A 226906-nucleotide genomic window follows, 5' to 3' on the forward strand; every position below is an offset into this window, starting at 1 on the left:
GGCGGCGATGGCGCGGCCCCAGCGGTTGGCGGGCCTTGTCCTGATCGCACCGGCGCCGGACTTCACGGAAAAGCTGATCGCGCCCGCCTTGCCGGACGAGGCGCGCGCCGCCCTGCTGACCGACGGCGTGTGGCTGCGACCTTCGGCCTACGGCTCGCCCGACCCGATCACCCGCCTGCTCCTGGAGGACGGTGCGCGTTGGTCGATCCTGGACGGGCCCGTGCCCATCGAAGTCCCGGTGCGCGTCCTGCAAGGCGGGGCGGATGAGGATGTCCCCTGGCGTCATGCGCTAGGGCTTGCGCAGGCCGTCAAGGCCGAGGACGTGGTCTTCAGCCTGATCAAGGACGGCGACCACCGGCTTTCGCGTCCGGCCGACATTGAACGGCTCATCGCCGCGGTCAGCGAACTCTAGCCGCCGGCCGCCAGGATCGCCGCCAGGCCTTCGCGGTAGGTGGGATAGGCCGGCCGCCAGCCGAGTTCAGCCTTGGCCAGCGCATTCGAGACGCGGCGGTTCTCGGCCCAGAAGCGCTGGGCGGCGGGCGAGAGGCCAGCGGCGTGGAAGGGCGTTTCGGGGGGCGCGCTCAGGCCGAGCAGCCGCGCGGCGTAGGCGGTGACGTCGCTGGAGGGCGCAGGTTCGTCGTCGCAGAGGTTGTAGACCGCGCCGGGCCTTGGCCTGCCGAGCGACGCCGCAAGGCCCAGGGCCAGGTCGTCGAGGTGCAGACGGCTGAACACATGGCCAGGCCTGGCAATCCGGCGGGCCGTCCCATCCCGCAGCCGATCGAAGGCCGACCGACCACGGGCGTAGAGACCGGGTAAGCGGAAGATCGCCAGGGGCAGGCCGGTCGCGGTCCAGGCGGCTTCGGCGGCGGCGCGGCGCGCGGCCTCGGTCGATTGCGGATGGATCGCGCTGCGCTCGAACGCCCATCGGCCGGCGAGGTCGCCATAGACTCCCGTCGTGGAAAGGTAGCCGACCCAGCGCGCCCGCGCACCGATGTGGGGCGCGAGCGCCCGAAAGCCCGGACAGCCCTCGTCGTCAGGCGGAGCGGTGACCAGCACGGCGTCGGCGTCACCCACAGCCTCGGGCGAGGCGGGCTCGACGCCGAGGTTTTCGAGCCGCGCGACGTCTTCGGGGCGGCGGACCGTGCCAAGAATCCGCCAGCCCGTCAGCCGCGACGCCAAGGCCTCAGCGCTGTCGCCGAAGCCGAAGACGAAGAGGGTTCGGTTCAGAGGAGAGCCTTGATCGCCTCGCGGGCGGCGTCGGCGAAATCGGGTCGGGCGAGCGCATAGGCGACGTTGGCGCGCAGCAGGCCGATCTTGTCGCCGCAGTCGTAGGTCGTCCCCTCATACTCAAGCGCCTGGAAGTTCTGGCTCTTCATCAAGCCGAACATGCCGTCGGTAAGCTGGATCTCGCCGCCGGCGCCGCGCTCCTGGGTCTCCAGGATTTTGAAGATCTCCGGGTTCAGGATGTAGCGACCCGAGATGAACAGGTTGGAGGGCTCAGTCCCCGGCTTGGGCTTTTCGACCATGCCGGTCATGCGGTTTAGCCGGCCGTCCTGGCCGTCCAGGGCGACGATGCCGTACTTGTGGGCCTCGCCTTCCGGCGCCGGCTCGACGACGACGATGTTGTCGCCGGTCTGCTCATAGGCTTCGACGGCCTGCTTGAGTGCGGCCTTCTCGGCCATCATCAGCATGTCGGGCAGCATGACGGCGAAGGGCTCGTCGCCGATCAGGTCGCGGGCGCACCATACCGCGTGGCCCAGGCCCAGCGGCGCCATCTGGCGGACAAAGCTCATCTGGCCGGGTTGCGGCAGGTCGCGGCGGACCTCTTCGAGGATATCCAGCTTGCCCTTGGCTTCGAGCGCCTGCTCGACCTCCGGATAGTTGTCGAAATAGTCCTGGATCGAGCCCTGGCCGCGGCTGACGATGAAGACGAAGTGCTCAATGCCGGCGGCCCGGCCTTCTTCGATGACGTAGGACAGGATCGGGCGGTCGAAGACGTTCAGCATATTCTTTGGCGTGGTCTTCGCCCCCGGCAACACCCGGGTGCCCAGGCCCGCCACGGGCAGCACCGCTTTACGAACACGCTTCGCCATGACCAGTCCGCTCTCCCAGATACGCCCCTTTGGCGCGGCGCGAAGATAGCTCGACGCCGGCCCCGGGCGGCAAGGAAAAAGCGCGCCGCGCGGGCGCAAAGACGCCGCATGCCGTAGGGGCTCAGCCGCCGCGCGGTCGACCCATCAGGCCCTTTTCGTCGCGGAAGACCTGCACCTTTATCGGCTGGTACGGCGTGAGCCGACCGGCGGCCACGGCGTCTTCGATATGGTCCAGGGTGGCGTGGATGTCATCGAAGGGCAGCGGCTGGCTCAGCAGGTCGTAATCCCACCAGCGCACGCGCTGAATCCGCTCCACCGTGGCGACATCGAAGCGGTCGCGGATCTTGCGGGCGGGCACCCCGGCCACGATCGTAAAGGGGGCGACGTCACGCGTGACGATGGCGCCAGCTCCGATGATCGCGCCGTCGCCGATGGTGAGGCCGGTCTTGATCCGGGCTTCCGCGCCGATCCACACGTCCGAGCCGATGGTCGTGGGCCGGTAGCCCGAGGACCGTGGGCCAGGGAACTTGTCGTAGGGCGCAGCGAAAACCGACTGATAGAGCACCGGCGAGGTGGTGGTCTTATTGATCGGGTGCTCCGACAGGAGCTGGACCCCGTCGCCGATGGAGCAGTAGCGGCCAACTGTGACCATGCGCAGCGTCGAATTCGGGCCGATGTAGCTGAAGGCGCCGCCGCTCAAGGCGTCGACGGTGACCCGGCGATAGATTCGAAAGGGCGGCTCCAGCAGCACGGCGCCGAAAACCGCCAGGTCGCCGCTTAGCGTGAACTGGCCGCCCAGGCCTTCCATGCCCTATTCCACCGTCACGGACTTGGCGAGGTTGCGCGGCTGATCGACGTCCGCGCCCTTTTGCACGGCCACGTAGTAGGCGAGCAACTGGATCGGCGGGGCGTAGACCAACGGCGCGAGAAGCGGGTCGCAGGTCGGCCCGATGATCACCTTGGCGCCCGCCGGCGCGAGCGCCGCGCCGGCGGCGTCGGTGATGAGGATGATCGGGCCGCCGCGGGCGGCGACCTCGCTCATGTTGGACATGGTCTTCTCGAACAGGGGGCCGGAAGGGGCGATGACGATCACGGGGGTGGCGGCGTCGATCAGGGCGATCGGGCCGTGCTTCAGCTCGCCCGCAGCGTAGCCCTCGGCGTGGATGTAGCTGATCTCCTTAAGCTTCAGCGCCCCTTCCAAGGCCAGGGGGAACATCTCGCCGCGGCCGAGGTAGAGGACGTCGCGGGCCTTGGCCAGTTCGGGGGCGAGCGCGCGCATCTCGGCCTCGACCCGGGTCGATTGGGCGATCAGGCGAGGCACTTCCCGCAGCAGGCCCGACAGCCGCGCGGCCTCCGCCGCGTCGATACGGCCGCGGGCGGCGGCGGCGGCCACAGCGAGCGCGGTCAACGCCGCGAGCTGACTGGTGAAGGCCTTGGTGGAGGCGACGCCGATCTCCGGCCCGGCGTGGGTCGGCAGAAGGACGTCGGCCTCTCGAGCCATGGTCGATTCATGGACGTTGACGAGGGCGGCGGTGGTTAGGTCGGCGGCCTTGCACCAGCGAAGCGCCGCCAGGGTGTCGGCGGTCTCGCCTGACTGGGAGACGGCGATGGCCAGTGTTTTCGACGACAGGGCCGGTTCGCGGTAGCGGAACTCCGACGCGGTCTCGACGTCGCAGGGCAGGCCGGCCAGGCGCTCGAACTGGTAGCGGGCGATAGCGCCGGCGTAGCTGGCCGTGCCGCAGGCGACGATCTGAATGCGGTCGAAGGCCGCGAGGTCCAGGCCGTTCGGCGCCGTGGCCAGGCCGGAAACCGGATCGATATAGGCCGACAGGGTGTGCTGGCAGGCGTCCGGCTGCTCATGAATTTCCTTCTCCATGAAGTGCCGGTATTCGCCTTTCTCCACCAGGGCGGCGGCGGCCGAGACGAGGCGGACGGGGCGGTTGGCGAGCCGCTGGCCTGCGTCGAAGATCTGGGCTTCCCCCGCGCGGATCGCGACGTAGTCGCCCTCCTCCAGGTAGCAGATGCGATTGGTGAAGGGCCCGACGGCCAAGGCGTCGGACCCCAGGAACATCTCGCCGTCGCCGTAGCCCACCACCAGCGGGCTGCCGCGACGCGCGCCGAGGATCAGGCCGTCTTCCCCTTCGATCAGGGCGGCCAAGGCGTAGGCCCCGGTCAGCCGGTCGAGGGTCGCCTTGAAGGCCGCCAGGGGCGCGAGACCCGTCGCCAGCTCCGAATCGAAAAGGTGGGCGATCACCTCGGTGTCGGTGTCGCTCTCGAACACGCGCCCTTCGGCGGCGAGCGCGGCCTTCAGCTCGGCGAAGTTCTCGATAATCCCGTTGTGGACCAGGGTGACGCGGCCGGCGCGATGGGGGTGAGCGTTGCGTTCGGAGGGCGCACCGTGCGTCGCCCAACGGGTATGGCCGACGCCGACCGTGGCCTCCAGCGGCGACGCCGCCAGCACATCTTCCAGGGCGCGGATCTTGCCAGCGGCGCGGCGGCGCTCAATGCGACCGCCAACCAGGCCGGCGACGCCGGCGCTGTCGTAGCCGCGGTACTCCAGCCGCTTCAGGCTGTCGATCAATCGCGCCTGCACCGGCGCCCGCCCGACGATCCCGATGATGCCGCACATGGGTTTTGGCGTCCTTTATGGTAGACCGGCGAACCATCGGCCTCAGCGCCGCTTTAGCATTGGCGAAAGCCCAGTCGACTAAATCTGAGTTTCCGAAGGTTTCGAGTCCCTAAAGAGCCCCCATGAGCAAACGCGCCTATTTCGGCACCGACGGCATTCGCGGCGAGGCCAACCGCTATCCCATGACCGCCGAGGTCGCGTTGCGCGCCGGCATGGCGGCGGGCAAGTTTTTCATGTCCAAGGATGAACGTCGCCATCTCGTGGTGATCGGCAAGGACACGCGGCTCTCCGGCTACATGATTGAGCCGGCCCTGGTGGCGGGCTTCACCAGCGTCGGCATGGACGTCCGCACGCTCGGGCCGATGCCGACGCCAGGGGTCGCCATGATGACCCGCTCGCTGCGCGCCGATCTCGGCGTGATGATTTCAGCCTCGCATAACCGTTACTCCGACAACGGCATCAAGCTGTTCGGTCCCGACGGCTACAAGCTTTCCGACGAGCAGGAGTTGGAGATCGAGGCCCTGATGGACGAAGGCCTGGACGAGGGCCTGACGGGCCCGACCAAGCTTGGCCGCGTCGTCCGCATCGACGACAGCCAGGCGCGCTATGTCGAGATCGCCAAGGCGACCTTTCCGCGGGGTCTGAGCCTCGCCGGCCTGCGCGTGGTGATCGATTGCGCCCATGGCGCGGCCTACAAGGTCGCGCCGACCGCCCTTTACGAGCTGGGTGCGGAGGTGATCCCCGTCGGGGTGTCGCCCAATGGTTTCAACATCAATGAGGAGGTGGGGTCGACCCATCCCTGGGCCATGGCCCGTCAGGTCAAGGAATACCGCGCCGACATCGGCATCGCGCTGGATGGCGACGCCGACCGCCTGGTGATCTGTGACGAGAAGGGCCAGATCGTCGACGGCGACCAGATCATGGCGCTGATCGCCGGCCACTGGGCCGCGCGCGAGCGGCTGACCGGCGGTGGCGTGGTGGCCACGGTGATGTCGAACCTGGGACTGGAGCGATTCCTGAATGGTCGGGGGCTCAGCCTAGAGCGTACACAGGTCGGCGACCGCTATGTTCAGCTGCGCATGCGCGAAGGCGGCTTCAACGTCGGAGGCGAACAGTCGGGCCACGTGATCCTGTCGGATTTCTCGACGACGGGAGACGGCCTGATCGCGGCCTTGCAGGTGCTGGCGGTCCTGCGCGAGACCGGCCGGCCGATGAGCGAGCTGGCGCGCCAGTTCGAGCCGGTTCCGCAGAAGCTGGAGAACGTCCGTTTCGCCGCCGGCAAGCCGCTGGAGAACGCCGCGGTCCTGAGCGCCATCGCCATGGGTGAACAGAAGCTCAACGGCTCCGGCCGGCTGCTGGTCCGCGCTTCGGGCACCGAGCCGCTGATCCGCGTCATGGCCGAAGGCGACGATGAAGGCCTCGTCGACCAAGTGGTCGCCGAGATCGCCGGCGCCGTAAAGTCCGCCGCAGCCTGACCATGGCGCATTGGTATCCGGACGACGCCGCCATCGAGCGCGTCGCCCGGGGCATGATGGACCACACTCTGGCGAAGGACGCCTGGACGCACGCCGCCCATTTCGCCGCCTGTCTGTGGTTGCTCGACCAGCCGGCGGAGATCCCGCTGGAGGCGCGCATGCCCGACTTGATCCACGCCTATAATGTGGCGGTCGGCGGCGTGAACAGCGACACTGCGGGCTATCACGAGACGATCACCCTGGCCTCGATCCGCGCCGCGCGCCGCCATCGTGCGCAGGCGCCAGGGCCGTTGCACGAAAGTCTCGACGCTCTGATGGACGGCGCCCTGGGCCGATCCGACTGGCTGCTCGCTTACTGGCGGCGCGAGACCCTGTTTTCCGTGGCGGCGCGCCGAACGTGGGTGGACCCGGATTTGAGCCCGTTGGCCTAGGCGTGGTCGGATTCGGCCAGGGCCAGACGTCCGTGATGACGTGATCGGCCGCAGGCCGTCTCGCACGGCCGCAGCGTTGACAGCCTATTCCTGCAATGGAAGGAACCGCGGCCTCTGCGTGGCCATGGTTGGCGGCGCGACGGCGTAGAAGGCTGATCCGTGTCTGGAGCAGAGGCTCAAAATCCGCAGCCGCCCGAAGCTATCCAAGACCCAGCGTCCCCTCAACAGCTGGTCGGCGAACTGCCCCGGTCGACCCTGATCCTGTTGTCCTGCGTCTCTCTGACCAGCGGCATCGGCCATTCCGGGATGGGGTCGGTGCTGCCGGCCATCGGCCGTGAAATCGGCTTTCCCGACCCGCTGGTCTCGGCGGTGTTCAGCCTCTCGGCCTTCTGCGGCCTGATCTTTTCGCAGGTCTGGGCGCGCCAGGCCGACATCCGCGGCCGCAAGCCGATCATCCAGGTGGGCATCCTGGGCTTCGTGCTGTCCATGGGCGCGTGCGGCGTCGTGGTGGGCGTCGGCCTGCTGCACGTCCTGCCGACGATGACGATTTTCGGCATGTTCCTCTTCGCCCGGACATTCAATGGGACCATGGCCTCGGCTTCGCCGCCCGCGACCCAGGCCTATGTGGCCGAACGCACGGCGCCCGAGCGACGCACCCAGGCGATCGCGTCCCTGGCGGGCGCGGCCGGCCTGGGGACCATCTTTGGGCCTTTGCTGTCGCCGATTCTCGTCGGCACGCCGCTCAGCCTGGCGGGCCCGATGATCTATATGTCGCTGGCGGCTCTGTGCATGCTGTTCGCCGTTCGACGCTTCTTGCCGGAGGACGACCGGGCCAAGCGCTTTCGCGAGAACCGCAGGGCCGGCGCCGACGCCAAGGTTGCGGCCAACACCCGCATCGGGGTCGGCAAGGTGCTGGCCGATCGCGCCGTGCGGCCATTTCTCCTCTGCGGCGCCGTCGTGTCGGTCTGCGCGGCGGCCATGGGACAGACCATCGGCTTTGTGATGATGGACAGGATCGGCCTCTCGCCCGTGGCCTCCTTGCCCTACATCACCGCGGCGATGTTCGCTGGCTCGGCCTGCGCCGTCTTTGGTCAGTGGGTGTTGATCCCGTCGCTGAAATTCCCGCCGCGCAAACTCTTGATGCTGGGGAGCTTCATCGGCCTTTGCGGAGGGCTGGTGATGGCCATTGGCGGCGGGCATCGCGCCGCCATCGCCGGCTTCGCCTTGGCGAGCCTGGGTCAGAGCCTCGCGATTCCTGCGATCGCGACAGGCGCTTCGCTGGCGGTCAGCCGCGACGCCCAGGCCTCGACAGCGGGCCTCATCGCCTCCATGGGCGGCGGCGCTTACCTGACCGCGCCGCTGGTCGTCTACCTCTATGGGCAGATGGAGCGTGCGCCTTTCATCCTGACCAGCGTGGGCATGGCGATGGTCTGCGGCTACACGGTCTGGACGGCCCTGAAGCGGCGCTAGGCGCTGTTTTGTGAGCAGACGCGTAAGAGTTGAGCGACCACGACCTCGGCGGCGGCGCCATTCCGGTGACGAAGAACGCGTCGCGTTGACAGCTTCGCCTGGCGATGGAACGAGCCGCCCACTGCGCGGCCGTGGGCGGCGTTGCGTTCCCCTGCGTAAAGGTTGAGCCGTGTCCGAAGCCGAGGCTCAGAGTTCGCCGCCAGAGCTCCCGCGACCGACCTTGATCCTGCTGTCCGGCGTGTCGCTGATGGGCGGCGTCGGCTACGCGGGCATGGGATCGGTGATGCCGGCCATCGGCCGCGAGCTCGGCTTTCCCGATTTCATGGTGTCGGCGGTCTTCAGCCTGTCGGCGCTGTGCGGCCTGATCTTCTCCCACGTCTGGGCGCGACAGGCCGACATTCGCGGTCGCAAGCCGGTGATCGAGATCGGGGTCCTGGGCTTCATTCTGTCGATGGGCGCCTGCGGCGTGGTGGTTGGAATCGGCCTGCTGCACGTGCTGCCGGTCATGATGATCTTCTGCATGTTTCTGTTCGCGAGGACCTTCAACGGCACCATGGCCTCGGCCTCGCCCCCGGCCACGCAGGCCTATCTGATCGAGCGCACGACGCCCGAGCGGCGGACCCAGGCTATTGCGACTCTCTCGGGAGCGGGGGGGCTGGGCACGATCATCGGGCCGCTGGTCACGCCGCTGATGGTGGGCACGCCGCTGGGCCTGGCCGGGCCGATGATCTTCCTTGCGCTGGCGGCCATGGGCGTGTTGTTCGCCATTCGTCGCTATCTGCCGGAGGACGAATACGCCCGACGTTTCCGGACGCGCCGGCAGGCCGGCGACCTCAGCGCGCCGACTGGACACAGCACGCGCGTCGGATTGAAGGCCGTCCTGGCGGATCGCGCGGCGCGGCCGTTCCTGCTGTGCGGCCTGATGGTCATGCTCTGCGCCGCAGCCCTCAATCAGATCATAGGCTTCGTCGTGATCGATCGTGTCGGGCTCTCGCCCATCGCCTCGCTGCCCTACATCACGACCACCATGCTCGCCGGCTCAGTCTGCGCCGTCTTCGGCCAATGGGTGCTGATCCCGTTCCTCAAGTACCCCCCGCTGCGGCTGCTGATGCTGGGCGGCGGTCTCGGCATCGCCGGCGCGCTGGTCATTGTCGTCGCCGGCGGTTTCCCCGCCGTGGTCGTGGGCTACGCCTTGATGAGTCTGGGGCAGAGCTTTGCGTTCCCGGCGGTCTCCACGGGCGCCTCGCTCGCCGTCAGCCGCGAGGCCCAGGCCTCCACCGCGGGCGTCATCGCCTCGATGGCGGGGGGCTCCTACCTGACAACGCCTGCGGTGTTGTTCCTCTACGGCCATGTCCATAGCGCGCCGTTCCTGCTTATCGCCGTCGGCATGGGCGCTGTGGTGGGCTTTACGGTCTGGGCGGCGCTCAGGCGGCGCCAAGGTCTCTAGTTCTGGGCGAACCGGGCCCGGCGTCCGCGATAGCCGCCGAAGTTCCCGCGGGTGTCGCTGACGCTGACGGCCACAGCGGCGTTCTGGCCGATCGGCTGGCAGACTGAGGCGCCGACGCTGCGATAGCCGCCGGTGCCGACGCCGACTTCGACGACTCCATGCGGCTTGGTCTCGAGCGTGCCGTCGTCCCTGACGACCTGCGGGCCGCACAGGCCCATGGCCATGCGCTGCGGCTCGGGCATCGGCTGGTCCAGCGACGTTATCGGACCGATCGCAGCCTCTTCGGAGGGCGGTGCGGCGGGCCCGGAGGTCGGCGCGGTCATGATCGCCTCCTGGGCCAGCGCGGCGGCCGGCGCGAGAAGGAAGAGGGCGGCGGCCGTCAGGATCGTTACGCGCATGGCTATCTCCAGGAACAGCGCCATCTGCGCAGCGGCCGATGTCGAGAAGATGTTCCAACCACGGCCCCGTTTAGTCCGCGCCGACCGCGTGCTCGCTGGGTTGCGGGCGTTTGACCATCCAGACGAGCGGGACGAGGGCCAGGACCAGCCACGCCGAGACCCGGAAGAAATCGATCGTGGCCAACAGATAGGCCTGGTTCACCGCCAACTGGGCGACGCTGGCCGTGGCCTGTTGGGCGCTGATGCCCATGGCCTGGAGTTGCGCGACCGCGGCGCCGAACGCCGCCCCGGTCGCGGGGATGATTTCGGCGAGGCGCGTCTGATGGACGGCGGCGTCCTGGTCCCAGATCGTCGTCACCATCGAGGCGGCGAAACTGCCGGCCGTGAGACGGCAGAAGTTCGACAGGCCCGAGGCCTGCGGCACCTGGTCCGGCGGAACGCCGTTCAGCGCCAGGGTGATCATCGAGACGAAGAAGGTGGCCATGGCCGCCCCCTGAACCAGCATAGGCAGAGCCAGCGCGTAATAGTCGGCGTCGGTGGTGTAGAGCGAGCGCATGTAAAAGGAGAGCGCGAAGGCCGCCAGCGAGAAGCTGGCCGTCAGGCGCATGTCTATCTTGCCCATCACCCGGGCGACGAAGGGGGTCAGGAACACCGCGACGACGCCGGCCGGCGCCGCCACAAGCCCGGCCCAGGTGGCCACGAAGCCCATGCGGGTCTGCAGCCACAGCGGCAGGAGCAGGTTGGAGCCGAAGAAGATAGCGTAGCCCAGGCAGAAGGCGATCGTCGGCAGGAGGAAGTTCTTCGACTTGAACAGCGACAGATCGACGATCGGGTTCTTCTCGTTCAGCTCCCAGATCAGCCAGGCGACGAAGCCGATCGCGGCGATCACGCATTCGACGACGATGGCCGGCGAGGAGAACCAGTCGGCCTCCTTGCCGGTGTCCAGCATCACCTGGAGCGCGCCGACCCAGACCAGCAGCAGCATGAAGCCTGCGCCATCGACGGGAATCTTGCGGGTCGGCGTCTCGCGGCTGGCCGTGTTGCGCCAGCAGATGACGGCGCAGAGGATGCCGACCGGCACATTGATCAGAAAGATCCATTCCCAGGCGACGTTGTCGGAGATGTAGCCGCCGAGGATCGGGCCGCAGATCGGCGCGACCAGGGTCGTCATCGACCAGATGGCGAGCGCCGTGCCGCGCTTCTGCGGCGGGAAGATCATGATCAGCAGCGACTGCGACCCTGGGATCATGGGCCCGGAGACGGCGCCCTGGATGATCCGGAAGATCACGAGCGAGGGCAGGTCCCAGGCGATGCCGCAGAGGAACGAGGCGATGGTGAACAGCACCACGCTGGCGACGAAGGTCTTCACCACGCCGTAGCGGCCCATCAGCCAGCCGGTCAGCGGCACGGACACACCGTTGGCCACGGCGAAGGAGGTGATCACCCAGGTGCCCTGGCTGGAACTGACGCCCAGGTTGCCGGCGATGGTCGGGATTGAGACGTTGGCGATCGAGCCGTCCAGCACCTGCATGAAGGTGCCGAGGGCCAGCGCGATCGACGTGATCGCCAGGGTCACCCCCGTCATCGGGGGCGGTGAGGTTCCGGATGAGTCAGCCATTTTGGGCCAGCCTCAACGCGCGTCGCTGATGTCGATCTTGGCCTTCATGGAAAGGCCGACGCGCAAGGGATGTCGGACCAGTTCACGGGGATCGAGGTCGATGCGCACGGGCAGGCGTTGGACCACCTTGATCCAGTTGCCCGAGGCGTTCTGCGCCGGGATCAGCGAGAAGGCCGAGCCCGTGCCGCCGGCGAAGCCGAAAACGCGGCCGTGAAACTTCACGTCGTCGCCATAGAGATCGGATACGAGCGTCACCGACTGCCCGGGGCGCACCTTGGTCAGCTGCACTTCCTTGAAGTTCGCGTCGACATAGGCCGCCTGGAGCGGCGCGACCGACATCAGAGGCGCGCCGACGGCGACCTGCTGACCGACCTGCACCTGCTTGCGGGAGATGACGCCGGTGGTTGGTGCGCGGATCACGGTGCGCGAGAGCGCCAGTTCGGCCGCCTCAAGCCGCGCGCGCGCGCCGACGATGTCGGGGTTGTCGATGGTCGCGCCCTTGATCATGACGGCGTTGGCCTGGCGCTGGCCCTGGGCCGACTTGAGGTTGGCTTCGGCCTGAGCGAGCGCGGCTTCGGCGGTGGCGGCGCTGTTGCGCGCATTGGTCAGTTCTTCGCCGGAGACCGCGCCGGAGCCAGACAGTCGGTTGCGGCGGGCGAGGTCGAGGCGGGCCAGTTGCAGGTCCGCGCGGGCCCGGGCGACGTCGGCCTGGCGCGCGCCGACCTGGCCGCCGAGCGCATCGTCATTGGCCTGGAAGCCGGCGACCCGCCGCTCGGCCTGCCCCAGGGCGGCGCGCGCTTCGGCGACGGCGATGCGGGCGTCGGAATCGTCGAGGATCAGCAGGGTGTCGCCCTGTTTCACGGTCTGGGTCTCGCGCACCAGGATCCGGGCGACAGGTCCGGCCACCAGGGGCGTCACCTGGGCCACTTCAGCGCCGACATAGGCGTTGTCGGTCTCGACCGTGCGGCCGCCGAACAAGAGCTCGTAGCCGCCCCAAAGGGCGACGCCGGCGACGACGACCCCGCCCAGGATCATCAACTGGCGGCGACGCGGGTTGGCGGCCGGTGTTTCTGAAGACGCGTTGCCCATGGAAGGAGCCTCGGGAGAAGAAACGGAGGGGGGTGATTCAGCCGGCCTGGAAGCCGCCGCCGAGCGCGCGGACCAGGGCGACGTCGAGACTGAAGGCGCGGGCCTCCAGGTCGGCGAGACGCCGGCGGCGCGTCAGGAGCTGTTGTTCGGCCTGCAGCAGGGTCGAGTAGGTGGAAAGCTCGCCTTCGTAGCGAAGGCGAGCAATGCGGTAGGCGTCTTCGCTTGCGGCCAGGGCCGCCCGGCTATCGGACAGCTGGGCGGCGAGCGCAGTCTCGGAGGCGACAACGTCGGCCACCTGGCGGAACGCCTCGGCTACGGCGCCGTCATAGGCGGCCACGGCGCCATCGCGATCGGCGCGGGCGCCGCTTAGCCCCGCGCGCAGGGCCCCGCCCTCGAAGATCGGCAGGCTGATCGCAGGGCCGACGCCGCCGATGTCCGAACCGGCGTTGAACAGGCGGTCGACGTGCAAGGCCTGGGCGCCGATGAAACCGGCGAGATTGACGTTGGGATAGAAGGCCGCGCGCGCCTCACGCATGCGCGCGGCGCTGGCCTCGGCGCGCCAGCGGGCGGCGGTGACGTCTGGACGACGGCCGACCAGCTCGGCCGCGATGGCGGGGGGCAGGCCGAAGGGCTTGAGGGCGGCGGGGGGCGGAATCGTGATCGCCAGGCCCCGATCGGGGCCAGCGCCCAGCAGGGCGGCGATGCGGTTGCGGGTCAGTGCGATCTGTTCGTCCAGGGCGGCCAGGTCGGCGCGGGCTTGCAGCGGCTCGGCCTCGGCCTGGCGCTGCTCGCCGCGGGTGTCGAGACCGTTGGCCACGCGCTGGGCGACCAGAGCGGCGGTCTGGCCCTGGAGGTCGACGGCGCGCGCGGCGATCTCGCGTTCCGCGTTCAGGCCGGCGAAGTCGGCGTAGGCGGCTGCGACCCCGGTGGCCAGCATCAACCGCGCCTCGGCGGCCTCGGCCTGGGCGGCGCGGGCGTCGGAGACGGCGGCCGCCACGGCGGCGCGGTTGCGCCCCCAGAAGTCCAGCTCCCAGGCGAAATCCAGCGTCAGCCGGCCATAGCTATTGTAGCCGCGCGGGACGAAGTCCGCCGGGATGCCGTTGTTATAACTCTGCTTGGCCTCCTGAACCGAGCCGTTCACGCGGACGGTTGGGAGCTGGCGCGCGCGGGTCTGGCCGGCGGCGGCTTCCGCTCGGCGCATGCGGGCCTCGGCCTGGGCGAGGGTAGGCGAACCGGCAGCGCCTCGTCGATCAGGCCGTTCAGCTGGGCGTCGCCATAGGCGGTCCACCAGCGGTCGGCGGGCCAGTCAGCGTGTGGAGCGGGGAGGCTACGGGCGGTTTCGTAGGCGTCAGGCGCCTTGGCTACGCGGGCCGGCGCGTTTGCCGGCAGGCTCGCGCAGGCGGAAAGGGCCGCCGCCGAAAGGCCCAACAACAGGGCGACCTTTGGGAATGTACGCAACATGGCGAGCCTTGGTCCAACCGTACGGTACGGTCATATTGCGCTCTTACGCCCCATGAGTTAGCTTGGTCAAGCTGACCGTACCGTACGGTTTGGAGATTCTCAGATGACGGCTCCGGCCAAGCCCGCCCGCCTCGACCGTGACGCCCGCCGGGAAGTGATCCTCGACGTCGCCCAGGGCGTGTTCCTAGAGGATGGCTTCGCTGCGGCCTCGATGTCGACGATCGCCGCGCGGCTGGGCGGGTCCAAGGGCACGCTCTACAATTACTTCAAGAGCAAGGATGAGCTGTTCGAGGACGTGGTCCGCCGCCATTGCTTCTGGCGCCAGGAGGCGTTGTTCGGGGACCTTGATCCGGGGCTCGGCGCCGAGACCACCCTGCTGCGCCTGGCGGCGACCTACATCCGCATCACCTTGAACGAAGAGACCATGCGCAGCCTGCGGCTGGTCATCGCCGAGGTGGAGCGTTCGCCGCAGATTGGCCGCAGCTTCTATGAGGAGGGCCCGAAGTTCGGCGCGGATCGTCTGGCGACCATGATGGCCGACTGGATGGGGAGCGGCGACCTGGAGGCGGATGACCCGCTGGAGGCCGCCGAGTTCTTCCTCGGCCTCTGCAAGGGCCGCTTCTACATGCCCCGGCTGCTGAATTATTCGCCGGAGCTGACGCCGGCGCAGGCCATGGCCGCCGCCGAGAAGTCGGTCCGCGCCTTTCTGAAGATCTACGCCAAGGCCGGCTGAACGGCGACGTCCACCATGATCTCGCCCGAGATGGCTTCCAGAGCGACCTGAACCTCGTCGCTGGCGAGGCCGGCCGGCAGGCTCAAGCGCGCTTCCATGTGGAACAAAGGCGCCCCGGTCTGCGCCTCCAGGCTGAGCCGCGTGTCGAGGGCCTCGATATTGGCGCCGAGATCACTCAGGAGCGCGGTGACTTGATGGACAATGCCGGGGCGGTCATGCCCGACCAGGCTGAACTGGATCGCGGGCCCCGCAGGCGCGGCGACGGCGATGGCCGGCGCGATCCGCACCTCAAGGCCCTGAGAATCGACGGCCTTGACCGCGGCGCGCAACCGCTCGACTCCCTCGGCCTCAACCTCGACGAGCACCGAGCCCACATACAGCCCGCCCAGTTGGCTGAGATGGCTCTCCAGCCAGTTGCCGCCCGCGCCCAGCACCGCCGCCGCCAGCGCCTGCGTCAGCCCCGGCCGGTCGCTGCCGGTGACGTTGAGGATCAGGGTTTCCATTGGCGTTTCGTTACACCCAATCGCGGCGTCAGCGAATGGGCGCGGGCGCCCAGAGCGCGTCGGCGCTTTCCACGATCATCGCCGCGCCGGCCGCCTCCAGTTCGTCGCGGCCGCCGAAGCCCCAGAGAACGCCGATGGTCGGGATGGCGTGATGGGCCGCGGCGATGACGTCGTGCTTGCGGTCGCCGACCATGCAGACATCGCTGGGCTCCAGGCCTTCGGCGTCCAGGATGTGGGCGATCAGTTCGGCCTTGTTCTCGTTTCGCCCGTCGAGCTCGGCGCCATAGACTCCGGAGAGGTAGGGCCGCAGGCCGAAGTGGTCGACGATGCGGGCGGCGAAACCATGGAACTTCGCCGTGCAGACAAAGAGCTGCGCACCGCGGTCCTGATGGTGGCCGAGGGCCTCGGCGATCCGCGGATAGACTACCGCATCGTACAGGCCTCGTTCGGAATAGCGTTGTCGATAGAGGCGTAGCGCCTCCAGCGGATCGGCGCGGCCGCCCAGCAGTTGGGCGAAGGACTCGCGAATCGGCGGACCGATCATCCAGCGCAGGTCGGCGTCTTCCGCGACATCAACGCTCAGGCTTGCGGCGGCGTGGCGGAAGCTGGCCAGCATGCCGGCCGCCGGATCGACGAGCGTGCCGTCGAGATCGAGAAGCAGGGCGCGGCGTGAGCGGATAGGCATAAGCTGGGCCTAGCGAACTTGCAGGGCCCTGTCAGCCGCTCGCGAAGTTGGGCGGTTGTGTTAGCGTCCAGCCAAGACGTCCGCCAACAGGACGCGACGGGAGGACAACGCGCCATGAAGATCGAACTCGAGCAGAGCTTTGATTTCCACCAGTTCGTCGACACGAAGAACGGCACGGTCGGCCGGGCCATCTTCGCCGACCAGGCGATCTACGAGATGGAGCTGGAACGGATCTTCGCCCGCGCCTGGAACTTCATGTGCCACGAAAGCCAGATCCCCAAGCCGGGCGATTTCTTCCTGAGCTTCATCGGCGAAGAGTCGGTCATCGCCACCCGCGACAAGAAGGGCGAGCTGCAGGTCCTGCTGAACTCCTGCCGTCACCGCGGCAACGCGGTGTGCCGTGCGGAGTCAGGCAACGCGCGCTCGTTCCTCTGCACCTATCACGGTTGGACCTACGGCCTGGACGGATCGCTGATCGGCGTCCCCGGCTACAAGGATTTCTACCACGAGCAACTCGACAAGTCGCAGTGGGGTCTGGTGCGCGCCGGCAAGGTCGCCAGCTACAAGGGCTTCGTCTTCGCCACCATGGATCCGGAGGCGCCGGACCTCGAGGAGTATCTCGGGCCGGTCGGCCGGTTGGGCATGGATTTCATGGCCGCCCGGGGCGAGGTGGTGATGTCCGAGGGGGTCCAGAAGAATATCGTCGGCTGCAACTGGAAGCTGGCCGCGGACAACATCTTCGACTGGTACCATGTGGACATCAGCCACGCCTCCAGCATCCAGGCGATGTTCCTGGAGATGGGCCAGGCGCGCGAAGGCGTGTTGAGCGTCGAGCCGCAGAACATGCGCCGCCACCGGGTCTCGATCGGCGAATATGGCCACGCCATCGGCGGCCCTCGGATGTCTGAGGCGGACATGGAGCTGCTACGCACCCGCCATGTCGAGATGCCGAGCTTCGACGCCTATGAGGACCGAGGCTGGATCGGGACGCCTGAGGTCCAGGCTCTGCTGGGCGCCGAGGAAAGCCGGCACTACGGCCACCCGCACATCTTCCCCAACATGTGGATTTCGACCGGCGGCACCCAGATCGCGCTGCGCCTGCCCAAGGGGCCGGGCAAGACTGAGGTCTGGTGGTTCTCAATGCGCGAGAAAGACGCCAGCCCCGAGCTCGAGGCCGCCCGGCGCGGGCAGCATATCCATGTCTTCGGTCCGGCCGGCATGTTGGAACAGGACGATGGCGAGAACTGGGACCAGTCGACCCGGACCATGGGCGGGGTGATCGCCCAGCGCTATCCGATCAATTTCCAGATGCGTCTCGGCATGGACGAGGTGAAGCGCACTGAAAAGGGCGTGACCTATATGGACGCCACGGTGAGCGAACACGGCCAGCTCTGGACCTGGACCTGCTGGGCCGATTGGATGAGCGCTGAAAACTGGGCCGCGCTTAAGGCCAAGCACACCGTCGTGCCCGACAGGTTCTGAGGGGGCGACGCAGAGGAGATCAAGTGAAAGCGGCTGCGGTCTCCGACTATCGCGAGCTGGCGCGCCGCCGGCTGCCGCATTTCCTCTTCGAATACATCGACGGGGGTTCCTACGCCGAGGCGACCCTGCGCCGGAACGTCGCCGACCTGGAGGCGATCACGCTTCGCCAGCGGGTGCTGAAGGACGTCTCGTCGATCGACCTGTCGACTCAGCTGTTCGGCCAATCCCTGGCGATGCCGGTCGCCCTAGGTCCGATCGGCCTGGCGGGTTTGTACGGGCGGCGCGGCGAGGTGCAGGCCGCACGCGCGGCGCAGGCCGCCGGCGCGCCCTTCACCCTGTCGACCATGGCGGTCTGCGCCATCGACGAGGTCGCCGCGGCCGGCGTCGGGCCCTTCTGGTTTCAGCTCTATATGATCCGCGACCGCGGGTTCATGCGCGACCTGCTGGCCAAGGCGAAGGCGGCGGGCTGCTCGGCTTTGGTGTTCACCGTCGACCTGCCGGTCCCGGGCGCCCGCTACCGCGACGTCCGCTCTGGCCTGGCGGGCGCGCCGGGGCTGGCGGGCGGCCTTCGCCGATTCGGTCAGACGCTCGCCCGGCCGGGCTGGGCCTGGGACGTCGGGCTGAACGGGCGCCCGCACAGCCTGGGCAATGTCGCGCCCGTCCTGGCCGGCCAGACCGGGCTGGAGGACTTCTTCGCCTGGATCCGCGACAACTTCGACGCCGCGACCACCTGGCGCGATCTCGCCTTCCTGCGGGGAGCCTGGGACGGACCGATCATCATCAAGGGCGTCCTCGACGTCGAAGACGCGCGCGAGGCGGCGCGGTCCGGCGCCGACGGCCTGGTGGTGTCTAACCACGGCGGCCGCCAGCTCGACGGCGCCCTGTCTTCAGCCGCGGCGCTCCCGGCTATCGCTCAGGCGGTGGGCGACCAGATCACCGTGCTCGCCGATGGCGGCGTGCGTTCCGGCCTGGATGTGGTGCGGATGCTGGCGCTGGGCTCCAAGGGCGTGCTGCTGGGGCGCGCCTGGGCCTATGCGCTGGCCGGTGGCGGCGGGGCGGGGGTCGCCCATGTGCTGCAGCTTATCGAGGCGGAGATCCAGGTGGCCATGGCGCTGACCGGCGTGGCGCGAGTCGGGGACATCGGGCCGGATATCCTGGCCGGCTGATCGGCGATTTAGAACGCGCTCTCGTACTTGTCGTTGATGTTCACGTTGAGCACGCCGACGCCGGTCGCCGAGACGTAGAGGTCGAAGGTGAAGAAGACCGGGGCGCCTACCGTGTAGAGCACCCAGGTCTGGCGCTTTACGCCAGGGGCGAAGACCTTCTCGTTGGCGAAGGACCAGTGGGTGATCGAGCCGTAGAAGTTAATGTAGGTCGCGGCCGAATTCGTCAGCTTATCGGTGGCCGCCGGGTTCTTCTGCATCAACGGCGTCTGGATGAAGAGCTTGGCGGTGGCGTCAGCTGGGTAGCCGCTTTTGAGCGTCTGGAAATAGCCCTCGATAAGCTGGGCCTCGGGCCCAGGCCGTGTAGCCGCGACCGCCGGCTTCGCGGCCTGGGCGAAGGCGGACTGGGCGTACAGGCAGGACAGCGCCGCCGCCGCCGCCGCTATCGATTTCATGGACGCCAACCGCACCCCCGCCGTCATCCCGGGCAGGCGCGCTGCAGCCGGGATGACGAAACTATTGCGTCGGTCGAGCCAGGTCTACGCCTCTCCCTCAGGCCCGTCCGATGGAGGAGTATTCGAATCCCTTGGATCGGACGTCTGCGGGCAGGTAGATGTTTCTGAGGTCGACCAGGACGGGCTTGTTCATGAGGCCCTTGAGGCGGGCGAGATCGAGGGCCCGGAACTGGTCCCACTCGGTGATGATCACCAGGACGTCGGCGCCGTCGGCGACCTGGTAGGCGTCATCCTTGAAGTCGACGTCAGCGAGCATGCGCCGGGCCTCATGGCCCTCGGGATCGAAGGCCTGGACCTTGGCGCCGGCGGCCTGCAGGGCCGGGATGATGTCCAGCGACGGCGCATCGCGCATGTCGTCGGTGTTGGGCTTGAACGTGACGCCCAGCACGCCGACCGTCTTGCCGGCGACGTCGCCGCCGAGGGCTTGGACCACCTTCTCGGCCATGGCCTTCTTGCGGTGGTCGTTGATCTCGACGGTGGCCTCGATCAGGCGGGTGGGCGCGCCGGCGTCGCGGGCGGTCCGCACGAGGGCCAGCGTATCCTTGGGGAAGCACGAGCCGCCGTAGCCGGGGCCGGCGTTCAGGAACTTGCCGCCGATGCGGCCATCCAGGCCGATGCCGCGGGCGACCTGCTGGACGTCGGCGTCGACGGCTTCGCAGAGGTCGGCCATCTCGTTGATAAAGGTGATCTTCATGGCGAGATAGGCGTTGGCCGCATACTTGATCAGCTCGGATGTGCGCCGCGCGGTGAAGACGATCGGCGTCTCGTTCAGATAGAGCGGGCGATAGAGCTCGCGCATCACGCCTTGCGCGCGCTCATCGGTGGTGCCGACGACCACGCGGTCGGGACGCTTGAAGTCCTCGATGGCGGCGCCTTCGCGCAGGAACTCGGGGTTGGAGATCACCGCCACGTCGGCGTCGGGCCGCACGCGCTTGAAGATCGCCTCGATCTCGTCGCCGGTGCCCACGGGCACGGTGGACTTGGTGACCACCACGGTGAAGCCGTCGACGTAGCCCGCCACTTCCTCGGCGGCGGCGTAGACGTAGGACAGGTCCGCATGGCCGTCGCCGCGACGCGAGGGCGTGCCGACGGCGATGAACACCGCATCGGCCTCACGCACGGCTTGCTCAGCCTCGGTGGTGAAGAACAGCCGGCCTTCCTTGACGTTGGTCGCCACCAAAAGGTCCAGGCCCGGCTCATAGATCGGGATGCCGCCCTCCTTCAGGCGCGCGATCTTGCTCTCGTCCTTGTCGATGCAGGTCACCACGTGACCAAAATCAGCGAAGCAAGCCCCGCTCACCAGACCAACGTAGCCCGTGCCAATCATCGCAACGCGCATAGATATTCCCCCGACTTAGCGTCAAACACACAAAAGGGCGCGAAAGGCGCCGATGAGCAGCCGGCAGGCTGCATGAAAGGAGGCCGAGGCGTGTGTGCGCCCCGGCCCTGTTTATTAGACGTCGTCGCGACGGCGAGCTTCGACAGTAACCGATTTCACCAGCAGTTCGTCGTCGGTGAAGCCGTCGAGCGACCGGCGCAGGCCATGGGTCAGCCGTTCGGCGATGGCCTTCTTCTCGCGGACGGGCGTCCACGTCTTGATGTCGAAGTAGCGGTCGATGATCTTTCGCAGCTGCGAAAGCTTCACGCGGTTGAAGTCAGTCGCGAACTTATGGTCGGCCGGCGGATCGAACAGGGTGTGGCCCCAGTCCATGTTCTGCACGTGCTCGGCGTTCTGCGGATCGAAGTCGGCCGGCCCCTTGGGCTTGCCTTGGTGGCCGGACCAGCTGTGGAAATTGTGGTGGACGAAGGTGAGCTCGCCGCCGGACCGCAGGGCGCGATGCAGCTGGGAGAACAGCTTTTCCGGATCCGGGTGGCTGGCTGTCATGGAGCCTTGCACCAGGATCAGGTCGAAGCTGTCGCGCGAGGTGGTTTCTTCAGCCCGCATGTAGGTGACGCCTGGCACCAGGCGCACGACATCGGCCATCGAGAACGGCGTTGAGACGCTGGTCTTCAGGCGGCGGTTACGCAGGCGCTTGCGCATCGGTTCGATGTTGCGGTCGATGCCCGTGTAACTGTTGGCGCCAAGCGCGCGAAACACGGGGCCGTGCAGCGACGAGCCACAGCCGAGATCAAGGATATCGCGTCCGTAGGCGGTCTTTCGCAGTTCCATCGGCCAGGCGAGGTAGCCGAGGTCGACCGCCGTATCGAATACGCGCGCGACGGAAACATGGTTGCGCGGCTGGACGGGGCCGTTGTTGAACACATGTGTGAAGAACAGGTCTGAGCCTGTCGCTGGCTGGCGCAGCTTCAGCGCCATCTCGGCGGATGCGGCCAGTGCGTCCGCATCCGGCAGCGGCAGCGCCGCGCCCGCAGTCTTGTCGCCCTCTAGAACATCGCCGCCGTCTTGCGATCCCGAGTCCATCGTCTTCTGCCGCCCCGCCATTACGCAATCATCCTCGAAATAATAGACTTGTAAGAAAGAAGCATCTCATTGTAGCCCGTCAGCTTCCAGAACGCCTTGTGAGCATTCGCTGACATCTCTTTGAGAAGATCTGGCTTCTTCACGAGATCTGTGAAGTATGATTTCCACGAATTCATGTCGTTGTAGTCGTAGAGGAAGCCTGACTCGCCGGGCCGCACTTGCTCCACAACGCCCGCTACGGGTGTCGACAGCACCGGCAGGCCGAAATACAGGCCTTCCACAACACTTCGAGGGTAGGCTTCCGAGTTCGAATTCATCAAGAACAGATCGGAGGCGATGTAGTAGGGCGCGACCTCGTCGGTTGCGTTCACCACCATCACCCGGTCACGGATCGCCGCGGGCAGGGCGTCATAGCCCTCCATGAAGCCCGCCAGATGCGAGTTCTGCACGGCGCCCAGGAAGATGATCCGCGCCTTGTTGCGCACTGCTGGCGGCAGGGAGGCGAAGGCCTCCAGGATTTCGCCCTGGCCTTTGCGGAGGTTGATCGTGCCGACGCAGATCGCCACCACGTCATCAGCGGGGATGCCGAACCGCTCGCGCGCCTCGGCCTTCGTCAGGGTGGAGGACTCCACGAACCGTTGCGGCGAAATACCGTTGGGGATCACCGAAACCTTGCCCTTGAAGGGCTGGTCATCCCACGTCTTGCGGCTGGCGTGCGCGACGAAGACGATCTCGGGCGCTTCCGTCAGGCCGGTCACAGCGGCCAGGCGCGCATCGCCGCGGAAATAGGAGAACCGCTCCTCATAGACATAGGATTCGCGGGCGATGCAGGCGGCGGGAATTCCGAGGTTCGTCGCGAACTTCACCAGCGGGGCCGACTTCACCGTATTGGCGACGACCGCTTCGATCTTGTTGGTCTTCAGGAAGTCCGTGAAGCTTTTCTCGATCGCCACGTACTTAGTGTTCAGCACCTTCACCACGTGATTGGCGTTTGTATCGAACACCTCCACGGCGATGCCGGCGGCTTGATACTGTTCGAGCAGCGGACCGCCGCAGGCCGAGTAGACAAAAGGTTCGATGTCGTGCTCGCGCAGCCCCGAGAGGAGTTCGAACAGGCTCCAGGGCGCGCCTTCGCCCAGGGTCATGTTGTGGCTGACAAAGGCGATGCGGCGCTTCCCTCCGGCGAAGGCCGCCTTGCTGAAGGTCTGGTCCTTGAAGGTCGTCGCATAGACGTCGGCGATCGCCTCCTCGCCGAACTGGCTGGCGAGATAGGCCTGCACGGCTTCGACGTATTGCTCGCGACCGCCAGGCGCCTGCAGGACAGCCATGGCCTGGTCCACCGAAGCGTCATCGCTGACGAGGGCGAACTGCTGGCCGGTCGCGTCGATGATCTCCCGCGTCGCTGGCGAGCCGACCACCAGGGTCGGGAGGCCGTGCATCATGGCCGCCACATAGCGGTTGGGGCTCTTGGCCTGTTCTTCCTGGTCATAGGCCACCACGCACAGGCTGGCGGCTTCGAAGCCCGCCTTCATGGCCTCCATCGACCAGTCCTGGCAGAACGGGTGGAAGTCGGGGAACTTCTTGAAGAAGCTCCGTCGCGAGACGATCAGCGGCGTATAGCCATGCTGGTCGCGCAGCCGCTCGATAATGGGCTGGGCGTTTTCCCAGTTGCCGCGGTCGGGGTTGCCATACCACAGCACGACTTTCGGTTCGGCGGGGCGCAGCGGCAGTGGCGTCGTCGCGCCATAGTCGGCTGGCTCCGGCACGTATTTCACCGGCTTGTTTTGCACACGGCTGGCGATCTCGGCCTTCATTTCGCGGCTGGGCACGATGATCAGGTCGGCGCGCTCGCACAACTGCTCGAAGCGCTGCTGCGAGTGAATGTTGGGCTCCAGGTGCTTAAAGACGCGCGGGTTCTCGTAGTACTTGTCGCACACATCGTAGATCAGGAACTGCTTCGGATTGGCGTTCAGCTTCTCCAGCAGGTCGTCGGGGCACATCTGGACCACGACCACGATGTCGGCGTCCTCCGCGTAGCCGCTGACGACGTCGAACTCTTTGTTGTCCTTGAGGAATTGCGCCGGGTAGTGGGCGCGCAGGCGCGAGGAGCCGAATTTCTCCGCCGGCTCCCAGAACGGCACGAAGGAAACCTTCTTCTTCTTGGGCGCGGGCTTCGGCTTGGCCTTGACCACGTCGTCGATGACCTTGCCGTAGGCTGCGGCGACGACATCCAGGCTGTGGTGCTGCTCGGCGAACTGACGGCCCATGTTGCCGATCCGCCGGCGCATGCGCTCGTCACGCTGCAGCATGGCGATGGCTTCGGCGAACTCCAGTTCGTCGCGCTCGCGGATCAGGACATTGCGACCGTCGGTCAGCAGTTCGCCATGATAGCCGGAGTGGACTGTCGTGATCACCGGCACGCCGGAGGCCAGCGCCTCCATCAGGACGTTCGACGTGCCTTCACGGCCCGGGCCCACCGGGTGAATCAGGGCGTCGATCTTGTGATAAAAGTCCTGCTGCATCCGGTCGTGCGGGATCTGCTTACCGGCGCCCTTGGAGGTCATGAGCAGGCGCGCGCCTACGCGGGCCGCAGCAGCCTCGGCGATGGCGAAGCCTTTGACCTCGGCCTCGGCGCTGGACTTCATGCTGGCGGCGAAGCCGACGGTGAAAATGCCGTCCTTCGGCTCGCTCGACGGCTTCCACGCCTCCAGATCGACGGCGTTGGGGATCAGGTGAACGTTGGGGTGGGCTCGGGCCGCCCGCAGGTAAAGCTCTCCGTTCAGCGCGATGATGGCGTCGAACTTGGCGAACGCTTCGCGCATCTTTTCGATGTCATCGCCGAACATGGTGTCGAGCGGCCTCGGGCCGCCAATCCGCAGCACCGACTTCTTGGCGTCGACCTTGTAGCGATCGGCCACCTTCGCGTCGAAGTAGACGGCCACGTCGCTGGCCCCGGTGTCGGCGATCTTGTGGTCGTAGCCCGCAAGCCGGCTGGAGAGCCGTTTGGCGTTGTTGCCATAGGCCCATTGGATGTTGTCGGCGGGACCGATCACCCAGTTGATAAGCTTCTTGAGCGCCTTCGCCTTGGCCGGGGCGGCGACCGGCGCAGCGAGGGCTGCGCTGGGCGCGGCGAGGGCCTCGGGGGAGGCGTAGACAACCTGGGGGCGAGCCGCGTTGGTCTTCGAGACCTCAAGGAACTGTTCCAGGATGTCGGCGAGCCGCGACATCATCCGGTTCTGCTGGTTCAGTTCGATAGACACGCGATCGACGGCGCTGAGCACGTCGGCGAGCCCCGCCTGGCGCATGATCAGCTCCGCCGCAGGTGTATTGGCGGGGGCGTCGTTTGGCGTTGACAGAGGGGTGTCGGTCTCGTCCGCGGTCGCAGGCCGGGTAATGAGATCAAAGGGGCGATTTCGCTTCAGCATTTCGCTCACCATTGCCGTGGTTCAAGGCAGCTAAAGCACGCGTTCAAGCCCACTACAAGCGCACGCCCCACGCATCGCGGGTTCATTTCGCACTTGCACAAAAGTGAAGTTTTAGAGGCCACTAGCTTTCCTCATGGCGCAGCTAGCGCCAGACCGAACTTTCACCCGCATATGAAGCGGATCGCGGCTCTCTTAGGAGGAAAACTTTGCGCTTACGTGAACAACCGGCAGGCTGACCGGTATTTGCACAGACCGGAGGTCGCGGCGCCGAGGGTGAAAAGTTTATTGTGCGGCGCAACGTCGCGCCGCCCCGCCTCAACGTCGAAAGAGACCGAAGAGGGCCTCGAATGGCCAGCGGATCAAGGCCCAGATCAGCAGCAGGATCGAGAGCACCAGGCGACGCAACTCGTCGTTGCCCAGAACCATCGAAATCAGGACGATCGCGGTGCCCAGAATGGCGGGCACGATGAACATCAGCATCTGCATGGCGGCTACCGTTCCGCTTTCTGAATAATCCGCGGCATCAGTTCTGCGCCGCGCCTGTGGGGTCAAGCCCGCGTCTTGACGATCGGTTCGATCAACCGGCGCATCGCCGACATCCACCCGGCCTTGTCAGCGGGATCATCTGCGACTGGTGCGCGCTCAGCCGGCCAGCGGCGTTCTATCCAAGCTGCGCATTCTTCCGCGAAGGCCTGGGGATCGATGTCGAAGTTTCCGGAAAAGTTGCGCCCGTTCATCAGTTCCGACTTCTCGTCGGTGTCGGTGACGAGGCTCTGCGGGAAATAGTCCGAACCGATGGCGGCTTCGCGGACGTTGGGCAGATCGTAGAGCAGGAAGTCGTTCTTCGTGCTGGCGTGGTTGCTGGTGAACACGAGCCCCCTCGCGTTGACGATCCATTTGAACTTCGCCAGGCCCGCGCCCCAATGGGTGATGAAGCCGTCAGTCCAGCGGCAGGCCGCGATGCTGGCCGACACCGGCCGCCCAAGGGTGTCGAAACAGGCGATCTGATCGGCCAGCGGCCAGATCGCCTCGCGGAACTGGTCGACGATGCCGCGTTCCACTTGCAGGGAATGAGCTTCCGCCGACTCTGTGCCGGTCTTCAGGCCTTCTGTTGCGCTAAGGATCGGCCGCGCGGTGCCGCCCACGTTGTGGCCATCGAACACGAAGACCGCCTTGCGCCCGGCCTTCGCCAGCAGCTGCGCCAGCGCGACGTAGCCTTCGCCCTGTCGCAGCCAGCAGCGGTTTTCCACCCGCAGGCCGATCATCAGCCTTAGCGGTTCGCCCGGCGCGCCGCCGGTCAGGCTCTTGGCCAGATCGTCGAGCGCCTGCACCATCGGCGCTTCGCTTGTCATCGACATGCCGACGATGCGATCGGCCAGGCTGGCTGGAATGAACTTCCCGGCCGGTCGAAACGAGGCTTCCTGATCTCGAAAGGCGCTGAGCAACCAGTCGGCCGCCGTCGCCCCGCGAACGACGCGTCCCTGCCAGTCGGGATACAGGACTTCCAGGTCCCCGTAGTGTTCGGCCTGGGTGCCGGCGACGTAGATGTGCGCGATCAGCGCTGGATCGCAGGCCTTGCGGACATTCTCGATCGAGGACAACTCGTTCCAAAGGTAATGGCCGATGTGGTACTCATAGGACTGCAGCGCCAGCGCCTTGATCGGCTGGCTCAGGTAGCGCGCCAGGTCGTCACGGAAAACCAGCACCCCCAAGAGCTCTCGCGCGCAGAGCGCCGCCAGCTTGGATTCGCGACCGCCCCACTCATTGGCGTCGCCGACAGCCACGCCGTCACGGGGGAAGTAGGCCGCGGACATTCGCCGATAGCGACCCTTGGCCAGGCGCAGGAACGGTTCGCCGTCCAACACCGAAGGAATAAGGGTGGAGAACATCTGGAAGCTGAAGATGTGCATCCCCGGCTCTTCCAGGGACTTGCGCCCAGACGCCTCGAACTGAGCGCGCACATATTCGGCGCTCATATAGCGCGGACCCAGCAGCGACTTGTGCAGAACGCCAGCCAGTTCCGCCGAACGTGGCTCGGTGTCAGGCGGCATGGGTTGGCCGTAGGGCGCGACCACGATGCGAAGCGCCTCGGCGATGATCGGCAGGCAGGTGCGATCCTCGATCATGGCGTCGAACATCAGGCAGCGAATCTCGAACGCTTCCTGGCTGAAAGGGCCCGCGTTCGCGCCGTCGTCGTCCAGCAAGTTGGAAAGGCTGGCCACCCAGGCCTTGCCGTCTTCCGGGCTCCAGGCGGGGGTCTTGGAGCGCACGCCCTCGGTCGTGAGGTGCCACAGCAGGGTGCGCTTGCGCGCCTTATCGTGAAGGACGATGGCGTAACCCAACTCGTGACGGAGGGCCGCGTAGACCGCCCAGGCCGCGCCCAGGACCGGCCCCACATAGGTCTGGGTGGCGACGACCGAACCGTCGCGCAGAGAGCGCATCTCCAGGACGTCGTCCGAAAGCGAGGCCGCGAACACTTCGAAAGTCACGCTTCAGTCTCCCTTGCCGCCCGCGGGCGTCTTCCTAGTATCCCATCGCCGTTGAGCGGATCGTCCCGAAATCGCTGATGTCACGTTCCAGCAGGCCCAGGACCCGTTCCGACGCGGTGAAGATCGTATCGATCTTGCCGGACATCACCGAGATGATCCGGCCTTCCTTCGACACCGAGCAGGACCGGTCGTCAGAGGCGCCCTGAGGTTTGGTCTTGATGGACCGCTGTATGTCGGCGAACTCGAAGATATCCTCGAAGTCGGGAATATATTCGGCGATCTGGGCTTCCATCTGCGCCTGCTTGCCGAAGACGAGGTTCTTGTCGACGCCGTTGCGGACGGCCACCGCTTCCGCGGCGGTGTTGAACTTGCCCAACGGGGTATAGGGCACGCTCGACAGGGTGAAGATCTCACGATCTTCCGTCGGGTACACAGAGCAGAGCGGGCCATCCACCAGGGTGAAGGCGGGGAAGGCCTGGCCCGGCGTCTTGAGGCGATAATAGAGCAGCAGCGTCGGTTCATAGATGCACGGCTGGCTGGGCTTGATCAGATGGCCCCAGGTGCAGTCGATGGCGTAGTCGAATTGTTCGCCATCTAGATAGACGCCCGTGGCGTCTTGCCGGACATCGCCGATCTCCACCCCAAAGCGGATGCGCTCGCCCAGGCGGGCGCGGAAATAGGCGCGCGCGCGTTCATTCACCAGCACCCGTTCATCGGTCAAAACCATACCGTCGACGTTGGTCACCGGGATGCTGGCGCTGTGGGTCTCCATCAGGTCGACACCGGTCGACGTCATGATGATCCGGTATGTGGCGTAGTCGATCAGCGACTTGCCCGAGGCCACCGCATAGAGGTTTTCCTCCACCGGCCGGCTGAAGTCCGGATAACGGTCGGTGAACCGCAGGAAGCCGTCGCGTGACTGAATGCGCGTGCGATGGTGGCGGGCGTAGTGGAAGCCCAGGTGAAGGCGGAACTGATTGTTGCCGGAGGCTTCGCTCAGCACGTCGTCGTTGCGCTCGAAGATCGAGACGTCGAAGCCAAGCGCCACCAGGGTGGCGCCCAGATGGCAACCATACCAGCCCGCCCCGATCACTGCGATCTTGTGAGTCATGCTGGCGCCCCCACCCTGAAAAAAAGATAAGCCCGTGTAACGACTTCATAGGCTGAACGACAGCCTCGCAACCGCGGCAATTTCACAGAAGCACGACATTTTTTCAGGTCGCCCCTTCAAAAGGCGCGTGCGGCCCATCTGACGCAGGCGCGCTGAAAGCCCGATCAAAGCCGGGTCGCCACGGCGTTGCGGCGTTGCCCGGCGCCGCCTTCTGTGCTTCCTCCGCGCCAGGTGTTGGAGGGGATTTGGACTATGGACGCGCTCATCGGCCATACCGGTTTCGTCGGCTCGAACCTGGCGGCCCAGCGAACCTTCGAAGCCAATTTCAACTCCAAGACGATCGACCAGATTCAGGGACGCGAGTTCGACACCGTCGTCTGCGCCGGGGTCCAGGCCCAGAAATGGTGGGCGAACCAGAACCCCGAGGCGGACTGGGACGGCATCCAGGCCCTGATCGACCGGCTTTCGACCGTGACGGCCAAGCGCTTCGTCCTGATCTCGACGGTCGATGTCTTCCTGCCGCCCGTCGGCTTCACCGAACGCCAGACGGACATCGATGATCCAGGCCTGCACGCCTACGGCAAGAACCGCCTGCGACTCGAGGAATGGGTGGCCGACCACTTCGAGATGGCCAACATCGTGCGCCTGCCGGCGCTGTTCGGCCCCGGCCTGAAGAAGAACATCATCTTTGACCTGATGACCGACAACCAGGTCGAGAAGATCGTCCCGAACTCCAGCTTCCAGTGGTACGCGTTGAGTCGGCTCGGCGCCGACCTCGCCACCGTCGAGGCTCAGGGGATCGACCTGGTTCAACTGGTCCCCGAACCCCTGCCGACGCAGGAAATCCTCACGACCTTCTTCCCGGACGCCAAGGTCGCGGCCCCCGTCGAGCCGCCGCCGTCCTATGACCTGAAGACCGAGCACGCCGCGGCGTTCGGTGGCGCGAACGGCTACATCGCGTCGCGCGACAGCGTACTGGCTGAACTCGGCGACTATCTGAAGGGCGCCCGCTGATGAAACTGGGTGTCTCCAACCTCGCCTGGACCGCCGCCGAGGAAGACGCAGCGCTCGCCACCCTGGCGCGTTTCAACGTGAGCGGCCTGGAGGTCGCGCCGACCCGGATCGCGCCCTGGGCCGAGCTGAACGACGAAACCCTGGGCGCCTTCCGTGCACGGATGGCCGACCACGGCCTGACCATCAGTTCCATGCAGGCCATCACCTTCGGCTTGAATGACCTGGCCCTGTTCGGCGACGAGGCTTCCGTCGATCGTCTTGTTGAGCACATGGGCGTGGTCGCTGGCATCGGCGCCGCCCTGGGCGCCAAGGTCGCGGTCTTCGGCGCGCCGAAGATCCGCGACCGCGGCGACCTCGATGACGCGACGGCCGATGATTTGGCTGTGGAGCGGTTCCACCGGATCGCCGACGCCATGGCCGGCTCCGGTGTGGCGCTGGGCCTTGAGCCGGTGCCTCCCGCCTATGGCAACAATTTCAAGACCGATCCCGCCGCGGTCCACGCCTTCGTCAAGCGGGTGAACCGACCCGAGATCGTGCTGCACCTCGATACCGGCTGCGCCAAGCTCGGCGACGCCGACATCGGCGCGGCGGTGCGCGAGGGCGCCGGCGACATTCGCCACTTCCACATCGCAGAGCCGCATCTGGCGGGTTTCGAAGATCCGAAGTCCGACCACGCCGCCGCGGCCGCCGCCCTGCAGGATGTCGGGTACGAGCGCTGGACTGTCATCGAGATGCTGCCGGGCGAGGCGCCGCTGCAGCGCCTGGAAACGGCGCTCACAAAGGTGCGCGAAATCTATCCGTCGACGTGAAAGCTCCGCGCTTGCGGAGTGGATTAAACGAGGATAGGAGAACGCCTCCCTGAACGGGGCCTCCAATTGGGCCGCGCTTTCAGCCGGATGGGTGCATAGCTCAGTTGGTAGAGCAGCTGACTCTTAATCAGCGGGTCGTAGGTTCGAATCCTACTGCACCCACCATTATTTCAAAGACTTAGTGGTGGACGAGACGCCAGCCTAATTCGCCGGCGGGTCAGACTTTCAGCTGTCCGCAGCGCTCGCCCTGTCTCCGTCCGGGTTGTCGTGGAACAGATTCACGCCCATTCCCAAGGCGGCCAGCGACGGCGGGTCGTAGGTCTCCCAGCGGCTCAGCCGCCTTTGCGGATCCGATCCCACGCCACGAACTCATGGGCGATGCAGCGTTCGATCAGCTTGCGCCACACGGGCTCGGCGATGTCTTCGGAGAGACCCGCGGCGCGGGCGGCGGTCTTCACGCGGTCGACGACCTGCTCGATACGGGCGGCGTCATAGACGGCGTCGCGGTCCTGCTTGATGCGCGCGGCGGCCTCCATGTAGCCCTGGCGCTCGACCAGCAGGGTCACAAGGGCCCGGTCAATGGCGTCCACGCCTTGGCGGACGTCGATCATGGTCTGGCAATCGGCCGGCGCGGGACGCTCGTCGATGGTCACGGTGGTCACGTGGAAACTCTCAGGTCTGGTGGCAGGAGCTTAGATGCCGGCGCCGTTGTCGATGGCGGCGAGCGCGGCTTCGTGCGCTGCGGCCTCGGCCTCGATCCAGCCGATGAAGGCCTTCACCTGAGGCAGTCGCGCCTTGGCGCGAGAATGGACGAGGTAGTAGGCGAAGTCCACCGCGGTGGCGATCTGCAGCGGGGCCACGAGCCGTCCCGCGTCCAGGTCCGCCTGAGCCAGCGTTCGCTTGGCGAGCGCCACGCCGCGGCCGTTCACAGCGGCTTCGATCACAAGGCTGGACTGGTTGAAGCGCGGCCCACGCATGCCGTCGATCTCACGCATCCCCCGCGCAGCCAGCCACATCGCCCAGTCGGGGCAGGAATCGTCGGTTTCCGGCGATCCGTCGTGCAGCAGCACATGGTTGGCCAGATCCTGCGGTGTCTCCAGCGGTTGGCCGGCGAGCAACTGCGGACTGATCACGGGGATCACCATCTCGCCCAGCAGGCGTTGGACTTCGAGGCCCGGATAACGACCTGCGCCATAGCGGATGGCCAGGTCCACCTCGCCGGAGTCCAGGTCCAGGAGCTCGATCCCGGCTGACAGCCAGACTTCAACGTGGGGATTGGCCTGTTCGAAGGCGCCAAGACGAGGCACCAGCCACTTGGCGGCGAAAGACGGGGCGGCGGTTAGCGTAAGGCGCCTGCCGTCGACCGCGGCGGTCAGCAGGGCCGCGGCCTCGGCCAGCCGGTCGAAAGCCTCGCGCAAGGCGGGCAGGGCGGTTTGCGCGGCGTCGGTCAGCAGCAGGCCCTTGGGCGTGCGCTTGAAGAGGGCGGCGCCGACGTAGTCCTCGAGGTTGAGGATCTGCTGGCTCACCGCGCCAGGCGTGACCGACAACTCGTCGGCGGCGCGGCTGAAATTCAAGTGTCGGGCGGCTGTTTCGAACGCGCGCAGCGCGTTCAGCGGCGGAAGCCTTCGTCGTTGGCTTCCAGAAGCGGTCGGACGGTCCATCTTGTAGAAGAAATCCTGAAAGCCCGGGCAGAAGTCCTTGGCTTGCGAATTGGCGTCTAAAGCACCTATTTGCAAGCCTTCTCAGTGTCGCCGCCGGTTTGCGACTCCCGCGGCCAACTGCAGCGTCATTATAGAGAAGCTTGAATTTGATGTCCCCACGTTCCCACCCCTCGAAGCGCGCCGACCAGCTGGTCGTGCTGGGTCAGGCGACCCCGCGCGCGCCGGGTGAGGTGTGGCTGGTTGGAGCGGGTCCGGGTGATCCCGACCTCCTGACTGTGAAGGCTGTGAAGGCCCTCGCCCTGGCTGACGTCGTCGTCCACGACGGCCTGGTGTCCGAAGACATCCTCGCCCTGGCGCCGGCCGGCGCGCGCAAGCTCTCGGTCGCCAAGCGCAAGTCGCGCCACGCCTACGCTCAGGACGAGATCAACCGCATGCTGGTCGCTTTCGCGCGCGACGGCTTGACGGTCGTGCGGCTGAAGGGTGGAGACCCCTTCATCTTCGGCCGTGGCGGCGAAGAACTCGAGGCTTGCCGCGCCGCGGCGATTGTCTGCCACGTCGTTCCGGGCGTCACCGCGGCCCTGGCTGCGGCGGCCTCGGCCGGGGCGCCCTTGACGCATCGTGGGTCGGCCCAGGCTGTCACCTTCGTCACAGGTCACGCCGCCGCAGGCCTCGGGCCCGACGGCCAGGCGCGCTGGGGCGAACCGGCGCTCGACTGGGAGAGCCTCGCCAAGACCAACCAGACGCTGGTTGTCTACATGGGCCTGAGCGCCGCGCCGGCTGTGGCCGCGCGCCTGATCGCGGCGGGCCGAGAAGCTGCGACCCCGGCTCTGGTCGTCGAAAACGCCTCGCGGCGCGACGAGCGGCGCATCGCCACCACGCTCGGCCGCTTGGCCGCCGACATCGCTGGCCTGTCCGGCCCGGCCCTGCTGATGATCGGCGAAGCCATGGCGCTCGCCGATGTCGGTGCGACCGTCGACGCCCAACCTGTTTTTGCTCTGGAGGCCCGCGCATGAAGGCGCTGACCGCAAATCGCCTGATCGACGGCGAAGTCGTGTTCTGGAAATCAGGCGCCTGGGTCGAGCAGTTCGGCGACGCCCAGCTGTTCGACGACGACGCCGAGGCTGAGACCGCCGAGGCTCATGGTAAGGCCCAGCCCACCATGGTGGTCGACGCATACCTGATCGACTTGACCGATTCAGAGGGCCTCTGGGCGCCGGTCAGCTACCGTGAACGCATCCGCGCGCTGGGCCCGACCAATCATACTGACCATGGCAAGCAGACCCTTGGCGGCGCGGCCGTCGAGGCTCTGCAGCACGCCCACGGCGCCGCCCGCTCTTCGGGCCGCGTCAACCTGATCAAGCGGAAGTAAGCGGCTGATGTACCAGTATGACGCTATCGATAAGGCCATCCTCGCCGACCGATCCGCGGAGTTCCGCGAGCAGGTGGCCCGCCGCCTCGCCGGCGAGATCAGCGAAGACCAGTTCAAGTCGCTGCGGCTGATGAACGGCCTCTACCTGCAACTGCATGCCTATATGCTGCGGGTGGCCATCCCCTATGGGTCGCTGAACTCGGCTCAACTGCGCAAGCTCGCCTGGATCGGCCAGACCTACGACAAGGGCTACGGCCACTTCACCACGCGCACGAACCTGCAGTTCCACTGGATCAAGCTGGCCGATGCGCCGGACATCCTGGACCACCTGGCCAGCGTCGACATGCACGCCATCCAGACCAGCGGCAATTGCATCCGCAACACCACCGCTGACCCCTTCGCCGGCGCGACGGCCGAGGAAGTCGACGACCCGCGCGTCTGGGCCGAGGCGATCCGCCAGTGGTCGACCCTGCATCCGGAATATTCGTTCCTCCCGCGCAAGTTCAAGATCGCCATCACCGGCGCCGACAAGGACCGTGCGGCGGTGAAAGTTCACGACATCGGCCTGCTGCTGAAGCGGGCGGACGATGGCGGTCTCGGCTTTGAGGTCCTGGTTGGCGGCGGCCTTGGCCGCACGCCCTTCGTCGGCGTCTCGATCAACAGGTTTCTGCCGGCCAGCCGGCTGTTCTCGTATCTCGACGCGATCCTGCGCGTCTACAATCGCCACGGCCGGCGCGATAACATCTACAAGGCCCGCATCAAGATCCTGGTGTCAGCCCTGGGCGCCGAGGAGTTCTCGCGCCAGGTCGACGAAGAGTGGGCCAAGGTGGGCGAGACCGCCGACCTGCCGGACACCGAACTCGCCCGCATCCGCGGCGCCTTCGCCGGCGCGCCCTTCGAGACCCTGCCAGCTCGTTCCGAAGTCTTCGAAGCCGCCAAGGCGTCGGATCCGGCCTTCGCCCGCTTCGTCCGCAACAACGTCAAGGCGCACAAGAAGCCTGGCTATGCGATCGTCGAAGTTTCGCTGAAAGGCATCGGTGAAACGCCGGGCGATGCGACGTCGGCGCAGATGGAGATCATCGCCGATCTGGCTGAGAGCTACGGGCGCGACGATATCCGCGTGACCCACGAGCAGAACCTTGTCCTGCCGCATGTGAAGCTTGACGACCTGCCGGCGGTGCACGCCGGCCTGGCGGCCGCCGGCGTCGCCACGCCTAACATCGGCCTGGTCACCGACATCATCGCCTGCCCGGGGCTGGACTACTGCGCCCTGGCCAATGCGCGGGCGATCCCGATCGCCCAGCACATCGCCGAGAAGTTTTCCGACCAGGACCGCGCGGAAAACGTCGGCGAGTTGAAGATCAAGATCAGCGGCTGCATCAACGCCTGCGGCCACCACCACGTCGGCCACATCGGCATCCTGGGCGTCGATAAGAAGGGCGAGGAGTTCTACCAGCTCACCCTGGGCGGCTCGGGCGCCGAGGACGCGGCGGTGGGCCAGATCCTCGGCCCGGCCATCCCTTATGAGCGGGTCGCCGACGCGGTCGACACCCTGGTCGAGGTCTATCTGCGCGAACGGCGGGGCGAAGAGCGATTCCTCGACACCTTCCGGCGCGCCGGCGTCGCACCGTTCAAGGAGGCTGTCTATGCCGACGCGAATTAAGCTCACGGACGGCGTCTTCACCCTTGAGGACGACCCGTTCACGGCCGTGCTTGACGATGAGCCTGTGCCCCAGGGCGATGTGATCATTTCGCTCGCGCGCTTCCAGGCTGAGGGCGAGCGCTTGCTGGCGGAGGGCCGTTCCATCGGCGTTCGCATTGAGAGCAACGAGGCTGTTGAGACCCTTGCCTACGACCTGCCGCGCATCGCGGTGGTGGCGTTGGTCTTCCCGAAGTATCGCGACGGCCGCAACTACACTTCGGCGCACCTGCTGCGTGAACGGCTGGGCTTCAAGGGCGAGATCCGCGCGGTGGGCGAAGTGTTGCGCGAACAGGCGGGCTTCATGGCCCGCTGCGGCGTCGACGCTTTCGTGGTCGCCGACGGTTCGACAGCGGAAGAGTGGGCGAGGGCGGTCGCGCGCCACCGCCACGTCTATCAGCGCGCCGCTGACAGCCGCGCGCCGGCTTTTGCAGAACGGGGGTCGTGAGCATGGCCTACGACAACGCCCATCAGGCGACGGCAGATTCTGAGGCGAACGTCGCGGCCTCCTCTGAACTCGATCCCATGGCCGTTCTGGCCGCCCGGCTGAACGCCGAGCTCCGGCACGCTGAGCCGGGCGTGATCATCGCTGCGGCGATCCGGACCTTCGGCCGCAAGTTGGCGCTCGTTTCGTCTTTTGGCGCAGAGTCGGCGGTGTTGCTGCACTTGGCGGCCCAGGTCGACGCGAATATCCCCGTGTTGTTCCTGGATACTGGCATGCACTTCGGCCAGACGCTGGACTATCGCAAGAACCTGGCCTCGGCGCTTGGCCTCACGAACGTGCGCGACCTGCGTCCGGCCTTCGAGGACCTGGCCATCAGGGATCCGAAGGCGACGCTATGGCAGACCGACGTCGATGGCTGCTGCCATATTCGTAAGGTCCTGCCGCTGGACCGCGCCGTGGCAGGCTTCGACGCCTGGATCACCGGCCGCAAGCGCTTCCAAGCCTCCACGCGTATGAGTCTGCCGGTGGTCGAGTACGCCGAGGGCAAGTTGAAATTCAATCCCCTGGCCAACTGGGGCCCGGAACAGCTGGCGGCCTATGTCGAGGCTAACGCCTTGCCGGCGCACCCGCTGGTCGCTCAAGGCTACCCGTCGATTGGCTGCTGGCCGTGCACCAAACCGGTGGAAGCGGGCGCCGACGCCCGATCAGGGCGCTGGCAGGGCCTGGAAAAAACCGAATGCGGCATCCATCTTGCCCACACGCCCGGTGAAGCCGCCAATGTCGGCGGCGATATCTGACATCCTGACTTGAGAACCGGTCGCAGGTGGTTTCCTGCAACCGTTTTTGCCTCTAAAGCGAGCCCATGACCGAAGCTTCCATCGCGCCCGCCCCCTTGAAGGCCAGCGGGGCCTTCTACGTCGAGACCGTGACCTGGGTTCAGCATTGGACCGACAGCCTGTTCTCGTTCCGCACGACCCGCGACCCGGGCCTGCGCTTCTCGTCCGGCCAGTTCGTCATGGTCGGCCTGATGAAAGAGGACGGAAAGCCGCTGGTCCGCGCCTATTCGATCGCCAGCCCGGCTTGGCACGAGGAATTGGAGTTCTATTCGATCAAGGTGCCGGACGGCCCCCTAACCTCGCGCCTGCAGAAGATTCAGGTCGGTGACCAGGTGCTGATCGGTCGCAAGCCCACCGGCACCCTCGTGCTCGACGGCCTGAAGCCCGGTAAGCGGCTCTACATGCTGGGCACGGGCACGGGCCTGGCGCCCTGGCTGTCGCTGGCCCGCGACCCGGAAGTCTATGAGCGCTTCGACGAGGTCATAGTCACCCACACGGTGCGCGAGATCGCCGACCTCAACTATCGCGAGCTGCTTGGCCACGAGCTCAACAACGACGAGATCCTGGGCGAATTGATCGACGGCAAGCTGCGCTACTATCCCAGCGTCACCCGCGAGGAATTCGTCAACAAGGGGCGGATCACCGACCTGATCACTTCAGGAAAGCTGTTCGCCGACCTGGGCGTGCCGGAGCCGGACCCCGCGGTCGATCGTTTCATGATGTGCGGCGGCCCCTCGGTGCTCGCCGATCTGAAGCAGATCCTGCTGGATCGCGGCTACGAAGAAGGCTCGCTCGCCAGCCCTGGCGACTTCGTCCTCGAGAAGGCTTTCGTCGAGACCTGACGCGGCGGGCGGCGCGTGAGGCTACACGGGGTGGCGCAATCCTGGCTCTCTGTCGGCTGGGGCCGCCGACCTAGGCCGGCGGGCATCCCTTGAAGTCGCCGACCTTCACCGCGCTTAGCTTGGCCATGTTGATCGCGGTCATCGGCTGCATGGAGCGCGCGCCGGAGCCGGTGAACAGGTCGATCCGCTCGCCCTTGATCGCGCCGCCGATGTCGGAGGCGTACCAGTAGCCGTCGTGCTTGCCGCCATCGGGCATAGGCAGGCCGACCGTTTCCTTGATGAACAGAATGGAGCGGCGCGGGATCAGGTTGCGGTCCACGGCTACGGTCCGCATCGCCACGACTTTGCAGCCTAGCGAGTCCAGGGCGCCCACGCCCTTGGCGCCCGCATGATAGAGGGTGGCTCGCAGATTCCACCCAGGCACGCCTGGGATGGCGCCCGTGACGACCGACATGATCAGATCGCCTAACGGGTCTTCATTTGCAGCTTGCGCGGAGCTTGCCCCGAGGGCGAACACCGCAAAAGCGGCCAGGGCGGCGAGGCGGCGTCGCATTGACGGCGTCCTCCTTCGTCGTTGAACTGGTGATGGGGTTTGTATCCGGAGTCTGCGCGCGCGGCAACACGCAGCGCCCGTGGGGCGGGAACACCGGGGGGCAGGATGAAGGTTTATGGCGATTCAATCTCGGGCAACTGCCTGAAGGTGAAATGGACGGCGGAGCTTCTCGGCCGACCGTTCGAATGGATCGAAACCGATATCACTAAGGGGGAAAGCCGCACGTCGGCGTTCCTGGCGATCAATCCAGCGGGGCAGGTGCCCACGGTCGTCTTTGACGATGGCCGTACGCTGGCCCAGTCCAACGCCATCATGTTGCACCTGGCGGAGGGATCGGCCTTGATCCCCGCTGACGCCTACGACCGTGCCCGCATGCTTGAGTGGATGTTCTGGGAGCAGTACAGCCACGAGCCGTACGTCGCCGTCGCGCGCTTCAAGGTCGTCTATGAGGGCCTGCCTGTCGCCGATCTTGAGCCGCGCCTGATCGAGCGCAGCCATGCGGCTTTCGTACGCCTGGAAACCGGCCTCGCCGACCGCCCCTACCTGGTCGGCGACCATCTCAGTCTCGCCGATGTCGCACTCGTGGCCTACACTCGGGTCGCCCACGAAGCCGGCTTCGATCTGGCCCAGTATCCACGCGTGAAGACCTGGGTGACGCGCGTCGAGGAGGCCCTTGGCCTATGAGATCAAAGGTTCTGACGGCCGCGGCCGCCGCGCTGGCGCTTTCCACGGCGCCGGCCCAGGCCCTGGCGTGGGGTGCTGAAGGCCACCGGATGATCGGCGTCCTGGCCACCCAGGCGCTCCCGGCCGAGCTGCCGGCCTTTCTGCGTCGCGCCAGCGTCGATGTCGGTGAGCTGTCGCGTGAGCCAGACCGTTCGCGCGGCGCGGGCAAGCTGCACGATACCGACCGCGACGCCGCGCACTTCGTCGACATTGACGACAACGGGACGGCTTTGGGCGGACCAACGCTCGCGACCATGCCGCCTTTGCGCTCGGATTATGAGAAGGCCCTGCAGGCCGCAGGCGAAAACAGCTGGAGCGCCGGCTACCTCCCCTACGCCATTCTTGACCGCTACCAGCAACTGACCCAGGAGTTCGCTTACTGGCGGGTCCTTCGGGCCGCGGAAGGCCATCGCGCGTGGCGGGCCAATCGCGCCTGGTTCCGCGCCGATCGCATCCGCCGCGAAGCCTTGATCTTGCGCACGATGGGTGAGCTGTCGCACTTCGTCGGCGACGGCTCCCAGCCGTTGCATGTCACCTCGCACTACAATGGCTGGGGTGATGGCCCCAACCCTGAGGGCTTCACCAAGGCGCGGATCCACTCGAATTTCGAAGGCGAGTTCGTCGCGGCGAATGTCCGGGCCGCCGCCGTTCGTTCGGCAATGCCGCCGCCGACCGCGCCAACGGACCAAGCGATCGAGGGCCGGGTCGCGATCTACCTGCAGACGACCAACAGTTTCGTGGCGCCGCTCTATGCATTGGAGAAGGCTGGCGGTTTCGCGGCGGGAGACGCGCGCGGCGCCGAGTTTGTCACCGGCCGCATGGCCGTTGGCGCAGCCGCGCTGCGCGATCTCGTGACCCTGGCCTGGGCGCAAAGCCTGAACAACAAGGTTGGCTGGAAGCCGCCGGTTGCGGTCGGCGATGTGGTCTCTGGGAAGATCAATCCTTATCCGGTGCTCTACGGTACGGATTAATGGTGGGTCCCCAGTTTGGCGCGCCCGTTGATGGCCTGATCTACGCCGACCGACCGGCGGCCTTCGGTCTTGCGGTCAAGAACGGCCTGATCGCGCTCGTCGAGGTCAAGAAGCCGCGGCAGGCGGCCTGGGTCGATCTGCCGGGCGGCGCGATCGATGGCGATGAGACCGCGCAAACCGCTGTCGAGCGCGAATTTGGGGAGGAGACGGGCCTCCTGGTGGCGGCTGATGAGCCTTTCGCCTTCGCTGACCAGCGCTTCCGGAACACTGATGGAGCAGCCTTTAATAACCGCGGCGTATTCTTTCAGGTCGAGGTTCACGGCGAGGATGCGGGTCTTAAGATCGAGGTCGACCACACCCTGATCTGGTTGAGGCCGGAAGCGGCCTTGCGTCGCCTGCGCCACGAGGCTCACGCCTGGGCAGTGACCGCCTGGATGCGTCTCTAGGCGTCGGCCCTCAGCTTGCGCCACACGGTCATCCGCGACACGCCCAGGCGGCGCGCGATTTCCACCGGGCCGACGCCGGCGCGTTGAAGTTCGCGAATTTCGCTGGCCGGCGCACGGCGGCGCGCACTGAACGCCGGTTCCGCCGACGCCAGCACCTGCAGCACCGCCAGCATGGCGCGGCCCTCTGCGTCAGCGTTGCTCACGCCTTCTTTCAGCGCCTCGACCGTGGCGCCGCGGCTATCCAGTCGCCGCAGCACGTCAAGCATGGCGTGTGCGGAGCGGCCCAGGCTGGCCAGGCGCGCCACCACCAGCTGGTCGCCTTCGCCGATGAAATCCAGGATGGAATCCAGCGCCGCGGTCTCGTCCTGGCAGCCGTCCGGCTCCTCGGCGCGAACCACGTGACAGCCCGCCGCCTTCAGCGTCGCGGTGTCCTCAGCGGAGGCTGCATCGCGCAGCCTGACGTAACCAATACGCAGCATCCCCGTCGCCTTCGAGAAACTCGGCATCGGCACACCCGACTGCGAACGTTTGTCAAACGCAGGGCTCTGCGCCAAGGGGGCGACAGGTTAAATCTCCGCAATAATTTTCCAAAACCGCATGATCTGACGGTCTTGTGAAGCTCGGATCACGCGGCGCCGCGCGCGATGTTAGAAAAACTCTCCGCACGTCGCCTAAGGATGAATTCGCGATCGATGCTCGTTCCGACCTGGAATCCATACTCGCCAACCTTTTCAAATCCGGCGCGTGCGTAGAAGCGCTGCGCCCCGAAGTTTTCGGACCAGACACCGATCCAGACATCGCGCGAGCCGCCCCTCTGCAACCAGTCGATTGCTGTGTTGAACAATCGTCCGCCAACGCCGGCGCCTTGTGCGGCGGGGTGGAGATAGATCCTCTTGAGCTCTCCGCATTGGGCGGTGACCTCGTCATGGGGCAGGGCGCATGGTCCCGCCAGGGCGTAGCCTACGGCCGCGCCGCCCTGTTCAGCCAGCCATACCGCTTGCGCGGGATCTGCAAGGTCGGCGAGGGCGCGGGCCACGCCGTGGCTGCGCGCCAGAAACGCGGTCAAGTCTCGCGGTGCGTAGAGGTGGCCGAACGTCAGTTGAAAGGTTTCGGCGCCAATTTCCGCGACGACCTGGGCGTCTTCGGCGCTGGCGCGGCGCAGCGTGATGTCGCTCATCGCGGTTCCGATCTAGGGTAGGGCATGGACGTCGCCCTCTACACCCATCGCGACATGCTGGACCATCGCCCCGGCTACGGCCACCCAGAGCGCCCCGAGCGGCTGTCTGCGGTGCTGGGCGCCCTGGCCGATGCGTCCGACCTGTCGCTCCTTGAATGCAGTGCGCCCCTTGTTGAGCGCGCTCAACTCGCCGCCCTGCACCCGGCGGATTATCTTGATCAGATCGAGCAGGTGGCGCCGGGTCGCGACGCCGTGCAAATCGACCCCGACACCTGGATGTCCAGCGGCAGCCTGGCGGCGGCGCGTCGCGCGGCGGGCGCTGTGTTGGAGGCTGTGCGATCGGTCGCAGCGGGCGAGGCTGATCGCGCGTTCTGCGCCGTGCGTCCGCCGGGGCATCACGCCGAGCCTGAAGGCTCCATGGGCTTTTGCATTTACTCAAACGTCGCCCTGGGCGCCCAAGCCGCGCGAGCAGCGGGGTTTAAGCGTGTCGCGGTGGTCGATTTCGATGTCCATCACGGCAACGGCACGCAGGCTGCCCTGTCCGGCCAGGACGGGCTGTTCTTCGCCTCGATCCAGCAGTGGCCGATGTGGCCGGGCACGGGGCACCCGTCTCAGCCAACGCCCGCCAATGTGGCCAACGCCGTGGTCGCGGCCGGCGCGCCGGCGTCTGCTTGGCGCAAGGCCTTCGATGGCCTGATGGGCCGCATCGACGCCTTCCAGCCGGACCTGATCCTCGTGTCCGCTGGCTTCGACGCCCACCAGCATGATCCCCTGGGCGGCGGCGGCGGCCAGGATCTTGAGGAGGAGGACTTCGCTTGGGCCACGCGGGCGATCATGGAGATCGCGCGGCGGCACGCCGCCGGCCGGGTGGTTTCATCCCTTGAGGGCGGCTACGACCTGCGGGCGCTGGGTCAATCGGCGCTTGCGCACGTCAGGGCGCTGTCGGAAACCTGAGCCTCAACGGAATCGCCGTAACCTCGGCGCCCGAGAACACATCATCGATGGCCCGCACTTGACTGAAAGCCTTGCTTCCCGACCGGGCGCCATCATCCTGGCGCGGCACGGCGAGCCGGCGATTTCGCGCAAGGTGATCCTCACTGCCTCCGAATACGCGCGTTTCTGGGCGGACTACGAGACTCGTGGGCTTCTGTCGGGCCAGAGCCCGCCGCCGCTTCTGACGTCCAGCGCCGCCGGCGCCGGCGTCATGATCTCTTCGATCCGCCCGCGCGCGATCGAAAGCGCCCTGGCGGTGGACGCCACCCGCGATTTTGCGCGCGAACCAATTCTGATCGAAGCGCCGCTTCCCCCGCCGCCTTTCCCCCCTTGGGTCCGTCTCTCGCCGAAGATCTGGGGCTTCCTATCCAGGTTCTGGTGGTGGTTCTTCAACCACCACGCCGGCCAGGAGAGCCGCGTTCAGGCTGAGGCCCGCGCCGACCAGGCGGCGCAGATGCTGATCGCCCGCGCCGAGGCAGGACAGGACGTGGTGGTCCTGGCCCATGGCTTCTTCAACTTCATGATCGGCCGCGCGCTCAAGGGCCGGGGCTGGCGCATGACGGCCAGCGAAGGCTTCCGATACTGGTCGACTCGCCGCTTCGAACTCGACTAGTTCTTCGCGAAATTGAGCGCCGCGATCCGGCAGGCCGACGCTAGTGGGCGCTCTCCACGATTGCGATCCAGGCCGGCGACAAGAGCCGAAAGACTTTGTCCGCGACGACCAGCCTCGGCCTCCAGCACCGCCCAGAATTCCGGCTCGAGCGCGATGGAGGTCGCGTGACCGGCGAGCGAGAGAGATCGCTTCTTCAGGCCGCCGGCGCTCATTCGCGCTTCTTGCCTTCGAGGTCGCGCGCGGCGCGCTCCGTCTCGGCCTGCGCCCTTGACCGGTCTGCCTTGCCCAGCCCGAACCTGGCGCGGTTCTCGACCGCCCTAGACTTGGCCTGCGCCTTATCGCGCGCCTTGCGGGCACGGTTCAGATTGATCGGCTCGGCCAAAGGTCGCCTCCAGTTTCGTAGCTCGGCTGTTGAAACCCTAGCGCAGGTCGCGGGTTTTCCCGGTCCAACCGAAATGGAGACGGAAAGATGATCCAATCCTCGGAAATTCGCGAGCACATGGAAGTTGTGGGTTCTGACGGCGGCCACGTCGGCCGGGTCGACCACCTGAAGGGCTCCGAGATCGAACTGGCCAAGTTCGACTTCGGCGGCGGCCTGAAGCACCACATGATTCCGGTCAGTTGGATTGATTACGTGGAGGACGACAAGCTCGTGCTTGATCGTTCGGAAGATGCGGCCAAGTCCCAGTGGAGCGAAAAGCACTAAGGGACCTGATCGAGGCTCCGCTTGGTCATTGACCAAGCTGGAGCGGGCAGGAGGCGCGGCCGCCGCAAGGTGACCGCGCCTTCGCGCGTTTAGTCCTCCGTCCTCAGGCGACGGAGGCGCAGAAGCGCTGAATGCGCTGGCAGGCGTCTTCCAGTGTGCTGTTGGCGGTCGCGTAGCTGATGCGGAAATGCGGGGCCAGGCCGAAGGCCGTGCCCGCCACAACCGCCACGCCCTCGGCCTCCAGCAACTCGTTGCAGAAGTCCATGTCAGAGGTGATCACCTTGCCGCTCGGGGCCGTCTTGCCGATCAGCCCTTCGCAGGACGGATAGACATAGAAGGCGCCTTCCGGCGTCGGGCATTGGATGCCGTGAGCCTGGTTCAGCATCGAAACAACGAGGTCGCGGCGCTCTTGGAACAGCTTCGCGTTCGGCTTGATGAAGTCCTGCGGGCCGTTCAGCGCCTCGACAGCCGCCCATTGCGAGATCGAGCAGGCGTTGGACGTCGTCTGGCTCATGACCTTGGCCATCAGCTTGATCAGTTCTTCCGGGCCCGCCGCATAGCCGATCCGCCAGCCGGTCATGGCGTAGGCCTTGGAGACCCCGTTCATGGTCAAGGTGCGGTCGTAGAGGCCAGGTTCGATCTGGGCGGGCGTGGTGAACTCGAAGTCGTCGAACACCAGATGCTCATACATGTCGTCCGTCAGGATCCAGACCTGCGGGTGACGCATCAGCACATCGGTGATCGCCTTCAGCTCGGCGCGGGTGTAGGCGGCGCCTGAAGGGTTCGACGGCGAGTTCAGCAGGATCCAACGCGTGCGCGGGGTGATCGCTTCTTCCAACTTCTCCGGCTGGATCTTGAAGCCCGTGGCCGCGCTGGTCGGCAACGCCTTGGGCGTGCCGCCGGCCATGGCGACGATGTCCCAATAGCTGACCCAGTACGGCGTCGGCACGATGACTTCGTCGCCGGGGTTCAGGGTCGCCAGCATGGCGTTCCAGATCACCGGCTTGCCGCCAGGCGCGATGTTCACCTGGCTGGGCTTGTACTTCAGGCCGTTCTCGCGCTCGAACTTGTCGGCGACCGCCTGCTTCAGCTCGGCGATGCCATCGACGTTCGTGTACTTGGTCTTGCCATCCATAATCGCCTTGATCGCCGCTTCCTTGATGTTCTGCGGCGTATCGAAGTCCGGCTCGCCAGCGGCGAGACCGATCACATTGCGGCCGGCCGCCTTCAGGTCACGCGCTTTCTGATCCGCCGCCAGGGTGGCGGAGGGCTTCACGCGGGCGAGGGCGTCGGATTGCAGCGACATGGCTAGCAGGCTCCCGATGGGGGTTGATAAGGCGCGCGCGGTTTAGCCCAAGCTGCAGGTCGCGGGAACCCGCCCGGTGGGTTTTAGGGCGCCGTTTTCGACACAGCCGGAAAATGCCGGTCTGAACGTGGCTTGACCGCCACGCGCGGAACGGCGACCTCACGCTCCTTATGCGCCGGCTACTTGCGTTCCTGACCAACCTCGACGCCCAGGCGTGGCGCGCGCTCCTGGTGTCGTTCGTCCTGTTCGGCGGCGTAGGCGTCGTATTCCTGTTTGGCGCCCAGGTGTTGGGCTTCAACGGCGAAGCGACGGTCGAACAGTGGCTCGGCGCGGCGTCCGGTCCGTGGTCGCTGCCCGTCGCCATCGTGGCCTTCGCCGCCCTGGCCTTCATCGGCGTGCCTCAGTTTATGCTCATCGCCGCCGCCGTCGTCGCTTTCGGCCCGTGGCTCGGTTTCGCGTACAGCTGGATTGGCACGTTGGTCTCCGCCCTGATCGGCTTCATCCTGGGCCGGACAGCGGGCGAGCGGGCGTTGCAGCGGTTCTCAGGCGACGGTGTGCGACGCTTCTTGGCCCTGGTCGGCCGCAACGGCTTCCTGGCCAGCTTCATTGTGCGATTAGCGCCATCAGCGCCCTTCATTGTCGTCAACATGGCCGCGGGCGTCACCCCGATGCGCGCCCGGGATTTCGTCTCTGGGACGGCGCTGGGCATCATCCCCAAGATCGCGCTGACGGCTTTCGCCGGGAACTCCATCGCTCGCATGTTCCGCGGCGAGGCGGGGCCGGACGCCCTGTGGCTCGCGCTGGCCGCAGCCGCCTGGATCGTCATCGCCTGGTGCGCGGCGCGTTGGCTGAAGGCTCGCTCCCGCGACTGACGCCTTGCGAGACGAGGCGGATTTGGCTATCTCCAAGGCCATGTGCGCGATCCGCGATAGCCTGCTTCTTCTTCCGCTGGGGCTTAGCCGCCCCTGGGCGCCTCTCCAGGCTGCGTGACTTCGCGGCCGGGCGTTCAGGGGACTCTAACGTCACCCACGCCTGCGCCAACCCCGCGAAGAAAGTCACCTTAGATGCCTCAAGCTCCTGAACCCGTCTCTCGCAACGAGAGCGAACGCGTCATCATCTTCGACACCACCATGCGCGACGGCGAGCAATCGCCAGGCGCGTCGATGTCTCTGGAAGAGAAGCTGGAGCTTTCGAAGATCCTCGAGGACATGCGCGTCGACGTCATCGAGGCCGGCTTCCCCATCGCCTCCAAGGGCGACTTCGACGCCGTCAACCAGATCGCCCAGATCGTCACCGAAAGCGTCGTCTGCGGCCTGGCCCGCGCCAGCCAGGGCGACATCGAGCGCGCCGGCGAAGCTCTGCGCCCCGCCAAGCGCAGCCGCATTCACACCTTCATCTCCACCAGCCCGGTCCACATGAAGTGGAAGCTGCAGATGGAGCCGGAGCAGGTGCTGGATATGGTGGCCCGTTCGGTCGCCCACGCCCGCAACTGGACCGACGATGTCGAATGGTCGGCCGAGGACGCCACCCGCACGGAGCGGGACTTCCTGCGCCGCTGCGTCCAGGCGGCTATCAAGTCCGGCGCCACGACGATCAACATCCCCGACACGGTAGGCTACACTTACCCCAGCGAGTACGCCGACATCTTCCGCGACCTGATCGAGAACGTGCCGGGCGCCGACGGCGTCATCTTCTCGACCCACTGCCACAACGACCTGGGCCTGGCGGTCGCCAACAGCCTCGCCGGCGTGCAGGGCGGCGCGCGCCAGATCGAGTGCGCCATGAACGGCATCGGCGAGCGGGCCGGCAACGCGGCCCTGGAAGAGGTCGTCATGGCCCTGAAGGTCCGCGGCGACCGCCTGCAGCGCTACACCAACATCGACTCCACCCAGATCACCCGCGCCAGCCGCTACGTTTCAGCGATCACTGGCTTCCCTGTCCAATACAACAAGGCCATCGTCGGCAAGAACGCCTTCGCTCACGAGAGCGGCATCCACCAGGACGGGATGCTGAAGAACGCCGAGACCTACGAAATCATGAAGCCGGAAGATGTGGGGCAGGGCGCCACGAATCTGGTGATGGGCAAGCACTCGGGCCGCCACGCCTTCCGCGAAAAGTTGAAGTCGTTGGGCTACGACCTGGGCCAGAACGCGTTAAACGACGCCTTCGGCCGATTCAAGGACCTGGCTGACCGCAAGAAGCACGTCTACGACGACGACATCATCGCCCTCGTGGACGACGCCCTGGCCTCGGGCGCGGACCGCATCCAGGTGAAGTCCTTGCGTGTCATCGCGGGCACCGAAGGCCCCCAGGAAGCCGAACTGACGGTCATCATCGACGGCGTCGACCGCTCTTCGACCGCGACCGGCGACGGCCCAGTCGACGCGGTGTTCAACGCAATCCAACAGGTCGCGCCGCACAACGCCATGCTGCGTCTGTTCCAGGTGCACGCCGTGACTGAAGGAACGGACGCTCAGGCCCAGGTCTCGGTCCGCCTGGAGGAAGATGGCCGCATCGCCACCGGCCAGGCCGCCGACACCGACACGCTCACCGCCTCGGCCAAAGCCTATATCAATGCGCTGAACAACCTCTTTGCGCGCAAGGAAAAGACCGCCCCCGGCGGTCGGGTCGCCACCCGCTTCTAACCCGCGTGATCGGTCGGATTGATTTTGACCGATCAGCCTTGCCTCGCAGACAACGGAGCGCGTAACCCCGCATCGGGGAGCGCGACTGGACATGCTCTGGATACTTCTGACCGTGGCTGCGGCGCCCTTGCTGGTCGCCCGCAACGCCATGCAGCGCACGATCGCCGGCGATGGCGGTCCTTGGGGCGCGACGCTCGTGCGTTTTCTGTTCGGCTTGCCGTTAGCGCTGGTGATCTTCGGCGCCGTCGCCCTGCTGACCCCGGACGCGACGCCGCATGTCTCGCCAAAGTTCTTCATGACGGTCAGCGCGGGCGCCATGGCGCAGATGTGCGCAACCGCATTTCTCTTGGCGTCGATGCGACGCTCGGGCTTCGCCGTCGCCACAATGGTGCAGCAGTGCGCGTTGCCGCTCTCGGCGATCATCGGCTGGCTGGCCTTGGGCGATAATCTGAGTCTGCAGGGTTGGATGGGCATCGCGCTCGCCACCCTTGGCGTGACGGTGCTCTCTTGGCCCAAGGCCGATGCGGCCAAGGGGTCGACCTTGGGTATCGCATTCGGCGTGGGCGCGGGGTTCTGCTTCGCCGTCAGCCTGAATGCGTTCCGTCAGGCGGGTCTCAGCCTGGATCCAGCCCACCCGATCTATGCCGGCTCGGCGTCGGTTTGCGTTGCGCAGGCGGTGCAATCCATTGTGCTGGGCGGGGCGCTGGCCATCTTGCGGCCGCACGTCCTGATCGCCGTGGTCAAGGCCTGGCGGCCGTCGCTGTTCGCCGGCCTGTTCGGCTCTCTGGCGTCCGCCTGCTGGTTTGCGGCGTTGACGATGGCGCCGGCTGGCGCGGTCCGCGCCGTAGGCGTCATCGAGACCCCCATCGCGGCGGCGGCCGGCCACAGGCTGTTCCGCGAGCGGCTGTCGCTACGTCAAATGATCGGTGGTCTGCTGACGGCGGCGGGCGTCGTCGCCACCGCGCTCGGCTGATCGGGCCCGTCCGACAGCCGGCGTCTTCGAGGTGTTCGCATAAGGCCTTGAAATCACCATGGGGTCGGGGCACAGCTTCGTGCTCTCCGGAAAGCCGCTGCAAAGCCTTCGCCCCCAGCTCCAGGGCCCTAAATGTTCTCATCCCTCTTCGGCGCGATCTCGAACGATATCGCCATCGATCTCGGAACGGCCAACACCCTTATCTATATGAAAGGGAAGGGCATCGTGCTGAACGAGCCCTCCGTCGTGGCGTTGCGCAATATCGGCGGACGCAAGATCGTCCATGCCGTTGGCGTCGACGCCAAGCAGATGCTGGGGCGCACGCCTGGCCACATGGAGGCGATCCGCCCCATGCGCGATGGGGTCATCGCCGACTTCGAAGTCGCCGAAGAGATGATCAAATATTTCATCCGCAAGGTTCACAACCGTAAGGGCTTCGTGAACCCCAAGGTCATCATCTGCGTGCCGTCGGGCGCGACCGCCGTCGAACGTCGGGCCATTAATGATTCCTGCCTGAACGCCGGTGGCCGTCGCGTCGGCCTGATCGACGAGCCCATGGCCGCCGCGATCGGCGCGGGCCTGCCGATCCATGAGCCGACCGGCTCGATGGTCGTCGACATCGGCGGCGGCACCACAGAAGTGGCCGTCCTGTCGCTCTCCGGCATCGTCTATTCCCGCTCGGTCCGCGTCGGCGGCGACAAGATGGACGAGGCGATCATCAGCTACATGCGCCGTAACCATAACCTGCTGATCGGCGAGACCACCGCCGAGCGCATCAAGAAGGAAATTGGCACCGCTCGCGCGCCGGCCGATGGCGAGGGCCTGGCCATCGAGGTCAAGGGCCGCGACCTGATGCAGGGCGTGCCGCGCGAAGTGCGTATCAGCGAGAAGCAGGCGGCGGACGCCCTGGCCGAGCCTGTTGGCCAGATCGTCGAAGCCGTGAAGATGGCGCTGGAAGCCACGCCGCCGGAGCTGGCCTCCGACATCGCTGACAAGGGGATCATGCTGACGGGCGGCGGGGCTCTGTTGCGCGGCCTCGACGCCGAAATCCGTGATCACACCGGCTTGCCGGTGACCGTGGCCGATGACCCGCTCTCGTGCGTGGCGTTGGGCTGTGGCAAGGTGCTGGAACATCCGAAGTGGATGAAGGGCGTCCTGGAATCCACTCTGGCTTAACCAGCTTGGCCTTAAAGACGAGTGTGATCGGCGGCTAAAGCCGCCGCCAAGTCCCTAGACGGGCGGCGGGGGCTCCGCTGGAGGCGATACAAGTCAGTGTCCTTGAGGGGCAGTCCGCTCGGTGAACTGAAGGTGCCGCTCACCTGGACGGCCGCCGTGGCTGTCGTCGTGGCGGCCATAGCCGGCGTCGTGTTGCTGGTCAGCGACCGTTATGACCCCGACGTAAGCGGGGCCTACGGCCAAGCGCGGGAGATGGCCGACACGGCCATCAAGCCCGTCGGGCAAACGCTGACCGCGCCGGTGCGCTGGGTCGGTGGCGGCTTCGCCCGGATCGGCGATTACCTTTTCGCAGGATCACAAAACCGCAAGCTCAAGGCCGAGCTTGTCGAGGCGCGTCAGTGGCGCGACGTCGCCCTGGCCCTGCGCGACACCAATGAGCGGTACAGGTCGTTGCTCGGTCTTCGGACCGATCCGCCGATCCCGATGGTCGCCGCCCGTGTCGTCACGGACTCTCGGGGGCCCTTCGCCAATACCAGGATCGCCAACGCCGGCGCCGAAGCCGGCGTGAAGTCCGGCAACCCGGTGATGAGCGAAACAGGCCTCGTAGGGCGCGTGATCGGCGTGGCGCCGGGCGCCAGTCGGATCCTGCTTTTGACCGATGTGGCCTCCCGCACACCGGTAATGATCGATCGGACCAATGCGCGCGCCATCCTCACCGGCGACGGCGGCGGGGCGCCGCGGCTCGACTATATGCGCGGCCAGAACCCGGTGAAGAATGGCGACCGTGTCGTCACCTCCGGCGATGGCGGCGTCTTTCCGCGCGGCCTGCCGGTCGGCGTCGCCGTGCGCGGCCTCGACGGACGCTGGCGGGTGGAGTTGGCGGCTGACCGTACGCCCATCGACTATGTGAAAATACTGCTGTTCGTCGACTTTACGCAACTAGCCGACCAGGCTGCGCTGGCCCGCGCCAACTTACCGCCGCCGACGTTGGGCGGCGCAGCCCCAACCGTCACCGCCCAGTTGCCGCCACAGCCCGCCCAGCCACGGCCAACGCCGCGTCCGCGGCCACAGCCGCTGCCCCCCCCTTCGTCCGCGCCACCTCATGTCCGGCCCGCCCCGCCGCCGGCGACTGCGCCGCCCGCGCCGACGCTTGATGTTGAAGAGCCGATCTTTTGAGTCCGGCCCGCGGCCTGAATCCTTGGCTCTGGATTGGCGCGCCAATGCTGCAAGTCTTGGCTGCGACGGCGCTGTTCGCCATCCCGCTCCGTATCTTCGGCCTTCAAGCGCCAGAGCCGGTGTTCGCCATGGCGCCCGCCTTCGCGTGGGCGGCGATCCGGCCGTCCATCATCGCGCCGTTCGCCGTGCTAGGCCTTGGCTTGGCGCTCGACTACTTGTGGGGAGGCCCGCAGGGGCTGTGGAGTCTCTGCCTGCTCCTGACCTATGCCCTGGCTCTGTCGGGACGCAACATGTTGGCCGGGCAGGGACGGATGGCGATGTTCGTCTGGTACGCCGCGCTCACCGCACTGTCATTCTCCATGGGGTGGTTGATCATCGCCCTTATGACCGGAACGGCGCCGACGTTGATGGGTCTTGGCCTGCAGTTCCTGGCGACCATCGCCCTTTATCCCTTCGCCCAACGTCTGATCGATCTGTTCGAAGACGCTGACGTCCGGTTCAGGTAAGGTCTGACTTAAAGTTATGTCCGGGCCGCAGATTTTCTTCGCCGAGGTCAACGAGCGACAGGGCGTCTTCCATCGCCGCGCCTTCCTGCTGGGCGGCATGGCGGGCCTGGGTCTCGCTGCGCTCGGCGGTCGCCTTGCGCACCTGCAGTTGGTCGACACCCAGCGCTACGAAAAGCTCGCGGTCTCCAATCAGTTCAACTTCAAACTGGTCCCACCCCCGCGGGGTCTGATCCTTGACCGAAACGGCGCCGTCCTGGCGGCCAACCGACCGAATTTCCGGGTGCTCGTCTCCCGTGAGAAGGACGTCGACGTCGCAGCGACGCTGAGGACCTTGGCGAACTTTGTCCCGATGGATGAGGCCCGGCAAAGGCGCATCGAACGCGAGATCACCAACGCGCCGCGCCGCGCGCCCGTCTCGGCGCTTGAGGATCTTACCTGGGATCAGTTCTCCGCGATCAATGTCCGCGCGCCGGAATTGAATGGCGTCACCGCCGATATGGGCGAGGTGCGCGTCTACCCTGACGGCGGCGCCTTCGCCCACGTCATCGGTTACGTCGCTAAGGTCAACAAGGAGGATTTGACGGATACAGGCCCCAACGCCGATCCGATCATGCTTCATCCAGGCTTTCGGATCGGCAAGCAGGGGGTCGAGAAGGCCTTCGACCTCGAGCTGCGCGGCCGGCCCGGCGCCCAGAAGGTCGAGGTCGACGCCAATGGCCGCGAGGTGCGCCACGACACGGACGGCGACATCGCCGCCGTGCCGGGCAAGACCGTCCAACTCACCCTGGACATCGATGTGCAGAACCGCGCCCTCGAGGTTTTCGGCGAGGAGAGCGGCGGGGCCGTCATGGTCGACTGCCGCAACGGCGACATCCTGTGCATGCTGTCGGCGCCGAGTTTTGACGCCAACCGTTTCGTGCGCGGCCTGCAGTCGGCGGAGTATCGCGCGCTCGCAAACTATGAGCGAAAGCCCCTGCTGGATAAGTGCCTGTCCGGCACCTATCCGCCGGGCTCGACCTTTAAGACCATGACCAGCATGGCGGCGTTGGAAGCCGGCGTCGATCCAAGCCAGACGGTGTTCTGCGGCGGCGGCATGTACTTCGGCGGCCGCTACTTCCGCTGCCACAAGCACGGCGGCCACGGGCCGCAGACCATGCACGACGCGCTGCGGAACTCCTGCGACGTGTACTTCTATGCCGTGGCCGCGCGCATCGGCCCCGACCGCATCGCCGCCGTCGCCAAGAACTTCGGCCTGGGCCAGATCTTCGACATCGGCATTCCCGGTCAGAAGCGCGGCGTGGTGCCTTCCACCGAATGGGTTCGCACCCATCGCAAGCGTGATCCGAAATGGCACCCGGGGGAGTCGCTGAGCTATGGGATCGGCCAGGGCATGCTGACCGTGAACTGCCTGCAGTTGGCGGTGATGACCGCCCGCCTGGCCAACGGCAAGAAGGCGCTCAATCCACGTCTCGTGCGCTCCATCGGCGGAATCGACCAGCCTTCGGGCGCGGAGGCGCCAGATCTCCCCTATTCAGCGGAACACATCGCCTACGTGCGCGGCGGTATGGCCGCGGTGACCGAGATCGGCGGCACCGGCTATCGCAACAGCCAGCTGGGCCTGGGCGATATCTTGATGGCCGGCAAGACCGGCACGGCCCAGGTTTATAGTTACAAGGCCGGCATGCCCCGCGGCCAGAGCGGCCCTTGGCGCCTGCGCGACCACGGCCTCTTCGTCGCCTTCGCGCCGATCGATAGGCCGCGCTACGCGATCGCCGTCATCGTCCAGCATGGCCTGGGGGGATCCACCGCCGCCGCGCCGCGGGCGCGCGAGATCATGCGCACGGCTTTGCTCAAGGACCCGGAAATCCGCGCGCGCATCGAACAGCCTTTGCCAATGCCGGAGCTTGCGCCGGACCCGGAGGAGGGCGCCGTTCCCGACGCGCCGACGGATGCGGCGGATATCGCTCGCGGCCTGGCCGAGGCTGGCCCGGCATGACCGTCTCGGCTCTCACCCGACCGGGCGAACGCGACCGGCTGATCGTCAAGATTGGCCAGATCGATTGGTTCTTCGCGCTGACCCTGTGCCTGATCGCCGGTGCCGGTGGGCTGATGTTGTTCTCCGTCGCCGGCTCCAGCTGGGAGCCCTGGGCGATCAATCATGTGATCCGCTTTGGCATATGCCTGGCGTTGATGACCGGCCTGGCGCTCATCGATATCCGCGTGTGGTTCGCCATGGCCTACCCCGTCTATGCGGTGGGTCTGCTGCTGCTGGTGGCGGTGGAGATCATCGGCGATGTGCGGCTTGGCGCCCAGCGGTGGCTATCGATCGGCGCTTTCAGCTTCCAGCCGTCGGAGATCATGAAGATCGGCATCGTCATGGCTCTGGCGCGGCTCTACCACGGGGCGCCGGCCTACGCGGCGAAGATGTCCTGGTGGCTGCTGATCCCCGCGGCGATGGTTATGGCGCCGGTGCTTCTCGTGGCCCACCAGCCGGACCTCGGCACCGCCATGCTGATCTTCATGACGGGCGCGGCGATCATCGTCCTCGCCGGGTTGTCCTGGCGGATCATCGGCGTGCTGGCGGCGATCTTCATCGCTGTCGTCCCGCCCTTCGTGATGTTCGGCATGCACGACTACCAACGCAAGCGCGTGCTGACTTTCCTCGACCCCGAAAGCGATCCTTCCGGTTCGGGCTATCACATCCTGCAGTCCAAGATCGCCCTCGGTTCGGGAGGCTTCCTGGGCAAGGGGTATGGCCTGGGCTCGCAGAGCCAGTTGAACTTCCTGCCCGAGAAACAGACAGACTTTATCTTCGCCACGCTGGCCGAAGAGTTCGGCTTCGTCGGCTGTATGTCGGTGCTGGTGCTCTACGCCGCGGTGATCTTCATGGCGCTCAGGACCGCCTACATCAGCCATTCCCATTTCGGCCGCCTGGCGGCGGCGGGGGTCACACTGACCTTCGCCCTTTATGTCTTGATCAATGGCGCCATGGTCATGGGCCTGGCTCCGGTGGTGGGCGTGCCCATGCCGCTGCTGTCCTACGGCGGCACCGTCATGATGACCGTGATGATCGGCTTCGGCCTGGTCCAGTCGGTGCGCGTGCACCGCTACAGCGAGATCACCAGCGGCAAGGGTGCGCTGGTTTAACCGCCTATATCGTCTCAGTTTCGCTTGCCTAAATGCGGCGTAATGACTGCGGCGGCATGATCTAAAGTATGTTACTGAGCATACTTAGGGTGAATATTTCCTCGGAATATTGCCTCGAATAATCGCTTGGTGTTGCGCTCACGCGTGCAGATGCTGAGCGAATACGCAGCGTCTACGAAAATTCTGATTTAATACATAGAGCGGCTCGCTCCGCTTGTGCACACGTTCATGGCGTTGTCCGGCGACTCCGGCGGCGCGGACACCGCAATGCAAACCGTGCTGGTGATCGGCGGCGCTGGCTACGTCGGCAGCCACTGCTGCAAGCAATTCGCCCTTGCCGGATGGCGCGTGGTGACTTTCGACAACCTGTCGACGGGCTGGCGCGACCTTGTGAAGTGGGGCGACTTCATAGAGGGGGATATTCTCGACCTGCCGACCTTGAAAGCCGCGATACGGGCGACCACGCCGGATGTTGTCGCGCACTTCGTCGGCCTCACCGACGTCGCCGGTTCGATGGCGGATCCGGCATCCTACTATCGGACGAATGTGGTGGGCTCGATGAATGTCGCAGACGCCATGCGCGCCGGCGGCCGGGACAAGATCGTGTTTTCATCGACGGCGGCGACCTACGGCGCGCCCCAGGTCGAGCTTTTGACTGAAGAACATCGGCAGGAGCCGATTAGCCCCTATGGCTCCACCAAGCTGATCGCAGAACGGATGCTGCTGCACTACGAGACGGCCTACGGGCTTCGCTCAGTGGCGCTTCGGTACTTCAACGCCGCCGGCGCAGATCGGGATGGCGACACCGGTGAGCGACATCACCCTGAAACCCACCTGATCCCTCTGGCGGCGCGAGGCCTGCTTCGTGACGACTATGTCTTCACGATCTTCGGCGAAGACTTCGACACCCGCGATGGCACCGCTGTCAGGGACTATGTGCATGTCTCTGACCTGGCGCGCGCGCATGTGGCGGCGGCGGACTACCTGGTCGCCGGTGGGATCAGCCAGGCCATAAACCTTGGCTCGGGAACCGGCTCGACCGTGATGGAAATCGCCAATGCGATTGAAGCGGTGGCGGGGCGCAGGCTCCAGCGGCGCATCGGGCCCCGCCGCGCAGGTGATCCTGCGGTGCTGGTCGCCTCGAACCAGAAGGCGAAGCGCCTTCTGGGTTGGTCGCCTCGCCCCTTGGGCTTGTCTGAAATCATCCGCACCGCCTGGCGCTGGCACAGCGTAACCGACCATGGCTGGGTCGGTCCTAAGACACCCGAAATCTTGCAACCAAGGCTTGTCACATGATTGCGTACCTCATCCTGGTTCATCGCTATCCCGAGCAGTTCAAGCGGCTTTTCAAGGCGATTTACGACCCTTCCAACCACTACGTGGTTCACGTCGACAAGCACTCAGGGCCAGCGCTCGCCAACGAGGTCGCGCTCTTTCTGTCAACCTACGAGAACGCGGCGATACTTGACAGCAAGCCGGCGCTTTGGGGCGGCTACAGCCTTGTCGACGCCGCCCTGCGCGGCATGGCCAAGGCGCTCGAGATGAATCCTGACTGGCGATATTTCATCAATCTCAGCGGACAGGATTTCCCGCTGAAAACCCAAGCGCGCATCGCGGCGTTCCTACGCGCCAATGAGGGTCGAGAATTTCTGCGCGTGCTGGATCAACAGCGAATTCGGCCTGACACTCTGCTCCGGATCAAGCAGGTCACGATCGAAGCCTTCGGCCGCATATTTCGTACGCCGCTCCGCCGCCCGTTCCTTAAGGGGGTGAGACCTTACATCGGCAATCAGTGGATGACGGTCACCCGTGAGTTCTGTGAGTTCGCCAGCGGCGATCGACGGGCCGCTCGGTTCAAGGCCTTCTATCGGAACAGCTTTATTGCGGATGAAGGCTTCTTCCCGACCCTGATGATGAGTTCGAATTCTCATGGAGAGATCGTCAGCGACGACATGCGCACGATCGATTGGGTGCCTGACGGCGACATCAAACTACGCCCGCGGACGTTTGTCGCGAGCGACGTCCCTATGCTCACGTCGGGGCCCAACCTCTTCGCACGGAAGTTCGACATGAGCGTGGATAGCGAGGTTATCGACCTGCTGGAGGCCGATCTTGCCGCCCAGAGCCTAGCCGACACGGCGATGTCCGCCAGCGCGCCGCGAGGCCTGACAGCCGCCGCTTAGGGGCTCGCCAGATCAGCACACGCCCGCGAGCGAGGCGGCGGGGTTAGGCTCGCACCAGCGCCTGGTCTGTCGCCCGCACCAGAGCGTCGATCACCCCCGGTTCGGTTGAGGCGTGGCCTGCGTCCCAGACGACCTCCATACGTGCGCTGGGCCAGGCTTTCGAAAGACGCCAAGCCGCATCCATCGGCGTCACCACGTCGAAGCGGCCCTGCACAATCCACGCGGGAATGTGTTTGATCCGCTCAATGTTGTCGATGATCCAGCCCTCAGGAAAGAACCCCCGGTTGGTGAAAAAATGGCACTCAATGCGCGCGAAGGCGATGGCGAAGTCGACCTCGTTGAACTTTGACGGCCGCGCCTCAGGTCCACGGATCGAGATGGTGTCGCCCTCCCATTGGCTCCAGGCGCTGGCGGCCTCGGCGCGGATCTGGCGGTCGGGGTGGGTCAGGCGCTTGTGGTAGGCGGCCATCATGTCGCCGCGCTCCTCTATGGGGATTGGCGCGCAGTAGCGTTCCCACGCGTCGGGGAAGAGGATGCCGGCGCCTTCCTGGTAGAACCACTTCAGCTCGCGTTCGGTCAGCAGGAAAACGCCGCGCAGGATTAGGGCCTCGACCCGCTCGGGGTGCGTAATGGCGTAGGCCAACGCCAGCGTTGAGCCCCAGGATCCGCCGAACACCGTCCATTTTTCGACGCCGGCCTTGATGCGCAGGCGCTCTATGTCCTCGATCAGGGTCCAGGTGTTGTTATCGTCCAGGCTGGCGTTGGGCCGGCTCTTGCCGCAGCCGCGCTGGTCGAACAGCGTCATCCGCCAGCGCAGCGGATTGAAGAACCGCCGCATGGTCGGGTTGATCGCCCCGCCGGGGCCGCCGTGCAGGATCACGCAGGGCTTGCCGAGGGGGGAGCCGCATTCTTCGTAATAGATGTCATGCCCATCGCCCGTAGGCATCCACCCGGTGGCGAAGGGCTCGTTGTCCGGATAGAGGCCGCGCCGGTTGACGGACGACGATATCGCGGCGGTCGGGAAGGTGCGGTCCATGCGCCAGCCTAGCAGATCGCAGCCCGCCGCACACGGGCTAGCGCCGCGACCTTGGCGCGCGCCAGAGGCTGAATCGCGCGCAGACGTCGAAAATCGAACAATAGCGACGCTTTCCTCAAACCGGGCAGGACGAACAGGCGTTAAGCTGGCGCCAGGCAGACCGGAGCCGCACCCTGTCCACAATCGTCGCGCTTAATCACGTCACCCGCTACCTTTACGATGAGCCGGTCACGCTCAGCCCCCATGTGGTGCGCCTCAGGCCGGCGCCGCACGCGCGTACGCGCATCCCCAGCTATGCGTTGAAGATCGAACCGGCCGGTCATTTTATCAATTGGCAACAGGATCCCCACGGCAATTGGCTGGCGCGCCTGGTCTTTCCTGAACCCACACGCGAACTGTCGATCATCGTCGACCTCACGGCTGAGATGACGGTGGTCAATCCCTTTGATTTCTTCGTCGAGCCCTACGCCGAGGTCTTACCTTTCGCCTACGCCGACGACGTGGCCCAGGACCTCACGCCTTATCTGTCGATTGAAGACGCCGGCCCGGCGCTCGACGCCTTCGTCGCCGGCCTCAAGACGGAGGGGCAGGCCTCTGTGCCATTCCTCGTCGGCCTGAACGCCGATCTGCAGCGGCGGGTGGCCTATGGCGTGCGCATGGAGCCTGGCGTGCAGACGCCCGACGAGACTCTAAACTTGGCTTCCGGCTCCTGCCGCGACTCCGCCTGGCTGCTGGTGCAGATCTTGCGGCGTCTGGGTCTCGCGGCTCGGTTTGTGTCGGGGTACCTCATCCAGCTCAAAGCCGACATCGATCCGGTGGACGGGCCGATGGGCACGCGCACGGACTTCACTGACCTGCACGCGTGGGCCGAAGTCTACCTGCCGGGCGCCGGTTGGATCGGTTTCGACGCCACCTCCGGCTTGTTGTGTGGGGAAGGCCACATCCCGCTCGCCGCGACGCCGCATTACCGTTCAGCCGCCGCCATCACCGGCCTGGCGGCGCGCGCGGCAGACCACTTCGACTTCTCCATGTCGGTGACGCGGCTTGTCGAACCCATTCGCATCACCCGGCCCTTCGAGGACGACGCCTTCGAAGACCTGCTGGCCTTGGGCGACCGTGTCGAGGCCGACCTCTCCGCGCAGGATGTGCGCCTCACTATGGGTGGCGAGCCCACCTTCGTCTCGATCGACGACTTCGAGGCGCCGGAGTGGAACACCGACGCGTCTGGGCCCACCAAGCCTGCTCTTGCTGAACAGCTGATCGTGCGGCTGAAGAACCGGTTCGGCGCTGGCGGCTTGCTGCACTACGGCCAAGGCAAGTGGTATCCGGGCGAGCCCCTGCCGCGCTGGGCGCTGGGCTTGCATTGGCGGCGCGACGGCTTGCCGATCTGGCAGGGTCCACAGCCGGCGGAGCCCGACGAGAGCATCGGCGCCTTCGAGGTTCAGGCCTTCATGCAGAGGTTGGCCGCCCGGCTGGGCGTCGACCCAAAGCATGTCCTCGCCGCTCGCGAGGAGCCTGTGGGATTGATCAAGGCCGAGGCCGATCTGCCGCCGGACGCTGGAGACGATCCCGATTTTGCCGACCCCGAGGTGCGCGGCGCGCTACGTCGGACAATCGAGGGCGGGCTGGGCAAGCCTGTCGGCTACGTCCTGCCCCTACGCCGCGCGATCGCCAAGGCGGAAGGCGAGGGATGGCTCAGCGAGGCCTGGACCTTCCGGCGCGGCAATCTGCACCTCACGCCCGGCGATTCCCCTATCGGCCTCCGGCTACCCTTGAGCCGGTTGCCGGTCCTCAAGCCTGAGGCTTTCCCGTGGCTTGAAACGGTCGATCCGACCGAGCCGCGCGGGTTCCTGCCGACGCCCGCCGAACTGAGCGCCCGTACGCCCGGCAAGCGCGGGGATAAGGCCCATGTGCGTACGGCCCTGGCCGCGGAGGTGCGCGACGGTTTCCTGTGCCTGTTCCTGCCGCCGCTGGCCCGCGCCGAGGAATATCTGGAGCTGATTGCTTTGATTGAGGCGGTCGGCGACGGGTTGCCGATCCGCATCGAGGGTTATCCCGCGCCGGAGGATCCGCGCCTGGGGGTTTTGCGTGTCACCCCCGATCCTGGGGTTATCGAGGTTAACGTCCACCCGGCCGAGACCTGGCGCGAGGCTGTCGCCATCACTACGGGCGTCTATGAGGACGCTCGCGCGATCCGCCTGGGCGCGGACAAGTTCATGATCGATGGCCGCCACACCGGCACCGGCGGCGGCGCCCATGTGGTGATCGGCGGCGCGCGGCCGGAGGACTCGCCGTTCCTGCGCCGGCCCGATGTCTTGAAGTCGATCCTGCTCTACTGGCAGCGTCATCCGTCGTTGTCCTACCTGTTCTCCGGCCTGTTCGTGGGTCCGACCAGCCAGGCGCCGCGCATCGACGAGGCGCGCCACGACTCCCTCTACGAACTCGACATCGCGCTGGACCTCATTCCGCCGCCGGGCGGGGAGCCGCCTGCGCCATGGCTGGTGGACCGGCTTCTCCGCAACCTGCTGGTCGATGTCGCCGGCAACACCCACCGCAGCGAGATCTGCATCGACAAGCTGTTCTCGCCGGATGGTCCGGCGGGCCGACTGGGCCTGCTGGAGTTCCGTGGCTTCGAGATGCCCCCGGACGCGCGAATGAATCTGGCCCAGCAGCTTGTCATCCGCGCGCTCGTCGCCTGGTTCTGGCGAGAGCCGCAGCAGGGTAAGCTGGTGCGGTGGGGCACGGCGCTGCACGATCGTTTCATGCTGCCGCAGTTCGTCTGGGCGGACTTCCAGAACGTCCTGCGCGACTTGAAGATGGCCGGGTATCCGCTTGATCCACATTGGTTCGAGGCCCAGCGCGCGTTTCGCTTCCCAGTCCATGGCGAGGTCGAGTACGGCGGCGTCACGCTCGAGTTGCGCCATGCGCTGGAGCCTTGGCACGTCATGGGTGAGGAGAGTTCCCTCGGCGGCACCGTTCGTTTCGTCGACTCCTCGATCGAGCGGCTTCAGGTATTGGCGCGTGGCTTCAACCGTGAGCGTCACGCCATCACTTGCAACGGCCGCGCCCTGCCGATGACGCCTACTGGCGCCTCGATGGAGGCGGTGGCCGGTGTCCGCTACAAGGCCTGGAAGCTCTCGAGCGGTCTGCACCCGAACCTGACCGTCGACGCGCCCCTGACCTTCGACATCATCGATCTCGCCAACGGCCGATCGCTGGGCGGCTGCGTCTATCATGTCGCCCATCCAGGCGGGCGGAACTATGATACTTTCCCAGTGAACTCCTACGAGGCGCAGGCGCGCCGGCGGGCGCGGTTCCAGACGTTCGGCCATACGCCGGGGCTGCTCGCCGTGCCGCCAGCTATCGTGTCCGACGAGTTCCCACTGACGCTCGATCTCAGGACTCAAGACCACCGCATGTCGGACCCGAGGAACTCCCGTGGCTGAGCTCTCCACCGCCGAGCGTCGCCAAGCGAACCTTCGGCCGGACGCCGCAGGCCGTCTGTCGGCTTGGCTGAGGGGCTATCATCCCTTGCCGGGCGTACCCGACGAGCTATTTGATTCTGCGCGAGTTCCTCGAGATTACTGGTTGAATTTTCTGGGAGATTTTTCCGAGTATCCGGAGGGGGAGTCCCGTAGCCGGTTCAGCTTGGCGATGCGCCACATCCGCGACACCGGGGTTTCCTACCGGGTCTATGGCGAAGAGACCGAGCGCGCCTGGCCCTTGGGGCCGATGCCGCTGATCCTCGAACAGGCGGAATGGTCGCAGATCGCCGCAGGCGTCGAGCAGCGCGCCAATTTGATCGAGGCGGTGCTCCAGGACATCTACGGCGAGGGCAGGTTGGTCGCCGAAGGCGCCCTGCCTGCCGCGGCCTTAACCGGCAGCCCCGACTTTATCCGGGCTATGCGTGGCGTGCGGCCTGCTGGCGGCAAGTTCATGCAACTTTACGCCGCCGATCTCGGCCGCGGTCCTGACGGGCGCTGGTGGGTGCTGGACGACAAGACCCAGGCGCCATCGGGCGCTGGCTATGCGCTGGAGAACCGGCTGGTGCTTAGCCGGGCTTATCCCAATCTTTACAATGCTATGAACGTACAACGTCTAGCAAGTTTCTTCGACGAGCTGCGCAAGGGGCTCACGGGGATCGCTTCGCGTAACGACCCGCGCATTTGCCTGCTGACCCCAGGGCCGTTCAGCGAAACCTATTTTGAACAGGCCCATCTCGCCCGTTATCTCGGCTTCCTGCTGGTCCAGGGCGACGATCTCGTGGTCCGCGACGGCAAGGTTTACGTCCGCACCATCGCCGGCCTGAAGCGCGCCGATGTGATCCTGCGTCGCGTCGACGCGGATTTCCTCGATCCCCTCGAACTGAACAACGCCTCGCACCTGGGCGCGCCGGGCATGCTGGAGGCGATCCGCCAGGGCGGCGTCGCCATGGTCAATATGCCGGGCACAGGGGTGATGGAGACCCGCGCGCTCCTGGGCTTCCTGCCAAGACTGGCGCGGCGCCTGCTGGGCGAAGACCTGAAGATGCCGAACGTCGCAACCTGGTGGTGCGGCCAGGCGCGGGAACGGGCCCTGGTGGAGCGCGAATTCGACGACCTCGCCGTGGCGCCAGCCTTCAAGGGACCGTTGGGCGCGGGGCTCATGGACCGGGCGCGTCTGGTCGCCGAGCTCGATCCGGCCGAACGCGACCGACTACGCCAGCGAATTTCCGAACGCCCGGGCGACTACGTCGGCCAGGAGGTGGTCCAGCTTTCCACCATGCCCGTCCTGCGCGACGGCGCCCTCACGCCCGCGCCGTTCGTGCTGCGGGTCTATGCGGCCGCCACGCCCGACGGTTTCAAGATCATGCCAGGCGGTTTCTGCCGCACCGCCCATAGCGTCGACGTCCGCGCCATATCCATGGGCGAGGACGCGGGCACGGCGGACGTCTGGGTGATCGGCGACAAGCCCGTCGAGCGGATCACGCTCCTGGCGCGCAAGGAGGACGTGAAGGTCCAGCGCCTGATGGGGAACCTGCCCAGCCGCGCGGCCGACAACCTGTTTTGGCTGGGCCGCTACATCGAACGCGCCGAGGCGACGCTTCGCCTCGTTCGGAGCCTGTGCACCAGCCTGATGGACGCCGAGTCCGCCATTCATGGGTCCGGCGAGACGCTCGAATGCCTGCAGCAACTGCTGATTGACTGGGGCGCGCTGGACGAGGAGGCGTTGGGCGCCCGCGCCCTGCTGGCCGCCCGTGACGCCCTGCACGACGAGGACGCCTACGGTTCAGTGATCTACCTCGTCCGCGCTGCGCGCCGCACGGCCTCCACCATGCGGGAGCGGCTGTCGGCGGACTTCTGGACCCTGATCGTCAATCTCGAGCGCCGTCTGGCCGAAGCGGCGCAGGCGCCCACCTCCGAAGCCGAGGCGCTGCAGCAGACCGAAAGCGCCCTCCAGATCCTGGCCGCGCTGTCGGGCCTGGCGCAGGAGAACATGAACCGCACCGACGGCTGGCGCTTCCTCGATATGGGCCGCCGGATCGAGCGGGGCATCAACACCTGCCGGATCATGCGTACGCTGGCCCACGACGAGGCCACGATCGACGACCTCGACCTATTCCTGGATCTGGCCGACAGCCAGATCACCTATCGCGCGCGCTATCTCGTGGGCCTGGCGCTGACCCCAGTGCGCGACATGATTTTGCTGGATCCCTATAACACTCGCTCGCTCGCCTTCCAGGTCGCCGCGCTCAAGGGTCACATCGCCGCCCTGCCGAGCCTGCGCGAGGATGGCATGCTGGAAGAGCCGCAGCGGATCATCCTGACCTTGGCCGCTGATGTGGAGACCGAGGACGCCGCCGCGCTGGACACCGACAAGGTGCGCGCCTTCGAGCAGACCCTGATGCGCTTGTCGACGGCGGTCGCCGATCGCTATTTTCTGCAGGGCGCCAATGCGTCTCCGACCATCAAGCTGGCGGGGCTGGCTTGATCTATTCGATCCGTCATCGCACGACCTACACCTACGAGTCCGCCGTCACCTTCGCCCGCTGCGTATTGCGGCTGACGCCGACCTCCTCCGGACGACAGACGGTGCTGTCGAGCGCGGTCTCGGTGACGCCGCGTGCGTCGGAGACCCTTCGGCGTCTTGGTCCTTATGGCGAGCCGACCCTGACGCTGATGATCGATCGGCCGCACACGGCCCTGGTGATCGAGGCGCGGTCGCGGATCGAGGTCCATGCACCGCCGGTGGAGGTGGCTGGCGCGCCGGCCTGGGGGGCCGTCCGCGAAGCGGCCTATGAGGTCGATGCGACAGACGCCAACAGTCCCGCCGCCTTTCTCTATCCCACGCGGCGCACGCCCGTCGCGCCGGCCATCACCGACTATGCGCGAGTGTCCTTTCGGCCTGGCCGCCCGGTCGTCGAGGCCGCAGCGGAATTGATGGCGCGGATCAAGGCCGACTTTGTCTACGACTCGAAGGCGACCGACGTCTCGACCTTGGCGATGGAGGCCTTCGACGCTCGCCGCGGCGTCTGCCAGGATTTCGCCCACGTCATGATCTCGGGCTTGCGGGGCCTGGGCCTGCCAGCGGCCTATGTCAGCGGTTACCTGCGCACCAATCCGCCGCCCGGCCGTCCGCGTCTGGAGGGCGCTGACGCCACCCACGCGTGGGTCTCCTTGTGGTGCGGTGAGGCGCGCGGCTGGATCGGTTTTGATCCGACCAATGACCTGTTCGCGCAGGATGACCACGTTGTGCTCGCGACGGGCCGCGACTACGCCGATGTGGCGCCGATCGACGGCATCATTCTGTCGCCGGGCGAGCAGAAGCTGAAGGTGGAAGTGACCGTCGCGCCCGAGGGCGAGGAGGCGGCCTCGGCGGCCTGACTCAGGCCCGGCCGATGGCGGCCATGGTTTCCAGGGACAGGAACTCCGTTACGTCCTCGGCGTCGAGCAATTTCAGCAGCCGAGCGCGCGCGCGGTTCACGCGGCTTTTGATGGTGCCGAGGGCGCAGCCGCAAATCTCGGCCGCTTCATTGTAGGAAAGCCCAGCCGCGCCGACGAGAATCAAGGCCTCGCGGTGCTCATGGGGCAGCTTCGCCAGCGCCGCCTGCAGCGACTTCATCGCGAGGCTCCAGTCTTGGCTGGGATCCTCCTTCAGCGTGCTGGCGTAGTCGCCGCCCTCGTCGCGGACCTCGCGGCGGCGGCGCACCACATTGGTGTAGTAGGTATTGCGCAGGATCGTGAACAGCCAGGCGCGCAGGTTGGTCCCTGGCTCGAATTTCTCGCGATTGCTCCACGCTTTGATCAGGGTGTCTTGCACCAGGTCGTCGGCGTCCGACCCATTGTGCGAAAGCGACCAGGCGAAGGCACGCAGCGCCGGGATGAGTCCGACCACCTCATCACGCCAACTCTGGGCTGGGCCGCTTTCGGAGTCATAAGCATCGGGTCGCAAACCCATGGCCCGTCGCCTTCTGGCGGGCGCGCATCCCTTGCAAACGGAACCCTCGGTTCCGCCTGCGGCGCGTCCTAAATCGTTGAAATGAGGTCTACTAGGGACGTGCGAGGTGAACGCGGCGCCTTCTGTTGCGTTCCGTTTGCAGGAACAAGGCGCAATGGTGCGCCAGCGGCTGGTGACATCCGTGTGCGTTCTTGCGCCGCCCGGCTTTGTGGTCTCCATTCCCGACCCCGCCCGACAGAGAGATGAGGACTGATGGCCGATCTGCATAGGGCGCAGCTTGACCGCGCCGCCGCGACCATTGGGCCGAAGGCGCTGCTGAAGCGCTACCGCGCCGTGCGCGAGCAGAGCCAGAACTTGAGCCAGTGCCTGACGCCTGAAGACCAACTCGCCCAGTCGATGCCGGACGCCAGCCCCGTCAAATGGCACCTGGCGCATACGACCTGGTTCTTCGAGACCTTTCTGCTCAGTCCAAACCTCGCGGGCTACAAGCTGTTCGATCCGCGCTTCGGTTACCTGTTCAATTCCTATTACGAATCCGTCGGCGCGCGGCAGCCACGGCCCCAGCGCGGCCTGATGACCCGTCCGTCGCACGACGATGTGCTGGCGTATCGCGGGCACGTTGATCGGGGCATGGAGGCGCTGCTGGCCCAGGACAGCCCGGATGTCGAGGCCCTCGTCGAACTTGGCCTCGCCCATGAGGAACAACATCAGGAGTTGATCCTGATGGATGTCCTTCACCTCTTCGCCCAGTCGGCGCTGAAGCCGGCCTATGCGCCGGCGTCGCCGTTCGTGGCGAAGCCCGCCGTGGCGCCCCTGGCCTATGTCGGCTTCGAAGGCGGCGTCGTTGAAATCGGCCACGATGGGCAGGGCTTCGCCTTCGACAACGAGGGTCCGCGTCACAAGGTGTTCCTGGCGCCCTACCGGCTGGCCGACCGGCTGGTCACCAACGGCGAATGGCTGGCCTTCATCGAGGACGGGGGATACGCCCGCGCCGAGTTCTGGCTGTCCGATGGCTGGAGCCTGGTGCGCGGCGAAGGCTGGACCGGTCCCCTCTATTGGGAAGACACGGCCTCTGGCTGGATGGAGATGGGCCTGCATGGCCTGCGCCCGCTGGAGCTGGACGCGCCCGTCAGCCACGTCAGCTTCTACGAGGCCGAGGCCTATGCGACCTGGACCGGGGCCCGCCTGCCCACCGAGGCCGAATGGGAACACGCCGCGGCCAATCTCGCTGTCGCGGGCAATTTTGTCGGCCGACATGCGCTCAAGCCCCTGGCTGCGCCGCAAGGCGCGGGCCTGCGGCAGATGTTCGGCGACCTGTGGGAGTGGACGCGTAGCGCCTATTCTCCCTATCCAGGCTTCCGCATCGCGCCCGGCGCGGTCGGGGAATACAACGGCAAGTTCATGTCGGGGCAGTTCGTGCTGCGCGGCGGGGCCTGCGTCACACCGGAAGGCCACACCCGGCCGACCTATCGAAACTTCTTCTATCCGCATCAACGCTGGATGTTTTCGGGAGTGCGTCTGGCGATGGACGGTATGGATGCGGCGCTGACGTCGGGCTTTGAAGCCGACGCGCTGGAAGGCCTGTCCAGGCCGCAAAAGGCGATGTCGCCCAAGTACTTTTACGACGAAGAAGGCTCGCGCCTGTTCGAGTCGATCTGCGATCTGCCGGAATACTATCCGACCCGCACCGAGACCGCCCTGCTGCGCGAGATCGCCGGCGATATCGCCGCGGCGATTCCGGGTGGCGCGGCCCTGGTGGAATTTGGCAGCGGGGCGAGCACCAAGACCCGGCTGCTGCTCGACGCGGCGCCGCAGATCGAGGTCTACGCGCCCATCGACATCAGCCCGACGGCCCTCGATGAGGCGGCGCAAGCACTGCGCGTCGATTACCCGAAGGTGACCGTCGCGCCGCTGGTGGATGACTTCACCCGTGCGCTGCGATTGCCCGACGCGGTGGCCGGTCGGCCGGTCGTGGGCTTCTTCCCAGGCTCGACCATCGGCAATTTCACGCCGGCCGAGGCGACCGCCTTCCTGGCCAACGCCCGCGCCCTGCTGGGCGAGGGGGCGGTGTTCATCGTCGGGTGTGATCTGGTGAAGGACCCAGCGGTCCTGGTCGCGGCCTACGACGATGCGGCGGGTGTGACGGCGGCCTTCAACCTCAACCTTCTTGCGCGCATGAACCGCGAACTGGCCGCCGACTTCGATCTGGAGGGCTTCCGTCACTTGGCGAGATGGAATGCTCAGGCGCAACGCATCGAGATGCACTTGGAGAGCCAGCGGTCACAGACTGTGGAGGTGGCGGGCCGCCTGATCAGCTTCGCCAAAGGCGAGACGATCCACACGGAAAACGCCTACAAGTTCACCCTTGAAGGCATTGGTGGCTTGGCTGCGGCGTCCGGTTGGTCGTTGGAGCGTGCTTGGCGTTCGGACGAGCCGGGCTTCGCCGTGGTGCTCTTGAGGGCGGCCTAAGGGCCGCCCACCGCCTAAGGCTCTTCTAGACTTCGGTGTCGTCGCGCGCGCGGCCCGTGCCGCGGGACGCTTCGCCGCCTTTGCGGCCGGCCGAGGCGGCGAGGTCGCGGTCTTTGGCGAAGCTGCGCTTTTCGCCGGGCACGGACGCGCCGCCCTTGCGGGCGATCTCGCGGCGACGTTCAGGGTTCATCGCGGCGAAGCCGCGACGGGCGCGGGGCTTGGTGGATTCGACCGTAGGCATGGGGTCACTCCTTGTCGGGGCTGTCCGTCCGGACGGCGGCTTTGGCATGGCTCTGTCATCCAATTCGGCGACGGAAAGCGGTTACGTTGGGCTAACCAACGAGCCTCAGCAGAGGTTGCGTCGCCCCGCGCGCTAAACACGGCCGATCAAACGGACGTTATCGGATGAAGCGGCCGCCGAGGCCGCCCGGGGCTGGCCGGATCGCGTCAGGCCGGAAGACGGACCACGGCGGTCAGGCCGCCGGGGCGATTGCGAAGGGTGACGTCGCCCCCGTGGCCGCGGGCGATCGATCGTACGACGGCAAGACCCAGGCCGATCCCGCCGGTTTGCCGGCTGCGCGAAGGCTCGCGGCGATAGAAGGGTTCGAAGACGCGCTCGACGTCTTCGGCCGGCACGCCGGGCCCGTCGTCGTCGATCTCGACCACGGCCATATCGCTGTCCCGAAACACCCGCACCCGCGCCGCGCCGCCGAACTTCACGGCGTTGTCCAGCAGATTGGCGAACAGCCTGCGCAGGGCCATGGGGTCGCCCTCGACCACGACCTTCTCGTCGGACTCCATGTCCGCTGAAGCGCCGGTTTCCGTCATCTCGTCGCAGAGGCTGTCGAGCAGCGACGACAGCTCCAAGGGGGTGCGTTCACCCGGCCGGGTCGCGTCGCGGACGAAATTCAGCGCTGCGCTGATCATCGCCTCCATCTGGTCGAGGTCGGACGAAATCTTGGCGTGCTGGTCTTCCGGCAGAGCCTCGATGCGGAAGCGCAGACGCGTCAGCGGCGTGCGCAGGTCGTGGGCGATGGCGCCCATCATCGCCGTGCGGTCGTCCACATAGCGCTTCAAGCGCTCCTGCATGTCATTGAGCGCGCGCGCCGCCATGGCGATCTCGGAGGACCCCGTCAGAGTGACCGGCGGCGCGGAGGGATCTCGGCCCAGGCGCTCGGCGGCCTCGGCGAACTGGGCGATCGGTGCGGACATGCGCCGCGCAAAGATGAAGGCGACCGGCGCCATGGCCAGCGCCGAGAGCACGAACCACAAGCCGATGCGCTGCTGCCAGTCGCTGAGCCAGAAGCGGCGCTCAGGTCGCACCACCGTCCAGCGGCCATCGGCGCGCTTCACGCCGGCCTCGAACGGCGTGATCAGGAAATGTTCTTCGGTCAGATCGCCGTCGCGGCGCATCCGTTCCCGGATGATGCGGCCTACGCGCCGGTCGGCGAAGGGCATACGATCGCCGGCGATGACGACGCTGCGGCGATCGACCCCGAGATCGCGCGCCAACCGCTCGCGGATCTGCGGCGGGACCCGCTTGTAGGGTGCGCTGCGGGGCGCGTCGTCGACGGTCAGAACTTCGAGCGCCGGACGGTCGGGATAGGTCTGCCGGCCATTTATGAGGGCGTGTTCGACCTCGCTGACGCGGTAAAAATCGGGCACGGGCGGCGGCAGGAAGACGATCAGGATCAGGCTGATCACCTGCGAAGCGAGGACGGTCAGGCCGATCAGGCCCAGGAGCTGAACGAACAGCGGAACCGTCGGGCGCGCCCGCAGGATCGGCCTCACGTGCGTTTCACCTTGGCGGTGAACATGTAGCCTTCATTGCGGATCGTACGGATCAAGGTCTGGCCGCCGTCGTCCAGCTTGCGACGCAGGCGACTGATCTGCACGTCGATCGCCCGATCGAAGGCCTCGGTGTCGCGGCCACGGGCGAACTCCAGCAACTGGTCGCGGGTGAGCACCCGTTGCGGCCGTTCGACGAAGGCGCGGATCAGCGAAAACTCGCCGGACGACAGGTTCACCACCACCCCGCTCGGCGATCGCAGTTCACGCCGCACCAGGTCGAGCCGCCAACCGGCGAACTCGTATCCAGCCTCCGAGGTCGGCGCCGGTGTTTTCTGTTCGCCCCGCCGAAGCACGGCGCGCACCCGGGCCAGGAGTTCCCGCGGATTGCACGGCTTGGGCAGGTAGTCGTCCGCGCCCATCTCGAGACCCACGATCCGGTCGGTGTCCTCGCCCATGGCCGAGAGCATGATGATCGGCGTCGGGCCCCCAGCCAGGCGTCGGCAGATGGCCAGGCCGTCTTCGCCGGGCAGCATGACGTCCAGCACGATCAGGTCGACGCGGCCTCGGGCCAACGCCTGGTCCATCTCGCGCGCGTCGGCCGCGGTCTCCACGGCATAACCGTGCCGACCCAGGAAGTCGGACACCACGTCGCGGATGCCCGGGTCGTCGTCCACCATAAGAATGCGGGCGCCGGTGGCGTCCCCAGTGGCGGGCATGTCAGTCGCAGGCTCCATGCGACGCTTTTCGTGAAGCCTCGTAACGGGGGAATTTCATGGCTGAAATGACTCAGGGTCGCGCAAGAACGGCGTCGGCGACGAACGGATTGGTTCGCCGTTCCTGGCCGAAAGTCGACATCGGCCCATGGCCCGGGACGAACGCGACGTCATCGCCCAGCGGCCAGAGCTTCGTCGTGATCGCCTGAATGAGGTCCGCATGGTTTCCACGCGGGAAGTCGGTGCGGCCGATGGAGCCCTTGAACAGCACATCGCCGACCTGCGCGAACCGCGCCTGGCGGTGAAAGAAGACCACGTGGCCCGGCGTATGGCCGGGGCAATGCAGCACCTCGAACGCGGTCTCGCCCAATGTCACGGTGTCGCCGTCGCCCAGCCAGCGATCCGGCGTGAACGCCTCGGCCCCGACCGTGCCATGGCGAGCGGCGGCCGTGGGAATCCGATCGATCCAGAACTGGTCGTCCGGATGCGGCCCCTCCACCGGAACCCCCGTCCGCGCCCGCAAGGGCGCAGTCCCGCCGGCGTGGTCGGCGTGGCCGTGGGTGATCCAGATCTTCTCCAGCGTCAGGCCGCGCTGTTTCACGCCCTCCAGCAGCCGGTCGATCTCGCCGCCGGGATCGATGATCGCCGCCTTCAGCGTCTTGGCGCACCAGACGATGGTGCAGTTCTGCTGCAGCGGCGTCACCGGCGCGATCATGGCGCCGATGGGCGAGGGGGCGTCTGTGGTGGTCATCCCGCATGATCGACCACGGCGGGCGTGTCGGCTAGCCCCCAGCGCGACGCTTCAGCGATGGCCGGAGGTCCCTATTCGGCCTCGGTCGACCGCGCCAGCACCTTCCAGCGATCGGATTCCGCAAGGCGGCGGTGATAGGCCTCCTGAACCATGTCCAGCGCCGTAACACCCATGAGCAACCGTAGCGGCGCGGGTTGATCGCTGTTCAGCATCTGCATGAGCGCTGCGGCGGCCTTGGCGGGATCCCCTGCGGGCGAACGACGCGGCGCGTTTGGATTGACCTTGCGCATCGGATGCTCGCTGTAAGCCTCCATATGATCGGCATGGACCATGCTGGAACCACCCCAGTCGGTCCGGAAGCCGCCTGGCTCGATGATCGTCACCTTGACGCCGAAGGACGCAACCTCACCGGCCAGAGACTCGCTGAAGCCCTCCAGGGCCCACTTCGAGGCGTGGTAGACCCCCAGCAGCGGGAAGGCGATTTGGCCGCCCATGCTGGAGACCTGCAGGATGTGCCCCGACGTCTGAGCGCGCATTTGCGGGAGCACCGCCTGGGTCATCCAGAAGGCGCCGAAGAAGTTCGTCTCCATCTGGTCGCGAACCTGCTGCTCGGACGCTTCCTCAACGGCGCCCCGCAAGCCGTAGCCGGCGTTGTTGCAGAGAATATCAATGCGCCCGAAGCGGGCGATCGTGTCGTCGATCACCTGCGCGATATTCGCGCGATCGGTGACATCAAGCTTCATCGGCACGATGCGCTCGTCATAGGCCTCAACCAGAGGCTTCAGGCTCTCAGGGTTACGGGCTGTTGCGACCACCGTGTCGCCGGCGGCGGCGGCGGCTTCGGCGAAGGCGTAGCCGAGGCCACGCGAGGCGCCGGTCATGATCCAGATTCGAGCCATTCGATCCTCCCTTGTCGCCGCGGCGCGGCCTGAGCTAACTAGATCGTTAGCTAGGTTAGAACTAACTAGTCAGTCAAGAGGCGCATTTGGGAAACGCTGACGAGAGCCGAGCGCGTATTTATGACGCCGCCCTCGCGGAATTCGCCCGGTATGGGATCGCCGGCGCGCGCGTCGACCGCATCGCCGCGGCGGCCGGCCTCAATAAGAATCTGATCTACATCTACTTCGGAAATAAGGAGGCTCTGTTCCAAGCGGTCATCTCGCGAGAAGGAGACCGGCTCCAGGAAGCGGCGCCAATCCGAGGTGATGACTTGGAGGGCTATGCCGCCGACCTCTTTGACTTCACCGAGGCGCACCCCGAGCTTCTACGCCTGGTCCTTTGGAGCACGCTCGAAAACGGACCGTCGCCGCTCAGCGAGCGTGGGCGAGCGAGCTACCAGCGCAAACTCGACGTGATCGCTGCCGGTCAAGCTGCGGGCGCCTTGGGCCAGAGCCTTTCTCCAGCCGCTCTGTTAGCCGTGCTCTACGCGCTCGCGAACGCCTGGAGCGTGGCCAATCCCCAGGGCGCAGGCGTAACTCGCCTCGCGCCGATCACGCGCGACGAGAAGAAGGCCGCCGTGATCACCGCTGTGAAAGCTGTCCTCGCTCACATGTCGGATTGAAAAGCCCGCGCCTCGCCGTGTGGCCGCATGCGGTCGCCCGCCCCGCACGCTTTAAGAGGCTGCCCGTTGGCGACACCTGTTGCGACCGTTGCGTCAGCCACCGACGCGGCTGAAGACTTTCGTCCGCTTCCGACCCATCTCGGACCTTGGGAAGGTCTGCTATGAGGACCTTGATGAGCATCAGTCTAGAGCGAGAGATCGCTTCAATAATCGCGACCCTCGAAGCGCCCCTGTCGCCCGACGAGCGAGCAGCGGGTTGGACTAAGGCCGTGAAGTCTGGATACGCGCAGACGTTCTCCGACCTACTCACCCAGGTTCGCGTGACCTATGCGATCCCATATTTCGGAATCGTCCGTAGCCTTGACGCCTACGGCATTGGGGGTGGTGAGCTATATGACCGCCTGATCAGAGTTGCCAACGAGGCCAACGACCATTTGCGATAGTCCGCCGTCCGCATTCCACCCGTAGCAGACCGCACAGCAGGTCGCTAAAGTCTCGCCATGTCCGACGCTAAACCCGCGGCCTTCAAGCGGCTATCGCCTCCGCAGAAGCGGGAGCAGCTGGAGTTGTCTGAGCATTTTTCGGATGCTGAGGGAGCGCGGATGAGGGAGGGCTTTACTCCGCGCGATATGGACGACCGCTGGTTCGTGTCTTTTGACGATGATTGGTTAAACTTCCATCGAAGTTGGACGGGCGCGCACATCTACGCCGTGCAGCTTGATGATTCTCCATCTGGCGTTCGCGTTGTCGGTGGGTGGGTTAGCCGGGACGAAAACGACTATCGTTCACCGGGTATCGAGCACGATCGCGAGTTCATCCTCAAACTCATCAAGTCGCTATTTGGCGATGATCGGAACGTCCGCTAACCACCCCTAGGAGACGCAGCGGAGATTGGGCAAGCTGACTGCCTTCATCGCGGGGAAGCCACGAATGCTAATCGACGGCTACGTGCAAAGAACGAGGTGCGTCGCCTGCTCGACGCCGTCAGTCGCCTTCACGTTCGTGGGCGACACCGACATGACGACGTTTGGCTTGGTGGCGGCGGCGAGTGGTGACCGGCAACTGGCTCTGGGCGCACTCACGTCGGAAGAATTGCAGTTGGGCGAGAGGGGGTTGGACGGTTTCTGCAGCCGCGCTTCAGCGTCGTTCGGCGTGAAGTTTCGTCCAGTCCGCGTGAAACGCTACGAGGGTGGACTAGCGCCCGCCGGTGCGTCCTTCGCGGAATTTCAGCGCGTCTTCAAACCTGGCGACGCGGTGTTCGCTTGTCAGTCCTGCGGCGGAGACGCCGTTGTGCAAAACCGCGAAGCCGCGGACGAATTTCAGGAGGCAGGCGGTATCGTCAATCTGCTGGGCGATGTCGCCTTTACAGCCGACCACTGACCTCCGCTTCCCACCCCTTGAGGACATTCACGCCGTCGCCGTGTGGCGTGCGAGCACGAAGCCTGATGGAGCCGAAGATTGCTTGAGGCGCCACTCTCCGGCGAGGCTGGGTAGCTCGAGTTCAATCAGGAACTCGTGCGGAATGCCATCAATGCCGGTGGTGTACGCGAGCGCGCCGCTCACGCCGAAGGTCACCGGCTCCCCGAGGTCGGTCAAGAACTCCACCGAGACGGTGTTCCACTGGATGACCCCGCCCGACCACTCCATCCGATGAGTGCTGTCCGGGCCGGTCGGGATTGCTGCGAAAGCTTCTGCGGAGGAGCGAAGGACTACGGTTTCCCAGATCGCGTCCGTGTAATCGCCCAATTCCGGGCTCCAAACGTCGCCGCCCACCCACCGATTGTGCAGTATGAAGGTATTCACGTCGTCGGCGAGGCATAGCAGGCCGATCAGCCGGGAAGCCTCGGTGTGAAGGTCCCGGCGAAGCGTCTGGGTCGGCATGTGTTTGACGCGGAAGCGCGGCTGCCCCGCGGCCGCGGCCACGAACTCACCAATTGAGACTTGGTCCAGCCGCACGCCGATTTCCCCCATCAGGGTTCCAACCTAAGCAATGGAGGCGGAGGCGCAATGTCGGTGATGTCCGTTTTCCACCCATGTCGGACATTCGGGAGGTCTTCTTTGCGTCGGACACCTCGATCATTGGCGCCTCACTTCAATCCCGACGCACGCGCGACAAGAGCCTCAAATTTCTGGTCGAGGATGTTCGCAGCGGCGCGTAGTGCATCGCTACAACCCGCTGGCGCGATCATGCTCGATGGCAGGACATAGTCGATCGTGCAGCCGTTCTTGTCTTCATTGTCCGTCAAAAGCAGCTCGACCGGCGCGAAGAGGCCCGCGCTGATGTCGTGCTTGATCATTGTGATCGCGATCAACGGATTTCCGAGGATCCAACGCTCTGCGCGGCGATTGATCCCGTAGAGCGGCAGCCACCCGCTGTGACTGAGCACGGCGAACTGCATGAAGCCACTCTCTCCGACCCAGCGCTCCGAAACGATTCTGTCGAAGTCCTCCGCGGTTTTCACCTCCGCGACGAAAGCCATGAATTCGGGGACGAGAACCTTCCCCATCTGCGCGAGCAGCGCCTCGCTGACAGTCTCAAAGCTCAGCGGACTTGAGACGCGGATGCGCGTGCCTTCGGACGAAACAATCCGACGAGTTGCGTTGGTCGACATTGGAGACTCCTGGCTTCAAAGGCTTATGTCGTTGCGTTTTAGACGCATGGACTAGCGCAGGCGAGCTGTCCGCTAACACCCGCAGCGGACATTAAGGCGATCGCATTTTAAGGTGAGGCTCACACGCCAAAGGCGGACGTACAGCCGATTGGTCAACTTGCCTGCGTCCGACCGATGTTCTATAAACGTTCTCATGCCGCTGCCTGTCCACGACCAATTCAAAGCCATGCTCGTTGAGCTGGCCGAAGCGGGGATGGAGGTGTCCCGCGAGATGATGGTGGGCGTCCGCAAGGCCACGACCCAGGACGAGCGGATCGCCTACGGCCAGGCCCATGACCGCGCCGCGCGGTCGGTGCGGTTGACCATCAGCCTCTATGAGCGGCTGGAGCGCGCCGAGCGCGAGGCGGCGCGCGAAGACGCCATCAATCTTGAGCCGCTGGCGGCCCTTGAGCGGCAGGTCGAGCCCAAGACGGACCTGCGCAGGGCTCAGGTGCGCGCGGCGGTGCGGCGCAGCATCGAGGCGGAGTACGAAGGCGAGGACGCCCGGTTGCTCGAGACGGCGCTGGATCTGCTGCTTGCGGAGCGGGCGCTCACTTACCGCTTCACAAACCAGGAACCCAGCGAGGCTGTGAGCGAGATCCGCAAGGTGTTGAAACTGCCGGATCGCCTGCGGTTCTGGCTTCCCGCCGCCAAGGCGCCGGACAATCCGCCCATGCCGGAAAAGAGCGGGCCGGAAAAGAGCGGGCCGGAAAAAGAGCGGGCCGGGCCGTCCTAGCGACCGCGCGCGATCCGCCCGGCCCTCAGCTTTTCCTCTCAACCCCCGACCCCGCAAGGCCACGGCCTCCGCCTTCCGGCGGGGGCTCGCGGCGCATGGAGGAGGGCCTAGTCCTTTCCGCCGGGCGCAGGCGCGCCGGGCATCGGCGGGACGGCGGTGGGCGGGGCGTCCGGCGACAGTTCGGGGACTTCCATCAGGCCGCGGGCGACATGGCTCTTGCGATAGCCGTAGGCGAAATAGAGCATCAGGCCGATCGCCGACCACACCGGGAACACCAGCTTGGCGGCGGGCGGCAGGAAGATGAACAGGCCGATGCAGCCGACGATGGACAGCGGGGCGATGACAAACACCAGCGGCGTCCGGAACGGCCGGTGACGGTTCGGCTCGGTCTTGCGCAGCATCATCACGGCGATCGACACGACGGCGAAGGCGAAGAGCGTTCCGGAGTTGGACACATCCGCCAGCTGGCCGATCGGGAAGAAGGCCGCCGCGATCGTCACGCCGACGCCGGTGACCATGGTCACGATGTGCGGCGTCTTGAACTTCGGGTGGATGCGCGACAGCGCTTCCGGCAGCAGGCCGTCGCGCGACATGACGAAGAAGATGCGGGTCTGGCCGTAGATCATCATCAGGATGACCGAGGGCAGGGCGAGACCGGCGGCCAGGCCCAGCAGGTTGCCGACGATCGGATGGCCGATCTGCCGCAGGACGTGGGCCAGGGCCTCGCGGCTGCAGACCAGGGGCTGGCCGGCCACGGAGGTCAGTTCGTCGCAGCGGGCGGCGAGCAGGGGCGAGCCGGGCGAAATCGCATGGCCCGCGGCGTCCATCACAGGCTGCGCGCCATAGGCGCCGACTGCGCCTGCGGCCACCAGCAGATAGAAGATGGTGCAGATGCCCAGCGAGCCGATCAGGCCGATCGGCACGTTGCGCTGCGGGTTCTTGGTCTCCTCGGCGGCTGTGGAGACCGCGTCGAACCCGACGTAGGCGAAGAAGATCGAGGCCGCCGCCCCGATGGTGCCGGACATGCCCAAGGGCATGAAGGGGTGGAAGTTCGCATCCTTGATCACCGGCAGGGACAGGGCGACGAAGGCCGAAAGCGCGGCCACCTTGATGCAGACCAGGACCGCATTGACCGTCGCGCTCTCGGTGGTGCCCAGCACCAGAAGGCCGGTGACCGCAAGCGCGATCAGCACGGCGGGGAGGATTATGATCCCGCCGGCGTAGGGTCCCGCCGCGAGGGCGTGCGGCACGACGATGCCGAGGGAATGGTCCAGCAGGCCGACCACATAACCCGACCAGCCGACGGCGACCGCGCTGGCGGCCACGGCGTATTCGAGGATGAGGGCCCAGCCGACCAGCCAGGCGACGAACTCGCCGAGCACGGCGTAGGAATAGGTGTAGGCCGACCCCGACACCGGGGCCATCGCGGCCAGTTCGGAATAGCAAAGCGCGGCGATGGCGCAGACGAAGCCGGCGATGACGAAGGAGAGCATCATGCTCGGCCCCGCCTTCTGCGCGGCTTCCGCCGTCAGCACGAAGATGCCGGTGCCGATGACGCCGCCGATCCCGAGCAGGGTCAGCTGGATGGGGCCGAGCGACCGATGGAGCGATTTCTTCTCGGCTGTCGCCAGGATCGCGTCTAGCGATTTAACCCGCCACATGGATTTCTCCCGAGCTGCGGCGCGCCCCCTCGACGCTAACCCCCGCACCCGCAAATCAGGGGGACGGTGGACGGCGCGATCAGACCGGTCAAGCGGCAAGGCTTGGCGGGGCCGGCGCGCGCCGTTAGACCGCAGCGATGCTGCCGATCGACGAGGTTCTGCCGCAACTGAAGGCGGCGCTCGCCGCCGCGGACGCCTGCGTCCTCGTGGCCCCCCCTGGCGCGGGGAAGACCACCGTCGTTCCCCTGGCCCTGCTGGACGCCCCGTGGCGCGGCGACGGCAAGATCCTCGTGCTTGAACCCCGCCGTCTCGCCGCCCGCGCCGCGGCCGAACGCATGGCCCAGACCTTCGGCGAACCCGTCGGCGAGACGGTCGGCTTCCGCGTCCGCCTGCAGAGCCGGGTGTCGGCGCGCACCCGTGTCGAGGTGGTCACCGAGGGCGTCTTCACCCGCATGATCCTGGACGACCCGTCCCTGGCGGGCGTGGCCTGCGTGATCTTCGACGAATTCCACGAGCGTAGCCTGGACGCCGACCTGGGCCTGGCGCTCGCCCGCGACGCGCAAGGCGTCCTGCGGCCCGACCTCAAGCTGCTGGTCATGTCGGCGACCCTGGACGGCGCGGCCGTCGCCCGGCTCCTCGGCGACGCACCGGTGGTGGAGAGCCTCGGCCGCGCCTTTCCGGTGGAGACCCGCTATCTCGGCCGCGACGACCGGCTGCGGCTCGAAGACCAGGTCGTCCGGGCGGTCGAGCGCGCGCTCGCTGAGGAAACGGGCAGCGTCCTGGTGTTCCTACCCGGTCAGGGCGAGATCCTGCGCACCGCCGAGCGTCTGGCGCAGCGTCCGCGGGCTGGCGTCGAGGTGGCCCCGCTGTTCGGCGCGCTCGATCCGAAGGTCCAGGATCGCGCTATCGCCCCCGCCGCGCCGGGCGTCCGCAAGGTCGTGCTGGCCACCTCGATCGCCGAGACCAGCCTGACCATCCAGGGCGTCCGTGTGGTTATCGACAGCGGCCTGGCCCGCGTGCCGCGCTTCGACCCCGCCAGCGGCCTGACCCGCCTGGCCACCGTCCGCGTCAGCCGCGCCGCCGCCGACCAGCGCCGCGGGCGGGCAGGGCGCACCGAGCCCGGGGTCTGCTACCGCCTCTGGGACGAGGCCGAGACCCGGTCGCTGCCGGCCTTCGCCGATCCGGAGATCTTGCAGGCCGACCTGGCGGGCCTGGCGCTGGACCTGGCCCGCTGGGGCGCCAAGGACGCCGACGGCCTGGCCTTCCTCGACGCGCCGCCCGCCGCGGCCTTCGCCGAGGCGCGCAGCCTGCTGATCCGCCTGGAAGCCCTCTCACCTGACGGCGTGCTGACGCGCCACGGCGAAGCCATGGCCGCCGTGCCGACCGCGCCGCGCCTGGCCCACATGATCCTGAAGGCGGCCGAGACCGGGCAGGCGGCCCGCGCCGCCGAGATCGCCGCCCTCCTGGCGGAGCAGGGTCTGGGCGGGCGTGACACCGATCTCACCCATCGCCTCGAGGCTCTCGGTCGCGACCGCTCGCCCCGCGCGCAAGATGCACGCCGCCTGGCCCAGCGCTGGGCAGCGTCCGCGCCGAAGGGCGGAGCGTCCGAGCCGCTATCCGATGGCATGCTGCTGGCCTTCGCCTATCCCGAACGGATCGCCCGGGCCCGCGGGCCGGCCGGTGAATTTCAACTGGTCAGCGGCCGCGGCGCCTGGCTCGAGGCGACCGATGCGCTCGCCCGCCAGACCTGGATCGCCGTCGCCGAGATGGGCGGCGGCGATCGTCGTGATCGGATTCTGCTGGCCGCGCCGCTGGACGAGGCGGAACTGCTCACCGCCTTCGCCGATCAGTTCACGACCGAGACCCGCCTGGACGAAGCCGCCGGCAAGCTCCGCGCGAAACGCCTGATCCGGCTCGGCCGCCTCGTGGTCCGCGAGACCGTAGAGGACGCCGACCCGGGGCTGATCGCCCAGGCGCTGGTTCAGCGCGTGCGTGATCAAGGCCTGGGCAGCCTAACCTGGGCCCCAGCCACCGAGGCGCTGCGCCGGCGCCTGGCCTTCCTGCGCGACCGCGACCCGTCATGGCCAGACCTGTCCGATGAGACCTTGCTGGCCACGTTGGATGATTGGCTGGCGCCGCTTCTGCTCGGCCGGCGCGCGCTGGCGTCGATTCCGGCGGGAGACCTCGACGGCGCGATCCGCGCCCTGGCGCCATGGGACCGCCTGCAGGCCGTGGACCGCGAGGCGCCCGCCCGCTGGACGGCGCCCACGGGCAACACCTTCCCCATCGACTACGGCGCGGAGGCTGGCCCGCGTGTCGAGGTCCGCGTCCAGGAGGTCTTCGGCCTCAACGTCCACCCCACCGCCGCCGGCCGGCCGATCACCCTGGCGCTCCTGTCGCCCGCGCACCGCCCCATCCAGACGACGAACGACCTGCCGGGCTTTTGGCGCGGCTCCTGGAAGGATGTCCGCGCCGACATGCGTGGCCGTTATCCGCGGCACGCCTGGCCGAAGGAGCCGGCCGCCGCGGCGCCGACGGCCCGGGCGAAACCTAGGGGGACTTGAAGGTGGGGGACCTAGCCGCCCGCCGCGTAGATCATGATCCCCGTGGCGACCGACAGGTTCAGGCTGTCGGCGCGGCCGCGCATGGGAATCTTGACGTTGACATCACACAGGGCCGCTAGGTCCGGCGTCAGTCCCTGTTGCTCGTTGCCCATGAGGACGAGGGCGGGCGCGCGATAGTCGGCGCTGCGGTGGTCGGAGGTCGCCGACAGCAGCGTGCCGACCACCGATCCCGGCCAGCTGGTCCGCCAAGCGGTGAATTCGGCTTCCGTCGCCTTGACCAGGGAGACCGCGAAGATCGAGCCCATGGTCGCGCGCACCGCCTCCACCGAATAGGGATCGCAGCACTCGCCCACCAGGATCACCGCGCCGCACCCTGCGGCGTCGGCGGTGCGGATGATCGTGCCGAGGTTGCCCGGATCGCGGACCCGGTGCAGCGCGACCCAGACCGTCGCCGCCTTGGGGTCGAGGTCCGCGAGCTCCGCGAAGGCCTGGCGAAAGACGCCGACCACGGCCTGCGGATTGTCGCGCCGCGAGACCTTCGCCAGGATGTCCTGGGTGACCTCAGCGACCTGGCCGCGTGCGCCCAGTGTGGCGGCGACAGCCTTGCGCATCATCGGATGGTCGGCCGCGTCCTTGCCGTGCAGTAGGATCTGCGGCGCGTGGCCGGTGTCGATGCCCTCGATGACGTTCTTCAGGCCCTCGGCGACGAACAGGCCGGTCTCGTCGCGTTCCTTGCGCATGTGCAGGGCGCGAACGGCCTTCACGGTGGCGTTCGACAGCGAGGTGATGGCGCTCATGTCGCCGACCAGCGGGCGTAGAAGCTCATGCCGATAGCGCGGTCGTCGAGCGCCTGGGCCAGCGCCAGTTCGCCCCATTCGATCGTCCCGCCGCGGCCGTCCAGCACCTGGGCCAGCAGACTGGCTAGCGCCGGCCCGCTGATGCGTTCGGCATAGGCGTTCAGGACCAGGAACGAGGCGTCCGGCGACAGCAGTCGCCCGCAGAGCTTGGCCAGTTCCGGCAGGTCTTCGAACAGCCGCCAGACCTCGCCGCCCGGCCCGCGCCCGTACTTCGGCGGGTCGAGAATGATGCCCTCATAGGTCGACCCGCGGCGCACCTCGCGCTGGACGTACTTGCGCGCATCCTCGGTGATCCAGCGGATCGGTCGTTCGGTCAGGCCCGACAGCTCGGCGTTTTCTCGCGCCCAGGCCACCGCACGCTTTGAGGCGTCCACATGGGTCACGGAAGCGCCGGCCGCCGCCATGGCCAGGCTGGCGACGCCCGTATAGCCAAAGAGGTTCAGCGTGCGCGCCGCGCCGCCGGGGTGAGCCCGGACCCGCTCGGTCAGGAATTCCCAGTTCGCAGCCTGCTCGGGAAAGAAGGCCAGGTGGCGGAACGAGGTGAACCGACCCTTGAACTTCACATCGCCCCAGGCGAGCGGCCAGGTCTCGACCGGCTCGTTGCGGAACCGCCAGCGTCCGTCGTCCTCGTCGCCGGTGGGGTCGAAGACCGCGTCGGCGCTCTCCCACTCGGCGGCGGGCAGGGACGGCTCCCACAAGCATTGCGGCTCCGGCCGCACCACCCGGTAGCGGCCATAACGCTCGAGCTTGCGACCGTGCCCTGAGTCCAGCAGGGCGTAATCGGCCCACGCCTGGGTGCGCATCACGCCCGGCTGCGCGGCGATCTTGGGCGTCTGTCCATCCATCGTTTGCGGCTTACGCGCGAAGAGGCGGCTTCGTCCAGCGGCGCTATACGCTCCCGTTGTTTGCACCTATTCGTCAGGCGTGACTCTGAAAGCCCTGGTCATTGCGGCAAGTCTCGCCCTGGCGCCCGTCGCCCAGGCCGCGCCGCGCGTCCTGTCCTGGGACCAATGCGCCGATCAGTATGTCCTGGCCCTGAGCCCCCGCTCCGCCATCGTCGGCCTGTCCACCCGCGCGGACGACGCCGATTCCCGCCTGCGCGCGTTGGTCCGGGGGCTCCCGCAGCGCCGGGTGAGCCTGGAGACGGCGCTGGCCGCCAGGCCAGAGGTCGTCGTGCGCTACTGGGGCGGTGATCCGCGGCTGGTGCGTGCGGTGACGGCCCGCGGCGCCAAGGTTGTCCAGATCGACGAAGCGACGGACTTCGCCGGCGTCCGCGCCAATATCCGCAAGGTCGCCGCAGCGCTTCGCCGCTCGGCGGCGGGCGAGGCGGTGATCGCCGACATGGACGCCCGGCTAGCGCACGCCGCGGGCGCCTGGGGCGGCTTGCGCGGTCTCTATCTGACGCCGGGCGGCGTCACCGCAGGGTCAGGTACCCTGGTGGGCGCGATCATGGCGGCGGCGGGCATGGCCAACGCCGAGACCCGGTCCGGCTTCCAGGCCCTCTCGCTCGAACAGATGGCGCTGAACCCGCCCGGCGCGGTGGTGCTGGGATTCTTCGACACGGTTCAGGCCACCGACGCGTGGGCCGTCGGCCGGCACGCCGTGGTCCGCCGGATCGCGCACCGCCGCACAGTCGCCAACCTGCCCGGCGCGCTGTTGGGCTGCCCAGAGGCCGGCGCGGCGCTCGCTGCTGAGCGCCTCGCCGCCCAGGCGCGGCCGTGACCCCGCGCGTCCTGAACCTGGCCCTGTGCCTGAGCCTGCTTTTGGTCGTGGCCGCAGGTCTTTTCCTGGGCGAGGCGCGATTGACCGGGTCCCAGTTCGGCCAGGCCTTCACCGATCCGTCCTCGGCGCCCGCGGAAATCCTCTGGAGCGTCCGCGCGCCGCGTACGGTCGCGGCCCTTGTGGTCGGCGCGGCCCTGGGTCTGGCTGGCGCCGTCATGCAGGGCCTTTTGCGTAACCCGCTCGCCGACCCGGGCGTGCTGGGCGTGTCCGGCGGCGCGGGACTGGGCGCAGCGCTGGCGATCTCGCTGGGACTGGCCGCCACGCCGGGCGCGGTCGAGGGCGCGGCGCTCGCCGCAGCACTTGCCGTGGGCGCGGCCCTGACGGTCCTGGCGGCGCGGCTGCGGACCCCGGAGACCCTGATCCTTTTCGGTGTCGCGCTGTCGGCCTTCTGCGGAGCGCTCACCTCATTGGTCTTCAACTTCGCGGCCTCGCCGGTGACCCTCGCTGAGGTCTTCGCCTGGCTGCTGGGCTCGGTCGCCAACCGCGACTGGACCGACATCACGAGCGCCTATGTCCCGATGGCGCTCGGTGTGCTGCTCTGCGTTTACGCTCGCCGGGGTCTCGTGATGCTGACCCTCGGCGACGAGACCGCTGAGGTCTCGGGCCTGCCCATGCGCCGCATGCGCGCCGCCGCCGTGGCCGGCGCATCCCTGTTGACCGGGGCGGCGGTAGCCCTTGCCGGCATCGTCGGCTTTGTAGGCCTCGCGGCGCCGCATCTGGCGCGCGGCGTGGTCGGCGGAGATCCGGGCCGCACACTGCTTCCGTCCGCCCTGACCGGCGCTGTCCTCCTCGCACTGGCCGATATCGCCGCGCGAATCATCCCCACCGAGACGGAGCTTAAGCTCGGCGTGGTCACGGCGCTGTTCGGCGCGCCGCTCTTCGCCCTGATCGCATGGCGCGCAGCCCGGAGCTGGCGGGCATGACGGCGTTTGCGCTGACAGCCGCGAGCGCCCTGGTCGCCGGCCGCCCGGCGCTTAGCCAGGTCACGCTGCAGGCCAGATCTGGCGAAGTGTTGGGCGTGGTTGGCCCCAACGGCGCGGGCAAGACGACTCTGCTTCGCGCCATCCTTGGCCTCCAGCGCCTGAACGGCGGGCAGGCCAACTTGGGCGGCCAGAACGTGCGCGGCCTGTCAGACGCTGCGCGGGCGGCGCTCGTCGCCTATCTTCCGCAGGAGCGCGCCGTCGGCTGGAACCTTGCCGCTTGGCGCCTCGCCAGCCTGGGCGCGCCGAACCAGCCGCCGCGCGAGGCCGAAGCCCGCGCCCGCGCCGGCCTGGACCGCGTAGGCCTCACCCACTTGGCCGAGCGCGGCGTGCTCGACATGTCCGGCGGCGAACGCGCCCGCGTCCTCCTGGCGCGGCTGCTGGCGGCCGACGCGCCGTTGTTGCTAGCCGATGAGCCGGTGGCAAGCCTGGACCCCGACGCACAACTGCTGGTGATGGATATCCTGCGCGAAGAGGCGGCCCGCGGCGCGGCGGTGGTGGTGACCTTGCACGACCTGTCCCTGGCGGCGCGCTATTGCGACCGCCTCGCCGTTCTGTCCAAGGGCCGCCTTGTCGCCGACGGCGCCCCCCGTGAGGCCTTGGTGCCGCACATTTTAATGAGCGCCTTCAGTTTACAGGGCGGTTTCATGGAGACGTCCGGGGGGAATATACTGATTTCCCGCCGTGCCTGACAGCATCGTGGCCAAAACATGGCGAAATATTCGACCCTGACATAGACGGTCCAACGGGTGTTCGGCTAAGGACATCTACGGCGTCGAACCCGCTCGTTCGACGTGGGGGAGTACGCGTCATGGTTGATTACACGGGCACGCCGGGGAATGACGTCTTCACCGGCGGTGTGAGCAGCGACAGCGCCCTGGGCGGCGCGGGCGACGACAGCCTCTCGGGCGGTGGCGACACCGATATCCTGGCGGGCGGCGCGGGCGCGGACACCCTCGACGGCGGCGCGGGGAACGACTACCTCTTCAGCGGCGACGTAAATCCAGTCTATTACGGAAGCCCCACCGTCTTCGACACGGGCAATGAAGTCGATGTGCTGCGAGGCGGCGACGGCAGCGACGTCTTGTCCGCCGGATACGGTGATTTTGTCGACGGCGGCGAAGGTGGCGGCCGTCTCTATATCAGCTTCATGGGCGCGCCGGTGGGCGTTGAGGCTGACTTCCATCAGAAGACGCTGACCATTGGCGGCGGAGTCATCACCAACGTAGGCGTGGCCTATGTCCAGGGCAGCAACTTCGCGGATAGGTTCATCTTCGACGACATCTTCGGTTCGACCGCCAGCGACGTCGTCCATGGCATGGGCGGCGACGATATCCTGGTCGCCGGCCGCTCCATCATCAGCATGTTCGGCGGCGCTGGGGATGACTACATCGACGCCCGCCTTGGCCTGTCGGTCTTCACGATCGAGGGCGGCGACGGCGCCGACACGATCTACGCCAACCCCACGGCCCGGGTGAGCGGCGGCGCTGGCGCCGACACGATCTACGGACATGGCTCGATCGACGGCGGCGCCGGCGACGACAAGATCTACCTGCAGGCGAGCGAGTTCAATTTCTGGACCGTTCGCGGCGGCGACGGCGCCGACCTCATCGTCGCCTCGGACATCGGCCACATCATCTATGGCGACGCTGGCGGCGATACGATCATCGGCGGCGCAGCGGCAGACAACCTCTCCGCCGCCGCTAGCGGCTACGACGCCGGCGCTGAGCGCGACAGCCTTTCCGGGGGCGGCGGCAACGACTTCCTGTCCATCGGCTATGGCGATGACGCCGACGGCGGCGCGGGCGTCGACATGTTGCGCCTGTCGCTCGCGGCGGCGACGGCCGGCGTGGATATCGACGCCGCCGTGATCATCACCGGCGCGTCCGTGACCATCGGGGGCGGGGTGATCAGGAATATCGAGACCCTCGTCGGTGTGCAGGGGTCGAACTTCAACGACGTCATTCGGCTTGGCAGCTCGTCGTTCAAACTGCCGGTCGATGGCGCTGGGGGCGACGACCTGGTCATCGGCAAGGCCAGTTCGGTTTCGGTACTCGGCGGCGCGGGCGACGATCGTTTCGTCAGCAGCACCGCTGCTGACACGTTCGACGGCGGCGCCGGTGTTGACGCGATCGACTACTCCAACGCCACGGCGGGGGTTACGGCGAACCTGAAGACAGGCTCGACGTCTGATGGAGACACCTTCTCGACCGTCGAAATTCTGATCGGTTCAAACTTCGCCGACGTCCTCACAGGCGCCGGCACGGGAAGCACCGTCAACGCCGGCGCTGGCGATGACAGGCTGAATCTAAGCAGGGGCGACACGGCGGCGCTTGGGGCTGGCGCCGATGTCGTCGTGGTGGCCTCGCAAAGCCACGCGATCCTCAACCAGATCGCGATCACCGACTGGACCGCGGATGACCGTCTGCAATTCTCGGCCCTGACGGGCGCATACGCCGAGACGACCGCGGCGACCTATAACGAGGCCGTGACCGCGGCCGAGGCGCTTGAGGCCGCTGGCTACAATTTCGTCGCGATCCAAGTCGGCGCAGACGTCTATGTCTTCGGCGAGCCGGTCTCTGACCGCCTCCATTTCGACGCGGTGGTTCGTCTGGTCGGCGTGTCCCTTGATCAGGTGTCGGCCAGCAACATCGGCTTGGCCGGCCCGATCGTAACGCCCACGCCCACGCCCACGCCGGTCCCGACGCCCATACCGCCGGTTAGCTTCGCCGGAACTGCAGGCAATGACAGCTTCGTCGGCGGCGGCGGCCTTGACACGATTCTGGGAGCCGGCGGCGATGACACGCTCGCCGGCGGCCCCGGGCCTGACACTCTTGACGGGGGTGAAGGTTCGGATCGCCTTTACAGCGGCGATATCCCACCGCCCTACAGCTATCCTTACGGGAACAATCCCTACAGCCTGCCGATCCTGGAAACCGGCGCCGAATTCGATGTGCTAAGGGGCGGGCAGGGCAATGACACCCTGTTCGCCGGCTACGGCGACGAGGTGGACGGCGGCGCAGACAACGACACCCTCTACATAAGCTTCATGGGCGCCCCGACGGGGGTGACCGCTGACTTCCGGCTGCCGAGCCAGACGATCGGGGGCGGCCCGATCACCAGCATTGAGTCGGTGGGCTACCTCCAGGGCAGCAATTACGGCGATGCGATCACCCTGGGCGCCGGCGCCGGCTACGCGTCCGGGATGGGCGGCGCTGACACCATCATCGGCGGAAACGGCACACAGGGACTATGGGGCAACGACGGCGACGACCTGCTTGATATGCGCCTTAGCAATTCAGCCGAGTTCGTCGATGGCGGCGAAGGCGATGATACGCTCTACGCATCGCAGGGCGCGGCGCGCGGGGGCGGCGGCGCTGACAAGATTTATGCCCGCGACGCTTCGGGCGGCGCTGGCGACGATGAGATCGTTCTCCAAGCGAACGGCTACAGCAGGGGCATCGGCGGCGAGGGCAAGGATATCATCGTCGCCGCCGCCACGGGCTCCGCCATGGTCGGCGACGCCGGCGCCGACACCCTGACAGGCGGCATGGGCGTCGATACCCTCGTCTCTGCGACAGGCGACGACATGAGCCTTGAGCGCGACGTGCTATCGGGTGGCGGCGAGGCTGACGAACTTTCCGCCGGCTATGGCGACGACGTCGACGGCGGTGCGGGGATCGACACCCTGCGGCTGTCCCTGGGCGGCGCGACGACAGGCCTTGATTTCGACGTGGCGGCGATCAACGCCTCGACGCCGCTTAGCCTCGGCGGCGGGGTGATCCAGAACATCGAGAAACTGGTCTATCTGCGCGGCACAGAATTCGACGATGTCCTTCGGTTGATCAGCGTGCCGATGCTGGTCACGATCGACGGCGGGGCGGGCGACGATGTGATCATCGCCAAGACGACGGTCTCCGTCCGAGGGGGCGCGGGCGACGACCGCTTCGTCAGCAGCCCGGGCGCTGACACGTTCGACGGCGGCGCGGGCGACGACGTCATCGACTATTCCGCGGCGACGACCGGGGTGGTGGTGAACCTGATCACCAATGCGGCGCCCGCAGGCGATGTGCTTCAGAATGTCGAGGGCGTCATCGGTTCGGCCTTCGCCGATACGCTGACAGGCAAGGGCACCGGTCCGGGTTCCACGCTGATTGCGGGCGCCGGCGACGACACCGTCAATCTTCGCCCGGGCGATGTGGCGAGCCTGGGCGAGGGCGCGGACGTGGCCATGGTCCAGTCCAGCTATTACACCAACCCGCCGATCACGATCACCGATTGGGCGGCGGCGGACAAACTCAGGTTCGGCGCGGTGGCTGGGGCTTATGTCGAGTTGACCGCGGCGACCTACGGTGACGCCCTGGTCGCGGCCAAGGCGAAGGCCGCTGCGGGCTACAATTTCGTCGCCGTCCAGGTCAGCGGCGATGTCTACGTCTTTGGCGACCCGATGGCTGGCCGCATGGAATTCAGCGCCACTGTCGTTTTGCAGGGCGCGAACCTGAACACCGTGTCGGCCGACAATGTCGGCATGGTCGGCCCGCTGGTCACGCCCGTGCCGACGCCCACGCCGACGCCCGTGCCGACACCCACACCGACACCGCCGCCCGTGGCCACCACCGGTCCGGACACCCTGACCGGGACAGCGGGCGCCGATGTGCTGGCCGGCATGGCGGGTAATGACCTCCTGAGCGGTCTCGCGGGCGACGACCAGCTCAACGGCGGCGGCGGCGGCGACACGATGATCGGCGGGCCGGGCAACGACGTGTACATCGTCGACGAGCCGGGCGACGTGGTCGTCGAGGCTCCTGGCGAAGGCTATGACCGGGTCGATATCGGCTTCTCGTACAGCTGGAACTACGCACTGACCGACAATGTCGAGGTCGCGCGCGTCGTGCCCGGCACCCGAGCCACGACCATGGCCGGACTGACGGGCAACACCCTGAGCAACACCATGACGGGCCACGATGGGGCCAACACCCTGGATGGCGGCGCCGGAAACGACACCCTCGTCGGCGGCCTGGGCGACGACGTCTATGTCATTGACAGTCTGCAGGACGTGGTGATCGAAGCCGTCAACGGCGGGACTGACCGGGTCGATGTCGCCTTCGGCGGCGTCTATGCTCTGGGCGCCAATATAGAGAACGCCCGTGTTGTGGCGGCGGTCGGCGTGCGGACGGACCTTGTGGGCTCCGACCTAGCCAATGTGATCACTGGCCACGACGGCGCCAACAGCCTGTCCGGAGGCGGGGGTGACGACATCCTGCTACCTGGAGCTATCGACAGCACGACCGCCTTTGACACCGTCGACGGCGGCGCCGGCGATGACACCGTCGAGCTTCGTGGCGCAATGCTCAGCTATGCCATCGAACGGCCGAACGCGACGGACACCACCTTCGTTAACACAGTGACCGGCGAACGCGTTCTGGTGCGTAATATCGAAGTGGTGAAATTCGCAGACGGTGTCCGCGCCATCGGCATGCTGGGCGGCGAAGGCACAGCGGGCGACGATCTCATTGTAGGCACAGCAGGGCCGGACGGTCTGAGCGGCCAGGTTGGCGCCGACACCATCTACGGCGGTGGCGGCGACGATGTGCTCAACGGCGGCGCGGGTGTCGACCGGTTGGTCGGTGGCCTCGGCAATGATCGCTACATCGTCGATAGTCCTCTAGACCTGGTGCTCGAGAACCCGGGGGAGGGCGTCGACCAGATCGACGTGGCGGCCCAGACCGGGGGTGTTTACGTGCTCTCGGCCAATGTCGAGAACGCGCGCATTCAGGCATCCGTGGCCAACCGCGTGGACATCGTCGGCAATGGCCTGGCGAACTATGTTATCGGCCACGACGGTCTGAACAGCATTGATGGGGCAGACGGCGACGATCTTGTCTATGTCGGCCTCGCGGGCCCGCTGGCGTCTGGTGGGTATGATACGGTCGACGGCGGCGCGGGGACCGATACGGTCAAGGTGCTAGGCGCGGCGAGCGCCTACAACATGCGTTACCTGGGCGCCGGGGCGTATGAGGTGGCGCACAAGACCACCGCCGAGCGCGTCATCCTGCGTAACGTCGAATTCTTACAGTTCACCGACCAGAAACTCGCGGTCACGGCCATTCCGGGGCCGACGGCGGGGAACGATAGTCTCTCCGGATCCGGCCTCATCGTTGGCCTGGAGGGCGACGATACTCTGACCGGCGGCGCTGGCGCAGATACGCTCGATGGCGGCTCGGGCGTTGACCGGCTGGTGGGCGGCGGCGGTGCGGATGTTTATATCGTCGACCGGCCCGAAGACGTGGTGATCGCTGGCGATGGTCTCGACCAGGTCCAGGTCGCGTTCACGGCGGGGGGCGCCTATGTGCTCGCGGCGGGCGTCGAGCGGGCGACCGTCGTCAGCGCCCATCTTGCGATCGACCTCACCGGCAACAACTTGGCCAATCTGTTGACTGGCAACAACGCTGCGAACCTGTTGTTGGGTGGCGCTGGCGTGGACACGCTCATCGGCGGCACGGGCGCCGACACCCTCGACGGCGGCGTGGGCGACGATAGTCTGTCCGGCGGTCTTGGCGACGATGTCTACCGGATCACCAACCACCTGGAGGTCGTCGTCGAGGCGGCCGGCGAGGGGTTCGATACGATCGAACTCACCGTAACCGGGCCGATCAGCTACAACACCCCGAACAATGTCGAGAACCTGAGGCTGTTCGGCGCGAACCATCTGGTGCTCGTGGGCAAGGGTAATGCGCTCGCCAACGACATCAGCGGTCACGCCGGTCAGAACGTTCTGGTCGGCCTGGAGGGCGACGATATTCTGCGCCCCGGCGCAACCACGGGTTCCAGCGCGATCGACACCGTCGACGGCGGCGGCGGCGTCGACACGGTCGTCGTGTCCGGGGCCTTGTCGGAATACGTCATCACCAGCTATGGCGGCGGCCAGTTCACCCTGACCAATGTGGCGCGAAGTGAGTTCATCCGCGCTCTTTCGATCGAGTTCATCCAGTTCAGCGATGGCTTGCGACCCAGCGCTGGGTTTGGAACTGGAAGCCCAGGCGCCGACACGCTCAATGGCAGCGCGCTCGGTGACCTGCTGGACGGCGCGGGCGGCGATGATCGTGTGAATGGGCTGGGCGGCGCCGACTATCTGGCCGGCGGATCGGGCAATGACACGCTGGATGGCGGCGCCGAGGCCGACACGATGGTGGGCGGCCAGGGTGATGATTTTTACCTCGTCGACACCTTCAGCTGGAATACGGAGGTTCCGCGCGATGTCGTCACCGAGTCCTCGGGCGAAGGGCTGGACACTATCGAACTCAGGGCAGGCTCCCCCGGCGATGACTTCTACCTGCCCGATAATGTCGAGAACCTGCAGGTCGCCGCCGGTTTCGGTGGCGGGCCGGCCGTCCATGGGAACGCCCTGGGCAACCTCCTGACCGGCAACGAAGGAGACAACGCGCTTCATGGCGGCGCTGGCGGAGACTCCGTCATCGGCGGCCTCGGCGCCGACACCTTGTCTGGTGGGGAGGGCGTGGATCTGCTGACCGGCGGCGCCGGCGCGGACCGGTTCCAACTGTCCGGCCAGGGTCTCGATGTGATCTCCGACTTCAACCCAACGGACGACACGATCGAACTGCACCTCGGTGTCGCCATCGCCGGCGGCGATGCGGCTTTCCGGATCGGATACAACGCGACATGGGCGCAGGACGCCACGCAACGCATCCTCTACGACTACGCTACGGGTTTTCTGCGTTACGACCCAGATGGGACGGGTTTCGCGCCGTCCGTCGTGATCGGCGTTCTTTCAAACTATGCGATTCTGACGGTGGCCGACTTTGTCGTCGTCTGATCGCGTGCTCAGGTTGTTGCGGGCGCGAGCACAATCACCGGAACCTCCGGCGAAGTCACCCGGACTGGGGGCGCTGGCGTCCAGCTGTCGTCGCTGACAGCCGGTTCGATCTACGAAGTTGCTAGCGCCTCACGCCCCTGCCGGCCGCGCGTACACATAGCCGCCGCGCCGCAGGTCCTGGCTCAGGGTGATGGGCGCCGCGCCGCCGGCGAGCTTGGCGCGGTACACGGTCATGCCTTCCATGACGCGCATCACATAGTTCCGGGTCTCCGAGAACGGGATGCATTCGATGAAGTCGAGCGGGTCGGCCGTACTGGTGCGCGGGTCGCCGCAGAAGCTCGCCCATTGCGGGGGCCGGCCGGGACCGGCGTTGTAGCCGGCGATGGCCATGACGTAGGAGCCGCTGAAATTGCCAACCAGCTGGCCGAGGAAGCTCGAGCCCAGGCGCATGTTGTAGTCCGGCTCGTCGAGCAGGCCGGCTGAGTAGCTGACGCCCATCTTGCGTGCGACTGAGGCGGCCGTGGCCGGCATGAGCTGCATCATGCCGCGGGCGCCGACGCCGGAACGTACAAGGGGATCAAATCCGCTTTCCTGGCGGGTTATGCCCAACACCAGGGCCGGTTCCGGGGCGCCCGTCACGCCCGGCGGAGTCACCGTCGGATAGCCGCGGTCGGGCAGGATGAAGCCGCGTTGGGCTGCGGCGCGCACCACCCTCATGGAGGTGTCCTGGTCGCCGTAGCCGCGGGCGAGGTCCACCAGCAGGGCTTGATCCTCGACGGTGGGCAAGGTGTCGTCGAGCGCCAGGACAAACAGGCGATAGAGATCGCGCTGGCCCATTTGGTAGAGCAGCCGCGCCGCGCGCACCGGCTCGCGCGCCTCGAACCGGGCCCGATGGCCAGCGCTGATCTGCGGATCGCGGCCGAGGTTCAGCGGCTGGCCGAGGCGTTCGGCGGCCAGCTGGCCGTAGAAGACGGTCGGGAACTGCGCGGCCTGAGCGTAGAAGGTTTGGGCCGCGATCGGATCGCGTTGCGCCTCGGCCGTGCGTCCCAGCCAGTAGAGGGCGCGGCCCCGCGTGATCGGCGAGGTCCCGATCCGCTCGATAGCGGCGAAGTGGCGCTCGGCGCGGTTCGGATCCTGCAGCTTCGTCAGCGCGATCCAGCCGGCGTAGAACTCGGCCTCGGTGGCGTCGGAGCCTTCCTTCAGGCCAGTGTCGGCGGCGGCCAGATAGGCGCTGCGCGCATCGCCGTTACGCAAGGACGACAACACCAGACGGTAGCGTTCGTCCCAGACCCGATCCGCCTGCTCCGGCGTGGCGATCTCGCGCGGGAAGGACGCCAGCTGGGCGAGCGCCAAGCTGTCCAAACCCTTTCGGCGCATGAAGGCCGCCCGCTCAAAGGCGACACCGGATTCGCCGGCCACGCTGGCGGGGAGCGCCGCGACCTGGGCGTTAGCGTCGGACGCTTCCGTGCGCAAAGCGATGCGGGCCAGCGCGGCGGCCTGCTGATCGGCGGGCAGCAACGGGATCATCTCGCGCGCCGCGGGGCCCTGTTGGCCGTAGAGCAGGACGTCAGCGCGCCGGACGTGATCCTCCTGGCTCAGCATGTCGGCGAAGCGGGTCAGCATGGCGCGCTGGGTGTCAGCCTCGAAACTCTTACCCCGCCACCAGGCGCGGATCAGTTTCTGGGCGTCATGGCTGCGGCCGCTGGCGCGCTGGGCCGAGGCGAGCGCCATGGCGCCTTGGGCGGTGACGGGCTCGTCGCGACCGAACCAATCGAGCACCTGGCGCGGGGTGAGGCCTGACGTTTCGATCAGCTTTTCGGCGGCCATGCGCCGTCGCGCGGCGCGCGGCCAGCCCTGCAGGTCGCGCACGGCTTGGTCGACCTCGTAGAAGCTCAGGGATTCAGCGCGGGCGTCGACCAGGCTCCATAGGGCCAACTTGCGCGCGGTGGGATCGGTGATCTGCGCCATGGCGGTGCGCGCCGTGGCCATGTCGCCGCGCTTGCCGGCGTCCATCGCCGCGCGCAGCTGGGCCGAATCAAGGGCGCTGAGACTGGGCGCCGCCACGTAGGCGCCGGAAGCAATCTGCGGCGCGGCCTGCGCAGGCTGTTGCACGCCCCAGCCCGGATAGAGCTCAGCGCTCGGCTGCGCCTCGGCCAGCGTGCCGGCCAGCACGGCGAGCGTGGCCAACAAGAGCGCCTTCCGAGCCTTCGACGACATTGAACCCCCAAACTCCCGCATCCGGGATCAAGCAACAGAATCAACGCGGGCGTTGCGGTGGACACCCCTGCGGCCATATTGTCCGGCCAACTCCGCTCCGCACCCTAAGAAGCGGCTCATTCACGGCTTTTTGCAGACCCCGGCTTTTCGCGAACATGTCAGACCCTTTGTTCAAGGGCGTGCTCACCGCCCTTGTCACTCCCTTCTCCGGCGACGCTGTTGATGAGGATACCTTCGTCCGGCTCGTCGAGCGGCAGATTACCGCCGGTGTTCATGGGCTTGTGCCCGTGGGCACCACCGGCGAGACGGCCACGCTCAGCCACGACGAACATCGCAAGGTGGTCGAGTTGTGCGTGCAGGCCGCCGCCGGCCGCGTTCCTGTGATCGCCGGGGCCGGGTCCAACGCGACCGCCGAGGCCATCGAGCTGGTCCGCCACGCCAAGACGGTCGGCGCCGACGCCGCGCTCGTCGTCACGCCTTACTATAACCGGCCGAGCCAGGAGGGCCTCTACGCCCACTTCCGGGCGATCAACGATGCGGTCCAACTGCCGGTCGTGATCTATAACGTGCCGGCTCGCACCAGCGTCGACATCTCCAATGAGACGCTGGCGCGGCTGTCGGAACTTCCCAACATCCTCGGCATCAAGGACGCCACGGGCGACATGGTGCGCGCCTCGCAACAGCGGCTGATGTGCGGGGCCGACTGGCTGATGCTCACCGGCGATGATCCGACGGGCCTAGGCTATGTCGCCCACGGCGGCCACGGTTGCATCTCTGTAACGTCGAACGTCGCCCCGGCGGAATGCGCGGCCTTCTATAACGACCTCATGGCCGGCCGCTGGACCGAGGCGCTCGCCTGGCAAGATCGGCTGGTCCGCCTGCACAAGGCGTTGTTCGCCGACGCCTCGCCGTCGCCGTCGAAGTTCGCTATGGCGCATCTCGGCCTATGCTCAGAAGAGGTGCGCCTGCCCATCGTGCCGACGAGCGAGGCCGCCCGCTCCGAAGTGCTGGCCGCCATGCGCGACGCCGGCCTCATTCAGCAGCAAGCGGCCTGATGGCTACGCCGCCCATCAAGCCACCGCCCAAGAAGGAGACGGTCAATCCCTCGGCGGGCAAGCTGATCGCCGAGAACCGTCGCGCGCGCTTCGACTACTTCCTGGAGGACAACCTGGAGGCGGGCATCTCGTTGACGGGTTCTGAGGTGAAAGCCCTGCGCAACGGCCGCGCCAACATCGCCGAGAGCTATGCGGCGGTGGAGGGCAATCAGGTGGTGCTGGTCAACGCCGACATCCCGCCCTACGCCCAGGCTGGCCGCTTCAACCACGAGCCGCGCCGGCCGCGGAAGCTTCTGCTCCATCGCAAGCAACTCGATCGCCTGATCGGCGCCGTGCAGCGCGAGGGCAGGACCATCATCCCGACCCGGCTGTATTGGAACGACAAGGGCATGGCCAAGCTCGAGATCGCCTTGGCCAAGGGCAAGAAGAACCACGACAAGCGCGAGACCGAGGCCGCTCGCGACTGGCAGCGCGACAAGGCGCGGCTGATGCGTGACCGCGGCTGACCTGACCGCCGCAGACATCGAAGCGATCGAGCGGGCCACAGTCGCCGCCGTCGCCCCGCGTCGTCTGGTCGAGGCTGACGGCTGGCTGATTCCCTTGGATGACGGCGCGATCGGCCGGGCCAAGAGCGCCGCGCCGCTTTTCCACGCCGCTTCGCCAGGCATGATCGACGCTATTGAGGCGGTCTACGCGGGCGCGCGCCTGCCGCCCGCCTTCCGCCTGGCCGACGACAATGGCTTGGCTGCGGTGCGCGCCACCCTGGAGGCGCGGGGTTATGCGCCCAGTCGCCCGACGCTGGTCATGATCGGCGACGCTGTCGCTTTGGCAGCGCATCACGCCGAGGCCGCCGAACTTCTTACGGCGCCGGATGCCGCGTGGGCGGCGGTGTTCAGCGGCGAAGGCTTTGATCCCGCTGACGGCGCGAGTCGCGCCGCGGCGCTGGCCCGGGCGCCGGATGCGTTGTTCGGACAGGTGGAGGGCGTGGGCGGCCCGGTCGCCGTGGGCGTGGTTAACTTCGGCCATGGCTGGGCGGCGATCAGCGGCCTGCGAACGAACCTCGCCGACCGGGGCAAGGGGTACGCCAGCCGCATCCTGGCCGCCTTCGGTCGCGCGGCCCAAGACCGCGGCGTCGAGCGCATTTTCCTGCAGGTTGAGGCGCACAACACGGCGCGCGCCCTCTACGGGCGTGCAGGGTTTGGAGATGGCTGGACCTATCGCTACTGGACGATGCCGAAGGAACACGGCTGAGCGACGCCATAGCGCTTGTAACTGCAACGCGTTCTCATCTATGTGGGTCGCAATGGCTCTCGCCCGACCCAAGGCATATTCATGAAGCGTTCCATTTCCGCATTGACCCTGGCCGCCGCGGGCGCCGCGGGCGCCGCGCCGGCTTTCGCAGCTGATCTCAAGGTCACCTATGATGTGCCGCGTATTCCAGTCGCGGAATACCATGCGCCCTACGTCGTGGTGTGGATTGAGAATACCGCCACGGGCGAGGCCGCAGGCACGCTGTCGCTGCGCTTCCGGCCAAACCATGAGAAGTGGTTGAAAGACATGCGCCAGTGGTGGCGCAAGGCGGGTCGCGCGCAGGGCGCCGACCTGGCCGGCGTCACCGGCCCGACCCGTGCGCCCGGCGTGCAGGATATGACGTTCAGCGGCGCCAAGAGCCCGCTGAAGGAGCTGAAACCCGGTCAGTACAGCCTGGTGGTCGAGGCCGCCCGTGAGGGTGGGGGCCACGAATCCGTCCGCGTGCCCTTCACCTGGGGCAGGGCCGGCCGGCCGGCGACGGCCAAGGGCGCAGCTGAGCTCGGCGTCGTCACCGTGGCCGTGAAGTGAAGGGGATCTCCATGCGCGCGCTCAAATCCCGCCTGGTCGCCAGCGCCCTAGGGTTGGCTCTCTTGGCCCCGGCCATCGCCCAGGCCGCCCATAGCTGGGTCCTGCCGTCGACCACGATCCTTTCCGGCGGCAACGCTTGGGTGACTTTTGATGCGGCGACTTCCGACGAGCTCTACTTTCCGAACCTGCGGCCCCTCCTGCTGAACACCCTGACGGTGCTCGATTCCGACGGCCAACCGGTCGAACCCGTCAATGCGTCGGCCGGTCGCCTGCGCGCGACGATCGACGTCCAGTTGACCAAGCCCGGCACCTACAAGGTCGCCTCGACTTCGACCACCGTTCTGGCGAGCTGGACCGAAGCGGGCGTTGTGAAACGCTTCCGCGGCGCCGGCGATGAGTTCGCGAAGCAGGTTCCGGCCGACGCAGCCGACCTGAAGACAATCCGCACGGTCAATCGCAATGAGACCTTCGTTACCCGCGACAATCCGACGACCACGGTCTTCAAGACTACGGGGCAGGGTCTCGAGCTCGAGCCCATCACCCATCCCTCCGATGTGATCGTTGGCGAGGAGGCGAGCTTCCGGCTGATCCTGGATGGCAAGCCCGCAAGCGGCCTTGAGGTCAGCTTCATGCGTGGCGGCGATCACTGGAAGGTCCGCCCCACCGAGATCAAGCGAAAGACCGGCGCCGACGGCCTCGTCACCGTCACCTTGCCGGAAGGCGGCGTCTGGCTGCTGAGCGCCGGATACCGCACGGGCGAGAACGGCCGCGGCGGTCCCCCGCCGGGCGGTCCACGCCCGCCGGGATCGCCCGCGCCGCCGGCCCAGCCCCTGGCGGGCGACGGCTACATGGCGAACTACAGCGCCACGATTGAAGCGCAGTTGCCCTAAGGCCGCGCTTTCACGCGCCGCGCACAACCAAGTCGGTGATTCGTGCGTTGGCTCAGGATGACGCATCAGACCGCCATCCTGAGCCCCCGCCCGCGCGGCCTCCTTCTCAGCCTTCTCGCCATTGTCGCGGGGCCGCTTCTTCTCGGATTGGCGGCCTGCGGCGGCGACGGCGCGACCAAGCTGTCGCGCAGCGACGCCGCCTACGCCGTCGAGGTGCTGGAGCGCGCGCCGGAGCATGGCTTCGCGACGGGCTCCTTCAACATCGCGGCGGTGAAGCAGGCGCGCGAGGACCGCGACCCGCAGGCCGAGGCGATGCTGCACGCCGCCTTGGCGGACTACGCGCGCGCCCAGCACGGCCTACTCATCCCGGCCAAGTCGCGCCCGGCGGCCTGGGGCATGAAGCCCGCCGCCTATGACGCTGAGCCGGCATTGGACAGCGCCATCGCGGGCAAGACGTTCCGCGCCTGGCTGGACGAGCAGCCGCCCACGAGCGGGCTCTACATCGCTCTGCAGAAGGCCTATGTCGCCGCCCGCGACGGCGGACGTGCGGCGGAAGCGGCGACGCTCCGCGCCAACCTGGAGCGCGTCCGTTGGCTGCCCCGCACGGACGAAGCGACCCGCGTCGATGTGAATATCGCCAGCGCCACCATGACCTATTTCGTCGACGGCCGACCGCAGATCACCATGCGCACCGCCTCAGGCAAGCCGGGCGACGAGACGCCGATCCTGACGTCCAGCATCGACCACATCGTGCTGAACCCACCGTGGAACGTGCCGGACGGCATAGCCAATGAGGAGCTGCGGCCGAAAGGCGGCGCCTATCTGGCGGCCAATAACTTCACTACCAAGGAAGACGGCCGGTTGATGCAAAAGCCAGGCCCGAACAGCGCCCTGGGCCTGGTGAAGTTCGACTTCGACAACCCCTACGCGGTCTACCTGCACGACACGCCCTCCAAGGCCGCCTTCGGCCGCGACGACCGCGCCGTAAGCCACGGCTGTGTGCGCCTGGAACGTGCGATGGACCTGGCCGGCGTGCTGTTGGCCACCCGCGCTGGCTGGACGCCGGAACAACTCGGCGAGGCCATGGCCAAGGGCGAGACCAAGACGGTGAAGCTGGACCAGCCCGTACCTGTACGCCTGCTATACCTCACCGCCGTACCCAACGGCGGCGCCGTCACCTTCCTGGAGGACGTCTACGGCTGGGACGCTCAGGTGCTGGAGCGGATGGATCGCAGGGCCTAGGCGTCAATCAGAACCCGCGCGCGCTCGAACACCGCACGGAACATCTCCGGCGTCAGGCGGCCGGTGTTCGTGTTCAGGCGCGAGCAGTGATAGCTGTTCAGAATAGTATACTGGCCGGCTTGGAACTCTGAGCCGTGGCCGGGAACACCTGCGGAAGCCTTCAGGCCCAGGGCGCGCATCACATTGCGGCGCGACACGTCGCCCAGGGTGACGATGACCTTCAGCCGCGGCAGGGCGGCGATCCGCGCGGCCAGGAAGGGACGGCAGTTGGCCTCCTCCGAGGTTTCAGGCTTGTTGCCCGGCGGGGCGCAGCGCACGGCGTTGGAAATGATGCAGTCCCTGAGGGTCAGGCTGTCATCGGGTCGGGCTTCATAGACGCCTTCCGCGAAGCCGGTCGCGAGCAGGGTCTCGTAGAGGAGCACGCCTGCGCCATCGCCGGTGAACGGCCGGCCGGTTCGGTTGGCGCCCGTGCGCCCCGGCGCGAGGCCCGCAACCATCAGGCGGGCGTTCAAATCGCCAAAGGAGGCGACAGCGCCGTTGAACCAGTCCGGATTGGCCATGACGTTCGCCTTGCGGTAGGCGACCAGCCTGGGGCACAGGGGGCAATCTTTCGGTGCTTCGGCAGGAGCAGAGATCATTTCCGCCCCATACCCGGATTCCGAGCTCGACGGCGCCGTGATCGTGGCGCTTGGGGGCAACTTGCCCGGCGACTACGCGTCCTGCGAAGATCTACTGGAAGTCGCCATCGCGCGGTTGCCGGCGGCGGGCCTGGTGGTGCGAGCGCGCTCGCGCTGGTGGCGTTCCGCCGCCTGGCCTGACCCCAGCGCCCCGCAGTATCGTAATGGGGTAGCCTTAATCGAAACTCGCGAAGACCCGCTCGCCGTCTGGGCGACGCTGGCCGCCGTCGAGGTCGAGTTTCGCCGCGAACGCTCGGTCCGCAACGCGCCTCGCACCCTGGACCTCGACCTGATCGCTCACGGACGCGTCGTGCTGGACGGGCCTGGCCTGATCCTTCCCCATCCGCGCGCCGAGGACCGGCTGTTCGTCATGGGCCCACTCGCCGAGATCGCCCCAGGGTGGCGCCATCCGGTCACGGGCCGGACCGCCACCGAGGCCGCCAAAACGGCGTCTGTCGGTGTTGATGCGAGGCCAGTTTGAGTTTGCCGGACCTGCCCGCCTGGCTTTGGGTCATGCTGGGCGCCGAGGCGGCGATTCTTGGCGGCCTGACCTGGCGCTTTGGCCTGCGCGGCCTGGGCTGGGGCGCGCTCGGCGCCTGCGCCTTCTGGTTCGTCCTGAGCCTTGGCGCATCCTTCCTGGTCAGCCGCCTCGAGGGCGGCCGGCCAGGGAACCTTACGCCTGGCGCGCTCCTGGCGATGGCCAGGCTTGGCCTGCTGGCCGCGCCCCTTAGCGCGGTCGCTGCGACCGCCGGCCTGATCGTGCGACGCTATCGTCAGCCCTGAGCTGTCTGCGGCGTTGCGAAAGGCGGCGCAAACCTCTATTTTAGCCAGTTCTATCCCCCGCCCGAGGACTCCATGGCTCGCGTCACTGTCGAAGACTGCATCGAAAAGGTCCCCAACCGCTTCAGCCTGGTGCTGCTGGCGGCCCATCGCGCCCGCGGCATCGCCGGCGGCGCACCGATCCTGCTCGATCGCGACAACGACAAGAACCCGGTCGTGTCCCTGCGCGAGATCGCAGATGATCTGATCGACGCCGATGAACTGCGTGAAGGCCTGATCGGCACGCTGCAGCGCGTCGACGAGCGCTCCGAAGCCGAGGAAGAGGCGGAAACCCTGGCCCTGCTGGCCGACCCGACGCACATGCAGATGAGCGAACTTGAGCTGGTTCGCGCCCTGCAGAGCGATCGCGATGGCGGTCAGGAAGAGCGCTACTGAGCCTCGACAGCCCAGACGCTGCGACGACTAAGGCGGCGGCCACTACCGCCGCCATTCCGCTGAAGGACGCGCAGGGTTCCACCACCAGCGCGTCGAAGCGGCCGAAGATGCTTCGGCAATTTGAGCTGATCGAGAAGGTCCGCTCCTACGACCCCACCGCCGACGAGTCGCTGCTTAACCGCGCTTACGTCTATGCGATGCGCGCCCACGGGGCGCAGAAGCGCGCCTCGGGCGACCCCTACTTCGCCCACCCGATTGAGGTGGCCGGCATCCTCACCGACTATCGGATGGACACCGCCAGCGTCGTGACGGCGCTGCTGCACGATGTCATCGAGGATACGCCGACGACGCGCGAGGAGATCGACCAGCTCTTCGGCGAAGAGGTCGGCGAACTGGTCGAGGGCGTCACCAAGCTATCGAAGCTGGAGCTTTCCTCAGAACACCTGCGTCAGGCTGAGAACCTGCGGAAGTTCATCCTGGCGATCAGCCGTGATGTGCGGGTGTTGATGGTTAAGCTGGCCGACCGCCTGCACAACATGCGGACGCTGCAGTACATCCCGGCGGTCGCCAAGCGCGAGCGGATCGCCCGTGAGACGCTCGACATCTATGCGCCGCTGGCGCGATCGATCGGTGTGCACCGGATCTGTTCGGAGCTTGAGGAGCTCGCCTTCGAGCATCTCAATCCCGTCGCCCGCGACGCCATCGGACGGCGGCTGGAAACGTTGCGCGCCCAGCAGGGCGGGGCGGTCAGTCTTGTCTCTGGCGAAATCGCCACGCGGCTGGAGACGGCGGGTATTCCAGCCCGGGTCTATGGCCGCGAAAAGAACCCTTACTCGATCTGGCGAAAGCTGCAGCGCAAGTCGATCGGCTTCTCTCAGCTGTCGGACATCTACGCTTTCCGGGTGATCACCGACACCGAGGACGATTGCTACCGTGCGCTCGGCGTCATTCACCGCAGCTGGCCCAGTGTGCCCGAGCGGTTCAAAGACTTCATCTCTACGCCCAAGCGCAACAACTACCGCTCGCTGCACACGACAGTGGTGGGGCCCAAGGGCATGCGCATCGAGATGCAGATCCGCACCGAGTCCATGGACCAGGTGGCCGAGGAGGGCGTCGCCGCCCACTGGCGTTACAAGGATAAGTCCTACGGCTTTGACCTGGACCACCAGCGCGCCGCCGGCGGCCGCGATCCCCTCGTCAATCTGCGTCACCTCGTTCAGGTTCTGGAGCACGGCGGCGACGCTGAGGAGCTGGTCGAGCACGCCAAGCTCGAGATGTTCCTCGACCAGACTTTCGTTTTCACGCCGAAGGGCCAGCTGATCAGCCTCCCCAGCGGCGCCATGCCGCTGGACTTCGCCTACGCCCTGCACACCGATGTCGGCGACACCTGCATCGGGGCGAAGATCAACGGCGAGCTCAAGCCGCTTCGCACGCCGCTGCAGAACGGCGACGTGGTCGAGGTGATCCGCGCGGCCAAGCCGGTGACGCCGCAGGACTGGCGCTCGCTGACCGTGACCGGCCGCGCCCGCTCGGCGATCCGCCGCCATATCCGCCAAAGCGAGCGGGAGGAGTTCATCCGCCTGGGTCGCGGCAGCGTGGAACAGGCCCTGGCCTCGGCCGGCAAGGATCGCAAGGACGTCAGCCTGCGGCCGGCGCTCGACCGTTTCGCGGCGGCCAGCGAAGACGATTTGTTCGAGGCGGTCGGCCGCGGCCGGGTAACGCCGTCCCAGCTGATCGAAGCGATCTTCCCGGGCCTGAAGCCGGCCGAGCGGGAAGCCGCCGCTGCGCGCCGCCGCATCGAGGACGGCAAGGGCGCCCGGCTCTATGTCCGTGGCGGCGGCCTCACGCCCGGCGTCACGATCCACTTCGCCCATTGCTGTTCGCCGGTCCCGGGCGACCGGATCGTCGGCATCCTGGAGCCGGAGAGCCGCGGCCTGACCGTCCACACCATCGACTGCGACCGCCTGGCCGAATTCGAAGACAGCGAAGAACTGTGGCGCGACCTGCATTGGACGCCGGAGGCGGAACGCAACTCCATCGCCCGCGCCCGGTTGACGGCGACGATCCGCAACACGCCAGGTGTCCTGGGTCAGGTTTGCACCCTTATCGGCGAGGCCGGTGGCAACATCGTCGGCATGCGGATGCATCAGCGTCAGCAGGACTTCTGCGACGTCGAGCTTGATGTCGATGTCAGCGACGCCCGCCACCTGACTCACATCGCGGCGGCCCTACGCGCAAACCCCAGTGTCGAAACTGTGGATCGCATAAAAAACTAGCAAAATTCCGAGCGTTCGGCGCCTCGATGTTTGGCAAATCCGTCGCGCTACCCGCTAATCCCTGAAATTTCGCCGTGTATTCGCCGGATTTACGCGTGTGCGTCAGTTACGTGCGGTTTCTCTAGGCGTCTGTTCTTAGGCTGGTCTATAAAACACACAGCAAGCGGTGCCTGACGAGGAATCTCGCGGTCTGCGCTGGCCGAACGATCAATCAAAGCGGGCGCGCTCCTCCACCCCGGCGCAGCCCGAAAGGGAGCAATCACAATGAAGATTCTGGGTCTCTGCGCCGTTGCCGCCCTGCTCGCCGCGCCTGCCGCCGTGCAAGCCGCCGACCAGACCGTCCACATCGCCGTGCGTCACGGCGACCTCAATCTCTCCAACCCGGCCGACGCGGCCCGCATGATGCAGCGCCTGGACAAGGCCTCGCTCAGCGCGTGCGGCGCCTCGTCGTTCAGCCTGCGCGAAGTGCGCGAGGCGACCCGTCGCGACGACTGCTATCAAGCGGGCCTGAACCGCGCCGTGGCCGACCTGAACGCCCCGCTGGTGACCGCGATCCTGCGCGACCACACGAGCCTGCAGGTCGCCTCGCGCTAAGCCATCGACCTTTTCGAGCTTCTCGCCGCCCGCCTGAGCGATCAGGCGGGCGGTTTGCATTTCGGCGCCTTTTGTTTTCGGGCCGGCTTTCGGCGAGTCGCCGGACGGGTTATCTGGCGTGCTCATGAACACTGAAGACGTCCTCGAAGAATTCCGCGCGGCGGGCGCTTTGCGCGAAGGCCATTTCATCCTGGCCTCCGGACGCCATTCGCCGATGTTCCTGCAGAAGAACCTGGTCTTCCAGTACGCCGACCGCACAGAGCGCCTGTGCAAGGCGCTGGCCGCGAAGATCGAAGCCCAGTTCGGCAAGCCCGACGTGATCGTCGCCCCCGCCGTCGGCGCCATCATCCCCGGCTACGAGGTGGCGCGCGCCCTGGGCGTGCCCTCGATCTATGTCGAGCGTGAAGACGGCGAGTTCCGCCTGCGCCGCGCCTTCAAGATTGCGCCGGGCGCCAAGGTGGTGGTGGTCGAGGACGTGATCACGACGGGCGGCTCGTTCCGCGAGGCGGTGAAGCCGATCGAGGCCGCCGGCGGCGTCGTGGTCGCCTGCGCCTGCATCGTCGACCGTTCCGGAGGCCGGGCCGAGGTGGGCTGGCCGCTGGTGGCGCTGGCCACCGTCGATGTGCCGTCCTACGCCGCAGATGAAATTCCACCGGAACTCGCCGCCTTGCCGGCGGAAGAACCCGGCTCCAAGCGGCTGCGCGGATGAGCCGGCTCCGCCTCGGGGTCAATATCGACCACGTCGCGACCGTCCGTAACGCCCGCGGCGAAAGCTATCCCGACCCGGTGCGCGCCGCCGAGGCCGCCCTGGCCGCCGGCGCCGACGGGATCACCGCCCATCTGCGCGAGGATCGCCGCCACATCTCCGACGCCGACATCGATGCGTTGGCCGTCATCACTCGGCGTCGCGGCCGGCCGCTCAACTTCGAGATGGCCGTCACCGACGAGATGGAGAAGATCGCGCTGGCCCACCGGCCGCACGCCGCCTGCCTGGTGCCGGAGCGGCGCGAGGAGGTGACGACCGAGGGCGGCCTGGACGTCGTGAAGGGCCACAACGTCATCGCCCCCGTGGTCGGACGCCTGGCCGAGGCCGGCATCCGCGTCTCCTGCTTCATCGACGCCGACGAGGCCCAGGTGCGGGCGTCAAAATCCGCCGGCGCCCAGGTGGTCGAGCTGCATACCGGCGCCTATTGCGAGGCCGTGCGGCACAGTTCGCCCGAGGCGCCGCGCATCCTGGCCGAGCTGCGGGCGGCCGCCCAGCTGGCTGTCTCGCTGGGCCTCGAGGTCCATGCCGGCCATGGCATCGACTATGAGACCGTGAAAGCGGTCGCTGCGATCCCCGAGCTCGCCGAGCTCAACATCGGCCACTTCCTGATCGGCGAGGCGATCTTCATCGGCCTGGGCCCCGCCATTCAGCGGATGCGCGAACTCATGGATGAAGCGCGCGGATGATCCTCGGCATCGGCTCCGATCTGTCCGATATCCGCCGCGTCCAAGCCAGCCTGGACCGCTTTGGCGAGCGCTTCACGAACCGCGTCTACACCGATCTCGAACGCGCCCGCTCCGAGCGCAAGACGGACCGCGCCGCCAGCTACGCCAAGCGCTTCGCGGCGAAGGAGGCCTGCGCCAAGGCGCTGGGCACCGGCATCCGCCACGGCGTCTTCTGGCGCGATATGGGGGTCATCAATCTGCGCTCCGGCCAGCCCACCATGGCGCTGACGGGCGGCGCGCTGGCCCGGCTTCAACAGCTGACGCCCGAGGGCATGAAGGCGGTCATCCATCTCTCCCTCACCGACGACCACCCCTACGCCCAGGCCTTCGTGGTCATCGAGGCGGCGCCAGCCTGAACCTTCCCACCAGTGGTCGCCCGCGTGCCTCGGCGATCCATCAACGCCTGATCGTTTGATTGAGCGCGGAGGCTGTGCGCCATGCTCTTCCAGTCGATGGCGCAACTTCCGCTTTCACCCATAGGTGACACGCGGCTAGCCCGCCCTAAGGCGCCGCCAGCTTCCGCCAGTTCAGCATTGGCCAGAAGGTGTTGAGCGCCAGGCCGCTGATCAGGAGGCCGGCGGCGATGAGCTTCCAGGCGGGCAGGCCTTCGCCCAGCCAGATCGCCGACGCGCCCATGCCGGCGACGGGGATCAGGAGCGCCAGCGGGCTCACCTGCGCCGCCGGGTGCCGCGCCAGGAGCCAGGCCCAGGCGACGTAGCCGAACATGGTGTTGCCGATGGTCTGCCAGGCGACGGCGACCCAGGCGCCGGGGCTGGCGTGGGCGACGGCCTGCGCCACCCTGGCGGGGCCTTCCAGCGTCAGGGCCAGGAGCCACAGCGCCGGCGCGGCGCAGGCGCTGGACCAGACGATGAAGGCGAAAAGGTTCACGTCGCTCTTCAGGCCGCGCGCGACGGTGTTGCCGCCGGCCCAGCTGGCCGCAGCGATCAGGACGAGACCGATGCCGAGCGGCGTAACCTCGCCGTTGGTGTGGACGATCAGCCAGATCAGACCGGCTGCGCCCAGCGCCAGGGCGCCGTACTGGAAGAGCCTCGGTCGCTCGCCGACCAGCCACATGGCCAGACCGATGGTGAAGAAGACCTGGGTCTGCACGACCAGCGAGGCCAGCCCCGGCGAGATCGAGCCGTTCATCGCGATGAAGAGCAGGCCGAACTGCCCGGCGCCGATCAGCAGGCCATAGGACACCAGTCGCCAGATCGGCGCGGGCGGCCGCTTGACGAACAGCATCATCGGCAGGGCTGCGAAGGTGAACCGAAGCGCGGCGAAGGTCAGCGGCGGCAGCTCGTTCAGGCCCAGCCGGATGACCACGAAGTTCGACCCCCAGACGATGATGACCGCCAGGGCGAGGAGCAGGTGGAGCGGGGGCAGGGCGGGAGCGCGCATGTCACCCTCCTAGCATGACTGAAGCTTCATGGGCCGTAGGCTTGCCGCTGGCCTATGCAGCGCGTAGCTACAGGCCGTTACCCCGCTGCAAGGACAGTTCATGAGCGATCATGCCAAGGCCGGCCCGTCCGGCGCGCTCGGCGAAATTCTGGAGATCGGCCGCACCGTTCTCTATGCGCTGGCGATCGCGTTGTTCCTGCGGGTCCTGTTCTTCCAGCCCTTCACCATTCCGTCCGCCTCGATGGAGCCGAACCTCTATGAGGGCGACTACATCATCGTCTCGAAGTTCTCCTACGGCTATTCGCGCCACTCCGCGCCCTTCAGCCCGCCGCTCTTCAAGGGCCGGGTGATGGAGAAGCAGCCGCGCCGCGGCGACGTTGTGGTCTTCAAACTGCCCAGCGATGGCCGCACGGACTACATCAAGCGCGTCATTGGCCTGCCGGGTGATCGCATCCAGATGCAGGGGGGCCTGCTCTACCTCAATGGCGTCCAGATCAAGCGGACCCCCGCCGGCACCGGCGAGACCGACACGGGCTATGGGATCCGCGAGGTCGGCCGCTTCCAGGAGACCATGCCGGACGGCCGTACCTACATGACCGACGACTATGGGACAGACGGGGATCTGGACGACACGCCCGTTTATGTCGTGCCCGAGGGCCACTACTTCATGATGGGCGACAACCGCGATAACTCCCTCGACAGTCGCGTCGCGCCGGAAGCCGGCGGCGTCGGCTTCGTGCCGGCGGAGAATCTGGTCGGCCGCGCGCAGATCATCCTGCTGTCGTGGTCACCGGGCGCATCGCTGTTCAAGCCCTGGACCTGGATTCTGAACGCCCGGCCCAGCCGCTTCGCCGAAGTCCTCAAGTGACGCGCCCATGATCAGTCGGGCCGAAGCGATCGCCGAGCTTGAGCGCCGCATCGGCCACGCCTTCGCCGACCGCGACCTCCTCGACCGGGCCCTGACCCACGCCAGCGTGGGCAACGGCTCGGCCAAAATCCGTGACAACGAACGGCTGGAGTTTCTCGGCGACCGGGTGCTCAATCTGGTGGTCGCCGAAAGCCTGATCCAACAGAAGCCCGACGCGCAGGAAGGCGACCTGTCGCGCGCCATGAGCCAGTTGGTGAATTACCACGCCTGCGCCGTCGTCGCCCGCGCGGCCGGCGTGCGCGAGGCGCTCCGTTTCGATGCGTCGGCCAGCAAGGTCGGCGCACGTGATAATGATCGTGTTCTCGGCGACGCCTGTGAGGCGCTGATCGCCGCGCTCTACCTCGACGGCGGGATCGATTCCGCCCGACGTTTCATATTGGAGTTCTGGACCGAGGCCTTCGCAGGCGTCGACGCGCCGGAACGGAAGGATCCGAAGACCTTGCTGAACGAATGGGCCATGGGCCAGGGTAAGCCCGCCCCGCGCTATCGTGTGCTGGCCACAGAGGGCGCCGCCCACGCACCCCGCTTCACCGTGGAAGCTCAAGTTGAGGGCTTCGCGCCGTCGACGGCGGCAGCCGGCTCCAAGAAGGAGGCCGAGAAGCTGGCCGCCGAACGCCTGCTCGCAGCGCACGGAGCCCTCTCGTGAGCCGTGCCGGATTTGTCGCCATCATCGGCGCGCCCAACGCGGGCAAGTCGACGCTGACCAACCGCCTGGTGGGCGCCAAGGTCTCAATCGTCACCCAGAAGGTGCAGACCACGCGCTTCCCGGTGCGCGGGGTCGCCATCCATGACGACGCCCAGATGGTGCTGGTCGACACGCCCGGCATCTTCGCGCCGCGCCGCCGGCTGGACCGGGCCATGGTGCGCGCCGCCTGGGGCGGGGCCGAGGACGCCGACGCCGTGGTGCATCTGGTCGACGCCCAGGCCGCGTTGGCCGTGCTCGAGCCTGGCGCCAAGTCCGCCGACAAGCGCGCCGCCGTCGATGTCGAATCCATCGTCGAGGGGCTGAAGGCGTCCGGCCGGCAGGTCATCCTGGCGCTGAACAAGATTGACACCATGCGCCGCGACACCCTGCTGGGCATCTCGAAGGCATTGTTCGACACCGGCGTCTATGCCGAGGCCTTCATGATCTCAGCGGCGGACGGTTCCGGCGTCGATGACCTCAAGGCCCGCCTCGCCGACCTGATGAAGGAAGGCCCCTGGTTCTATCCCGAGGATCAGACCGCGGACCTGCCGGCCCGCTTGTTGGCGGCCGAGATCACCCGCGAGAAGCTCTACCTGCGCGTCCACGAGGAGCTGCCCTATGCCGCGGCCGTCGAGACCACGGCTTTCGAGGAGCGCAAGGATGGCTCGGCCCGCATCGAGCAGACCATCTATGTCGAGCGCGACAGCCAGCGGCCGATCATCCTCGGCAAGAACGGCCAGACCCTGAAGTGGATCGGCCAGAAGGCGCGCGAGGAGTTGGCCGTCCTGCTGGACCGGCCGGTGCACCTGTTCCTGCATGTGACGGTCGACGAGAAGTGGGCCGACAAACGGGAATTCTACGGACCCCTGGGGCTTGACTATGAAGCTTAGCGCCATCGCCGCCGCCGGCGCCCTGCTGTTCGCCGGCGCCGCTGACGCCCAGGCGCTTGATGGGGCGGCGGCGAGCCAGGTGCTGGACTCGTTCCACGCCGCGGCGGCCCGCGCCGACACCGCCTATTTCGACCTGTTCGCGCCCGAGGGCGTCTTCATTGGCACCGACGTGTCGGAACGCTGGAGCGTGGCGCAGTTCCGCGCCTATGCAGAGCCGGCGTTCAAGGCCGGCAAGGGTTGGATCTACCGCGCCCGCGACCGGCACGTCGCCGTCGCGCCCTGCGCCTGCGTGGCCTGGTTCGACGAGGTGCTGGACAGCCGATCCTATGGGACGGCCCGCGGCACGGGCGTGCTGGTGGCCCAGGACGGCGTCTGGAAGGTCTCGCAGTATGCCCTGACCTTCCCGATCCCCAACGACCTCGCCCATGAGTTCACCGATCGGATCAAGGCCTACGAGGCGGCGCACCCGACCCCTGCGGGCCCGCCGACGTCGCGATGACCGAGTTCGAGGACGAGGCGTTCGTCCTGTCGGCCCGCGTCCACGGTGAGACCGGGGCGATTGTCGAACTGCTGACCAGCCAGAACGGCAAGTACGCCGCCCACATCGCTGGCGGTGCGTCGCGCAAGATGCGGTCCTTCCTGCAGGCGGGCGCCCAGGTCGGCGTCCGCTATCGCGCCCGCACCTCCGAACAGTTGGGATCGGTGACGCTGGAGCCGATGGGTGAGGGGCCGGCCGCCCTGTTCGACGAACCCTTGGCGCTGTCGGGCCTGGCCGCGGCCGCCGCGGTCGCCGCCGCCGCATTGCCGGAGCGCGAGCCGCACCCCGGCGCTTATCTTGCTTTCGAGGCCCTTAGTTCAGCCCTGGTGCTGGAGGACGTTTGGCCCGCGGTTTTCGTGCGGTTCGAGGCAGGTCTCCTGGCGGACCTGGGGTTCGGCCTCGATCTCTCCAAATGCGCCGCCACCGGCGCGGTCGACGACCTGATTTATGTCAGCCCGCGGACCGGCCGCGCCGTGAGCCGGAAGGCTGGCGAGCCCTACAAAGATCGTTTGCTGGCCTTGCCGCCGTTCATGCTGTCGTCTCAGAGTGGGCTGGGGGAGGGCGACATCGCCGCTGGCCTGGACCTGACCGCCCACTTCCTCGAGGCCTTCATTTTCAACCCGATCAACAGGCCGCTGCCACCAGCGCGGCTTTGGCTTGTGGATCGGTTGCGTGAGGCGGGCAAGCTCTGAGGCGATGGGCTAGGATGGCTGTCGCCATGCAAGTTCCGAATCGCCTGCCATGACCATCGTCTCCGCGCCCCCCCCTCCGAGCGATGGGATCATCGACGAGCCTCTGTCGGAGGCCCTGTCGCGGCGCTACCTCGCCTATGCGCTCAGCGTCATCACCGACCGCGCCCTGCCCGACGTGCGCGACGGGCTGAAGCCCGTGCAGCGCCGCGTGCTCTACGCCATGCGCGAGATGCGCCTCAACCCGGAGTCCGCCGCCCGGAAATGCGCCAAGGTCGTCGGCGAGGTGATGGGCGGCTATCACCCGCACGGCGACCAGTCGATCTACGACACCCTCGTGCGCATGGCCCAGCACTTCGCCCAGCGCTATCCGCTGGTCGACGGCCAGGGGAACTTCGGCAACATCGACGGCGATAACGCCGCGGCCATGCGCTACACCGAGGCCAAGCTCACCCAGGCCGCCACCCTGCTGCTGGACGGCATCGACGAGGACGCCGTCGACTTCAAGCCGACCTATGACGGCCAGGATGACGAGCCTGTCGTCCTGCCGACCGGCTTTCCGAATCTCCTAGCCAACGGCGCCACCGGAATCGCGGTCGGCATGGCGACCTCGATCCCGCCGCACAACGCCTCCGAGCTGCTCGACGCCTGCCTGCTGCTTCTGGACCAGCCCGAGGCCTCAACCGAAGCCCTGATGACCCACGTCCGTGGGCCGGACTTCCCGACCGGCGGCATCATCGTCGAGCCGGCCGCGTCGCTGCTCGACACCTATGAGACCGGCCGCGGCGGCGTACGGCTGCGCGCGCGCTGGTTCAAGGAAGAGACGGGCCGGGGGACGTACCAGATCGTCGTCACCGAGATCCCCTATCAGGTGAAGAAGTCCGATCTGATCGAGAAACTGGCCGAGTTGATCGACGCCAAGAAGGCGCCGCTGCTGGGGGATGTCCGCGACGAGAGCGCTGAGGACGTGCGGCTCGTGCTGGAGCCCAAGAGTCGCAACGTGGAGGCCGAAGTCCTGATGGAGAGCCTGTTCAAGCTCTCTGACCTTGAGGTCCGTTTTTCAGTGAATCTGAACGTCCTGGACGCGCGAGGCACGCCCGGCGTCATGGGGCTGAAGACCGCGCTGAAGGCCTTCCTCGATCACCGCCGCGATGTGCTGGTCCGTCGCGCCCGCCATCGCCTGGCCAAGATCGAGGCGCGCCTGCACGTCTTGGACGGGCTGCTGATCGCCTATCTTAATCTGGACGAGGTGATCCGCATCGTCCGCTACGAGGATGAGCCCAAGGCCAAGCTGATCGCCGCCTTCGAGCTGACCGACATCCAGGCTGACGCCATCCTCAACACCCGGCTGCGCCAGCTCGCCAAGCTGGAAGAGATGGAGTTGCGGCGCGAACACGCCACGCTCGCCGAGGAGCGAGACGGCATCCTCGCCATGCTGGGTTCCGACAAGGCGCAGTGGAAGCTGGTGGCCGTCGGACTGAAGGATGTGCGCAAGGTTCTGGGTCCGGAAACTGCGCTCGGCAAGCGGCGCTCCGACCTCGCCGACGCGCCGGAGGTCGACGCCGACGCCGCCATCGAGGCGATGATCGTGCGCGAGCCGATCACTGTGATCCTCTCGGAACGCGGCTGGATCCGCGCCGCCAAAGGCAAGGTCGAGGACCCGTCGGAACTGAAGTTCAAGGAGGGTGACAAGCTGGCTTTCCTGGTTCCGGCCGAGACCACCGACAAGCTGATGATCTTCGCCTCGGACGGTCGGTTCTTCACCCTGCCGTGCGATAAGCTGCCCTCAGCGCGCGGTCACGGCGAGCCGGTGCGACTGATGCTCGATCTCGACGACAAGGTCGGCATCATCGACGTCTTTCCCCATCGGCCAGGCGCCAAGCGCATCTTGGCGTCAAGGGACGGCTATGGCTTCATCCTGCCGGAAGACGAGGCGATCTCGTTTCGGCGCGCCGGCAAGCAGGTGCTGAACCCCGGACCGAAGGGCGCGGCGATCAGCCTGGCGTTACACGGCGATCACCTCGCGGTGGTGGGCGACAACGGCAAGATTCTGATCTTCCCCGCCGACGAGTTGCCTGAGATGCCGCGTGGCAAGGGCGTCAAGCTACAGGGCTACCGCGAAGGCGGCCTGCGTGACGCCGTCGTTTTCCTGGGCGATGAGGGCGCGACGTGGATCGACGCGGCGGGCCGTACGCGGGTTTGGACCGAATGGCGCGAATGGCTGGGCAAGCGCGCGGCTTCGGGCAAGACCGCGCCGCGCGGCTTCCCAGCCACCAAGCGCTTCCGGCCGAAATAGGGATGGCGCGGGATCCCGGGCTCGAAGAGTTGGTGCGCGAGCACCTGGGCTTCGAACCTGGGCTCGTCGAAGCGGCGATGTTCGGTGGCCGCGCCTGGTTGCTCGACGGGAATCTGCTGTGCGCCGCCAGCGGCAAGGGGCTGATGGTGCGGCTGGGCAAGGGCAATGACGGCTGGGCGCTCAAGCGCTCCGGCGTGGCTCAGATGTCGGCAGGCCATCCCATGGCCGGATGGGTGCGCGCGGACGCCGACGCCTACGGCGACGACGATCTGCGGACGAAACTGCTGAGTGCGGCGCTGGCCTTCACCCGCGCCCTGCCGCCTAAGGAGCCGCAATGATCTGGCGCATTTTATTGGGCGGCCTCGCCGCGGGCCTTGTGCTGGCGACAGGCGCGGAGGCGAGAGTGGTCTGCACCGTCGCTGTCGACGCCGTGGCGGGACAGATACTCGTCGAACAGGGCGACTGCAGCCGGCAGGTGACACCGGCTTCCACCTTCAAGATCGCCATCAGCCTGATGGGGTATGACGCCGGCGTTCTGAAGGACGAGCACAATCCAGTCCTGCCATTCAAGCCCGGCTATCCGGATTGGCGGCCCGCGTGGCGTCAGCCTACGGACCCGGCGCGCTGGATGCGGGAGTCCGTCGTCTGGTACTCGCAGCAGGTCACGCAGGCCTTGGGGGCGAAACGCCTCTCCGCTTACGTCTCGCGCTTCGACTACGGCGACCACGACCTGACGGGATCGGCGGGGAAGGACGATGGCCTGACGACGGCATGGCTGTCGTCGTCGCTGCACATCTCGCCGCTCGGGCAGGTGCAGTTCCTGCGCAAGGTGGTTCGCCGGACGCTGCCAGTCTCCCGGCAGGCCTATGACATGACCGATCGCATCACTCGCATCGATGGCGCCTTCGACGGCTGGATGGTCCACGGCAAGACCGGCGCCGGCGCGGGGCGGTCGCTGACCGGGGCCTATGACGCCCGCAATGAACTGGGCTGGTTCGTGGGTTGGGCGACGAAGGGCGATCGCAAGGTGGTCTTCGCGCGACTGATCCAGAACGACGGCGAGGTCGTGGCCGAGCCCGCGGGATTCCGCGCCCGAGCCACGATGCTGAAGGAACTGCCCGCGATTCTCGCGAAGGCGAACTGAGCTGGGCGCGGTGCGTTTGCCTGCCATGAGACTGCTCGCCCTGACTCTCGCCGCTGTCGCGGTCGCCGCTCCGACCTTCGCCGCCGACTGTGTCCCCAGCCGCGCCGACGCTTCCAAGATCGAGCGGCTGGACGCCGCCTGGCGCGAAGCGCTGGCCAACGCTCGTCGTGATCACCGCGCCGACGTCCGCAAGTTGGGCGCGCTCGCCAATCCGAAGGCCGGGTTGAAGGGTCGCCCGCAGCCGTCACCTGGCCTTTACCGCTGCCGGACGATCAAGCTCGGCTCCCAGGGCGCGGCCCTGAGCTATGTGGCCTATCCCTATTTCCGATGCCGGGTGGAGCTCACCGCTGGCGGCGATCTGAGGCTTGCCAAGATCAGCGGCTCACAGCGTCAGGTTGGCGACGTCTGCCCCGTTCCGGGTCGCCTGGGAGATAGGCGAACCCTGTTCCTGGGCGGCCTTGGTCTCGGCGCCGATCGCGCGCCGGCCTACGGTGCTAGTCGCAACACCGACGCGGCCGGCGTGATCGAGCGGATAGGGCCCAATCGCTGGCGCATGGTGACCCCGTGGCCGGCCTATGAATCCAAGCTCGACATCCTCGAATTGTTGCGATGACGACCTTCTCCCGCAAGGGGAGCAGGGTCCTAAGAGAGCTCGATCGCCAACTTGCGCAGCACGCCCGCGGGGTCCTCGGCGATGATGTCGCCGTGGCTCATCACGATCCTCTTGAGGTCAGGCCGCTCGGCCCACGCGACCATCTGGGCGGCAAGATCGGCGCGGCCTTTGGAGAAGGCCACCTTCACAGGGGCCGGGACGTGGGGTTCGTCCCCCGCAAACCCCATGAGCCTCAATAGCCAGCCACGGACGCCGCCAGCGTGATGGATCGCGCCGACGATCTCGTTGACCACCAGCGTCAGGCCATCGGAGCTCTTCACTTCAAGCGCCGCCTCCGTGCCGTTTGTGCCCGGCACCTCGACCCATTTGACGCTGTCGCCGAAGTCTGCGGTCTCGGCGTCGACTGGCACGACTTCCCCAACCGTCGCCCGCGCGCCCGACGGCGCCAGCACAAAGAGATCAGGATAGCGATCCTTGAAGGCCGGGGCGTCGAGTCGGTGGCGCTCAGACGGGACGACCAGGAAGGTTGGGGTTCCGAAGGCCTCGAGCTCCGCCATCTGCTCTTCTTCAAGGGCGATCGCGCTATAGATGATCAGGCGGCCATCGCCGAGGCGGACGATGGTCATCCGCCTCGGAAACTCGCCCAGGGGCATGCGGATCGTTCCCACGACCGTCAGCATATCCTCGCCGATCGGATCGAGCGGTCCGTGCGGCTGGACGGTCCAGTCTTTGTACGGTGCGGTCATGGGGTGCGCCCTACTGCAGGTTCACGGTGGCGGTCTTGCCTGCATAATCCTTCTTGGGATCGCGGCCGAGGAGCATGCGGACGCCGGCGAACAGGCTGTTCTCGTTCAGCCAGAGTTGCGCCTGGCTGGGCTCGAAGCGCAACAGCTGCAGCTTCGGATCGTCCTTGCCGCCCTCGAACCACGCGGCGACGAAGGGATTCCAGAGCGCCTCGATCGTCTCGCGGTTGTTGTCCAGCACCAGCTCGCCATGCACGGCGGCGAACAGGCTGTGGTCCTTGGCGGCGAACTGCAGGGTGGACGGGTGGCTCTGGCCGATCGACTGGACGAAGTCGGTGTCCTTCGAGCTGAAGATATAGATGTCGCCAGGTTCGTCATTGAGCATTTGCGCCATCATCGGCTGACCAATGCCGTCTTCGACACCGATCAACCCAAGCATCACTGTGCGATCCGACTTAAGGGCCTTCCAGAACTTCTCTTCAATTTCAGCAGGGGTCGCCATGTTTGCTCTCCTTCAATTGGGGTCACGGGGCTAACCCGCAGGCGCCTGCCCCTGTTCCGCCGGGCGTGACGAAGGGCGCCAGCCTTGACAATCCGGGGGGGTCATGCGCCCTTCCGCGCCTCCTAATTCATGCGATTTCTGGTCCTATGCACGCCTACCGCTCCCACACCTGCGGCGCTCTGCGCGCCGCCGACACCGGCTCCACCGTTCGCCTGTCGGGCTGGATTAATCGCAAGCGCGATCACGGCGGTCTGGTGTTCGTGGACCTGCGCGACCACTACGGCCTGACGCAGCTGGTCTTCAGTCCGGAAACGCCCGGCTTCAGCACCGTTGAGCGCCTGCGCGCCGAGAGCGTTATCCGCATCGATGGCGAGGTTGTCGCCCGCTCGCCCGAGACCGTGAACGCCAACCTGCCGACTGGCGAGGTCGAGGTGAGGGTCCGCGAGCTGACCGTCCTGTCGGAAGCCGCCGAACTGCCGCTGCCGGTGTTTGGCGAGCCGGACTATCCGGAAGAGATCCGCCTGAAGAACCGCCACCTGGATCTGCGGCGCGAGACGCTTCACCGCAACATCGTGCTGCGTTCGAAGGTCATCCACTCGATCCGCACGCGGATGATCGCCCAGGACTTCCTGGAGTATCAGACGCCCATCCTGACCGCCTCGTCGCCGGAAGGCGCGCGCGACTTCCTGGTGCCGTCGCGGCTGCACCCGGGCAAGTTCTACGCGCTGCCGCAAGCGCCGCAACAGTTCAAGCAACTGCTGATGGTCTCCGGCTTCGACCGCTACTTCCAGATCGCGCCCTGTTTCCGCGACGAGGACCTGCGCGCCGACCGCAGCCTGGAATTCTACCAGCTCGACGTCGAGATGAGCTTCGTCACCCAGGACGACGTGTTCGCGGCGATGGAGCCGGTGATGCACGGCGTCTTCGAGGAGTTCGCCGACGGCAAGCCGGTGACGGCCATGCCGTTTCCGCGCATCCCTTACCGCGAAGCGATCGCCAAGTACGGCTCTGACAAGCCGGACCTGCGCAACCCAATCCAGATGGCCGACGTCTCCGACCATTTCCGCGGCGGCGGCTTCGGCCTGTTCGCCCGCATCCTGGAAGACGCCAAGAACGCTGTCTGGGCCGTGCCGGCGCCGACCGGCGGCAGCCGCGCTTTCTGCGACCGGATGAACAGCTGGGCCCAGGGCGAGGGCCAGCCGGGCCTCGGCTACATCTTCTGGAGCGAGGATCAGGGCGGCTGGGGCGGCCCGATCGCCAAGAACCTGGGCGCGGAGCCAGCGCAGGCGCTGATGGCGTCGCTGGGCCTTGGCCAAGGCGACGCGGCCTTCTTCGTCGCGGGCGATCCGAAGGTCTTCTACAAGTTCGCAGGGCTGGCGCGCACGAAGGCGGGCACAGATCTCGGTCTCATCGATGAGAACCGCTTCGCCTTCTGCTGGATCGTCGACTTCCCGATGTTCGAGTGGAACGACGACGAAAAGCGCGTCGACTTCAGCCACAACCCCTTCTCGATGCCGCAGGGCGAGATGGAGGCGCTGGAGACCAGGGATCCGCTGGAAATCCTGGCCTACCAGTACGACATCGTCTGCAACGGCTATGAGCTGTGCTCGGGCGCGATCCGGAACCACAAGCCAGAGATCATGCTGAAGGCGTTCGAGGTGGCCGGTTACGGCGCCAATGTCGTCGAGGAGCAGTTCGGCGGCATGCTGAACGCCTTCCGCCACGGCGCGCCGCCGCACGGCGGCATGGCGCCCGGCATCGATCGAATCGTCATGCTGCTGGCCAATGAGACGGCCATCCGCGAGGTCATCGCCTTCCCGCTGAACCAGCAAGGCCAGGACCTGATGATGAATGCGCCCTCAGAGGTCGATGAGCGTCAGTTGAAGGACTTGCACATCCGCCTGGCCCTGCCGATCAAGGCCTAGGGCCTACTCGGCGGAGACGATCCGCCGAGTAGGCGCGGGCGCCCTGGGGGGCGCTGGCGGCCGCGGCGGGGAGAACCGGCCGCATCCTTGCGCCTTCAGGCCGCTGGGCAGGCGGGTGCGGCTGTCGGCGCAAGCGCCCGCCAGCTGCGAGATCGTCAGTCCCTTCGCGCCAGTCAGATCGGCGCCGGCCAGCATGGCGCCGTCGAGGTCTGCGCCGGTGAAGTCCGATCCGGAGAAGTTGCCGCCGCCGAAGCTGGCTGCGTTCATCGAGGCGCCGCGGAAGCTGGCTCGGGAGAAGTCACCGGACATCTGCGCGCCGTCGAGGCTCGCACCACGAAAGCTCGCCTTGGACGCGTTGGCTCCGCGCAACAACGCGCCGTGCAGGGAAGCGCCGGTCAAATCTGCGCTGGCGAGATTCGCGCGGTTGAAGATCGCGCCCTCAGCCTCCGCGCCGCGCATGTCGACGTTGGACAGGTTCGCGCCCGTGAAGTTCACGCCGCGCGCCTCGATGTTAGCCATCTTCGCGCTGGCGAGGTTCGCGCCGTTGAAGTTGCCGCCTAGCACTTCGGCATTGGTCAGATCGGCCCGCGACAGGTTGGCCCCGGCGAAGTTCGAGCCGATGAAATGGACGCTGCGCAGGTCGGAGCCCACAAGGGACGCGCGGGCGAAATCGGCGCCCGTGAAGTGCGCGCCGGCCATCTTGCGGCCGGAGAGTTCGCAGCCTGCGCAGGCGCCGCCGAACTGAGTGATCTTGCGAACTTCGACGTCCGGCGTGAAGGGCAGGGCGAAGGCGGCTGGCGCCAAGGCCAGGCTGGCGAAGGCGGCGAGCGAAAGGCGCGCGAGGAGTTTCATGCTCCCCATGTGGGCCGCGCCTTCCCGGGACGCCACTTAATTCGCGGTAATTTCCGCAGCTTAGCCGATCGTCGGCGCGATCGGGAACCGACACTGTGCCGGTATGTTTACAGCCATGTCAAAACCACGGATCGTGTCGCGCCTTGGGGCGGAGAGCGGGCTGATCCCTCCACTGCGAGGAACCACAGATGAGCAAGATCCTGAACCTGAAGTCGATGTTGTGCGCCGGCGTCGCCGTTGTCGGCCTTTCGATGAGCGCTTCGGCCATGGCCCAGACCACTGAACCGTCGGCCATCGACGAAATCACCGTCACCAGCAAGTTTGACGCCAACGATGAAGTGAAGACCGCGATGGTCAGCTTCTCCGATCTCGACCTGACCACCAAGATGGGCCAGGACGAGTTGATGAGCCGCGTTGGCAAGACCGCATCCGACCTTTGCCACCAGCTGGGCGAAAGCATCTCCGACCAGCCCTTGACGGCCATGCCGAGCTGCCAGAAGTCGGCGATCGCCAGCGCTGACGATCAGATGAAGATGGCTATCGCCATGGCCAGTTCGCGCGGCGGTCCCGCGCCGATGGCGATGAACGAGCCGGCCCCGATGCGTGAAGCCGCGCCTGCGGCTACCGCCTATTCTGCGCCGGCGAGCTACACGACCAGCACCGTGACCAATGGCCCGGTTCCGGACACCAAGGAAAACCGCGCCAAGTACGGCATGCCGATGTCTAACGCCGGCAAGCACACGGCCGCGGCCGGCAACTAAGTCGACCACATTGCGCGCCCTCGGGGACTTAACCCCCGAGGTCCGCGCGATCCGAAGGGGCGCCGCAGGTCTCGCACGACCGCGCGGCGCCCTTTTGCGTGACAGCGATGTCGCCGCAGGCGGCGCACACATCGGCCGGGCCAAAGCTGGCGCGGGGTTCGCTGCGCGCGCCGAAGGGCAGGAACACCAGGTTGTCAGGCGCCGCGCCGCGCGAAAAGCCGCGGGAGATGAAGCGCGACGCGGGCTGGGGTTCGTCCTCCGTGATGGGCTTGCCTGCGCCCAGGCCATCGGCGTTATGCTCGAGCGCGTCGGTGCTCGCGAGGTCGTTGCGGGCCAGGTAGGAAACCCCCAACTCGCGGAAGATGTAGTCGAGGATCGAGGTCGCCGATCGCACCGTGTCGTTGCCGGTGACCGGGCCCGCCGGCTCGAAGCGGGTGAAGACGAAGGCGTCGACGAACTCGTCCAACGGCACGCCGTACTGCAGGCCGATCGAGATCGCGATGGCGAAATTGTTCATCAGCGATCGGAAGGCGGCGCCCTCCTTGTGCATGTCGATGAAGATCTCGCCGAGCTCGCCGTCGTCGTACTCCCCGGTGTGCAGGTAGACCTTGTGGCCCCCCACGGCCGCCTTCTGGATATAGCCCTTGCGGCGGTCGGGCAGCTTGCGGCGCGACCTGTCGCGCTCAACGATGCGCTCGACGATCCGCTCGGCGGGCTGCGCCGGCTGTTCAGCCTCGCGGCTGAAATCCCGGGCGGGCTTGGCGTCGGTGGCGGGCAGGTCGAGCTCCAGGGCGGCGGGCGGATCAGCGCGCCGAACCCGGACGGCCTGGCCGCTCGCCAACACAGCCGCCACAGCGTCTGGGCCGGCGGCCCAGGACAGGGTGATGGTGCGCACCGGCGGGGCGCTGAGGTGCGGGGCGATGGCGGCCAGCATGGCGGCTTGGGCCAGTTCGTCCTGCGGCGCGAAGGCGGCCCCGAACGAGGCTAGGGGGTCGCCCAGGAGATCGGCTTCGGCCGCGGCGATGTCAGCCGGGCTGAACCCGGCCAAGGCCAAGACATCGATGTCGATGGCGGCGAGATGCTCGGCGTTGGCGCCCAGGACATCGCGGACAAATCCTTCGCCGATGACAGCGGGCGCGAACGCGTCGGATAGGCGGTGGGCGCCGACCAGCGCGCCTTGGGCCAAGGCGATCTCATGGCCGGTAAAGCCGCGCGCCGTGAGGCTGGCGGTGTTGATCGCCTTGGCGTGCGCCAGATCGCGCCGGCCTAAGAGGGCTGTGCGCGCCTCATCGCGGTCCACGCCCGCGACGGCGAACCCCAGCAGCGCGGCCTCAGATATACTCGAAAGGAGATGGCCGTCATCCGTCTGCGCGAGGCTTAGCGGTCCAGACCAGGGGCCAGCGCCCAGATCGCCAGCGCCCAGTCGCAAGGCGAGCGCGGGGTCCTCGGCGACCACCAGGCCGACGTCTGATCCAGCGAGCGCCTCTGCAGCGGTCGCATAGAGCGCTGCGGCGGCGTCGCGGCCCGCCGGCGCGCCGTAGTCGAGGGCCTGCGCCGCCAGCCAGTCGCCGACGCCCGCGAGCGCGATCACGCCGCGGCTTTGGCCGGCGGCGGCCGTGCGAAGGGTGTCGTGGAACAGGCTCTCGCTGAACCGGGCGTCTACGAAGCAGCCCATCAGGGCCACGGCGGCAAGGTCCGAGCGCGCGGCGGCGGCGATCGCTTCAGCGGACGTTCGATCTGGCGCGCTGATGATGGTGTCGCTGGACCAGACGGTCCGGACGAGGGCGGGCGTCGACGGACCTGCTGCGATGGACAGGCCGGGACCAGGCTGGGCGGGCAGGGCGCACGTCCAGAGAGACTCGCCTGCGCGCGCCAGGGATATGGCGTCCAGGATCATGGCGTCGCGGGCTCCGGCGTCGCGCGCAGCTCGCGCCGCGCGCGCCAGGCTCGCATTGCAGCTCACGTCGGCGCAGGCGGTCTCGTCGCCTTCGCAGCGCAAAACCGCATCCATCACGGCCTGAAGACGCTGACCCAGAGCGAAGCTGGCCGCTGAGGCCGCCTCGCGCCCTCGGAGCCCCGCGACCACGGCGTCGAGGGTGCGGCTTTCGCTGCTGTCGATGACGCTGACATTTGACTGGCCGGTGCTGAAAGCGATACGTCCCGCCAGCATGGCCGTTAGAAGGTCGCTCGCCAGGTCCGCGTCGCCGCCGGCCATAGCCTCGGCCTTGCGGGCGATAGCTTCGACGAGGTCGTCGCCAGGGCCCGCCCAGTCGAGCCAGGCTTCCACGCGCGCGTCGGTCCAGGAAGGCGGCGCTAGCACCTCGATGACGCGGTCCGCCAGCTCCAGCCGGCGCCGGCTCATGACATGCGATGCGTCGGTCTCGGCCATGTTCGACTCCCTGGTCCTAAAACTAGGGTCAGAAGCTAAGGCTGATCAATAGATATGGGGTTCTGACGTGGGTCGTCCACAATATCTTGTCATGGAGTGCGCCTTCGGTGCGCCTGCCGGCGCGGCTGGACGCTAGGGAACGCGGCGGCTATGTTCCGGCCGCATCAACGCTTACCGCGGGGTCGGAATCTCTTGTCCAAGTTTTTGAAGTCGCTGGTCGGTTGGGCCACCTGGTGGAACGGCGCTTCGGTGGGCGCGAAGTTCCATATCGGCCGCCGTGCGAACCTCGTCGGGACCGATGAGATGGGCAACAAGTACTACGAGGCCCGCGACAACAAGGACAGCTACGACAGCCGCAAGCGTCGTTACGTGATCTTCAACGGCTATGCCGAGGCGTCCAAGGTTTCGCCCGACTGGCATGGCTGGCTGCACCACACCTTCGCCGAACCGCCGACCACGGCGCCCTTCGTCGTCAAGGCCTGGGAGAAGGACCACCTTCCTAACATGTCCGGCACCGTGCACGCGTACAAGCCGCAAGGCGCGCTGGGCCGTGGCGGCGAACGGCAGAAGGCGACTGGCGACTATGAGGCCTGGACGCCTAATTAGAAGGCCGGTGCGTCGAGTCATGGCCTCCCATCGTCTCGCCTTGATCGGCGGCGGGCTGGCGCTGGCCGGCGCGCTGTCGGCCGTTGGGCTTGTCGCCGCGCAACCCGCCCCGGTCCCGCCGGCGGAGGAAGCGCCGCCCGTCGATGTGCCGACGCCCGCGCCCCTGGCCATTCCAGCGATCCCGCCTGAGGATCTAGCGCCCGCGCCGCGCCCGACCGCGGTCGTGGCGGCCAAGCCTACCGCTGCGCCGGCACGCCGGGCGCGCTACGACGTCGCCGTGATCCGGGCGATCGACAAGGTGACGGCTGAATCCATCCGCTTCGAAGCCCGGGTGGGTCAACCCGTCCGCTTCAAGGGCCTGATCTTCACGGTAAAGGCTTGCGAACGCTCAGCGCCAGATGAAGCCTTCGACGACTCCATCGCCTACCTGACGGTCGAATCCCAGCCGCGACCGGCGCCGGGCAAGCCGTTGCTGGCCCCGCGCCAGGTGTATCGCGGCTGGATGTACGCCTCGTCGCCCGGCGTCCACCCGCTCGAGCATCCCGTCTATGACGCCTGGCTGATGCTCTGCAGAGCCGCCACGCCTGCGCCAGGTCGTGTTACGCCGCCGGCCGCGCCTGCGGCCAAGGCCGCGCCGCCGCCCCCACCAGCGCCCGCGGCGACACCTACGCCGCCGGTCGCACCGGTGACGCCGCCCGCCGTCGTCCGGCCGCCGGTGCGCTCCACGCCGCCGGCGGCCGCCACGCCAGTGGCCCCACCGCCCGCACCGGACCCGATCGATGAGCCGCCGCCAGCGGAAGACCCGATCGGCTGAGGCCAAAAGCGCGCGTCCACCGCCAGCGCCGCCTTCAGTCGCCGCCGGTACTGGGCGCGCGAGAGCTCCAGCGCGCCGAACTGGGCCAGGTGTTCCGTCATGAACTGGGCGTCGAGCAGGACGAAGCCGTAGTCGATCAGCCGCGCGACCAGATGGACAAGAGCGATCTTTGAGGCGTCGGTCGCCCGGCTGAACATGCTTTCGCCGAAGAAAGCTCCGCCGAGCGCCACTCCGTAAAGGCCGCCCACCAACTGGCCCTGCGACCAGCATTCAACGCTGTGGGCGAAGCCCATCGCGTGCAATTCGCCGTAGAGCCGTTCGATCGGCCGATTGATCCAGGTCTCGGGATGATCGGGGCGCGGTTCCGCACACAGGGCCACGACGGTGGCGAAGGCCGTGTCAAACCGCACTTCATAGGGGTCCGCGCGCACTTTCCGCGCGAGCCTGCGCGACACGTGGAAACCTTTGAGCGGCAGCACCCCGCGCCACTCGGGGTCGACTAGAAACATCCGGTCGTCGTCCCGCGCATCGGCCATCGGAAAGACGCCGTTGGCGTAGCAGGACAGGAGCTCGGACGGACCGAAGGTCTCCATCAGGGACGCAATCAGGCCTGGGCCTGGGCCTTCATCCAGTTTTCCAGCCAGTGGATGTTGTAGGCGCCCTCGCGGATGTCGGGCTGCAACAACAGTTCCTGGAAGAGGGGGATGTTTGTGTCGATGCCGGCCACCACCATCTCGCTGAGGCAACGGTTCAACCGGGCGATACATTCGGCCCGGTCCCGGCCGTGAACGATCAGCTTGCCCACCAGGCTGTCGTAATAGGGCGGGATCGAATAGCCGGCGTACAGCGCGCTATCAAGGCGCACGCCCAGGCCGCCGGGCGCATGGAAGTCCGTGACCAGGCCTGGCGAGGGTACGAAGGTGCGGGCGTTCTCGGCGTTGATGCGGCACTCGATAGCGTGGCCCTCGAAGACCACTTCGTCTTGGCTGAACGACAGCGGCAGGCCCGCGGCGATGCGGATCTGTTCACGTACCAAATCGATGCCGGTGATGGCCTCGGTGACCGGATGCTCCACCTGCAGGCGGGTGTTCATCTCGATAAAGAAGAACTCGCCATTCTCGTACAGGAACTCGATGGTGCCGACGCCGAGGTAGCCGATGGCGCGGACGGCATCGACGACAACCTTGCCGATCTTCGCCCGCTCTTCCGGCGTGATGGCGGGCGAGGGGGCCTCTTCCAGAACCTTCTGGTGGCGGCGCTGCAGTGAACAGTCGCGTTCGCCCAAGTGGCAGACGTTGCCGAAGCTGTCGGCGATCACCTGGATCTCGATGTGCCGTGGCGTCTGGAGGTAGCGCTCCATGTAGACCGCGCCGTCGCCGAAGGCGGCCAGCGCTTCGGAACGCGCCGTGGATACGGCCTCCGCCAGATCGTCCTCGGTCTGGGCGACCTTCATGCCCCGTCCGCCGCCGCCGGCGGCGGCCTTGATCAGCACCGGAAAGCCGATCAGCTTGGCGGCTTCGAAGGCCTCTTCCTCGGTGGTCACGGCGCCATCCGAGCCGGGCACCACGGGTATGCCTGCGTCCTTCACCGCCTGCTTGGCGGTGATCTTGTCGCCCATCAGCTTGATGTGCTCAGGCCGCGGTCCGATGAAGGTGTAGCCGTGCGCTTCGACGATTTCGGCGAAACGGGCGTTTTCGGAGAGGAAGCCGTAGCCCGGATGGATCGCCTGAGCGCCGGTGATCTCCGCGGCCGCGATGATCTGTGGAATGTTCAAGTAGCTCTTGGCGGCCGGCGGAGGGCCGATACAGACGCTCTCGTCCGCCAGGCGCACCCACATGGCGCCGGAGTCGGCCTCGGAGTGGACGGCCACCGTGGAGATGCCCATTTCCTTGCAGGCGCGGTGGATGCGAAGCGCGATCTCGCCGCGGTTCGCAATCAGGATTTTTTCGAACATCGCGCTATTCGATGACGGCGAGAGGTTCGCCGTATTCGACCGGCTGGCCGTCGGCGACCAGCAGTTCGACGATCTTGCCGCCACGGGGGGCGGGGATCGGGTTCATGGTCTTCATTGCCTCGACGATCATGATCGTCTGGCCAGCTACGACGGTGTCGCCCACCTTCACAAAGGGTTCGGCGCCCGGCTGCGGCGACATGTAGGTGGTGCCGACCATCGGCGATTTAACCGTCTCACCGGCGGCGCGCGCGGGCGCAGTCTCGACGGCGGCGGCGGCGGGCGCTGCTGCGGCGGCCGGCGCGGGGGCATAGGCCACGGTCTGCGCCGCCGCTGTCAGGGTCTTGGCCACGCGAATCTTCAGGCCGTCGTGCTCGATCTCAATTTCCGACAGTCCTGTCTCGGTCAGGATATCCGCTAGTTTGCGGACCAGCTGCGCGTCGATCGAATCGGCGGAAGCCTTAGGGGTAGTGGGCATCACAGTTCCTTATTTCACGCTGGCCAGGTGAGCCGCGGCCTCCACGGCCAGTTCATAGCTCTTCCCGCCAAAGCCGGACACCAGGCCAGTCGCGGCCAGGGAGACATAGGTTTCGCGCCGAAACGCCTCGCGCGCGGCAGGGTTCGACAGGTGGCATTCAATCACCGGCACCGCCAGCATCTTGAGTGCGTCGAGGATCGCCACAGAGGTGTGGCCATAGCCGGCTGGATTGATGACCAGGCCGCAGGCCTCCGTGCGGGCTTCCTGAATCCAGTCGATCAGGACGCCCTCATGGTTCGATTGCCGGAATTCAATGGTGTGTCCCAAGGCAGCCGCCCGCACCTCGCAGAGGACGCGAATGTCTTCCAGGGTCTGCCGGCCGTAAATCTCGGGCTCCCGCGTCCCCAGGAGGTTGAGATTGGGGCCGCTCAGAACATAGATCGGTTTCGCCATTGCGCTCCGCCGTCGATTCCGCCGTCTTGTAACGGTGGGCGCTGCGGGTCACAAGCTCACGCCTTGGAGACAGGGTCATGAATCTGATCATCAACGGCGAGGCGCGCACCATAGAGGGCGTTGGCGACCTGGCTGGCCTGGTGGAAGCGCTGGGATTAGACCCGCGCAAGGTGGCGATCGAGCGCAACCTGGAGATCGTGCCCCGGTCGACCTATCTGGGCCATGCGATCGCTGACGGCGACCGTATCGAGATCGTGCATTTCATCGGAGGCGGCTGACCATGGACGGAACGACCGAGGCTAAGGCCGCCGATGAAACCTGGACCGTCGCCGGTCGCACCTTCACTTCGCGGCTGATCGTCGGGACCGGCAAGTACGCCGATTACGCCCTGAACGCCGCCGCAGCTGAAGCCGCTGGCGCCGAGATCGTCACGGTGGCCCTGCGCCGGGTGAACCTTGCCGATCCGAGCCAGCCCATGCTGGCCGACTATGTGAAGCCGGAGCGCTTCACCTATCTGCCGAACACCGCGGGCTGTTTCACTGGCGAGGACGCGGTGCGCACGCTCAGGCTCGCCCGCGAGGCCGGCGGATGGGACCTGGTGAAACTGGAGGTGCTTTCGAACACCGCACACCTCCTGCCCGACATGGAAGAAACGCTGCGCGCATTGAAGTTGCTGATTTCGGACGGCTTCTCCGTGATGGTCTACTGCACCGACGACCCGGTCTACGCCAAGAAGCTGGAAGACGCCGGCGCCGCAGCGATCATGCCGGCCGCCGCCCCCATTGGCTCGGGTCGGGGCATCCAGAACATGCTGAATCTCGGCCTGATCATTGAGCAATCCAAGGTTCCCGTCCTGGTCGACGCCGGTGTCGGCACCGCCTCGGACGCGACCGTCGCCATGGAGATGGGCTGCGACGCCGTGTTGATGAACACGGCGATCGCTGAGGCGAAGGACCCGATCCGCATGGCCCGCGCCATGAAGCACGCTGTTATCGCTGGGCGCGAAGCCTACCTGGCCGGGCGCATGGGCAAGCGGCTGTACGCGAGCGCAAGTTCGCCGCTTAACGGCTTGATCTGAGGCTCACGCCAGCTGCGGCGGCGGTTCGTTGAGGATCGCCCAGAACATGCCGAGATCCTGGATGGCCTCGAAGAAGGCGTTGAAATCGACGGGCTTCACGACGAAGGCGTTCACGCCAAGTTCGTAGCTGCGGAGCAGGTCGCGCTCCTCCCGCGACGCCGTGAGCATGACCACAGGAATCTGCCGCTTGGTGACGTCGCTCTTGACCTTCTCCAGCACCTCCAGGCCATCGACCTTGGGCAGCTTGAGATCCAGCAGCACCACGGCCGGGTCGCCGGCGTCGCGTTCGGCGAACTGGCCGCGCCCATAAAGGAAATCCAGCGCCTCGGCGCCATCCCTGGCGACCACGATCTCATTGGCGAGCTGACATTTCGCGAGCGCCGCCAAGGTCAGTTCGAGATCGCGGGGATTGTCTTCAACCAGCAGAATCGGCCGCAAGTCAGCCATACGTTCATCGCTCCTCGGCGACCGCCGTCGCCCGTTTTGGAATCACAATGGTGAAGCTCGCACCTTCGCCTTGGGTTCCCGTAGCCGAGACCGAGCCCCCGTGTCGTTCGGCTATCCGACGCACCAAGGCCAGCCCAATCCCCGTGCCTTCAAATTCCTCCGCCCGGTGCAGGCGCTGGAAAACGGCGAACAGCTTGTGTGTGTAGGCTGCGTCGAAGCCCGCGCCATTGTCGCGTACTGTGTAGCGGGTCGCCGTCGGTAGGTCTTCGCCGGTGATGCTGATGACGGCGGGGTCGCGTCCGCGGGTGTATTTGATGGCGTTGTCGAGCAGGTTGACGAACACTTGCCGCAACATCGCCGGATCGGCCCAAGCGCTGGGGAGGGAATCGACTTTCCACGTGATCCGGCGTCCCGCGACGTCGCTCGCCAGGCTGCGGCGCACGTCCTGAACCAACCGCTGCACATCCACGCGTCCGGGCGCCAGGCTGTTGCGCCCGAGTTGCGAGAAGGCCAGGAGGTCGTCGACCAGACGTCCGGCGGTCAGGGCTGAGTCGCGGATCGTCGCCAGATAGTGGCGGGACGTTGCGTCGATGGATTGTCCGACCCGCTCGGCCAACAAATCTGCGAATCCGGCCACGTGGCGAAAGGGCGCGCGCAGGTCGTGACTGATCGAGTAGGAGAAGCTTTCCAGCTCACGGTTGGTCTCGGCCAGGCGATTGGTCAATTCAGCACGCTCTTCGGCGCGGCGGAGCACGAAGTTCTGGATCGCCGCACGGAAACGCCGTGCGCTGTCGATCTCTTCTGCGGTCCAGGGCAGGGCGCGCAAGCGAACCTGTTCCTTCCAGAGTTCAAAGGATTGGCGAGGATGCAGTCGCTCGCCGATCTCGACGGCCTTTGCAGGTTCGCCGGCCCAGTTGACCGTGCGCAACGCCTGTGGGCGGAACCACATCAGGTAGTCAGGGTGGAGTTGCGAGATCGAAACAGCGAGCAGGCCGGACGCCTCGTCAGGGTCCACCTGGGCGTCCGGCCACGCATCGGCGATGCTTTCAAGGGCGACTTCACGCTGGCTCTCCGCAGCGAGCCGACGGGCGAGGTCCAGGATGGCGTCTGCGGGAGGCGTCACGCCGACAGAAATCACGCGGTCCTGGCCGACAAGGGCTGCGCCGGCGCCCCCGCCCACCGCCATCCAGGCCTCGGGATTCTCGGCGAGACCTTGATCATAGGCCGTTGCGGCGGCGACTTGGGTCAGGAGATCACCCTGAATTTCAGAAAGCCGCAATCGCTCCGACGAGCGCCTGGCCAGCTCGCGGGCCTCGATTTGCAATGAGAGGATTTGGCCCAGATGATCGCAGGCTGACCGGACCTGAGGGTTTACAGCGCGGGGGGCGGCGCTGTGCCCGCTGATCAGGCCCCAGAGCTCGCCCTCCACCACGATAGAGATCGACATGGATGAGGCCGTGCCCATGTTGCGCATATATTCAAGGTGCACGGGCGAGACGCTGCGCAAGGCGGCGCGGGAGAGGTCGACAGGCGCGCCATCAATCGGGCTGATCGCTGGGATGAGCGGGGCGGGCTGGTAATCCGCCGTCGGGATCAACCGGATGCGGCTGAGCTTGTAGAGCTCCCGGGCCTGGGCCGGGATATCGGCCGCGGGAAACTTCAGGTTGAGGTAGGACGGCAAGACGCCGTCGGAGGCCTCCGCAAGGACAGCGCCGACGCCCCTAGCATCGAAGCTGTACAGGAGGACCCGGTTGAAACCCGTCAGGGCCCACACCTCGTTCACCGCCGCCTCGGCTATGGACGTGACGTCTGCGGCGCCCGCCAGATCATCCATGAAGCGCCGAAGCCGCGGATAGAGTGCCGCCAGCGTCTGGTCTTCCGATGCGGGCGGGTCTTCAAACTCCACGATCACGCCCTGGTGGGTGGCATGGGCTGAGACATGAAACATGTGGCCGCTCACCCGAAGCGTCCGTGCCAGCACGGGATCCCGCGGGCCCAGCGCAGTAAGCTCCGCGGCCAAGAGCGCTAGGTCCGCGTTTGTGTCCAGACGATCTCCCGCCGTCAACGGAACCCCAATGGCGTCAGCGAGATTTGCGCTGACATGCAAAACCTCAGCGCCATCAAATGCGGTGATCAACAGAGCGCCATGTGGTTGTACGCCGCCGGGAATGCGGATCGGTTCGGCCGCGCAGGCATCGAGATCAATGGCGGTCTCGCCGCTAGGCTGGCTCACGGGTCCTGCTCCCTGACCGATCGCCGCTGCGCGGCTTTGATAACGAATGTTTATGTCCGCAAGCGCTGGTCAACCAAAGCTGAGTCATTGTTTTTCCTTGCGCTGCAGCATCCCTTTATGGCGGATGCGACCCTTCAGCGCATGAGATCGGGAGACCGTCTCTGGTGAATTTGGACCAGCCTAGCCCAAGCGACTCGCGCCCCTTCTCCGCTCGCGGGGAAATGGACGCCCTGTTCCTGCGACACGACTGGTCGACCTGCCCTGAGGGCGCTCCCGCGATCTGGTCGCAGGGCCTGCGCCAGGCGGTGGCGACCATGCTGAGCGCCGCCCATCCCATGGCCGTCTTTTGGGGGCCGCAGATGGTGTTCTTTTACAACGACGCTCTGCGCCAATCGTTGGGACCGGAAAAGCACCCGCGTGCGCTGGGCCAGCCGCTGCGCATCGCGTTCCCCGAGTCGCACCCCATCCTGGAGCCGGAGTTCGCCCGCGTTTTAGCCGGACAAGGCGCGGCCTGGCGCGAGAACCGGCGGATACCGATGCACCGACACGGCGTGCTGACCGACGCCTACTGGACCTATTCGGCCAATCCCATCGAGGATGGCGAGGCTGTTGCGGGCGTGCTGTTCATTGGGCAGGAAATCACCGGAGCGGTCCGCCGCGAGGCGGTCCTGACCGCCGAGGACACGGCGTTGAGACTGGCGCTGGAATCCGGCCGGCTTGGTCACTGGCGGCTGGATCTGGTCAACGGCGGCTTTGAATGCTCCGCCTCCTGCAAGGTCAATTTCGGGCGAAACCCGCATGCGGGCTTCACGTTCGACGACCTCCAGGCGGCGATCCATGCCGAGGACCAGGACCGGGCGAAATCTGCGATGGCGCGCGCGATCGAGCGCGGCGAGGACTACGATGTGGAAGTCCGTGTGCCCCGATCCGATGGCCGCGAGTCCTGGCTGCTGATGCGCGGCAGGGTGGCCTACGGCGGCGACGGTGGCGCTCTGTCGATCAGTGGCGTGTCGATGGACGTGACCGGGCGGCGCCGCGCGGAAGAACACCTGCGCCTGATGATCGATGAACTGAACCACCGGGTGAAGAATACGCTGGCGACCGTACAGTCGATTTCGCGGCAGACAATCCGAGGCGGCGCGGTGCCCGAGGCCGTTCGCGACAATCTAGACAGCCGACTTCTGGCGCTCAGCGCCGCCCATGACGTCCTGACCAGCGAACAATGGTCAGGCGCCGATCTGACGCCGATCGCCGCGCGGGCCTGTGAACCTTTTGGCGGGCCACCGGCCATCAACCTTTCAGGACCGTCGGTGCGATTGTCGCCGCGCATCGCCATCGCCCTGGCGCTCGCCTTGCACGAACTCTGCACCAATGCGGCCAAGTACGGCGCCCTGTCGCGGCCGACGGGTCGGGTGCGGATCGAATGGCGCTTCAAGGACAGCTCTGAGCAACCGGAGCTCGAGATCACCTGGCGTGAAAGCGGGGGCCCGCCGGTGACGCCGCCGTCGCGGCAAGGTTTTGGCAGCCGATTGATCCAACGCAGTCTGGCGGCTGAAATGGGTGGCCAGGCCTACATCGACTACGCCCCTGAAGGCGTAGTGTGCCGGCTTGGCGTGCGACTGTCGCACTCGGTGCTCAAGGCCAAGGGGACGCGCTTCCGGGTTTCGCGCGATGGGGAGAGTTGGACCGTCGCCGATGGCGAAGAGGTGCTGGCGTGGTTCGAAACCCAGGCCGACGCGATCGCCTATCTGACCGATCAGTTGAATGCTCTGCGCGTTAAGGGCCACAGCGGCACGGTGGTGTTCGATACGGCGGGCGCCAGCGATCCGCCGCCACGCACGCGTAGGGGCAGCCGCCCGCGCTTGAATTAGCGGCCGATAAGGGCTGAGCGTTCGTCCGCCGTCAGCACCCGCCAGCGGCCTTCCGGCAGGTCCGCCAGCAGGATGGGGCCGACACGCACCCGCAGCAGGTCGATCACCGTCAGATCGACGAGTTCGCACATGCGCCGGATTTGACGGTTGCGGCCCTCAGTCAGGATGAACCGCAACTTGTTGGAGCCCATGTTGTCGACGCGCGCGCGCTTCAGCTGGCGGCCGTCGAGGGCGAGGCCATGGCGTAGGCTGTTGATCTTTTCCTTGGTCAGGTCCCCTTGCACGCGGACCAGGTACTCTTTTTCCAGTTCCGACTCCGGCCCGATCACCGCCTTGGCGACGACCCCGTCCTCGGAAAGGATCAGGAGGCCGCGGCTGTCCATGTCGAGCCGGCCCACTGGCGCAAGGCGATTGTCGCGGCCGGGAATCGTCTCGGCCTTGCCGACGAGCGCCGACTTGGTGAGGAGGCGCACGGCCGGAACCTGGCCGGGTTCGGGTTGCGACGACACCACACCGATCGGCTTGTGGATCATGATGGTCAGGGCTTGGCCAAGGGTCTGCTCCGCCTTGTCGGACAGGGTCAGCGTCTGGCCCTGTTCGATCTTGCGGCCGGCGTCCTCCACGGTTTGGCCGTCGATGCTGACGAGGCCCTGGGCGATCAGGCCCTCGGCCTCGCGGCGCGAGCAGACGCCGTTCTGCGCCAGCCATCTGTTGACGCGCTGCGGTTCGGCTTCGTCATAGACGCGGGTCCAGGCCATCCGCCTGACTAGCCCCCAAGGACGAAGCCGGGCAAGAGACGCAGCGTGGAACAGTTTGATGTCGTGGTGATCGGGGCCGGCGCCGCCGGCATGATGTGCGCTATTGAGGCGGGCAAGCGTGGGCGTTGTGTCCTGGTGGTCGACCACGCTGCGGCGCCCGGCGAGAAGATCCGAATTTCCGGCGGCGGCCGCTGCAACTTCACCAATATCCATACCGCAGCTGATCGCTTTCTGACCGCGAACCCGAAGTTTCACGCCTCGGCGCTGCGCCGTTACCGGCCGCGCGACTTTGTGGCGCTTGTCGAGCGGCACGGGATCGCCTGGCATGAGAAGACGCTTGGCCAGCTGTTCTGCGACGACAGCGCCCGCCAGATCGTCGGCATGTTGGTCAAGGAGATGCGCACAGCGGGGGTGACGCTGCGCCTCTCGTGCGAGGTCTCCGATATCGCTCGCGGCGGCGAGGGGTTCACCCTACGCGCCAGTGGATCGCCGGTCGGTTGCCAGGCTCTGGTGATCGCCAGCGGCGGCAAGTCGATTCCGAAGATGGGCGCGACCGGCCTCGGCTATCAGGTCGCCGCGCAGTTCGGCGTGCCGGTGACCGAGACGCGACCAGGCCTCGTGCCGCTCACCTTCGAGCAAGGGCTGCTCAGCCGCTTGTCGTCGCTGGCTGGCGTCGCCGTGGACGCGGTCGTCGCCGCCGGCGGTGTGAAATTCGCCGAGGCGATGCTGTTCACCCATCGGGGCCTTAGCGGGCCGGCGATCCTCCAGGCGTCGTCCTATTGGCGCGAGGGCCAGGAGATCGTGGTCGACATGGCGCCGCAAACCGATCTCTTCCAGACGCTGCGCGCCGCCCGCGCGGCCAACGGCAAGCGCGCCGTCCATACCGTCCTCGGCGAGTTCGTGCCGCGCCGTCTGGCCCAGCTGATGGTCGAGAGCCAGGGCCTGAACGGCAATTTGGCCGACCAGTCGGACGTGAAGCTGCGCGCGCTAGCGGAGGCGGTCTGCGCGTGGCGCGTGAAACCGGTGGGATCCGAGGGCTACCGGACGGCCGAGGTCACCCTTGGCGGGATAGACACGCGCGCGCTTGACCCGCGCACAATGGCGGTGACGAAGCAGCCTGGCCTTCACTTCATCGGCGAAGTCGTCGACGTCACCGGCTGGCTCGGCGGCTATAATTTCCAGTGGGCCTGGGCTAGCGGCTGGTGCGCCGGCCAGGCGGTCTGACCCCTAGGTTTTCCGGGCCGCGTCGGCCTTGGCCACCGCTATCGCGGCTTTCAGCGACGGAATGTCCGCGCCGCCGATGAAGGTGTCGCCGACGATGAAGGCCGGCGTGCCCTCGATCTTCATGGCCATGGCCAACGCCCGCACTTCGGCGATCTGCTTGACGATGGACGGGGCCTTGGCGTCGGCCCGGATTTTGACCGGATCTAGGCCAGCGGCGGCCAGATGACGATCGATCGCCGCCTCGTTCAGAGCCTTGTCGGCCATCATCGCCTTGTAGACCTCGAGACCCTTGGCCTTGACCTGCGGTGTCAGCGAGACCCGCGCGGCCGTGTCGGAGACTTCGCCGAAGATCGGGAATTCTTTGAATACGAACCGCACGTCCGGGTTTTCGGCGATCAGGGCGATAATCTCCGGCGCGGCGGTTTTGCAAAAGCCACAGCGGTAATCGAAGAACTCGACCACAGTGATCTTGCCGTCGGGGTTCGCTACGAAGTCGCGGGGGTCGCGCTCCAGGGCTGTGCGATGTTTTTCAATGAGTTCGCCGGACTGCTGAGCCTCGGCCATCCGCTCTTTCTCGCTCAACTTCTGCACGGCCTCACGGATCACCTCGGGGTGCGCCATCAGATAGGCGCGCACCTTCTCGCCGAAGGCGGCGTCCTGCGACGGTTGGCAGCCGGCGAGGGAGAGGGCGGCGGTCGCGCCGGCGAGCAGGATAAGCGGGCTCATGAGATTCCGTGGCAAGAGAGGCATAGGCGAGGGGATTAGCGGACCTGGACGGAGGCGACGGAGCCTTCCTTGGCCAGTTCCTTCAGATCTTCGCGGCTAGGCTTGGAGACCAGCACGATGTCGGTGGCGCGGCGCCACTCCGGCGTATTGCGGTTCAGCCGTTCGCGAGCGCGCATGGCGAAGATCCGTGCGTTCACCTCGTCGCCGATGCTGAAGCTGTATTCGGCAGTCGCCAGGCGCGCCAAACCGTCTTCGCCGCGCTTATCATAAGCCTCGGCCAGCATGCGCCAGGCCAGGCCGTTCTCCGGATCCTGCACCAGCGAACGCTTCAACTCCGCGACGCCCTCCTCGATCTTGGTCTTGTCGTCCAAGGCGATCAGCGTCTGGCCGAGATTGACCCGCAGCAGGGGCGCGTCTGGCTTCAGCGCCACCGACCGACGCTGCGGCGCTTCGGCTTCCTTGGCTCGACCGTATTCGAAGAGGATCTGCCCTTTCAGTTCCCACAGATAGGGATTGCTCGGCTGCTCCTCGAGAAGCGCATCGATCAGCTTCAGGGCCCGGTCTGGCTCCTTCATCTGATAATAGGCGATGGCGCGGGCGTATCGGGCCGGGTAGCTTCGGTCGGTCTCCTGGTAGGTGACAATCGCGGTCTGCGGATTGATGAATCCGTCCAGCTTGGCCTTCATCACCGCGTGCTCGGCCAGAGCCTCCGGCGTGTCGACGTCATTGTAGTGCGACAGCGTCGACACTCGCCGTTGCAGCGCCTCGATCCGATCCGAGGATAGCGGGTGACTGCGGAAATAGGCGTAGCGGCGGCTTTCGTCGAAGACCTCCTGGTAGCGGAAGTTGTCGAAGAAGTCGGCGAGGCCGCGGCCAGACTTGCCAGCCTTTTCCAGCAGCGTCGCCCCCGCCTGGTCAGCCCGCGATTCCTGTTCGCGGCTATAGCCGAGCGCCCCCAGCGTGCCGAAGTATCCGGCGCTGGAGGCAAGGCCGGCCGCGGCGTCCATCGCGCCAGCCAGTCCCGCGAGGATGCCCAGCCCCATGGTCAGCAGGAATGGTTTCATGCCGGCGGCCTGCATGTCGCCGGATCGGAAGCTGTGGCCAGCCGCCAGGTGGCCGACTTCGTGAGCGATGACGCCTTCAAGCTCGTTGGGCGTCGTCGTCTGCAGAATCAGGCCGGTGTTGATGCCCATGGTCTTGGGCGCGGCGAACGCGTTGAGCTCCTTCGAACCGATGAGCAGAACCTGCACGTTCTTCGGGTCGATGCCGGCCGCGGTCAGGATCGGGTCGGCCTCACGGTGGAGGATTTCCTCGATCTCGGTGTCGCGGATGAGCGACTGCGATTCCTGCGCGAACGCGGGCGCCGCAGATTGCACCAAGGTGAGCGCCGTCAGCCCGACCAGCGCGAGCTTACGGACCTTTACGGAAAGGGACCGGGCAGGGGGGCGCATGTGCAAACCTCTGATGCGTCCCCCTGCTCGCGAGCCTAGCGCCTCACCCGCACCGCCACCAGCCTCGGCGCGGCGTCGCAGGTGCGGAAGAGATCTCGTTCGGATCGACGACAGGGACCAGCGCAGCTTCAAGCGCGACGACGTCCGAGACGGGCTCTGGCTCAGGGGGGATCTGCGCCACAGGTTCGGGTTCAGGCTGCGGTTCCGGCTGGGTTTCCAACGCGGCCGCAGCCGCAGCGGCGGCCGCCTTGGTGAGACGCGGCTTGCGGGCGCGACGGGCGGGCGCCGGAACGCTATCGCTGGCCTCCTCCGAGGCCGCTTCGACGACATCGACAGTTTCCGCCTCGGCGATGACCGGTGCGAGGACCGTTTCCATCGCCGGCGCGTCGAGCGTGATCACGGCTTCCGCCGGGATATCGGCGACGGTCTCTTCAGCAGGCGACTTGTCGCCGCCACGACGGCGACCACGACCGCGCGAACGGCTCGCCTTGGGCTTTTCTTCCTCCGCCGGAAGTTCGACCCAGATATCGACATCGCTGCGGTCATTGGCGGCGATGCTGGCCGCCGCGGGCGCCGGCGCTTCGACGGGGGTGGGGCTGGGCGCAGGTTGGGCGCTGACTTCCGGCTGCAGGGCGCGACGCAGGTCTTCGGCGGGATCGTACCAGACGAAGGGATCTTCGCCGTAGGGCACCCACGGACGGATCCAGGCGAACATTTCGTTCGGACGGGTCTCGTCGCGCATTCGGCGACCGCCGCGGCGGCCACGTCTACGACGCCGGCCAAAGCCGCCGTCATCGTCGGCTTCCCCCGCGACTTCGCCTTCCGGCGCGGCCTCGAAGGCCTTGGGCTCTCCGCGTTCACCGCGATTGCGGCGGCGGTTGCGACGACCGTTGCGACGGCCGCTTTCGGTGTCTTCAGCGTCGCGACGCGCCGGAGCCACGGCGACAGCGCCATCCTCGTCGGCTTCGTCGACGAGTTCGTCTTCGACTTCCTCGTCGTCCTCGTCCTCGTCCTCGTCTTCAACCTCCTCTTCGTCGTCGTAGTCTTCGTCGACGGGGTTGTAGATCGGGGCGGTGGCCGCCGCGAGGGCGATCGGGGCGTGAGTCGTCTCCGCAGCCGTCCGCTCCACGCGGCTTTCAGCATGCGCCAGAGCGTCGTCGACGACGATCGTCACGAACAGGCCGAAGGCCTGGTGCAGACGGGCGAGGTGGCCGCGCTTCTCGTTCAGAATGTAGAGGGCGACCGCGCGGGGCACACTGAGGGTCGCCTCGCCGCCGCCGTTCTTGGCTTCCTGCTCCACGGCGCGCAGCGCCGAGAGGGCGCTCGATTCCACGGACCGCACGCGGCCTGTGCCGCCGCAGTGTTCGCACACGTGGGTGGTGCCTTCCAGCACGCCGGCGCGCCGGCGCTGGCGACTGATTTCCATCAGGCCAAAGGTCGAGATCTTGCCCATCTGCACGCGGGCGCGATCGTCGGCCAGGCAGTCCTTCATCTTCTTCTCGACGGAGCGATTGTTCTTCGACTCGTCCATGTCGATGAAGTCGATGACAACCAGACCCGCCAGGTCGCGAAGGCGCATCTGCCGGGCGGCTTCTTCGGCGGCTTCCATATTGGTCTTGAGGGCGGTGGCCTCAATGTTCCGCTCGCGGGTCGCGCGACCGGAGTTCACGTCGATGGCGACCAGGGCCTCGGTCTGATTGATCACCAGATAACCGCCGGAACGCAGCGGCACGACGGGCGAATAGATCTGGTCGAGATGGTCTTCGATGCCAAACTTCATGAACAGCGGCGTCGGCTCGCGGTGCGGCTGCACCTTCTTGGCCTGGCTGGGCATCAGCATGCGCATGAAGTCATGTGCTGCCTTGAAGGAAGCTTCGCCCTCGACAATGACGCCGTCGATGTCCTTGTCGTAGAGGTCGCGGATCGCCCGCTTCACAAGGTCTTCTTCCTCGTAGATCAGAGCTGGCGCGATCGAGTGCAGCGTCTTTTCGCGGATGTTCTCCCACAGACGCAGCAGATAGTCGTAGTCGCGCTTCAGTTCGGTCTTGGTGCGCTTGGCCCCGGCGGTGCGGACGATCAGTCCCATCCCCTGCGGGACTTCCAGGCTCTGCACCACGCTCTTCAGGCGCTTGCGATCGTTCACCGCGGTGATCTTGCGGCTGATGCCGCCGCCGCGCGCCGTGTTCGGCATTAGGACGCCGTAGCGGCCGGCCAGCGACAGGTAGGTGGTCAGCGCCGCGCCCTTGTTGCCGCGCTCTTCCTTGACGACCTGGACCAGCATGATTTGCCGGCGACGGATCACTTCCTGGATCTTGTAGCGACGCATCAGGCGACGCTTGCGACGCGCCAATTCTTCGTCGACGTCGTCCTCGTCGTCATCGGCGACGGTGTCGACATCGCCGTCTTCATCGTCCTCGCCGCCGCCATTCCGGGTGCGAGGTTCGTGATGATCGTCTTCGTCGTCGGCCTCCTCGCGCATCAGCGCTTCGCGGTCGGCCAAGGGGATCTGGTAGTAGTCGGGGTGGATTTCGTTGAAGGCCAGGAAGCCGTGGCGGTTGCCGCCGTACTCGATGAAGGCCGCCTGCAGTGACGGTTCAACGCGCGTCACCTTGGCGAGATAGATATTCCCTCGGAGCTGCTTGCGGTTCTGGCTTTCGAAATCGAATTCTTCAATGCGCGATCCGTCGATCACCACCACGCGGGTTTCTTCCGCGTGGGCGGCGTCGATCAACATAGTCTTGGTCATGTGGTGACTCTCCACGGCCTGCGGCGGACGCTCGGTCCTGCTGCGGCCGGTGCATGAGATGGGCGCGCGGATCGCCGCAAGCTGCGCCGAAGACGGCGGCTCGGGCGGTGTCTCGGGGAGCGTCAGGCCGGTTTATGGCGTGAGCTGCGCGGCCCATCAGGTGTGTTCCCAGGCGCGCCGCCAGCGGCGCGGATCGGATTGTGCGCCGCCGTCGGGAGAAGCCCTGACAAAGCTGGCGCGGGGTTTGTTCAGCGCGGCGCTCTGACCTCCGCCCGCCCAGGCATGTCAGCCGGGCGAGATGGGGGGGCGTGCCGCGCAGGCGGACATTGCAACACTGCAACGCAAAAGAAAAGCGATGCGACTCCGAAGACTTAGAAAGTGCGGCGGAAACGTCCGGTTAACCGTTTGGCTACCCTGTGCGGTTCAGGGTCGCGCTTTCGACGCTGAGCCTGCGGTTCAGCGCCTGTAGGGGCTGTGGTGATGTTGGCGGGCCTGAGGCGAGGCATGAGGAGCAAGGCCTTGCGCGCGCTTGGCGCAATGGCGGTGGTCCTGGGCGGCCTGGGCGCTTTCGCTGGCTCAAGCGCCGCGATCTCTCAGGCGACCGTCCTGCGAGTCCGAGTCGGTGGCGACCAGGCACAGACGCGGATCGTCCTCGATCTCGATCGTTCGGTCGTCGCGAAGCTTAGCGCCGATGGATATTCCGATCAGCGCCTGGTCCTGAGTTTGCCCGGCGCCCGGGCCGCCGACGGCCTGCAGGGGGGGCGGCAGGGCCTGGTGAAGGCCTGGCTGATCGATCACCCGTCGTCGGGCGCGCGCCTGCAGATCGACCTGGCCGCCGGCGCGACTGTGGCCCGCCGCTTCCTGCTGCCGCCGGCCGACGGCGTGGAGCACTATCGCTACGTGGTGGATTTGATCCCTCAGGGAGCGGCGCCCCGGGAAGTTGCGCCTACGGCTACGTTCACTGCCTATGAGAAGGCGGTCGCGAAGGGCAGGAGCCCTGAGCAGGCTGCGGGCAAGGCGATGAAGATCGCCAAGGGGTCGACGAAGAGCAGACCGTTGTCGCTCAAAAAGGTCGTCGTCATCGACGCTGGCCATGGCGGTCACGATCCCGGCGCCCGCGGGGCCAAGGGCTGGGAAAAGGACATCAATCTCGCCGCCGCCCTGGCGCTGAAGGACCGGCTCGAGGGCTCGGGCCGATACAAGGTCGTCATGACGCGCGACAGCGACGCTTATGTGCCGCTGGACAGCCGCGTGCGGATCGCCCAGCGCGCCAACGCCGACCTGTTCATTTCGCTGCACTCGGATTCCGGCCCCGACGCCAACGTCAGCGGCGCCTCGGTCTATACGCTGTCGGATCAGGCCTCTGCGCGCGCCCAGAAGTTCGTCACCAAGGACGACTGGTTCATGAAGGCGAGCCTCGCGCGAGGCGGTGTCAGCGATATCCTCTTCGACCTGACGCAGCGCGCCACGCGCAACCGCTCGGCGGCCTTCGCCCAGATGCTGGTGGCCGAGATCGAGCCGCATACGAACCTCCTGCGCCGCAGCCATCGCGACGCCGGTTTCATGGTGCTGCTCGCGCCGAACGTACCGGCGGTGCTGCTGGAAATGGGCTTCGTGACCAATGGGGCCGACGAGGCGCTGCTTCGCGATCCGCGTCGACGCGGGCGACTGATGGACGCCGTTGGTGATTCCATCGACAGCTACTTCGCCGAGACCACCCGCCTCGCGACCCGCTGACGACGGCGGCGCATTGGCGCCTGCCGCGAAGACGGCTAGATCGGTCGTCTTCAGTGGGTGAGGCCCGTCCGAGTTTGAGCGCCCTCGATCGTCCGACCGCGCAGCCTGCCCCCGTCGAGCCGTGGGTGAAGACGCTGGCCTTCGTCGTTGCGGCGATGGTGGCGCTCGCCGCCCTGTCCGCGGCGATCTGGATGGCCTGGCTATTTCATGACCTGCCCGACGCCGGCGATCTGGTGGACTACCACCCGCCGACCGCAACCCGCGCCTACGCCTGGGATGGCACCCTGATCGGCGAGTTTTCGCGCGAACGGCGCATCTACGTGCCTTATGACAACATGCCGCCGCAGCTGGCCGAGGCGTTTCTTGCCGCTGAGGACCGCAATTTTTTCCGCCACTCCGGCGTCGATTACCAAGGTCTCAGCCGCGCCATGGTGCGTAATGTGCTGAACGCTGTTCGAGGCCGCCGGCTGGAGGGCGGGTCCACCATCACCCAGCAGGTGGCCAAGAACGTCCTCCTCACAAACGACGCCACCATCGCGCGCAAGCTGAAGGAAGCCATCCTGGCCAGCCGGCTGGAAAGCACGCTCAGCAAGGAGCGCATCCTTGAGCTCTATCTGAACGAGATCTGGCTGGGTTACCGGTCCTATGGCGTCGGCGCCGCGGCCTATAACTATTTCGGCAAGTCGATCAGCGACCTCACGCTCGCCGAGTGCGCTTATCTCGCGGCCTTGCCGAAGGGCCCGGACAATTATCATCCGCAGCGGCGTCGCGCCGCCGCTGTCGGTCGGCGCAACTGGGTGCTGGGCCAGATGGCCGAGGCTGGTTGGATCAGTCGCGCTGAGGCGATGCGCGCACAGGCCGAGCCCTTGAATGTTCAGCCTGAGCCCAAGCGGGCGCGGTACAGCGACGGCGATTACTTCGTCGAGGAGGTCCGGCGTCGCGGCCTGGCGACCCTCGGCGACCGCCTGAACGAAGGCGGCTACTACATGCGCACGACCCTGGATCCGCGGCTGCAGACCGCGGCGCGGACGGCGCTGATGGTTGGTCTTGAGAAGTACGATCGTCGGCACGGCTGGCGTGGCGCCTTCGGCCATGTGGACACCCTCGACGGCTGGGAGTCCGAGGCCAAGTCAAAGGCGCGGCCCGCCGAACGCCGCACCTGGATTCAGGCTGTCGTTACAGGCGTGCGCCCCGGTGTCCAGGTCCGCACGCTGGATGGCCGCGAAGGCGTTCTGGCGGGCGAAGATGTCTCCTGGGCCCGGGCCGGGCGCGGGATCGGCACAGGCGACCTTATCTTCGTCGAACCGCCGGAGCCGGGTGTGGCGGGCGACTTCCGGCTGAAGCAGATTCCGGCGGTAAACGGGGCTCTGGTGGCGATGGAGCCCTATTCTGGCCGGGTGCTTGCGATGGTCGGCGGGTATTCCTTCACCCTGTCGAGCTTCAACCGCGCAACCCAGGCGCTGCGTCAGCCCGGTTCGTCCTTCAAACCTTTCGTCTACGCTGCGGCCCTGGAGAATGGCTATACGCCGGCCAGCGTCGTGATGGACGCGCCCATCACGCTGTCGGGAGCTAATGGCCAAGCCTGGACGCCGGAAAACTACGAGCACGACTATTACGGCGCCCTGCAGCTGCGCAAAGGCCTGGAACTTTCGCGCAACGCCATGACCGTGCGCCTGGCGCAGGGCGTGGGTATGACCAAGATTTCGGCATTGGCCGAACGCCTTGGCATCACCGGCAAGATGGATCGCGTCCTGGCCATGGCCCTGGGATCGGGCGAGACAACGGTCTACCGGATGGCCGCGGCTTACTCGTCGTTCGTCAACGGCGGCAAGAAGGTCGAGCCACACCTGATCGAGTTGGTCCAGGACCGCGAAGGCAAGACAATCTGGAAGGCTGATGGTCGTGAGTGCGACCGGTGCGACGCGGGCTTCGGCGGTGGTGAAAGCCCCCGAACGCCTTTGGCGGGCGAGCAGGTGATGGATCCCATTACGGCCTATCAGATCACCTCCATGCTGCAGGGCGTGGTCCAGCGCGGAACGGCGGCCTCGGCCTCGGTCCTGGGCCGACCGGTAGGCGGCAAGACGGGTACGACCAACGACTATCGGTCGGCCTGGTTCATGGGTTTCACCCCCCAACTGGTGGCTGGCGTCTTCATCGGATTCGACGACAACCGCAGCCTGGGCAAGGGAGAGACCGGCAGCCAGGCGGCCGTTCCGATTTTCATCGACTTCATGAAGGAAGCGCTGCTGGGCTACCCTGTGGCGGACTTCAAGGCCCCGTCGAACGCCAAGTTCGCCTCGGTGCGCGGCATCCGCGAGGCCTTCCGCCCAGGCACCGAGCCGCGCGAGGTCATAGCTGCGCCGACCGTCCTGACCGGACCGCAGCCCTACAGTTCCGTCTGGAGCGATGGCCAGGTTACCGGCGCTCCGTCAGCGGCCACCGCCGTGGCCCCCCCGCCGAAGCGGGCCGTCGAGGAAACCGACGGCTTGTTCTGATGTGTCGCGCGGGCTAAGCCCCGCGCTCGAATTTTGGTGTGGAGCTTTCCATGAGAGCGGATGTCGAGGCTGCCAAGGCCGACATCGAGCAGTCGATCGAACTGCTCAGGAGGCGTCTTTGACTGGGAGCCTGCCTTACGAAAACTGGACGAACTGAACGCCCGCGTGGAGAATCCCAGCCTTTGGGATAACGCCACGGAAGCCCAAGCGCTGATGCGCGAACGCACACGCCTGGCGGCCTCCGTCGAAGCTGTGACGAGCCTGGGCCGCGATCTGGCGGACGCCATCGGCTATGCCGAAATGGCGGACGAGGAGAACGACGAGGCCTCTCTCGAGGAGGCGCGCGCCCAGTTGCGCGCCATCCGCGAACGCGCCGGTCGCGCCGAGCTTGAGGCGCTGCTGTCCGGCGAGGCCGACGGCAACGACGCCTTTGTCGAGATCAACTCCGGCGCTGGCGGCACCGAGTCCAACGACTGGGCCGGCATGCTCCTGCGGATGTACTCGCGCTGGGCGCAGCAGCACGGCATGACGGTCGAGTTCCTCGAGGAAACTTCCGGCGAACAGGCTGGCATCAAGTCGGTCACCCTCCAGGTAAAGGGAACCAACGCCTACGGCTGGTTGAAGACCGAGGCAGGTGTCCACCGGCTCGTGCGGATTTCCCCCTACGACGCCGCCGCGAAGCGCCACACGAGCTTCGCCTCGGTCTGGGTCTATCCGGTGGTCGATGACACGATCGAGATCGAGATCAATCCGTCCGACGTGCGCACTGACACCTACCGGGCGTCCGGCGCAGGCGGTCAGCACATCAATAAAACCGACTCTGCGGTGCGTCTGACTCACATCCCGACCGGCGTGGCGGTGGCTTGCCAGGCCGGGCGCTCGCAGCATCAGAACCGGGAAGAAGCCTGGAAGATGCTGCGCGCTCGGCTCTACGAGCTTGAGCTGCAAAAGCGGGAAGCGGCGCAGCAGGCCCTCGAGGACCAGAAGACGGACATCGGGTGGGGCCACCAGATTCGATCCTACGTCCTGCAGCCGTATCAGATGGTGAAGGACCTCAGGACCGAGGTCGAAACCTCCGACACGCAAGGCGTGCTCGACGGTGATCTCGACGCCTTCATGGGCGCATCGCTCGCCCAGCGTGTCGGCGTGACTCGGGACGCTGTGGACTAGACGATGATCGTCGAGTCCGCGCGCGAAGATGATCTTGAGGCGCTGCTGTACCTCTACCGCGAGTTGAGCTCGCACGACGAGCGGCCCGCCGATCCGGCGCCCATCTGGGCGAAGCTGCTCGCCTGTGAGCAGACCCAGGTCCTCGTTGGCCGCCTGGGCGACTCGGTCGTTGCGACCTGCATGCTGACCATCGTCCCCAACCTTACCCGACGGGGTCGTTCTTACAGCGTGATCGAGAATGTCGTCACAAGGGCCGATCACCGTGGCCAGGGCCTTGGCCGGGCTCTGCTGGCGACTGCCGTCGAGCGGGCCTGGGCGGCGGATTGCTACAAGGTTTGCTTGTCGACCGGCCGACCGGAGACCGTGGCCTTCTACGAAGCCTGCGGGTTCGCCGCCAACACCAAGGATTTCCTGGAAATCCGCCGACCTTGAGCGGACCTAGCAGCAACGCTCCGCCGTCAGGGGCGCGAGGGTGTCCAATCCATGATCCGCCGTGGCTAACTCCAAGCGCTTGGCGACGAGCCGGGCGGTGACGGAGGTCACCCCTAAGGCTTCACGCAGCTCCGCAGTATTGACGCGATCAGCGTCCGCAAGGGCGAGGAAGATCGCCTTCAGCCAGGTGGTGAGCGGCAGCTTCGAATTCTCGAAAATCATGCCCTGGCGCACAGTGAACTGCCGATTGCAGGGCACGCAGTTCTTAAGGCCGTAACGGACCCGTTTAGCGGGGTTCGGTCGGATAGACTGGATCAAGTCGGCTTCGCCGCAGCGTGGGCAAACCGGGCCGCTCGGCCAGACCAGGGACTCGACGAAGACATAGGCCGCGGCTTCATCGCGGAAGCAGGATTGTTCGAAGGCTAGCGCAGAAGAAATCATGTTGCGGAAAGCCCCATGGAATCGTCTCGGCACAGACGAAAATAATTCCTAGCACCTTGTTATATTTAGCGCTTGTCGCAAGGGGCATGACAAGGCCGCACGGCTCTAGCCCAGCATATCGCCCGCACGTACGAAGCGCACCGGGTTTTGCGCACGTCCGTTCACCCAGATTTCGTAGTGCAAGTGTGTGCCCGTGGAGCGACCGGTCGAGCCCATGCCGCCAATCCTCTGCCCCAGCGCGACGCGCTGGCCGGGTCGGACGTTGATCGCCTTCAGGTGCGCATAGCGGGTTTTGAAGCCGCTGCCGTGATCCACCTCGATGGTGGCGCCATAGCCCGAGCGGACACCGGTGAACGAAACGACGCCGGGTCCGGTCACATAGATCGGCGTCATGGTCGCGCCGGCGAAATCTAGGCCCGAGTGCAGGGCTGGGCGGCGAGTGAAAGGATCGCTGCGGACGCCGAAGCCGCTGGTCTGCTGGGCGCCATGCGTCGGACGCTCAAAGGGAAGCCGCTGGGAAGCAGCGGCCATGGCCTGGGTTTCCGACATGTCCCTGGCCGCATTCTGGATGCGCGCGGCGAAATCCTCGTCGATATCGAGGACGGCGGCCAGGGCCCGGGAGTCCTTCGCCTCAATCAACGGGCCTCCCAACGATCCGCGCGGCATGTAGGCGCTGGGTGTCAGGCCAGCCATGCGGAACACCAGCCGCAGGCGTTCGGCGCGGCTTTTGGCGAAGCCGTCGGCGGCCTCAAGCAGCTCCTCCTGGCTCAGGCGCACCAGTTCCAGACGTCGCGCGGGGGCCGCGTTCTGACCTGCCGCGAGGGCCCGGCTGATGGTGGGCGTCAGCGCTTCGGCCGCGCCAGGCGCGCCTTTCAGTTCGGTGAGGAGAAGGGCTAGCGCCGCATGGCGCTTTTCGACGTTCTCGGCGAGGTCGACGCTCGAGCCAGACGCGGCGTTCAATTGGGTGACGGCGGCGTTCAGACGCGCCTGGCGATCAGCGATCCAGCGCTCGTACTTGGCCTGGGTGCGAACGGCGTCCCGTTCGGCGGCGGACGCCGACATCATGCTGACCAGCATCGCCGCGGTGCAGACGCCCATCCACATGGCTGCGCCGGCCGCCACGCCGGCGACGGCCAGTTGCCGGCCGGGCGTGAGCACGAGGCCCTTCATCTGGCCGCCGGAGCGCACATAGATGTGCCGCTCAGGGAACCATGCTTCCAGCCTGGCGCGCAGGCGGGCGAAACGGCTCATAGACTAGTTAAACCCCGTCCCCGTCAGAGCGGGAGATATGCAACGACAAATTAACCAGTGGCAAGTCGCGCGTGATTCGCGGGCTAGAGGGCCTTGGCGGCGGCCAGCACCTGGGCGGCGTGGTTGGCCACCTTCACCTTGCGCCAGATCTTCTTCACGACGCCGTCCTGGACCAGGAAGGTGGAGCGATCGATGCCCATGTACTGTCGGCCGTACAGGCTTTTCTCCACCCAGGAGCCATAGGCCGCGATGACCGCGCCCTCTGGGTCGGAACCCAGCGGAATCGCCAGGTCATACTTCGCGGCGAAGCTTGTGTGCCGCTTCACACTATCTTTGGAGACGCCGATGACGGCGACGCCGGCCTGGGCGAACTCGCCCGCCAACGCTGTGAAATCCTGCGCCTCACGCGTGCAGCCGGGCGTGTCATCTTTCGGATAGAAGTAGAGGACCAGCGTCTTCCCGGCGAACTGAGCCAGGCTGACCGCGCCGTCTTTGGTTTCGAGCGTGAAATCGGGGGCGGTGTCGCCCTCGGCGGGTCCGTTCATAGGGCTCTCCATCAGACTGGCTTGACCAGGACGATCTTCTTCTTGCCGGCGGCCAGCTTCAATACGCCCTCGCTGAGGTCCGCCGTGGTTACGAGGCGGTTCGCGTCAGCCTCGGTCTTGTCGTTCAGCCGCAGTCCGCCACCCTGCGCCAGGCGACGGGCTTCGCCGCGCGATCCGGCCAGACCCGCCACGTCTGCGAAAAGCTGCGCGAGCGTTACGCCGGCCTCAAGGTCGCCGGACGCGATCTCGACTGTAGGCAGGCCCAATGAAAGCGCGCCGTCGACAAAGGCGGCCTGCGCCGCGGCCGCGGCCGCGTCGGCCGCGTCCTGGCCGTGAAGCATGCGCGTCGCCTCATTGGCCAGCACCTTCTTGGCTTCGTTGATCTCGGCGCCGGGGAGGGCCTCCAGGCGGGCAATTTCCGCTAGGGGGATGTCAGTGTAGAGCTTCATGAACCGTCCGACGTCAGCGTCTTCGGTGTTCCGCCAGAACTGCCAGTAGTCGTAGGGGCTCAGCATGTCGGCGTTCAGCCAGACGGCCCCTTGCGCGGTCTTACCCATCTTAGCGCCAGAGGCCGTGGCGAGGAGCGGCGTCGTCAGCCCGAACGCCGGCTTCTGATCGACACGCCGGATCAACTCCACGCCGTTCAGAATGTTGCCCCATTGGTCCGATCCGCCCATCTGCAGGACGCAGCCGTATCGGCGCGAAAGCTCCAGGTAGTCGGTCGCCTGCATGAGCATGTAGTTGAATTCTATGAAGGTAAGGGGCTGTTCGCGATCCAGCCTCAGCTTCACGCTATCGAATGCGAGCATACGGTTGATCGTGAAATGCACGCCGTATTCACGCAGAAAGTCGATGTAGCCAAGCTTTGACAGCCACTCGTCGTTATCGACCAGGATGGCGTCATTCGGTCCGTCGCCGAAGGTCAGGAACTTGCCGAAGGCCTGACGGATCGAGGCGATGTTCGCCTGGATCTCGTCGTGGCTGCGCAGTTGGCGTGTCTCGTCCTTGCCAGACGGATCGCCAACTTTCGTAGTGCCGCCTCCGACGATGACAATCGGCTTATGGCCGGCCTGCTGCAGCCGACGCAGCATCATGATCGTGATCAGATTGCCGACATGCAGGCTGGGCGCCGTCGCGTCGTAGCCGATGTAGCCGGTGATCACGCCTTTCGACGCAGCCTGATCGAGTTCCTCCGGATGGGTGATCTGGTGAATGTAGCCGCGAGCCTGCATCGTTTGCAGGAACTCGGACTTGAAGGCGGCGTCAGTCATCGTCTCAAACTCTTCATCGGCGGGCGCTGCGCTTTAGCACGGCGCGGTTTACGTTATCGAGGCCGACTTATGGGAGAAAAGGCGCCGGCCAACAGGCGGGCGCGAGGGATCGGCCGCCAGCTCTAGGAGCGGCGGTAATAGGCGCGCGAGGTAGGGGCGTTTCCGATCATCGCGGCTAGCTAGGCCGCCTGCGCCATGGCAGTCAAGACGCATGCGCGTACTTGGATTCATGACCGGAACTTCGCTGGACGCCGTCGACATGGCGATCCTGGAGACTGACGGCGAGACGATCTCGGCCTTCGGTCCGGCGGGGGAACGCAAGCTCACCGAAGAGACCCGCGCCGCGGCTCTGGCGGCTACGAACGACGCCCGTCATTGGACGCGCGGCGCGCCGGAGCCGGCGTCCTTCGGCCCGGCCGCGCGCGCCGTGGCGCAGGAGCATTTCGCGGCGGCTGAGGGCTTCCTGGCCGCCCATGGCCTGACCTGGGCGGACATCGACCTGATGGGCATGCACGGCCAGACGGTCCTGCACGAGCGCCCGGGGCCAGATCGCATCGGCCGCACTGTGCAACTGGCCGACGCTCAGGCCCTGGCCAGCGCGACGGGCGTGCCGGTCGCCTTTGATTTCCGCACCGCCGATGTCGCCGCGGGCGGCGAGGGCGCGCCGCTGGCTCCAATCTACCATCTCGCTCGCGCCCAGGCCTCCGGCCTGTCGGCGCCCCTGGCCGTGCTGAACGTCGGCGGCGTCGCCAACATCACCTTCTGGGGCGGCGGGGACGACATCGCCGCCTTCGACACCGGGCCGGGCAACGGCATGATCGATTTACTGGTGCAAGCCCGTGGCGCGGGGCGCTTTGACGATGGCGGCCGGTTGGCCGGCGCGGGGAGGGCGGATGAGGCCGTCCTCGCCGGCCTTCTGGCCCATCCCTATTTCCGCGCGCCGGCGCCGAAATCCCTGGACCGCTATGATTTCTCGTTGGAGACGCTGTCGCCGCTCAGCCTGGAGGACGCCTGCGCCACCCTCGTCGCCTTCACCGCACAGTCCGTGAAGGCTGGCTTCGACCTGATGGGACAGGATGCGGCGGAGGTCATCGTCTGCGGCGGCGGTCGATTGAACCCGCAGATCATGGGCGCCCTGGCCGAGCGTCTGCCCTCCCGCGTCCTGCCGGCTGAGGCCCACGGCTGGCGCGGCGACGCTATTGAGGCTGAGGCCTTCGCCTATCTCGCCGCCCGCACGGCGCGAGGTCTGCCGCTATCTTACCCAAAGACCACCGGCGTCGCCCGTCCGATGACCGGCGGCCGGATCGTGAGACCCTAGCCTTCACGCAGCAGCGGCAGAGCCAAGCCTGAGACCGGTCGTTCCGCCAGGATTTCCCGCCGGAAGCGGAACAACTCGGCAGGTCTCCCGCCAGTCTCCGAGTCCATGCGGCCAAGGCCCTCGACCAGGCCGCCCCGCTCAAGCGCCCGCCGGAAGTTCTGCTTGTGCAGCGGCACCCCGGCGATCGCCTCGACCGCCTTCTGCAGGGCCGACAGGGTGAAGGCCTCCGGCATCAGTTCGAACACCACTGGTCGGTACTTCAGCTTACCGCGCAGACGCGAGAGCGCCGTCGCCAGAATCCGGCGGTGATCCGATAGCATCGGCTCGCCGAGGGCCGCAGCCAAAGGGCCGTCCATCGGCTCGGCGGATTCCGCGCGGTCGCGGGCGGCTTCCTGAGCGAGGCCTGCTTCGTAAAGCAGCTCATAGCGCTCCAGCACCCGTTCCTCGTTCCACGGCGCACCATCAAGTGCGAACAGCAACCGGGCGCGAGCCAGGATCTGGGGCTCCTGAGCCCAGCGACGGAGCGCCGGCTCCAGGAGGTTGAGCGCGGGCGGCCGCCCGCCGCGCCAATCTTCCCATGGGAAGAACCGCGACCAAGGTCGCCAATCAGTGTCAGGCGCGTGGGTCTCCACCGCCGTGGGCGCCAGCGCCAGATAGCCGACCGAGACGATGCGAGAGTCCTGCGGTCCGTCGCCCGAGTGACCGCCCAGGTCGGCGAGGGGTGCGTCGCGTCCGCGGTCGCCAAACGTGTAGAGCTGTTCGACAAAGCCCAGGTCAAATCGCGTCTGCTCGGTCACGAAGGCGCGCATGCCCAGTTCGAAGGTCCGGTGCGCCGTGGGATCGAACGGGCCGAAGGGCAGGCCGGTGGCCTCCGCGCCGCGCGGCCGGTGGGTCAAGACGAGCGCGTCGGCGTCCTTGACCGCAACAACCACCGCCGACAGGCCGATGACGATCTGGGCGTCCATCCTGGCTATGCCGGATTGGCTGGCTGCACGGGCGCGTAGCCGGCGGCGTCCGACAGCACATGGTAGCGCTGGACATAGCGGTCTTGCGCTTCACGCACCGACCAGGGCTCGATCTCGAGCGCGTATCCGACCGGGGGGGCGCCGAAGAAACTCAGCGCCTCGGCATGGCTGAAGCCGGCCAGTTGCACCGCCTCGTAAAAGGCGCAGGCGTGATCAGCCTGTTTGATCAGCTTCTTGATATCGCCGGGGATCTTAGCGGGTAGACCGAAGCGCGTATGGATGGCGCTCTCAAGCCGATCCTCGAAGCGCCGGTAGTCCAGGCCGAGCGCCGCCTTGAACGGCGAGATCATGTCGCCAATCACATATTCGGGGGCGTCATGCAGCAAGGCCGCCAGCCGCCAGCGCGGCTCTATTTCCGGCTGGATATGCGCGCAGAGGTCCTCGACGACGATGGAATGCTGGGCGACGGAAAAGCCATGGTCACCCACAGTCTGGCCGTTCCAGCGCGCCACCCGCGCGAGCCCCTGGGCGATGTCCTCGATTTCGATGTCCATGGGCGAGGGATCGAGCAAGTCGAGGCGGCGGCCGGACAGCATGCGTTGCCAGGCGCGCAGCTCGCGCGATTTGCCGCTGGAAGCTTTGCTATTGGCGCCTTGCAGCCCTTTGGTCACGAGCGCATTTTCCTCCAAGGCAAAGGTCTGAACTGACCGAGGCGGCCGAGAAAAGCAATGCGGACCCCGATCTCGGGATCCTCTCGGCAAGTGGGTTTTACGACGAAAGGGAGATTGCTCGCATGAGTTGGGCCAACATCATGGCGCCCCTATCCGGGCGAGACGACGACAAGGTGGTGCTGGACACCGCCGCCGCCCTCGCAAGCGCACACGGCGCAAACCTGGTCGGGGTCTTTACGCCGCCCGACGTCGCAAGCGTCACGCCCTGGATCGGCGACAACTACATGGGCGTGGCCCAGGCCAGCGCGATCGAATCCCTGCAGCAAGCCGCCGCCGCCGGCGAGCAGGCCGCCCGCGCGACCTTTGGCGAATCTGGCGAAAAGCGCCGCTTCGTCGCCCTAGATGAGCCGATCCAGGTCGGCCTGGCCGCCTTCGCCCGGCTGAGCGATGTCGTGGTCTTCACCGACGCGTCCGCGCGCGGTCGCGGGCCTTTGAGCGAGGCCTTTCAGCAGATCCTCGTGAGCGAGCAGCGGCCCGTCTACATCACCCGCGGCGGCTATAGCGCCGGCGCAACCATCGCCGTCGCCTGGGACGGCGGCAAGGAGGCCTCCCGTGCGGCGCGCCTGGCCTTGCCTCTCCTCGAGTCGGCGGGAAAGGTCGTGCTCCTAAGCGCGCCGGCCGCGATCACGCGGCAAATCGATCCCGAAGCGCTGCAGGCCTACTATGCGGCTAGGGGCGTCCAGAGCGAGGTCAAGATCCTCGCCTCCACGGGAGAAGTCGCGCCCGCACTGCTTCAGGCCGCGCAGGACGCCGGCGCCGACGTTCTAGTTGCAGGGGCCTTTGGTCACTCACGCTTGCAAGAGTTCATCTTCGGCGGCTCCACGCGGACCTTCCTCAACACCGACGGCCCCTCGCTGTTCCTGTCGCACTAACCGCCGGAGTTCAGTTCATGTCCCTTTCCCAGATCGTCATGCGGCTGGCCCGCAATCCCGGCACTGAGTTCGCCGGGGGCGACGACCACCGCGGCTATGCGCTCACCGCACCCCTGACAGACGACGGCATGCTCGACGAGGCGGCGTACGCCAAGGCGCGCGACAAGTGCGTCGTACGCCGCTTCACGCCGGACGAGGACGCTGTCGATGGCCGGCTCGCCCGGCGCGGTTCCCGCTGGTTCTTTGATTATGACGAGGATGACGCCGCCGACGACGAGCCAGTCCATCGCCTTGGCGAGCACCGGTTCGCCGTGGGCGAATACGTCACCGTCACCGACGAGGACGGCCGCCCTTTGACCTACAAGGTCGTCGAGGTTCGCGCGACCGCTTGAAGCGCGGCGCCTAGAGGCCGGCGTTCATCCGCACCAGCCGCTCGACGTCTTCCTTGACGTCGAGATGGTCGATGGCGTCGGCCTTGGCGGTGAAGGCTGCGACCACCAAGGGTCCGCTCTTCGGCCCGGCGGCCTCATAGCCCACGGCGCGATAGCCGTTCTCCACCTGGTCGCCCGCCAGCATAAAGCTCGCGCGATAGCCGTTTTTAGTCGGCGAGAGGGATTGGCCCTTCAGACGCACATCACGGCTGGAGCGCACCTCGGCGCCGCCGTTATCCGCTTGGATGGTGACAGGGCCGACCTTGATCTCGGCGTGTTCGTCTTCGCCGTTGGCGCGCACATGCAGGCCCGGTAGATCGACGGCTGTGTCAGCGCTCATAGGCGATTGGGATGCGACCTGGGCGCCTGCCTTGGCGCGCAACTGTGCCTCAACGGGCTCAAGCGCAGCGGCGGGCGAGCCCGCGACATTCGTCAGGGCCATAGACATCTCAAGCCCGCCAGCGCCGGTATAGACGCAGGATCGACCGTCGGCGGACGCGGAGACACGCGTCAGTCGCCCCGACGTCTGCGGGCAGTCGAGGCGAGTAATCGGCTTGGCGGGTTGGCATGCAGCCAGGGCGGGGAGGGCGGCCAGGGCCGCAATCAGGACGGGCGCTTTCATGGCGCCAGAGTTCGCGCCGTGCCCGCCCGCCGTCGAGTGAATTCGCGGTAAGGCCTAGTCCTTGGCCCGGGCTTCGCCGTTTTCGATGTCGGAATAGCCCAAGTCTTCAAGGTCGTCGTCAGCGAGACCCTTGGACTGGAAGTCGGTCACGTCGTCTTCGCCGCCTTCAACGAGATCGGCGTCGGCCACTTCGTCCAGGCCCTCGATCTGACCTGCCGAAAGCGCGTCCTCGTCGAAGCTGTCCTCGTCGCCCAGGCCGTCGATGTCGTCCTCGCGCTCGGCGTCGGCGGCGTGATAGTCAAGTTCGTCGTCTTCTTCGATGTCGACCTCATCCAGGAGACTGTCGGTGAATTCATCGGCGTCCAGCGCCAGAGCCTCGTCTTCGTCACGGTCGCCGTCGGCGCGGGTGACGTCCATAAGTTCCGGCAACTCCTCGAAGGTGCGCCGTTCAGAGAACTGCATCTCGTCGTCGGTCATCGTCTCGTCGAGGGTCTCGGCGCGATCCTGATCGTCGAAGCCTTCCTGGGGTTCGGGGTAGTCGGCGCCGGTCATGGCTTGAAAGCTCCGTAGCGGTTCGCCGCCTCGTGCGGCCTAGCTCCCTGAACTCCGCCGCCAGGGTGTCGTTCCGATACGAGCTGTTCACAATCAGCGGCGCTTGAAAGCCGGGACTTAGCGGTCTAGGCGAAGCCATGCCCATCAAGCTGGATCGCCGGACCCTCTACATCATCGTCGGCGCGGCTGTGGCCGTGCTGGCGGGCTGCCTGATCGCCATGGCCTTGATCGGCTCGCACGACGAGATCGCCGATCCGGCGCCGCCGGCTTCGCAAGGCGGTCTGGTCATCGACTCCAGCGACGCAGGCGGAGATGGCGGGCTCGACCCGGCGCGCCCGCTGCGCTGCTTCGTCGCCGGTCAGTTTGTGGGTGAGCTGACCCTGTCAGACTGCGCCGAGCGCAACGGTGTCGCCAGCGGCGCGCTCGACGTCGGCATCGATCAGACGGGCGCCTTGGCTGCTAGCCCGGAGGCGGGTTCGATCCTGACGCCGCTGCCGCCTGAGGAAGGGGAGGCCGTCCCGTCCCCCGCCCAGGCGCCGGTCGTCGAAGCTGAAAGCTATGACTACGCGCCCACGGGTCCTTGCTGGCGCTATGTCGACAATCACTGGAGCCGCTTGCCTGGCGACCAGACGCTCGCGGCGTGCGTGCAGACCTTGTTCTCAGGGCGTTGCGAGAATCGCGGACGCGCCAGCTATGGCCGCTGGATGCAGCAAACCTTGCGGCTGGCGCCCGGCCGCGTCGAGATTTCGGGCGATAACCGCAGCTTCCGCCTGTTGGTCGAGCAGACGGACGACTGCGCCATCCCGTCGCTGTAGCCGCCCAAAACCCTCGCACAGAGCCGGCGGGCGCCCTAGATTGGAAGGCATGATCCGCACCGCCCTGATCGCCGCCGCCGTCCTATCACTCGGTCTGGCCGCTTGCGCCAAGCGCACTGAGCCGCCTGGCGACCTGAAGATCTGCTACCATGTCGTTCCGGAAAAGGACGGCAAGCTGCGCTTCAACAAGCTGGTTGAGACCCCGAATCTTGAGACCTGCGCCGCCAACCTCGAGGCCATGCGCATCAAGTTCCTGCGTCTGGGCGGCAGCCAACAGGAGATCTACGGCGCCTACCAAGCGAATTTCCTCTTCCTGCAGAGCGAAGGGGTGTTCACCTCGACTTCGCTGGAAGGCGCCCGCTACGTCGCGCTGGTGCGGACCGGCGACGGCCGTCTCGCCATTCCCGGGGCCATGCCGCCCGTCAAATAGGCTGTGGACGACGATGCTCGGACGTGAACATAGTAAGAACATTAACCTTGTTCGCGGCGCCGACGCAGTCTAACGTCGACGTGGGCATCAGCCCGCGAACACGAGAATTTAGGGACAGCACATGGCGGGCAGCGTCAACAAAGTCATCCTCGTCGGCAACCTGGGCGCCGATCCTGAAATCCGCAGCCTCAACTCTGGGGATCGGGTCGCGAACCTGCGCATAGCCACGTCTGAAACCTGGCGTGACCGTTCGACGGGTGAGCGCAAGGAAAAGACCGAGTGGCACCGCGTGGTGGTCTTCAACGACAATCTGGTGAAGGTCTGCGAGCAGTACCTGCGCAAGGGTTCGAAGATCTATCTCGAAGGCTCGATCCAGACCCGCAAGTGGACTGACCAGTCCGGCCAGGAGAAGTTCTCCACCGAGATCGTCCTGCAGAAGTTCCGCGGCGAACTGACCATGCTTGATGGCCGCGCTGGCGGTGAAGAAGGCGGCGGCGGTTACGGCGGCGGCTTTAGCGCCGGTGGCGGCGACGACTATGGCCAACCCGCGCGCAGGCCCGCCATGGCCGGCGCCAAGGAAGACTTCAGCAAGGACCTGGACGACGAAATCCCGTTCTAGGTGTTCTCGTTCTATTTCCCGGTGGCCCACAGACCGCCGCGATCCAGCCGGCATGCCGACAATCTGAACCGCCGCGTGATCGCACATCGCGGCGGCGATGTCGCCAGTCGCCATCACGTCGAGACGCCCGTCGATCGCCATGTCCTAGCCCAATCGGAGGATGTTTCGCGCGTGCGCACGCGCGTATGTGCGCGAGGGTGGTTTATAGGCACTGCCCCTGCTAACTTGGCGGACGCATAACCCGCGCGATTCTAACGGTTAGATCCCCGACTTGAGCGATCAGAACACGACCCCACCGGAAGAACGGCCCGGGGGCATCGCCCCTATCGCCATCGAGGACGAACTGAAGCGTTCGTATCTCGACTACGCCATGAGCGTGATCGTCAGTCGCGCCCTACCTGACGTCCGTGACGGCCTGAAACCGGTGCACCGCCGAATTCTGTTCTCGATGGGTGAGCAGAACCACACGCCGGACCGTAGCTATGTGAAGTCGGCCCGCGTCGTCGGCGACGTGATGGGTAAGTACCACCCGCATGGCGACCAGGCGATCTACGACACCATGGTCCGCATGGCGCAGCCGTTCTCGATGAACCTGCTGCTCATCGACGGCCAGGGCAATTTCGGCTCCGTCGACAACGATCCGGCGGCGGCCATGCGCTACACCGAAAGCCGCATGACGCGGGCGGCCATGGCGATCCTGGCCGACCTCGACAAGGATACGGTCGACTTCAAAGAAAACTACGACGGCTCCGAGAAGGAGCCTTCGGTCCTGCCGTCGCGCATCCCGAACCTGTTGGTCAATGGCGCGGGCGGCATCGCCGTCGGCATGGCCACCAATATCCCGCCGCATAACCTCGGCGAGGTGGTCGAGGCCTGCCTGGCCTACGTCGATAATCCGGCGATCGGCCTCGATGAGTTGCTCGACATCGTTCCGGGCCCCGACTTCCCGACCGGCGGCCAAATTGTCGGCCGCACGGGCGCGCGCACGGCGCTGATGACCGGCCGCGGTTCGGTGATCATGCGCGGCATCGCCTCTGTCGAGGAGCTCAGGAAGGATCGCGAGGCGATCATCATCACCGCCATTCCCTTCCAGGTGAACAAGGCGGCGCTGGTGGAACGGATCGCCGAGCTGGTGCGTGAGAAACGCATCGAAGGCGTCTCGGACCTGCGCGACGAGAGCGATCGTGACGGCATGCGGATCGTCATCGAGCTGAAGCGTGACGCGTCAGGCGACGTGATCCTCAACCAGCTCTATCGCTACACCGCCCTGCAGTCGTCCTTCGGCGTGAACATGCTGGCGCTGAACCGCGGCCGGCCCGAGCAGATGGGTCTGTTCGACATGATCCGGGCCTTCGTCGACTTCCGCGAGGAAGTGGTCGTCCGGCGCATCAAGTATGAGCTCAGCAAGGCTCGGGACCGAGGCCACGTCTTGGTCGGCCTGGCTATCGCCGTCGCCAATATCGACGAATTCATCCACATCATCCGCTCGTCCAAGGATCCGGCCGAGGCTCGCGAACGCCTGGTCGCCAAGGACTGGCCGGCGGGCGACATGCTGCCCTTGGTGGAGCTGATCGCCGATCCGCGCACCCTGGTGCTGGATGCGCCTGATGGATCGGGCCGGTTGATCCGGCTGTCGGAGGAACAGGCGCGCGCCATCCTGGCGCTGACCCTGTCGCGTCTCACCGGCCTGGGCCGCGAGGAGATCTTCGGCGAGGCCAATGAGCTGGCTGGCGCCATCGCTGGTCACCTGGAAGTCCTGTCGTCACGCGACAAGATCATGGGCATCGTCCGCCAGGAACTGGAGGAGGTGAAGACCGCCTTCGCCGTGCCGCGTCGCACCGAGATCATCGACGGCGACGCCGACGTCGAGGACGAAGACCTGATCGTCCGTGAGGAGATGGTCATCACCGTCACCCACGGCGGCTATGTGAAGCGCACGCCGCTCGCGATCTATCGGACCCAGCATCGCGGCGGCAAAGGCCGTTCCGGGATGTCGACGAAGGACGAGGACGCCGTCACCCGCGTGTTCTCGGCCAGCACGCACACGCCGCTCCTGTTCTTCTCCTCAGGCGGCAAGGCCTACAAGCTTAAGGCCTGGCGTCTGCCCGTCGGCACGCCGACCTCGCGCGGCAAGGCCTGGGTCAATCTTCTGCCGATCGAGCCCGGGGAGAGCATCACCTCGATCCTGTCGTTGCCGGAAGACGAGGCGACCTGGGATCAGTATGACGTGATGTTCGCCACGCGCTCGGGCAACGTCCGGCGCAACAAGCTCAGCGACTTCGTACAGATCAACCGCAACGGTAAGATCGCCATGAAGCTCGACGAAGGCGACGCCATCGTCGATGTGGGCGTCTGCAACGCACAGGTGAACGACGTCCTGCTGACCACAGCGGTCGGTCGCTGCATCCGCTTTGCTGTGGGTGACGTTCGGGTGTTCGCCGGCCGCGATTCCACCGGCGTGCGCGGCATCCGGCTCGCCGAGGGCGACCGCGTCATCTCCATGGCTATCCTGCACAGCGTGGACGCCACGCCGCAGGAACGCCTGGCCTATCTCAAGCACGCCCGGGCGATGCAGATCGCCCGTGGCGAGGCTGTCGACGGCGAGGACGCCGCAACGCCGGCCGACGAAGATGAGGCCGAAGTCGTCGACGGCGAAGCTCCGATCAGCCCTGAACGGATCGGTATCCTTGAGGGCAGCGAGCAGATGATCCTGACGGTCTCGACCGAAGGCTTCGGCAAACGCACCTCTGCTTATGACTATCGGCGCACCGGCCGCGGCGGCCAGGGCCTGATCGCCCAGGACCTGACCAAGCGGGGCGGCCGCTTGGCTGCGTCCTTCCCGGTGGATGAGGCCGACGAGATCCTGCTGGTCACCGATCAGGGGCAACTGATCCGCACGCGTGTGGCCCAGGTGCGCATCGCCGGCCGCAATACCCAAGGCGTGACCATTTTCCGCACCGGCGCCGACGAGCATGTCGTCTCGGTCGAACGGCTGGCGGACGCCGGAGGTGACGCGCCCGACGACGAGATCGACATGGGTCCGATCAGCGACGCCCCGGGAGATCCAGGTGAGGGCTAGGGCAGGCCTGACTTGTGGCTTGCCAGCCCGCGTTGTGGAGGCGCCAAGTTCGCGTCGGGGTATTTAAGGGGGCAGGTATGGGGCGCGTTGGGCTCTATCCGGGTACGTTCGATCCGATCCATAGCGGCCATCTCGACCTGATCGAGCGGGCGACGAAACTCGTCGACAAGCTGGTTATCGGCGTGGCTATCAACGCCTCGAAGAGTCCGCTGTTCACGCTGGATGAACGCGTTGAGATCGTCCGTGAGGCGGTCGAGCCTTTGGCGGGGACAACCGAGGTCATCGTCACGCCGTTCGAGGGGCTCACCGTCCAGTTCGCCCGCGAAGTCGGGGCCTCGATCATTGTACGTGGACTGCGCGCCGCTCCGGACTTCGAGTACGAATTCCAGATGACGGCGATGAACCACCAGCTCGACCGAGACATCGAGACGGTTTTCTTGATGGCGGACTTCCGTTACCAGGCGATCGCGTCGCGGCTGGTGAAGGAGATCGCCGCGCTGGGCGGAGACGTCTCGAAGTTCGTGAACCCGTCGATCCGCGCGGCGCTGCTGTCCAAGGTCGGCCGCCACTGAGGGGCCATCATCGAGGTTGAATGCGGGTTTCCCTTTCCGCCGCCTCACACTAGGTACGCAGGGATGATCGCCAAGACCCTGATCGCCGCCGCCGGGATGGCCCTAGCGGCCAACGCCGTCGCCCAACCGGCGGCGGCGCCGCGCCCTGCGCCACGCCCCGCCTCCAGCACGGCCGACTGGCGCACGCCAGACCCCGACGACCTGATGATCATCGACACCAACAAGGGCCGGGTCATTGTCGAGATCGTGCCGGAGGTCGCGCCGGCGGCGGCGGAACGCGTCAAGGCGCTGACCCGGTTGCACTTCTACGACGGCCTCACCTTCTTTCGGGTGATCGAGGGCTTTATGGCCCAGACCGGCGACCCGAAGAACGATGGATCCGGCGAGTCCGAGCTGCCGAACCTCACTCAGGAATTCACCTTCCGGCAGGGCGCGGGCGGCCCCTTCGTCATGGTCGTCGACCAGACTGTCCTTGAGCACGGCTTCGTCAAGTCGCTGCCGGTTCGCAGCCAATCCAGCAGGCTGGCCATCGCCACCCGTGACGGCAAGGTGCAGGCCATGGGCCTCTTCTGCAAAGGCACGGCGGGCATGGCCCGCGCAGCTGAGCCGGATACAGGCAACAGCCAATTTTATCTCATGCGTGATGACTACCCACGCCTCGACGGCCGCTATACCCCCTGGGGGCGGATCATCTCCGGCCAAGAGGTGGTGAACGCCATCAAGGTCGGCGAACCCGTGGCCGACCCCCGTGACCACATGACGACTGTACGCTTAGCCTCAGAATTGAAGCTAGCCGATCGGCCGAAGGTGCGCGTCATCGATCCCGCGAGCGCTTGGTTCAAGGCCGAGGCCGTGCGGATCGCGACCGAGAAAGGGCCGGCGTTTACGGCCTGCGACATCGACATTCCTGCAGAGGTTAAATGACTATGGCTGACGATTCCGAGAACACGTTGATCCTGACGCTCGACACCGGCGCAGTGACGATCCGTCTGAGGCCTGACCTGGCCCCGGGCCATGTCGAGCGGATTAAGGAACTTGCCCGCGAGGGCTTCTACGACGGCGTGGTCTTCCACCGCGTCATCCCGGGCTTCATGGCCCAGGGCGGCGATCCGACCGGCACCGGCGGCGGCGGCTCGCCCAAGCCGAACCTGAAGGCTGAATTCAACCGCGAACCCCATGTCCGCGGTGTCTGCTCGATGGCCCGCACACCCGATCCGAATTCGGCGAACAGCCAGTTCTTCATTTGCTTCGATGATGCGCGCTTCCTGGACGGCCAGTACACCGTGTGGGGCGAAGTCACCCACGGCATGGACGCCGTTGACGCTTTGCCGGTGGGCGAACCGCCGACGTCGCCGGGCAAGATCGTCTCGGCTCGGGTCGGCGCCGACGTCTAAGGGCGTAGCCAATGGCGCCGCGGCTCAAGGTTTTCGTCACGTCTGATGGCCTGACGGACTATGTGGTCGCGGCGTCCTCGCGCACGAAGGCGCTTGCCGCCTGGGGCACGCACCAGGATCTCTTCAAGACCGGTCTTGCCCATGAGACTGATGACGCCGTCCTGGTGAAGGCGGCGCAGGCGCAGCCCGAGACGGTGCTGCGTCGCCCGGCGGGATCGCGCCAGGTGCTGGCTGCGCTGAAGCCGGCGCGGAAGGCCGCCGCCAAGCCGGCCGGTCCGACCAAGGCGCAATTGGACAAGGTCGCCCGCCTAGAAGCGCGGCGCGACGCCCTGGATCGGGACCATCGCGCCGCTCTGGACAGGCTGGACGCCCAACGCGCCGCCTTGGAAGACAAGCACGCCGAGGCGCGGCGAGAGGCCGAAGCGGCCTTAGCGGCGGCGCGCGCCGTCGTCCGCGACGCGGGCTGAAAGCGTGACGATCAAGGGGTAGTGGTCCGAGCCGATCCCGCGCGGCCCCCGGCGGACCGCCTCGGTCGCCCAGTGGTCGCCCGCGTAGACGTGGTCTATCGGCAGGAGAGGGATCGGCGCGGGCGCGTTCAGGACGGGCAGCCTGCCGGTGGGCCAACTCGCAACGCCACGATCGCGCCGGAGCAGGCCGAAGACATGGTCCCAGCGCCGTCGCGCGAAAGACCAGGGCGTCGAGTTGAAATCCCCCGCGACGATCGTCGTCGCGGCGGTCTCTTCAGCCAGCAGCGACGCCAGCCGGGTTTCCTGGATCACTTGGTCGGCGTCGGTGGGCCAGGCGTTGTGGACGCCGATCATGGTGAAATCACCGTCGGCGCCGTGAAGGCGCACCCGTGTCGCTGTGCCGATCCGCGCCACGGCGAACGGCCGCTGCTTGGTCAGGATCACGACTTCGCAGTCCGGACAGCTCATCGCCCAGTTTCTTTGCCGTCGCAGCGCCGCCCGCACCGGCGGGGAGACTTCCTGCAGGACGACGATGTCGGGATCTTCTTCTCGCAGGAACGCCAGCACGCGGCGCACCTGCGGGTTGCCGAACCAGCCGTTAAACTGGACGATCTTCAAGCCTTGCACGCCCGTGGGGGCCGTCCGCCCGGTGTCGCGCAGATACTCCGGCGCGATTGTCGAGGCGGACGCCGTCGCGCCGGCCAGGCAAAAAGCGCAGACCAGCCAGCGGGCGCGGCCGTGCACCATCAGCCCGAGGGCCACACCGGCCAGGGACCCTGCGAGCCAGATGGGCGCGAAGTGGTTCAGCACGTCCCAAGCCAGGCTCCACCGCCCCAGTTGGCCCAGCAGCGCCGCCGCCGCCGCCAGCAGGCAGGGCGCGCTTAGCAGGCCCAGCAGGATCGCGATCGACGCGTTTCGGAGCGACCTCATGGGCCGTCCTAGCATGGGCCGCGCTTGACGCGCATGTCGCGTCGTGGCCTTGAGCCGGCGCCATGCAGCTTGTCGACTTCGATTTCAAACTGCCCGACAGCGCCATTGCGCTGCGTCCCGCCAGCCCGCGCGACTCCGCGCGGCTGCTCGAGGTGAAGGCGGGCGAACCCTTGGCGGATCGCCACGTCCGCGACCTGCCGGATCGCCTGCGCGCCGGCGACATCCTGGTGCTCAACGACACCCGCGTGATCCCGGCCCGCCTGAAGGGCGCGCGGCTGCGCGGCGACAACCAGACGCAGGTCGAAGCGACCCTGCACCGGCGCCTGGGCCAGGACGCCTGGAGCGCCTTCATGCGTCCGGGCAAACGGCTGACGCCCGGCGATCGGATCGTCTTTGCGCCGCTCTATCCTGAGGCGGTCCTCCCAGGTCCGCTGGAGGCTAACATCCGCGCCAAAGGAGAGGGCGGCGAGATCGACCTCGTCTTCGACCTGTCCGGCGCGGCCCTCGACACCGCCATCGCCGCCCATGGCGCGATGCCCCTTCCGCCCTATATCGCCGCCAAGCGTGGCGAGGACGAACGCGACCGCGCCGACTACCAGACTGTCTACGCCGCGGAGGACGGCTCGGTGGCCGCGCCGACCGCGGGCCTGCACTTCACGCCGGAGCTCTTCGCCCGCCTGGCGGAACGCGGCGTCGAGATGGCCTTCGTCACGCTGCATGTGGGCGCCGGCACCTTCCTGCCGGTGAAGACCGAGGATCTGTCCGAACATCGCATGCACGCCGAGTGGGGCGAGATCGACGCCGCCACCGCCCAGCGTCTCACCGCCGCCCGCGCCGCCGGTCGGCGCGTGATCGCCGTCGGGACAACGTCGCTGCGCCTGCTGGAGTCGGCGGCTGACGAGGCGGGCGTGATCCACCCGTTCTGCGATGAGACAGCGATCTTCATCACGCCCGGCTATCGCTTCCGCGCGGTTGATGGGCTCATGACAAACTTCCACCTGCCGAAGTCGACCCTGTTCATGCTGGTGAGCGCCTTCGCAGGCTACGGCGCCATGCGCGAAGCCTACGCCCACGCTATCGCGGCAGGTTACCGCTTCTACTCCTATGGCGACGCGAGCCTACTTTGGAGCGCCGCCTGATGGCGTTCCCGTTCAACATCCAGGCGACAGACGGCGCAGCGCGCACCGGCGTGCTGGAAACTCCCCGTGGAGACATCCGCACCCCGGCCTTCATGCCGGTGGGCACAGCGGCCACCGTCAAGGCGCTCAGCGTCGATCAGGTCCGCGCCGCGGGCTCCGATATCCTGTTGGGCAACACCTACCACCTGATGCTTCGCCCGACAGCCGAGCGGGTGAAGCGACTAGGGGGACTTCATCGGTTCATGCGTTGGAACCGGCCCATCCTGACGGATAGCGGCGGCTTTCAGGTCATGTCCTTGGGCAAGATCTCCAAAGTCACCGAAGACGCGGTGACCTTCCAGAGTCACATCGACGGGTCGCGCCACGCTCTGTCGCCGGAACGTTCGATCGAGATTCAGGCCGACCTGCTGGGTTCGGACATTGTCATGCAGTTGGACGAACTGGTGGCCCTTCCGGCGACGGGAGAACGCGCGGCGGACGCAATGCGGCGTTCCGCCCGTTGGGCCGCACGATCAAAGGCCGCCTTTGGGACGCGAGACCTGCAGGCGCTCTTCGGCATCCAGCAGGGCGGCGTCGATGAGGCGCTGCGTCGCGAATCCGCCGAGCGCCTGCGCGAGATCGGCTTCGACGGCTACGCGATCGGCGGCTTGGCGGTGGGAGAGGGCCATGAAGCCATGTGCGCCGTGCTGGACTATGCGCCGGCCATGATGCCCCGTGAGCGGCCGCGCTACCTGATGGGCGTCGGTAAGCCCATCGACATTGTTGAGGCCGTGTACCGAGGGATCGACATGTTCGACTGCGTTCTGCCCACCCGCTCTGGCCGTCACGGCCAAGCTTGGACCTGGGAGGGCGCGATCAACCTGAAGAACGCCCGGTTCGCCGAGGATGACACGCCGTTGGATTCAGGTGGATCGGTGCCGGCGACCACGGAATACTCGAAGGCCTACTTGCATCACCTCGTGAAATCAGAGGAAATCCTCGGGCAGGTGCTGCTGTCCTGGCACAACATCGCCTTTTTCCAGCAGTTGATGGAGGCTATGCGCCTGGCCATCGCTGAGGGCCGGATGGATGCTTTCCGTCGCGACTTCCGCGCCCGTCAGCGGACGGGATAGCGAGGCTTTCGGCCGCCACCTGAGTTTTGCGCCGGCGGCTGAGGCGACGGGGACGCGGCGGTCGCCGCCTGCTCATGGGCTTGTTGTCGCGCGATGATCTCGGTCATGGCATGTGACGGAGTCGCTGGCGGCCTGCAACTGCGCGCCTCGCCCAGCCCCTTTAGGTAGGCGCGCCGCGTGTACCCGGCGATGATCGCGCTCTGCACGTACTGGTCGTGCTTGTTGGCGCCCGTGACGTAGCGAACCACGCCACGGAATGGGATCAATGCGTCCGAGGCGACACTGGCCATGGCGCCATAGGCTGCCGGGCGCGCCTGGCCGCCGAGGCTTTCATCCACTGCGGATGGCTGGTCGATGTCATCGCCAAGCGCATCATTCAGCGGCCGCAACTGCGCGATCAGATCCGCGCATCGCGTTGAGGGCGGCCGGCGATAGGGGTCGGCGAGCGCATTCACCAATACCGGGGGAACATCCACTCGGACGACATTCAGGTCGCGCAGCGGCGCCTGCGCGGCGCCGGTCAGGCCATCACGATTGGCCTGGGCGGTGGTTTGCACCGGCTTCGGACCAGATGGCCCCTGAGCCAGGGCGGGGAAGGCGGCGATGGCGAGAACAAGGGTGAGCGGAACTGTGCGCATGATGGCCAACCTTAGCAAAGCTGGCGGCGGAGTTAAGGCGCCGGACGCCTTGCGCGTACGGAATGCGGCGTTATGGTCCGCCCCGCTTCGCAAGGCCGTTCGGCCTGACGCTTGAGGGCCGGTAGCTCAGCGGTAGAGCATTCGACTTTTAATCGAATGGTCGTGGGTTCGACCCCCACCCGGCCTACCAAGCAGCGCGAAAGCTAGGCCGCCTTGTGGCGGGGTCGCTGGCGAAGCGACTTCACCCGGGGAAACTCCAACTCGGTCATTGGCTCAGGATTTCCGTAACGCGCCTCGTAGTCGCGCCAATTGTCGAACCACCGACGCGTGACCGTGTCGACGAACGTTTCGGCGGGCGCGTGCGCGGATGCGGATCGGGGCGAAGCGCAGGGGGCAGCGAAACGGCTGGAGATTGTCTGCACAAATCGCCACTTCACCGGTGCGACGCCGCCGTCGTGGGTCAGCACCAGCCCTCGCTGACGTCTCTTGAACAGTCCCCCAAGTCCGCCGCCGGCGGGCGTGTCCGCTAAGAGCGCCGGTCCGCCGTAGATATCTCCGGCGCTGACGATGACGCCCTGTTGGCCACTCCCAGGAACGCGCCGGTGAATCTGGAGTCGTCCGTGGGATCGCGGAAGGTCACGCGATCATTATGCCGCCGCTCGGCCTTTCGAACGGCCGGCCTCTGCCGTCACAAATCTTGGTCGATGGCGAAGAAATCGCAGCTGCCGTGCTGAGTCAGAGTCGTCTAAGTTGCGCCTGCTGCGGCGGGCTACGACGGTCCTCCGGCGCGCCAGTCCCGGCCCCCTTCGGACGGTGGGTCAGAGCGTCTTCGCAAGAGCGCTCTCCCGCCGCAGCGCCTCTATTGCTGTTGCTGGCGCTGGACGTCCTGCAGACGTCCCCCGACGCGACGGCCTCCCGAAGGGATCGCGGCACGGAGGAATTCCGGTTCGGTGGCGGCTGCGCGGGCCTTGCGCACCGTGACCCCGACGGCGAGGGCGCTCTCGGCCTCGCCCTTGTAGACGCCGCGAGAGGGGGGCACGTCGTCGTAGTCGCGACCCACGGCGCAAATGATATGACGTTCGCCGGCGAGGATGTTGTTGGTCGGATCCAGCCCCACCCAACGCAGGCTAGGCAGGAATACCTCGACCCAGGCGTGCGTCGCATCAGGATCGGAACGGTCGCCGCTCTTACGGTCGGTGTGCAGGTAGCCGGAAACGTAGCGGGCGGGCACCCCCCACGCGCGGCAGATGGCGATCATCACGTGGGCGAAGTCCTGGCAGACGCCGCGCCGCGCCGCGAGCGCGTCGTCAATGGGACTCTCCGCATGGGTGACGCCGGCTTCATAGGCGAAGGACTCGTAGATGATCTTCGAGAGTTCGCGCACCGCGGTGAGCGGATCGGCCGCGGTCAGTTCATCGACCTTCTTCTCGGCGACGAAGGCCCGCAGCGCATCGGTCTCAACGGCGAAGCCGTGCGGCTGAAGAAAGTCGAAGCATTCGCCGCGGACGAACTCGGACTTCAGCCTATCCCATTCACCCCAGTCGAGGCCGGCGGGCAGGGGCGAGGGCGGTTGGGTTTCGACGGCCGAGCGGGCGGTGATGGTCAGGCGCTCGTGCGGGTGGGGGACGTCGAAGTGGTAGACGGCGTTTCCGAAAGGATCGGCGTAGCTGAACAGCTGGGCGGCCGGGTCAAGGTCCAGTTCGAAGCTGATCAACCTTTGGCGCGAGCCCTTCTGTGGTTGCATCCAGACCTCCATCACGCTTTCGCGGATCGGAGCGTCGTACTGGTATTGGGTGATGTGGCGGACTTCGAGGAGCAAGGCGTCGTTCCTTAGGCCGGCAGTCGCTGTTCGAGCGAATAGGCGACAAATGTCTCGTAGAGCGCCTTGTGGATGGAGGCGCACTCTTCGCTGATGCTGGTGAGGAAGGCGCTGGCGCCGGCCTTCTCAATCTCGGCTAGATCGGCGTACTGCAGGCGCGCCCGCAAGCGGCCTGCGAGGCGGTCTGGCGCGCCGCCTTGCACTTCCTCGACGTGCCGTCCCAACTTGGCGAGGTATTCCTCGATCCGCGCGGTGCAGAAGCGGATAGAGCGGGGGAAGTCTTCGTCCAGCAGGAGGAACTCCAGGACGAACTTTGGCTGCATGTCGGCGGTGTACACGCGCAGATACGGCTCCAGCGCGCAACACATGCGCAGCAGGCTGGAGAGCGCCACAGGGTCGGTCAGCCGCTTCTTCTTCTGCTGATCGCCGAAACAGACCTCCAGGATGCCGCCCATGAGCTGGGCGCGTTCCAGATACATCCCGAGCAGCAGGAACCGCCAACCTTCGCCATGGCTCATGGTGGAGTCCGCCGCGCCTTTGAACAGGTGCAGGTCGGCGATGATCTCATGCAGGAACACCTGGCTGCCGTCGGCGAAGGCGCGTTCAGCCTCGGGACTGCTCATCCGCAGGTGGATGAGGTTCAGACGTTCCCAGGTCTCGGTGGTGATCTGGTCTCGGACCTGGCGGGCGTTCTCACGGGCCGAGGCCAGGGCCGCGGCGATGGAGCCCGGATCTTCGCGGTCCAGCACCATTCGCGACACCACCTCGTAGGGGTTGGCGATCGACTCCGGTTCGATATCGCCGACTGCGGCCAGCGCGATCCGCGCCGTGAGGCTGGCTGCCTCCGACTGCTCAAGCGTCGCATTCAGCATCACGTCGCACAGGCGGCACAGGTGCTCGGCGCGTTCGACGTATCGGCCAATCCAGTAGAGACTGTCGGCCACCCGGGCGAGCATCATTGGCGACGCTCCCGCCCGTCCAGAACCCAGGTGTCCTTCGACCCTCCGCCCTGGCTCGAATTGACCACCAGCGAACCCTTGCGCAAGGCGACGCGGGTCAGGGCGCCCGGCGTGACGACGATCTTGTCGCCGGACAGGATGAAGGGACGAAGATCCACATGGCGGCTTTCGATATTGGACCCGATCAGGCAGGGGGCGGTCGACAGCTGAATGGTGGGCTGGGCGATGTAGTTGTCCGGATTGGCCTTCAGGGCGTCGGCGAACTCATTCTGCTCAGCCTTGGTCGAATGGGGCCCGACCAGCATGCCGTAGCCGCCGGATGCGCCGACCGCCTTCACCACGAACCTGTCCAGATTGCCGAGCACATGGCTGAGTTGCGCCGGCTCGCGGCACAGGTACGTTTCGATATTCGGCAGGATCGCGTCTTCGCCCAGATAATAGCGAATGATCTCCGGCACATAGGCATAGACCGCCTTGTCGTCGGCGACGCCGGTTCCGGGGGCGTTGCAGATGACGACGTTGCCAGCGCGATAGGCGTTGAACAGCCCGGCGGAGCCGAGGCCGGAGTCGCGCCGGAAGGTGAGGGGGTCGATGAAGTCGTCGTCCACCCGGCGGTAGATCACGTCGATCCGCTTCAGGCCGATCGTTGTGCGCATATAGACGAAGTTGTCGTGCACTACGAGGTCGCGCCCCTCGACGAGGGGCGCGCCCATGAGGCGAGCCAGGTAGGCGTGCTCGTAATATGCTGAGTTATAGACGCCTGGCGTCAACACCACGACCTGCGGGTCGGCGCGCCAGCCGGCGGCCATGCTCTTCAAGGTGGCCAGCAACAGGTCAGGGTAGCGTTCGACCTGTCGTACGCCCGCCTGCCGGAAGGTGCCGGGAAACACGCGCTTGGAGGCTTCGCGATTGGCCAGCATGTAAGAGACGCCGGACGGGACACGCAGGTTGTCCTCCAGCACCGCGAAGGCCCCGTCGGGCTGGCGTATCAGATCCGAGCCGCACACGTTGGCGTAAGCGTTGTGCGGAACATAGAGGTTCTGCATCTCGCGCCGGAAGGAGGGCGCGCCCAGCACCAGGTCGCGCGGCACCACGCCGTCCATCAGAATCTGTTGTGATGAATAGATGTCGGCCAGGAACATGTTCAGCGCACGGAGGCGCTGCGTGAGGCCGGCCTCGATCTTGGCCCACTCCTGAGCCGCGATGATCCGCGGGAGGATGTCGGTGGGGATGATACGCTCGGTGGTGCTCTCGGCGCCGTAGACGGTGAAGGTGATGCCCTGCAGCAGAAAGAAGCGTTCCAGCGTCCGCTGACGCTCGTCGAGCTCCTCTTGCGAAAGGGTGGAAAGCCGCTGATCGAGCACGCCGTAGTGCGGACGCAGCGCGCCATCCATGCCGCGCATCTCATCATAGGGGACGGCCGGCGCCGCCTCGAATGTCTCGCCAGCCCGTTCCACGCTCGTCACGCCCGACTCCACGTCGCCTCGTTTCCGGTTAAGCCTACCCCGCCCTGGAGCCTAGGCTGTCATGGAAAGTTGGCGCCCGTCATTTGCGTTCCGCAGGCCCGGCGCGGGTCGGCGCCTAATTTTCGTGCGTTGTTGCGGCGCCTGCCCTGCAGTGGTGACAGGTCCGACCCGCGCCGCTACACGAACCCTGGGGGCCGAGGATTCGTGCATTTGGGTCGACTGCTTTTCGCTGTCGCCGCCTCCGCGGCCGTATGGGGCGTTCCTGTCCAGGGCGCAGGCGTAGCCGCCGCGGCTGAGCCGGCGGCGCGCGTCGAGGGTGAATTGTCCCCGGCGATCCGGACCGCTGTCGCCGCCGCCATCGGCGATGTCGATCGCCCGGCTCAGAATAGATTCGAGGCCCGCCGCCGTGCGCGCGATGCTGCGGACGACGCCATAGCCGTCCTGCGCTCACAAGGATTCTACGGCTACGAGGTCGAGCCTGACGTCGACGGCGGTGAGAGCGAGGGGCAAACCCCGGCGCCGATCATCCGTGTGACGCCTGGCCCGCAGTTCCAGATCCGCCGCCCTACAATCACCTGGCTTGCGCCGGAGCCCGACACTGCAAGCGCCGACGCCGGCCGCTCAGCCATGGGCCTTGTGGAGGGGCAGGCCGGCCGCGCCGCCGAGGTCATCGCTGCGGAAGGACGGGTGGTTGCGGCGGTCCAGAAGCGCGGTTACGCCGACGCTGCGGCGGACCCCCGTGAAGTGGTGGTCGATCATGCTGACCAGAGCGTCAGCCCGACTTATCGAATTCGCACCGGCGCTCTGGTGCGCCTGGATGGCGTCGAGGTGACCACCAGCGGCCGCACTCGTCCGGCGTGGGTGCGGTCCCTGGCGCCTTGGGCGTCAGGCGATGTCTACGATCCCGAGGACGTCGCCGAGCTGGAACGCCGGCTGCTCGACGCCTCTGTGTTTGACTCGGTCACTGTCTCCCTGGCGCCGCGCGAGAAGATAACCGCAGATGGCTTGCGGCCGGTGATTGTCAGCTTGGCTGAGCGGAAACGGCGCACCATCGAGCTTGGCGCAAGCTACGCGACGACGGAGGGGACTGGTCTCGATGCACGCTGGACCCGCTACAACGCCCTGGGTCGCGCTGACACCGTCTCGGTGTTCGGCCGTCTGTCCGACCTGGACAGCCGCGCCGGGGTGGACGCTTCGCTCCCGCACTGGCGTCGGGCCGATCAGACGCTGAAAGGCGTTGCGCAGGTCTACGATGTGCGCACCGACGCCTATGATGAAACCGGCGTCGGCGTCCGCCTCGATGTGCAACGGCGCTTTTCGAAGACGTCCTACATCACCATCGGCGCCTCGACCGACCTAAGCCGCACGCAGGAGATAAGGGTGCGCACCCTGCAGCCGCTGGGGCGGGATCTCGTCACGATCGGTCTTCTGGGCGATGCCGCGCTGGACCGCTCGGACGATCCGCTGGACCCCAAGCGGGGGTGGCGGCTCAACCTGCGGGCCGAGCCCACAGTGATTTTCGGGCGGCAGGCGAACGTGCCCTATCTGAAGGTCACCGCACAGGGCACCTATTACCAGCCGGTCACACGTTCCGGCTCCACAGTGTTGGCCGGACGGCTTCGACTGGGCAGCATCCTGAATGGCGGCATCCCGACAATCCCCGCGCCCCGGCGGTTCTATGCCGGGGGCGGCGGCTCCGTACGCGGCTTCGGATACCAGGCCGTCGGGCCGAGACTGGACGACATCGACGATACGCCGCTCGGTGGGCTGTCGCTCCTGGAGACCGCCATCGAACTTCGCCAGTCTCTTACCGAGCGCTGGGGTTTCGCCGCCTTCGTCGACGCCGGCGCGATCGGCACGAACCGCTTTCCGACCGTCCGCGATCTGGCCATCGGCGCCGGCGTCGGCGCCCGCTACAACCTTGGCTTCGGGCCGATCCGCATAGACATCGCCACCCCGGTCAACAACCGGCAGGGTCGGGCGCCCTTCCAGCTCTACGTCAGCATCGGGCAAAGCTTTTGAGCCCGCCGGAGCATCATGAGCTTGTGCCGCCGGCCGTGCAGAAGGCGGTCCGCCGGACGGCTATCCCCAAGGCCATCGTCGCGATCTGCTTCGGGGTCCTGGTTGTGATCGGCGCCATCCTGGCCGGCGCTCGCTACGGTGTCCTGTTGCCGCAAGCCCGCGTCATGCTGGAGGCGCGCGCCGATGGATTGAAGATCGGTCGGCTGGGCCGGCTCAAGATCGAGGGCCTGGGCGGCGACATCTGGCGTGATTTCACGATCCGACGCCTGACGATCAGCGACGAAAAGGGAGTCTGGCTGGACGCCCGCGACCTGCGGATGCGCTGGCGCTACGGTGAACTGCTGCGCCGTCGCTTCCATGCCGACAGCATCGATGCGCGGATCATCACCATCACGCGACGGCCAACCCTGACGCCGAAGGGCCAGGACCGGGGCCTGCCGGTCTCGTTCCAGATCGACCGAGGCAGCGCGCGGGTGGGTCTGGATCCGGCCTTCAGTTACCGGCGCGGCGTCTACAACCTGGGCCTGTCGCTCGACGTCGAGCGCCGGGGCGGCCAGCGGGGCCGCGTCCGCGCGGATTCTGTTTTGCACCCCGGCGACTTCCTCGACGCCACCTTCGACCTCGGCAAGGGCCGGCCCATCAAAGTGCGCGTCGACGGCGCCGAGGCCCGTGGCGGCGCATTGGCCGGCGCCCTCGGCTTTTCGCCTGACCAGGCCTTCGCCGTGCGCATCATCGCCGATGGCGAAGGCGCCAACGGGGCCTTCAATGCAGTGGCGACGTCAGGAGAGCTCAAGCCCCTCGACGCTTCGGGCGCCTGGACGGCGGCGGGCGGCGAGGCGCGCGGTCGGTTTCTGCTGGGCGCCTCGGCGCTCACCCAGCGCTACGCTCGCAGGTTCGGGCCAGTCGCCGACTTCACCGTGAGCGGACGCAAGTCCGGCGCGCTCTACGCCCTGGACGCCCGGATCGCGGCGGACAACCTTAAGTTGGCCGTCCTAGGCCTGGGCGATATTGGACGGCGCCGTGTCGGCCCGGATGGTCTCCGGCTGGTCCTTGACACGGCTTCCCTGTCACGGGCGGTGTTCAGCCCTGGCCAGGGCCCAACCCTGGGCCAGGGCCGGCTGGCGGGGATCTTGAAGCAATCGCCGAAAGGTCTGGCTTTCGCGGGAACCGCCTCGGTGGCCGACCTGTCGTTCGGCGGCTATCGTCTGCAAAGGGTCAGCGGGCCGCTGACCCTGAGGCGCGATGAAAAGGCGTTGGCGATCCACAGCCAGATCGCCGGGGCCGGAGGCCAAGGTGCAGGTTGGCTCGCGGCGCTGCTGGGCGCCCAGCCGCTCGCAAATGTTGACGTCGCGCGGCTCGCGGACGGCCGCCTGCAGTTCAACAACGTGGACGTCACCGGGCAGGGCCTGAAGGTTAGCGTCAGCGGCGGTCGCAGCCTGCTGGGCGGCCTCACTCTCAAGGGCGAGGCCGCTTTCTCCAACCTGGCCGCCGCCCGGCCCGGTGCGAAGGGGGTGCTCGCCGCCAAGTTTGCGGCGGCGCAGTCTGGGCCAGCGAAGCCCTGGAACTTGAGCTTGGACGCCCGCGGTGATGGCGTCGCCCTTGGCTACGCTGAAGTTGACCGTCTTCTGGGGCCCAAGCCGACGCTCGTCGCGCAGGGCGCTGTCGACGGGCGCCGGTTCTCTATCGCCAAGGCCAGTCTGAACGGGGCGGCGCTCCGCGCCGCAGGCGGCGGCGCCTTGGAACCGACTGGCGCGGCGGCCTTTAAGATCGATTGGAGCGCCGAAGGACCGTTCCGCGCCGGTCCCGTCGAGATCACGGGCCAGGCGAAAGGCACCGGTGCGCTCACGGGCAAGCTTGATGCGCCGAGACTCGACCTGATGGCTGACGTGGCGGCCCTGGATGTGCCGCGGCTGCCGCTGACCAATGCGCACGTCACCTTGAGTTTTCTCAGGCAAGCCGATGGGTCCAATGGCCAGATCGCCTTGACCGCCGACAGCCGCTATGGCCCCGCCCGCGCCCGCTCCGATTTCGCCTTCCCGCAAGGGGGCCTTGATCTTAGCGACCTCGATGTCGACGCCGGCGGCCTGAAAGCGTCCGGCCGCCTGAGCCTACGCCGCAGCGCGCCGTCTGCGGCCGATCTCCAATTGGTGGTCGCCAAGGGAGCCTTCCTGGATGACGGCCGGATTCAAGGCGTGGTGCAAATCACCGACAGCGCCGTCGGAGCCCGGGCGGTGCTTGATCTTTCAGCCGACGACGCGCGACTGCCTGGCCAGACGGTGGTCATGCGCCGGGTGCGCGTCACGGCCGATGGCCCCTTGTCGCGTCTGCCCTATCGGGCGCAAGGGGACGGCTTCTCCCATCTCGGTCGCTGGAGCCTCGATGGACAGGGCCAACTGGCCGATGAGACGCCAGGTTACGCCCTGACCTTTCAGGGCGGTGGCCGTTTGGGCGCGCGGCGGCTGCAGACGGCCGAGCCCGCCCTGATCCGTTTTGGCGGTCCGGAAAGCGCAGCGCGGCTGCGGCTCGTGTCGGGCGACGGCGGGCGGCTGGACCTGGATGGCGGCTGGCGGGGCGAGCAAGCTCAGCTGCGCCTGGAAGCGCGCGGTCTCGGTCTTGGACTTGTCAATGAAGACCTGGACGGCAAGTTCGATGCGACGTTGACGGCGCAAGGGCAGGGTGGCCGCCTTGACGGCGCCTTCACCGCCAAGCTCGCGGGGGCGCGTGGCCTGGGCGCCGCCGCCGACACTGGCATCGACGGCATGCTCAGCGGACGCTTGGCCGACGATACCCTGACGATCACAGGGCAGGCGCTCAATGGTCGTGGGCTGAAGGCGGACGTCAACCTCGTCTTGCCGACCGAGGCGTCCGCCAAGCCGTTTCGGATCGCCATCGCCCGTCAACGGCCGATGAGCGGCCGGTTCAGCGCCGATGGCGAGGTCAGACCGCTCTGGGACTTGCTGGTCGGCGGCGAACGGACCTTGGGTGGGCGCGTCCGGGCGCAGGGCACGTTGTCGGGCACATTGGCGGATCCGCAGGCTGTCGGCGACCTGACAGTGACCGATGGAAGATTTGACGACGGCCCGACCGGGCTAACGCTCCGCAACCTCGACCTATCGGCCAACCTGGCGCGCGGCGCTGTCGATATCGTCCAGGCCAGCGCAGTCGATGGAAATGGCGGTTCTGTGAAAGCCGGCGGGCGGATCAGCCTGATGCGGAACGGCGACTCCAGCCTGCGGGTGGACCTTTCGAACTTCCGGTTGATCGACAACCAGCAGGCCACCGCCTCGGCTACCGGCCAGGCGACGATCGCCCGCGGCGGCGATGGCAAGGTCAAGCTGTCCGGCGACCTGCGGATCGACCGGGCCGATGTGTCGCCAATTCTGCCCGCGCCGTCGGGCGTGGTCTTGATGGAGGTGGTCGAGAAGAACCGCCCAGCCCGCCTGATCGCCGCCGAGGCGACCACGCCAGCGCGCGCGGGCGGACCTAGCTGGGCGCTGGACGTCAAGCTGCAGGCGCCCGGCAAGGTCTTCCTGCGGGGCCGGGGTCTGGACGTCGAGCTGTCGCTGGACTCACGGGTCACCGGGACGACAGCGGCGCCGCAACTCAGTGGCCTCGCACGGGTTGTTCGTGGCGACTACGAGTTCGCCGGTAAGCGCTTTGACTTCGACGAATCCAGCGTCGTCTATCTTTCCACGCGTCCTGACGCGATCCGGCTCGAGTTGTCGGCGACCCGCGAGGATCCCAGCCTGACCGCCGTGGTTCGCATTCGCGGAACAGCGGCGAAGCCCGAGATCGTCTTAACCTCGACGCCGACCCTGCCCAACGACGAGGTGCTCAGTCAGGTGCTGTTCGGCCGCTCAGCTTCGCAGCTTTCGGCTCTTGAAGCGGCGCAACTGGCCTCGGCGCTGTCAGCCATGGCGGGCGGCGGCGGGCTCGACGTGATCGGCAATCTGCGCGCTTTCGCCCGGCTGGACCGCCTGTCCATCGGCGGCGGCGACGCGCAGGCGGGCATGACGGTGTCGGGCGGCAAATACCTGACCGACGACGTCTATCTGGAGCTCACCGGCGGCGGCCGGGAAGGCCCGTCGGCCCAGGTGGAATGGCGCATCCGCCGCACGCTGTCGATCCTGTCGCGCCTCGGCGACCAGAGCGGCGGCAAACTCGCGGTCCGCTGGAAGCGGGACTACTAGGGGCTAGTGCCCGATGCGCGGGTGCAGGGTGTATTGCACGCCGTCGAAAGACTGGAAGATCTGGCTGGCTTGCGGATGGCCGACCGGCTCACCCGTATCGTCCAACACGAGGTTCTGCTCGGAGACGTAGGCGACGTAGGCGCTTTCCTCGTTCTCAGCGAGCAGATGATAGAAGGGCTGGTCCTTCTTGGGGCGGACGCGCTCGGGAATCGAAAGCCAATATTCCTCGGTGTTGCTGAAGGTCGGGTCGACGTCAAAGATCACCCCGCGAAACGGGTAGATGCGATGACGCACGAGCTGGCCGATCGAGTATTTCGCGAGATGGGAAGGCATGCTGAATCTTTTACGACGCGTCCGCTGAACGCCGGCTGAATTTAGCCGCCCAGCCCGCGCATTCAAGCGCTGGCGGTCGCGCTGGCCGTTCCGCCGGCGCTTATGCTTCCGTTTTGTGAAGGCTGGCTCTAAGGTTTCCGGCAACTCAGGGGCCCTATCGTGGGCCGCCTGCAAAGCCGAGCACAGCAATGAACGAGGCGCCAAGCGCCCCCCGCGCGTCTCAGGATGCGCCCCTGGACGGGGGCCAGGGCAGGGGGCAAGGCCGGTCGGCCGCTGATGGGCCGTGCTACGCCGCCCTTGACCTGGGCACGAACAATTGCCGGCTGCTGATCGCTACACCAGGCGGCGGCGACTGCGGCTTCCGCGTTGTTGAAGCCTATTCACGGATCGTGCGGCTGGGCGAAGGCCTGACGCAGAGCGGCCGTCTCTCCGAGGCGGCGATGGATCGCGCGCTCGCCGCTTTGAAGATCAGTGCTGAGAAGGTGCGCCGCCGCCGTGTCGTCCGGCTGCGCGCCATCGCCACCCAGGCCTGCCGCATCGCAGAGAACGGCGCGGAATTTGTCGAGCGGGTCGCCGCCGAAACTGGCCTGCGCCTGCAGGTGATCTCGCCGCAGGAGGAGGCGCGGCTGTCCGTCGCCGGGTGCCTTAACCTATTGGATCGCCAATCCAGCGCCGCCCTTGTTGTCGATGTCGGCGGCGGCTCCACCGAGTTGTCGTGGTTGAACTTGGAGGGGGCGCCGCCGACTGGCACGCCGCCGCTCAAAGCTTGGCTGTCTGTGCCGATCGGGGTGGTCACCCTCGCGGAGCGATTCCCGGAGGGCGATTCGCCGCCTGATGCCTGGTATCGCCAGATGGTGGATGCCGTGAAATCTAAGATCGCCGCCTTCGAGCGGGCCGAAACATTGAGGCCTGTGTTCGAGGCCGATCAAGCTCACCTCATCGGCACCTCCGGGGCGATCACGAGCCTGGCGGGTTTGCACCTGAAGCTGCCGCGCTACGACCGCAACCGTGTCGATGGCGTCTGGATGCGCCGAAGCGATTGCGAGGCGACGGCTGACCGCTTGCGCGCCATGACCGCGGCGGAACGCGCCCAGGAGCCGTGCATCGGTCCCGATCGCGCCGACCTTGTCCTGGCGGGCGCGGCGATCCTTCAGGCGGTGCAAGAACTCTGGCCGTGCAACCGCGTGCGCGTCGCCGACCGTGGCCTGCGCGAAGGCCTGTTGATGTCTTTGATGGCCGAACGAGGCGAGCGGCGTCGACGTCGGCGTCGGCCCGCCCAACGTAAGGCAGCTTAAGCATGGCTGAAGAACCGCCCCGCAAACGCATGGTGCGCGCGCCGACCCGCGGCTCCGATGATGCGCGCGCCACACCCGCCCGCCTGAAGACCGCCCATAAGCGTACGCCGTCCCAACAGGCCTGGCTGGAGCGGCAGATCAACGATCCCTTCGCCGCCAAGGCCCGCGCCCACGGTTATCGGAGCCGCGCGGCCTACAAGCTGACGGAGCTTGACGACCGCCTGCGGCTTCTGAAGCCCGGCGCGCGCATCGTCGACCTCGGTCTGGCGCCGGGCGGCTGGACCCAGGTCGCCATCGAGCGCGGCGTCACTCAGATCGTCGGCGTCGACCTCCTGCCGGTCGACCCGCTGCCGCCCGCCAAGATCCTGCAGATGGATTTTACCGATCCCAGCTGTGGGCCAATGCTGATCGACCTTCTGGGCGGGCCCCCGGATGCAGTGCTCTCCGACATGGCGCCGAACACCGTCGGCCATCGGCAGACCGATCACTTGCGGATTGTGGGGTTGGTGGAGGCCGGCGCGGATTTCGCCGTCGAGGTGCTGCGACCGGGCGGTGTCTTCGTGGCCAAGGCCTTCCAGGGCGGTGAGACCGCCGAGGTGATCGCCAAGCTCAAGCGCGCGTTCGCGGATGTCCGCACACTGAAGCCGAAGGCCAGCCGCGCCGACAGTTCCGAGATCTATCTGGCCGCCACCGGCTTCAAGGGGCGCTGAGCGAACCTCCGCCTTGGGATGAACCTGTCGCTGACCTGCGGGTTCAGGCTGGGTTCACGCAAGACCTGTCATTCCATAGGTCCAGGAATGAACTGGTAGGAGAGTTCCACCATGAAGAAGCATCTGGTCTATGCCGTCGCCGCACTGGCGACTGCGGCCGCCCCGCTCGCCGCCTCGGCGCAGCCCTGGAACGGCCAGGAACGCCGTGAAGACCGCCGCGAACTGCGCGAGGATCGCCGTGATCTCCGCGACACTCAGCGCGACGCCCGCCGCGATGGCTACATCAGCGGTCGCGAACAACGCGAAATCCGCGATGATCGTCGCGATGTCCGTCAGAGCCAGCGTGAGGTTCGTTTCAACCGCGCCCGCGCCGACACCTGGCGGGGCCGCAATGAGTGGCGCGACTATCGCGGCGCGCGTTCCGGCTATTGGTACGCCCCTGGCTACGGCTATCGTCCTGTAGCCCGTGGTAATGTCTGGCGCCAAGGCGCGTACGTGCCCCGCGCGTATCGCAGCTACTACGTCCAGGACCCGTACTACTACGGCCTGCGCGCGGCGCCTCCCGGCCAGCGCTGGGTCTACGCCGACGGCAACTTCGTGCTGATGGCCGTGGCCACCGGTCTGATCGCCTCGGTGATCGCCAACCAGTACTGAGATCCGATCACGTTCAGAGGAGGGCCGGCCTGATTCGTTCAGGCCGGCCCTTTTCTTTGTCCAGCGCCCTTGCTTGGTCGGGGGCCCAGCCCTTATACCCGGCCCGCAAAACGAGGTGTCTCTATGGAGATTCGCGAAGGACTTACCTTCGACGATGTTTTGTTGGAACCGGGTCCATCCGATGTGATGCCCACCCAGGTGGATGTCTCCGCCAGGTTCACGCGAGAGATCAATCTGAACATTCCGCTTGTGTCCGCCGCCATGGACACGGTGACCGAAAGCCGGCTGGCCATCGCCATGGCCCAGGCCGGCGGCATGGGCATTCTGCATCGGAACTTCTCCGTCGAGGAGCAGGCTGACCAGGTGCGCGAGGTCAAGCGCTACGAAAGCGGGATGGTCATCAATCCGCTGACCATCAATCCGGGCACGCCGCTCTCCGAGATCCGCGAGATCAAGGCGCGCCGCCGCATCTCCGGGTTCCCGGTGGTCGATCCGGTTTCGGGCCGTCTTGAAGGCATCTTGACCAACCGTGACATGCGCTTCGAGGACAGGGACGATGTTCCCGCCAAGATGCTGATGACGCACGAGAATTTGGTCACTGTTAAAGAGGGCGTCTCCACCGCCGAAGCCCGCGACTTGCTGCGCCGACACAAGATCGAACGGCTGATCGTCGTCGACGACGACTATCGCGCCGTCGGCCTGATCACCGTGCGCGACATGGAGAAATCCGAGGAGCACCCATTCGCAGCGAAGGACGCCCAGGGCCGACTGCTGGTGGGCGCGGCCTCCACCGTCGGCGACAATGGCTACGAGCGTTCCATGGCGCTGGTCGATGCTGGCGTCGATGTGGTGATCATCGACACCGCCCACGGCCACAACATCAACGTCGCTGAGGCCGTCAGCCGCATCAAGCGTGAGACCAACCGCGTCCAGATCATCGCCGGCAACGTCGCGACCTATGACGCCGCCCGCGCCCTGATCGACGCCGGCGCTGACGCGGTGAAGGTCGGCATCGGCCCGGGCTCGATCTGCACCACGCGGATCGTCGCCGGCGTCGGCGTGCCGCAACTCACCGCCATCGCCGACGCCGTGCGCGCGGCCAAGGGCTCAGGCGTGCCGATCATCGCCGACGGTGGGATCAAATACTCCGGCGATCTGGCGAAGGCGCTCGCCATGGGCGCTTCGGTCGCCATGCTGGGCTCGGTCTTCGCCGGCGTCGATGAGAGTCCGGGCGAAGTGTTCCTCTATCAAGGCCGCTCCTACAAGGCCTATCGCGGCATGGGCTCGCTGGGTGCGATGGCTCGAGGCTCGGCCGACCGGTACTTCCAGAAGGACGTGTCGGACTCGATGAAGCTGGTGCCGGAAGGCATTGAGGGCCAGGTGGCGCACAAGGGCCCGATCGCCCCGATCCTACACCAGATGGTCGGAGGCCTGCGCGCCGCCATGGGCTACGTCGGCGCCGCCGACCTGGAGTCCTTCCAGGAACGCGCTCGCTTCATCCGCATCACCGGTGCGGGCCTGCGGGAAAGCCACGTCCATGACGTGATGATCACGCGCGAAGCCCCCAACTATCCGACGGGGGGCTAAGGCTTGACCTCACCGCTCGAGATCAAGCTCCTGGGATTGGCGGCGCTACTGGGGTTCGTCCAACTGATGTGGGCCGCGGTCGCCGCGCGTCGCAGCGGCCAGGACCTGAAGTGGGCCGGCGGCTCGCGCGATGACGAACGTCCGGTCGGCGTGGTCGCGGCGCGGCTGAAGCGCGCCTTTGCGAACTTCATGGAGACCTTCCCCCTGTTCGCCGTGGCGATCCTGGCCTGCGCCGTCACCGACCGCTTCGGCTCGCTCACGGCCTGGGGTTCGGTGCTCTATGTCGCCGCCCGCGCTGTCTATGCGCCGCTCTACGCCTCGGGCGTGGCGCTGGTGCGCAGCATGGCGTGGGGCGCCGGCGTCGTCGGCCTGTTGATGGTCATCGCCGCGATTTTCGTCTGAGCCGCCGGGGTGCGTGACGCCGGGCGGCTCGCCGCAGCCATCGAGGTCCTTGAGGACATCGAGACCCGCCACCGGCCGGTGCGCATGGCCTTGAAGAACTGGGGCGAGCGTTCTCGGTTCGCCGGTTCAAAGGACCGCGCCTGGGTTTCCGGTCTGGTGCTGGACGTCCTTCGCCGCCGCAGGTCCCTGGGCTGGCGGATGGGCGACGACAGCGCCCGCGCCGCGGCGCTGGCCGCACTGGCCATCATCTGGGATTGGCCGGTCGATCGGGTCGCCGAGGCGGCGGGTGAAGAACCCCACGGGATCGGCGCCCTGACTGAGGCCGAGGTCGCCGCCCTTGCTGCGCCGAAGGATCTGGCGGCGGCGCCGGTCGCCGTTCAGGCGGATGTCCCCGACTGGCTCGAGCCGTCGTTGAGGCGGGTCTATGGCGACGGCGTTGCCAGCGAGGGCGCGGCCCTGGCCGAACGCGCGCCGGTGGACCTGCGCGCCAACCTGCTGAAGACCGATCCTGAGCGCGCCCTGAAGGCGCTGGCCCCGCTCCACGCCGCGCCGGCGGGAATCTTGCCCACCGCCATGCGGATCGCTGCGCCTGACGCCGCCGACCGGTCTGGCTCGGTAGAGACCATCCCGGCCTTCTCCAAGGGCTGGTTCGAAGTGCAGGACCTGGGCTCGCAGGTCGCCGCCTCGGCGGCGGGCGATGTGAAGGGCAAGCAGGTGCTTGATCTCTGCGCCGGCGGCGGTGGCAAGACCCTGGCCCTGGCGGCGGCCATGGGCAACACCGGCCAGGTCTACGCCTATGACAGCGAGGCGCGCCGTCTGGCCGACACCATCCGTCGCGCCGATCGGGCCGGCGTGCGTAATCTGCAGATCCGCTCGCCAGTCAATCCGGACCCGTTGAAGGGCCTGGAAGGGAAGATGGACGTCGTTTTCATCGACGTGCCCTGCAGCGGTTCCGGCGCCTGGCGCCGCCACCCCGACACCAAATGGCGGCTGAAGCCGGAGACGCTGGCCCAACGGATGGCCGACCAGGACAGCGTGCTGGACGCCGGCGCCACGTTCACCAAGCCTGGCGGCAGGTTGGTCTATGTCACCTGCTCGCTTCTGCCTGAGGAGAACGAGGATCGCGTTGAAGGTTTCCTGGCTCGCACGCCTGGCTTCACGGCGCGTCCAGCAACGGCCGATCCTGAACTAAAATCCCGCCTGACGGCGCAGGGATATCTGCGCCTTTCGCCCTTGAGTTCCGGCACCGACGGTTTCTTCGTCGCGGTGCTGGAGCGCGCCGCCTGACGAGAAACCATGACCGACATGCCCGCACACGAACGCGTCCTGATCGTCGATTTCGGCAGCCAGGTGACTCAGCTCATCGCGCGGCGCCTGCGCGAAAGCGGGGTGTTCTGCGAGATCCACCCCTACGACAAGGTCGACGCCATGCTGGACGCCTTCGCGCCCAAGGCGGTGATTCTTTCCGGCGGCCCGGCCAGCGTCCATGAGGCCCATAGCCCGTCGGCGCCGCAGCGCATCTTCGAGCTCGGCGTGCCGGTGCTGGGCATCTGCTACGGCGAAATGACCATGTGCGCCCAACTAGGCGGCCAGGTGGAGGGCGGCCACGACCGCGAATTCGGCCGCGCCGAAATTAGGATCGCGCAGGAATCTCCCTTGCTGGACGGCCTGGGAGAGCCCGGTTCGGACGAAACCGTCTGGATGAGTCATGGCGACAAGATCACCGCCATCCCGGAAGGCTTCCACGTCGTCGCCACCTCCGAGGGCAGCCCCTATGCCGTGATCGCCGACGAGGGACGCCGCTTCTATGGCATCCAGTTCCACCCCGAGGTCGCCCACACCCCGCGCGGCGCGCTGATCCTGCGCAACTTCACCCACGGTATCGCCGGGCTGAAGGGCGACTGGACCATGGCCGCGTTCCGCGACGAGATGGTCGCCAAGATTCGCGCCCAGGTCGGAACCGAGAAGGTGATCTGCGGTCTGTCCGGCGGCGTCGACAGCTCCGTGGCCGCCGTCCTGATCCACGAGGCGATCGGCGATCAGCTGACCTGCGTCTTCGTCGACACCGGCCTGCTGCGCAAGGATGAGGGCCAGCAGGTCGTCACCATGTTCCGAGACCACTACAATATTCCGCTCGTACATGTTGATGCATCGAAGGATTTCCTGGGCGCCCTGGCGGGCGTCAGCGACCCTGAGACCAAGCGCAAGACGATCGGCAAGCTCTTCATCGACGTGTTCGACCGCGAATCCGCCAAGATTGATGGCGCAACCTTCCTGGCCCAGGGCACCCTCTATCCAGACGTGATTGAGAGCGTCTCGGCCAGCGGCGGCCCCTCCGCCGTGATCAAGAGCCACCACAATGTCGGTGGCCTGCCGGACTATATGAAGCTGAAGCTGGTCGAGCCCCTGCGCGAGCTCTTCAAGGACGAAGTCCGCAAGCTGGGCGTCGAACTGGGATTGCCGCCGGCGTTCGTCGGCCGCCATCCGTTTCCGGGGCCCGGCCTGGCCATCCGCATCCCAGGCGAGATCACGCCTGAGAAGGTCGCGGTGCTGCAACAGGCCGACGCCATCTACCTGGACGAAATCCGAAAGGCTGGCCTCTATGACGCCATCTGGCAGGCCTTCGCCGTTCTGCTGCCGGTCAAGACGGTCGGTGTGATGGGAGATGCCCGGACCTACGAAGACGTTCTGGCCCTGCGCGCCGTCACCTCGACGGACGGCATGACCGCCGACTTCTTTGAGTTCCCCTGGGAGGTGCTGGGTCGCTGCGCCACACGGATCATAAACGAGGTCCGCGGCGTGAATCGGGTCGTCTACGACGTGACGTCGAAGCCTCCGGGCACGATCGAGTGGGAATGATTCGGGGCCATTTTTGGCTATCGCGATCAATCGGCAATGCTCCGTCAAAGCATTGAAATAAAAAAGATTATCTAACGTTATCTATCGAGGTCAATCGCGGAGCAGCGGTTGGCCCTGGCGTCATGCGTGACGGTATCCGGCAAACTTGCACTTGGCCCAATCCAGCGATACCGTCAGAGGTATTGAAGCTAGTGACGGTATTTTGTCCGCACTAAGCCATTGTAAAACAAGCGATAATGTCGGCGAAAATGGCCGAAAATCGCCTGACGGTATTTTGCGTAGAGGAGGTCGGTATGCTCACCGATGTTGCCCTTAAGAACCTGAAACCACGCGAAAAAGCATACAAGGTCACTGACCGTGACGGCCTTTATGTTCAGGTCTCAACCTCCGGGACGCTGACGTTTCGGCTGGACTACCGGCTGCATAGGCGACGCGAGACGCTGACGCTGGGGAAGTACGGTCCCTCCGGTCTGTCCCTGGCTCGAGCCCGTGAAGCAACGATCGACGCTAAACGTGCAGTCTTCGAAGGCAGGTCCCCGGCCCAGGAAAAGCAACGCGACAAACGCCGGATCAAGGAGGCCAAGAGCTTCGGTGAGTTTGGTGAGCGCTGGTTGGTGAAGGCGCCGATGGCCGACAGCACCCGCGCGATGCGGCGTTCGATCTTCGAACGAGAGCTTCTGCCAGTCTGGAAGAATCGGCTGCTGACAGAGATCACGCCGGATGACCTACGCGCCCACTGCGGTAAGATCGTTGATCGCGGCGCTCCGGCGACTGCGATCCATGTCCGCGACATCCTCAAGCAGATCTACGGGTTTGCGATCTTGCACGGCGAGAAGGTCGCCAATCCGGCCGACGATGTCGGCCCCGCTTCGATCGCGACGTTCGTTCCAAAGGACCGGTCGCTGTCGCCGACGGAAATTCGCGTGATGCTCAAGCAGCTCGAGCATGTGGCGACGCTGCCAACGATCCGACTCGGGATGCGCCTCTTCCTGCTGACAATGGTGCGCAAGAGCGAGCTGCAGGATGCGGTCTGGGACGAGGTTGACTTCGAGAACGCCGTGTGGACGATCCCCAAGGAGCGCATGAAGCGATCCAAGGCACATAACGTCTATCTCTCGCAGCAATGCCTCGACATCATGATCGCGTTGAAGACCTGCGCGGGCAACTCGCGCTACCTTCTGCCGTCTCGGTATGATGCTGATGCGCCGATGTCCCGGGCAACCTTCAACCGCGTCACCTATGCCGTCGTGGAGCGCGCGCAGAAGGAAGGCTTACCGCTGGAGCCGTTCACGGTACATGACTTGCGCCGGACCGGATCGACCCTGCTCAACGAATTGGGGTTCAACAGTGACTGGATCGAAAAGTGCCTGGCCCATGAAGATGGGCGGTCCTCGCGCGGCGTCTACAACAAGGCGGAGTACGAGCATCAGCGGCGGCATATGATGCAGGAATGGTCTGATATTATCGATGCCTGGGTGGCGGGGCAGAAGCGCGTGCCGGTCCTGATTCCGCCCTCGATGCCTATGCTCGCGCCTGATCCGGCGCTTTGACGGGACGCGCCTTGCGCTTGCGCACATCGGGGTGCGGCGCCCGGTCGATTGGCGATCGCCGGGCTGTCGCCAGGCGCTCGGTCAGCCAGGCTTCGACCTCGGCCAGATCCCACACCACACAGCGCGGGGTGAGCGCAAAACGACGAGGGAATTCGCCGCGTTGTTCCATCTCATAGATGGTGGTGTCGGCCAGCGGTACGATCTGCCGAAGCTCATGGCGGCGGATCATCCGCTTTTTGAGGGCCTCAGATTTCGTCGACATAACTCTACTCCAACGAGATTGGCGTCTGATGCCGATTGGAGCCGATAGACCCGACATGAAAAGAGCGAACGCACCGGCGTAGGGCTCGCGGCGGCGATGGCGTGCAAATCGGCGGGTCCACGGCCGAATGGATCGCGGCCGCCGGGGGAGAATATTTGCATTGACCTTAGGATCAGGCCCCTAAGCCGCACGCCTGACGTAGCGCAGCGCGGCGCGCTTTGACCTCAAGGCGAAACGGATGGGTGCCGCAGTCAATATTCAGCGGTGGGTTGAGAATAGCGATGACGTCCGTCTCGAATTCCCATGGACGCTCAGCGGTTGCGAAAGTCACGCCACATGCGCTCTCAATCCAGCGTGAAAGCGGCACTTCAGAAACGAGCCGAGAACGGTCAGATCCACGTCGCGGCTCAAGTCCCAGGCTTCCCGTCAGGAGCGCCGCAAGGCTTTGCCGGAATGTCGATCCGCCAATATTCCCACCAGCATGATCCTTTGCGAGGCGTATCGCGATATTCCGTGAGCTAGTCGGACCGCTTGGCGAAATGCCCACATAGAGTAGCGACCAAGCCGTAGGCACTGGCGGTCTATTTTCCTTGGGGATGCTAGGAAACGCGTCGTCGAGTTGCTCCTCGCGACACCACCAAGCATAAAACCCCGGCGATGACGGAGGCCGGGCGGCAGAAGGCGCGAGGACTTCCCGGGTTAAAAGGTCCGAGACAATTTCCTCCGCGAGCATACCCAAATTCCTCCAGTCGACGTTGTCAGCCGGCGCGCCCGATTGACCGGCGTCTTTCATCCTGACGGCAGGCCATCGATCGCGGCGACCGCATCAACGAGCTGTCGGCGCAGAGTTGCCAGACCGATCGCCAGGACCAGATCTTGCCGATCCGCCAGGCCGAGCATTGTGCGTAGCACGAGATCGGAGTGGCGCATCAGGATAACCAGGTTTTCGCCGCTCGGGCTGTTCTTCCCCTCGAACCAGTTGCGAACCGCGCGCTCGTTTGAGCGCGTGAGCTGCGCCACGGTCTTGTGGGCGGAGGGCGTATTGCCGAATTCCGCTTTCAGCGCCGTGGCGATCGCTGTCGCGAGCGGCTCGACTGACTGAGGCGACGGAAAAGAATTTCCAGTTTTCGACTGAAGTTTTCGGTCTTTCTCGGAGAACGACATTCGTCCTGACTCCCAATAGATTTGGTGGGAAGTCGAACCTGTCCGCTCGGAGCCTAAACGAAAGCAGCCGGTGTGATGAACCTATCGGAGACGGTCACTGCTGAAGCATCGCCGCGGCCTCCGGTGCGCGCTGCGCAGTATGTCCGTATGTCGACGGAGCATCAGAAATATTCGACCGAGAACCAGGCCGAAATCATCGCCCAATACGCCGCTCGGCGTGGCTTCGAGATCGTGAAGACCTACGAGGACTCGGGCAAGAGCGGCCTTCGGCTCGATGGTCGGCTATCGCTTCAGCAGCTCATCGCCGACGTGCGAGGCGGTCAGACCGACTTCAAAGCGATCCTTGTCTATGACGTGAGCCGCTGGGGCCGGTTCCAGGACGCTGATGAGAGCGCCTATTACGAGTTCATCTGCCGGGAAGCGGGGATCGCCGTTCAATACTGCGCCGAGCAGTTCGAGAATGATGGCAGCCTGAGCGCGACGATCATCAAGAGCATGAAGCGGGCGATGGCTGGCGAATATAGCCGTGAGCTGTCGGTGAAGGTTTTTACTGGCCAGTGCCGGTTGATCCGTCTCGGTTTCCGTCAAGGCGGCGCCGCGGGCTTTGGCCTACGCCGCTATCTCGTCGATGAGAATCGCCAGCCCAAAGCGGTCCTCAATCATGGAGAGCAGAAGAGCCTGCAAACGGACCGGGTCGTGCTCAGGCCGGGGCCACCTGAAGAGATCGAGGTGGTCCGGCGTCTCTACCGGATGTTCGTCGTCCAGCGCCGCACCGAAACGGAGATCGCCACAGCCCTCAATGATGAGGGCATCCTCACCGATCTTGGTCGGCCATGGACGCGCGGAACCGTTCATCAGGTGCTGACCAATGAAAAATACATCGGCAACAACGTCTACAATCGGGCGTCCTTCAAGCTGAAAGCCAAGCGGGTGGTGAACACGCCCGATATGTGGGTCCGGGGCGATGGGGCTTTCGAGGCGATCGTCGAGCGTGATTTCTTCGAGGCGGCCCAGCGGATTATTCAAGAGCGCAGCCGCCGTTTCACCGACGAGGAGCTTCTTGGTCGGCTGTCAGCCCTGCTCGTTGAGAAGGGTTGGTTGTCGGGCCTCGTGATCGACGAGGTCGAGGACATGCCGTCGAGCTCGACGTTCCGACACCGTTTCGGAAGCTTGGTGCGCGCCTACCAGCTTGTCGGGTACGCCCCGTCGCGGGACTATCGCTATATCGAGACCAATCGAACGCTGCGGACACTGCATCCCGATGTCGTGGCACAGGTCATCGCCGACATTGGCGCGGCCGGCGGCACGGTGCGCCGCGACCCCGTCACCGACCTCCTGCATATCAATGACGAGTTTACGGCCTCGCTGGTGATTTCTCGGTGTTACATCAGCCCCGCCGGCGGGCTGCGCTGGAAGGTCCGCTTCGACAGCGGGTTGAGGCCCAGCATCACCATCGTGGCGCGGATGCAGGAAGATAATGCCGCCATACACGACTACTACTTGCTGCCATGGCTGGACGTCGGCACCACGCCGAATCTGAGGCTCGCACCAGAGAACGGCATCCTACTCGATGCCTACCGCTTCGATACCTTGGAGGCGTTTTTCGATCTGACGCGCCGCGTGCCGCTGAAGGTTGCCGCATGAGCGCGCCGCCCCCCGAAATCCGCTCGGTGCCGGTCGATCTGATCACCATTCTCAACCCGCGGGTTCGCAACAAGCGGATCTTCCAGGAGCTGGTGAATAGCATTGCCCATCTCGGGCTGAAGAAGCCGATCACGGTCAGCCAGCGACCCGGAAAGACGCGGTTTGACCTGGTGTGCGGTCAGGGTCGCCTCGAGGCCTTCATCGCGCTCGGCCAGACCGAAATCCCGGCCATCGTGATCGATGCGGCCGAGGAAGATTGTTACGTCATGAGCTTGGTCGAGAACCTTGCGCGGCGCCAGCACAGCCCATTGGAACTGGTTCACGCGATCGGCGCGCTGAGCGCCCGGGGCTATTCGCACCCGGAGATCGCCGCCAAGGTCGATTTCTCCGTCGAGTATGTCAGTGCGATCTGCCTGTTGCTCGACAATGGCGAGGAGAAGCTGATCGCGGCGGTCGAGCGCGGCGTCATCCCACATTCAATCGCGATGGAAATCGCCCGCGCCAAGGAAGGCGAGGTTCAGCAGGCGCTGGCGCAGGCCTATGAGGAGAAGTCGATCCCGGGCAATCAGGTGCTCGCGATCCGGCAGATCATCGAACAGCGCAACACCAGCGGCAAGCAGCTTCACAAGCGGGGATCGCGGGTTGGTCGCACCCAAAAGCCGGTCACATCGGAAAGCCTGATCCGCGCGTATCAACGCGAGACGGAGCGGCAGAAGCTGCTGATCAAGCGCGCCTCCTTGGCGCGCAGCCGGTTGCTGTTCGTCGCCAACGCCATGCGGCGTCTGCTGGCCGACGATCATTTCGTGACGCTGCTGCGGGCGGAGGGGCTGAGCACCTTGCCGCGCGCACTGGCCGAGCGGATCGGACCGACGAAGGCGTAAGATGTCCGATACGGTCAAAATCGCCTTCGAGCGCAAGATCCTAGTCCTCCCGATCGGTGAGCTCTTGGCGACCAAGGCGCTGCCGGCAGGGGTGCGTGAGTCCGTCAAATATCGCCGGATCGCGGCATCTGTTGCGGAAGTCGGGCTGATCGAGCCGCTGTCGATCGCGCGCCAGAAAGGCGGCAGCTACCTTCTCCTCGACGGACACATGCGCCTTGATGCCCTGCGGTTTCTTGGTGCGACCGAGGCCCCTTGCGTTGTCGCCGATGACGACGAGTCCTTCACCTACAACAAGCGGGTCAACCGGCTGGCGACGATCCAGGAACACTACATGATCGTGCGCGCGCTCGATCGTGGGGTGTCGGAGGAAAAGCTGGCGCGAGCGCTCAATGTCGACGTGAAGGTGATCCGCCAGCGCCGACATCTTCTGGCAGGGATCAGCGGGGATGTCGCCGAGCTGCTGAAGGACAAGCCAGTAGGGCACCACGCCTTCCAGAAGCTGCGCAAGATGAAGCCGATCCGTCAGCTTGAGGTGGCCGAACTGATGGTGTCGGCGAACAATTATACGGTCAGTTATGCCAAGGCGCTCCTGGCGACCTCGAAGCCGTCGGATCTGCACAAGCCTGACGAACTCAAGAAGGCGACGGGGTTGTCGGCCGAGCAGATGGGGCGTCTCGAACGGGAGATGGCGTCGGTGAGCGAGGACTATAAGGAGCTTGAGGTCTCCTATGGCGACGACATGCTGGTCCTGGTCGTGGCTTCCGGCTTTATCGAGCGCCTGCTGGCGAAGCCTGAGATCGAGGGATTTCTGGCAGGGCGGCACCCCGAATTTCTCGAGAATTTCCGCGCCATCGTGCAGGCCACCTCGCTCGATCAATCGACGACGCCCTGACCGTTCAAGCTTGGGGACCGGGACCCAGAAGCGCCGGGACCGTCGGAGAAGCCGCCGCGAGGGGCGGATCAAGGGCGGTGGCGGGGATGGCGGCGAACCCGCTCGGAGCCCGCTAGGCCAGTCGCCATAGGGCTGGCTGCGTGCCGTTCGCGGCATGATTGTTCTGGAGCGCGCCGATCATTCCGGGTCGGCGCGCTCCAATCTCTTTAAGCGCTGGAATTATCGCGCATCTCAGATGCGCGATAATTCTTGCACGCGGAGCCGGATGGTGGGATTAACGCGCATCTGAGATGCGAGATAATACTATGGCTCTTCATCTAGTCGGTGAGACAATTGACGCCAAACGCGCGCATCAGCGCGCGCAAGCCGGTGAGTTGATCCAGCTCGTGCGCGGGGTTTACGTCGATGACCAAGGTGACATCGAGGCGACGATCCTCGGCCATGCAGTGCGTATTGCGCACTATCTCTATCCCAACGCCTATCTGTCGTCCGCAAGCGCGGCGCTGCTCGCGCCGACACCGGACGGACGGTTGTTTATCAGCGGCCGCCGCAACCAGCGCACGCGGTTGCGGACGCTCGAGATCATCCAGAACGAAGCGCCGAAGCATCCATCGACCGCGATCGCGGTCATCGGCGACGACCTGGGCGAATTGCGCGTCGACGCCTCATCGCCACGCCAGCGCTTTCTCGAAGCGTTCCGCCTGCGCAGCGAACATGCGAGCGCGGTTACCGCCGACATGCGTGCGCAGATGGCGGCGCGCCTGGTGGAGGAACATGGGACGCCTCAAGCCGCGGCCGACGCCGTCTGGGTGCTGGCGCGCGAGAACGAATGGTATCGCGAAGGTGAAGGCGCCGAACGCTTCCTGCTGGCACAGCCGGGCGTTGCCAAGGCGCCGGTCAACAAGGCAGCGCTCGATCTCCTCGTCGCATGGCACGGTGAGCCGCTCGGCCGGCTGACCCACGATGGATTTGAATGGCGCTGGAAGCCGGGGCGTCGAGCGGGACCGGCCCTCGTGCGCGAAACCACGCCGGGCAAGCTGCCGGCCTTCATTGAATCGCTGCTTCCCGAGGGCTGGCTGGCGCAGGTTCTCCACGAACGCGATGAACGCGAGGCGCTCCGGCGCGGACGGCGATATATGTCGAACATCGTCATCGTCGAGGGTCGAGAAGAACTGGCGGCGCTGCCTGCTGACATTCTCACGACAACACTGGCTGGATACATCGACACCGGTCGCTTCACGGGCCGCTACGCCGGTCCGGCGCGGGGCGAGATCGAGGAGACCTTCGAGCAGAACCTGGCGCGCATCTTCGCGCGCGCGGAAACGCCGCGCCTGTCGGGCGTCCAGATCAAGGCACCGATGAGCCTGATGCCTGATGGCGCCCTCGTTCCGGCCATCGATCAGCCGTTCACACATATCCTCAAGCCCGCCGGCACGGCGGGCTTCGAGACGTTACCGGTCGTCGAGTGGCTTTGCCTGGAGCTTGGCCGCTCGGCCGGGTTCGATGTGCCCGACGCCGCGCTGCTGGAGATGCCCGACGGCATGTCGCCCGCACTGGTCGTCGAGCGGTTCGATATTCGTCGCGGGCCAGCGGATCAGCGGCGTCTGGCGATGGAGGACTTTTGCTCCATTCTGGACCTTCCCGCATCCGCCAAATACGACGGAACGATCGAGCGGATGGCGCGCGGCCTACGACCGCTGTCGACCGATCCGGCCAGCGATCTGGATATCCTGTTCCGCCGGGCCGTGTTCGCCTGGCTCATCGCCGATGGCGATATGCATCTCAAGAACCTCGCTGTGCTCAAAATCGCCGAGGTGGATGCCAAGGCCTTCACGAGCGTGCGCTTCGCGCCGCTCTACGACGCCGTCACCACGCGCGTCTTCCCGGGTTTGGGGGGCGATCGCATGGCGCTCAAGCTCAACGGCAAGGATGACCGTCTGACGCGCCAGGACTTCCTCGCGCTGGCGCGGACAATCGGCCTATCCGCCGGAGATGCCGAGACTGCGATTGCGGACTTGACCGCGCGTGTGGCCGACCGGGCGCAGGGACTTCAGCTACCTGCCTTCGCGGCCGAGGCTGAGGCCGCCAAAGCAGCGCAGGACAAGGTGATCGCCTTGGTCGGGGAGCGCTGCAAGGCACTTGCCGTTGAAGGCGACTGAGCGGCGCGACGTCACGGTTGGAGCCGGATTTGCAGGTCGGCGAGATCTTCTGCCGCCATGGTGGTTCCCATGAGGCTGTGAAGATACTCCAGCAGGTCTTCCTGACGCGGTTGCCCGAACGCGAGGCGATAGACGGTCAGGCTTCGTTTGAGCCACTCGAGTCGTCGGACCTCGCGGCTGAACGGGAGCATGGGCACGCGGCGTTCGACCTTCACCGGCCCTTCGTAAATCCAGTAGGGAATGAGGTCAGAGTCATTCTCGGTCTCGGCGCGAGCTGCGTCGAACATGATCTGCCAGGGATCATCGTGATCTCTCTCGCGCCCACGCACCACGTCGACCTGCCGATGCGCCAGATTTAGGCGGATAGCGTGACCCTTGAAGCGGTGGACACGCCCCTCGCGCTGCTCGAGATCGACGGGATTTCCGGGCAAGTTCCAGTGATAGAGCCGATAGCAATAAGGGTGAAAGTCGAGGCCTTCCTGTCCGACGGAGGTCGTGGCCAGCGCGAAGGGTCGGAACGGTGAGTTGAAGGCATCGCGAACGCTGGAGAGGCGTGCGGCCCCGCCTTCCTCGTCTTTGTAGTCGGCCAGGCGCATGGCGAAGCGCCCGCGCATCTGGAACTTGTTGATCACCAGCTTCTTCCCGTCGACCGTTGGATCCTCGACATCGATCTGCGAGGGGCGAATGGCCAACGCCTCCGAGATCGCCTTGCTGATTCCAGTGATACGATCGACGGCCGGCTTGGCGCCCAAGCCCTCGGCGTCGAGCAGATAGTGGACGTACTCGTCGAGAACGGCCTGAAGGTTATGCTCAACGCCGTAGGTGAGCACCTGGCGCCAATAGCGGTCATCGTCGTCCTTGCGGAGGAGGGCGACGGCGTCGTGCTGGTTGAAAAGCGTGCGGAAACCCCAAGAGATCTGGTTCGCTGCCTTCAGCAGTCGATGATCGTCCCAAGCGATATCGGGCGCGATCCGGTGCAGGGCGCGCAGCGCACAGACTGCGGGGCTGCCGAGAGCAACATCGACCAGAAGGTCAATCAGCGTGTCCGGTACGGGTCCAAAGGTGCGTTCGGTTGTCACAGTCCGCAGTTCGGCGACATGCTCCTTGAAACCCTCTTCGTTGCCGAGGAGGGCGAAGCCGTAAGGCGAGTTGACCCAGGCGACGGAGCTGGCTTTCGCCATGGCGTCGATGACGGCCGGGGCAGCCCATTCCCAATCGCGGCCATCTGCGGTGTCGCCTGACCGCTCGGCGAGCGCGGCGACGCTCTCGCGCAAGCGGTCGGCGACGGCTTTACGCATGGCTTCGACCGACAGGGTTTCGTTTGACGCTCCAAAGATCGCAAGAGGGTCGGCAATGCGCGCCAAGGTCGGCGACGGATAGACCAGGTGCATTGCGCGCATGGCGACAAGCCGCCCTTGATTTTGCCGGAACTGGATGGGGCGTGGGCGAACATGACCGAAATATCGCTGCCCCGAAGCGCCGACGCCCATGCGGCGTTCGGCCTCGTAGGACAGGATTGACGCGATCGCATCGGGCACCATCGACCAGGATGAGAAGATTAGCGCCTTGGTCAGCGGCGGCCCGGATCGCTCGGGACCGTAATAGGGTAGGGATGGCGGGATCCACAGATGTTGATCGAGACCATCGCCGAACACGTCATCCATGACGCCGCGCATCCGACCGTTAGCGGGTTCGAGGGGCTCGTAGGCGTCAAGCCGGTCGCGCTCGAGCATGGCAGGCCGTGCGCGTTCGAGCGCAGCGCACAGGTTGGGCGCCGGCTTGTCGAGCTGATCTTTCAGAAGCCGCTTGAGCGCATAGTCGCGCATGAAGTTTAGGAGGTAGGGCGCGGACTTCCAGTATTCGGTGATCTCCGGCGCATCGAGGGCGCGCGCAACGTCCGACACTGCTGCGGCCTGGCGTAGATCAGATGGCAGGATCGTGATGGCCATCGGCGGCTCGCTCACCATTGAGTCGCGCTCGATGGTGCTGGCCACGCGTTCGGTGCGCGCCATTACCTTGCGCAGCCGGTCCTCGACGACGTGGCGCGCGCCGATGGCCTCGTTGCGCGCGCCGGGCAGCGCATGAAGGAAGCCGCGAAACTCGCGCATTTCGCGTTCTAGCGCTTTGGCCACGTCGGGACCGTTGGTCCGACCGTAGAGGAAGGACAAGGTCTCCAGAAAATCACGGTAATGTTCGCCGTCATCGGGTTCGTCACCCGACAATGTCAGCATCCGGTAGGGTGTGGCGGAAAGCAGAAGCGTGCGCGCGGCATGACCCTTGCCGTCCGAGTAGTCGAACAGCTCGCGCGCCAGGTCAGCAGCCGGGGTTTCGCCGTGGAGCAAGTCGCGGAACCGCTGAAACTCGTCCATGATGATGAGGTCGGGTTTCAGGGCGTCGATGCAGGCGTGCGAGAGTTTGCCGCGAAGACGACCGACCAGACCATTGCGCCGCTGGTTCAGCTCATAAGGATAGGCTTCACGGCGACGCGGGAAGAGGTCGCAGACCGCCTCCAGTTCCGTGAACAGTTCGGCATCTTTTTCGACTTCGCGGCGGAAGCGATCGATGATGCGTTGATCAACACCATCCAGAGACAGCTCGCGGACGGCGGTATTCCAGCCATCAACACCGGCGGACACCTGAAGCAGATTGTGCAGGCCGCGCGGCCGCGACACCCGGTCTTCGAGCATCCGCAGCAGCAAGGCGCGTTCCTGCGTGACGCCTGTGGTCGAGCGCAGGTCAAAGGTCGTGCCTGGTGTCAGGCTGATGAAGTTGACCTTGTTGGCGTCGAGCCCCTGATCGCCCCGGACCTGGAGCGGTATAAGGGTCATGCGCGTCGGTAACGCCAGCTCGCGTCGGCCAAGCACATTGAGCCGATTTATGTTCTGAGCTGCAATCGCCTGATTGGAACAGATATAGAGGATATCGATCCGGTCGGTGCTGTCCCAAAGCTTCTCGATAGTGCGGGCGATGACGCCGCGCGCGACCATGGTTTTGCCAAGGCCCACTTCGTCCGCGACGAGAAATTGCCTCACGGGATCCTGATCGCCGTAAAGCCGGTCAAACACATAATCGACTGTACGACGCTGAAAGGCTTTCAGCGGAGCGAGGGCAGCTTCGGCTTCAAACCGGTTATCCGTCATGGCTGAGGCCCTGATCTTGGAGGGCAATGCGGAAAGCATCCCAAAGGGTTCGAAAATCGCTGGGTATCGGATCGGCTCCCGTATCGTTGCCAGCCTCCAATCGCGTCATCAGGCGTTCGATCGCATGAAGTCTTTCGCCTCCACGGCATAAGGCGCGAACCATATCTTCCAGGAGCGGCGCGTCGTCGGCGGCACTGGCCCAAGCCATGCTGCCGGAACCCTCCTGCGCCGCCAAGGCCGCGCCGAATGGATCGCCGAGGTCTGACAAGAGGAGCCGCAGATAGCGAAAGAACGCATCTCGGCTGTCGATCACCCAGCGAAGAATCGCGGCATGGCGTTCGGGCGGAAGGCCTTCCATCACCAGACTGGTGCTGAACAGGGCTGACACCTGGGCACCGTCTGCGGTCAACCGAAAGGCCAGAAAGCGGGTAAGATCGACGATCGGCATGGCACCGAGATCGACGACCGTTCCTGTGCGAAGGGCATCCAGCACATCGCTGGCATGGCCATCTCCTCGGGTGATGGGCCAGACCTGCAGCGAGGCGATGCCGACAAGCGGCAACGGCTCCGTGGGAATGAGCCAGACGCGCCACGGGTGCGCATCGCCGTCAATGCTTTCGATCCGCTCACAGCGCAGGCGCAATCCACCGCGGCACAAGACGCGGCGTGCGTCGTCGAGCCTTGCCTCTGCGGCGATGGTGGCGGGATCAATGGGTTCAAGCTCGCTGGCAACGAAGGTGCGGGTGAGGCGCCCAAAGCCCTTCTCGCCCATGATCTGCTCGACGCTGCCGACCTTAGATCGCTTGCCTCTGAGCGAAGCGAAGAGCTCCACATTGGTCCCCGACAAAAGGGCGGGACGCGTCGCGTTGCCGGACCCGATCGTCAGGATCGTGTCCCAGCCCGTCTCGGCGATGAACGCCTTGGCGTGTAATCCCTGAAGCGCGCTGGTGGAGACCTCCTCGCCGTCTTCGGTGGCGGCCATTTCGTCGAGAACGGAAACGCGTTCAAAAGCGTCCAGCGTGGCGCTGTCGACGCAAGCCAATTGATCCGGACGGCTGATGATGACGGGTTTTTCTGCTGTCGGCAGCCCGCTGAGCAGGTTGAGCGCACTGGTGTCGCAAAAGGGCGAGATGACGCCCAGTCGCGCACAGGACGTAGGCTGCCAGATTTTGCCGCCGAACCCGTTGACCGCGAAGCTGACCTCGTCGAACCGGTCGGGAACGGTCCACCTGGCGCGCCGAATATCTTCGGCAACCTCAGCGGTCAGTGTGCGCGCATCGTCGGAGATGCCTGCGACGGCGAGGTCTGGCAGTCGGCTCAGAAGATCGAAAAGCGGCCGGTTGTTCGCATCGGGTCGGCGCGTCAGCTCGCCGTCGAGGCGTAGCGAGATGTCCCAGGACCGATCTCGCGTAAGGTTGCGCGAGAGCACCAGCAACCGCAGGAGCATCGGATCTTCGGCGCGCGTCGGCCGATAGCGGAGAGCCCAGAGCTTGGGATGGAAAGCACCTTCGCGCGGTGCGGCGACTTCGACGATGATGCGTTCGAGCAGAGAGCAGAGCCGTGAATGAGGGCGGCTTTGAGCATGTAGATGCCCTGCATCGGCATAGATGACGAGGCGTCCGGCGATCCGCTCGGCGCCTTCGAGCAGCGCCAGCGGGTGGGTAAGAATGTCGTCACGATTTTCAGCCGCGAACAGGGCGAGGCTGACGGGTGCGGCGAGCGCGGTTTCGAAATCGAGCGAGAAAGTCGTCGCGATCGCAGCGTCGAAGACATAGCCCGGAGGGGGCTGAAGGCTGTCGCCGTAGAGAACGCGGGTTTCCGGATCGAGCGTCGTTCTATTCAGCACTGGCAAGATCCCGCAGGTGCGACTTGGCTTGCGCCCATCGGAAGGTCAGCGGCTCGACACCAGAAGCGCCTGTCCAACGGTCTCGCACGGCTCGATTGGCAAATCGGGACTGGCTTGTTTTCAGTCGCCGCTCGCGATCCTGCACAAGACGGGCGGCCGGCGTCAGCGCACCGTCTAGGACGCTGCCCGATGTCAACAGGCCAAGCCATTCGGCGACGAAGCGTTTGGCGGCGGGCCGGATGCTGTGTGCGGGATGATCGATCGCCGCCCAGAAGGCATCGAGTGACCAAGCCCGGATTGCGGCCATGTCCAGGCTGGATTGCCATTCGGCAAACCGCACCTCGTATTTCTCGATCCATTCGGCCCGCTCACGGAGCCGGCTGAGTAGCAAGTTGTAGAGCAGCGAGGCGCCGTGCATCACGCTGGAGAATATCGCGCCATGGCCGACCAATGTGCGGGCGTCGTCAGGGAAATCGGCAAGATGGGGGTGCTCCCAGATGTTGTCGCATTCAGCTTGGCTGGACCCGCTTCGCGCCAAAAACGCCAAGAGGCTGTGCGGTTGATGGGCGATGAGCCGATCGATGATGAACTGGGCCTCGTCGAGCGAGAGCTTGAACTGCGTATGGTCGAGCAGGTCGGTGGGACGCGCTGGCAGCGTCGCGGTCCAGATCTGAAGGGCTTGGGCCTCGGACGCTGAATCCTCGCTTTCGCGGACACGAGGCCGCGCGCGTTGGAGATGGCGCATGGACGAAAAGAGGTTGTCGGTTGAGCCTGGGAAGAGACGGATGCCCCATGTGCCGAGCCCGGCCCAGTAGACCGAACTGGGCAGTCTCTGGAGGTCCGCACCGGCATCCCTGCCAATGATGCCGTTGGACTCGCCGCCGGCTTTGAGCGCGTTGGCGAGCCGGTTTTCGAGGGCGCGCGCTTCGCTCGCGAGCTGATCCGCCCCGGCCGATGATCCTTCGAGCATCTGGAACAGCCAAGGGATGAACAGCATGTAGCGCAGCCGGGTTTGGATCGTGCTGGTGCCCGGGAAAAGGTGATCGGCGATCGAATCGCGGATGCCGCCCAGACCCAGTTCGTCGCGGGTTTCCCGCTCCTGGAATAGGGCCATGATCCGCTGCGCGCGCTGGCGCTCGGCTTCATCGAAATCAATCCAGGCAAGTGAAGACATTGGCCCCCCGTGGCTTATTCAATGGACGACTAGCGCCCTTAGTGATCGATTGTCAGTCGCTGCCTATGACACGAAGGCGCATTCCGCGAGTTTCGAGCAGGTAGGTCTCGACGCCGGCCAATAGGTGGAGGCCCTCTTCCCCGATGGCTTTGCGCGATAGGCCAGGTTGCACGATCCGAACGTCATATTCGAACCGATAATCCTGCCACCCCGCCTTCAGCTTCTTGATCGCGGCCGCAGAGCCCGTTTCGATCCGAGAGCTGAGACCTCTGTCACGACGCTTCTGCTCACGCTTGAGCATATGCTGCAGCATTCGATTGGGGCGGTCGCGCCAACGCGCCGATTTCTGCGCCTGTCCACAAACCTCGTACAGGTCGCTGAGCCGCGCGCCCGGCGTATCGGCCCCGGAATATTTGCAGTGGAACAGGGTGGCTGAAACGACGCTGTCGGTAATCCGCAGGGCGACGACGTCTGCGATCTCGCCCTTGCCGTCATCGTCGAAGATCACGTCATAGGGATCGGGGTCCGTTAGCAGGGCCTCGATCACCGTGCGCTGGACGGAGTCTGCGCGCTTGGCCGTGCCCTGCGATTCGATGCGGATATTGGCTTTCGACCAGTCCCAGGCTTCGATCTTGGCCACCGGGTAGGGCTCGACCGTCTCGCCTTCCGGCAGGCTGTAGAGGTGGCTGTAGATGAGCAGCGAGCCATCGCCGAAATCAATCTGAGGCGAGTCGTCGGCAAAGGATTCCGCAAGCGACTGGATCTTGCTGCCGATCTTGATCGAGGCCTTGGGACCACTGCGCTGCGGATAGCGGGCGCCGCCATCGCTGAACACGATCTCGAACTCGGCCGAATGATCGTCGCTACGGACCGCAAAACGCAGCGGTCCCGTGCGGGCATTGCCGAGCAGCTCTATATCGCATTCGGTGAACGAGACCGGTTGATCGCCGAACGAGATCTCGATGCGTTCTTCGATCTGCATGATCAATGATTCAGGCCAGTGGATCGCGACGGGTGGTACGGTCGGGCGCTCGTTGATCTGGCGGGGGCGCATCGCGCTCTTGAAGACCCCATCGGTCGTGATGCTCGGGTCGTTGACCGTGCGACCGACATCCTGACACCAATCAACCCAATCGGTGAGGTCGCGAACCTTCGCGCTCGACCAGAACTTGCCTTTGGCGGAGCAGCCGCGCGATGCGGGCATCCCGTCGAGAAAGCCCGTGGCGAAGATGTTGTTCTTGATCCTCGATTGGGACTTTGCGCTGTCGAGACCGTCGGCGACGTCGACGCCCATGTACATGGAATAGCGAACCCCGCGGCCCTGGTGATGGGTCAGTCCGAGATTGCGCAGAATGAGTCGCTTGAACCCATGGAGGCTGCGAAACACTTCTTCGCCTTCGACGCGGCGGGCGGTCTCGCCGCACACCGCTTTGGCGAGACGATCAAAAGGCCCCTTTGCGGAACTGCTGATGTAGAGCAGTCCGCTAGCCTGATCCCAGTGCAGCATGTGCAGGTCCCAGGTCACGTTGACCGCTTGTTGCGCGGTGGTCCAACGGGCCTGTTCTTCGGCGCGCGTCACGAAGATCGCCACGCGTTTGTGAGCGTTGAGCTTCATGCCGAGATAGACCCCGGCGTCGTAGAGCTCTTCGGCCTGGAACGGGTCCCAGGCGTCGCAGGCCGTGCGGTAGACCACGGCATTCATCTTTGGCTCAAGCGTCTGGAGCGGGATGTCGCTCAGATCGCCGGAGAACCCCTTGAACATCTCGGCCCGGCGTACCTGACGCTCGATCTTTGCCGAACTGAGGGCCTCCACCAGCGCATTCCAGTCTGCATCTTCTGCATAGAGCTTGGCGAGCGAACGATCCACGTCATCGACGCCGGTGTTGGCAATGACCGTGGCGTCTCCCAACCTGGGATCCTGGCGTGTAAAGCGGCCGACGAACTGGATCGTGACTGCGACGCTCTTGTGATGATCGTGCAGCGCCGCGATTTTCAACTCCGGTAGGTCAAAGCCCTCACCGAGCATGTCGACGCAGACGATGATCCGGCTCTCGAACCGTCGCAAAGCGGCAAGATTCTCGCGACGCTCCTTAAGCGACTGCTGGCTGTGAACGATGACGGGTCGGTAGTCCGGGTAGGCAAGCGTGTAGAGGCGATGGAGATGCTTGGCGCGCTCAATGGTGCTGCACCGGGCCATCGCCAGATGATTGAGGCCGGCATGCAGATCGGCGGCGAGCACGTCACCCAGCTTGTCGATGATCGCCTGGTCTGCGTCGAGCTGATCGAGTCCGAACACCGCCTCGAACCGGATCGGCTTGAAATACCCCTCCTGCTGCGCCTTCTTCAGCGGATAGGTATAGATGAACTCCCCGTCGACGCGGCGGCCATCTTCGCGGAACGGTGTGGCAGTGAACTGGACGACCGGAATGGGCGGCGTGCGTTCGGCGAACAGTCCGCGAAAGGATGCCCAGGTGCGAGCCCCGATGTGGTGTGCCTCATCGATGAAGAGCGCCGAGGCTCGGGTCGCCATATGCTCCTGAATCGGCGGTTCGGCGCGGCCGGCAATATGCATGGTGGTGACGATGACATTGGCGCTGTCGAAGATCTGATCAACTTCGGCGATCGAGGTCGGGATGCGGGTGAGCCGGGTGACCACGGGAAATAGCGCAGAGACGTCGAGACACGACTGTGCCTTCAGGATGCACACCGCCAACGAACTGGACTCCTGCGGTCAGAACGAGTGGGCGCCTCGAGCCACGCTGGGCATGTTTTTGGCAGTAGTGAACGGGCGACAGAGCTATTCGACAAAGCTCAGTCGCCCGTTCGCGGGATCGAACCGTAGTCAGAAGAAATCTTGGCGCTGATCAACTTACTTGGTGTCAGCTCTTGACGTTCGGAAGGTCCGCTAACGGCGCGAACAGAACCGGTGTATCAGCTCGCGCCAGCCCTCGGCCGCGCGGGCAACGCCTCGCGCAATACACGGATTGCCGACCGCAGGAAGATCAGGGCGATAATCCCGCCCACGCCCGTGTCGAGCATGCCCAAGTCGGCAGGCTCAAACAGGCCCTCAGCTGGAGCTGGGATCGATCTGCCGAGCGCAAGGCCACGCCTTAGTCAACGCCTCGTTGGCTCCGGCCGCCATGTGCTTGCCTCTGAGATAAGTCTCTGATTCGGCCCAGCGCAGATAAGCTTGGCGGAGACGCTGACGGTCATATCTCGGGGCGCCGCACACGGCGCGACGGACGATCAACTCATCGAGCATACCCTGCAGATAGGCTCCGCACTCGGGCGCCCCGCGTCTGCATTGCTCCAAAAGGGCGGAGCCGGTTGCGGAAGGCGGAACATCTTGAGTCACGCCCGATCCCGGTGAGACAACTAAGCTTGCGAGCGAAAAGTAGAAAATACCGAGGTTCATAATCTTCGGCCTCCTTGGGTCAAACCTGTTACGAGAACTTTCATGCAGAGCTCGCAGTTCACGCCTTTCGCCCTCTGCTGAAATAGGCGTAAAACTGTTCAAGCGCGGCGGTTCCCTCCGCCAGCCGTTCGTTGTCATCATCCGTTCGGGCGCAAATTCCGGCGATGAGGGCGCCCAGGCCGGCCGTCTCCGGCCGATTGAAGCGGCTGTCAGCGATGTCGAGGTCGTGAATGATTTCGCCGATCGCGACCAGCGCGGTATCATTGTCGAGTTGTGTCCGCACGAGCAGCGTCTCGAAGGTGCAGCGCTCGCCTTCGTGGGTGAACTCGGCATTCGCCATGTCAAACCTGAGTTCGTCCGCGGCAGGCTCGTAGCCTTGGCCGTCGACGAACTTGAAAGTCGCTTCGGGGTCGATGAAGCGCTGGATCAGCCAGGCCGACGCGATACGATCGACATGGATGCCGCGCCGGGTGATCCAGACCCGCTGTCTCAGGTCGGCGGTCGCGATCACCGCCTGACACGTCGAACTGACGTCAGGGTGCCGCGTCGAGCGCGTCACCAGGTCTGCGAGCGCCGCTTCGGCAGCTTGCCGGCCGTGGGTGCCGAAATAGTCGATGGCCGCGATTTCGGCCAGACGCGCGCGCAGGCGAACAATCTCGCGGGCGACCTGCCCGTCGTCGATCGTGCGCGCCTCGCGGGCGAGGTCCTCGTAATCGGAATCGCGAACCGCATCGAACAGGGCTCGCACGTCCGCGTCTCCCAAGCCACCGACCAGCGCAGCCTCCAAAATGATGGCCTCACCCCCGCCCTCGGTGATCTCGCGCAGCAGGTCGTCGAACAGAGCTGCCGTGTCGTCGCGAAGCGGTAGCGCGTGAACGGCGTTCTTCAGCGGAGTCGCCCCGATCGCCTGCAGCCGCCGCCAGACTTTGACGCGCAGATAGGCGGGCTTGGCGGGCAGTTGGTGGATCAACAGCAGCCAAGGGGCGCGCGAGCCGGGGAACGAAATCATATACAAGGTGTATCATTCAATGACCACAAATGATACAGGTGAACGAGCTAGCAAGTTGAGGAGGTGGTATGACCTGGGTCGCCTGCGATTGGTCACCTGAAACTGGAAGTTGGTCTGGTCGGATCGAGGTCCCTGGCGCGACTCCGGGCCTAGCGGCATGAGCGCCGGAACGGACATCAATACGACGGTCGATCTCTCGGAACCGCGCCCGGAGGCCGCGCCGCCCAACCTGACGCATGCGCAGTTGTTCATTCGGTTTCTAAGGTTCGGCTTGCTGGCCTGGGGCGGTCCGGTCGCACAGATCGCCATGGTGCGCCGTGAACTGGTCGACGACGAGCGCTGGATCTCCAGCGAGCGCTTCAACAGGCTGCTGGCAGTGATGCAGGTGCTGCCGGGCCCCGAGGCGCACGAACTCTGCGTCCACCTGGGGATGCGCGCCAAGGGAAGACTCGGGGGCATCCTCGCTGGCCTGGGCTTCATGCTTCCCGGCTTTCTCCTCATGATGGCGCTGTCATGGCTCTATTTCCGTATCGCCCTGATCGACACAGCGCTCGGCGCGGCGTTCCTGGGGATTCAGGCGGCGGTGATCGCGTTGATCGTCGCCGCCGTCCATCGGATCGGAAAGCATATCCTGCTGGACGGTCGCCTGTGGATGCTCGCCATCATCTGCGGCCTGGCAGCCTTCGCCGGCGCTCCGTTCTGGATCACCCTTCCGGCCTCCGGGGCGATCTACGCGCTATGGGCGCTCGGCCTGCGAGTATTCGCTGCGCTTGTCGCCGCCGGGGCGACGGCTCTGACGATTCTGGTAACGCTCTTGGCGCCCGATGCCGCAACGCCAGAGGTCCAAACGGCGATCGGTGACCCCGGCCAAGCGCCCGTTTGGCTGTTGTTCGTTTCCGGCTTGAAGGCCGGCCTCCTCACTTTCGGCGGCGCCTACACCGCGATCCCGTTCGTTCGCAACGACGCCGTGGGTCAAGGTTGGATGAACGATGGCCAATTTCTGGATGGCTTGGCGCTGTCGGGCATCCTGCCGGCGCCTCTGATCATCTTCGCAACTTTCGTCGGCTATTTCGGCGGCGGACCGCTCGGCGCCGTAGCCATGACCGTCGGAATATTCCTCCCGGCATTCGCATTTTCGCTGATCCTCTACGACCGTTTGGAATCGGTGCTGGAAGCCAAGCGGCTGCATGCCTTTTTGGCAGGCGTCTCAGCCGGCGTGGTTGGCCTCATCGCCGCTACGACGATCGACTTGGCGACGGTCACAGCCCAGCGCGTCCCGGATCTGATCATTGGCGTGTCTATCTTCGCGGTCGCTTTGGCGTTGCTCTACACATGGAAGAATAAGCTCAACGTCGTGGTCGCGTTGGCCGCCGCCGGGTTAGCGGGTTGGGTCTTTTTCGCTCCGGCGAGTTAAAGCGTGGCCGACTGCAACTATCGTAAGTCCCCCAAGCATCGAATAGTCAGTTAAGAAACGGAGCGTGCGATGAACCGCAGACATATGGTCCAGATCCTGGCAGTCATGGCGCTATCGCCGACGGCGATAGCGACCAAGGGCGCTGCCCAATCCGACAAGCGGGAGGTCATCTCGTCCGCGGCCGGCGTACAGGCGACCGTGGCTCCCGACGGTGTCGTGCGCATCGCCTGGTCGCGAACCGATGTCCCGGTGATAGTGGACGGCGCCCCCCTCGCGCCGGCCGCCGGTTTGGGTTCCTGGGCCGCTTTCAAAGCGCACGGCGACGACAATGTCATGCTGATGGGCGACACCGTGGTGTTCGAGGACGAGATCACGGCCGCCATGGACGCCGCCTTCGCCGCCGGGCTGCAGGTCACCGGCCTGCACAATCACTTCATCTTCGACGATCCGCCCGTCTATTTCATGCACGTCGGCGGCACGGGGCCGGCGCACGACCTGGCCACCGGGGTGAAGGCCGTGTGGGACGCCATTCGAGCCGTTCGTGCGGAGACGCCGACACCTCGACGACGCTTTCCTGGATCCACCCCGACCGTTGCCGGAGAGTTCGATGTCGCTTCATTGCGGCGCTATTTCGAAGTCGATCCCGAGCTGAACGGTGGCGTGGTCAAGTTCACCTTGCCGCGCACGGGTCGCATGCATGGCGTCGAAGTCGGAGGATCGATGGGATTGACGACGTGGGCGGCCTTCTCCGGAAGCACCGCGATGGCGACTGTGGCCGGGGACTTCATCATGACCGCTGAGGAGGTGCAGCCGGTGCTCCGGTCGTTACGGGCCGGAGACATCCATGTCGTGGCTTTGCACAATCACATGATTGGGGAGACCCCCGCGTTCTATTTCGTCCACTATTGGGGCAAGGGACCCGCAGAGGACTTGGCCCAGGGAGTCAACGCGGCGCTGGCCGTGCAGAAGGGCTCGTAGAAGGCATCTCGTCGTCCTCAGGCGACATCAATCTTCACTTGTATCACGCCTTTGATGGGGCGCGCCGTTCCTGTGAACTTGCTCCGGCCAGCCTCAACTGGGGGCGGTGATGAACGGGTGAAATGATGAGCTCTCCATGTGAACCGATCTCCGCGTTTGACGCCGAGGCCCTGCGCCTCCGCCCGCGGCTGTGTTCGGCTGTCGAGGGCTTGCGCGGTTTGAAAACGACGAGCGACATAGCGCTTTTATCTCCCCGCGCTGGCATATCGAGAGACAGATCGGGCGTGATCGAGCGACGTGGGGGAGGTTCGTCTTATCGCCGAAGGCGGGCGGCGAACAAGGGTGGAACTGGAGCACCGTCATCTCGACCGGCACGGCGAGGGCCGGGGCCTTGCCGCTGGCGTTCAGTCCGATCAGGGCCGAAGCGGCGCGCTGGGGCGGGTTGGCCTCTCACTCCATCCGACAGAGGCAATACATGAACTGCTGATTCGTACCCCAATGCGTCTCGTGCAACTCCCTAACGCTGTCCAGGAGACGGAACTTCGGCCCAAACTCGCCGTGAAGATGTTCGGCGTCGTAGCGGACTACGTCCAGGCCGCTGCACTTGTCCGGACCGTCCGGCCCGAACGTCGCGACAATCACGTGGCCCCCGGGCCTGACAGAGCGGGCGATCTGCCGAACATATGCGGCTCTGTCGCCTGCGCTGGTCAGGAAGTGGAAGACGGCCCGGTCGTGCCAGACATCGTAGCGAGCCGGTTCCAGCTCAACAGCCGTAATGTCGCCGGTGATCCAATGCACCGCGGCGGCGGACATACCCAGACGGGACTTCGCCACGTCAATCGCCGCCGGGGAGATGTCGAGGACCGTGACGTCGCTGTAGCCCTGCGCGACGAGATCATCGACCAGCGTCGCTTCTCCGCCGCCCACGTCAATGATCGCGCTGCTGGCGGATGGCGCAGAGTCTGCAATGAGCCGTAGCGAAACCTCAAGATGGGGTCGATACCAGCTGACCTCTTCCACCGCCTTGTTCATAAACGGTTTCCCAATGCGTTTGATTAGACACCGCCGCCCTCCTGAGCCTTGCTTGTGAAGCTAGGGAACTAAACTTCCGGACGCCATATGATGACGTTCGTCAAGGGATAGGGAGCCACTTCGATGCGAAGAGGATGAGAGTGCGGTTGCCGAAGCTCACGGGCGCACTCAGCGCGACCATCATCTGCGCTTCCTGCTCGAATTCCGCCAGTCAGATCTCGGATGCGAGACCTGCGGCGCGGGCGATGATCGAGGGATACTTCACAAATGTCTCGATCACCTCGGATTCGGCGACGAGATCATCGTCCTGTGCGGATCCGTGCGCCTCGGCCCTCCTGGGGCTGGAAAGTTGGCGGGACCGCCCTGCGAGGGAACCGGCTGCGGGCTTCGACGGGGAGTCGGATTCTGGTCGCCCATGGTGCTCGCTATGACTACGGCGTAGGCGATTGAACGCCGTCATCCACAACACGATCGGTATGTTCAATGCCGGGCCGCCAGAACGTCGGTGCATGGCGATACAGAACGGCCAGCCCGCCCGTCAGAATAGAGATCACCAACGCCATGGCCGCGCCCATGCGTAGGACATCATCCGCCCCCGTCGAAAAGACCGCTACCGACAACGAGAGCATTGAGATCGCTATGAAGGTGATGATCGCCGGCCAGTTCGGCCTTCGCTCGAGTGCGGCGACCGCCTCCACCTTCGCAACCGGGATATCGCCGACCCGCTCCAGTGCGTCCGCCACGGCATCCTCCCGCTGAACCTCCGGGGTTTGCGTCTGATTCGGAAAGGGAACCACGCGCACGTCTTCGTCCATGGTCAGCGATTCCGGTTCTTCATTGTTTTGAAGGTCAGCGCCAGACGTTCGATGGCGTCCTTTTCATCTTCAGGCGCGCCTTCGAAGACCGCGCGGGTCAACTCGCAGATCTGTTCGGGTCTCGGCGCCAGGCCCGCCGCCCGAGCCTCGCGATCTACGGCCACAAGCAGGCGGCCAAACCGGGCCCAATCGAGTCCGGCGCCATATTGGCGTGGCCGATCACCGGGGCCGTGCAGCAGCCAGTGAGGGTCGATGCCGAACTCCTGGTGCAGAGCGTCCAGCAGCCAGATCGGAGGATCAGACTCACCGCGCTCCCATCCCAGATAGGTGCGGCGGGGGAAACCGAGCCGGGCTGCGAAGGCGGATTGATTGAGACCACTTTGCTGCCGCACGGCGATCAGCCGCCGGGCGATGCCAGGGTCTGGATCATTGATGGTTGCGGAGTTGGAATTTCGCACACTATGGTCCTTTAGCCGCACAAGATGGAGCCAAGGCGATGATAGACGACAAAAGGCATGCACGGATCAAGTCCGCTTTGAGTCTCAAACGCATCAGCCTGTCGGACATTGCCCGGTCGCTGGCTGTGACGCCCTCCACGGTGTCCATAGTGTCGCGCGGTTTCAGGCGCTCGCGGCGTGTCGAGCAAGCCATCGCCGACGCGCTGGGACAGCGTCCGGAAGAAATTTGGCCTGACCGCTACCGCAGTGGATCGGCTGATCACCACAAGGAGACCGCCATGCCCGTCCCCTGATCAAGCTTCACACAATCCACGCCTGAAAGTGAAAAGGCCCGCGCTCGGCAAAAGCGCAGGCCCTTTCGGAAGATTGGTTCGTCGTTTCCACAGCGACCCCGCCAATCTCCCCGAAAGCGTCATCGCCGTCAAGGAATCTCCGTCGCGTCAGCGCGACGGAGACCGCCGACGCGCGCGCCCCTTTCAGGCTCCCATCATCAAGAATTGAACAACGGGAGCTTCCATGTTCGACCCGCGAGGCCTGCTGCGCCTCATCCTCACCACGGCCTACGGCAATCGGCAGATCGGCCGCATGATCTGCTGTTCCTACACGACCGTCGCTCGCTACCGCTCGCTTGCCCTGGAGATGTCCCTGACATGCGAAGGCCTTTGCGCACTTTCTGACAGCGATCTGATGCGCCTCTTCAATGCGGGCCGATCGGCGCCGATGGCCATTGGACAGTTGCAGCCAGACTGGGCGGCCGTGGCCGTAAAGGTCAAGGCCGGCCACCATCTCAAGGATTTGCACGACACCTACGTCGAGACGGCGGGCGACCAGCCGACCATCTCCTATCGCGATTACTGCCGCAAATTCCGAGAATACAACGTGGCGGCTCATCCGATCATGCGACAGCGCCACCGGCCTGGCGAAACCATGATGGTCGATTTCGCCGGGCTTCGGCCGCGCGGGCGAGACGATGACCCCGCCGACCGGGTCCCGTTCGAACTGTTCGTCGCGGTGCTGCCCGCCTCTGACTACACCTTCGCCTGCGTCACCCGTTCACAGCGTGCGGGCGACTGGATCTGGGCGAACGAGCAGGCGCTTCGGTTCTTCGGCGGCGTCCCGCAGGTGATCATCTCCGACAACCTCAAGGCCGCTGTGATTTCCCACAAGCGCGGACAGGCGCCTGAGATCAATCCGACGTTTCAAGCCTTTTGCGACCATCATGGAACGATCGCACGCCCCGCCAAGGCTTACAGTCCCACGCACAAGGCGAAGGTGGAGATCGGCGTGAAGCTGATTCAGCGCCTGTTGCGGTTGGCCCTCGCAGATCGCCCGGCGATGTCGCTCGGTGAGATGAACGCCTTGCTGGCCAGCCTGCTCATCCGCCTCAACACCAAGGCGCTGCGGCGCGCGCCGGGAGAGTCTCGCACCACTCTGTTCGAGCAGTTGGACCGTCCGGCGTTGCGGCCTCTCCAGGCGGAGCCGTTCGCCTTCTTCGAGGTCAGGCGTCAGCTGCTCCTCGGACCAGACTATCACGTCATGCACGATCAGCGCCGATACTCGGCGCCGCATACCCTGATCGGGCAGCGGGTTGATGTGCGCGCGAACGCCGCCACGGTCGAGATCTGGCACGACGGGAAGCCGGTAGGCGTCCACCCGCGCCTGGCCGTAGCGGGCGAGGCCTCGACTGATCCAGCCCATATGCCACCTAACCATTTGGCGCGGCGCGCGGGGGAGGACGAAGATCTTGTCCTATGGTCCCGTCTGCATGGGCCCGGTGTTCAGGCTGTGGTCCAGGGCGAAGCTGGGCGTCCGTTCTTCGGCGCGGCCAAGACCGCCGTCTATCGCTCGTTTCGGGCCTTGGCGCACCGCGTCGGTCCGGTGAGGCTGGAAGCAGCCTGCGCCCGCGCCGTGCGGTGCGGCGAACCCCGACTGGCCCATGTGCGCAATGTCCTGGATCGGAATCTGGAGTTCACGGACCCGGCAGACTTCATCACGCCCAAAACAGCCGCTGCCGCGACGAATGAGAACGTGCGCGGTCCCGACTATTTCGCCGGAGACGAGTCATGAACACCACCCACATCATCGACAAACTCCGCGACCTCGGCCTCAACGGCATGGTGGAAGCGGTCGAGCATCACGCGGCCACGCCGGCGTTCGCCGATCTACCGTTCCACGATCGGCTAATGCACCTCTTGCAGGCTGAAGCGGCGTATCGTGACGACCGTCGCCTGAAACGCATCCTGAAAGCCGCCCGACTGAAGATCCCTGCCGCGGCCGAAGACATCGACTACCGCTCCGCACGAAACCTGGACCGGGCCCAGATGGCCGAGCTTCTGACCTGTACCTGGGTGCGCCAAGCCGAAAATCTGATCCTGACGGGCGCAACAGGGACCGGGAAGACCCATCTGGCGTGCGCCTTTGGCGGTCATGCCGCCCGCGTCGGTCTGACGGTTCGGTACTATCGCACCCATCAACTGTTGGAGGACATGGCGATCGCCCATCAGGACGGCAGCATGAACCGCCTGCGCACGGCGATCGCCCGCTTCGACCTGTTGATCCTGGACGACTTCGGCCTGACGCCTCTGACGGAGTCGGGCAAGCACCACCTGCTGGACATCGTGGACGCCCGAACCCGATCGGCCTCAATCCTGCTGGCGGGCCAACTCCCGTTCAAGGACTGGCACGGCTACATCGACAATCCGATGGTGGCCGATGCCGTTCTCGATCGGATGGTCAACACCAGTCACCGGATCCAGCTGTCTGGTGAATCGATGCGCCGACTGACCTCGCCGGTGGCGTGATTCCAGGAGCCCGCGGCGCCCAGCCGGCGCCGCGGGCCGTCCGGCTGCGGAGTCCGCCGCTGACCAGCGTGCTCGTCATCCGGCGCCCAGCTTTGTGGCTCCCTCTAAGGACGCCAAACGTCTCGAACTTCGCAGCGATCTGCTCGCGCAGCGCATCCGTCGGAACCACGACGAGCAAGCGATCAAACCGCTGACGCGCATTGAGCGCAAGCATGGTCTCCGTCTTGCCCGTGCCGGTCGGCATGACGATCGTGGCGGGGTCCGTCGAGCGCGTCGCATGGGCAAGCGAGGCGTGAAGGGCACCGATCTGCGGCCGCCGTAATCCCGGATAGAGCGGCTTGTCATCTGTGGCCGCACGACCTTCGCGCAGATGGAACGCATCCTCCCAGGATGCCGTAACCCCGGTCAGCCGTTGCATCATAGCCTGGGCACCCAATGCTGCCGGATCGATCGGCTTTGGATGCAGCCAACGCCCTTCACCACGTTCGAGCGCCTCACGGATGGATTGGGCCGTTGTCGCGCCGGGGACAAGCAGGACGAGGTCGGCATCGAGCGAGGCTGCTGTTTTGGCGCTAATGATTTTGAGCGTCTCGCCGCTTTTCAGGTTCGTCTCAAAGCCGCTTACCCGCCGAACCGTGAACGGCTTCAGGCGGCATGGGGTTAGAGCGGAGGGAACCGCCTGCTGACGCACAGCGCTGCCCAGAAGTCTGCCTTCCAGCGCCAGCAGAGCCGGGAACAGAAGCGTCACCTCCTCGCTGAACAGATCATCCTGTTCGGGCGCCTTGGCGGTCGCTCGCGTCAGCATGGCGTCCGTTCCCTTCTCTTCAGGCGGCCAAGGGCGCGGTTGTGGGCGTGACGGCGATGACCTGCCCTGTCGTGACGAGGACAATCAGGCCGCGCTCAGTCCCCGTCATGTCGAGATAGGCTCGCACCTGCGCGCGATAGTGATTGAGGGTTTCGGCTGTCGGCTGCACATCGCTTTTCCAGTCGATCACAACGGTTGGCCGACCCGCGTTGTCGAAGCTGGTGGCGTCAGCGATTCCCACAGTCGCCTGTTCGACGCCGTCAACGTCGACCGCTGCATAGACCGCCAGCTCGGGCACCAACGTCGGACGCAACTCCGCGATCTCGGGGAGCGCCAATGTGCGGACCACGCAACCGGCAAGCTCGTCTGGAGAAAGGCCCTGAGAAGGGTCTGCCATGACGGGCCTGCCGATCTCCCCGATGAGCGCTCGTGCGCGCTCGCTGAGGGCTCCAGCATCGTCCGGCGTCTCGCCGGTCAGGACCTCTTCCAGCAGCTTGTGCAGGATCAGGCCCCTTTCTCGGCCGCCCTGAACATTGGGGCGCACCGCCTCGTCATCGGGCTGACCGGCCTCCGACGCTGCCCAGATTTCTGCCGCTTCCGGGGTCAAAACCGGTCCATCGGCGCTTTCGTCGCGGCTTGGCGCAAGCCAGATCAGGCGACGCTGTCGCGCTACGATCGATGCCGCTTCAGCGGCAAAATCATCCCTGGTCTGGTCGTTGGCCTCGCCGCCTGCCGCAAGGTCGAGCTCGGGCGGCAAATGCGACAGATCGAGCGCCGGCAGTTCGGCAAGCGAAAGATCCAGAAGCGAAATCCATGCCGATTTCGATTGCGCCGCATCGAGGCGCGGAAGCACTAGAAGCTCGCGGGCGCGCGTTGCTGCGACATACCACAACCGGATGCGCTCGCGGTCGAGTTCGGCCTTCTCGGCGTCTCGCGCAGCGTCATAGCCAATAGGCTTCACCCCAAACACCGGGCAATAGAAGGTGTCGCTGTCGCGGTCGGTCACGGCGCTTTCGGGCGCCATGATGCCGGTCATCGTGTTGATCGGGACGACGATCGGCCATTCAAGGCCCTTGGCCGCGTGCATCGTGTAGAGCGCCACGGCCTCTTCCTGAGCATCGGGCCGTCCCTCGACCGCCCGGGCCTCATCGGTCCACGCCGCTGTCATCGTCTCGGCGAAAGCGCGCAGACCGCGAACAGCAAAGGACGTCGTCAGGCTGAGATAGAGATCGACGTTTGCAAGCGCGCGCTCTGCTTGGCCGCGATGGCGCTCCAGCAGGATGGGACGGACCCGCAGCGCGTCGATCGCTTGCGACAAAAGGTCGTGCGGCGTGGTGCTGTTGGTTTGACGATAGAGCGCCTGTAGCGTCTCGATGGTCGATCGGGCCAGCGGATGCGCGATATGCTCGAGCTCAACGCCGAGGTCGAGGCGGGGCAGCCGTTCGGGATCGTCTTCGGCACGAGGAAGCGCCCAGATGATGTCGAGCAGTTCTTCTTCGGTCAGACCGACGAGCGGGCCGCGCAGCAATGCCCCGAGGGCGAGCGTGTCACGGCGGTCGGCGAGAACACGGGTCAGCGCGATCAGATCCTGGATCTCCTGGCGGCGGAACAGGCCTTTGCCTGCCTGCGTGGCTACCGGGATGCCGTGACGTTCGAGCGCCTCCTCGTATCGCCAAAGATCACTGCCGGTGGGCGCAAGCAACGCGATGTCGCCTGGCCGGCAAGGTCGACTAGCGCCGGAGCGACGATCGAGGATCATCTCACTGCCAATTAGCCGGGCGCACATTTGGGCGATCGCGTCGGCTTCACCGTCGCGCTGTTGCTCGGCTGAGGCCTTGCCGTTCTCATCGGCAACGGCGACGTCGAGAGCCGCAACGCAAAGGGCCTCGCCGCGATCGGCGTGAAAGGGATCGAGCGCCGTGAAGCCGGGTTGGCCCTCGCTCGAAAGCAGCGCCTCGAAGCGGTCGTTCACATAGGTCAGGATCGGCGCGCAGGAACGGAAATTGGTAGAGATCGCCAGGACGCTGTCAGGGTCCTGCGCGAGATAGGCATCGCGCGCCCGGACATAGGCGCTGACATCGGCGCCGCGGAAGCGATAGATCGCCTGCTTGGGATCACCGACGAGGAAGAGCGCGCCGGGACGGATCGTGAAGGCGCTCCAGTCTGCGCTCGCGACCCCGGCCGGCGGCTCGCCGCAGAGGCGCCAGAAGATTTCCGTCTGAAGCGGGTCAGTATCCTGAAACTCGTCGACAAGGACGTGGGCGAAGCGGTCGGCGAGGGACCGTCGGACATCGTCGTGATCGCGCAAAAGATCGCGCGCCGCGAAGATCAGATCGTCGAAATCGAGCTGGGCGGCCGAACGCTTGTAGTCCCGGAAACGGGCCAGCACAGGCTGTACCTGAGCGATGAGGTCGCACAGGACGCGACTGGCGACGTTCTGGACCAGATCCTGCCAGGCTTGGCAGCACGCGGCGTAATGCGCATCCGCCGCGATGTTCAGCCGTTCGCCTTCGGTCTTGGCCAAGCCTTCGCGCTTGGCGGCTTCGACCCATTTGCCTTTCTTCTTGTAGGCAAGGAACGAGCCGGTTTTGGTGCAGAGGTCGGGATGCGGCTGTGTAACCAGCAATCGCACCAAGCCGACTGGCGTTTCGATGACCGGCCCGCTGTCGAGCCCTGCCGCCATTCCGGCGAAGCGCTCGGCGAGCATGGCGGTTTCTTCCTCCACCGCTGGTGCGGTGCGGATGAACTCCATCAAACCATCGACGGCGTGATGAAAAGCGGTCAGGTGCGGGGCCAGGCCGCTGACCGGCGGCGCGGAGACGGTCCTGCGTTTGCGCATGTTGGCGACGATCTTGTGGATCAAGCCCACGGTTTCGCCGGGATTGTGCAGCACCATTTCCGCGATGATGCCGCCTTCACCGCCCGAGAGCTGTTCGCGCAGCCACGTCTCGACGATTTCGATGAAGGCGAGATCGGCTTGATTGCGGTCCATCACGCTCGCGCCGGGATCGATGTCCGCCTCGACCGGGTAGGGCTTGATCAGCCGCTGGCAGAAGCCATGGATTGTCGAGCAGGTGATCTCGTCGATGACCGATGCGGCGGCCGCAAGGTTCGCGCTGTGGTTGGCTGACAGGCCGTCGGGAAATGCGATGCGCAACTCGGTCGGAATTGTGCCGGCCGCGAGGTCGGCGACGAAGTCGCGAACGCGGATCAGCAACTCGCTGGCTGCCAATTCCGTAAAGGTGACGGCTGCGATCGACTTGGGCGCGATGCCCTCGGCGAGCATGGCGGCGATGCGGCCGGCCATCACGGCTGTCTTGCCGGAGCCTGCGCCGGCTTCAACCAGGATCGAGCGATCATGGACGCCGATGGCGGTGCGGCGTGCGGCGTCATCGCGCAGTGTGTTGGTAGCAGCGGTCATCACTGTGCCTCCCAGACCAGCGCAGCATCGCCGAAAGCTTCGGTCGCGGCGGGCAGTTTTCGTTTGCAGTAGGTGGCGCCCGCATTGGCCGGCAGGGCGAACGCTAGATCGTCGTAGGCGCCGCCGGTGTCGGGACCGATGAGCGCCTGGCCGGATTGAAGGTTCGCCCGAGCGGCTTGCAAATAGCCGGTGATCTCGGTGAGCGTCGCTTCCGGGTCGCCGAGTTGGAAGTCGACCTGATCGCGCGGAAAGAGCAGCGATGCACTGATCGACACGTCGTCGCCAAGAAGGGCCTTGACGGCGAAGGCATAGAGGCAGCGTTGCAACTCGCGGCCACCATCGAGACTGATGTCGTCCTTGGGCGGCCGTCCGGTCTTATAATCACGAACGAGCGCGCGCTTGCCGTCTCCGGCAATGTCCAGGCGATCAATATAGCCGGCGATGCGAAAGCCGGTTGCGGGGATTTCGACGGGTGTCTGCGAATCCCACGGGCTGGCGGTGTCCGCCTTGGGCGTGGCGCCGCCGAAGGCGACTTCGCCAAAAGAACGGGCGTCGGGCAGATGCTCGTCGCCGTACGTCAGGGCGCGCGTGGTAAGAATCCGGGCGTCGTCGAGCGTCCGTCGCCAGATGAGCGCCGGTGGGACCGCTCGTTCGCTTTCCCACACGACCGCGATCCTGGCAGCAGCATCCTGCACGGCGCCAGCGATCTGCGCTTCGTCAGCCGCGGCAAGGCCGCCGCCCTTTTCAAGCGTCGCAAGCGCCAGATCGAGTGTCATGTGAACCAGGTCGCCCATGGCCAATGCATCAAGGACAAGCGGGTCCGCGCCGCTCTCTGGGGTGCGCAGGCGCATCCCGTAGCGCCATACAAAGCCCAGCGGGCTGCGGAGCAGCAGACGAAGCGAACTGGCCGATTGAGTCCGGCCGAGGATGGCCTGCAGGAGAGGATGGTCAGCGCGAACCAGTCCATCGTGCGGTGTAATCTCCTTGCGATGCCAGTTGCGCCAAGCCGTGGTGGCGCTGATGGCCTGGCTGTCCCGCGCGAACTCATCGGGTCGTGCCATCAATCGATCGGTCTCGCTGAATGCGTGAGCCGGAACCGCATTGCGCCGGATGTAGATCTCCTCAGATGCCGGACCGAGCAGCGCGCTGCGCCCCAGCAAGCGGCCTTCGCTGTCGCGGCGAGCGCGCGACATGACGATCTGACCGCTCGTCGTGGCGAGGATGGTCTCAAAATCTCGCCGATCCGCCGCGCCGACCGGCAGCGGGTCCAGCTCAGCGGTTGGAATGATGTGATCGGAAATCAGACGATCTTCGGAAATGCCGCGCGGCCAGCGCGATGAATTCATGCCGATGAGCCGAACGAAACGGCGCGGCGAAGCCGCCAAGGCGCTTGCGGGCATCCAGGCCACGGAAACGCAGGCCTCAAGCCCGTCATCCTGTTTCAGGCTGTCCAGGGTCGCATCGAGCGACCCGGATGGTCCAGCCAGCAGTGCCTTGCGCCAGATCGCCAGGGCGCGTCCGGACAGAAAGGCTGCGCCGATCTCGTCGGCTGTCGGATGTCCCTTCGCCAACAAATCAATGATGCCACGCAAGGTCGGCGTATGATCCGTCGCGTCGGGCCAGTCGTCGGCGGTCAGCCGGTCCAGCAAGCGGTGCCAAGATGCCGGCGAAGCCAGCGGCGCGTCGGTCGGCAGGACCCGCAGCCAGCCCTGCGGCAAGCCGGCAAACGGGCCGGTTTCCGAACCGCACAACGATGCGAGCCGACGCATCCGGGTCTGCGAGAAGCCGCGAATGAGGAGATCCGCGAGCGCCGCAGCCGCCTGACCATCCCGGGTTGTCGTGACCTTGATGCCGTGGACGAAGTGAAGATCCAGGTTCGCATCGGCGCGCAGGGCGAGGAGGTGATCGTCATAGTCACCGGTCGATGCGGCCGCGATCGCGATGTCGGCGGGCTCCGCTTCGCCTGAAGCCATCAGGCCCCGCGCCCATCGAATGGCCTCGATCGCCTCGTGATAGGCAGTCGCGGCGCTGACCGTGCTGATTGCCGGAGCGGTTGGGTCTGCCCGATTGATCGTGACGTCGAACGCGTCCAGCCACGGCGGGGTCGGCCGAGGGCCGGCTGTCCAGCTCACCGAAGTATGTGCGGTGAGCTCCTGCAGGAGCGGACGCCAGCACGGCGAAAGCTCGGTGATACCGACGATCTCGAGCGGACCCAAAACCGCATGAGCATGAGCAACGCGCTCCAATGCGCGGGCCACGAGATCGGTAGGACGCATCATACCGGGCGGCAACTGGGCTAGAACCGCAGCTTCCAGGCGCGCGATCGAGTCGAGCCGAGGATGATCCCCGGCGCGAGCGGCCAAGTCGATACCGGCCCGCCACGCCTTATGGAGGGTGTCGGCCGCCGCATCGACCATGCCAGGAAGCAGCTTGATGCTTTCCAGCTCTCCGAGGGTCGTGTCCGGCAGCACGGCCTGGATCGCGGTTCGCAAACACTCGTCATCGATCGGACGGGCGAAGCCGCCGGCCAGACGGACCGCGAGTTGTTCAAATGACATGATCTGCACGCCGTGTCGGCGCTGCCGCGCCGCGTCGAGGCGCAACTCGCGCATCGCCAAACGGCCATGGGCGACGATGGTCCGCCGGTTAGAAAGGGTGGTCATCGTCGTTCTCCCTGACTTACTTCTTGTTCGGGCGCTGCGTCAGCGCCGAAGCCGCCGCCGATTTTGCCGCTGCGCTCGACTTGGGGTCGCGCAGCACCTGCGATGCCGCACTCGCGGCTTTCTTGCTCGTTACTTCATTCTTCGAGGGGGTCTTGGCCATGTAGTCCTCCTGTTGCCCGGCACGGTTTCGCTTGACGCGACTCCATGATGGGAATAGAAACTACACACGTCGTGCAGATGTGTCCATATAGTTTTTATCTGCATCCGTTTTGGAGGAAGATTCGGATGGCGGAAAGCCTGACGACATTGAAGTGGGGCGTTGAGCGTCGGCTCGAGTTCATCGAGTTCCGCCTGTTCTGGGAAGGCGGGGTCAATCGCTCGGACATCATCGAGATGTTCGATGTCTCGGTGCCGCAAGCATCAAAGGATTTGACGCTCTACCAGGAGCGAGCGCCCCACAACGCCCTCTACGACAAGAGCGCCAAGCGGTACGTCGCGAGCGAGCATTTCGAACCCCATTTCCTCAAGCCCGATCCCGACGGCTATCTGTCGCGCCTGCGGTCGGTTGCTGAAGGACTGATCGATCTATCGGAATCCTGGATCACCCAGGTTCCTGACACTGACATCGCCTTGACGCCCCGGCGAGATATCGACGCGTCCGTACTGCGCACGGTCCTCAGCGCCGTGCGCGATCACCGGTCTGTGGACATTCACTATCAGTCGATGAGTAAAGATCGGCCCGATCCGATCTGGCGCCGGATCACGCCCCACGCCTTCGGCTATGACGGCTTCCGCTGGCACGTTCGCGGCTATTGTCACGTCACCGACAAGTTCAAGGATTTCCTGCTGCCGCGCGTTCTCGGGATCGGGAGCCTCGACGAACCTGGGGCGCCCGCAGAGCATGATGCGCTTTGGCAAGAGCGGTTCGGTGTCGAGATTGGCCCTCACCCTGATCTGACCACAAGTCAGAAGGCCGTCGTCGCCAAAGACTATGGCATGGAGAAAGGCTCAGCGGTCCTCACCGTGCGCTACGCCATGTTGTTCTATGTTCTGAAGCGGCTCGGCCTCTTGGGCGACGCCGCCAAGCTGCCGGCCCGGAGTCAGCACATCGTTGTCGTCAATCAGGCCGAGACCGAGGCGGCTTTGGAAAAAGCCGATTTTGCGGCGTGAGCATCAAGGCGGTTGCGGTCAGTAGGGGTAGATATGGCAAGGCTTGAAGAGATTCGGAATGGCGCGTCGGTGCGCGGCATCGCCTCACCCCAGGCGGCCCAGATCCTGTCTGTCGACTGGATCGGCGATCAGGCGATCAACGTCGTCTACCGCGATCTAAACGGTGCCGTTGCCGAAGCCGTGCTCTATCGCGACGACGAGTACCGGCTCGAAGTCGAGGTCAACGGGCGGCCTTGGTCGTTCGACGGCGATGGTGCGCTGCTTCGACTGGTGACCGAGGCCAACCGGATCAAGCTCGCCCATTTTTTCGACCCCTATCTGGCCATTCACACGAGTCTGGTCGATCCGCTGCCGCACCAGATCTCGGCCGTCTATGGCGAGATGCTGCCGCGCCAGCCACTACGCTTCCTGCTGGCCGACGATCCCGGGGCGGGCAAGACGATCATGGCCGGCCTGCTGATCAAGGAGTTGATCGCGCGCAGTGATCTCGAGCGCTGTCTTGTGGTGGCGCCGGGCAGCTTGGTGGAGCAATGGCAGGACGAGCTGGGTCAGAAGTTCAATCTCGAATTCGACATCCTGACCCGGGACATGATCGAGACGTCACGGTCAGGTAATCCGTTCGAGGACCGCAACCGGCTGATCGTTCGCCTCGATGTCCTGGCGCGGAACGAGGAGTTGCAGGAAAAGCTGGCGAGCGCCCGCGAGTGGGACCTTATCATCTGCGATGAAGCGCATCGCATGTCGGCGACCTATTTCGGCGGCGACGTTAAATACACCAAACGCTATCAGGTTGGTCAGAAGCTCGGCGAAGCGTGTCGCCACCTACTGCTGATGTCGGCTACGCCGCACAACGGCAAGGAGGAGGATTTTCAGCTTTTCATGGCGCTCCTCGACGGGGACCGTTTTGAGGGACGCTTCCGCGACGGCGTTCACTACGCCGACACCGCCGACATGATGCGCCGCCTCACCAAGGAGGAATTGCTCCGCTTCGACGGTCGACCGCTGTTTCCGGAACGCCGGGCGTACACTGTCAAATATCAGCTCTCCGAGCTGGAGGCGGCGCTCTACACCGCCGTCACCGAGTATGTGCGTACCGAGATGAATCGGGTGCAGCGCTTCGCCGAAGGAGACGGAAAGAAGCGCAACAATGTCGGCTTCGCCCTGCAGATTCTCCAGCGGCGCCTCGCCTCATCACCAGCGGCGATCTACCAGTCGCTCAAGCGCCGGCGCGAGCGGCTTGAAAACGAACTCGGGGAGGCTCGGCTTGCCGCCAAGGGCCGCCGTGCGGGCTTTGCCGCGCCGGACGTCAACGCCGACATCCTCAAGAATATCGAGGAATATGGCCAGGACGAGATTGACGACCTCGAAGACCTGATCGCGACCGGTGCGACGACCGCGGAGACGGTCGAGCAGCTCGCGCTCGAAGTTGAGACGCTCAAAGGCCTGGAGACCATGGCGCTAGGGGTCCTGCGTTCTGGCCTCGACGCCAAGTGGACGCAGCTCAATCGTATCCTCGACGATGACCTCATGGTCGATGCCGACGGCAATCGTCGCAAGCTGATCATCTTCACCGAGCCGAAGGACACGCTCCATTATCTGGTCGACAAGGTCCGCGCTCGGCTCGGCAATCCTGATGCCGTCGATGTGATCCATGGCGGCGTGTCGCGGGAAGAGCGGCGCAAGGTCATCGAGCGGTTCATGCAGGACCGCGACATGCTGGTGCTGATTGCCAACGACGCAGCCGGCGAAGGTGTGAACCTTCAGCGCGGCCACCTGATGGTCAACTACGACCTGCCCTGGAATCCCAACAAAATCGAACAGCGTTTCGGCCGCATCCACCGGATCGGCCAGACCGAAGTCTGCCATCTGTGGAACCTCGTCGCGGCCGATACCCGCGAAGGCGAGGTATACGCTCGGCTTCTCGAGAAGCTCGAGGCGGCGCGGGAAGCCTTGGGCGGCCGGGTCTATGATGTCCTGGGCGAACTTTTCGAGGGTGTCGCGCTCAAGGATCTCCTTTTTCAGGCCATCCAGTATGGCGAGCAGGAGGACGTCAAAGCCAGGCTATTCCGCCAGGTCGATGGCGCGGTGGATCAAGGACACCTGCTTGAGTTGCTCCAGCGGCGTGCGCTGACGAACGACACCATGCCCGAGGCCAAGGTCGAGGAGCTGCGGTTGGAGATGGAGCGCGCCGAGGCTCAGCGGCTGCAACCGCACCATGTCCAAAGCTTCTTCGTTGAAGCTTTCCAGCATTTGGGCGGCAAGATGAAGCGCCGGGAAGAGGGGCGTTGGGAGATCACTCATGTCCCGGTTCGGATCCGCGAGCGGGATCGCCAGATCGGCACCGGCGCGCCGATCCAGAAGAAGTATGAGCGCATCTGTTTCGAAAAGGGCCGGATCAACCAGCAACCGGTCGCGACATTCGTGTGCCCGGGTCATCCGTTGCTCGAAGCGGTGATCAGCATCGTGCGCGAGCAATATGAGCAGATCATGCGTCAGGGCGCGATCTTGGTCGACGACCTTGATGCGGGGACTGACCTGTCTGCGGTCTTCCTTCTTGAGCACAGCATTCAGGATGGCCTGGAGACCAGCGCGGGCAAGCCGCATGTGGTGTCGCAGAAGCTTCAATTCGCCTCGATCAACAAGGCCGGGGAGGCCGCCAACGCCGGCATCGCGCCGCACCTCAACCTGCGCCCTGCCACCCCTGAGGAGATCGCCAGCGTGCAGGATGTCCTCCATGAGGACTGGCTGACGACTGAGCTGGAAAAGACGGCCGTGCGGTTCGCCACTGTCGAGCTGGCGCAGGCGCATGTAGCCGAGATCAAGGCGCGCCGCTTGCCCGAGATCGAGAAGGTCGAACGCGAGGTGCGCGCACGCCTCAAGAAGGAGATCAACTACTGGGACTCGCGCGCGTTTGAACTGAAGGAAGAAGAGAAGGCGGGTAAGAAGACGCGCTTGAGCTGGCAAAACGCCCAGCGGCGCGCCGAAGACCTAGCCGAGCGCCAGAAGCGGCGCATGGATCAGCTCGAACAAGAGCGGTTCATTTCATCGCAGCCCCCCAGGGTTCGGGGCGGGATGGTTGTCGTCCCGCGCGGCCTTCTCGACGCGCGCGGCATTCCGGGCGCAGCTCCTGCCGAGGGAGCGCCACCCCCGTTCTCGGCCGACGCTGACGCGCGCCGCGTTATCGAACTGGCTGCGATGGACGCGGTGATCGCGACGGAGCGGGCGCTCGGCAATGTGCCCAGCGACGTGTCGGCGCAGAAAATCGGGTACGATATCGCGTCGTATGATCCACGCACCAAGCATCTGCGCTTCATCGAGGTTAAGGGCCGTATCCACGGTGCCGATAGCGTGATGATCACCCGGCAGGAGGTCATCACCTCGCTCCACGAGCCGGAAAAATATATCCTAGCTATTGTTCAGGTTGAGAATGGAATTGCGCAAGCGCCGCGCTACCTACATGGCCCGTTATCGGACCATGAGCCTTCGTTTGAGACGACTGCAATACAGTTCGACCTCGCAAAGCTACTCTCCCGATCAGGACTACCCCTATGAGTGAAGAGAATTTGACCCAAGAGCCTCGCGGCCGTTCAGTCGTGTATTCCTTTTTCAACAAGTGGGAAGCGCCGTTAAAATCGGGGAAGGTCCATCTCTTCTTTCGAAAGCGCTTTCCGTCGAAGCTGCCTGACCGAGTCTACTTCTACATTGGCGCGCCCGTCATGTCGGTCGTAGGCAGTGCAAAGGTAACGAAGATTGAGCGTGTGAGCGCAAGTCAGGCGCTCAGCCTCGCACCCCGAGGCTGCATACCCGAAGCCGAACTCGCTAAATATCTCGCTGACAGAGATTCCGTTGGTGCGATCTATATGGAATGCTTCGAGTTTTTTAATCGTCCAGTTAGCGCGGACGATATTTCGAGCAGGATGGTCTTTTCGCCACCTCAAAACTTTCAGAATCTGAGCGCAGAAGATGAGAAAATGTTAGTGGAGATGGGGCGTTGACCGTAAAAAAGCTCATCGAGGTGGCGTTGCCCCTCGAAGCAATTAATGCTGCGTCGGCCCGCGAGAAGTCGATACGCCACGGTCATCCCTCGACCCTCCACCTGTGGTGGGCGCGGCGCCCGCTAGCGGCTTGTCGGGCGGTGCTATTCGCACAGTTGGTTGACGATCCATCCAGCCACCCAGAGGTGTTCACGACGGAAGCCGCAGTCGATGCGGAGCGCGCGCGCCTGTTCCGGATCATCGAGGATCTCGTTGTGTGGGAAAACTCCGCCAACGAAGAGGTGCTAGAACGGGCCAGGATCGAGATTCGGCGAAGCTGTGGTGGCCGGCTGCCGCAAATCTATGATCCCTTCTCAGGCGGTGGCTCGATCACGCTTGAGGCCCAGCGGCTCGGTTTGCCGGCACAGGGTTCTGACCTCAATCCGGTCGCGGTCATGATCGGGAAAGCGCTGGTTGAGCTGCCTTCGCTCTTCCAGGGGAAGGGCCCCATTCACCCCGGACCCCAGGACCGCATCCATTACCGCAATGCTGAGGGCTTGGCGGAGGACGTGCGATATTATGGCGAACGCCTGCGGGATCTGGCTTTTCAGCGGATCGGGCATCTCTATCCGAACGTCCAGTTGCCGGCTGCATACGGGGGTGGCGAGGCAATTCCGATCGCCTGGATATGGTCGCGAACCGTGCCAAGTCCTGACCCCGCCTTTTCCGGTGCGCCGGTTCCTATCGCCTCCTCGTTTCTCCTTAGTGCAAAGCCGGGGAAGGAAGTCTGGATCCAGCCTGTCGTCGATAAGGCATCGATGACAATCTCCTACGAGATCAGGCGCGGTGGAACCAAGGCAGAGCTTGCCAAGGCCAAGGAAGGTACAAAGGCAGGGCGAGGCGCCAATTTCCGGTGCTTGCTCTCCGATACAGCAATCACACCCGATTATGTGAAAAGCATCGGACGCGCTGGACGTATGGGCCAGGTGCTGATGGCGATCGTTGCGGAAGGCAAAAACGGTCGCGCTTATGCAGCGCCGACGCCTGAGCAGGTAAATGCCGCCTTCGCGGCCAAACCTGACTGGAAGCCAACTACCAATCTACCCAATGATCCACGGAATTTCTGGACGGTCGATTACGGTCTTACGACGTTCGGCGATCTGTTCACCGATCGCCAGCTCGTTGCCCTGACGACATTCAGCGATCTGGTTCACGATGTGCGTGCAATCATCGAGAAGGATGCCTTGGTTTCTGGAATGCTAGATGACCATGCGCGTCTCGCCGATAGCGGAAAAGGCGCAAAGGCGTATGCAGAGGCGGTAGCCGTTTACCTGGGCTTCCTTACCGGCCAACTCGCCAATCATTGTTCAACCATTTGCGGATGGAACGCGCCCAATCAGCAGATGCGCTCGACCTTTGCCCGCCAGGCTATCCCGATGACCTGGGATTTTGCCGAGGTGAATGTGTTCAGCACCTCAAGCGGCAGCTATCATAGCCTCTTCAGTCGCATGGTGAAGGGTTTTGAGGCCATAGGTGCCGGCGTGCAGCAAGCATCTGTAACGCAGGCAGATGCGCAGAGCTTGTCCTACAACTCTGGAACGGTCGTCTCCACTGATCCGCCCTATTACGACAATATCGCATATGCAGACCTGTCGGACTTCTTCTTCTGTTGGATGAAGCCCTCTCTGAAGGAAGTATATCCCGACCTTTTTGGGCTTCTCGTGACGCCGAAGGCTGATGAGCTTGTTGCCACTCCGTACCGTCATGGCGGTCGCGAGGCCGCTGACGCGTTCTTTTTGCAGGGAATGCGTCGGGCAATCACGACTATGGCTCAGCAGACCTCGGCCGATTTTCCTACGACCATCTATTACGCCTTCAAGCAGAGTGAGGTGGAGCAGGAGGGCATAAGTTCGACCGGTTGGGCCACGTTCATCCAGTCTATCGTCGAGGCTGGCTACGCAGTGGTGGGAACGTGGCCGCTTCGCACCGAGAAGCCGGGGCGGATGATCGCCGTCGGGACCAACGCGCTCGCCAACTCGGTGGTGCTAGTCTGCCGTAAGCGAGACATTGCTGCAGAGGCGATCACGCGAGCCGAGTTCATCCGCGCGTTAAAGCGGGAGCTACCGCCGGCAATATCGGAATTGCAGTCCGTGAGCATCGCGCCTGCAGACATGCCGCAATCGGCGATCGGCCCCGGCATGGGGATCTTCTCTCGGTATGGTGCCGTCCTGGAATCGGATGACACGCCAATGACCGTCAAAGCCGCTTTGCAGCTCATCAATCGTGAGCTCGATGAATACCTTGGCGGCATCCAAGGTGAATTTGATCCCGACACCCGCTTTGCGATCACATGGTTTGAGCAAAACGGTTTGAAGGCAGGTGATTACGGCACCGCGAACTCCATTGCTCAAGCACGCGGCGTGTCGGTGGAGAGTGTCCGCCATGCTGGGATCGTTGAAGGCCAAGCTGGCAAGGTTCGCATTCTCGCGCGCGACGAGTTGGACGACAAGTGGGATCCTGCCGCAGACGGCCATCTGACAGTCTGGGAGGCGTGCCAGCATCTCGTTCGCGCTCTCGAGAATGACGGTGAAGCCAGCGCAGCGTTGCTTTTGAAGAAGCTGGGATCGGAGATGGCGGAAGCCGTCAAGGATCTGGCCTATTGCTTGTACGGCATTTGCGAGAAGCGAGCCGATGCCAAGGAAGCCACATCTTACAACGCGTTGATTGCCGTTTGGACCGAGCTTACTCGGCAGGCTGCAGCAATCCACGACACGGGCGGCAATCGCCAGACCCGGTTGGATCTCTGAGGGGTACGAATAGATGGCCAAAAGTACGCGCCAGCAAGTGTTTGAGGGTATGGAGCTGCTGCCCGAGGCGCTGATCCCCTTTGTGGAGAAGCGTCTGGAGAGCTCGCTTAAGGGTCATTGGCAGGTCCAGGTGCTGGAGAAGCTCCCCGGCCTGCGACCCAACGGTAAAGGCGACGTGGGCTGGGATCAGGCCGCGCTCTTCAACGCCATGGACCGCTTCTGGATGGACGCGTTCAAGGCCGTGCTTGGTCGAGCTGAGCGGTCACTGGTCAACGAGTTGGTCGACGTCCGCAACAAGCTCTCGCATAATGAGACCTTCACCTACGATGACGCCGAGCGCGCGCTGGACTCCATGCGCCGTCTAATGGAGGCGATCAGCGCCGGCGAGACTGCCGAGCAGCTTTCCAAGATGCGCGATACAATCCTGCGCACGAAATTCACCGAGCTTCAGCGGAATGAAGAGCGTCGCAAGACGCAGCGGCTGGACATCTCTGTCGAAACTGTCGCCGGCCTTTTCCCATGGCGTGAAGTGGTCGAGCCTCACCAGGACGTTGCGACAGGTGAATTCCAGCAGGCCGAATTCGCGGCCGATCTCGGCAAGGTTCATACGGGCAGCGCTCCGGCAGAATACCGTGATCCGCAGCAATTCTTTAGCCGGACCTATCTGACCGAGGGGCTGAGTACGCTGCTTGTCGGCGCCGCCAAACGCCTGTCGGGCGGCGGCGGAGATCCAGTTGTCGAGCTGCAAACCAACTTCGGCGGCGGCAAGACCCACTCGATGCTGGCGCTCTATCATATGGCTGGCGGTACGCCGGCGCAGGATCTGTCCGGTCTCGATCAACTGCTCGATGAGCATGGTCTGGCGGTCCCGGCCAAGATCAATCGCGCCGTTCTGGTCGGAACGTCGCGCGGGCCGCAGGACGTTCTCAACGCCACTGGCGACCGGAAAATCCGCACCACCTGGGGCGAGCTGGCATGGCAGCTCGGGGGCGAAGAAGCCTTCGACATGATCGCGGAGAATGACGCGAAGGGCATCGCGCCTGGGTCGAACCTCCTCGAGGAAATATTCAACAAATACTCGCCGTGCCTGATCTTGATCGACGAATGGGTCGCCTATCTGCGCCAAATCTACCGGGTCGAAGGTCTCCCGTCCGGCTCGTTTGATGCCAACCTTTCGTTCGTCCAGTCGCTGACCGAAGCCGTAAAGGCGAGCCCGGGCACATTGCTAGTGGCGTCGCTGCCCGCGTCGCAGATCGAGGTCGGCGGCGAAGGCGGCCAGGAAGCTCTGGCTCGGCTGAAGCAGACCTTCAGTCGCGTGGAATCGTCATGGCGTCCGGCTTCGCAGGAAGAGAGCTATGAGATTGTTCGCCGTCGGCTATTCAAGCAGATACCCGGCGATAAATTCCATCACCGCGACAATACGCTCAAGCAGTTCGCCAAGCTTTATCGCGAGAACTCGAACGACTTCCCGCAGGGCTGCGCCGACGAAGATTATCGTCGAAAGCTGGAGAAGGCCTATCCCATCCATCCGGAGCTGTTCGATCAGCTCTACACGAGCTGGGGCTCGCTGGAAAAATTTCAGCGCACGCGAGGCGTTCTGCGGCTTATGGCGCAGGTCATCCACGAATTGTGGATGAACGGTGACCCGTCCGTGATGATCATGCCGGGCAGCGTCTCTGTCAGCTCGCCGCGGGTCGAACCTGAACTGCTCCATTACCTGGATGTGAGTTGGCAGTCGATCATCGCGGCTGACGTCGATGGCACGGCCGCTACGCCATACAAAGTCGATCAGTCCGCGCCGAACCTCAATCGCTACTCAGCGACGCGGCGCGTTGCCCGGGCGATCTTCATGGGTACGGCGCCGACGCATCAGCAGCAAAATACGGGCCTCGACGACAAGCAGATCAATCTGGGCGTCGTCCAGCCCGGCGAACGGCCTGCCATTTTCGGTGATGCGTTGCGGCGGTTGACCAACCAGGCCAAGTTTATGCACGCCGACCTCGGTCGGTACTGGTACTCGATGTCGGCCAGCCTCAACCGCATCGCGGCGGATCGTGCCGCGCAGCTTGAGAGCGCGCTGGTCTTGATGACCATCGACAATGAGTTGACGAAATACATCAACGGCATCGCTGACCGTGGTCATTTCGACGCCGTGCAGGTGGCGCCCTCGACCTCTGCGGAGGTGCCCGATGATGCAGGTGGCGTCCGCGCTGTCGTGCTGGGTGTCGCCCATCCCCATACCGGACGCGACGGCTCCGAGGCGCTGACCGAGGCCAAGGAGATCTTGATCCAGCGCGGCAGCACGCCGCGCGTCTATCGTAACATGCTGGTCTTCATCGCGGCCGAGGCACGGCAGCTCGACAACCTCAAGGACGCCGTCCGCTCGGCTTTGGCATGGGGCGAGATCGTCCGCGATACAGATCGGCTCAACCTAACCCAAAGCGACAGCGCGCTGGCCAAAGCGAAGCTGACCGAGGCCAATGAAACCGTGAAGACCCGGCTGAAGGAGGCGTGGTGCTACCTTCATTATCCGGTTCAGGAGAGCGCCCAGGCCGAGGTCGAGTGGGTTTCGGGCAAGGTGCCGGCCCAGGACGGTCTGTTGGCGCGGGCGAGCAAGAAGTTGGTGGCGGAGGAGGGGCTGCTCCCCGAACTTGGCCCCACTCGCCTTGACCGGGATCTCCAGAAATACATCTGGAATGGAAAGCCGCATCTCTCGCTCAAGGATCTGTGGGAATATCTGAACCGCTACACCTACCTGCCCCGGCTTAAGAACCAGGCTGTGCTGGTGAAGACGGTGCAGACCGCCATTACGGGAATGCTACCCGGGCCGTTTGGCTATGCGGAGCGGTGGGACGACAAGACCGACACCTATCTGGGACTGGCGATCGAGCGCGCCACCAACGCCGCCGTTGTGATCGACAGCGACAGTGTCATCATCAAACCTGACGTGGCTGAAGCGCATCGTCCGGCGCCGGTGCAGCCCGGCCCG

At 65.9% G+C, this 226906-nt stretch carries 203 protein-coding genes, 2 tRNA genes and 1 pseudogene (2 of these 206 only partly in view); 120 read left to right on the plus strand and 86 right to left on the minus strand.

Annotated elements, in window-relative coordinates:
- A protein-coding gene (locus tag BN1313_RS06235; RefSeq protein ID WP_091737904.1) for an alpha/beta hydrolase crosses the window boundary here: on the plus strand, window positions 1-412 show its 3' portion. Its footprint begins 332 nt before the window's first position; the window shows 412 of its 744 coding nt (coding positions 333-744); its start codon lies off the left edge, out of view; its stop codon occupies window positions 410-412.
- Here the strand turns inward: BN1313_RS06235 and BN1313_RS06240 are convergent.
- The 4 genes from BN1313_RS06240 to glmS all read right to left on the minus strand — a co-directional run bounded on the left by BN1313_RS06240 (window position 409) and on the right by glmS (window position 4722).
- Window positions 409-1179: a Rossmann-fold NAD(P)-binding domain-containing protein gene (locus BN1313_RS06240; RefSeq protein WP_245620112.1), complete on the minus strand. Its 771-nt coding sequence runs from the start codon at window positions 1177-1179 to the stop codon at window positions 409-411. The genes BN1313_RS06235 and BN1313_RS06240 overlap by 4 nt on opposite strands.
- A 44-nt stretch (window positions 1180-1223) precedes the next feature.
- Window positions 1224-2093 (minus strand): UTP--glucose-1-phosphate uridylyltransferase, encoded by an 870-nt coding sequence (locus BN1313_RS06245; protein WP_091737910.1) that lies wholly within the window; start codon window positions 2091-2093, stop codon window positions 1224-1226.
- Window positions 2094-2214: 121 nt separating this feature from the next.
- Window positions 2215-2901: a CatB-related O-acetyltransferase gene (locus BN1313_RS06250; protein WP_091737913.1), complete on the minus strand. Its 687-nt coding sequence runs from the start codon at window positions 2899-2901 to the stop codon at window positions 2215-2217.
- 3 nt (window positions 2902-2904) lie between these two features.
- Complete coding sequence (gene glmS, locus BN1313_RS06255) at window positions 2905-4722, minus strand: glutamine--fructose-6-phosphate transaminase (isomerizing) (RefSeq protein WP_091737916.1); 1818 nt, start codon at window positions 4720-4722, stop codon at window positions 2905-2907.
- A gap of 122 nt (window positions 4723-4844) precedes the next feature.
- Here glmS and glmM point away from each other — a divergent pair, with 122 nt between their 5' ends.
- The 4 genes from glmM to BN1313_RS06275 all read left to right on the plus strand — a co-directional run bounded on the left by glmM (window position 4845) and on the right by BN1313_RS06275 (window position 9545).
- A complete protein-coding gene (gene glmM, locus BN1313_RS06260) occupies window positions 4845-6197 on the plus strand; it encodes a phosphoglucosamine mutase (RefSeq protein WP_091737919.1) in 1353 nt (450 codons plus the stop codon).
- Between the two features lie 2 nt (window positions 6198-6199).
- Window positions 6200-6628, plus strand: a complete 429-nt coding sequence (locus BN1313_RS06265) for a hypothetical protein (RefSeq protein WP_091737922.1) — start codon at window positions 6200-6202, stop codon at window positions 6626-6628.
- A 159-nt stretch (window positions 6629-6787) separates the two neighbouring features.
- Window positions 6788-8098 (plus strand): MFS transporter, encoded by a 1311-nt coding sequence (locus tag BN1313_RS06270; RefSeq protein ID WP_141653087.1) that lies wholly within the window; start codon window positions 6788-6790, stop codon window positions 8096-8098.
- 169 nt (window positions 8099-8267) lie between these two features.
- Complete coding sequence (locus BN1313_RS06275; RefSeq protein ID WP_091737927.1) at window positions 8268-9545, plus strand: MFS transporter; 1278 nt, start codon at window positions 8268-8270, stop codon at window positions 9543-9545.
- Here the strand turns inward: BN1313_RS06275 and BN1313_RS06280 are convergent.
- The 5 genes from BN1313_RS06280 to BN1313_RS16835 all read right to left on the minus strand — a co-directional run bounded on the left by BN1313_RS06280 (window position 9542) and on the right by BN1313_RS16835 (window position 14111).
- Window positions 9542-9943 (minus strand): hypothetical protein, encoded by a 402-nt coding sequence (locus tag BN1313_RS06280; protein ID WP_141653088.1) that lies wholly within the window; start codon window positions 9941-9943, stop codon window positions 9542-9544. The genes BN1313_RS06275 and BN1313_RS06280 overlap by 4 nt on opposite strands.
- A 70-nt stretch (window positions 9944-10013) precedes the next feature.
- On the minus strand, window positions 10014-11561 hold the full coding sequence (locus BN1313_RS06285; RefSeq protein WP_091737933.1) for a DHA2 family efflux MFS transporter permease subunit: 1548 nt from the start codon (window positions 11559-11561) through the stop codon (window positions 10014-10016).
- A gap of 12 nt (window positions 11562-11573) precedes the next feature.
- Complete coding sequence (locus BN1313_RS06290; protein WP_091737936.1) at window positions 11574-12650, minus strand: HlyD family secretion protein; 1077 nt, start codon at window positions 12648-12650, stop codon at window positions 11574-11576.
- A 37-nt stretch (window positions 12651-12687) separates the two neighbouring features.
- The gene (locus tag BN1313_RS06295; protein ID WP_245620113.1) at window positions 12688-13851 is read right to left on the minus strand and encodes an efflux transporter outer membrane subunit; all 1164 of its coding nucleotides are present in this window, start codon (window positions 13849-13851) and stop codon (window positions 12688-12690) included.
- A complete protein-coding gene (locus BN1313_RS16835; RefSeq protein WP_245620114.1) occupies window positions 13788-14111 on the minus strand; it encodes a hypothetical protein in 324 nt (107 codons plus the stop codon). The genes BN1313_RS06295 and BN1313_RS16835 overlap by 64 nt, the downstream gene beginning before the upstream one ends.
- 103 nt (window positions 14112-14214) lie before the next feature.
- On the opposite strand from BN1313_RS16835, the gene BN1313_RS06300 reads away from it, so the two are divergent.
- On the plus strand, window positions 14215-14844 hold the full coding sequence (locus BN1313_RS06300; RefSeq protein ID WP_091737939.1) for a TetR/AcrR family transcriptional regulator: 630 nt from the start codon (window positions 14215-14217) through the stop codon (window positions 14842-14844).
- On the opposite strand, the gene BN1313_RS06305 is transcribed toward BN1313_RS06300, so the two are convergent.
- The gene (locus BN1313_RS06305; RefSeq protein ID WP_091737942.1) at window positions 14826-15347 is read right to left on the minus strand and encodes a glycine cleavage system transcriptional repressor; all 522 of its coding nucleotides are present in this window, start codon (window positions 15345-15347) and stop codon (window positions 14826-14828) included. The genes BN1313_RS06300 and BN1313_RS06305 overlap by 19 nt on opposite strands.
- A 28-nt stretch (window positions 15348-15375) precedes the next feature.
- A complete protein-coding gene (locus BN1313_RS06310; RefSeq protein WP_091737945.1) occupies window positions 15376-16032 on the minus strand; it encodes an HAD hydrolase-like protein in 657 nt (218 codons plus the stop codon).
- Between the two features lie 114 nt (window positions 16033-16146).
- Here BN1313_RS06310 and BN1313_RS06315 point away from each other — a divergent pair, with 114 nt between their 5' ends.
- Complete coding sequence (locus BN1313_RS06315; RefSeq protein ID WP_091737947.1) at window positions 16147-17514, plus strand: aromatic ring-hydroxylating oxygenase subunit alpha; 1368 nt, start codon at window positions 16147-16149, stop codon at window positions 17512-17514.
- Window positions 17515-17537: 23 nt separating this feature from the next.
- Entirely contained in the window at window positions 17538-18680 is a 1143-nt protein-coding gene (gene lldD, locus BN1313_RS06320; RefSeq protein ID WP_091737950.1) for an FMN-dependent L-lactate dehydrogenase LldD, read from the plus strand.
- Between the two features lie 8 nt (window positions 18681-18688).
- Here the strand turns inward: lldD and BN1313_RS06325 are convergent, their stop codons facing one another.
- The 7 genes from BN1313_RS06325 to BN1313_RS06350 all read right to left on the minus strand — a co-directional run bounded on the left by BN1313_RS06325 (window position 18689) and on the right by BN1313_RS06350 (window position 28639).
- Entirely contained in the window at window positions 18689-19132 is a 444-nt protein-coding gene (locus BN1313_RS06325) for a hypothetical protein (RefSeq protein ID WP_091737953.1), read from the minus strand.
- A 97-nt stretch (window positions 19133-19229) separates the two neighbouring features.
- Window positions 19230-20531: a UDP-glucose dehydrogenase family protein gene (locus BN1313_RS06330; protein ID WP_091737956.1), complete on the minus strand. Its 1302-nt coding sequence runs from the start codon at window positions 20529-20531 to the stop codon at window positions 19230-19232.
- Between the two features lie 114 nt (window positions 20532-20645).
- Entirely contained in the window at window positions 20646-21635 is a 990-nt protein-coding gene (locus BN1313_RS06335) for a methyltransferase domain-containing protein (RefSeq protein ID WP_091737959.1), read from the minus strand.
- The gene (locus tag BN1313_RS06340) at window positions 21635-25039 is read right to left on the minus strand and encodes a glycosyltransferase (protein WP_176695923.1); all 3405 of its coding nucleotides are present in this window, start codon (window positions 25037-25039) and stop codon (window positions 21635-21637) included. Before BN1313_RS06340 ends, BN1313_RS06335 begins: the two co-directional genes overlap by 1 nt.
- 315 nt (window positions 25040-25354) lie before the next feature.
- Complete coding sequence (locus BN1313_RS16510) at window positions 25355-25525, minus strand: hypothetical protein (protein WP_176695924.1); 171 nt, start codon at window positions 25523-25525, stop codon at window positions 25355-25357.
- A 62-nt stretch (window positions 25526-25587) separates the two neighbouring features.
- A complete protein-coding gene (locus BN1313_RS06345; protein ID WP_091737965.1) occupies window positions 25588-27528 on the minus strand; it encodes a hypothetical protein in 1941 nt (646 codons plus the stop codon).
- Between the two features lie 34 nt (window positions 27529-27562).
- Window positions 27563-28639, minus strand: a complete 1077-nt coding sequence (locus BN1313_RS06350; RefSeq protein WP_091737968.1) for an FAD-dependent oxidoreductase — start codon at window positions 28637-28639, stop codon at window positions 27563-27565.
- 252 nt (window positions 28640-28891) lie between these two features.
- On the opposite strand from BN1313_RS06350, the gene BN1313_RS06355 reads away from it, so the two are divergent.
- From BN1313_RS06355 to BN1313_RS06365, 3 genes are all read left to right on the plus strand, one after another.
- Window positions 28892-29653: an NAD-dependent epimerase/dehydratase family protein gene (locus BN1313_RS06355; RefSeq protein WP_091737971.1), complete on the plus strand. Its 762-nt coding sequence runs from the start codon at window positions 28892-28894 to the stop codon at window positions 29651-29653.
- Complete coding sequence (locus BN1313_RS06360; RefSeq protein WP_091737974.1) at window positions 29653-30462, plus strand: sugar phosphate isomerase/epimerase family protein; 810 nt, start codon at window positions 29653-29655, stop codon at window positions 30460-30462. Before BN1313_RS06355 ends, BN1313_RS06360 begins: the two co-directional genes overlap by 1 nt.
- A gap of 89 nt (window positions 30463-30551) precedes the next feature.
- A tRNA-Lys gene (locus tag BN1313_RS06365) sits at window positions 30552-30627 on the plus strand.
- A gap of 167 nt (window positions 30628-30794) precedes the next feature.
- On the opposite strand, the gene BN1313_RS06370 is transcribed toward BN1313_RS06365, so the two are convergent.
- On the minus strand, window positions 30795-31073 hold the full coding sequence (locus BN1313_RS06370) for a chorismate mutase (protein WP_091742423.1): 279 nt from the start codon (window positions 31071-31073) through the stop codon (window positions 30795-30797).
- An 81-nt stretch (window positions 31074-31154) separates the two neighbouring features.
- Window positions 31155-32123 carry a transcriptional regulator GcvA gene (gcvA, locus tag BN1313_RS06375; RefSeq protein WP_091742426.1) on the minus strand — a complete coding sequence of 323 codons (969 nt, stop codon included), beginning with the start codon at window positions 32121-32123 and terminating at the stop codon, window positions 31155-31157.
- A gap of 149 nt (window positions 32124-32272) precedes the next feature.
- On the opposite strand from gcvA, the gene cobA reads away from it, so the two are divergent.
- From cobA to BN1313_RS06405, 6 genes are all read left to right on the plus strand, one after another.
- Window positions 32273-33136 carry a uroporphyrinogen-III C-methyltransferase gene (gene cobA / locus BN1313_RS06380; RefSeq protein WP_091737977.1) on the plus strand — a complete coding sequence of 288 codons (864 nt, stop codon included), beginning with the start codon at window positions 32273-32275 and terminating at the stop codon, window positions 33134-33136.
- A complete protein-coding gene (locus BN1313_RS06385) occupies window positions 33133-33492 on the plus strand; it encodes a DUF2849 domain-containing protein (protein ID WP_091737980.1) in 360 nt (119 codons plus the stop codon). The genes cobA and BN1313_RS06385 overlap by 4 nt, the downstream gene beginning before the upstream one ends.
- A gap of 7 nt (window positions 33493-33499) precedes the next feature.
- Complete coding sequence (locus BN1313_RS06390) at window positions 33500-35155, plus strand: nitrite/sulfite reductase (protein ID WP_091737983.1); 1656 nt, start codon at window positions 33500-33502, stop codon at window positions 35153-35155.
- Window positions 35139-35639 (plus strand): DUF934 domain-containing protein, encoded by a 501-nt coding sequence (locus BN1313_RS06395; RefSeq protein ID WP_091737986.1) that lies wholly within the window; start codon window positions 35139-35141, stop codon window positions 35637-35639. Before BN1313_RS06390 ends, BN1313_RS06395 begins: the two co-directional genes overlap by 17 nt.
- A 77-nt stretch (window positions 35640-35716) precedes the next feature.
- A complete protein-coding gene (locus tag BN1313_RS06400; protein WP_091742429.1) occupies window positions 35717-36433 on the plus strand; it encodes a phosphoadenylyl-sulfate reductase in 717 nt (238 codons plus the stop codon).
- A 65-nt stretch (window positions 36434-36498) separates the two neighbouring features.
- Window positions 36499-37314 carry a ferredoxin--NADP reductase gene (locus tag BN1313_RS06405; protein ID WP_091737989.1) on the plus strand — a complete coding sequence of 272 codons (816 nt, stop codon included), beginning with the start codon at window positions 36499-36501 and terminating at the stop codon, window positions 37312-37314.
- Window positions 37315-37384: 70 nt separating this feature from the next.
- On the opposite strand, the gene BN1313_RS06410 is transcribed toward BN1313_RS06405, so the two are convergent.
- Complete coding sequence (locus tag BN1313_RS06410) at window positions 37385-37867, minus strand: 3D domain-containing protein (protein WP_091737992.1); 483 nt, start codon at window positions 37865-37867, stop codon at window positions 37385-37387.
- Window positions 37868-37972: 105 nt separating this feature from the next.
- Between BN1313_RS06410 and BN1313_RS06415 the strand changes: the two genes are divergently transcribed.
- The 3 genes from BN1313_RS06415 to BN1313_RS06425 are packed head-to-tail and all read left to right on the plus strand — an operon-like array spanning window position 37973 to window position 40007.
- Window positions 37973-38551 carry a glutathione S-transferase family protein gene (locus BN1313_RS06415; RefSeq protein ID WP_091737995.1) on the plus strand — a complete coding sequence of 193 codons (579 nt, stop codon included), beginning with the start codon at window positions 37973-37975 and terminating at the stop codon, window positions 38549-38551.
- On the plus strand, window positions 38548-39561 hold the full coding sequence (locus BN1313_RS06420; protein ID WP_091737997.1) for a phospholipase C/P1 nuclease family protein: 1014 nt from the start codon (window positions 38548-38550) through the stop codon (window positions 39559-39561). The genes BN1313_RS06415 and BN1313_RS06420 overlap by 4 nt, the downstream gene beginning before the upstream one ends.
- Complete coding sequence (locus BN1313_RS06425) at window positions 39561-40007, plus strand: NUDIX domain-containing protein (RefSeq protein WP_091738000.1); 447 nt, start codon at window positions 39561-39563, stop codon at window positions 40005-40007. The genes BN1313_RS06420 and BN1313_RS06425 overlap by 1 nt, the downstream gene beginning before the upstream one ends.
- Here the strand turns inward: BN1313_RS06425 and BN1313_RS06430 are convergent.
- On the minus strand, window positions 40004-40486 hold the full coding sequence (locus BN1313_RS06430) for a recombinase family protein (protein WP_176695925.1): 483 nt from the start codon (window positions 40484-40486) through the stop codon (window positions 40004-40006). The genes BN1313_RS06425 and BN1313_RS06430 overlap by 4 nt on opposite strands.
- Before the next feature lie 146 nt (window positions 40487-40632).
- Window positions 40633-41184 (minus strand): GNAT family N-acetyltransferase, encoded by a 552-nt coding sequence (locus BN1313_RS06435; RefSeq protein ID WP_091738006.1) that lies wholly within the window; start codon window positions 41182-41184, stop codon window positions 40633-40635.
- Between the two features lie 24 nt (window positions 41185-41208).
- On the opposite strand from BN1313_RS06435, the gene BN1313_RS06440 reads away from it, so the two are divergent.
- Together BN1313_RS06440 and BN1313_RS06445 are read left to right on the plus strand one after the other, a co-directional pair.
- Window positions 41209-42138, plus strand: coding sequence for a histone deacetylase family protein (locus BN1313_RS06440; RefSeq protein WP_091738010.1), 930 nt, complete (start codon window positions 41209-41211; stop codon window positions 42136-42138).
- A gap of 58 nt (window positions 42139-42196) precedes the next feature.
- Window positions 42197-42790: a histidine phosphatase family protein gene (locus BN1313_RS06445; protein ID WP_245620116.1), complete on the plus strand. Its 594-nt coding sequence runs from the start codon at window positions 42197-42199 to the stop codon at window positions 42788-42790.
- Here BN1313_RS06445 and BN1313_RS06450 read toward each other — a convergent pair.
- Together BN1313_RS06450 and BN1313_RS06455 are read right to left on the minus strand one after the other, a co-directional pair.
- On the minus strand, window positions 42787-43002 hold the full coding sequence (locus BN1313_RS06450) for a ribbon-helix-helix domain-containing protein (RefSeq protein ID WP_091738012.1): 216 nt from the start codon (window positions 43000-43002) through the stop codon (window positions 42787-42789). The two genes, BN1313_RS06445 and BN1313_RS06450, sit on opposite strands and share 4 nt — an antisense overlap.
- Window positions 42999-43172, minus strand: coding sequence for a DUF4169 family protein (locus BN1313_RS06455; RefSeq protein WP_091738015.1), 174 nt, complete (start codon window positions 43170-43172; stop codon window positions 42999-43001). Before BN1313_RS06455 ends, BN1313_RS06450 begins: the two co-directional genes overlap by 4 nt.
- A gap of 87 nt (window positions 43173-43259) precedes the next feature.
- On the opposite strand from BN1313_RS06455, the gene BN1313_RS06460 reads away from it, so the two are divergent.
- Window positions 43260-43496 (plus strand): DUF2171 domain-containing protein, encoded by a 237-nt coding sequence (locus BN1313_RS06460; protein ID WP_091738018.1) that lies wholly within the window; start codon window positions 43260-43262, stop codon window positions 43494-43496.
- Window positions 43497-43599: 103 nt separating this feature from the next.
- Here BN1313_RS06460 and BN1313_RS06465 read toward each other — a convergent pair whose 3' ends face one another.
- Entirely contained in the window at window positions 43600-44802 is a 1203-nt protein-coding gene (locus tag BN1313_RS06465; RefSeq protein ID WP_091738021.1) for a pyridoxal phosphate-dependent aminotransferase, read from the minus strand.
- A 170-nt stretch (window positions 44803-44972) separates the two neighbouring features.
- Here BN1313_RS06465 and BN1313_RS06470 point away from each other — a divergent pair, with 170 nt between their 5' ends.
- The 10 genes from BN1313_RS06470 (at window position 44973) to BN1313_RS06515 (ending at window position 56608) form a co-directional block, all read left to right on the plus strand.
- A complete protein-coding gene (locus tag BN1313_RS06470; protein ID WP_091738024.1) occupies window positions 44973-45674 on the plus strand; it encodes a TVP38/TMEM64 family protein in 702 nt (233 codons plus the stop codon).
- Between the two features lie 192 nt (window positions 45675-45866).
- Entirely contained in the window at window positions 45867-47447 is a 1581-nt protein-coding gene (locus tag BN1313_RS06475) for a 2-isopropylmalate synthase (RefSeq protein ID WP_091738027.1), read from the plus strand.
- 91 nt (window positions 47448-47538) lie between these two features.
- Window positions 47539-48420: a DMT family transporter gene (locus BN1313_RS06480; protein ID WP_091738030.1), complete on the plus strand. Its 882-nt coding sequence runs from the start codon at window positions 47539-47541 to the stop codon at window positions 48418-48420.
- A gap of 132 nt (window positions 48421-48552) precedes the next feature.
- Entirely contained in the window at window positions 48553-49596 is a 1044-nt protein-coding gene (locus BN1313_RS06485) for a rod shape-determining protein (RefSeq protein WP_091738033.1), read from the plus strand.
- A 96-nt stretch (window positions 49597-49692) separates the two neighbouring features.
- Entirely contained in the window at window positions 49693-50772 is a 1080-nt protein-coding gene (gene mreC / locus BN1313_RS06490) for a rod shape-determining protein MreC (RefSeq protein ID WP_091738036.1), read from the plus strand.
- A gap of 44 nt (window positions 50773-50816) precedes the next feature.
- Window positions 50817-51278, plus strand: coding sequence for a hypothetical protein (locus BN1313_RS06495; protein WP_091742435.1), 462 nt, complete (start codon window positions 50817-50819; stop codon window positions 51276-51278).
- 16 nt (window positions 51279-51294) lie between these two features.
- Window positions 51295-53274, plus strand: coding sequence for a penicillin-binding protein 2 (gene mrdA, locus BN1313_RS06500; RefSeq protein ID WP_091738039.1), 1980 nt, complete (start codon window positions 51295-51297; stop codon window positions 53272-53274).
- Window positions 53271-54425 carry a rod shape-determining protein RodA gene (gene rodA, locus BN1313_RS06505; protein WP_091738042.1) on the plus strand — a complete coding sequence of 385 codons (1155 nt, stop codon included), beginning with the start codon at window positions 53271-53273 and terminating at the stop codon, window positions 54423-54425. The genes mrdA and rodA overlap by 4 nt, the downstream gene beginning before the upstream one ends.
- 228 nt (window positions 54426-54653) lie before the next feature.
- The gene (galE, locus tag BN1313_RS06510; protein WP_245620118.1) at window positions 54654-55721 is read left to right on the plus strand and encodes a UDP-glucose 4-epimerase GalE; all 1068 of its coding nucleotides are present in this window, start codon (window positions 54654-54656) and stop codon (window positions 55719-55721) included.
- The gene (locus BN1313_RS06515; protein WP_091738046.1) at window positions 55718-56608 is read left to right on the plus strand and encodes a beta-1,6-N-acetylglucosaminyltransferase; all 891 of its coding nucleotides are present in this window, start codon (window positions 55718-55720) and stop codon (window positions 56606-56608) included. Before galE ends, BN1313_RS06515 begins: the two co-directional genes overlap by 4 nt.
- Before the next feature lie 43 nt (window positions 56609-56651).
- Here BN1313_RS06515 and pip read toward each other — a convergent pair whose 3' ends face one another.
- The gene (gene pip / locus BN1313_RS06520; RefSeq protein WP_091738049.1) at window positions 56652-57644 is read right to left on the minus strand and encodes a prolyl aminopeptidase; all 993 of its coding nucleotides are present in this window, start codon (window positions 57642-57644) and stop codon (window positions 56652-56654) included.
- A gap of 182 nt (window positions 57645-57826) precedes the next feature.
- Here pip and BN1313_RS06525 point away from each other — a divergent pair, with 182 nt between their 5' ends.
- Genes BN1313_RS06525 through BN1313_RS06535 form a run of 3 tightly spaced genes read left to right on the plus strand, consistent with a single transcriptional unit; the run spans window position 57827 to window position 64507 of the window.
- Window positions 57827-61090, plus strand: coding sequence for a transglutaminase family protein (locus BN1313_RS06525; protein ID WP_245620222.1), 3264 nt, complete (start codon window positions 57827-57829; stop codon window positions 61088-61090).
- The gene (locus BN1313_RS06530; RefSeq protein ID WP_091738054.1) at window positions 61083-63614 is read left to right on the plus strand and encodes a circularly permuted type 2 ATP-grasp protein; all 2532 of its coding nucleotides are present in this window, start codon (window positions 61083-61085) and stop codon (window positions 63612-63614) included. The genes BN1313_RS06525 and BN1313_RS06530 overlap by 8 nt, the downstream gene beginning before the upstream one ends.
- A complete protein-coding gene (locus tag BN1313_RS06535) occupies window positions 63611-64507 on the plus strand; it encodes a transglutaminase family protein (RefSeq protein WP_091738057.1) in 897 nt (298 codons plus the stop codon). Before BN1313_RS06530 ends, BN1313_RS06535 begins: the two co-directional genes overlap by 4 nt.
- A 1-nt stretch (window position 64508) precedes the next feature.
- On the opposite strand, the gene BN1313_RS06540 is transcribed toward BN1313_RS06535, so the two are convergent.
- On the minus strand, window positions 64509-65081 hold the full coding sequence (locus BN1313_RS06540) for a sigma-70 family RNA polymerase sigma factor (protein WP_091738060.1): 573 nt from the start codon (window positions 65079-65081) through the stop codon (window positions 64509-64511).
- A gap of 252 nt (window positions 65082-65333) precedes the next feature.
- Between BN1313_RS06540 and egtB the strand changes: the two genes are divergently transcribed.
- A complete protein-coding gene (egtB, locus tag BN1313_RS06545) occupies window positions 65334-67550 on the plus strand; it encodes an ergothioneine biosynthesis protein EgtB (protein ID WP_091738063.1) in 2217 nt (738 codons plus the stop codon).
- Between the two features lie 25 nt (window positions 67551-67575).
- On the opposite strand, the gene BN1313_RS06550 is transcribed toward egtB, so the two are convergent.
- The 5 genes from BN1313_RS06550 to BN1313_RS06570 form a co-directional block, all read right to left on the minus strand.
- The gene (locus BN1313_RS06550; protein ID WP_091738066.1) at window positions 67576-67791 is read right to left on the minus strand and encodes a con-10 family general stress protein; all 216 of its coding nucleotides are present in this window, start codon (window positions 67789-67791) and stop codon (window positions 67576-67578) included.
- Between the two features lie 206 nt (window positions 67792-67997).
- Window positions 67998-69341: an ATP-binding protein gene (locus BN1313_RS06555; protein ID WP_342666764.1), complete on the minus strand. Its 1344-nt coding sequence runs from the start codon at window positions 69339-69341 to the stop codon at window positions 67998-68000.
- Window positions 69338-70075 carry a response regulator gene (locus tag BN1313_RS06560; RefSeq protein WP_091738069.1) on the minus strand — a complete coding sequence of 246 codons (738 nt, stop codon included), beginning with the start codon at window positions 70073-70075 and terminating at the stop codon, window positions 69338-69340. Before BN1313_RS06560 ends, BN1313_RS06555 begins: the two co-directional genes overlap by 4 nt.
- A gap of 52 nt (window positions 70076-70127) precedes the next feature.
- On the minus strand, window positions 70128-70805 hold the full coding sequence (locus BN1313_RS06565; protein ID WP_091738071.1) for an MBL fold metallo-hydrolase: 678 nt from the start codon (window positions 70803-70805) through the stop codon (window positions 70128-70130).
- Window positions 70806-70876: 71 nt separating this feature from the next.
- Complete coding sequence (locus BN1313_RS06570) at window positions 70877-71704, minus strand: oxidoreductase (protein WP_091738074.1); 828 nt, start codon at window positions 71702-71704, stop codon at window positions 70877-70879.
- An 86-nt stretch (window positions 71705-71790) separates the two neighbouring features.
- On the opposite strand from BN1313_RS06570, the gene BN1313_RS06575 reads away from it, so the two are divergent.
- From BN1313_RS06575 to BN1313_RS06590, 4 genes are all read left to right on the plus strand, one after another.
- Window positions 71791-72366 (plus strand): TetR/AcrR family transcriptional regulator, encoded by a 576-nt coding sequence (locus BN1313_RS06575; RefSeq protein ID WP_091738077.1) that lies wholly within the window; start codon window positions 71791-71793, stop codon window positions 72364-72366.
- 173 nt (window positions 72367-72539) lie between these two features.
- Complete coding sequence (locus tag BN1313_RS06580) at window positions 72540-72809, plus strand: hypothetical protein (RefSeq protein WP_141653091.1); 270 nt, start codon at window positions 72540-72542, stop codon at window positions 72807-72809.
- A 57-nt stretch (window positions 72810-72866) separates the two neighbouring features.
- The gene (locus BN1313_RS06585) at window positions 72867-73232 is read left to right on the plus strand and encodes a hypothetical protein (protein WP_091738082.1); all 366 of its coding nucleotides are present in this window, start codon (window positions 72867-72869) and stop codon (window positions 73230-73232) included.
- Between the two features lie 136 nt (window positions 73233-73368).
- Window positions 73369-73746, plus strand: a complete 378-nt coding sequence (locus BN1313_RS06590) for a hypothetical protein (RefSeq protein ID WP_141653092.1) — start codon at window positions 73369-73371, stop codon at window positions 73744-73746.
- Between the two features lie 27 nt (window positions 73747-73773).
- Here the strand turns inward: BN1313_RS06590 and BN1313_RS06595 are convergent, their stop codons facing one another.
- A complete protein-coding gene (locus tag BN1313_RS06595) occupies window positions 73774-74337 on the minus strand; it encodes a hypothetical protein (RefSeq protein ID WP_091738088.1) in 564 nt (187 codons plus the stop codon).
- 116 nt (window positions 74338-74453) lie between these two features.
- Window positions 74454-74978: a DUF302 domain-containing protein gene (locus BN1313_RS06600; protein WP_091738091.1), complete on the minus strand. Its 525-nt coding sequence runs from the start codon at window positions 74976-74978 to the stop codon at window positions 74454-74456.
- 193 nt (window positions 74979-75171) lie between these two features.
- On the opposite strand from BN1313_RS06600, the gene BN1313_RS06605 reads away from it, so the two are divergent.
- On the plus strand, window positions 75172-75753 hold the full coding sequence (locus BN1313_RS06605; RefSeq protein ID WP_091738094.1) for a hypothetical protein: 582 nt from the start codon (window positions 75172-75174) through the stop codon (window positions 75751-75753).
- A gap of 107 nt (window positions 75754-75860) precedes the next feature.
- Here the strand turns inward: BN1313_RS06605 and BN1313_RS06610 are convergent, their stop codons facing one another.
- Window positions 75861-77414, minus strand: coding sequence for an amino acid permease (locus tag BN1313_RS06610; RefSeq protein ID WP_091738097.1), 1554 nt, complete (start codon window positions 77412-77414; stop codon window positions 75861-75863).
- A 137-nt stretch (window positions 77415-77551) separates the two neighbouring features.
- Between BN1313_RS06610 and hrpB the strand changes: the two genes are divergently transcribed.
- Entirely contained in the window at window positions 77552-79978 is a 2427-nt protein-coding gene (gene hrpB / locus BN1313_RS06615) for an ATP-dependent helicase HrpB (RefSeq protein WP_091738100.1), read from the plus strand.
- Between the two features lie 11 nt (window positions 79979-79989).
- Here the strand turns inward: hrpB and BN1313_RS06620 are convergent, their stop codons facing one another.
- Both BN1313_RS06620 and BN1313_RS06625 read right to left on the minus strand, forming a co-directional pair.
- Window positions 79990-80775 (minus strand): TrmH family RNA methyltransferase, encoded by a 786-nt coding sequence (locus BN1313_RS06620; RefSeq protein WP_091738103.1) that lies wholly within the window; start codon window positions 80773-80775, stop codon window positions 79990-79992.
- The gene (locus tag BN1313_RS06625) at window positions 80772-81680 is read right to left on the minus strand and encodes a class I SAM-dependent methyltransferase (protein ID WP_091738108.1); all 909 of its coding nucleotides are present in this window, start codon (window positions 81678-81680) and stop codon (window positions 80772-80774) included. Before BN1313_RS06625 ends, BN1313_RS06620 begins: the two co-directional genes overlap by 4 nt.
- Window positions 81681-81759: 79 nt before the next feature.
- On the opposite strand from BN1313_RS06625, the gene BN1313_RS06630 reads away from it, so the two are divergent.
- The 4 genes from BN1313_RS06630 (at window position 81760) to BN1313_RS06645 (ending at window position 91431) form a co-directional block, all read left to right on the plus strand.
- Entirely contained in the window at window positions 81760-82557 is a 798-nt protein-coding gene (locus BN1313_RS06630; RefSeq protein WP_091738111.1) for an ABC transporter substrate-binding protein, read from the plus strand.
- On the plus strand, window positions 82554-83540 hold the full coding sequence (locus tag BN1313_RS06635) for a FecCD family ABC transporter permease (protein ID WP_091738114.1): 987 nt from the start codon (window positions 82554-82556) through the stop codon (window positions 83538-83540). Before BN1313_RS06630 ends, BN1313_RS06635 begins: the two co-directional genes overlap by 4 nt.
- A complete protein-coding gene (locus tag BN1313_RS06640; protein ID WP_091742444.1) occupies window positions 83537-84289 on the plus strand; it encodes an ABC transporter ATP-binding protein in 753 nt (250 codons plus the stop codon). Before BN1313_RS06635 ends, BN1313_RS06640 begins: the two co-directional genes overlap by 4 nt.
- A 119-nt stretch (window positions 84290-84408) precedes the next feature.
- Entirely contained in the window at window positions 84409-91431 is a 7023-nt protein-coding gene (locus BN1313_RS06645; protein WP_091738117.1) for a calcium-binding protein, read from the plus strand.
- Between the two features lie 129 nt (window positions 91432-91560).
- Here BN1313_RS06645 and BN1313_RS06650 read toward each other — a convergent pair whose 3' ends face one another.
- Window positions 91561-93618: a lytic transglycosylase domain-containing protein gene (locus BN1313_RS06650; protein WP_245620120.1), complete on the minus strand. Its 2058-nt coding sequence runs from the start codon at window positions 93616-93618 to the stop codon at window positions 91561-91563.
- A 185-nt stretch (window positions 93619-93803) separates the two neighbouring features.
- Between BN1313_RS06650 and dapA the strand changes: the two genes are divergently transcribed.
- The 6 genes from dapA (at window position 93804) to BN1313_RS06680 (ending at window position 98674) form a co-directional block, all read left to right on the plus strand.
- Entirely contained in the window at window positions 93804-94703 is a 900-nt protein-coding gene (dapA, locus tag BN1313_RS06655; protein WP_091738123.1) for a 4-hydroxy-tetrahydrodipicolinate synthase, read from the plus strand.
- On the plus strand, window positions 94703-95209 hold the full coding sequence (gene smpB, locus BN1313_RS06660; RefSeq protein WP_091738126.1) for an SsrA-binding protein SmpB: 507 nt from the start codon (window positions 94703-94705) through the stop codon (window positions 95207-95209). The genes dapA and smpB overlap by 1 nt, the downstream gene beginning before the upstream one ends.
- Entirely contained in the window at window positions 95196-95954 is a 759-nt protein-coding gene (locus tag BN1313_RS06665; protein ID WP_176695926.1) for a GNAT family N-acetyltransferase, read from the plus strand. The genes smpB and BN1313_RS06665 overlap by 14 nt, the downstream gene beginning before the upstream one ends.
- A gap of 81 nt (window positions 95955-96035) precedes the next feature.
- Window positions 96036-96542 carry a DUF2271 domain-containing protein gene (locus BN1313_RS06670; protein WP_091738129.1) on the plus strand — a complete coding sequence of 169 codons (507 nt, stop codon included), beginning with the start codon at window positions 96036-96038 and terminating at the stop codon, window positions 96540-96542.
- An 11-nt stretch (window positions 96543-96553) separates the two neighbouring features.
- Window positions 96554-97432 (plus strand): DUF4198 domain-containing protein, encoded by an 879-nt coding sequence (locus tag BN1313_RS06675; protein ID WP_091738132.1) that lies wholly within the window; start codon window positions 96554-96556, stop codon window positions 97430-97432.
- Between the two features lie 57 nt (window positions 97433-97489).
- Window positions 97490-98674, plus strand: a complete 1185-nt coding sequence (locus BN1313_RS06680; RefSeq protein WP_091738135.1) for a L,D-transpeptidase family protein — start codon at window positions 97490-97492, stop codon at window positions 98672-98674.
- On the opposite strand, the gene BN1313_RS06685 is transcribed toward BN1313_RS06680, so the two are convergent.
- Entirely contained in the window at window positions 98671-99312 is a 642-nt protein-coding gene (locus BN1313_RS06685; RefSeq protein WP_091738137.1) for a uracil-DNA glycosylase, read from the minus strand. The genes BN1313_RS06680 and BN1313_RS06685 overlap by 4 nt on opposite strands.
- A 37-nt stretch (window positions 99313-99349) precedes the next feature.
- Between BN1313_RS06685 and folK the strand changes: the two genes are divergently transcribed.
- From folK to acpS, 8 genes are all read left to right on the plus strand, one after another.
- Window positions 99350-99832, plus strand: coding sequence for a 2-amino-4-hydroxy-6-hydroxymethyldihydropteridine diphosphokinase (gene folK / locus BN1313_RS06690; RefSeq protein ID WP_091738140.1), 483 nt, complete (start codon window positions 99350-99352; stop codon window positions 99830-99832).
- Complete coding sequence (locus BN1313_RS06695; protein ID WP_141653093.1) at window positions 99829-100134, plus strand: hypothetical protein; 306 nt, start codon at window positions 99829-99831, stop codon at window positions 100132-100134. Before folK ends, BN1313_RS06695 begins: the two co-directional genes overlap by 4 nt.
- 72 nt (window positions 100135-100206) lie before the next feature.
- Window positions 100207-100566 carry a DNA-directed RNA polymerase subunit omega gene (rpoZ, locus tag BN1313_RS06700; RefSeq protein WP_091738146.1) on the plus strand — a complete coding sequence of 120 codons (360 nt, stop codon included), beginning with the start codon at window positions 100207-100209 and terminating at the stop codon, window positions 100564-100566.
- A gap of 107 nt (window positions 100567-100673) precedes the next feature.
- Complete coding sequence (locus BN1313_RS06705) at window positions 100674-102842, plus strand: RelA/SpoT family protein (RefSeq protein ID WP_091738149.1); 2169 nt, start codon at window positions 100674-100676, stop codon at window positions 102840-102842.
- A 264-nt stretch (window positions 102843-103106) separates the two neighbouring features.
- Window positions 103107-103436 (plus strand): UrcA family protein, encoded by a 330-nt coding sequence (locus BN1313_RS06710; RefSeq protein WP_091738152.1) that lies wholly within the window; start codon window positions 103107-103109, stop codon window positions 103434-103436.
- Between the two features lie 124 nt (window positions 103437-103560).
- Window positions 103561-104145 carry an orotate phosphoribosyltransferase gene (gene pyrE, locus BN1313_RS06715; protein WP_091738155.1) on the plus strand — a complete coding sequence of 195 codons (585 nt, stop codon included), beginning with the start codon at window positions 103561-103563 and terminating at the stop codon, window positions 104143-104145.
- On the plus strand, window positions 104142-104888 hold the full coding sequence (locus BN1313_RS06720) for a pyridoxine 5'-phosphate synthase (protein WP_091738158.1): 747 nt from the start codon (window positions 104142-104144) through the stop codon (window positions 104886-104888). The genes pyrE and BN1313_RS06720 overlap by 4 nt, the downstream gene beginning before the upstream one ends.
- Window positions 104885-105283: a holo-ACP synthase gene (gene acpS, locus BN1313_RS06725; RefSeq protein WP_091738160.1), complete on the plus strand. Its 399-nt coding sequence runs from the start codon at window positions 104885-104887 to the stop codon at window positions 105281-105283. Before BN1313_RS06720 ends, acpS begins: the two co-directional genes overlap by 4 nt.
- Window positions 105284-105428: 145 nt before the next feature.
- Here acpS and BN1313_RS06730 read toward each other — a convergent pair whose 3' ends face one another.
- Complete coding sequence (locus tag BN1313_RS06730) at window positions 105429-106328, minus strand: EamA family transporter (protein WP_091738163.1); 900 nt, start codon at window positions 106326-106328, stop codon at window positions 105429-105431.
- 100 nt (window positions 106329-106428) lie between these two features.
- On the opposite strand from BN1313_RS06730, the gene lepB reads away from it, so the two are divergent.
- From lepB to BN1313_RS06775, 9 genes are read left to right on the plus strand one after another with little or no spacing between them, the layout of a single operon-like run.
- Window positions 106429-107196, plus strand: a complete 768-nt coding sequence (gene lepB, locus BN1313_RS06735; protein ID WP_091738165.1) for a signal peptidase I — start codon at window positions 106429-106431, stop codon at window positions 107194-107196.
- Window positions 107197-107203: 7 nt separating this feature from the next.
- A complete protein-coding gene (gene rnc, locus BN1313_RS06740) occupies window positions 107204-107902 on the plus strand; it encodes a ribonuclease III (RefSeq protein ID WP_091738168.1) in 699 nt (232 codons plus the stop codon).
- The gene (gene era, locus BN1313_RS06745; protein WP_091738171.1) at window positions 107899-108831 is read left to right on the plus strand and encodes a GTPase Era; all 933 of its coding nucleotides are present in this window, start codon (window positions 107899-107901) and stop codon (window positions 108829-108831) included. The genes rnc and era overlap by 4 nt, the downstream gene beginning before the upstream one ends.
- Entirely contained in the window at window positions 108821-109330 is a 510-nt protein-coding gene (locus BN1313_RS06750; RefSeq protein WP_091738174.1) for a nuclear transport factor 2 family protein, read from the plus strand. The genes era and BN1313_RS06750 overlap by 11 nt, the downstream gene beginning before the upstream one ends.
- Window positions 109327-110061, plus strand: a complete 735-nt coding sequence (gene recO, locus BN1313_RS06755; RefSeq protein WP_091738176.1) for a DNA repair protein RecO — start codon at window positions 109327-109329, stop codon at window positions 110059-110061. Before BN1313_RS06750 ends, recO begins: the two co-directional genes overlap by 4 nt.
- 49 nt (window positions 110062-110110) lie before the next feature.
- Window positions 110111-112354, plus strand: a complete 2244-nt coding sequence (parC, locus tag BN1313_RS06760; RefSeq protein WP_091738179.1) for a DNA topoisomerase IV subunit A — start codon at window positions 110111-110113, stop codon at window positions 112352-112354.
- Between the two features lie 2 nt (window positions 112355-112356).
- Window positions 112357-112692 (plus strand): TfoX/Sxy family protein, encoded by a 336-nt coding sequence (locus tag BN1313_RS06765; protein ID WP_091738182.1) that lies wholly within the window; start codon window positions 112357-112359, stop codon window positions 112690-112692.
- Window positions 112689-113498: a class D beta-lactamase gene (gene blaOXA, locus BN1313_RS06770; RefSeq protein ID WP_091738185.1), complete on the plus strand. Its 810-nt coding sequence runs from the start codon at window positions 112689-112691 to the stop codon at window positions 113496-113498. Before BN1313_RS06765 ends, blaOXA begins: the two co-directional genes overlap by 4 nt.
- A 25-nt stretch (window positions 113499-113523) precedes the next feature.
- Window positions 113524-114111 (plus strand): DUF4893 domain-containing protein, encoded by a 588-nt coding sequence (locus BN1313_RS06775; RefSeq protein WP_091738188.1) that lies wholly within the window; start codon window positions 113524-113526, stop codon window positions 114109-114111.
- A 29-nt stretch (window positions 114112-114140) separates the two neighbouring features.
- On the opposite strand, the gene BN1313_RS06780 is transcribed toward BN1313_RS06775, so the two are convergent.
- Entirely contained in the window at window positions 114141-114857 is a 717-nt protein-coding gene (locus BN1313_RS06780) for a DUF4336 domain-containing protein (RefSeq protein WP_091738190.1), read from the minus strand.
- A gap of 10 nt (window positions 114858-114867) precedes the next feature.
- The gene (locus BN1313_RS06785) at window positions 114868-115356 is read right to left on the minus strand and encodes a pyridoxamine 5'-phosphate oxidase family protein (RefSeq protein WP_091738193.1); all 489 of its coding nucleotides are present in this window, start codon (window positions 115354-115356) and stop codon (window positions 114868-114870) included.
- Window positions 115357-115502: 146 nt separating this feature from the next.
- Between BN1313_RS06785 and aspS the strand changes: the two genes are divergently transcribed.
- Window positions 115503-117281, plus strand: a complete 1779-nt coding sequence (gene aspS, locus BN1313_RS06790; RefSeq protein ID WP_091738198.1) for an aspartate--tRNA ligase — start codon at window positions 115503-115505, stop codon at window positions 117279-117281.
- Window positions 117282-117284: 3 nt separating this feature from the next.
- On the opposite strand, the gene BN1313_RS06795 is transcribed toward aspS, so the two are convergent.
- Window positions 117285-118133 carry a pentapeptide repeat-containing protein gene (locus tag BN1313_RS06795; protein ID WP_176695927.1) on the minus strand — a complete coding sequence of 283 codons (849 nt, stop codon included), beginning with the start codon at window positions 118131-118133 and terminating at the stop codon, window positions 117285-117287.
- A 188-nt stretch (window positions 118134-118321) separates the two neighbouring features.
- Between BN1313_RS06795 and BN1313_RS06800 the strand changes: the two genes are divergently transcribed.
- Window positions 118322-118894, plus strand: a complete 573-nt coding sequence (locus tag BN1313_RS06800) for a UrcA family protein (protein ID WP_091738204.1) — start codon at window positions 118322-118324, stop codon at window positions 118892-118894.
- Window positions 118895-118922: 28 nt separating this feature from the next.
- Here the strand turns inward: BN1313_RS06800 and BN1313_RS06805 are convergent, their stop codons facing one another.
- On the minus strand, window positions 118923-121283 hold the full coding sequence (locus BN1313_RS06805) for a TSCPD domain-containing protein (RefSeq protein WP_091738206.1): 2361 nt from the start codon (window positions 121281-121283) through the stop codon (window positions 118923-118925).
- A gap of 192 nt (window positions 121284-121475) precedes the next feature.
- Between BN1313_RS06805 and BN1313_RS06810 the strand changes: the two genes are divergently transcribed.
- Window positions 121476-121889 (plus strand): NADH:ubiquinone oxidoreductase subunit NDUFA12, encoded by a 414-nt coding sequence (locus tag BN1313_RS06810; protein ID WP_245620121.1) that lies wholly within the window; start codon window positions 121476-121478, stop codon window positions 121887-121889.
- A gap of 19 nt (window positions 121890-121908) precedes the next feature.
- A complete protein-coding gene (locus BN1313_RS16840) occupies window positions 121909-122703 on the plus strand; it encodes a DUF2155 domain-containing protein (protein WP_245620122.1) in 795 nt (264 codons plus the stop codon).
- On the opposite strand, the pseudogene aat reads toward BN1313_RS16840, so the two are convergent.
- The 4 genes and pseudogenes from aat to BN1313_RS06835 all read right to left on the minus strand — a co-directional run.
- Window positions 122601-123299, minus strand: a pseudogene (aat, locus tag BN1313_RS06820) (leucyl/phenylalanyl-tRNA--protein transferase); the annotation flags it as partial. The gene BN1313_RS16840 and the pseudogene aat sit on opposite strands and share 103 nt — an antisense overlap.
- An 8-nt stretch (window positions 123300-123307) precedes the next feature.
- Window positions 123308-124657 carry an acetyl-CoA carboxylase biotin carboxylase subunit gene (gene accC, locus BN1313_RS06825; protein ID WP_091738215.1) on the minus strand — a complete coding sequence of 450 codons (1350 nt, stop codon included), beginning with the start codon at window positions 124655-124657 and terminating at the stop codon, window positions 123308-123310.
- Window positions 124658-124661: 4 nt separating this feature from the next.
- Entirely contained in the window at window positions 124662-125132 is a 471-nt protein-coding gene (accB, locus tag BN1313_RS06830) for an acetyl-CoA carboxylase biotin carboxyl carrier protein (protein WP_091738218.1), read from the minus strand.
- A 9-nt stretch (window positions 125133-125141) separates the two neighbouring features.
- A complete protein-coding gene (locus BN1313_RS06835; RefSeq protein WP_091738222.1) occupies window positions 125142-125585 on the minus strand; it encodes a type II 3-dehydroquinate dehydratase in 444 nt (147 codons plus the stop codon).
- A 77-nt stretch (window positions 125586-125662) separates the two neighbouring features.
- Here BN1313_RS06835 and thiS point away from each other — a divergent pair, with 77 nt between their 5' ends.
- Both thiS and BN1313_RS06845 read left to right on the plus strand, forming a co-directional pair.
- Window positions 125663-125863, plus strand: a complete 201-nt coding sequence (thiS, locus tag BN1313_RS06840; protein WP_091738225.1) for a sulfur carrier protein ThiS — start codon at window positions 125663-125665, stop codon at window positions 125861-125863.
- A gap of 2 nt (window positions 125864-125865) precedes the next feature.
- Window positions 125866-126663, plus strand: a complete 798-nt coding sequence (locus BN1313_RS06845; protein WP_091738228.1) for a thiazole synthase — start codon at window positions 125866-125868, stop codon at window positions 126661-126663.
- A gap of 3 nt (window positions 126664-126666) precedes the next feature.
- Here the strand turns inward: BN1313_RS06845 and BN1313_RS06850 are convergent, their stop codons facing one another.
- Window positions 126667-127110, minus strand: a complete 444-nt coding sequence (locus BN1313_RS06850) for a response regulator (RefSeq protein ID WP_091738230.1) — start codon at window positions 127108-127110, stop codon at window positions 126667-126669.
- Between the two features lie 4 nt (window positions 127111-127114).
- Window positions 127115-129343 (minus strand): ATP-binding protein, encoded by a 2229-nt coding sequence (locus BN1313_RS06855; protein WP_091738233.1) that lies wholly within the window; start codon window positions 129341-129343, stop codon window positions 127115-127117.
- Between the two features lie 221 nt (window positions 129344-129564).
- Between BN1313_RS06855 and BN1313_RS06860 the strand changes: the two genes are divergently transcribed.
- A complete protein-coding gene (locus tag BN1313_RS06860) occupies window positions 129565-131214 on the plus strand; it encodes a sensor histidine kinase (RefSeq protein WP_091738235.1) in 1650 nt (549 codons plus the stop codon).
- Here the strand turns inward: BN1313_RS06860 and BN1313_RS06865 are convergent.
- The gene (locus tag BN1313_RS06865; RefSeq protein WP_091738237.1) at window positions 131211-131972 is read right to left on the minus strand and encodes a pseudouridine synthase; all 762 of its coding nucleotides are present in this window, start codon (window positions 131970-131972) and stop codon (window positions 131211-131213) included. The two genes, BN1313_RS06860 and BN1313_RS06865, sit on opposite strands and share 4 nt — an antisense overlap.
- A 45-nt stretch (window positions 131973-132017) precedes the next feature.
- Here BN1313_RS06865 and BN1313_RS06870 point away from each other — a divergent pair, with 45 nt between their 5' ends.
- Complete coding sequence (locus BN1313_RS06870; protein WP_091738241.1) at window positions 132018-133196, plus strand: BaiN/RdsA family NAD(P)/FAD-dependent oxidoreductase; 1179 nt, start codon at window positions 132018-132020, stop codon at window positions 133194-133196.
- 3 nt (window positions 133197-133199) lie between these two features.
- Here BN1313_RS06870 and BN1313_RS06875 read toward each other — a convergent pair whose 3' ends face one another.
- From BN1313_RS06875 to BN1313_RS06885, 3 genes are read right to left on the minus strand one after another with little or no spacing between them, the layout of a single operon-like run.
- A complete protein-coding gene (locus tag BN1313_RS06875) occupies window positions 133200-133922 on the minus strand; it encodes a DsbA family protein (protein ID WP_245620123.1) in 723 nt (240 codons plus the stop codon).
- 35 nt (window positions 133923-133957) lie between these two features.
- A complete protein-coding gene (locus BN1313_RS06880; RefSeq protein ID WP_091738247.1) occupies window positions 133958-135373 on the minus strand; it encodes a M48 family metalloprotease in 1416 nt (471 codons plus the stop codon).
- 43 nt (window positions 135374-135416) lie between these two features.
- Window positions 135417-138119 (minus strand): Rne/Rng family ribonuclease, encoded by a 2703-nt coding sequence (locus BN1313_RS06885; protein WP_091738250.1) that lies wholly within the window; start codon window positions 138117-138119, stop codon window positions 135417-135419.
- 504 nt (window positions 138120-138623) lie between these two features.
- On the opposite strand from BN1313_RS06885, the gene BN1313_RS06890 reads away from it, so the two are divergent.
- The 4 genes from BN1313_RS06890 (at window position 138624) to BN1313_RS06905 (ending at window position 143953) form a co-directional block, all read left to right on the plus strand.
- Complete coding sequence (locus BN1313_RS06890) at window positions 138624-139856, plus strand: N-acetylmuramoyl-L-alanine amidase family protein (protein WP_245620124.1); 1233 nt, start codon at window positions 138624-138626, stop codon at window positions 139854-139856.
- A gap of 155 nt (window positions 139857-140011) precedes the next feature.
- Window positions 140012-142351: a penicillin-binding protein 1A gene (locus BN1313_RS06895; protein ID WP_091742453.1), complete on the plus strand. Its 2340-nt coding sequence runs from the start codon at window positions 140012-140014 to the stop codon at window positions 142349-142351.
- A 50-nt stretch (window positions 142352-142401) separates the two neighbouring features.
- Window positions 142402-143521, plus strand: a protein-coding gene (prfB, locus tag BN1313_RS06900) for a peptide chain release factor 2 (RefSeq protein WP_141653094.1) whose coding sequence is annotated in 2 segments (ribosomal slippage) — window positions 142402-142470 and window positions 142472-143521 — 1119 coding nt in all. Because the reading frame shifts where the segments join, the coding sequence is not laid out codon by codon here.
- A gap of 3 nt (window positions 143522-143524) precedes the next feature.
- Window positions 143525-143953, plus strand: coding sequence for a GNAT family N-acetyltransferase (locus BN1313_RS06905; protein WP_091738254.1), 429 nt, complete (start codon window positions 143525-143527; stop codon window positions 143951-143953).
- A gap of 6 nt (window positions 143954-143959) precedes the next feature.
- Here the strand turns inward: BN1313_RS06905 and BN1313_RS06910 are convergent, their stop codons facing one another.
- The 4 genes from BN1313_RS06910 to tyrS form a co-directional block, all read right to left on the minus strand.
- The gene (locus BN1313_RS06910; protein ID WP_091738257.1) at window positions 143960-144394 is read right to left on the minus strand and encodes a transposase; all 435 of its coding nucleotides are present in this window, start codon (window positions 144392-144394) and stop codon (window positions 143960-143962) included.
- Window positions 144395-144499: 105 nt separating this feature from the next.
- A complete protein-coding gene (locus tag BN1313_RS06915) occupies window positions 144500-145645 on the minus strand; it encodes a M23 family metallopeptidase (RefSeq protein ID WP_091738260.1) in 1146 nt (381 codons plus the stop codon).
- Between the two features lie 83 nt (window positions 145646-145728).
- Complete coding sequence (locus BN1313_RS06920) at window positions 145729-146190, minus strand: peroxiredoxin (RefSeq protein ID WP_091738263.1); 462 nt, start codon at window positions 146188-146190, stop codon at window positions 145729-145731.
- 11 nt (window positions 146191-146201) lie between these two features.
- Complete coding sequence (tyrS, locus tag BN1313_RS06925; RefSeq protein WP_091738266.1) at window positions 146202-147461, minus strand: tyrosine--tRNA ligase; 1260 nt, start codon at window positions 147459-147461, stop codon at window positions 146202-146204.
- 211 nt (window positions 147462-147672) lie between these two features.
- Here tyrS and BN1313_RS06930 point away from each other — a divergent pair, with 211 nt between their 5' ends.
- A complete protein-coding gene (locus BN1313_RS06930; RefSeq protein ID WP_091738269.1) occupies window positions 147673-148779 on the plus strand; it encodes an anhydro-N-acetylmuramic acid kinase in 1107 nt (368 codons plus the stop codon).
- On the opposite strand, the gene BN1313_RS06935 is transcribed toward BN1313_RS06930, so the two are convergent.
- Both BN1313_RS06935 and BN1313_RS06940 read right to left on the minus strand, forming a co-directional pair.
- Entirely contained in the window at window positions 148776-149744 is a 969-nt protein-coding gene (locus BN1313_RS06935; RefSeq protein WP_091738272.1) for an NUDIX hydrolase, read from the minus strand. The two genes, BN1313_RS06930 and BN1313_RS06935, sit on opposite strands and share 4 nt — an antisense overlap.
- A 5-nt stretch (window positions 149745-149749) precedes the next feature.
- Window positions 149750-150340, minus strand: a complete 591-nt coding sequence (locus tag BN1313_RS06940) for an HD domain-containing protein (RefSeq protein WP_091742454.1) — start codon at window positions 150338-150340, stop codon at window positions 149750-149752.
- 197 nt (window positions 150341-150537) lie between these two features.
- On the opposite strand from BN1313_RS06940, the gene BN1313_RS06945 reads away from it, so the two are divergent.
- Both BN1313_RS06945 and BN1313_RS06950 read left to right on the plus strand, forming a co-directional pair.
- On the plus strand, window positions 150538-151347 hold the full coding sequence (locus BN1313_RS06945; protein WP_091738275.1) for a universal stress protein: 810 nt from the start codon (window positions 150538-150540) through the stop codon (window positions 151345-151347).
- 17 nt (window positions 151348-151364) lie between these two features.
- A complete protein-coding gene (locus tag BN1313_RS06950; RefSeq protein ID WP_091738278.1) occupies window positions 151365-151739 on the plus strand; it encodes a hypothetical protein in 375 nt (124 codons plus the stop codon).
- 10 nt (window positions 151740-151749) lie between these two features.
- Here BN1313_RS06950 and BN1313_RS06955 read toward each other — a convergent pair whose 3' ends face one another.
- Both BN1313_RS06955 and BN1313_RS16515 read right to left on the minus strand, forming a co-directional pair.
- A complete protein-coding gene (locus tag BN1313_RS06955; RefSeq protein WP_091738281.1) occupies window positions 151750-152400 on the minus strand; it encodes a hypothetical protein in 651 nt (216 codons plus the stop codon).
- A 54-nt stretch (window positions 152401-152454) separates the two neighbouring features.
- Window positions 152455-152952, minus strand: coding sequence for a primosomal protein (locus tag BN1313_RS16515; protein ID WP_176695928.1), 498 nt, complete (start codon window positions 152950-152952; stop codon window positions 152455-152457).
- Between the two features lie 137 nt (window positions 152953-153089).
- Here BN1313_RS16515 and BN1313_RS06965 point away from each other — a divergent pair, with 137 nt between their 5' ends.
- The 8 genes from BN1313_RS06965 to BN1313_RS07000 all read left to right on the plus strand — a co-directional run bounded on the left by BN1313_RS06965 (window position 153090) and on the right by BN1313_RS07000 (window position 160328).
- The gene (locus BN1313_RS06965) at window positions 153090-153767 is read left to right on the plus strand and encodes a hypothetical protein (protein WP_091738284.1); all 678 of its coding nucleotides are present in this window, start codon (window positions 153090-153092) and stop codon (window positions 153765-153767) included.
- Between the two features lie 49 nt (window positions 153768-153816).
- The gene (locus tag BN1313_RS06970; RefSeq protein WP_176695929.1) at window positions 153817-154197 is read left to right on the plus strand and encodes a hypothetical protein; all 381 of its coding nucleotides are present in this window, start codon (window positions 153817-153819) and stop codon (window positions 154195-154197) included.
- Window positions 154198-154318: 121 nt separating this feature from the next.
- The gene (gene ssb, locus BN1313_RS06975) at window positions 154319-154816 is read left to right on the plus strand and encodes a single-stranded DNA-binding protein (protein ID WP_091738287.1); all 498 of its coding nucleotides are present in this window, start codon (window positions 154319-154321) and stop codon (window positions 154814-154816) included.
- A gap of 271 nt (window positions 154817-155087) precedes the next feature.
- A complete protein-coding gene (gene gyrA, locus BN1313_RS06980; protein ID WP_091738290.1) occupies window positions 155088-157895 on the plus strand; it encodes a DNA gyrase subunit A in 2808 nt (935 codons plus the stop codon).
- 77 nt (window positions 157896-157972) lie between these two features.
- Window positions 157973-158467: a pantetheine-phosphate adenylyltransferase gene (gene coaD, locus BN1313_RS06985; protein WP_091738293.1), complete on the plus strand. Its 495-nt coding sequence runs from the start codon at window positions 157973-157975 to the stop codon at window positions 158465-158467.
- Between the two features lie 63 nt (window positions 158468-158530).
- On the plus strand, window positions 158531-159391 hold the full coding sequence (locus BN1313_RS06990; RefSeq protein WP_091738296.1) for a peptidylprolyl isomerase: 861 nt from the start codon (window positions 158531-158533) through the stop codon (window positions 159389-159391).
- A 2-nt stretch (window positions 159392-159393) separates the two neighbouring features.
- Window positions 159394-159861 (plus strand): peptidylprolyl isomerase, encoded by a 468-nt coding sequence (locus tag BN1313_RS06995; protein WP_091738298.1) that lies wholly within the window; start codon window positions 159394-159396, stop codon window positions 159859-159861.
- Between the two features lie 11 nt (window positions 159862-159872).
- Window positions 159873-160328: a hypothetical protein gene (locus BN1313_RS07000; RefSeq protein WP_091738301.1), complete on the plus strand. Its 456-nt coding sequence runs from the start codon at window positions 159873-159875 to the stop codon at window positions 160326-160328.
- Here BN1313_RS07000 and BN1313_RS07005 read toward each other — a convergent pair.
- Window positions 160290-161258: an endonuclease/exonuclease/phosphatase family protein gene (locus BN1313_RS07005; RefSeq protein WP_176695930.1), complete on the minus strand. Its 969-nt coding sequence runs from the start codon at window positions 161256-161258 to the stop codon at window positions 160290-160292. The two genes, BN1313_RS07000 and BN1313_RS07005, sit on opposite strands and share 39 nt — an antisense overlap.
- 62 nt (window positions 161259-161320) lie before the next feature.
- Here BN1313_RS07005 and queA point away from each other — a divergent pair, with 62 nt between their 5' ends.
- Both queA and tgt read left to right on the plus strand, forming a co-directional pair.
- Window positions 161321-162397: a tRNA preQ1(34) S-adenosylmethionine ribosyltransferase-isomerase QueA gene (queA, locus tag BN1313_RS07010; protein ID WP_091738306.1), complete on the plus strand. Its 1077-nt coding sequence runs from the start codon at window positions 161321-161323 to the stop codon at window positions 162395-162397.
- On the plus strand, window positions 162394-163509 hold the full coding sequence (gene tgt / locus BN1313_RS07015; protein ID WP_091742460.1) for a tRNA guanosine(34) transglycosylase Tgt: 1116 nt from the start codon (window positions 162394-162396) through the stop codon (window positions 163507-163509). Before queA ends, tgt begins: the two co-directional genes overlap by 4 nt.
- Here the strand turns inward: tgt and BN1313_RS07020 are convergent.
- Window positions 163494-164147, minus strand: a complete 654-nt coding sequence (locus BN1313_RS07020; protein WP_141653096.1) for a hypothetical protein — start codon at window positions 164145-164147, stop codon at window positions 163494-163496. The genes tgt and BN1313_RS07020 overlap by 16 nt on opposite strands.
- Window positions 164148-164262: 115 nt before the next feature.
- Here BN1313_RS07020 and BN1313_RS07025 point away from each other — a divergent pair.
- A tRNA-Lys gene (locus tag BN1313_RS07025) sits at window positions 164263-164337 on the plus strand.
- Between the two features lie 13 nt (window positions 164338-164350).
- On the opposite strand, the gene BN1313_RS07030 is transcribed toward BN1313_RS07025, so the two are convergent.
- The 4 genes from BN1313_RS07030 to BN1313_RS07045 all read right to left on the minus strand — a co-directional run bounded on the left by BN1313_RS07030 (window position 164351) and on the right by BN1313_RS07045 (window position 168328).
- Complete coding sequence (locus BN1313_RS07030; protein ID WP_091738311.1) at window positions 164351-164614, minus strand: hypothetical protein; 264 nt, start codon at window positions 164612-164614, stop codon at window positions 164351-164353.
- Window positions 164615-165006: 392 nt separating this feature from the next.
- A complete protein-coding gene (locus BN1313_RS07035; RefSeq protein WP_091738314.1) occupies window positions 165007-165966 on the minus strand; it encodes a transglutaminase family protein in 960 nt (319 codons plus the stop codon).
- 11 nt (window positions 165967-165977) lie between these two features.
- Window positions 165978-166925 carry an alpha-E domain-containing protein gene (locus BN1313_RS07040; RefSeq protein WP_091738317.1) on the minus strand — a complete coding sequence of 316 codons (948 nt, stop codon included), beginning with the start codon at window positions 166923-166925 and terminating at the stop codon, window positions 165978-165980.
- Window positions 166922-168328, minus strand: a complete 1407-nt coding sequence (locus BN1313_RS07045) for a circularly permuted type 2 ATP-grasp protein (protein WP_176696038.1) — start codon at window positions 168326-168328, stop codon at window positions 166922-166924. The genes BN1313_RS07040 and BN1313_RS07045 overlap by 4 nt, the downstream gene beginning before the upstream one ends.
- 267 nt (window positions 168329-168595) lie before the next feature.
- Here BN1313_RS07045 and BN1313_RS07050 point away from each other — a divergent pair, with 267 nt between their 5' ends.
- Both BN1313_RS07050 and BN1313_RS07055 read left to right on the plus strand, forming a co-directional pair.
- Entirely contained in the window at window positions 168596-170413 is a 1818-nt protein-coding gene (locus tag BN1313_RS07050; RefSeq protein WP_245620125.1) for an autotransporter assembly complex protein TamA, read from the plus strand.
- Window positions 170410-174603, plus strand: a complete 4194-nt coding sequence (locus BN1313_RS07055; protein ID WP_245620126.1) for a translocation/assembly module TamB domain-containing protein — start codon at window positions 170410-170412, stop codon at window positions 174601-174603. Before BN1313_RS07050 ends, BN1313_RS07055 begins: the two co-directional genes overlap by 4 nt.
- A 3-nt stretch (window positions 174604-174606) precedes the next feature.
- Here BN1313_RS07055 and hspQ read toward each other — a convergent pair whose 3' ends face one another.
- Window positions 174607-174936, minus strand: a complete 330-nt coding sequence (hspQ, locus tag BN1313_RS07060; RefSeq protein WP_091738326.1) for a heat shock protein HspQ — start codon at window positions 174934-174936, stop codon at window positions 174607-174609.
- Between the two features lie 188 nt (window positions 174937-175124).
- Here hspQ and BN1313_RS07065 point away from each other — a divergent pair, with 188 nt between their 5' ends.
- From BN1313_RS07065 to BN1313_RS07100, 8 genes are all read left to right on the plus strand, one after another.
- The gene (locus BN1313_RS07065; RefSeq protein WP_091738328.1) at window positions 175125-176231 is read left to right on the plus strand and encodes a Ppx/GppA phosphatase family protein; all 1107 of its coding nucleotides are present in this window, start codon (window positions 175125-175127) and stop codon (window positions 176229-176231) included.
- Window positions 176232-176233: 2 nt separating this feature from the next.
- Entirely contained in the window at window positions 176234-176941 is a 708-nt protein-coding gene (locus BN1313_RS07070) for an RlmE family RNA methyltransferase (protein ID WP_091738331.1), read from the plus strand.
- Between the two features lie 111 nt (window positions 176942-177052).
- Complete coding sequence (locus BN1313_RS07075; RefSeq protein ID WP_091738334.1) at window positions 177053-177595, plus strand: RcnB family protein; 543 nt, start codon at window positions 177053-177055, stop codon at window positions 177593-177595.
- 123 nt (window positions 177596-177718) lie between these two features.
- Window positions 177719-179182 carry an IMP dehydrogenase gene (guaB, locus tag BN1313_RS07080; RefSeq protein ID WP_091738337.1) on the plus strand — a complete coding sequence of 488 codons (1464 nt, stop codon included), beginning with the start codon at window positions 177719-177721 and terminating at the stop codon, window positions 179180-179182.
- Window positions 179183-179185: 3 nt separating this feature from the next.
- Window positions 179186-179584, plus strand: a complete 399-nt coding sequence (locus BN1313_RS07085) for an MAPEG family protein (protein WP_245620127.1) — start codon at window positions 179186-179188, stop codon at window positions 179582-179584.
- 9 nt (window positions 179585-179593) lie between these two features.
- Window positions 179594-180871 (plus strand): RsmB/NOP family class I SAM-dependent RNA methyltransferase, encoded by a 1278-nt coding sequence (locus BN1313_RS07090; RefSeq protein WP_091738340.1) that lies wholly within the window; start codon window positions 179594-179596, stop codon window positions 180869-180871.
- Between the two features lie 9 nt (window positions 180872-180880).
- On the plus strand, window positions 180881-182443 hold the full coding sequence (gene guaA / locus BN1313_RS07095) for a glutamine-hydrolyzing GMP synthase (RefSeq protein ID WP_091738343.1): 1563 nt from the start codon (window positions 180881-180883) through the stop codon (window positions 182441-182443).
- A gap of 236 nt (window positions 182444-182679) precedes the next feature.
- Window positions 182680-183993, plus strand: coding sequence for a tyrosine-type recombinase/integrase (locus BN1313_RS07100; protein ID WP_425414995.1), 1314 nt, complete (start codon window positions 182680-182682; stop codon window positions 183991-183993).
- On the opposite strand, the gene BN1313_RS07105 is transcribed toward BN1313_RS07100, so the two are convergent.
- The 3 genes from BN1313_RS07105 to BN1313_RS07110 all read right to left on the minus strand — a co-directional run bounded on the left by BN1313_RS07105 (window position 183965) and on the right by BN1313_RS07110 (window position 185419).
- Window positions 183965-184255 carry a helix-turn-helix transcriptional regulator gene (locus BN1313_RS07105; protein ID WP_091738346.1) on the minus strand — a complete coding sequence of 97 codons (291 nt, stop codon included), beginning with the start codon at window positions 184253-184255 and terminating at the stop codon, window positions 183965-183967. The two genes, BN1313_RS07100 and BN1313_RS07105, sit on opposite strands and share 29 nt — an antisense overlap.
- A gap of 172 nt (window positions 184256-184427) precedes the next feature.
- Window positions 184428-185048 (minus strand): GIY-YIG nuclease family protein, encoded by a 621-nt coding sequence (locus BN1313_RS17075; protein WP_425414996.1) that lies wholly within the window; start codon window positions 185046-185048, stop codon window positions 184428-184430.
- A complete protein-coding gene (locus BN1313_RS07110; RefSeq protein WP_091738349.1) occupies window positions 185045-185419 on the minus strand; it encodes a hypothetical protein in 375 nt (124 codons plus the stop codon). Before BN1313_RS07110 ends, BN1313_RS17075 begins: the two co-directional genes overlap by 4 nt.
- Window positions 185420-185494: 75 nt before the next feature.
- Between BN1313_RS07110 and BN1313_RS07115 the strand changes: the two genes are divergently transcribed.
- From BN1313_RS07115 to BN1313_RS07130, 4 genes are all read left to right on the plus strand, one after another.
- Window positions 185495-187063, plus strand: a complete 1569-nt coding sequence (locus tag BN1313_RS07115; protein WP_091738352.1) for a recombinase family protein — start codon at window positions 185495-185497, stop codon at window positions 187061-187063.
- Window positions 187060-187944, plus strand: coding sequence for a plasmid partitioning protein RepB C-terminal domain-containing protein (locus tag BN1313_RS07120; protein WP_009820574.1), 885 nt, complete (start codon window positions 187060-187062; stop codon window positions 187942-187944). The genes BN1313_RS07115 and BN1313_RS07120 overlap by 4 nt, the downstream gene beginning before the upstream one ends.
- Window position 187945: 1 nt before the next feature.
- Window positions 187946-188836, plus strand: a complete 891-nt coding sequence (locus BN1313_RS07125) for a plasmid partitioning protein RepB C-terminal domain-containing protein (RefSeq protein ID WP_011157762.1) — start codon at window positions 187946-187948, stop codon at window positions 188834-188836.
- A gap of 305 nt (window positions 188837-189141) precedes the next feature.
- Entirely contained in the window at window positions 189142-190995 is a 1854-nt protein-coding gene (locus tag BN1313_RS07130; protein ID WP_091738355.1) for a type II toxin-antitoxin system HipA family toxin, read from the plus strand.
- 11 nt (window positions 190996-191006) lie between these two features.
- Here BN1313_RS07130 and BN1313_RS07135 read toward each other — a convergent pair whose 3' ends face one another.
- The 6 genes from BN1313_RS07135 to BN1313_RS07160 form a co-directional block, all read right to left on the minus strand.
- Window positions 191007-194135, minus strand: a complete 3129-nt coding sequence (locus BN1313_RS07135) for a P-loop NTPase family protein (RefSeq protein ID WP_091738358.1) — start codon at window positions 194133-194135, stop codon at window positions 191007-191009.
- Complete coding sequence (locus BN1313_RS07140; RefSeq protein WP_091738361.1) at window positions 194125-195981, minus strand: phospholipase D family protein; 1857 nt, start codon at window positions 195979-195981, stop codon at window positions 194125-194127. The genes BN1313_RS07135 and BN1313_RS07140 overlap by 11 nt, the downstream gene beginning before the upstream one ends.
- Window positions 195971-197155 carry a DUF6361 family protein gene (locus tag BN1313_RS07145; RefSeq protein WP_091738364.1) on the minus strand — a complete coding sequence of 395 codons (1185 nt, stop codon included), beginning with the start codon at window positions 197153-197155 and terminating at the stop codon, window positions 195971-195973. Before BN1313_RS07145 ends, BN1313_RS07140 begins: the two co-directional genes overlap by 11 nt.
- Window positions 197156-197207: 52 nt before the next feature.
- On the minus strand, window positions 197208-199862 hold the full coding sequence (locus BN1313_RS07150) for a DEAD/DEAH box helicase (protein ID WP_245620224.1): 2655 nt from the start codon (window positions 199860-199862) through the stop codon (window positions 197208-197210).
- A gap of 360 nt (window positions 199863-200222) precedes the next feature.
- Window positions 200223-200711 carry a Rap1a/Tai family immunity protein gene (locus BN1313_RS17080; RefSeq protein WP_425414997.1) on the minus strand — a complete coding sequence of 163 codons (489 nt, stop codon included), beginning with the start codon at window positions 200709-200711 and terminating at the stop codon, window positions 200223-200225.
- A complete protein-coding gene (locus BN1313_RS07160) occupies window positions 200629-201579 on the minus strand; it encodes a chromate resistance protein ChrB domain-containing protein (protein ID WP_176695932.1) in 951 nt (316 codons plus the stop codon). Before BN1313_RS07160 ends, BN1313_RS17080 begins: the two co-directional genes overlap by 83 nt.
- Window positions 201580-201736: 157 nt before the next feature.
- Here BN1313_RS07160 and BN1313_RS07165 point away from each other — a divergent pair, with 157 nt between their 5' ends.
- Window positions 201737-202993, plus strand: coding sequence for a chromate transporter (locus tag BN1313_RS07165; RefSeq protein ID WP_141653097.1), 1257 nt, complete (start codon window positions 201737-201739; stop codon window positions 202991-202993).
- Between the two features lie 69 nt (window positions 202994-203062).
- Complete coding sequence (locus BN1313_RS07170; protein WP_218054327.1) at window positions 203063-203971, plus strand: LppY/LpqO family protein; 909 nt, start codon at window positions 203063-203065, stop codon at window positions 203969-203971.
- A gap of 450 nt (window positions 203972-204421) precedes the next feature.
- On the opposite strand, the gene BN1313_RS07175 is transcribed toward BN1313_RS07170, so the two are convergent.
- The 3 genes from BN1313_RS07175 to BN1313_RS07185 form a co-directional block, all read right to left on the minus strand.
- Window positions 204422-205003: a class I SAM-dependent methyltransferase gene (locus BN1313_RS07175; RefSeq protein ID WP_165118089.1), complete on the minus strand. Its 582-nt coding sequence runs from the start codon at window positions 205001-205003 to the stop codon at window positions 204422-204424.
- 431 nt (window positions 205004-205434) lie between these two features.
- Window positions 205435-205818, minus strand: coding sequence for a hypothetical protein (locus BN1313_RS07180; protein ID WP_091738373.1), 384 nt, complete (start codon window positions 205816-205818; stop codon window positions 205435-205437).
- 2 nt (window positions 205819-205820) lie between these two features.
- Entirely contained in the window at window positions 205821-206276 is a 456-nt protein-coding gene (locus BN1313_RS07185; protein ID WP_176695933.1) for a helix-turn-helix domain-containing protein, read from the minus strand.
- Window positions 206277-206314: 38 nt separating this feature from the next.
- On the opposite strand from BN1313_RS07185, the gene BN1313_RS07190 reads away from it, so the two are divergent.
- The 3 genes from BN1313_RS07190 (at window position 206315) to istB (ending at window position 209077) form a co-directional block, all read left to right on the plus strand.
- Entirely contained in the window at window positions 206315-206569 is a 255-nt protein-coding gene (locus BN1313_RS07190) for a helix-turn-helix domain-containing protein (RefSeq protein WP_091742480.1), read from the plus strand.
- Window positions 206570-206792: 223 nt separating this feature from the next.
- The gene (istA, locus tag BN1313_RS07195) at window positions 206793-208343 is read left to right on the plus strand and encodes an IS21 family transposase (RefSeq protein WP_091738377.1); all 1551 of its coding nucleotides are present in this window, start codon (window positions 206793-206795) and stop codon (window positions 208341-208343) included.
- On the plus strand, window positions 208340-209077 hold the full coding sequence (istB, locus tag BN1313_RS07200; protein WP_091738380.1) for an IS21-like element helper ATPase IstB: 738 nt from the start codon (window positions 208340-208342) through the stop codon (window positions 209075-209077). Before istA ends, istB begins: the two co-directional genes overlap by 4 nt.
- On the opposite strand, the gene BN1313_RS07205 is transcribed toward istB, so the two are convergent.
- From BN1313_RS07205 to BN1313_RS16520, 4 genes are read right to left on the minus strand one after another with little or no spacing between them, the layout of a single operon-like run.
- Window positions 209010-209882 carry a DEAD/DEAH box helicase family protein gene (locus BN1313_RS07205; RefSeq protein WP_218054328.1) on the minus strand — a complete coding sequence of 291 codons (873 nt, stop codon included), beginning with the start codon at window positions 209880-209882 and terminating at the stop codon, window positions 209010-209012. The two genes, istB and BN1313_RS07205, sit on opposite strands and share 68 nt — an antisense overlap.
- A 19-nt stretch (window positions 209883-209901) precedes the next feature.
- The gene (locus BN1313_RS07210) at window positions 209902-213303 is read right to left on the minus strand and encodes a UvrD-helicase domain-containing protein (protein ID WP_091738383.1); all 3402 of its coding nucleotides are present in this window, start codon (window positions 213301-213303) and stop codon (window positions 209902-209904) included.
- Window positions 213303-215966 (minus strand): PD-(D/E)XK nuclease family protein, encoded by a 2664-nt coding sequence (locus BN1313_RS07215; RefSeq protein ID WP_176695934.1) that lies wholly within the window; start codon window positions 215964-215966, stop codon window positions 213303-213305. Before BN1313_RS07215 ends, BN1313_RS07210 begins: the two co-directional genes overlap by 1 nt.
- A gap of 16 nt (window positions 215967-215982) precedes the next feature.
- Window positions 215983-216126 (minus strand): hypothetical protein, encoded by a 144-nt coding sequence (locus BN1313_RS16520; RefSeq protein WP_162843685.1) that lies wholly within the window; start codon window positions 216124-216126, stop codon window positions 215983-215985.
- A 125-nt stretch (window positions 216127-216251) separates the two neighbouring features.
- On the opposite strand from BN1313_RS16520, the gene BN1313_RS07220 reads away from it, so the two are divergent.
- The 5 genes in view from BN1313_RS07220 to BN1313_RS07235 are tightly spaced (at most 33 nt apart) and all read left to right on the plus strand, a layout consistent with a single transcriptional unit that may run on beyond the window.
- The gene (locus BN1313_RS07220) at window positions 216252-217136 is read left to right on the plus strand and encodes a WYL domain-containing protein (protein WP_091738386.1); all 885 of its coding nucleotides are present in this window, start codon (window positions 216252-216254) and stop codon (window positions 217134-217136) included.
- 33 nt (window positions 217137-217169) lie between these two features.
- On the plus strand, window positions 217170-220688 hold the full coding sequence (locus BN1313_RS07225; RefSeq protein WP_091738389.1) for a helicase-related protein: 3519 nt from the start codon (window positions 217170-217172) through the stop codon (window positions 220686-220688).
- Complete coding sequence (locus tag BN1313_RS16285) at window positions 220685-221131, plus strand: hypothetical protein (protein ID WP_141653098.1); 447 nt, start codon at window positions 220685-220687, stop codon at window positions 221129-221131. Before BN1313_RS07225 ends, BN1313_RS16285 begins: the two co-directional genes overlap by 4 nt.
- Complete coding sequence (locus BN1313_RS07230) at window positions 221128-223917, plus strand: DUF1156 domain-containing protein (RefSeq protein WP_218054329.1); 2790 nt, start codon at window positions 221128-221130, stop codon at window positions 223915-223917. The genes BN1313_RS16285 and BN1313_RS07230 overlap by 4 nt, the downstream gene beginning before the upstream one ends.
- A gap of 13 nt (window positions 223918-223930) precedes the next feature.
- A protein-coding gene (locus BN1313_RS07235; RefSeq protein WP_091738393.1) for a DUF499 domain-containing protein crosses the window boundary here: on the plus strand, window positions 223931-226906 show its 5' portion. It continues 324 nt past the right edge of the window; the window shows 2976 of its 3300 coding nt (coding positions 1-2976); its start codon is at window positions 223931-223933; its stop codon lies off the right edge, out of view.

The organism is Phenylobacterium immobile (ATCC 35973) (assembly GCF_001375595.1).
GTDB lineage: Bacteria > Pseudomonadota > Alphaproteobacteria > Caulobacterales > Caulobacteraceae > Phenylobacterium > Phenylobacterium immobile.

Excerpts from the sequence above, each read along its gene's own strand:
- hspQ (WP_091738326.1), bottom strand. The coding sequence starts at position 174,936 with ATGCCTTCCCATCTCGCGAAATACTCGATCGGCCAGCTCGTGCGTCAT.
- lepB (WP_091738165.1), top strand. The coding sequence starts at position 106,429 with ATGAGCGATCATGCCAAGGCCGGCCCGTCCGGCGCGCTCGGCGAAATT.
- BN1313_RS07145 (WP_091738364.1), bottom strand. The coding sequence starts at position 197,155 with ATGTCTTCACTTGCCTGGATTGATTTCGATGAAGCCGAGCGCCAGCGC.
- BN1313_RS06920 (WP_091738263.1), bottom strand. The coding sequence starts at position 146,190 with ATGAACGGACCCGCCGAGGGCGACACCGCCCCCGATTTCACGCTCGAA.
- BN1313_RS06930 (WP_091738269.1), top strand. The coding sequence starts at position 147,673 with ATGCGCGTACTTGGATTCATGACCGGAACTTCGCTGGACGCCGTCGAC.
- rnc (WP_091738168.1), top strand. The coding sequence starts at position 107,204 with ATGATCAGTCGGGCCGAAGCGATCGCCGAGCTTGAGCGCCGCATCGGC.
- BN1313_RS06875 (WP_245620123.1), bottom strand. The coding sequence starts at position 133,922 with ATGAGCCCGCTTATCCTGCTCGCCGGCGCGACCGCCGCCCTCTCCCTC.
- BN1313_RS06430 (WP_176695925.1), bottom strand. The coding sequence starts at position 40,486 with ATGCTGCGTATTGGTTACGTCAGGCTGCGCGATGCAGCCTCCGCTGAG.
- dapA (WP_091738123.1), top strand. The coding sequence starts at position 93,804 with ATGTCAGACCCTTTGTTCAAGGGCGTGCTCACCGCCCTTGTCACTCCC.
- BN1313_RS06390 (WP_091737983.1), top strand. The coding sequence starts at position 33,500 with ATGTACCAGTATGACGCTATCGATAAGGCCATCCTCGCCGACCGATCC.
- BN1313_RS06800 (WP_091738204.1), top strand. The coding sequence starts at position 118,322 with ATGAGCAAGATCCTGAACCTGAAGTCGATGTTGTGCGCCGGCGTCGCC.
- BN1313_RS06595 (WP_091738088.1), bottom strand. The coding sequence starts at position 74,337 with ATGGGGGAAATCGGCGTGCGGCTGGACCAAGTCTCAATTGGTGAGTTC.
- BN1313_RS06805 (WP_091738206.1), bottom strand. The coding sequence starts at position 121,283 with ATGGCCGAGACCGACGCATCGCATGTCATGAGCCGGCGCCGGCTGGAG.
- accB (WP_091738218.1), bottom strand. The coding sequence starts at position 125,132 with ATGCCCACTACCCCTAAGGCTTCCGCCGATTCGATCGACGCGCAGCTG.
- guaA (WP_091738343.1), top strand. The coding sequence starts at position 180,881 with ATGACCGACATGCCCGCACACGAACGCGTCCTGATCGTCGATTTCGGC.
- BN1313_RS06640 (WP_091742444.1), top strand. The coding sequence starts at position 83,537 with ATGACGGCGTTTGCGCTGACAGCCGCGAGCGCCCTGGTCGCCGGCCGC.
- BN1313_RS06860 (WP_091738235.1), top strand. The coding sequence starts at position 129,565 with ATGGACGCCCTGTTCCTGCGACACGACTGGTCGACCTGCCCTGAGGGC.
- BN1313_RS07040 (WP_091738317.1), bottom strand. The coding sequence starts at position 166,925 with ATGATGCTCGCCCGGGTGGCCGACAGTCTCTACTGGATTGGCCGATAC.
- glmM (WP_091737919.1), top strand. The coding sequence starts at position 4,845 with ATGAGCAAACGCGCCTATTTCGGCACCGACGGCATTCGCGGCGAGGCC.
- BN1313_RS06245 (WP_091737910.1), bottom strand. The coding sequence starts at position 2,093 with ATGGCGAAGCGTGTTCGTAAAGCGGTGCTGCCCGTGGCGGGCCTGGGC.
- BN1313_RS07125 (WP_011157762.1), top strand. The coding sequence starts at position 187,946 with ATGTCCGATACGGTCAAAATCGCCTTCGAGCGCAAGATCCTAGTCCTC.
- BN1313_RS06865 (WP_091738237.1), bottom strand. The coding sequence starts at position 131,972 with ATGGCCTGGACCCGCGTCTATGACGAAGCCGAACCGCAGCGCGTCAAC.
- BN1313_RS06330 (WP_091737956.1), bottom strand. The coding sequence starts at position 20,531 with ATGCGCGTTGCGATGATTGGCACGGGCTACGTTGGTCTGGTGAGCGGG.
- BN1313_RS16520 (WP_162843685.1), bottom strand. The coding sequence starts at position 216,126 with ATGGCCAAGACCCCCTCGAAGAATGAAGTAACGAGCAAGAAAGCCGCG.
- galE (WP_245620118.1), top strand. The coding sequence starts at position 54,654 with ATGGCGTTGTCCGGCGACTCCGGCGGCGCGGACACCGCAATGCAAACC.
- BN1313_RS06845 (WP_091738228.1), top strand. The coding sequence starts at position 125,866 with ATGGACGGAACGACCGAGGCTAAGGCCGCCGATGAAACCTGGACCGTC.
- BN1313_RS06585 (WP_091738082.1), top strand. The coding sequence starts at position 72,867 with ATGTCCGACGCTAAACCCGCGGCCTTCAAGCGGCTATCGCCTCCGCAG.
- BN1313_RS06265 (WP_091737922.1), top strand. The coding sequence starts at position 6,200 with ATGGCGCATTGGTATCCGGACGACGCCGCCATCGAGCGCGTCGCCCGG.
- BN1313_RS06720 (WP_091738158.1), top strand. The coding sequence starts at position 104,142 with ATGAGCCGGCTCCGCCTCGGGGTCAATATCGACCACGTCGCGACCGTC.
- BN1313_RS06765 (WP_091738182.1), top strand. The coding sequence starts at position 112,357 with ATGGCGCGGGATCCCGGGCTCGAAGAGTTGGTGCGCGAGCACCTGGGC.
- BN1313_RS06785 (WP_091738193.1), bottom strand. The coding sequence starts at position 115,356 with ATGGCGACCCCTGCTGAAATTGAAGAGAAGTTCTGGAAGGCCCTTAAG.
- guaB (WP_091738337.1), top strand. The coding sequence starts at position 177,719 with ATGGAGATTCGCGAAGGACTTACCTTCGACGATGTTTTGTTGGAACCG.
- BN1313_RS06885 (WP_091738250.1), bottom strand. The coding sequence starts at position 138,119 with ATGACCAAGACTATGTTGATCGACGCCGCCCACGCGGAAGAAACCCGC.
- BN1313_RS06310 (WP_091737945.1), bottom strand. The coding sequence starts at position 16,032 with ATGCCTATCCGCTCACGCCGCGCCCTGCTTCTCGATCTCGACGGCACG.
- BN1313_RS06435 (WP_091738006.1), bottom strand. The coding sequence starts at position 41,184 with ATGAGCGACATCACGCTGCGCCGCGCCAGCGCCGAAGACGCCCAGGTC.
- BN1313_RS07065 (WP_091738328.1), top strand. The coding sequence starts at position 175,125 with ATGAACGAGGCGCCAAGCGCCCCCCGCGCGTCTCAGGATGCGCCCCTG.
- BN1313_RS06915 (WP_091738260.1), bottom strand. The coding sequence starts at position 145,645 with ATGAGCCGTTTCGCCCGCCTGCGCGCCAGGCTGGAAGCATGGTTCCCT.
- BN1313_RS06965 (WP_091738284.1), top strand. The coding sequence starts at position 153,090 with ATGCCCATCAAGCTGGATCGCCGGACCCTCTACATCATCGTCGGCGCG.
- BN1313_RS06385 (WP_091737980.1), top strand. The coding sequence starts at position 33,133 with ATGAAGGCGCTGACCGCAAATCGCCTGATCGACGGCGAAGTCGTGTTC.
- BN1313_RS06560 (WP_091738069.1), bottom strand. The coding sequence starts at position 70,075 with ATGGAGCCTGCGACTGACATGCCCGCCACTGGGGACGCCACCGGCGCC.
- BN1313_RS06415 (WP_091737995.1), top strand. The coding sequence starts at position 37,973 with ATGAAGGTTTATGGCGATTCAATCTCGGGCAACTGCCTGAAGGTGAAA.
- BN1313_RS06570 (WP_091738074.1), bottom strand. The coding sequence starts at position 71,704 with ATGGCTCGAATCTGGATCATGACCGGCGCCTCGCGTGGCCTCGGCTAC.
- BN1313_RS07215 (WP_176695934.1), bottom strand. The coding sequence starts at position 215,966 with ATGACCACCCTTTCTAACCGGCGGACCATCGTCGCCCATGGCCGTTTG.
- rpoZ (WP_091738146.1), top strand. The coding sequence starts at position 100,207 with ATGGCTCGCGTCACTGTCGAAGACTGCATCGAAAAGGTCCCCAACCGC.
- parC (WP_091738179.1), top strand. The coding sequence starts at position 110,111 with ATGACCATCGTCTCCGCGCCCCCCCCTCCGAGCGATGGGATCATCGAC.
- BN1313_RS06495 (WP_091742435.1), top strand. The coding sequence starts at position 50,817 with ATGCTGCAAGTCTTGGCTGCGACGGCGCTGTTCGCCATCCCGCTCCGT.
- BN1313_RS06645 (WP_091738117.1), top strand. The coding sequence starts at position 84,409 with ATGGTTGATTACACGGGCACGCCGGGGAATGACGTCTTCACCGGCGGT.
- BN1313_RS06280 (WP_141653088.1), bottom strand. The coding sequence starts at position 9,943 with ATGCGCGTAACGATCCTGACGGCCGCCGCCCTCTTCCTTCTCGCGCCG.
- BN1313_RS06355 (WP_091737971.1), top strand. The coding sequence starts at position 28,892 with ATGGACGCGCTCATCGGCCATACCGGTTTCGTCGGCTCGAACCTGGCG.
- BN1313_RS06440 (WP_091738010.1), top strand. The coding sequence starts at position 41,209 with ATGGACGTCGCCCTCTACACCCATCGCGACATGCTGGACCATCGCCCC.
- BN1313_RS06670 (WP_091738129.1), top strand. The coding sequence starts at position 96,036 with ATGAAGCGTTCCATTTCCGCATTGACCCTGGCCGCCGCGGGCGCCGCG.
- BN1313_RS17075 (WP_425414996.1), bottom strand. The coding sequence starts at position 185,048 with ATGAAAGACGCCGGTCAATCGGGCGCGCCGGCTGACAACGTCGACTGG.
- BN1313_RS07175 (WP_165118089.1), bottom strand. The coding sequence starts at position 205,003 with ATGAACAAGGCGGTGGAAGAGGTCAGCTGGTATCGACCCCATCTTGAG.
- BN1313_RS07135 (WP_091738358.1), bottom strand. The coding sequence starts at position 194,135 with ATGACGGATAACCGGTTTGAAGCCGAAGCTGCCCTCGCTCCGCTGAAA.
- BN1313_RS06425 (WP_091738000.1), top strand. The coding sequence starts at position 39,561 with ATGGTGGGTCCCCAGTTTGGCGCGCCCGTTGATGGCCTGATCTACGCC.
- BN1313_RS06550 (WP_091738066.1), bottom strand. The coding sequence starts at position 67,791 with ATGCCTACGGTCGAATCCACCAAGCCCCGCGCCCGTCGCGGCTTCGCC.
- BN1313_RS07210 (WP_091738383.1), bottom strand. The coding sequence starts at position 213,303 with ATGACCGCTGCTACCAACACACTGCGCGATGACGCCGCACGCCGCACC.
- BN1313_RS06775 (WP_091738188.1), top strand. The coding sequence starts at position 113,524 with ATGAGACTGCTCGCCCTGACTCTCGCCGCTGTCGCGGTCGCCGCTCCG.
- BN1313_RS07170 (WP_218054327.1), top strand. The coding sequence starts at position 203,063 with ATGAACCGCAGACATATGGTCCAGATCCTGGCAGTCATGGCGCTATCG.
- BN1313_RS06465 (WP_091738021.1), bottom strand. The coding sequence starts at position 44,802 with ATGTCGCTGCAATCCGACGCCCTCGCCCGCGTGAAGCCCTCCGCCACC.
- BN1313_RS06750 (WP_091738174.1), top strand. The coding sequence starts at position 108,821 with ATGAAGCTTAGCGCCATCGCCGCCGCCGGCGCCCTGCTGTTCGCCGGC.
- blaOXA (WP_091738185.1), top strand. The coding sequence starts at position 112,689 with ATGATCTGGCGCATTTTATTGGGCGGCCTCGCCGCGGGCCTTGTGCTG.
- BN1313_RS16840 (WP_245620122.1), top strand. The coding sequence starts at position 121,909 with ATGGCCTCCCATCGTCTCGCCTTGATCGGCGGCGGGCTGGCGCTGGCC.
- BN1313_RS06350 (WP_091737968.1), bottom strand. The coding sequence starts at position 28,639 with ATGACTCACAAGATCGCAGTGATCGGGGCGGGCTGGTATGGTTGCCAT.
- BN1313_RS06565 (WP_091738071.1), bottom strand. The coding sequence starts at position 70,805 with ATGACCACCACAGACGCCCCCTCGCCCATCGGCGCCATGATCGCGCCG.
- BN1313_RS16510 (WP_176695924.1), bottom strand. The coding sequence starts at position 25,525 with ATGCAGATGCTGATGTTCATCGTGCCCGCCATTCTGGGCACCGCGATC.
- BN1313_RS06450 (WP_091738012.1), bottom strand. The coding sequence starts at position 43,002 with ATGAGCGCCGGCGGCCTGAAGAAGCGATCTCTCTCGCTCGCCGGTCAC.
- BN1313_RS06325 (WP_091737953.1), bottom strand. The coding sequence starts at position 19,132 with ATGAAATCGATAGCGGCGGCGGCGGCGGCGCTGTCCTGCCTGTACGCC.
- BN1313_RS07120 (WP_009820574.1), top strand. The coding sequence starts at position 187,060 with ATGAGCGCGCCGCCCCCCGAAATCCGCTCGGTGCCGGTCGATCTGATC.
- BN1313_RS06250 (WP_091737913.1), bottom strand. The coding sequence starts at position 2,901 with ATGGAAGGCCTGGGCGGCCAGTTCACGCTAAGCGGCGACCTGGCGGTT.
- BN1313_RS07165 (WP_141653097.1), top strand. The coding sequence starts at position 201,737 with ATGAGCGCCGGAACGGACATCAATACGACGGTCGATCTCTCGGAACCG.
- BN1313_RS06780 (WP_091738190.1), bottom strand. The coding sequence starts at position 114,857 with ATGACCGCACCGTACAAAGACTGGACCGTCCAGCCGCACGGACCGCTC.
- aspS (WP_091738198.1), top strand. The coding sequence starts at position 115,503 with ATGCACGCCTACCGCTCCCACACCTGCGGCGCTCTGCGCGCCGCCGAC.
- BN1313_RS06675 (WP_091738132.1), top strand. The coding sequence starts at position 96,554 with ATGCGCGCGCTCAAATCCCGCCTGGTCGCCAGCGCCCTAGGGTTGGCT.
- BN1313_RS06470 (WP_091738024.1), top strand. The coding sequence starts at position 44,973 with ATGCGCCGGCTACTTGCGTTCCTGACCAACCTCGACGCCCAGGCGTGG.
- BN1313_RS06400 (WP_091742429.1), top strand. The coding sequence starts at position 35,717 with ATGGCCGTTCTGGCCGCCCGGCTGAACGCCGAGCTCCGGCACGCTGAG.
- egtB (WP_091738063.1), top strand. The coding sequence starts at position 65,334 with ATGGCCGATCTGCATAGGGCGCAGCTTGACCGCGCCGCCGCGACCATT.
- BN1313_RS06850 (WP_091738230.1), bottom strand. The coding sequence starts at position 127,110 with ATGGCTGACTTGCGGCCGATTCTGCTGGTTGAAGACAATCCCCGCGAT.
- BN1313_RS06620 (WP_091738103.1), bottom strand. The coding sequence starts at position 80,775 with ATGAGCGCCATCACCTCGCTGTCGAACGCCACCGTGAAGGCCGTTCGC.
- BN1313_RS06340 (WP_176695923.1), bottom strand. The coding sequence starts at position 25,039 with ATGCTGAAGCGAAATCGCCCCTTTGATCTCATTACCCGGCCTGCGACC.
- BN1313_RS07075 (WP_091738334.1), top strand. The coding sequence starts at position 177,053 with ATGAAGAAGCATCTGGTCTATGCCGTCGCCGCACTGGCGACTGCGGCC.
- istA (WP_091738377.1), top strand. The coding sequence starts at position 206,793 with ATGTTCGACCCGCGAGGCCTGCTGCGCCTCATCCTCACCACGGCCTAC.
- BN1313_RS07105 (WP_091738346.1), bottom strand. The coding sequence starts at position 184,255 with ATGTCGACGAAATCTGAGGCCCTCAAAAAGCGGATGATCCGCCGCCAT.
- BN1313_RS06410 (WP_091737992.1), bottom strand. The coding sequence starts at position 37,867 with ATGCGACGCCGCCTCGCCGCCCTGGCCGCTTTTGCGGTGTTCGCCCTC.
- BN1313_RS17080 (WP_425414997.1), bottom strand. The coding sequence starts at position 200,711 with ATGATGACAACGAACGGCTGGCGGAGGGAACCGCCGCGCTTGAACAGT.
- BN1313_RS06955 (WP_091738281.1), bottom strand. The coding sequence starts at position 152,400 with ATGAAAGCGCCCGTCCTGATTGCGGCCCTGGCCGCCCTCCCCGCCCTG.
- BN1313_RS06420 (WP_091737997.1), top strand. The coding sequence starts at position 38,548 with ATGAGATCAAAGGTTCTGACGGCCGCGGCCGCCGCGCTGGCGCTTTCC.
- BN1313_RS07110 (WP_091738349.1), bottom strand. The coding sequence starts at position 185,419 with ATGTCGTTCTCCGAGAAAGACCGAAAACTTCAGTCGAAAACTGGAAAT.
- acpS (WP_091738160.1), top strand. The coding sequence starts at position 104,885 with ATGATCCTCGGCATCGGCTCCGATCTGTCCGATATCCGCCGCGTCCAA.
- recO (WP_091738176.1), top strand. The coding sequence starts at position 109,327 with ATGACCGAGTTCGAGGACGAGGCGTTCGTCCTGTCGGCCCGCGTCCAC.
- BN1313_RS06315 (WP_091737947.1), top strand. The coding sequence starts at position 16,147 with ATGAAGATCGAACTCGAGCAGAGCTTTGATTTCCACCAGTTCGTCGAC.
- mrdA (WP_091738039.1), top strand. The coding sequence starts at position 51,295 with ATGTCCGGGCCGCAGATTTTCTTCGCCGAGGTCAACGAGCGACAGGGC.
- BN1313_RS06935 (WP_091738272.1), bottom strand. The coding sequence starts at position 149,744 with ATGGACGCCCAGATCGTCATCGGCCTGTCGGCGGTGGTTGTTGCGGTC.
- BN1313_RS07190 (WP_091742480.1), top strand. The coding sequence starts at position 206,315 with ATGATAGACGACAAAAGGCATGCACGGATCAAGTCCGCTTTGAGTCTC.
- BN1313_RS07205 (WP_218054328.1), bottom strand. The coding sequence starts at position 209,882 with ATGCTGACGCGAGCGACCGCCAAGGCGCCCGAACAGGATGATCTGTTC.
- BN1313_RS06970 (WP_176695929.1), top strand. The coding sequence starts at position 153,817 with ATGATCCGCACCGCCCTGATCGCCGCCGCCGTCCTATCACTCGGTCTG.
- BN1313_RS06710 (WP_091738152.1), top strand. The coding sequence starts at position 103,107 with ATGAAGATTCTGGGTCTCTGCGCCGTTGCCGCCCTGCTCGCCGCGCCT.
- BN1313_RS06685 (WP_091738137.1), bottom strand. The coding sequence starts at position 99,312 with ATGATCTCTGCTCCTGCCGAAGCACCGAAAGATTGCCCCCTGTGCCCC.
- BN1313_RS06905 (WP_091738254.1), top strand. The coding sequence starts at position 143,525 with ATGATCGTCGAGTCCGCGCGCGAAGATGATCTTGAGGCGCTGCTGTAC.
- BN1313_RS06890 (WP_245620124.1), top strand. The coding sequence starts at position 138,624 with ATGAGGAGCAAGGCCTTGCGCGCGCTTGGCGCAATGGCGGTGGTCCTG.
- BN1313_RS06625 (WP_091738108.1), bottom strand. The coding sequence starts at position 81,680 with ATGGATGGACAGACGCCCAAGATCGCCGCGCAGCCGGGCGTGATGCGC.
- BN1313_RS06515 (WP_091738046.1), top strand. The coding sequence starts at position 55,718 with ATGATTGCGTACCTCATCCTGGTTCATCGCTATCCCGAGCAGTTCAAG.
- BN1313_RS06460 (WP_091738018.1), top strand. The coding sequence starts at position 43,260 with ATGATCCAATCCTCGGAAATTCGCGAGCACATGGAAGTTGTGGGTTCT.
- glmS (WP_091737916.1), bottom strand. The coding sequence starts at position 4,722 with ATGTGCGGCATCATCGGGATCGTCGGGCGGGCGCCGGTGCAGGCGCGA.
- BN1313_RS07020 (WP_141653096.1), bottom strand. The coding sequence starts at position 164,147 with ATGCGCACAGTTCCGCTCACCCTTGTTCTCGCCATCGCCGCCTTCCCC.
- BN1313_RS06305 (WP_091737942.1), bottom strand. The coding sequence starts at position 15,347 with ATGGAAACCCTGATCCTCAACGTCACCGGCAGCGACCGGCCGGGGCTG.
- BN1313_RS06895 (WP_091742453.1), top strand. The coding sequence starts at position 140,012 with ATGGTGGCGCTCGCCGCCCTGTCCGCGGCGATCTGGATGGCCTGGCTA.
- thiS (WP_091738225.1), top strand. The coding sequence starts at position 125,663 with ATGAATCTGATCATCAACGGCGAGGCGCGCACCATAGAGGGCGTTGGC.
- BN1313_RS06795 (WP_176695927.1), bottom strand. The coding sequence starts at position 118,133 with ATGAAACTCCTCGCGCGCCTTTCGCTCGCCGCCTTCGCCAGCCTGGCC.
- BN1313_RS06475 (WP_091738027.1), top strand. The coding sequence starts at position 45,867 with ATGCCTCAAGCTCCTGAACCCGTCTCTCGCAACGAGAGCGAACGCGTC.
- BN1313_RS06580 (WP_141653091.1), top strand. The coding sequence starts at position 72,540 with ATGAGCATCAGTCTAGAGCGAGAGATCGCTTCAATAATCGCGACCCTC.
- BN1313_RS06940 (WP_091742454.1), bottom strand. The coding sequence starts at position 150,340 with ATGCTGTCCGGCCGCCGCCTCGACTTGCTCGATCCCTCGCCCATGGAC.
- tyrS (WP_091738266.1), bottom strand. The coding sequence starts at position 147,461 with ATGACTGACGCCGCCTTCAAGTCCGAGTTCCTGCAAACGATGCAGGCT.
- BN1313_RS07070 (WP_091738331.1), top strand. The coding sequence starts at position 176,234 with ATGGCTGAAGAACCGCCCCGCAAACGCATGGTGCGCGCGCCGACCCGC.
- BN1313_RS07115 (WP_091738352.1), top strand. The coding sequence starts at position 185,495 with ATGAACCTATCGGAGACGGTCACTGCTGAAGCATCGCCGCGGCCTCCG.
- queA (WP_091738306.1), top strand. The coding sequence starts at position 161,321 with ATGCAGCTTGTCGACTTCGATTTCAAACTGCCCGACAGCGCCATTGCG.
- BN1313_RS06395 (WP_091737986.1), top strand. The coding sequence starts at position 35,139 with ATGCCGACGCGAATTAAGCTCACGGACGGCGTCTTCACCCTTGAGGAC.
- BN1313_RS06540 (WP_091738060.1), bottom strand. The coding sequence starts at position 65,081 with ATGGGTTTGCGACCCGATGCTTATGACTCCGAAAGCGGCCCAGCCCAG.
- BN1313_RS06995 (WP_091738298.1), top strand. The coding sequence starts at position 159,394 with ATGGCTGACGATTCCGAGAACACGTTGATCCTGACGCTCGACACCGGC.
- BN1313_RS06370 (WP_091742423.1), bottom strand. The coding sequence starts at position 31,073 with ATGATCGACGTCCGCCAAGGCGTGGACGCCATTGACCGGGCCCTTGTG.
- pip (WP_091738049.1), bottom strand. The coding sequence starts at position 57,644 with ATGGACCGCACCTTCCCGACCGCCGCGATATCGTCGTCCGTCAACCGG.
- cobA (WP_091737977.1), top strand. The coding sequence starts at position 32,273 with ATGTCCCCACGTTCCCACCCCTCGAAGCGCGCCGACCAGCTGGTCGTG.
- BN1313_RS06285 (WP_091737933.1), bottom strand. The coding sequence starts at position 11,561 with ATGGCTGACTCATCCGGAACCTCACCGCCCCCGATGACGGGGGTGACC.
- BN1313_RS06835 (WP_091738222.1), bottom strand. The coding sequence starts at position 125,585 with ATGGCGAAACCGATCTATGTTCTGAGCGGCCCCAATCTCAACCTCCTG.
- BN1313_RS07130 (WP_091738355.1), top strand. The coding sequence starts at position 189,142 with ATGGCTCTTCATCTAGTCGGTGAGACAATTGACGCCAAACGCGCGCAT.
- gcvA (WP_091742426.1), bottom strand. The coding sequence starts at position 32,123 with ATGGACCGTCCGACCGCTTCTGGAAGCCAACGACGAAGGCTTCCGCCG.
- BN1313_RS06300 (WP_091737939.1), top strand. The coding sequence starts at position 14,215 with ATGACGGCTCCGGCCAAGCCCGCCCGCCTCGACCGTGACGCCCGCCGG.
- BN1313_RS06485 (WP_091738033.1), top strand. The coding sequence starts at position 48,553 with ATGTTCTCATCCCTCTTCGGCGCGATCTCGAACGATATCGCCATCGAT.
- BN1313_RS07000 (WP_091738301.1), top strand. The coding sequence starts at position 159,873 with ATGGCGCCGCGGCTCAAGGTTTTCGTCACGTCTGATGGCCTGACGGAC.
- BN1313_RS06880 (WP_091738247.1), bottom strand. The coding sequence starts at position 135,373 with ATGCGCCCCCCTGCCCGGTCCCTTTCCGTAAAGGTCCGTAAGCTCGCG.
- BN1313_RS06945 (WP_091738275.1), top strand. The coding sequence starts at position 150,538 with ATGAGTTGGGCCAACATCATGGCGCCCCTATCCGGGCGAGACGACGAC.
- BN1313_RS06405 (WP_091737989.1), top strand. The coding sequence starts at position 36,499 with ATGACCGAAGCTTCCATCGCGCCCGCCCCCTTGAAGGCCAGCGGGGCC.
- BN1313_RS07225 (WP_091738389.1), top strand. The coding sequence starts at position 217,170 with ATGGCAAGGCTTGAAGAGATTCGGAATGGCGCGTCGGTGCGCGGCATC.
- BN1313_RS06730 (WP_091738163.1), bottom strand. The coding sequence starts at position 106,328 with ATGCGCGCTCCCGCCCTGCCCCCGCTCCACCTGCTCCTCGCCCTGGCG.
- BN1313_RS06360 (WP_091737974.1), top strand. The coding sequence starts at position 29,653 with ATGAAACTGGGTGTCTCCAACCTCGCCTGGACCGCCGCCGAGGAAGAC.
- BN1313_RS07180 (WP_091738373.1), bottom strand. The coding sequence starts at position 205,818 with ATGGACGAAGACGTGCGCGTGGTTCCCTTTCCGAATCAGACGCAAACC.
- BN1313_RS06295 (WP_245620113.1), bottom strand. The coding sequence starts at position 13,851 with ATGCGCCGAGCGGAAGCCGCCGCCGGCCAGACCCGCGCGCGCCAGCTC.
- BN1313_RS07005 (WP_176695930.1), bottom strand. The coding sequence starts at position 161,258 with ATGAGGTCGCTCCGAAACGCGTCGATCGCGATCCTGCTGGGCCTGCTA.
- istB (WP_091738380.1), top strand. The coding sequence starts at position 208,340 with ATGAACACCACCCACATCATCGACAAACTCCGCGACCTCGGCCTCAAC.
- BN1313_RS06480 (WP_091738030.1), top strand. The coding sequence starts at position 47,539 with ATGCTCTGGATACTTCTGACCGTGGCTGCGGCGCCCTTGCTGGTCGCC.
- BN1313_RS16835 (WP_245620114.1), bottom strand. The coding sequence starts at position 14,111 with ATGTTGCGTACATTCCCAAAGGTCGCCCTGTTGTTGGGCCTTTCGGCG.
- BN1313_RS06990 (WP_091738296.1), top strand. The coding sequence starts at position 158,531 with ATGATCGCCAAGACCCTGATCGCCGCCGCCGGGATGGCCCTAGCGGCC.
- BN1313_RS06610 (WP_091738097.1), bottom strand. The coding sequence starts at position 77,414 with ATGTGGCGGGTTAAATCGCTAGACGCGATCCTGGCGACAGCCGAGAAG.
- BN1313_RS16515 (WP_176695928.1), bottom strand. The coding sequence starts at position 152,952 with ATGACCGGCGCCGACTACCCCGAACCCCAGGAAGGCTTCGACGATCAG.
- BN1313_RS06705 (WP_091738149.1), top strand. The coding sequence starts at position 100,674 with ATGCTTCGGCAATTTGAGCTGATCGAGAAGGTCCGCTCCTACGACCCC.
- BN1313_RS06290 (WP_091737936.1), bottom strand. The coding sequence starts at position 12,650 with ATGGGCAACGCGTCTTCAGAAACACCGGCCGCCAACCCGCGTCGCCGC.
- BN1313_RS06600 (WP_091738091.1), bottom strand. The coding sequence starts at position 74,978 with ATGTCGACCAACGCAACTCGTCGGATTGTTTCGTCCGAAGGCACGCGC.
- coaD (WP_091738293.1), top strand. The coding sequence starts at position 157,973 with ATGGGGCGCGTTGGGCTCTATCCGGGTACGTTCGATCCGATCCATAGC.
- BN1313_RS07220 (WP_091738386.1), top strand. The coding sequence starts at position 216,252 with ATGGCGGAAAGCCTGACGACATTGAAGTGGGGCGTTGAGCGTCGGCTC.
- BN1313_RS06335 (WP_091737959.1), bottom strand. The coding sequence starts at position 21,635 with ATGGCGGGGCGGCAGAAGACGATGGACTCGGGATCGCAAGACGGCGGC.
- BN1313_RS07100 (WP_425414995.1), top strand. The coding sequence starts at position 182,680 with ATGTCGGCGAAAATGGCCGAAAATCGCCTGACGGTATTTTGCGTAGAG.
- BN1313_RS06605 (WP_091738094.1), top strand. The coding sequence starts at position 75,172 with ATGCCGCTGCCTGTCCACGACCAATTCAAAGCCATGCTCGTTGAGCTG.
- BN1313_RS06950 (WP_091738278.1), top strand. The coding sequence starts at position 151,365 with ATGTCCCTTTCCCAGATCGTCATGCGGCTGGCCCGCAATCCCGGCACT.
- BN1313_RS16285 (WP_141653098.1), top strand. The coding sequence starts at position 220,685 with ATGAGTGAAGAGAATTTGACCCAAGAGCCTCGCGGCCGTTCAGTCGTG.
- BN1313_RS06680 (WP_091738135.1), top strand. The coding sequence starts at position 97,490 with ATGACGCATCAGACCGCCATCCTGAGCCCCCGCCCGCGCGGCCTCCTT.
- rodA (WP_091738042.1), top strand. The coding sequence starts at position 53,271 with ATGACCGTCTCGGCTCTCACCCGACCGGGCGAACGCGACCGGCTGATC.
- smpB (WP_091738126.1), top strand. The coding sequence starts at position 94,703 with ATGGCTACGCCGCCCATCAAGCCACCGCCCAAGAAGGAGACGGTCAAT.
- pyrE (WP_091738155.1), top strand. The coding sequence starts at position 103,561 with ATGAACACTGAAGACGTCCTCGAAGAATTCCGCGCGGCGGGCGCTTTG.
- hrpB (WP_091738100.1), top strand. The coding sequence starts at position 77,552 with ATGCTGCCGATCGACGAGGTTCTGCCGCAACTGAAGGCGGCGCTCGCC.
- BN1313_RS06910 (WP_091738257.1), bottom strand. The coding sequence starts at position 144,394 with ATGATTTCTTCTGCGCTAGCCTTCGAACAATCCTGCTTCCGCGATGAA.
- BN1313_RS07160 (WP_176695932.1), bottom strand. The coding sequence starts at position 201,579 with ATGATTTCGTTCCCCGGCTCGCGCGCCCCTTGGCTGCTGTTGATCCAC.
- accC (WP_091738215.1), bottom strand. The coding sequence starts at position 124,657 with ATGTTCGAAAAAATCCTGATTGCGAACCGCGGCGAGATCGCGCTTCGC.
- ssb (WP_091738287.1), top strand. The coding sequence starts at position 154,319 with ATGGCGGGCAGCGTCAACAAAGTCATCCTCGTCGGCAACCTGGGCGCC.
- BN1313_RS07045 (WP_176696038.1), bottom strand. The coding sequence starts at position 168,328 with ATGCGCGGCATGGATGGCGCGCTGCGTCCGCACTACGGCGTGCTCGAT.